This window comes from Stenotrophomonas sp. YJH_SMC_21 (assembly GCF_059369555.1).
The window spans coordinates 110339-315191 of record NZ_JCAFSU010000004.1 but is presented as its reverse complement, the minus strand read 5'-3'; the positions used below and the strand labels follow the sequence as shown (position 1 = coordinate 315191).

Below are 204853 nucleotides of genomic sequence, written 5' to 3'. Positions count from 1 at the left end.
TGCCCTCGGCCGACATCTGCGTGCCCTGGCTGAGGATCGAGCCGCCGTTGGCAATCAACGTGAGATCGCCGCCTGCAGCCAACTGGCTGACGCGGGCATCACTGGTCGAATGGCTCTGTTCGCTGTTGGTGCGCTGGCTGCCGGCAGTCACCACGGTCGAAGTGGTGGCCGCGCGCAGGCCGGAGGCTGCGCCTTCAGCGGTACGGGTGATCCGCCCCATCGCCGAGCCACTGTCGGCCATGCCGTCGGTGGTCGAATCGCGGGCGCTGCGGTAGGCCTTGGTCGGGTCGTAGGTCACGCCCACGGAGAAGCCGCTGGACTTGCTGGCCTGACTGGATTGGTTGTCCGTGGTGTCCTGTCGCGCCAGCAGCGCAATGTCCTTGCCCACCAGTGTCAGGTTCTCGCCTGCGGCGACGTCCGACGCCTCGATCGTCAGTGTGTTGCCAGCATTGATCAGCACATTGCCGTCGCGCGAGGCGATCGCCGATCCCACCTGGGTGGTGGACTGCTCGGCGCGGGTGCTGCTGTTCTTCGCGCTACTGTAGCCGACCGATGCCACGCCGTTGCCGAAGCCTCCGGTAACGCCGGATTTCTTCTTGCTCTCGTTGGACTCACTGCTGTGATGGTCCTCTGCGGCGGTGATCAATACGTTGTTGCCCGCCCCCAGAATCACATTACCAGTGGCATCGACCACCGCACCAACCGCAGTCAGATCGCGGCCGGCGGTGATGTTGATGCGCTCGCCCTGGATCGCCGTACCGATGGCATAACTGTCGCTGTTGTCGACGCTGCGCGTGGTAGTGGTGCTGGATAGCGTTTTCTTTTTCTTCTCGTAGCTGTCCAGGCCGTAGTCGTGCGTCTCGTTGGCCGAGAGCAGGTTCACGTCGCGGCCCGCAGCCACGCTTACCGCACCGTCATTGCTGTCGACCAACGCGGCTGTAAGGCTCACGTCCCGGCCCGCGGTCAGCAGCAGATTGCCCCCGGCCTGCAACAGGCTGCCGCGCACCGTCTCATCACGCTGGCTGACCTGCAGCGAGCTGCGCTTGCCCGCACTGGAGAAGTCGCGGCTTTCGCTGTCCACCAGCGCCTGGCTGTTGATGTCACCGCCGGCCTGCAATGCCAGACCTCCCGCCGCTTTGATCTGCGCGGCGGCCAGGTTGATGTCCTTGCCAGCGGCCAGCACCACATCGCCAGCGCCCTGCACCGAGCTGGCAGCATGTGTTGTCCTGCTGCTGCGCTGGTGGTTGCGCTCATCGAAGGTGGCGTCGCGGCGTTTCTCCAGCGCAATCGCGCCAACATCCAGAGTGCCGCCTGCGGCCAGCTGGGTAAGGCCGTCGGCGCCGGCGTTGCGGATCTGTGCGGCCTGCAGGCTGATGTCACCGCCAGCCACCACCGACAGCATGCCGTCGCCACTGGGGTTGGTCACATACAGACCAGCAACCCGATCAATGCGGTTGGTCTCGTACTGGTAGGTGCCACCGCCCCGCTGTGTCTCCACCGTGGAGGCCACCGTGACATTGCCCGCGGCCTTGACCGACAGCGCATCGGTGGCCGTCACGGTGGCACCGGCAACGCGGATGTCCTTGTCCGACGACAGCCCGACGTACTGGCCGGAAATGCTGCCACCCAGATGCTCGATGTTGCCTGCATCGATGGTTACCAGCTTGCGGCCGGCGATGTTGCCGGTGTTGACCAGGCCATTGCCCAGTTTGATATCGACATTGGCGCCGGCCAGCAGTGCACCTTGCCCGTCCAGATCGCCCGGGCGCAGGCGCAGGTAGACCTGCGGCACCAGCGCGGTGGTGGTGCTGCCATCGGCCAGGGTGACGGTCTGCTCGACCAGCCAGACGATGTCGCTGGTCAGCTGTGCCATCTGCGCTTCGGTCAGCGCCACGCCGGGCCGCAGGCCCCATTCGCTGGCGACCGTGGCACCGGCCTCCAGCAGCGCGCGGTATTGCGCCTCGTCACTGGCGTAGCCGTCGAGGAAGCGGCGACCGGTCAACTGGCCGATCTGCTCACGCACCAGCTTCTGCTCGTAGTACCCATCACCCAACCGCTTCTGCACGGTATCGGGCGAGTAGCCCATCTGGCCCAGCAGGTGGTCCGAGCTCAGCCAGGTCTTGTGGTCGGTGAAGCGCGGATCGGTCTCGACCAGATAGTGGCCCCCGTTGGGATTGACGTTGAACAGGCTGGCGCTCGGCGCGCGCGTATCCGGCGCCCCCATTGCGATGCGGTCCGGCGATCCGCCACTGGCCGCGACCACGCGCGGCCCGGACGTACCGGTGTTGCCGCTCACGCCGCCGACGTTGCCGCCCTGCTGGGTGCCGGCGGCATCGGCCGCCTGTGACAGCGCGCGTTCGGCACCGGTGCCGGTGGACTGGCCCGGCCCCTGCGCACCGCCATGACCCGGCCCATCCGGCAGCGCCTTGGGCCCCTGCACGTTGAGGTTGGCCATGGCCGAACCGTTCTGCACGTTCGGTGCCTTGCGCCCCTGGTTGAGGTTGCTCAGGTCACCGACATCGATGCTCAACGTGCCGTTGGCGGTAATCTGGCCCCCCAGCTGGCCGATCTTTTCGGAGATGGGCTCGGCGGTCCATTGCGTTCGGGTGCCGTCGTAGGCGATGGAGGTGTTGTTGAAGGTATGCGTGCGGAACAATTCGAGACCAACGTTACTGACACGGCTGTCGGCGCCGTGACCGACGATCTGCAGATTGCCGCCCGCAGCAATCTGCGCGTAGCGGTTGTTCAGCTCGTCCACCGACAGGCGCATGTTGCCGCCGGAACGGATCACCGCATCGGCACCGGCACCGGGCTGCAGCTGGTCCTCATGGGCCACGTGGTGAGCAACGCGCTTTTCTTCATTGAGGCCGTGTTCCTGCGTGTGCTGGCGGCGACCGACGATGGTCGCATCGGGATTGCTCAACGACGCCGGGGTGATGAACTGGATGCAGGTAGTGCTGCAGGTACCGTAGGCGCTGGAGAACGTCAGGCGGTCGTTCTGGTAGGTGAACTTCTCCTTCGACTTCAGCACGTCGAACGGATCGCCGCCCGGCACCTGGTCCGGATTGGCGGCAGTGCCCTTGCTCACGTAGTAGATCGTGACGGTGCCGTTGACCGGATCCATGCGCCAGCGCTCACCGCGCACGTCATAGCCCAATCCACCAGAGCCGAAGAAGAAGCGCGAGGTGCTCGCGGTCAGGCGAACCACCGCCTTGCCCAGGCGGGTGCCGTCCGGCGCAATGTAGGGCTCGTCCTGCAGCACGTCTTCCGGCGCGATGTAGTAGAACTCCCAGGCCTTGTAATTGCTGGTATCGCTGACCGTGCCTGCGGTGTTCTTCGAGTTCTTCTGCCATGCCGCCACCATCATGTTGACGGTAGTGTCGATGGTCTTGACCTGGGTCGGGGCGATCGCCACGTTCTCGCGGATGTTGTTGACCGCCTGCGCATCGATGGACAGATTGCCGCCCACATCGATGACCGAGCTGATGTTGTCGATCCGCCCGGCAATGCCGCTGGCGATCCGGTCGGCGCCGAGCGCGCCACCGATGGCCGCATCACCGCCGCTGTAGATCAGGCCCTTGCCGGTGTTCTGCAGTTCGCGCACGCCCAGGTCCAGCCGCTCGCGTGCGGCCACGGTGCCGACGCGGGTGGCACCACCGGCCTCTTCGGCGCGGTTCTTCAGCACGCCGGTGGAGATCGCCACGTGGTCACCGTAGATGCGCCCGGTGCCGAGATTGTCGATCTCGCCGGCCTCCAGGTGCGTCAGCGCGCCATCGATCAGGCCGCGGTTGGTCAGCTGGCCACGGGCATTGAGGTGGGTCGTACCCTGGCTGGAGATCTCACCCGAGGCTGCGTTGGTGATGTTCTGGGCGTTGAGGTCGAGGTTGCCACCGCGCACGACACCCTGGTTGTCGAGGTCGCCGGACAGGTTCAGCGACAGCGTGCCGTTGGCGATCCATTCGCCACGATGGCGCATGCCCTGCTGCAGGGTAAGGCCGAGGTCACGCTGCGCATGCACTTGGCCGTCTTCGCTGAGCACACGTGCCACCAGGGTCTGGCTGCCATCAGCGCGCAGCAGGCCACTGCTGTTGGCGACGTTGTCCGCCTGGCTGTCCAGGTTGCCGCCGGTGCTGATCACGCCGCCGGTGTTCTGCAGCTGGCCGTTGATCTGCAGCCGCGCACTGCCATCGGTGACGACCTGGCCCTGGCTGTTGTCCAGCCACTGTGCACCGAACTGCAGCTGGCCCGCCTGCAGCCCATGCGTGCCGTCACCGCCACGGGTGTTGCGGTTGTCCACGCTGGCGGCCGTGAGGGTCAACCGCTGGCCGGCCGCGATCGCGCCGGCGGCGTTGTCCAGGTGCCCGTCGAGGGTCAGGTCGAGGTTGCGTCCGGCCTGCACGCGACCACCGGCATTGGCCAGGCTCGCCGCCCGCAGCGAAAGATCCGCAGCGCTGGCAAGTGTTCCACCGGCACTGTTGTCAACGCGGGCCAGCAGCAGACGCGCATCGCCTTGTGCATTGACTGCGCCGCCACGGTTGTCCAGCACACCGCCTTCCAGCTGCAGCTTCCCGGCCGCCAGCAGCCCACCGCTGCCGGCCGTGAAACGGTTGTCGATGTCCTGCCCGGCCGTGTTGATGGTCAGGTCGGCCGCCGACTGCACGCGACCGCCCTGGTTGTCCAGAACGCCACTGCGCACACTCAGCGCGCCCTTCTGCGTACCCAGCGTGCCGGCGCGGTTGTCCAGCCGTTGGCCGCGGGTATCGATGTCCAGCTGGCCACCCAGCAGCGTGCCCCGCTGGTTGTCCAGGCCGTTACCCTGCAGCTGCAGCCGTTCGGCGGCCTGCATCGCGCCGTCGCTGTTGTCCACGCCTGCCGCCGTGGTCACCGTCAGGTCCTTGCCAGCGACCAGGGTGCCGTGGCGGTTGTCGAGACTGCCGGCGTCCAGGGTCACCATGCCGGTGCTGGACAGCAGGCCCTGCTCGCCATTGTCGAGACGACCGTCAACGCCCAGCACCAGCGCGCTGCCGCCCGCGTGCACTGTGCCGCCCTGGTTACCAAGGCTGGCCGCGGTGACCGTGCCGGCACCGCCGAGCAGGATGCGGCCCTTCTGGTTGTCCAGCGCCTGGCCGATCGCCAGCGTGGAGTGCCCGGCGCCTGCGCCCTGCAGCGTGCCCTGCGCATTGTTCAGCTGCTGCGCGATGACATCCAGCGCGCCATTGCTGGCGAGTGAACCGCCGCGATTGTCCAGCATACCCTGTACGCGCAGGCGCAGCGCATCTTCACCGGTTGCGGTGAGCGTGCCACCGGCGGTGGTCAGGGTGCCGGCGCTGATGGCGACGCGACGCGCCGAGGTGGTCGCTCCACTAAGATCGAGCGAGGCGCCATCCAGCACGAAGCTGCCGTTGCTGAGCACGCTGCCGCCCTTGCCCAGCAGGGCCTGCGCCGAGACCTGCAGCTGGCCACTGCCGGCGTGCTGGATCCTGCCTGCACTGTTGTCCAGCGTCCGGGCCAGCAGGGTCAGGTCGCCATTGCTGGCCAGCGTACCACCGGCATTGCCCAGCGCCGTCGCCTTGACGCGACTGGCGCCTTCGCCGCTGGCGATGATGCGGCCACCGGCGTTGTCGAGCGTGGTGGCCTCAAGGTCGAAGCGATCGGCGCCCAGCGTCGCGTCACGATGATCCACGTCGTCGGCGCGCAAGGTCAGTGTGGCCGAGGAGACCAGCGTGCCCTTGCTGCCGTCCAGGCGGCCGGTGGTGATGTCCAGGCCCTGGTTGCCGGCCTGGCGGATGCTGCCGCCACTGTTGTCCAGCCGTGCGGCGGCGATCGTCAGGCGGTTGGCGTTGCTGGCGATCGTGCCTTCGTGATTGTCCAGCGCACCGACGATCTGCAACGTGCTGTCGGCCGTTCCGGCGCCGCTGAGCGTGCCCGTGCGGTTGATCAGTTCACCGGCCTGCACATCCAGTGCCCCGTTGCCGGCGATCGTGCCGCCACTGTTGTCCACGCCCTGCGCCACGTGCAGCCGCAGCGCGTCGCTGCCGGTCGCGCTGAGGTTGCCACCGGTGTTGTCCAAGCGCTGCGCATCGATGGCAATGCGCTCTGCCTGGGTAGTGCTGCCGGCCCCCAGCAGCAGGTCGCCGCCCTCAAGTTCCAGCGCCGACTGGCTGAGGATGCGGCCGCCCGCACCCTGCAGGCTGTCTGCGCGGATCTGCAACGTACCGCCGCCGGCGTGTTCGATTGCACCGCTGCGGTTGTCCAGGCTTGCCGCCTGCAGCCGCAGATCACCGGTACCGGCCAGGCGGCCGCCGTTGCTGTTGTCCAAGCGCTCTCGGGCCTGCACCTGCAGCGCGCCGCTGCCTGCCGCCAGCACCTTGCCGCCCTGGTTGACCAGGCTGCCAACCTGCAGCTGCACCTGGCCATTGCCGGAGATGCCGCCGCCGCTGTTATCCAGCGTGTCGCGCACCGTCAGCGCCACGCCCTGCGTACCGGCCGACTGCAGCGTGCCCTTCTGGTTGTCGATGCGACCGGCGTCGATGCGCAGGCCGCCGTTGCCGACGATCTGGCCGCCCTGGTTGTCTAGCGCATCGCGTACGTCCAGTGCCAGCTCCGAGACACCCTGCGAGACGATCTGGCCCTGGCGGTTGCGCAGTGCCCTGGCGTGGATCTGCGCACTCTGCGCCGACGTCGTACCGCCGCTCACATCCAGCTCGCCGCCGGACAGCACCAGTGCACCGTTGCTGAGCAGGCGCCCCTCGCTGCCATGCAGCGTATCGGCCTGCACGCTCAAGCTCCCGGTGCCAGCCTGCTGCACCAGGCCCTTCCTGTTGTCCAGCGTGGTCGCGGCCACTATCAGGTCGCCGTTGCCGGCCAACGTGCCACCTGCGCCGTTGTCCAGGTTCGACGCCTTCACCGAACTGGCACCGGTTCCGAGCGACAGCAGGCTGCCGCCGCGGTTGTCCAGCGTGCCAGCCACGATGTCGAATCCCGCCGCACTGAGCGCACCGTTGCGCAGGTCGGCGCTGCCAGTCGTCCAGTGCAGGCGCCCCACCGTGCTCAGCCGTCCACCGGGACCAGCCCAGTCACCCGTGTCCAGCGTGAGGCCACCCTCACCGGCATGTTCAATGCGGCCATCGGCATTGCCGACCTGGCCTGCTTGCAGCGCCAACTGCGCGGCGTTGGTGGCCAGCAGGCCGCCGTCATTGTTGAACAGACCCTGCACCGTCCACGACGATGCCGCCTTGCCGGCGTGCCGCAATTCACCCCCGCGGTTGTCGAGCGACTGCGCATCCAGCCGCAGGCCGCCGGCCACGCTCAGCGCACCCTTCTGGTTCGACAACAGGCCGACATGCAACGCGGCATCGCCATGCACCTGCAGCGTGCCGCCATCATTGCGCAGCTCGCCCCCAGCCTGCAGCGCGCTCACTCCCAGGCGACCGCCGCTGTTGTCGAGTCCGGCACGTGCGGCGAGCGATACCGCACCACCATTGGCGATGCTGCCGCCGTCATTGTCCAGCATGCCGGCGATGGCGATCAGGCCCTCGGCCATCGGTACCACTGGCGAGGTCGGCGTGCCGGTCGAGCCGCCGCCGGTACCCGGCGTCCCCGTACCCGGGGCACCGGTTCCCGGCGTTCCTCCGCCGCTGCCCGGCGACGTGCCGCCCCCTGGGCCACCGCCGTTGCCACCGGACGCGACGGCATCCAGCGCACCCAGCAGACCGTTGCTGCGGTTGCGGGCCGCTTCGGCCTTGAGCGCCAGCGCCTGCACACCAGTCTGTTCAATGCTGCCGCCATGGTTGCGCAGGCCCTGCGCCTCGACCTGCAGGCGCTGTGCGTTGAGCTTGCCGCCGCTGTTGTCCAGCGTGCCGCCGGTGTCGATCGCAACCTCGCGCGTGGCGGCGATGGTGCCGGCATTTGCAAGATCACCGCGCGCCTGCAAGCGCACGTTCTGCAGCGACTGCAGTGCGCCGGTGTTTTCCAGGCGGCCGTCCACCGTCACCACCAGCTCACCGACCTGCGCGCCGATGCTGCCGGCATTGCGCACGCCCACACCGTGCTCGTTGCCGACCAGCCAGATCTTGTTGGCGAACATGCCGCCGAGAGCGCCCACGTCCAGCGCGAAGGTCGGTGCCTCGCCGTTGGCCGGGATCAGGCTGGCCTGGCTGTGGTCGGCATTGACCACGGTGTTGCCCAGCGTGGCCTGCAACTGGTTGGCCCAGATGCCGGCGTTGACCTTCAGTGACCGGGTGATCAGGTCGGTGTAGTCAGCGCGGCTGGTGTCCAGACCCTCTCCATCGATCTGGATCGCACCACCGGTGACGCGGTAGCCCTCCAGTACCCCAGCACCCGTGAACATCGGCGTGCCGGTGGTCAGGGTCACGCGGCTGGCGTTGAGGAAGCCGCCGCCGTTGACCTGGATGCCGGCCGGGTTGGCGATGATCACCTCGGCGCGCTGCCCGGCCACTTCCACGTAGCCGTTGAGCCGGCTGGCCGGACCGTTCACTTCATTGAGGATGACCCGCGCACTGCCGGTGGCAAGCCACGGATTGCCCTGCACCCAGCCCCCCAGCTGCGTCTGCACCTGGCCGCGGGCGTTGTTGAGGATGACGCCCTCGCGTCCGACATCGAACTGCGAATAGCGGTTGCGCGACACACCCGCCGCCGACGGCGTGGTGATGTTCACCATCGGCACACCATTGGGGGCCGTCACCATCGTCGGCCGTTCACGGCCCGGCGCATTGGGGTCGGAAATGATGCGCGCATCGGACTGCGCCAGTGCAGGGGTTACCATGCTGACCCAGCCCAGTGAGCACATCAGTGCGAAGCCCAGCGGCGACAGCGCGGCGCTCTGCCGGCCCGGCACATGGCCGACCAGGCCACCGCCACCCTTCACCAGCTCCGACGCCACCTGCCAGACGCGCAGCGCGCGGTTGAAAACCAGACGATAGATAGTGTTCATGTCACGTGTCCTTGTGGCAGATCAGTAGCGCCAGGCCAGGCTGAAGCCGAATGTGGTGTAGTCGGTGGGGAAATGGGCGGGCTTGTGCAGTGCCGAACCGACGAAGCCATCCCAGGAAAGCTGCTGCCAGCCGCCGCGCAGGCCCAGCGCCATGCCCGCCAGGTCACGGCCGGACTGCCACTGCGCGGATGGGCCGCCGATGCGGCCGTAGTCGGCGGCGACGTAGAACTCCTGGCCACCGCCGATGCCCAGCGAAAGATCGTTGCGCAGCGACCAGCCGCGCTCACCGCTGAGCGAGCTTTCACCATCGAAACCGCGCACGGTATAGCGGCCGCCGATGGCGAAGCGGTCCTGTGGCGAGAGCGGCGTGCGGTTCCACTGCGCCCGCCATGCGGCGGTGTAGCGCAGGCGCTGCCTGCCCAGCTGGAACGGCACGCTGAACTGCGCGTCGGCGGTGATCAGCTTCATCCGCGAGGTCCCTTCCAGCGGCAGCGTCGGATCCCACTGCTGCGCCATCTCTTCTGGCGAGCGCAAGGCGTGGAAGGCCCCCGTGCCACGCCGGTAGGCCACGCTGGCATCGAGCGTGGCGTTGCCGATGAATTGCTTGTGGGTCAGGCCCAGTTCCCAGCCTGCGGTGCGGCGGCGCTGTACTTCTATCTCGGTGTCGTCGATGTAGTTCTTCGACTCTCGCTGCCAGCCGCGCGCGTAGGCGCTGAACTTGACCTTGGCATTGCGCAGCAACAGCCGGTCCACCCGCGCTTCGGCGTTTTGGCTGCGGCCGCTGTAGTCATAGCTTTCAAAGGCACCCACCACGTTCTGCCTGTAGTCGTAAGCGCTGGCGGTGGCACCGAACAGCCAATACCCGTAGGGCACGTCGTAGTGCGCGGTCCAGCTGTTGGTGTCCTTGCCTCGGCCATTGAACACGCCACGGCCGGCGCTGATGTAGAACAGCTCGTTCAGGCCCAGCGGATTGTCCAATGACAGCGTGGCATTGGCCTGCAGCTTGCCGGTGCCGCGGCTGCCGGCATCGTCCAGGGTGACGCTGGCGCGCACCGGTGAGCGCTGCGTCCAGTCGATCTGCAGGTCGCTCTGGCCTGGCGCCGCGCCCTCGCCGTCGGCCGGCGCGATCTTGATGTCGGCGCTGACGGTGGGCACGCGCTGCAGGTTCTCCAGCCCCTGCTCGATGTCGCGCAGGTTGAGCAGGCTGCCGCTGCGGATCGGCAGTGCATTGGCAAGGGCCGGATGCCGTCCCTGCGGGTCGGAGAACACGGCCTCGCGGAACCGGCCTGGCACCACCGACAACGTCAGCGTGCCCTGGTTGAGGTCCTGCGGTGCCGACAGCACCCGCGTGGTGACATAGCCGCGGGCGATGATCGCGGTCTGCACGCGCTTCATCACCACGTTGATGCCTTCGGTCCCCAGGCAACGGCCTGTGGCCGGATCGTCGACCGGGTCGGCAGCCGCCAGTGCCCAGCCGAAGCGCTGGCTGTCCTCGCCTTCCAGCACGATGCGATCGATGCGCACGCAGGGGCGCTCCTGCGCCGGCAGGCGGTCGCCCTCCTTCTGCGCGTTCCGCTCCAGGCGGACGTCGGGGCGTTGTTCCTGCTGCTCGCGCAGCACGCGTTCGCGTTCCTGTTGCCTCAGCAGTTCCTGCGCGGCTGGATCACCGGCCTGCTGGGCGGCAACACCGAAGGTCATGCCAAGCAACACCACCCACCCACCACCACGGCACGCCTGTCGTGCCTGCTTCTTCCCTGACCGCACAGTGTTTTCCTGATATTGATGCAGGCCGTCAGGCGCTCTGTCCGGAAAAGGACAATGCATCGACGTGCCGGCTTGATTCGGGTCTGCCGACGCACAGGCGACAGCACGCCGCTACGCGAAGCGCAGAAAGGCGCAAAGGGTATCGGCCGCCTCAGGAACTTCTATAGGAAAGATTGCAAATTCAGTCGACTGCGGGGCAACACGCCGCAAACGCCCGGGACGCTGCGCGTTCGGGCCATGGCGCGAACCCTGGTACTACAGCACGCCAGCTTCCGCCTGCTGACGCTACAGTCGCCGCATGACCATCGTCCTACAGATTGAAGGCGCCGCCATCAATGACATCCCCAGCCTGTACGCGGAGATCAACCGCGTGTTCATGGCCGGCGAGAACTGGCAGCTCGGGCCAAGCCTGGACGCCCTGGATGACCTGCTGCATGGCGGCTATGGGGTGTTGGCCGGCCACGACCGGGCCACGGTGATCTGGGGTGATATCGAGCACAGCCGCGCCGCACTGGGACGAACTACCACATGTCAGTGGCTGCAGTCCAAGCTGGAAGCCCCGGGCACCTTCAATAGGCGGACCATTGCGCTCCAGCTGGACGCCCTGCAACGAGGCCAGGGCCAGACCTACTTCGGGATCGTAATGGAGATCTTCGCAAGCCACCGGCAGATCACCCTGGTTCCGGCCTGACTGTGTGCCCCGCACGGCAATGCCCACCAACCGCAGCGGCGCCCACCGGCCCCAGCAGTTACCATGGACGGCCCTGTACCCGCTCCGCTGCCGCTGCCGCCCGGCGCGGCCGGACGCCCTGATCCACGAGTCCCATGTCCAAAGACAAGTCCGCCGAGCACACCCCGCTGATGAAGCAGTTCTTCGCAGCCAAGTCCGACTACCCGGACCTGCTGCTGTTCTTCCGCATGGGCGACTTCTACGAGCTGTTCTACGACGACGCGCGCAAGGCTGCGCGGCTGCTCGACATCACCCTGACCCAGCGTGGCAGCTCCGGCGGCGCACCGATCCCGATGGCCGGCGTGCCGGTGCATGCCTACGAAGGCTACCTGGCACGGCTGGTGGCGCTGGGCGAGTCGGTGGCGATCTGCGAGCAGATCGGCGACCCGGCGCTCGCCAAGGGCCTGGTCGAACGCAAGGTGGTGCGCATCGTCACCCCCGGCACGGTCACCGACGAAGCGCTGCTGGACGAGCGCCGCGACACCCTGCTGATGGCGCTGTCGCGCAGCAAGCAGGGCTACGGCCTGGCCTGGGCCGACCTGGCCGGTGGCCGCTTCCTGGTCAACGAAGTGGAGACCGACGACGCCCTGGAAGCCGAGCTGGCACGGCTGGAGCCGGCCGAGCTGCTGGTGCCCGACGAGGAGAACTGGCCGGAGTTCCTGCGCCAGCGCACCGGCGTGCGCCGCCGTGCGCCGTGGCTGTTCGACGCGGACAGCGGCCGCCGCCAGCTGCTGAACTTCTTCAAGCTGCACGATCTGAGCGGCTTCGGTATCGATGACAAGCCCCGTGCCACCGCCGCCGCCGGCGCCCTGCTCGGGTATGTCGAGGAAACCCAGAAGCAGCGCCTGCCGCACCTGACTTCGATCGCGATGGAAACCGCCGGCGAGGCGATCGCGATGAACGCCGCCACCCGCCGCCACCTGGAATTGGACACGCGTGTCGACGGTGATACCCGCAATACCCTACTGGGCGTGCTCGACAGCACGGTGACACCCATGGGTGGGCGCCTGCTGCGCCGCTGGCTGCACCGCCCGCTGCGCCTGCGCGAGGTGCTGGTGCAGCGCCACCACGCGGTGGAAACCCTGATTGATCGCGGTGCGGACGCCGACATCCGCGAGCAGTTCCGCCGCCTCGGCGATCTGGAACGCATCCTCACCCGCGTCGCGCTGCGCTCGGCGCGCCCCCGCGATTTCTCCACCCTGCGTGACGGCCTGGGCCTGCTGCCGGCGGTGCGCGAAGTGCTGGCCCCGCTGGACTCGCCGCGCCTGCAGGCCCTGCATGCGGCGCTGGGCGAACACGACGCGTGCGCGCAGCTGCTGGCCAGCGCCATCGCCGAGATGCCGCCGCTGAAGCTGAGCGACGGCGGCGTGCTGGCCGATGGCTTCGATGAAGAGCTGGACGAGCTGCGCCGGCTGTCCACCCATGCCGACCAGTTCCTGGTCGACCTGGAACTGCGCGAGCGCGAGAGCAGCGGTATTCCCACCCTGAAGGTGGGCTACAACCGCGTTCACGGTTACTACATCGAAATCAGCAAGGGCCAGTCCGATCGTGCGCCGGTGCACTACACCCGCCGCCAGACGCTGACCAATGCCGAGCGCTACATCACCGAAGAACTGAAGGCATTCGAGGACAAGGTGCTGTCCGCGCGCGAACGTTCGCTGTCGCGCGAGAAGTACCTGTACGAGCAGCTGCTGGACACCCTTGGCGGGCAGTTGGAACCGCTGAAGCAGTGTGCCGCTGCGCTGAGCGAACTGGACGTGCTGGCCGCCTTCGCCGAACGCGCGCAGGCGCTGGACTGGGCGCGCCCGGAGCTGCAGGCCGAGCCGTGCCTGAAGATCGAACGCGGCCGCCATCCAGTGGTCGAAGCGGTACGCGAACAGCCGTTCGAACCCAATGACCTGGACCTGCATCCGGACCGTCGCATGCTGGTCATCACCGGCCCGAACATGGGCGGTAAATCGACCTACATGCGGCAAAATGCGCTGATCGTTCTGCTGGCCCACATCGGCAGCTTCGTGCCGGCCAGCCGGGCGGTGATCGGCCCGATCGACCGCATCCTGACCCGCATCGGCGCCGGCGACGACCTCGCCCGCGGGCAGTCAACCTTCATGGTCGAGATGGCCGAGACCAGCTACATCCTGCACCACGCCACCGCCCATTCGCTGGTGCTGATGGACGAGATCGGCCGTGGCACCTCCACCTACGATGGCCTGGCGCTGGCCGACGCGGTGGCCCGCCACCTGGCCTACCAGAACCGCTGCTACACGCTGTTCGCCACCCACTACTTCGAGCTGACCGCGCTGGCCGACGAACAGCATGAGGGCGGCCGCAGCGGCATCGCCAACGTGCACCTGGACGCGGTCGAGCACGGCGAAGCGCTGGTGTTCATGCACGCAGTGAAGGACGGCCCGGCCAACCGCAGCTTTGGCCTGCAGGTGGCCGCACTGGCCGGCCTGCCGCGCGCCACTGTGGCGCAGGCACGGCGTCGCCTGGCCGAGCTGGAACAGCGCGGCGCTGAAAGCCACGCCGCCGAGCTGGCGCCGCAGGCGCTGGATGCCCCGCAGCAGTTCGGGCTGTTCGCGGCGCCATCCAGCAAGGCGCAGGAAGCGCTGGCGGCGATCGATCCGGACGAACTGACGCCGAAGCAGGCGCTGGAAGCGCTGTACCGGCTGAAAACGCTGCTGTAAGTGCGCCTGGCCAGGGGGCACCATGCCCCCCTGGAAGCCACCGCGGAGAATCCTGCATACTCGGCCACGCAGACCGCCACAGGGGAGCTGGGGCGCCGTTCCGCACAGTCACTGAAACTGCGATCCCAGCGGCATGCAATGGGGCCGGGCAACATGCCGCGGCATCGAAGCGAGGGGATTCGATCACGAGGGAACGAACATGCGGCGTACGGTTCTAGCGTTGTTGCTGGTGTGTGGCGTGGCCGATGCACAGGAATTCGTAAGCAGCGAGCGTACCTACGACGAACGCCTGCGGGGTGCGCGGGTCGCGGCGCTCGGCGATGATCTGTTTGGTGATTCCCTAAACAGGAAGGATGGCACGCTGCAGTTCTCGCAGACCGATGTCGTGGTGCCGACCAGCAGTGGAATGCGGGTCGCATTCACCCGCACAACGCCGAAGCAGAAACAGGGACTGGATCGCGCTGCCGCCCCGCTGGGGGCGTCCTGGGAGATCGATGCCCCCTACATGATGGGCTCCTACGATCAACGCCGGGGCTGGAATGCGGCGGGCGGCGGCCGCTGCAGCGGCAGCAACCTGTCCCCGACCGAGTGGGTGGGCCCGTCACCGGACTTCAACACCCGGGTCATCCCGAAGCACACCTATTGGAGCGGCATCTTCATCAACCTCCCTGCGGTCGGTTATGAATCCCTTTTGCTGAAGGAAGCAGGGGCAAGCCTGCCCCAGGATGGGGCAACCTACATTGGCACCTCGGCCAGCCAGTGGCGCGTCAGCTGCCTGCCAGCCATCAGGAATGGAACCGGCGAAGGTTTTGTGGTGCGGACCACCGATGGCACCCGTTACTTCTTCGATTGGATGGCGGTCCGCGACCAGCACGACGTGCTGGCCAACGAGTACTATCGTGATGGCAATGGCAATGGCACATCGCAGCCCTACCTGCTGGTTCCGGTCGTCGATGTCTTCCTCTACGCGACACGTGTCGAGGACCGCCACGGCAACTGGGTCAGTTACAGCTACGACGGTGCCAACCCGACCCGCCTGCTGGCGATCATTTCCAATGACGGAGCCCGGATCGATATCGACTATGACGCGCAGGGCAAGATCGGCGCCGTCCGGGCCGGGGATCGCACCTGGCGTTACAACTACGTCGACAGCTACTGGGGGCGCACGCTCAACGAAGTCGTACTTCCCGACCAGTCGCGCTGGACCTTCTCCACCGACCGCCATGTGGGCGCCATGCCGTGGACGATGGTGCCCCCCGTCCTGAATCCAGGCTTCTACATGAATTCCTGCGCGCAGAATGCAACGGGATTCCGCTCGGAAGATGCCGGCGACCCGGCCTTCAACGATGTGATCACCATGCGCCATCCCAGCGGCGCACAAGGGGTGTTCTCGCTTCGCCAGTTGATCCACGGATCGGACAACACGCCTGGCAGCTGCGGCATCATCGGCACTAGTTCCTCCAACTTCGGGTTTGGCTCATTCGGCATTCCCAATGCCTACATGGCCAAGTCGCTGGTATCCAAGACCCTGTCCGGGCCCGGCATCCAGCCCGCCTCCTGGACGTACACATACTCACCACACTGGTCATTCACCGGTGGCTGCACCTCCAACTGCGTTTCAACAACCTGGGAAAACCGGCCCGACGGCGTGCAGGCCGAGTATGTCTTCGGCAACGACTACACCGCCAACATCGGCGACCTGCAGATCGAGCGCCTTCGCCGTGCCGGCCTGGTGGTACAGGAAACCCGGTATGTGAAGGCAGCCGCATCGGGGCCCTACCCCGCACGCTATGGAACGCAACTGGCGCCACGCGGGAATCCGCTGACCACCCAGATCCGGCCGATGCAGGACACCCAGCTGCGCCGGGACGGGATGCTTCATCGTCGTTATGTGGATGCATTCGACGGCCTAGCGCGCCCGGTGCGCATCGTCGAATCGAGCACTGCTGGCCCATGATCGGAGCGTGTCGGGATGCGAGCCGCCGGGCGACCGGAACAAGGCCCCGGCAATGAATTCCCGACAATCGATAGACAGAAGCTATAGAAGTGAATGATTCATTCGATTATTCATTTCATCTGGCCATAGCTAAAGTCGAGTGAAGATGTTCCACCCCGTCTTCACCCGCAGGAGCCAGCCATGAGCCAGTCCGATAACAACAGCCCCAAGTGCCCGTATCACACCGCGCCGTCGCCTGCGGAAGGCACCCAGCAGCAGCGTGAACTGAGCACCACGCCCAAGCAGAAGCACGGCGATGATCCGGTCACGCCGATGACCACAGCCTTCGGCGCACCGGTGGTGGACAACCAGAACAGCAAGACCGCCGGCCCACGTGGCCCGCTGCTGATGGAAGACGTCTGGCTGCTGGAGAAGCTGGCCAACCTCAACCGCGAGATCATTCCCGAGCGCCGCATGCACGCCAAGGGCTCGGGCGCGTTCGGTACTTTCACCGTCACCCACGACATCAGCAAGTACACCCGTGCCAAGCTGTTCGAGAAGGTCGGCAAGCAGACCGAGATGTTCGCGCGCTTCACCACGGTGGCCGGCGAGCGTGGCGCCGCCGACGCCGAGCGTGACATCCGCGGCTTCGCACTGAAGTTCTACACCGAAGAAGGCAACTGGGACCTGGTCGGCAACAACACGCCGGTGTTCTTCCTGCGCGACCCGCGCAAGTTCGCCGACCTCAACAAGGCCGTGAAACGCGACCCGCATACCAACCTGCGCAGCGCGCGCAACAACTGGGACTTCTGGACGTTGCTGCCCGAAGCCCTGCTGCAGGTGACCGTGGTGATGAGCGACCGCGGCATCCCGCGCAGCTTCCGCCACATGCACGGCTTCGGCTCGCACACCTACAGCTTCACCAACGCCGACAGCGAGCGCTTCTGGGTGAAGTTCCACTTCGTCAGCCAGCAGGGCATCGAATCGCTGACCGACGCGCAGGCGCAGATCCTGGTCGGCCATGACCGCGAAAGCCACGGCCGCGACCTGTTCGCCGCAATCGAGAAGGGCGACTTCCCGAAGTGGAAGCTGTTCATCCAGGTCATGCCCGAGCTGGAGGCGGAAACCTACCGCATCCATCCGTTCGACCTGACCAAGGTGTGGCCGAAGAGCGACTACCCGCTGATCGAAGTGGGCCAGTTCGAACTGAACCGCAACCCGGTCAACTGGTACCAGGACGTGGAGCAGTCCGCGTTCGCACCGAGCAACCTGGTGCCGGGCATCGGCCCGTCGCCGGACAAGATGCTGCAGGCACGCCTGTTCGCCTATTCCGATGCGCAGCGCTACCGCCTGGGCGTAAACCACCACCAGATTCCGGTGAACGCCGCACGCTGCCCGGTGCACAGCAACCACCGCGACGGTGCGATGCGCGTGGACGGCAACTACGGCGGCCTGCCGCACTACGAGCCGAACAGCTACGGCCAGTGGCAGGAACAACCGCAGTACCGCGAGCCGCCGATGAAGATCCGCGGTGACGCCGACTTCTGGAATTTCCGTGAGGACGACGCCGACTACTTCAGCCAGCCCGGTGCGCTGTTCCGCAGCTACAACCAGGCACAGAAGGACCGCCTGTTCGCCAACACCGCCCGCGCCCTGGGCGATGCGCCGGACTTCATCAAGCAGCGCCACATCGACAACTGCAGCAAGGCCGACCCGGCCTATGGCGCTGGCGTTGCCGCAGCGCTGAAGGCGCTGGCCAGCCAGCCTTCGGATCCGTTCAAGCCGGCGCAGCCGGAAGCGGACTTCCCCACCGCGACCCCGGGCGCCGAAGACATCGAGCTCTGATCGCCCTGCCCCGTGAACAGCACGCCGCCTCCCCGTGAGGCGGCGTCGCCGTTTTAACGGTCCGCGTCGTACCTTCTGCACGCCCCACCCCAATCAAGGATTCCGCAGATGAGCCTCACCGACGAACTTCTCGCCAAACTGCAGGGCGCACCGCTGCAGCAGGTGTCGCAGCAGCTCGGCATCAGCGACACCCAGGCTTCCGGTGCGATCAGTGCCGCGCTGCCGGTGCTGATGGGCGCGCTGGGCAACAACGCCTCGCAGCCGCAGGGCGCGCAGGCGCTGCTCGGCGCGCTGCAGAACAACCACAGTGGGCTGGACCTGGGCAGCGTGCTCGGTTCGGTACTGGGCGGCGGTAGCGGTGGTGCCGCCAGCGATGGCGCCGGCATCCTCGGTCACATCTTCGGCGGCAACCAGCAGAAGGTGGAAACCGGCCTGGCCCAGGCCACCCAGCTCGACAGTGGCCGCACCAGCCAGCTGCTGCAGATCCTCGCACCGATCGTGATGGCTTTCCTCGCCCAGCGCCTCGGTGGCGGCCAGGCCGACGCCGGCTCGCTCAGCCAGGCCCTCGGCCAGGAAAAGCAGCAGGTGCAGCAGCAGGGCGGTCTTGCCGGTGGCCTGCTCGGCAGCCTGCTGGACCAGGACGGTGACGGCCAGCTCGGCGTGGGCGATCTGCTGAAGATCGGCGGCAGCCTGCTGGGCGGCAAGCGCTGAGCCAAGGGGGCGCCGGATCCGGTCTGGCGCCCTGCTGCTTACAACGCGTCGATATCGCCGAGCGCGCGGATCAACCGCCGTGCGCGCTTGTCCGGCTTGTGCTCCGGCGGCTGGAAACCATCGCGCGCCGCGATGCGCAACGCGCGCTGTTCGGCACGGCGCGCCTTGGAGGCCTCACTCTCGGCATACAACTGCTGCGCCGTCGGCGCCGGCCCGCGCTGGTCGCTCAGGCCCAGCACCTGGATCTCGAAATGCTCTTCGCCGCGGTCGACCTGCAGCTGCTCACCGACGCGCACTGCGCGTGAGGATTTCGGGCGCTGCCCGGCGACGCTGACCTTGCCGGTCTCGATGGCCTGCTTGGCCAGGCTGCGGGTCTTGAAGAAACGGGCCGCCCACAGCCAGATGTCCAGGCGGACACTGGGCGACAGCGGGGAAAGCTCGGTCATCGGCAGGGACTACTCCGTTCGCTTGTTCAGGGGACGCGGGTTGTCGGGGTCGGTGCGGCAGCCACTGCCCCCGATCAGGGTGGGAACGCCGGCGGAAAGATCCTGGCGCTGGCTGCCGACCAGGCACTCGGGGCGGTCGGTTGGCCGCACCTGGGTATCGCCCAGCCGGTCACCTGTCGAACATGCGGCCAGCGCGGCGCCGATCAAGGCCAGCGCCAGCCTTCGCTTCACCTGCAGTCGTTGACGCATTGCCACATCCCGCAAACCGGCTTGGTGCTAGTGTGCGCCTCCCGGGATTCGATCACCACTCCATGGCCAAAGCGCCGCTTGACCTGACCTCCGGCCCGATCGGCCGCAATCTCCTGTTGTTTTCCCTGCCGATCCTGGCCGGCAACATCGCGCAGTCGCTGAACGGTTCGGTGAATGCGGTCTGGGTCGGGCGCTTCCTCGGCGAGGCGGCACTGACCGCCACCGCGAACGCCAACAACATCATGTTCTTCCTGATCGGCTCGGTGTTCGGCTTCGGCATGGCCTCGACCATCCTGATCGGCCAGGCGATCGGCGCGCGCGACATCCCGCAGGCGCGGCGCGTGGTGGGTACCAGCGCCACCTTCTTCATCGGCCTGTCGGTGATCATCGCCATCGCCGGCTGGTTCATGGCCCATCCGCTGCTGGCGGCGATGGGCACGCCGGCCGCCTCGCTGCCATTGGCCGAGGCCTACCTGCAGATCATCTTCCTGGCGATGCCGACGCTGTATGCGTTCGCCTTCCTCACCGCCGCGCTGCGCGGTGCCGGTGACTCGCGCACGCCGTTCCGTTTCCTGATGGTGTCGGTGGCACTGGACATCGTGCTGAACCCGGTTCTGATCTTCGGCATGGGGCCGTTCCCCGCGCTGGGCATCGCCGGCTCGGCCTGGGCCACGCTCGTCGCGCAGACGCTGTCGCTGGCCGGCCTGCTGCTGTACATGCGGCACAAGCGCCACACGTTGTGGCTGGGCCGCGCCGACATGCGCCTGTTCAAGCTCGACCTGACCATCCTGAAAGCGCTGGTGCTCAAGGGCGTGCCGATGGGCCTGCAGATGGTGCTGATCTCGCTGTCGGTGATCCTGCTGATGACCATGGTCAACCAGTACGGCACCGACACCGCCGCCGGTTACGGCGCTTCCCTGCAGCTGTGGAACTACCTGCAGATGCCAGCGATGGCGATCGGTGCGGCGTGCTCTTCGATGGCGGCGCAGAACGTCGGTGCGCAGCGCTGGGACCGCGTACGCGGCACCGCACGCCAGGGCGTGCTGTTCAATTTCCTGCTGACCGGCGCGCTGATCCTGCCGCTGGTGCTGTTCGATCGCCAGCTGCTGGCGCTGTTCCTGCCGCCGGCCAGCCAGGCGCTGGACATTGCCCGTCACCTCAACCACGTGGTGATCGGCTCGTTCCTGTTCTTCGGCGTCAGCTTCGTGATCTCCGGCGTGGTGCGCTCCACCGGCGCGGTGATCCCGCCGCTGCTGATCCTGGCGGGTTCGCTGTGGGGCGTGCGCGTGCCGTTCGCCGAGCTGCTGCAGCCGCATTGGGGCGCCGATGCGATCTGGTGGAGTTTCCCGGTCAGCTCGCTGGTGTCGATGCTGCTGTCGTTGGCGTATTACCGCTGGGGCGGCTGGCGCAAGGCGAAGATGATGGGCAAGCCCTCGCACGCCGAGGAACTGGCCACGCCGTCGGAAATTCCGGCCTGCCCGCCGTCGCCGGTGGCCGACCCGGATGCCGCACCGCTGCGGTAGTGCCGGCCGCTGGCCGGCAACCTCACACCTCTCCAGCAGCATCGCGGCACAGCCGGCCAGCGGCCGGCTCTACCGCTTCTTCTTCTTCGCCGCGTTGAACATGGCCGCCGCGCGCATCAGCGCCTTGAACGCGGCGGCATCCGGCATCGCGCCTTCATGGATATCGATCGCGCGCCGCGTGTTGCCCTCAAGGCTGGCGTTGAACAGTCCCTTCGGATCGGCCAGCGCCGCGCCATTGGCAAACGTCAGCTTCACCGCCTGCTTGTAGGTCTCGCCGGTGCACAGGATGCCGTTGTGCTCCCACACCGGTGTACCCCGCCATTTCCAGGTTTCCTGCACGTCGGGCAGCGCCTCATGGATCAACGCACGCACGCGTGCCAGCGCTTCGCCACGCCAGTCGCCCAGTTCGGCGATGCGCGCATCGATCAGCTCGGCGGCCGGGGTTCCGGCATCGGCCGGGTTGGGTGCATGCGTGGCCATCAGCGGCTCTCGTCGGCAAGGAGATCAGAACGGTGGGCTTACATGTGTTCGCCGGGCAATGCCGCGGCCTGGCGCACCCAGTCAAGAAACCGGGCTTCATCCAGTACGCCATCCTGTGCAATGTGCAGGTAGCGCGTATCGGCACTCCTGGACGGCTCCGGCGGCACCGGTTTCAGCGCAGCGCCGCGGAAGAACGCCACCTTGATATAGCGGGTGAAGCAATGGAAGCTGAGAAACCAGCCTTCGCCCGCGGCCACCGCATACATCGGCGAGTTCCACTTCACCGCCTTGTGCACCCCGGGTACGGCCTGTTCGACCAGCGCATCCAGCCGTGCGCCGATCGGCCGCTTCCAGTCCGGCATCGCCGCGATATAGGCCTGTACCGTGGCATCGCCCTCGCCCTTGGCGATCTGCGGATTACCGCCTGACAACAGCTTGGGCGCAGCGGAAGGTGCGGTTCGCTTGGCAGGCATCGCACGGCACGTCCATCGGGATGATGCCGGCAGCCTACCGCGGCCTGTGCCGGGCGGTCACGGCGCAGTGCGCCATCGGCTCAGTCCGCCTGCCCCGCGCGGAACTGGCGCCACTCCGGTAATTTGCGGTGACGGCGCAGCGAGCGCATCAAGCCGGCCATCACCACGCCGAACAGCGCACCAGCCAACAGGCCGGCCGCCAGCAGCAAGGCCAGCGGACGCTCACTGCCCTGCCACAGCATCAGCCACATCAGTGCGGTCCAGAACAGCCCGAACAACAGGCCCTGCACCAGCGCATTGGTACCGAAGCCGGCCAGGATCGGCGGTGGCAGTGCGATGCCCATGCGCCACAGCAGGCGATGCAGCAACGGCGCCGACTGCACACGCGCCAGCCCCTTGCCGTCGAGGAAGCGCAACGCCGACTGGATCACGGCGGGATAGCGCGGGTTGATGTCGTTCATCACCTGATCGTGGCCGATGCGATGCCGGAAACGCAAACGGCCACCCGAAGGTGGCCGTCGCGGCAACAACCGAAGTTGTTTATCAGGCCTTTTCGGCCAGACGGGCAGCCTTGGCGGCAGCAGCGGCAGCCAGGTCTTCCTTGATGCGGGCAGCCTTGCCTTCCAGGCCACGCAGGTAGTACAGCTTGCCGGCGCGGACCTTACCACGACGCTTCACTTCGACCGAGTCGATGATGGCGCTGTGGGTCTGGAACACGCGCTCGACGCCGTAGCCGTGCGAGATCTTGCGCACGGTGAACGAGGAGTTCAGGCCGGCGTTCTTGGTGGCGATGACGACGCCTTCGTAGGCCTGCACGCGCTCGCGGCTGCCTTCCTTCACCTTCACGTTGACGACAACGGTGTCGCCCTGGCTGAACTTCGGCAGTTCACGGGTGATCTGGGCGGATTCGAATTCCGCGACGATGGACTTGTTCAGCTTGCTCATGGGTTACACCGATTCTTGTTCGGGTGGGCGTGTCATGTAGACAACGTGGGCTCATGCAGTCACCGGACTGTGCTGCACGTTTGTTGTGGATACTGCGCGCGCCGGCCTGGGCTGGCGGTAATTGGCCATGATAGCCGATAAAGCCGGCCCTGCGCTAGGGGTCGGCCTTCTGTTTCTGGACCTGACGGCCCTGTTCCAGCAGCGTGCGGTCGGCCTTGCCCAGCGCCTGTTCATCCAGCAGGTCCGGGCGCCGCTGGGCGGTACGGACCAGCGACTGCTGGCGGCGCCACGCGGCGATGGCCGCATGGTTGCCTGAGCGCAGCACGTCCGGCACGTCGCCCAGAGGGTGCTGGGCCGGCTGGCTGTAGTGCGGACAGTCGAGCAGGCCCAGATCACCTTCGAAGCTGTCCTGGGCCGCTGATTCAGCGTCATTCAGGGCCCCGTCCTGCAGGCGGGCCACGGCGTCGATGATGACCGCCGCACCCAGCTCGCCACCCGACAGCACGTAGTCGCCGAGGGAGATTTCCTCGTCGACATTGGCTTCCAGGAAACGCTCGTCGATGCCCTCGTAGCGGCCACAGAGCAGGACCATGCGCGGCAATGCCGCCAGTTCCCGCACCTTGGCCTGGGTCAACGGCGCCCCCTGCGGGCTGAGATGGATCACCCGCGCCGGGGTCGGATCAGCATCGCGGATCGCCTGCAGGCAGGCCTGCAACGGCTCGATCAGCATCACCATGCCCGGGCCGCCACCGAATGGACGGTCGTCCACCCGGCGGTAGTTGCCTTCGGCGTAATCACGGGGATTCCAGCCATGCAGGCTGAACAACCCCTTCTCCTGCGCGCGCCCGACCACGCCCAGTCCAGCGGACTGGGCGAGGAACTCGGGGAACAGGGTGATGACGTCGAAACGCATGCTCACACTCAGAACTCGGGATCCCAGTCGACCACGACCAGGTTGGCCTCAAAATCGACCGACTTGACGAAGTCCGGCTGCACGAACGGGATCATCCGCTCGCGGTCACCTCGGACCACCACCACGTCGTTGGCGCCGGTGCTGAACAGGTGCGAGACCTGGCCCAGGGCAACGCCCTCGGTGGTCTTCACGTCCAGGCCTTCCAGGTCCACCCAGTAATACTCATCGGGCTTCGGCGGTGGCAGGGCACTGCGGGCCACGTAGATCTCGGTGCCGCGCATCGCTTCGACGGTATCGCGGTCCTCGACGCCGGGGAACCGGGCGACCAGGTGCTTGCCACTGTCGCGGCCACGCACACCTTCAATCGTGGTTTCCACGCCGGACGGGCTGCGCACGATCCACGGCTGGTAACGGAAAATGGCGGAACGTGGCTCGGTCCAGGACTCGAGCTTGATCTCGCCGCGCACACCAAAAGCGCCGACAACCCTGCCCAGCAGGATGCGGCGCTCGATATCTTTCATCTGCTTCAACCAAGAGGGCCACGCCGAAGCGTGGCCCGTCAGGATCAGGCCGCAGCGGCCTGGGACTTGGTCGCTTCCTTGATCAGGTTGCGGACCTTGTCGGTCGGCTGGGCGCCGTTCTTGACCCAATGGTCAACGCGGGCCAGGTCCAGCTCGATGCGCTTCTCGCCGCCCTGGGCGACCGGGTTGTAGAAACCAACGCGCTCGATGTTGCGGCCGTCGCGCGCACTGCGCACGTCGGTGACGATGATGTGGTAGAACGGACGCTTCTTGGCGCCGCCGCGGGTCAGTCGAATCTTGACCATGGTGTTTTTCCTATTGCCCAGTCGCCAGGATGGCGAGGTAAGCGGGCGATTATAGCGGCAGAGTCCGGCCGAGCCAACCCCGGGGGGTTCGCTTGGGGTCAGATCCCTTTTGCGGCGCAAAAGGAATCTGGCCCCAGCCCCTGCCAAGCCACCGCCGCCAGCACCGCCCTGCCCTGTTCAGCCAGCGCCTGCGAGCTTGGCAGGAGATGCCCGTCGATGGCCTCCAGCGCCCACAGGCCGCTGGCGTTGCAGGCAAAAGCGGCCTTCACACTGCCCAGTTCAGCCAGCGCCAACGGCCGCGTCAACTGCGCATCGGGCCAATGCCGCTTCAGCAGCGCTTCGGCCGTACCGCGCAGGGCCGGCGCCTGCGGCCAGAGCAGCCGTTCACCATCGTGCACGGCCAGATTCCAGGTGCTGCCTTCACTCACGTCGCCATCAGCGGTCACGAACAGCACATCGTCGAATCCTTCGGCCATCGCCGCTCGGCGCTCGGCGAACAGGCCAAACGTGCCCACGTGCTTGATCTGCGGCATTTCGCGCTGCCAGACCACGCTGCGCACGCGCTTGGGCGCGACCAGGGCCACCGGCGCTGATACTGCCACCAGCACGTCCACCGGCACCGCCGCCAGCGGGTTGCGGAAATCGAACCGGCGCGAGTACACCGTCACCCGCAGCGAGGCATCGGCCAGGCCGGCCTGTTGCAGGGCCTGTGCCATCCAGGTCTGCACCTGCACCGTATCCAGCTCGCTGCCGAACAGTTCACGGGTCGCCTGTGACAGCCGCGCCAGATGCAGGTCCAGTCCCTGCACCGCGTGGTCGCGCACCTGCAGCGAGGTGAAATGGCCGTAGTTGACCAGCGCCGGCAGCAGATCCTCGACCTGTGCCGGCAGGCCGTTGCAGGTCACCGTCATCGCAGCAGCGCCTGCGCCTGGCTCCACATGCCGCGCAGCACGTCGGCGGCCGGCTGTGCCGGCGCCATCCACGCCGACTGCCCGGCCCAGGCCTGCATCGCCGCCAGGCGGTTTTCCTGCGCGGCCTGCTTGCGCATCGGCGCGGTCAGCCCGCGCTGCACCGGGTACGGGCGTGGCGCCGGGGCGCCTTCTGCGGCAGCGGCGCGCACATAGGCGGTCGCCAGGCCGCGGCCCAGGCGGCCGCTGAAGGCGCGGGTCGGCCAGGTGTCTTCCGGTTCGCTGGCGGCCAGCCCATCGGCCCATGCCGAGGCGATCGCTGCTTCGGGCGTGCGCAGGAACGCGGTGCCGATCTGCACCGCGCTGGCCCCCAACGTGAGCGCGGCGGCGATACCGCGGCCATCGGCGATACCGCCGGCGGCAATCACCGGGATCTGCAGGTGATCGGCCAGGCGCGGCAGCAGCGCGAACAGGCCGACCAGCTGGCGCTCGGCCATCGCCGGATCGAACGCACCGCGATGGCCGCCCGCTTCCATGCCCTGCGCCACCACCGCATCGGCACCGGCGTCCTGTGCTGCACGCGCTTCGGACAAGGTGGTCGCGCAGGCGATCCAGGCAATGCCGGCATCCTTCAACTGCTGCACGTGGCGCGGCAGCAACACACCCATGATGGTCGAGGCCACCGCCGGGCGTGCGGCCAGCAGTGCGGCGAACTGTTCTTCGAAGTCGGCGGGCGTGGCATCGGCGGCGCTGGCCGGCACGTCCGGGCCCCACTGCGTCAGGAAGGCGCGGCTGGCAGCCTCGGCGGCAACGTCACGGGTCGGCACCGGATCCGGCACCCACAGGTTCACCTGCGCCGGGCCATTGGAAGCGGCGCGGAAGTCATCCATCCAGCGGCCGATATCGGCGGCCGGCGACAGCACCGCACCCATCGCGCCCATGCTGCCGGCATTGGCCAGCGCGGCCGACAGCGGCACCGGGCAGGCACCGGCCATCGGTGCCAGCAGGATCGGAAGCTGCAATGAAAAACGCCGACAGAAGGTGTCGGCGCGTTCAAGAATCGGCGATGCATTCACGCGACATACCTGTTGGAGAAGTCGCCATCCAGCATACGCCAGTCATTGTGACCGGGCCCGCGTCGCAATGCGCGCCGGCCCCGTCGCTGCATCAACGGAACGGCATGCCGCGGCCGCCCATGGCGCCCATCATGCCCTTCATGCTGCGCAACATGCCCTTCATGCCGCCGCCGGCCATCTTGCTCATCATCTTTTCCATCTGCATGTACTGCTTCATCAGCTTGTTGACGTCAGCCGGCGTCACGCCCGAGCCCTTGGCGATGCGCGCGCGGCGCGAGCCGTTCAGCAGGTTCGGGTTGCGCCGTTCCTTCTTGGTCATCGAGCTGATGATGGCGATCATGCGCGGCACTTCCTTGCCCTGGCTGACCTGCTGCTTCAGATGGTCGGGGATGTTGCCCAGGCCCGGCAGCTTGTCCATCAGGCCGCCGATGCCGCCCATGTTCTGCATCTGCTCGAGCTGGTCACGCATGTCGTTCAGGTCGAACTTCTTGCCCTTGGCGACCTTCTCGGCCAGCTTGGCCGCCTTGTCCTTGTCGACCTGCTGCTCGACCTGCTCGACCAGCGACAGCACGTCGCCCATGTCGAGGATGCGGCTGGCGATACGGTCCGGGTGGAACACGTCCAGGCCTTCCGGCTTTTCGCTGACGCCGACGAACTTGATCGGCTTGCCGGTGATGTAGCGCACGCTCAGCGCGGCACCGCCACGGGCGTCACCGTCGGTCTTGGTCAGCACCACGCCGGTCAGCGGCAGGGCGTCGCCGAAGGCCTTGGCGGTGTTGGCCGCGTCCTGGCCGGTCATGGCGTCGACCACGAACAGGGTTTCGGCCGGGTTCACCGCAGCGTGCAGGGCCTCGATCTCGGCCATCATCGCTTCGTCGATGGCCAGGCGGCCGGCGGTATCGACCAGCAGCACGTCGACGAACGACTTGCGCGCGTCGTCGATGGCGGCACGGACGATGGCTTCCGGCTTCTGGTCGGCACTGGACGGGAAGAACAGCACGCCGACCTGCTCGGCCAGGGTCTTCAGCTGTTCGATCGCGGCCGGACGGTAGACGTCGGCCGAGACCACCATCACCTTCTTCTTGCGCTTTTCCTTCAGGTGCTTGGCCAGCTTGCCCACCGTGGTGGTCTTGCCGGCGCCCTGCAGGCCCGCCATCAGGATGATGGCCGGCGCGGGCACATTGAGGTTCAGGTCGCTGGCTTCGGCGCCCATCACCGCGGTCAGCTCGTCGCGCACGACCTTGATCAGCGCCTGGCCCGGGGTCAGCGACTTCAGCACTTCCTGGCCAACCGCTCGTACCTTGATGCGCTCGATCAGGGCCTGCACCACCGGCAGCGCAACGTCGGCTTCGAGCAGCGCGATGCGCACTTCGCGGGTCGCCTCGCGGATGTTCTCCTCGGTCAGGCGGCCACGGCCACGCAGGCGCTCGATGGTGCCGGAAAGGCGCTGGGTCAGGGACTCGAACATGCGGCGCAACCTGTCTGAAAGCGGGGGACAATAAGGCAGACAGTATAACGGGTCCGGCTGTCTCCCCGGACTGCGGCCACGGGACCGTCGCCACCACCGCAGGGGTATGCGAAACTGCAACGATGACAATCGTTCTCATCGCCGTCCTGCTCTACCTGGCTGCCAGTGCCCTGCTGGTGCGCGCGCTCGGCCGCGATGAAACCACCGGCTCGCCCACCTGGCTGTGGCCGGCCCTGGCGGCGATGCTGCTGCATGGCAGCTACCACGTGATGGTGGCGATGCGCACCAACGGCGGGCCGGACATGCACTTTTTCGCCGCGCTGTCGCTGGTCGGCCTGGGCATGGCCTGGCTGACCTCGCTGGTCGGCGCACGAGGGCGGATGTCGGCGCTGGGCGTGGTGGTGTTCCCGCTGGCTGCCGTGCTGCTGCTGGCCTACCACGGCTACGGCCACGAACCGAGCAAAGTGCTGGGCTGGCGCCTGGCCAGCCACGCCTGGCTGGCGCTGCTGGCCTACGCCACGCTGAGCATCGCCGCGCTGCTGGCAATCATGCTGTGGCTGCAGGAACGCGCACTGCGTCGCCGCGAGTTCCGGCCGTGGCTGCGGGCGCTGCCGCCGCTGGCCGACCTGGAATCACTGCTGTTCCGGGTGATCATCGTCGGCTTCGCGCTGCTGACCCTGACCCTGGTCACCGGCGTGCTGTTCGTCGATGACCTGCTGGCACAGAAGCTGGTGCACAAGACCGTGCTGAGCGTGCTGTCGTGGGTCGTGTTCGGCGTGCTGCTGGTCGGCCGCCGCCGCTACGGCTGGCGCGGCATGAAGGCGGTGCACTGGACGCTGGCGGCAATGCTGTTGCTGCTGCTGGCGTTCTTCGGCAGCCAGTTCGTGATCGAACTGGTGTTCGGGCATACGCGATAGAAGCGTGCCGACCAACGGTCGGCACCCACCCAACATCACCTGGTAGTGCCGGCCGCTGGCCGGCAACTGGACCGCACCCTGCGTGGATGCTGCCGCCGGTCAGGGCACCGGCTGCGCCAGGATCTTCCGCACCGAACGGCCGCTGTTGGTGAGGATGTCATCGACCTGCCAGCAGCCCTGGCCCTGGCGCACCATCGGCAACCGGGTCACGTAGGCCTTTTTCCAGACCAAATATCGCATTTCTACCTGGCCAGTGGTCGCCGAGGCCTCTTTCCAGCTGTAACGCACGGGGCTGTCGATGTCGCCATCCTGCGCATCCAGCCACGGATCGGAATCGATCGTGCAGATGCCCTCCTCGCGCTGCTGGCAGGCACGCTCATCACGCAGCGCCTTGCCGAAGGCCGCGCTGACCAGCGCGGCCGGCGGATCCAGCAGATCACCGTTGCCGGTCGTCGCCTCGTAGAAGGCGCGGGCCACAGCCGCAGGCTCCCGGCAGGCGGGAGCAGCCTGCACGGTGGGGGCCAGCAGCAGCCCGGCGATCACGAACATCCCTGTCTTTCGCATGTATTTCTCCTTGAGGGAGTGCCGGCCGCTGGCCGGCACTACAGGATATCCCGGCGCTGCCGGCCAGCGGCCGGCACTACCCGATACCCGGCTTACAACCCGTAACGCTCGATCACGTCCAGGTGCGGCTGGCGATCCTGGTCGCAGGCTTCGGCCAGGCGCAGCCAGCAATGCGGATGCGGCCACGTCGCGGTCTGCTGCTGGAGGAAGCGGTGCAGCGCCAGCGGTGCATGGTCCTGCGGCTGGGCCACGGTGAACAGCAGGCCGGGCAGCGTACCCTCTTCCACATCGGGGTCGGTGACGGTGTAGTCCGGGCGGCTGTGCGACCACACCTTCCAACCCTGTGCTTCGGCCGCCTCAACGAAGGCGTTCCAGGCCTCTTCGCCCGGGTGCGCGCCATCGATCATCCAGCTGCGGGCGAAGCCGCCGCGTTCCAGCACATGCACCTGCGCATAGGTCGGGATGAAATGCTCGCGTGCTTCCTCCTCCTCGGGTGCCGGATGCACCAGCGCGGCATCGAACACCACCCAGTCGCCCACCTGCTGGGCGCGGTTGGACGGCGCGTTCTCGACGATGCGCGCGGTCACCGGCCCGCTGCGACGGGCGTAGTACTCCATCGGCTCACCGTTCTCTTCGCTGCGGATGATCACCCAGCCCCACGGCTCTTCGACCACGCCTTCCAGGCTGGACAGCTCCATGCCGATCGCCTTCGCCGAGCGACGCACGGCGTCCCAATCCCGCGCCGCGCTGGCGGCACTCATGTGGTCCCAATGCGCGGCATTCGGATCTTCCAGCAATTCAACCAGCTGCGCATAGCAGGCCTGTGCTTCGCTGAAGCGGCCGGTTTCCATGTACATGCGCGCCAGCGTGCCGCGCGCGCCGTGCGAGCCCGGAGACAGCTCCAGCAGGGATCGGGCCGCCTGCTCCAGCGCCGGCCAGTCGGACACGCGGCGTGCACGCTGCACCTCGCACCAGTGCGCGAACACCGGCACGCTGCCGCGATAGAGATCGGCCAGCTGGCGCAGGCCATCGTCGTCGCCCTGTTCGGCCAGCCAGCGCATCAACGTGTAGGCCGCGGGACCATCGTTCTGCGCATGGCTGCGTACGAACCGCCACAGCAGCGCGCGCGCCTCGGGCTGCGCGCCGCAGGCATTGAGTGCGCTGGCCGCCATCTCGGCCAGCGCCTCGTCATCGGGCAACTCGGCATGCGCCTGCAGCAACCACTGCGCTTCGCGCTCGGGATCGCGCGACTGGTTCTGTTCGCCCTGCGCGTCCAGCCATGCCAGCAGCTCGCCCGCCGGCACCGGCAGCGGTGCGACATCCGGCAACGCGTCGATGCGCGCGGCCAGGCCGGCCACCAGCGCCGCAGCACCACGATCCTGGCGCAGCTGCGCCAGATGCGTGCGGGCCAGTTCCAGCTGCCGCAGTGCCACCCAGCGCGCACCACGCTGCAGCGCCAGCTCCAGGCTCAGCGCTGCCACTTCGATCAGCAGGCGATGCGATCCGACCCGGGCAAAGTGCTCGATGATCGTGTTGAAGCGCGTGCCCAGATCCCAGGTATTGCGCGCAGGATCCCGCTGGCAGAGCGCGGCGGCGGTGTTGGCCCACAGGCGCCAGTAGTTCGGAGTCAGCTCGCTCCACGGCACCAGCTGCTGCAGCGCCTCTTCGTCGCGGCCCAGCTGGGCCAGCGCCCAGGCCTTGGACAGGCGGCGCGGCACCGTGCAGTTGGCCGGCTCGTATTCTCCGGACGCAGCAACTTCGGCCTCCCGCTTTTCGATCAGTGCCAGTGCCTCATCGGCACGGCCCATTCCCAGCAGGATCTTGATCTGCATCTCCGGGAAGCTGTCGAACACTTCCTTGCCACAGGCCTCCACGGCATCGGCCTGCGCCTGCAGGTAATCCAGCGCCGCCTGGCCACGACCATCATCGAGCAGCGCATCGGCCTTCTCGCAGCTCAGGCACTGGAAACAGGCCCAGCTCGGGTCGATGCGACCCAGTGTTTCATCGCAGACCTCGATGCGCTCGGGCACCCAGCCCGGGCCATCGATGTTGCCATAGCAGGCAGCCAGATCCTGGGTCACGCAGATCGACTGCGGGCATTCCAGCGTGTCCTCACGGTGCGCACGTTCGAACAGCGCCACCGCTTCGCCCAGCGCGCTCTCGCCTTCGACGCGGTTGCCGACGCGGTTGCGCAGCGCCCAGTGGCCGACATAGACGTCGACCCACGGGTTGTCCAGCGCCTTGCCCAGCGCACGCGCTTCGGGCAGCAATGCATCGACGCGGTCGATCTGCAGTTCACTCACCTCGTCGGCGAGACGGTTCAGCAGGTGCGCGTTCTGCGCCTGGCCGGCCTGGCGCAGGTCACCCTGCAGTTTTTCGACCCAGTTCCAGATGTCCATGGGGTAAGTGCTCCTGTCTAGCAAAGGCTGGATGAGAAGGTACGGTGCTCAGCGCAGCATCTGCTGCAGGGCACCGGCAATATCGGTAAAGGCGCCGTTGAGATCCGGGCCGGGCGTAGCGTTCGCGCGTGCCAGCGGGCGGCCCTGCGCGGCGACGATGATCTTCAGTGAGCGCAGCAGACGGGCTGCGGCTTCGGCCTGTGGATGCCCCTCGCGCTGGGCGCGCAGCAGCGCCTGCACTGCCGGGTTGTCGAGATTGAGGTACAGCCGCGACGGCGCGCGCGACTCGATGCGTGCGGTGAACTGCCGGGCCAGGCGCAGCGCGGCCATCGACACGCGCTTGTCGTTCTCGTCGTCTTCCAGGCGCTGCTTCAGCTCGGCTTCGCGGTCGGGCACCACCACCACCGGCAGCGACTCGGGGCTGAAGCGTGCCGGCAGCAACTGTTCGCCGTCGCCCAGCTGCTCGCGCAGCCATGCCAGCTGCGCCTCGTCGAGGCTGTCATCGCTTCGGAACAGTGCACGGTTACCCTGCTCGGTCCCCAGTTCAACCAGGCGCAGGCCCTTGGCCTGGGCCCAGCGACGCAGGAACGGCACGACTGCATAGCGGTGGCCATGCGCGACCGGTACCCCCATCGCGCGGAACAGCATCTCCTCGAAGCCACCGCCATTGTCGAGAATCACATGCACGGCACCACGCGCCGGCAGCGCACTGGCCGGCAGGTCGCCCTGCGAAGTCGGCACGCGCACGTGCTCCAACAGCAGGTCGAACAGGCGGTCATCGCACAGCGCCGCGCCCAGCAAGGCCTCATTATGGCGCGTGAGAACGCGTCGCCAGGCTTCCGGCTGCTGCCGTGCGACGTCGGCCAGGCCATCAATCAGCGCCTCCAGCAGCGCGTGCTGCACGGCCCGGTACTGGTCATCGCGCTGCAGGTCTTCGCGGCTGGCGGTGGGCGTCAGCCGCGAGGATTCGATCACCCCGCCGATGAAACCGGCCCACGGCGGCAGCAGGTCGCGCGCATCGTCGTCCAGCAGCATGCCGCGCACGAACACCGAAAGATTGCGGTTGTCACTGGTGCCGTAGGTAGCGCCATCCTGGACCCACAACAGGCCGGTGGCATCGCTGTCGCCATCCGCGCGCAGTGGCACGGTGACGATCGGCTCGAAATCGTGCTCGAAGCGCGCAGCGAACTGCAGCGCCTGGCGACGCGCCTGCACCGGATGCACGACGACGTCACCCTGGCTGCGCCACGGCGGCGGCTCGGGGTTGAGCGCCTCGGCCGCAGCACCAATGAAGATCGGCTCGGACAGCAGCGCGCAATAGCGGCCCAGCACCTCGTGCAGGCGCGCCTCGTTGGCCAGCGGCAGGAAATCCGGATGCAGCTCCAGTTCCACCTCGGTGCCAACCGCGCGCGCCGGCATTTCGCTGACGGTGTACTGCTCGGCATTGCTGGACACGTACAGATGACCCAGTTCCGGCGTCTGGTACGAGGTGGTACGCACGCTGACCCTGCGCGCCAGCACGAAGGCCGACAGGAACCCGAGGCCGAACATGCCGATCAGGCCTTCATCGTCCTCCCCGCCCTGGCGCAGGCCCCGGGTGTAGCCGACGCCCACGGTAGCCAGGTAGTCATGGATTTCCTGGCGGGTCAGGCCGGCACCGGTATCGGTGATGCGCAGCACGCCGGCAGCGGCATCGACCTGCACCGAGATGCGCGACGGCACTTCGATGCCAGGCTGCTCGATGCGGCGACGGATGATCGAGTCATGCGCGTTCTGCACCAGCTCACGCAGCGCCACCACCGGGGTGGAATACAGGTGCTTGCCCAGCACCGTCATCAATCCATTGAGATCGACCCCTGCGCGACGGATTTCGGCGTTGGGGGCGGTGAGCGTGGTGTCCTGCATGTAATCGTTTACTCCTGGGCACGGAAAGACGCCAGAGGGCGCCTTCGTCGAGCGGGAAAAACTAGCACAGGCAGGCTGACCGTTGCCGTATACGACGCTTGTAGAGGCAGAGCCCCGCGCATCACGCCGCGTCGATGGCCTCGGACAGGCGCTCCACCGCGATCACTTCCATGCCCTTCACCGAACCGCCCTTGGGCGCGTTGGCCTTGGGCACGATGGCGCGCTTGAAACCATGGGTGGCCGCCTCGCGCAGGCGGTCCTCGCCGTTGGGCACCGGGCGGATCTCGCCGGACAGGCCAACCTCGCCAAAGGCAATCGTCTTTTCCGCCAGCGGCCGGTCCTGCAGCGAGGACAGCACCGCCAGCAGCACCGGCAGGTCGGCCGCGGTCTCCTGTACGCGGATACCCCCGACCACATTGACGAACACGTCCTGGTCGCCGACCAGCACGCCGCCGTGACGGTGCAGCACGGCCAGCAACATGGCCAGGCGGTTCTGCTCCAGGCCGACCGCGACACGGCGCGGGTTCGACAGCGGCGATGCATCGACCAGTGCCTGCACCTCCACCAGCAGGGGCCTCGTGCCCTCGCGGGTGACCATCACGCAGCTGCCCGGCTGATGGGTGCTGCCGCCGGACAGGAAGATGGCCGATGGATTGGAGACTTCCTTCAGGCCCTTGTCCCCCATCGCGAACACGCCCAGTTCGTTGACCGCACCGAAGCGGTTCTTGAACGCGCGCAGCAAACGGAAGCGGCTGCCGCTCTCGCCTTCGAAGTACAGCACCGCATCGACCATGTGTTCGAGCACGCGCGGGCCGGCGATGCCGCCCTCCTTGGTCACGTGGCCGACCAGGAACACGGCGGTGCCGGTCTCCTTGGCGAAACGCACCAGCCGCGCCGCGCTCTCGCGCACCTGGCTGACCGAACCCGGCGCGGCGGTCAGGCTCTCGGTCCACAGGGTCTGCACCGAATCGGCCACGATCAGCCGCGGGCCCGCCCTGGAGGCATGCTGCAGGATCGACTCGACGCCGGTCTCGGCCAGCGCGTTGACCCCATCCAGTGGCAGTTCCAGCCGGTGCGCACGACCGGCCACCTGCGCCAGCGACTCCTCGCCGGTGACGTACAGCACCGGCAGTTCGGCCGCCATCTTTGCCACTGCCTGCAGCAGCAGGGTCGACTTGCCGATGCCCGGGTCACCGCCGACCAGCACCACCGCGCCCTCGACCAGGCCACCGCCGAGCACGCGGTCGAACTCGCCGATGCCGGTGCTGACCCGGCGGTGCTCGGTCTGCTCCACGTCCTTCAGCGCGGTGATCTTCGGCGGATCGATCTTGCCCGCCCAACCCGCCCGGCGCGACGCCGGCGCCTTGGCCGCCGCCGCGCTCTCCAGCACGATTTCCGACAGCGAGTTCCAGGCGTTGCACTCGGTGCACTGGCCCTGCCACTTGCTGAATTCGGCGCCGCATTCATTGCAGACGTAGGCGGTGCGGGCTTTGGCCATCGGATGATTTCCAGCAACGGGAACAGGCGTGGCAGGATAGCCGAGCCGGGTCGCAGGTGCTGCGACCGCTCAAGTCCCGCCTGCCCGCGCCGATAGCTGTCGCGGGCGTGCGCCTTGCGGGCGCCCCCTCCCTCCCCCTCTGGATTCAACATGACTGGCAGTTACAGTCAGAGCCTGGTCGCCATCTCCCTGCTGGTGGCCATTCTTGCTTCGTACACGGCGCTGGACATGGCCGGCCGCCTGGCCACCGCCGAGGGCCGCGTGGCCCGCTGGTGGCTGGCCGGCGGCGCGGCGGCGATGGGCCTGGGTATCTGGTCGATGCATTTCATCGGCATGCTGGCCTTCGACCTGCCGATTCCGGTCGGCTACGACCTCGGCATCACCCTGTACTCGCTGGCCGTGTCGATCGGCGCCTCGGCCTATGCGCTGTGGCTGGTGTCGCGGTCCAGCCTGCCCTGGCGACGTCTGCTGGCCGGCGCCGTGCTGATGGGCCTGGGCATTGCCACCATGCACTACCTGGGCATGGCCGCGATGCGCATGCAGCCGGGCATCGACTATCACCCGGGCTGGTTCGCTGCCTCCATCGCGGTTGCCATCGGCGCCGCCGGTGCGGCGCTGTGGATTGCCTTCCGCCTGCGTGCCGAGCAGCGCAACACCACGCGCCTGCGCCTGCTCGCCTCACTGGTGATGGGCCTGGCCATCGTCGGCATGCACTACACCGGCATGGCCGCGGCGCGCTTCCCGGAGGGCAGCATCTGCGGCGCGGTCGGCAGCGGCGGCATCGACACGCGTTGGCTGGCGGTGCTGGTGATCGTCACCACGGTGGCGACCCTGGGCATCGCCCTGGTGGCCTCGCTGTTCGACCGGCAGATGCGCGTGCGCACCGGGCTGCTGGCCGATTCACTGGCACACGCCAACGACAGGCTGATCCAGGCCGCCCTGCACGACCCGCTGACCCAGCTGCCCAACCGCATGCTGCTGCAGGACCGCATCGAGCAGGCCATCGAGAAGGCGCGGCGGCGCAACCAAGCGGTGGCGGTGATGTTCTGCGACCTGGACGGCTTCAAGGCGGTCAATGATGCGTACGGACACCAGCTGGGAGATCGCCTGCTGGTGGCGGTGGCGCAGCGTATCGGCGGCCTGCTGCGGCCACAGGACACCTTCGCCCGCCTCGGCGGCGACGAGTTCGTGATCGTGCTGGCCATCGATGTTCCCGACGATGCAGTGGTGGTCGCCGAGCGGATCATCGCGGCGGCGGGCGAACCGTTCCTGCTGGATGCAGCCGAGCTGCAGGTCAGCGCCAGCCTGGGCATCGCCCTGTATCCGGCTGATGCCGGCAACGAGCGCGAGCTGATGGCACACGCCGATGCGGCGATGTACCACACCAAGGAGACCGGCCGGAACGGCTATACGTTCTTCACCCCCTCGATGCAGCTCAGTGCCAACCGCCAGCTGCGCCTGCTGCAGGACCTGCGCAAGGCCATCGCCCGCGACGAGCTGGTGCTGCACTACCAGCCCAAGTTCCCTGCCGCCGGCGCACCGGCCACCGGCGCCGAAGCGCTGCTGCGCTGGCAGCATCCCGAGCTGGGCCTGCTGGCGCCGGATGTGTTCATTCCCATCGCCGAACGCAGCGGTCTGATCCTGCCGATCGGTGACTGGGTACTGGACCGTGCCTGTGCACAGCTGCGCGCGTGGCACGATGCCGGACATTCCGAATGGTCGATGGCGGTGAACCTGTCACCGTTGCAGTTCGCCTCGCCGGCGCTGCTGGACAGTGTGCGCGAAGTGCTGCAACGGCACCGCATCGAGCCGGCGTGCCTGACCCTGGAGATCACCGAGACCACGGCGATGAAGGACGTGGACGCCAGCCTGGCGATTCTCAACGACCTGACCGCGATGGGCGTGCACATTGCCATCGACGACTTCGGCACGGGCTATTCCAGCCTGCTCTACCTGAAGCGCATGCCCGCCACCGAACTGAAGATCGACCGCGCGTTCGTGCACGATCTGGAATGCAATGAAGAGGATGCCGCCATCGTCTCGTCGATCATCGCGCTGGGGCGCACCCTGCAGCTGCAGGTGGTGGCAGAGGGCGTGGAGACGCAGGCACAGCGCGAGTACCTGAGCGAACTGGGGTGTGATCAATTGCAGGGTTACCACCTGGGCCGACCAATGGACGCCGAGGAGTTCCTGCGCCGGGTGGGGTGAGACCCCATCCACGCATGGCGTGGATCTCCTGGTAGAGCCGGCCGCTGGCCGGCTTCCCGCAATTGCCGGCCAGCGGCCGGCACTACCACCATGTGCCGGCCATGCCAGGCGGGATGAGGCCGATGGCCTTGGGGTCGGATCCCTTGCTGCAGGCAAGGATTCAGACCCCATCCACGCATGGCGTGGATCTCCTGGTAGAGCCGGCCGCTGGCCGGCTTCCCGCAACTGCCGGCCAGCGGCCGGCACTACCCCCCTGTGCCGGCCATGCCGGGTGGGATGAGGCCGATGGCTTTGGGGTCGGATCCCTGGCCGCAGGCAAGGGCTCTGACCCCATCCACGCATGGCGTGGATCCTGGTAGAGCCGGCCGCTGGCCGGCTTCCCGTAATTGCCGGCCAGCGGCCGGCACTACCACCGCGCGTGCCATTCCCGGCGGGCGCGACAAACAAAAAAGGCCGCCCGAGGGCGGCCTTTCTGCGTGGCAACGTCGCGCGGACGTCAGTGCATCATGTGCACGTTCATGTTGTGCATGACCCACAGGGTACCGACCACGATGATGCCGATCACCACCACGGTGAAGGCCGCAGCGTTGACGTTCCAGCGGCTTTCCGAAGAACGGTCCAGGTGCAGGAAGAACACCAGGTGGACCAGCATCTGCAGCACCGCGGTGATGGCGATGACCACACCGTTGACGGTGCGCGAGAAATCACCCGACATCACCATCCAGAACGGGATGACGGTCAGCACCACCGCCAGCACGAAGCCGATCAGGTACGACTTCACGGTGCCATGGCTTTCGCCGCCGGTGCCGTGGTCGTGTGCATGGTTGTCATGTGCCATTACAGGGCTCCATTGAGATAGACGACGGAGAACACGCCGATCCAGATCAGGTCCAGGAAGTGCCAGAACAGGCTCAGGCACGCCATGCGGGTCTTGTTGGTCGGGGTCAGGCCGTACTTCTTCAGCTGCACGAACATCACCAGCAGCCACAGCAGGCCGGCGCTGACGTGCAGGCCGTGGGTACCGACCAGGGCGAAGAACGCCGACAGGAAGGCACTGCGGTCCGGACCGTAGCCCTGGTGGATCAGGTGCTGGAACTCCCACACTTCCATGCACATGAAGCCGAAGCCCAGCAGCCAGGTGATGCCCAGCCACAGGTACATCTGGCCCATCTGCTTGCGGTGCATGGCGATCATGCCCAGGCCGAAGGTCAGCGAGGAGGTCAGCAGCAGCGCGGTTTCCCATGCCACGAACGGCAGTTCGAACAGGTCCTTCGCGGTGGGGCCACCATCGGTGCCGCCTGCCAGCACCACGTAGGTGGCGAACAGCGAGGCGAAGATGAGGCAGTCGCTCATCAGGTACACCCAGAAACCGAAGACGGTGTTGCCGCCGGTGTCGTGGTGCTCGTGGTCGTCATGGCCATGGGCCGCCGCATGCGCGGCGTGCCCGTGGCTCAGGGTCGAGGTATTGGTGCTCATGCCTTCAGCTCCGACTTCACCAGGCCCTGGGCTTCCAGGTGCTTGCGGTGTTCGTTCTCGATGCGTTCCACCTCGGCGGCCGGGACCCAGTAGTCCACGTCCTGGTCGAAGGTGCGGTAGATGAACGTGGCGATCATGCCGACGAAGCCGACGATGGCCAGCCACCAGATGTGCCAGATCATCGCGAAGCCGAACACCAGGCTGAAGGCACCGATGACAACGCCTGTGCCGGTGTTGCGCGGCATGTGGATGTCGGTGTACTTGGCCGGCTTCGGCCAGGCTTCACCACGCTGCTTGCGCTCCCAGAAATCGTCCAGTTCGGTGACTTCCGGCAGGGTGCCGAAGTTGTAGAAGGCCGGCGGCGAAGAGGTTTCCCACTCCAGCGTACGGGCATCCCACGGGTCGCCGGTCAGGTCGACGGTCTTCTTGCGGTCGCGGATCGACACGGCCACCTGGATGATCTGGCACAGGATGCCGGCACCCACGATGAAGGCACCTGCGGCGGCGATCAGCAGCAGCGGCTCGTAGGCCGGGTTGACGGTGCTCTGCAGGCGACGGGTCATGCCCATGAAGCCCAGCACGTACATCGGCATGAAGGTCACGTAGAAGCCGATGAACCAGCACCAGAACGCGCACTTGCCCCAGAACTCATTGAGGCGGAAGCCGAACATCTTCGGCCACCAGTAGGTGATGCCGGCGAACATGCCGAACACCACGCCGCCGATGATGACGTTGTGGAAGTGGGCGATCAGGAACAGGCTGTTGTGCAGCACGAAGTCGATGGCCGGGATCGCCAGCATCACGCCGGTCATGCCGCCGATGACGAAGGTGACCATGAAGCCGATGGTCCACAGCACCGGGGTGGTGAAGTGCACGCGGCCGCGGAACATGGTGAACAGCCAGTTGAAGATCTTCACGCCGGTCGGGATCGAGATGATCATCGTCGTGATGCCGAAGAAGGCATTGACGTTGGCACCCGAGCCCATGGTGAAGAAGTGGTGCAGCCACACGATGAACGACAGCACGCCGATGCAGGCGGTGGCGTAGACCATGCCCTTGTAGCCGAACAGCGCCTTGCGCGAGAAGGTCGCGATGACTTCGGAGAACACACCGAACGCCGGCAGGACCAGGATGTACACCTCCGGGTGGCCCCAGATCCAGATCAGGTTGATGTACAGCATGGCGTTGCCGCCACCGTCATTGGTGAAGAAGTGCGTACCCAGGTAACGGTCCAGGGTCAGCAGCACCAGGGTGATGGTCAGCACCGGGAAGGCAGCGACGATCAGCACGTTGGTCACCAGGGCGGTCCAGGTGAACACCGGCATCTGCATCAGCTTCATGCTGGGGGTACGCATCTTCAGGATGGTGATGAAGAAGTTGATACCGCTCAGCGTGGTACCCAGGCCTGCGACCTGTAGACCCCAGATGTAGTAGTCCATGCCGACGCTTGGACTGTATTCGATGCCCGACAACGGTGGGAACGCCAGCCAGCCGGTGGCAGCGAACTCACCGATCCACAGCGACAGCATGATCAGCACAGCGCCCGACACGAACAGCCAGAAGCTGAGCGAGTTGACGAACGGGAACGCGACGTCGCGCGCACCGATCTGCAGCGGCACGGCCAGGTTCATCAGGCCGGTGATCAGCGGCATCGCCACGAAGAAGATCATGATCACGCCGTGGGCGGTGAAGATCTGGTCGTAGTGGTGCGGCGGCAGGTAACCCTCGGACCCGCCGACGGCGAGCGCCTGCTGGGTACGCATCATGATGGCGTCGGAGAAGCCGCGCAGCAGCATGACGAAGGCGACGATGAGGTACATCACGCCGATCTTCTTGTGATCCACCGAGGTGAACCACTCCTTCCACAGATAGCCCCACAGCTTGAACTTGGTGATCAGGGCCATGACGCCCAGGCCACCCAGCACCGCGCCGACCAGGGTGGTCAGCACGATCGGATCGTGGGGGATCGACTCAAGAGAGAGTTTTCCCAACATGTTCATTCTCCCGAACCCGCGTGGCCAGCATGGCCAGCGTGTTCGTGTTCGGTGGCATCCAGGTTTTCACCCGATTCCTTGGAATCATGCGCGTCACTGGGGGCATGCCCCTCGTGCGCTTCATGGCTGGCGGCATCGGCAGCGGCGGCACCGGCGTGCGAGTGCTTCATGCCGTAATGCTTGTTGTCGCCCATGTGCTTGGCGATGACCCAGTCGAACAGGCCTTCTTCGGTCTTGCCGAAGTAGGTGACCGGATACCACTCGGCGTTGCGTGCTTCACCCAGGGCCTTGAACGAGGCCTTGTCCAGGGTCTGCTCACCGGCACGGACCTGGTCCAGCCACTGACGGTATTCGGCATCGGTGACCGAGTAGGCGGTGAAGTGCATCTTGGCAAAGCCTGCGCCGCTGTAGTGCGAGGACATGCCCGGGAATTCACCGGTCTCGTTGGCGATCAGGTGGAGCTTGGTCTCCATCGCAGCCATCGAGTAGATCATGCTGCCCAGGTGCGGGATGAAGAAGGCATTCATCACCGAATCGGACGTGATCTTGAAGTTCAGCGGCGTGTTGACCGGGAACTTGATTTCGTTGACGACCGCCACCTTCTCTTCCGGATAGATGAACAGCCACTTCCAGTCCAGCGAGATCGCCTCGATGGTGACCGGCTTGACGTCCGATTCCAGCGGACGATACGGGTCCAGCGCGTGCGACGAACGCCAGGTCAGGACCGCCAGCACCAGCACGATCATGCAGGGAATGGACCACACCACCACCTCGATCGCCGTCGAGTGGGACCACTTCGGCTCGTAACGGGCCTTGGTGTTGGAGGCGCGATACTTCCACGCGAAGGTCAGGGTCATGATGATGACCGGGATGACGACCAGCAGCATGAGCACGGTGGCCGTGATCAGCAGGGTCTTCTCATCCTGGCCGATCTGGCCCTTCGGACTGAGGATGGCCACGGCATCGCAGCCGGTGAGCATCACCAGCAACGACAGCAGCAGGCCCGGGCGCAACCAGCGCCCAAGGGTTTTCAACGGAATCATCGGTCGATCCAATTGCGAGGGAATGCCGTTCCCCGTCCTGCCTGTTCCGGCCAAAGCCGGTCCCACCGGTCCGGAAGACAGGTAGGGAGGTGGGTCGAGTCAGCCTTTCAATTTTAGGCCGTCACCCACCATTTAAGAAAGGCATTGACATTGATCGAGCGCAGGAAAGGCCCGATTCTGGCTGCGACACGTTGTCGCACCGCGCGGACGTGACGGGGCGCATGACCCAGGGCGGCATTCCGGCCCTGGACGTACGCGGGCCGTTCGCCCTCGTTCGGCAAAGTCACCTGAATCGGTTCAGGCGTGCTGACGGGGGCCTGGCATGGGATGCTCGGCACAGGAGGAAGACCCCGATGGACAAGATCGACTTCAAGAAGCGCGACCGGGCACTCTATCACCCGCCCGCCGGCCAGTTCGTACCGGTCGATGTACCGTCCCTGCCCTACCTGATGGTCGATGGTCGCGGCGACCCGAACACCGCCCCGGCCTACCTGCAGGCGGTGCAATGGCTGTACTCGGTGAGCTATGCACTGAAGTTCGCCCTGAAGGCCGGGGGGCAGGACTACGTGGTGCCACCGCTGGAGGCGCTTTGGACCGCCGAGGATCCGTCGAGCTTTGTGGCACGCCGCAAGGATGAGTGGAGGTGGACGGCGATGATCCGCACGCCGGATGGGATCAGTCCAGCGCAGTTGGAGGCTGCCATTGCCAAGGCGGCGAAGAAACTGGGCGAGGTTCCGGCCAGCCTTCGCCACGAAATTCTCGAAGAAGGTCTCTGCCTGCAAACGCTTCACGTAGGCGCCTACGATGACGAGGGTCCGGCCCTGGCCCATCTGCACGACGAACTGATGCCCGCACTGGGTTACACCTTTGCCGGCCCCCATCATGAGATCTACCTGAGCGACCCGCGCAGGACCGACGCGGCGCGGTTGAAGACCGTGCTGCGGCAGCCCGTCCGCGCGGAATGACCGCCTGCGAGCACCGCTCTGACAAGGAGCAGAAGATTCATGCCCCTGATTGATCGTTTACTGCGCTGGACCACCCTGCCCACCGGGCGCCGCGCCTTCGCGCTGCTGTGCAGCGTGTTGTTGCTTGTACTGGCCTGCAATCCCGACCTGCTGCCGCTGCTGTCGCTGATCGATGCACTGGGGATGGATGTGGTGGTGTTGCTGCTGGCTGCACAGGTAACGGTGGTACTGCCCTGGCTGCGGGAACACACCGGGCGATGGTTCCGGCTGGCCATGCGGATCGCGGCCGGGGTGCTGGCCGGGGTGATCGGCGGCTATCTGCGGCAACTGGTGATGCTCGTGCTCATCAGATCCGGCACCTGCTGCGCTATATATAGGGCTTGATCCTCCGGGCCTGCAGGGAAGACATGAAACAGCTCGCTATCACGCTCGGTGCACTGCTGCTGTCCGGCAGCGCATGGGCCGATACACACCAGACCGGAAAAATCACCAAACTGGTTGTCAAATCCACGTTCGTTTCCGTGTGGCTGGAAGGCCAGCCCACCAACAACGAGTGTGCTTCCGACGGGCGCTGGACAATCGATCTGGCCAGCGACAAATCCGGACGGGAAAAGTACGCGGCCATCCTGTCGGCGGCGTCATCGCGGACACCGATCGGCTTCCACGCACTCACCAGCGAAGGTTGCGGCGTGTTCGGAGCAAAGAAGATCTACTATTTCGATCTTGCTTATTAAGGCAGCACTCCGCGCAGACGTGCTGCTCAGCGCTTCGGGGCTGGATCTGCGATGCAGACCTTCTCCCCAAGGCGCAGAGTTCTGCCGTCCCCGTGCCCTGCGGGTGAACGATCAAGCGGCCAGAAGCAGACACTGATACCGGAAAGGTCATTGCCATAGTCTTCGGGGATGCCGGTCATGGCAATGCCCATGACTTCATTCCAGCCCGGCGCGCCACACTTCAGGCAAGCTGCCGCGCTCGCCTTGGCTTTGCCTGGTGTCCATCGCGCGGGCGGAAGGCCCATTCGCCCAGCTTTCCATTCGACATACCGGGAATGGAAGCCAATTGAAAATCCACGCCCCATGTCCACCGTTGTCGTCGAGGCGTCTGCGGGAACCGTCGATTCAACCCGGATCGTCACCGGCCGGTCGGGCAACGTGGCTCCGACCTCAATGCAGTAGGTCGGCGCGCAGGCCTGCGGCACAGAGACAGGTGGCGCAGCGGATGCTGCAGCCGGCAGCGAGGCGGCCAGAATGACGACTGAAGAAGCAATCCGCATGATCATTTCCTCTTGTCGTCCTCGATGAGGGTCTTCAACACCTGCTCGCTGCCGTTGCTGTTTCAGCAGGTTGACCGGGCTCATTCAATCCAGACGTTGGAAATCGAATGTGACCTTCCTGGTGCAGCGGGATGGGACCGGAGGGAAACGCCACTTCGCCACGGCAACCAAGGCTGCGCGCTCATAAGCAGCATTGTCGACCCTCCCCCGGTCCAGCGCTTCAAACTGTGACCGCGTGATGACGGGATTTGTCACCCGCCCATCCTCTTCAACGACGACGGTCGCCACGACAGAGCCACGCACCTGCATCTCAGTCGCGGCGGGAACGACCGGCGCAATGGACTCCACCGGACTGCTTGCCGCCTGGCAAGGCCCAGGGAGCTCCTCACCGGCGCGACATGAGGCACTGGACAAGGCCAACGCAAGCATCAGAACGCGGTTCATTCAACACTCCCGATTGCTGGTGGGGGAGCAGACATTAACCGTGCCGTTCGTGTCGCTGTAGCTCTTCCGGGCAGGCTCCCCCAGCTCACGCGCGGCCCGGGTCTCCACCCCCGTAGCCCGCGCCTCCTCCGAAGATACGCCGACTCGGATCTGCATCACGCCGTTGCTCTCCGAGTTGGACTGTGGCGCAACAAGCGAAGCCTGGAAAGCGGACAATGCAACCCGATCATGCTGGGCAGCATGGCTCACCTCGTGACCGCCCCCCAGAGCAGGAGACTGGATCTCCCCGGAGGATTTGACGCGAAGTCCAGAGGTGACATCAATGCTGATGATTCTTTTGTTCTCGTCATATCCAAAATCACCATTGCGATTGAACTGTATGGTGTAGGTCTCATCGGATAGGAGAATCTGCTTCAGTTCAGAGCTGATGGTTTCTGACTTCATCCAATGGTTGAGCACGGCAGCACCATCACGCAGCGTCGCTCCGCCTTCAAATGCGTACTTGACGATTCGCCCATCTGGATCCGTGAACCTGTAAGGATTCCCGTTCGCATACCTATACCGGTTGAACTGCCCCACCGGCTGCTCATACGCCGTGACCGGATCAACCGACAGGAACACACCCAACTGCGGATCCATGTAGCGCTGCTGCATGTAGATCAGGCCCGTTGCCGAGTCGCTCACATGCCCGGTATACCCCGGCCCGTCCGTGACCTGACCACCGACCACGGCCCCGTAGGGCTCGTAGTCATAGCGCTTGATCACATTGCCGTTGGCATCGCTCTCAGCCACGACCGAGCCCAAGGCGTCCGTGTGGATGTAGGTGACTGTCGTCTGGGCGATTGCGGATGGCGACAGGCCAAGGCCGATCAGCAGCACGCAGGACAGCCAGGCGCCTGTTGCCCCCAGCTTGCGAATTCGATCTCCACATCTCCTGAAGCGGGTAAACACGCCGCCTGCAGTTCCCCCGAACCTGCGCATCCTTCCAATCTCTGAAAGAGCCTTGAAGCAAGGCTGGGTATTCATAGCACAGGAATGACCGGCTGCAGTTGCCAGGTCAGGAACTGTGCAAGGAGCCAAGCGCCTGGGAAGCCGGAGGGGCGGGTAGATCGCGAGACTCAGAAATCGCGGAGTGCCAGCCATGGGCTGGCACTCCTGGGGTTGCCGGCCAGCGGCCGGCACTACCAGAGCATAAAAAAAGCCCCGACCAAGGCCGGGGCTTTTCTACAACTGGTGCCGGAAACAGGAGTCGAACCTGCGACCTACGCATTACGAATGCGAACGATTCTCATTTTAGTCATTTAAAAACAATGACTTATTGAACTCAAGGGAAAACCTTGGGAAAATCCATTCTTCTAATCAAGGACTGAACGAATGGCCCGTCCCAAAAAAACCGCCCGCACAAAGGGCGTCTACGACCGCGGTTCGGCGTTCCAAGTGAAGATCAAGCGCAAGGATGCAGCGGGCAACCTGCACGCCATCAACCGCACTTTCCCTTACAGCGAAGCGACCCGAGCCAAGGCCCTCGCCCAGGCCGAGGCGTTCGCTTCTGCAGAGCGCGCCGCGCTCCACGAAGAGAAGCAACCCGCCTCCAACCTGATGAGCAGCCAGAGCCTGGGGGTCTGGATCGAGCGCTACATCGCCGAGGTGCTCTCACTCAAGGCCAAGGATGGCAAGAAGAAGGGGAGCGACAACGATGCGCGCCTCTTGCGCCTGCTCGCCAAGCGCTTCCCCGCCACCTTCAGCAAGCCGGTGGACAAGCTCACGCCCCAGGACTTCGGCCTCGCCAACGGCGGCATGGCCCGGTCTTTGGAAGATGACTACTACCTCGCCCCGGCCACCATCACTCGCCAACTCGCCGTTCTCTCCAGCGTCTTCACGGCAGCGATCAAGCGCTGGGGCTTCAAGATGGACAACCCCATCCACGCCACGCTCAAGCCCAAGGTGAGGAACGAGCGCGAGCGGGTGGTCACTGATAAGGAGTGGGCGGACATCCTGACCGCCCTTGCCCCCATGTCCGCGGCCACCCGGGGCGCCATTGCCTTCCTGCGCTGGACCGCGGCCCGCCGCAGCGAAGCCATCAAGCTGCGCTGGGAAGATTTGGACTACAGCAAGCAGCGCCCCGAGGCCACGTTCCGGGACACCAAGAACCCCAAGGGTGGCAAGCCCATCCATCGGACCATCTTCCTCACTCCTGAAGCGGTTGCGGTGCTGGACACCCTGACCAAGGAGCTCCACGCCGCCAAGCTGCGCAAGGATCGCATCCCGCCCTCTCCCCAGAACCCGCCCGCCGTGCGCCCCAGCTCCGGTTTTGTCTTCAGCTTGGACGAGGGCAAGACCTCGATTGCCTCGGACACGCTCACCCAGGCCTGGGGACGCGCCCGCGAACAAGCGGGGGTGACCGACGCCACCCTGCACGACCTGCGCCACACCCGCATCACCGAGCTGGCCAACTTGCTGCCCATGCACCAGGTCATGCAACTCTCGGGGCACAAGACCACCCAGATGCTGACCCGTTACTACAACCCTGACATGCAAGATTTGGGCGAGCTTTTTGAGGTCACGAAAGCAGCGGCTGAAAAAGCCCAGCGGGACTACTTGAAAAAGACGAGGAAGAAAAAAGGCAGTTGACTTCGCCTTGGTGTGTGCTATGGCTTTCAACGGGACGGGGTTTCTTACTCCTTTTTCCCTGCCCCACTAAGCCCCCGAGCTGCAGGCCTCCTCCCCCGGTTGTTCGGGGGCTTTTTTTGTTTTCGCCCGCTTGCGCTTTTCCGAAAATCCACTACCCCTGAAAGCATCCATTGTTCTTTCTGGGAGGAAAGCATGCAGCCCCGCTTCACCATCGCCGCCGTTCTGGCTTGCCTGGCCTTGGCCGGGTGTTCGACCGTTCAACCCAAATCCAAACCCAAGCCCAGCAGCCCCTGGGTTTTCCAAACCCCGAAGCCGCACGGCGCCATTTACCGATTCTTCCACCCGAAAAGCGAAAGGACGTGGAAAGGGGTTTCCCCAGCGCTGCGGGAAAAGGTCGAAGCCGTCCAAGCCCAACTGGCCGCGGAAGGGTTTGATGTGCGGCCCGTGGAAGGGTATCGAAGCCCCGAGCGCCAGGCGGCCCTGCTTGCCTCCGGGTCTGGCGTGACCAGCGTTGGGGCATTCTCCAGCTGCCACAACTTCGGACTGGCCTTGGATGCCGCCGTGTTCGTCAATGGGGAGCCCAGCTGGAACTTGGACGATGCCCATGTGATGGCCGGCTATCAACGCTTTGGGGAGCTGGCGGAGATCGTGGGGCTGAACTGGGGCGGCCGATGGACCAGCCCGAAAGACTATCCGCACGTCGAGATGAAAGCCGAGTGCGGCCAAGCCAAGTGGGCCTACCGGCAGGGGCGCAAGCCGGGCGCGTTTCCTTCGGTGACCGGAGAGCCCTCTTCGGAAGTGCTGGCCCGTGCGCTGGCGCCGGCTTGGTGCCCTGCGGGGATGGAAACGTCGTGTCTGGCGTGGGGCAATGAAAACCGGATGACCTGGAACTGGACGCTCCCGGCTCGGGTTTGTGTCGGCACCTTCCCTAACACCTTGAAAAAGATCGCCTGATCGCCTTGCGGAAATGCAATCGCCTGCTATGGATGAAGTATCAATCCATACTCGGGAGGGTTTTCATGTCTTCGCTTCGCATTTCGATCTTAACGGCTTTGATGGGGGCCTCGTTGTTTGCCTCCCCATCGTTTGCTCAAACCGCCACGGGAACCGGGGCCACGGCTTCGGAACCCAACTCGACGGCGACCGGGGAATACGCCCAAGCCTCAGCCCCGAATGCCACTGCAACGGGGGCCTATGCCAATGCCTCCGGGAACGGGGCCATCGCCACGGGCGTTCAAGCCAACGCCTCCGCAGACAACTCGACGGCGACCGGGGAATACGCCCAAGCCTCAGCCCCGAATGCCACTGCAACGGGCGCCTATGCCAATGCCTCCGGGAACGGGGCCGTCGCCACGGGTGTTCAAGCCAATGCCTCCGCAGACAACGCGGTGGCGTCGGGGACGAATGCCCAAGCGTCCGGCGCGAACTCCATTGCGACGGGCCAAGCCGCAAATGCCGCGGCGGTGAGCGCCGTCGCGGTAGGCACGCTGAGCTACGCGGGGGGCGAAGCGTCCATAGCCCTGGGCGCGCAATCCGCGGCTACCGGAGCCCATTCCTTGGCGGTTGGTGTCCAGTCACAAGCCAGTGGGGATCTTTCCATGTCCTTTGGCTACTTCAGCCGTTCGCGGGGCAATGCATCGATTGCTCAAGGCATCTTGGCAGAGGCAAACGCTGACCATGCAGTCGCCATAGGCAGTTCTGCCGTTGCCGATGCATTTCAGTCACTTGCACTAGGCGTTGGGGCTGAGGCCCGAGCGCAGGATTGCGTCGCTTTGGGTTCTCATAGCCGTTGCTGGGCCAGCGACGAAGTCAGCGTGGGATCCACTTTTGAGGACGGAGGCCAGAGCACCCGCCGAATCACGAACGTTCGGGCCGGCACCTCAGACACCGACGTCGCAAACCTCGGTCAGGTCCGTCAGGCGGCCCAAGCGTTGGGCGGCGGCGCCACGTTCGTCAACGGCAACTTTGTCGCGCCCATTTATCAGTTCCGCAGCGGTGCCACGCATCAAACTGTGGGAGCCGCTTTGGACGACCTAGATGGACGGGTGACTTTCCTTGAACAAAACCCAGGCAGCGGTTCGGGCACGCCCGGCCCGCGCGGCGCAGATGGGTTAAGCGCCTACGAGGTGGCGTTGGCCAACGGCTTCCAAGGCAATGAACAAGATTGGCTGGCAAGCCTGAAAGGGGAGCCAGGGGTCCAAGGACCTGCCGGCACCGATGGGGTGGATGGAACCGCCGGGACCGGCGCGGGCTCGACTGTAAGGGCGGGCAAGAACGTCGAGGTGACCGACAACACGGACGGCACCCAAACCGTGGCGGTCAGCGACAACGTGCAACTGTCTGACGCGGGCTCCGTCCAGGTCGGCACCACCACGCTCAACGGCCAAGGCGTGACGATTCAAGGCGGCCCTTCGGTGACGACTGCGGGCGTCAACGCGGGCAATCAGCGCGTGACCGGCGTGGCTCCGGGGCGCATCGAACGCGGGTCCACGGATGCTGTGAACGGTGGGCAGGTCTACGAAATGCAGCAGGTGTGGGATGACCGCTGGGTCGATACGGACCGCCGTTTGCGGCACCAGGATCGCCGCGTCAACGGCTTGGGCGCACAACTCGGCGCGATGAGCCAGATGGCCACCGCTGCGGCCCAGAACGGGGGCACGGCCGTTGGCCAGGTGAACCTGAACGTGGGCGTGGGATTCTCGGGGGGCAGTGCTGCAATGGCCGTGGGCTGGGGTGCTCGGGTGTCTGAGCGCACCAGTATTTCTGCTGGCCTGTCCTTTGGCTCTGGCAACAAGCCGGTGGCCGGCTTCGGGTTGAGCATCAACTTGGGGCGCTAAACGATTGCGTGGTGGAAAAGGAGGTGATCGTATCTCGGCAAGGGCCCTTCGGGGCCTTTGTTCGTGGCGAGCCTTGACGAATCGGATCTTTCTTTTATGGGTATGTAGGTATACCCATCTTGGGAGGACCTTTGAACTGGAAACGCAATCAGAAATACCTGTCCCGCCCACGCCATCTCTACGGCTTGTTCTTTGACAACGGGTGCTGCTACGTGGGGCAGACCGTCGACTTAAACCAACGCGAGCAGCAGCACCGCAGCGCTCGTGGGGGCTGGCAGGGGCGCCGATTCTCGTTCGTGCCGCTGTCGAGCATGACGGGCACCCAGGCCGATGCGGAGGCTCACGAATACGCTTGGCGTTACAAAGCCTTTCAGCATGGCTGGCGAATCTATAGCAAGCCACCGGGCATTCTTATCCGCGATCCCCGCAGGCGCACCACTGGTTACATGAAGTCCTTGGCGGCGGGGTATGCGTGGCCCGAGGCGGTTCCGCGCCGCTCGGCGGGGGCTCCGTCGTCCCTGGCTTGGGGGTTCTTCAAATGGCTGTTCCTCTACCCCTTCCTTTTCGGCGTGGCGGTGATAGTGCTGCAGGCCGTGGTCATGGCCACCCTGTAAAGCAAGGGCCCCGGCGGAAGCCGCGGGCCGCCCCTCCAAGCAAAAGCGGTTTGGAGAGAAAAGCACATGGGCGGCATGGCCGCCCAGCCTGCTGCTCACAACGAGAAGCCCTGCGTGTGTTTCGGGGACTGCGCCGGCAGCTTGGGAGACGCCTTGCGCGCCCGCCGCAACGGCTCCAGCACTTCCAGCAGCCAACGGGCCTTGCGCTCGCCCTCGCTCCTCTGCGGTTTTGGGCGTTCCGCGTGCTCCTTCAGCAGCGCGTCGAGCTTGCCTTGGATGCGCGTTCGCTGAGCGGCTGGGCGTTGAGCGGTGGGGCGTGCAGCTGCCCCAAGGCGCTGGACAACCGGCCGTTGCGGATCGTCTTTTAGCCCCGCGTCCAGAACGGTCGCCTTCAATCGCTCCAACCCCAAGCGGGTGTTGAGTTGCTCCACGTCATCGTAGGTGCCATACAGCTTGTAGCTCCCTTTAGTCAAACGGGTAAAGGCCACCAGCGAACTGGCGTTGTCCATCATCCCAAGGTTCATAAGGTGGAACACTTCGCGCTTGCCCTGCCCTTGGCTCTTGTGGACGGTCACCGCGTAGTCGTGGACCACCGCCTTGTGCTCGTGCGTGTTCCACACCACCTTGCGCCCATTCTCCTTTGGGTTCTCCGAACGCAAGGTGCCGACGATATCGTAGCCGCCAGAGCGCGACGCTTTGATGGATTGGATGGTGGCCTGGGTGCCATTGACCACACCCAAGTCCTTGCGTTTGGCTGTGAACATCACCCGATCTCCCTCTACCAAGGCCAGATCGAACTTTCGTCCATTGACGCGCCCCTCCACCACCACCTCATCCGTGCCGATCTCGCCGCGTTCTTTGAGGCCTTTTCGAATCCCTGCGTTGAGAGCGCCGACCTCGGCCCGGCTGTGGGCCAGCACCAGCTTGTCGTCCAGCGCCGCTGGATTCTTGAAGTAGTCGTTCACCAGGCGCTCGATGCATTTCTCCTGCGAGTGGGCTTCCACGATGGAGTCCATCAGGCGCTCCTTCTGCTCATCGCCCAGCTCCAAGGTTTCGCGCCGGCTGCGGGTGCCCTTTTTCAGATCGACCACTTCACCGTTCTCGTTTTTGGCGTAGAACCCCATCGCCGTCTCGCGGTCCTCCTGCCGCGCCTGTCGGCGAATCTCGGTCAACTTCACATCGCCCACCGCTTGCTTGGTGAGCTGAAAACCGGACCCGGCCCCGATGGGCTGCAGTTGCTCGGCGTCGCCTTGAAGGATGACCTTGGATTTCGCCTTCTCTGCGTAGGCCAACAAGGCTCGGGTGTCCCGCGTGTCCACCATGCCGGCTTCGTCAATGACCAGCACGTCGTTGGGCTGGAGTTCGCGCTTGCCTTCGGCCAAGTCGTGAAGCATCTGTGCCATGGAGGTTGAGGGCATCCCTGATTCCACTTCCAACTTCTGGGCGGCTTTGTTCGACACGCACACCCCCAGCAGCACCATCCCCTCAGATTCCAGCGCTTCCTTGTAGAGCTCGGAAATCGTGGTCTTGCCGGTGCCTGCTAAGCCGCTCAAGTTTGCCACCCCGCCACTGCCGCGACAGATGTGGTTCACGGCCACCAACTGCTCTTGCGAGAGCTGGAAGCCCTTGGCTTTCTGGTAGTCCTCAATGACGCGATCCACCGTGGCCTGCGAAGCATGGTGCTGGGTCTCGTTGGCCCGGCGGTTGGCGATGTCCACCACCGCTTGCTCCGCTTGCAACATCCATGGCGCGCAGAACCGGTCTTCCGTGTGCTTGCGGGCCAGTGTCTGCCCCCGGTCTTCGTCTGCCAAGCGCTCGGCGTTGACCAGCACCAGCCCATTGTCTTGCTTGAACTGCTCAATGCGGGCATGGAGTCCGGCCGCGTCCAACTTGCCGGCGTATTCCATTCCCAGCACCCGCACCAAATCAATGTCGTTGAACACGGCTTCGTTCTCGTGGAGCAGTTCCAGCAGCTCGGCGTCGCTCTTGTGTTCCACCTTGTTCAGGTTCCCCCGCGCTGCTTTCAACGTCTCCGGCGTCAGCTCGAAGTCCTTCAAAGCCTCCTGCCAGTGCTCGACCAACTCCGTGTAAGTGGGCTCGTTCTTGTGCTTCCGCGTGGCCTTGTTCGCCTGTTGGGTGCTGACCCCATGCTGCTCCGCGTATTCGAGCAGGGCCTTCCGGCGCTTGCTGAAGTGGTCGATGACGTCCTGGTCGATGCCCGCAAGGCGTGCGTAGGATCGGTTGGTCTCCTTGCCGTCGTCGTCCAGTTCTCGGACGTGCTCGACCTGATAGCCCAACCCTTGAAGGTTCTTGTAGAGCTCCAGCTTGTAGATTTCATCCATGGCCCGGGCATGGCGATAGATTTCGACGGCATCGAAGGTCGATTCCTTGCCATCGGCTCCCAGCGCCACCCCATAAACGAGATGGTGGGTGTGCAGATCCATGTCGAGGTCACGCCCGGCGAAGTGCTGGTGGCTTGACCACACCAGGCCCTTCACGCCGATCACGTCCTTGCCGCCCTTTCCCCGTCGAGTCTCAACCATCTGTTCCAGCCGGTTCATCGCTTCTGTAGAGGCGGCTTGGTGCGCCTTGAGCACGGCATCGCGCCGTTCTGGCGACTCCATTGCAAAGAGAATCCCAACGTCCTTGGGCGCCGACACCGTGACGTCGTAGCCGACCCGGTGGCCGCCGACCACCACGACCTCGGGCTTGCCTTGGGCGTCCAGGACGGGATCCCCGTTCTTGTCCACCTTTGGCCGCACCTTGCCTTTCTGGCCTGCGTTCTGGCAAAGCGCCCTCCCTGTCTGGGGGTCGAATCCTTCGGCCAGCTTGCTCATGCTCTCCCGTGTTACCGCCGTGGACAAGAGATTGAGGTGCGCGGCCATCTTGCCGCCCCAGGCCATGGTGCCCTGCGCGTTCCCGTCTTTGTCGAGGTAATACTCGGTGAGCATCAGATACTCGACCACCGCCGCGCCGGACTTGCTGTCCGTGCCTTGAGCGGTCAATGCGGTGACGTTGAACATGGAGTTCTCCAGGAATGGGTATCCCTTCAGATCTACCAAAACCCAGCGACTCCACAACCCCACTACTTGCGGAAGATGGCTTCCAGTTCGTCGTCTGAAACGGCGCGGAGCTTCGGCGGCGTGGCACCACGTTTTCGCAGCTCCGCGGCGGCCTGGTCGGCGGTCATCTTCAAGACCCGCTGGACCTCTGCAGCGCTCTGCGCGTCGCTCGGTGGCATGGGCTTTTGCTCCACCGGGCGCGCCCCCTGTTGGGTCCACGCGGCGCGTTCCTGGCCGTCGCGCGCGTGCGGGTAGCTGACGCCCGGCCAGTCCAGCAAGAGTGGGTCCCGGCTTGTCTGCACAATGGCCCGGATGCCCCAACTCTCGGAGCCATAGGCGCTGCCATTGCGTGGGCCCAAGTCGTCAGTGAGCCGCCCCGGCGGAACAACGGCTTTCGACTCCTCGTGGACGGTCGCCTTGTCATCATGCGTGCGCCACGCCACGGTGCGCTTGCCCAGGTTCCGGGAGACTTTTTCCCGGGTCTCGCCGATTTGGAGATGGCAAATAATGTGTGTGCCGACCAACCCTGAAAAGGCTTGCGCGGTCTTGTCCCCATAGACCCTCTCGACCTGTGACCAATCCTGCACGGCCATGCAGGCCACCACGCCTTTTGAGCGTCCCAAGGCCAGCAACAGCTCGATGTTGAGCTTGCCGGCGGAGGTAAGCTCATCGAAGAAGAACCCCAGGAATCGCCCGGTTTCGTCATCTGGCAGCGAGGGGCCGATGATTTCCGGCACCGCGACGTTGATCATGGCGGAGATGTAGGCCTTGGTTAGCACCTCATCAGGACCTGATTGAACAATGACCTGCTTGCATCCCGTGTAGTCGTCCTTGATCCAGTCCAGCATGGAGAACATCTGCCCAGGCGTGCGCTCGGGCCATGCCAAGGCTAGGCGCTCGATAACCGCGGTGCCGTTGGCGAGCACGGCGATACAGCTGCTGGTGGTGTTCGAATCGGGATTGGAAATGAGAGCGGCGGCTCGGGGGTAGTAGAGCGACAGTGCTTTAGCCATCGGTTCAGCGGGACGGGCAACCAACGCGGCCAACTCTGCCCACCCCCAGTTCTTGCCCTTCGTGGCCTGGAGTTCGCGCACGCACCCTTCCAGCAAGGCTTGCGCCGCAGACGCCCAGAATGCGCCGCTGCCCTCCTCCGGGGGGATGATGCTTTGGGAGAACGCGGCGGCTTGGGCTTGCGTCGCTACGTCCCGGCCCACGTCCCAGATCCAGCTTCGCTTGTCGAAGGGGCAGACGATCACCGGGCGCTCGAAGATCGACGTAAAGTCTCCTTTGATGTCGTAGATGAAAGCCTTCTTGTCGAGCCGAACAACCTGTTCCAGCAGGTGCTTCAGGATGACTGACTTGCCCATTCCCACGGCTCCATAGATGAACATGTGACGGGCCAGCAGCTTCTTGCTGACCACCCAAGCCGGATGTAGTGACAACGCATGCCGCTCGCCCCTCTGCTCCTTCTTTGTAAGCGAACGACGCCGGGCTTCAGTCAGGGCCTCTTTCCCCTGCAACAGTTGAGCGCCGGACACATGCCAGGTATTTGAGCGCGGGATGAGCCCACGCCGCGTCGCCCAAATCGACGCCCACCCTGCCAAGCCCGCCGCAACGCCGACCCGTGCCAACGTGCCAAACGTTGCCTGCTCCTTGGCCACCTCCCAGAATGCGGCGGCAGGCTCTCGGAATGAGATCGTGCCGGTGGCAAGGTTCCCCAGCGCCGCCAGGCTGCCAGTCAGTGCCTGACCGAAGTTCATCAGTGAATGTGATGATGGGATTTGCCAGCCCAGCCAGAGAGCCGCGGGATAGGTCAGCGCCGCGACGCATGCCCCAGACAGCAGGGCCTGGGGCCAATAGCGGACGGCCCGGCTTGGCTCGATGCTCGACGGGACCGTCCAGCTCCAGCAGTCATAAACCGTGGACTTGCTCACGTGCCTTCTCCCGGTGAGCGTCGCCCGGCTTGCGCCCCTCACGATCCAACTGCCCAGGGTCCGCGCCTGCGGCCATGAGCTCCAGGCAGCACTGCGCGCGTTTGTGTTGGGCCGCCACATGCAGGGGAGTCTCCCCGCGGGGGTTCCCCAACGCTGGATCCGCGCCGGCCTCAATCAACCGACGAACGATGCCGGGGTGGCCGTGGCGCGCGGCGAGGTGTAGCGGCGTCTCGCCGTTGGCGTCGGGCACATTGGGCTCGGCCTGCATGCGCAAACAGGCCTCCACCCCATCCAGGTTGCCGGTCGTTGCGCTCTCGCAAAGCCACGTCTGCCAAGGGGCTCCGTATAGCCCCAAGTGCGGGGCGTGCGCATGGGCTGCTGCCAGCACCTGGCTACCATGCATGGTGTTCAGCGCTTCTCCATAGGTCGCCTTGACGTGGTCCGCCGCCAACCGGGCTTGGGCATCGGGGACCTCAAACCGCCGGAGCAGTTGGGCGATGTCCAGAGGCGGCTGAGACGGCACCGGCAGTTCAGGCAGGACTCGGAGGGCCTGGAGCTGCTTCGCTGCGGAACGGTTCGACTGGACCTGGTCGATGGATTCCCTCAGCTCTCTCAACAGCCCCTCCCGCTGCTCGGCCGGGAGCAAGGCGTAAGCGGTGGCCAGGGGCTTGTGGCCCAGCACGCCGGCATGGATGGCTGCGTCGAGCGGGTGAGCGGATAGGTCCGGATCGACCTGAAGCAACGCAGCGTGGCCGCCCTGCCCCAGCTCCAGGGAAATGCGGTTGGAGAAACGGCTGGGGGTCAGCACCCAGTCAAAGCCCGCGTCGGTCTGGGTGTCCAACCCGGAAACCTGGGCTTCTCGGCAAAACCGCGTGGCCAGGTCCAACACTTCCCGCGCATCGGCGGCAGCGGCGGCCTCGTGATGCTTCCCGTAGAACTGGGCCAGCGTCAGGGGGTGCAGAATGGGATGAAGCAACGGCTCGTGGGGACGATTCAAGAAATCGCCCCCACCTGGGTTGCCTGCTGGATTGTCGTGTTGGGGTTCCATCCCCTTTGCATACCGTCTTTTTCGGTTTTGGCAATCAGCAAGCGATCTTGAGGATGAAAGCCGCGCCAACCAAAACCCCGGTTTGTAGGAAAAGCGAAACGGTGTGCAGATCCATCTGCTCCAAATCCCCCCTCAACCAGGCCATCAAGCCAGCAACCCCGCCACGTTGGCGGCCACGTAGCTCACCACCGAAAACGAAAGCAAGGTGATCAGCAGGTTCCCCACGTTGTCCACGGCGAACTCGTAAGCATCGGCAAAAATATACATAAGGGCCTCCCCCGGTTGTGTTTGACTGATTACAGTCAACCACATCCCATAAAACTGGCAACCCTAAAAATCTCGATTGATCGACACTTTTGATGTTTAGTCAAACCTTTTTTTCTCTCTTCCCCAGATGATCAACCCCCACCCCGCTTCTTGCTTTGAGCCGCTTTTTCCGTTTGCTTTTATGGGTAGATCGATCCACTCACAAACAAGGGAACGTGCCCAACAAAAAGGGCCCCGAAGGGCCCTGGATGCGACACGGGGAATGGACCGTCATTGACGGTAGATGTTCTTCTGGACTTGGGCCTCGTGCTTGTCCCAGTCGAAGCCCGCCTCATAGCGCTTCATGAAGTCCGCTTCCTTCTTCGCGCTGGCGGCGTAGTGCGCGTAGCCCAACTTACCAGGCCCCATGGTTTGCTGCCGCTGGGCCGCAGTCAGCATGGGGATGTTTTCCCCCAAGGATTGCCCTCCGTCCTTCTGCTGGCGCTTCTGTCGCCATTCGTCCACGGTGCTGAACACCACTTGGGCGTGCTTGTCTTTGGGCGCGTCTTCAGCGCGCTGCTGCACCTGTGCGTGCAACCGCTCACGCGCGTCGGTGATCTCGTCGGGCTTGGCTTGCTTGGCCCAGTCCAACACGGCTTGTTGCTTCTCCTGGATATCGGCCTGGTCCTTCGCCAGCGACTGGTCGAAGGCTGCTTTCTTCTGCGGTTGGTGGTCGTTTGGACGCTCTCCGGCCAGCTTGGCTCGCCGTTTATCGCGAGCGCCCAGCAGGTCGTTCAAGGCATCGAGGTGGGCATTGCTCATAAAGTCCTCCTTCAAGGAAATGGGTGGTTAGGTCAGCATTGATCGATTTTGGGAAAGGGCAAGGGTTGCCTTGCCCTTTTGGGGCTCAGTCGTTGGGCATCATCTCGGCCAAGTCCGTGCGGCTCACGCCTGCTCGGCAGAGCGAGACAATCGCATTGCCACGTGCAGCGGTCAGGGCCGGGTATTCCTCTTCCAGGAAGAGCGGCAGGACCTCCCGCTTGCCCCCTGTGGGCATGTCGATGTCCCGTGCCAGCTCCTCTTGGCCCACCGTGTCTTCAGCCCCGACGCGCCATTTGCGCCCCGTCGCCGGATCCACGCGAAGCGCGCTCAAGCGGCCTGCGCCCTGCATCAGCATTTGCTCGTAGGCCGCTGCGTAGGGGTGGTTCGGATCGTTGAGAACGCTGTGGCGGAAGTTGGTCAAGCCACCCGAGAAATCGATGCCACGCGTCGGCTCCTTGAAGGTGGTCAACTGAGCCTTGCCCAGCCGCTTCATCAAGTAGTTGCGTGTGACAAACGAGTGGTTGAGCGCGACGACCGATTGCATGGTGTTGGCCAGCAAATCGGCTTCGTTCTCCGACCCGTAGGTGTTGATAAGGCTGTCGTGGCCCTGCACCGCGATCACCGGCATCAACCCCAGGCTTCGGGAGGTGCTGAAGAGCAGCACATCGTCCGAAGTCAGCAGCAAATGCGCCTCGTCCATCATCAGCAGCACGTCGGTTTGGCCCGGCAGCATTTCGCGCCACTTGTCGCCGTGCGCCCCGCGTGCCCGAATGCCGTTCATGACACGCTGCTTGAGCAACCGCTGCATCATGTCGCCCGCTTCGCCGAACTGGGTGGGGGGCAGGAACAAGCCCACGAACTTCCCGTAAAGCGCCTGAGAGACGTCCACTTCCCCACGTTCGACGGAATGCCACGGGATGTCATCTGCCGTCCGGAGCTTTTCACCCCGAAGCAGTTTTTCGATGAGCCCCCGCGAGTTCAACGTGAAGGACTGGCGCTGCTCTTTATGCATTGCAGGAACGCCCAGCAATGCCCATTCCAGCGAGCTTTGCAGCTGGGACATGGGACGCAGCAAGTCGGGATGGACGGTCTCGGACCGGGTGGCCAAGCGGTTGTGGTAGTCCCGGGAGTAGGCGGCATAGGCCTCCCGCTCTTCGTCAGTGCTAGACGTATCCGGGCGCTCCAACCCCAACCAGTTCACCAACTCCAGCACGCGAGCGCTGGCAATCTCCCCGCCACGCGGCGTCGGCACCACCTGCTCAACCATCGCCAACAGCTTGGCATGGTGGAATGGGGTGTAGAACCAGTTCCGGGAAGCCTCCGCCACAATCGCGTAAGTGCCCATTTGCTCTTCCACGCGAGCCAGCGCCGCTTCCAGGTCTTCCAACCCCAAGCCACGCTTCTCCAACTCCTCCCGCTCCAGCAGCATAATCAACCGGGCGTGCTCCAACCCTTCCAGCTTGGCGATGCAGAAGTCTCGGTAGGCCTGCTCGTGCTCGCATGCGGCCTTCAGGATGATGCCGGTGTGGAAGAGGAACGCGTCGCCGCCGTCGCTCCAGAGCTTGGACTTCTCATCGACCTTGCCACCGGTCGCGCCGCGAAGGGCCTTGGTGATTTGGTCGGGCTCCAGGCCCTCGTAGGGGGCCACCGACATGCCTGCGCGCACGACGATATCAAACGCGTCCTTGCCCAAATCGGAGATGATCGCGCCGTCCTTCGCGTCGAGGATGAGTGCTCCCCCCCCGCTGCGCTTCGCATCAAGAACGGTCTCGCCCGCGGCGCTCCCCTTCAGTTCATTCCGCAGTCCTACGGCCAATGCGGACTCGCGATAGCGACGGGCCAACGGCCGCAGCACGCTGAAGGACTTGCCCGAACCGATACGCCCGTAGACGATCAGGCCTTGGGTCAGGTCGCGCCAGGACAGCATCATCACCGTGCCCTTGTCCGGCGCAAAGCCATGGCCGCGGTCGTTCAGGTGACCAGACGCTCGACCCACCTTCAAAAGCGGGGTCTTGTCGCGCAACGCTTCGGCAGCCTGCTGCTCGCGGGCCTTCACGTGGGACTTGGACAGGGCCCCCTGGGTCGCCAGGTTGTTGTCCAAGTTCTGCAGATAGAGGCGAGCGGCCGTTTGAACGAAGTTGCCTTCCGTGAACTGCAGGGCATACATGGCCGCAATCACAAACGCCACGGCCACGCCTATTCCGTCCGGGAGAAGGGAGCCAACCCCAACAAGGGCCAAGATCACCACCATCCACTTCATCATCTGAATGAAGCGCTCGGCGGTCCCCCCCAGCACGCCCCGGTGGGGATGCGAGGCCGCACTCAGGAAGGCCGCAAACAACAGCAGGCCAGGAATGGTCAAGATCAGAAGAACGATGCCCGCCATTTTGGCAAAGCCCGCAGCGACCGCCATCATCCCCGCTCCCGTGTTCATCGGGTCAACCGCTGCTTGCCCCATGCTGGCCGCGTCCACGTGGAGCGCGGACGACAACGCCGCCGAAGCGGTTGCAATCAGCACGGGCAGCACCATCAGGGCCAGGCCCTTGAAGGCTTCCTTCATCCCTTCCGCTTGCTTCAACGCAACAAAGTAAGGAATGGCAGCCAGCAGCACCACGTAACTAAAAACGCCAATGAGCGAGCCCAAGAAGTATTGAACCGCACCAATCAGCGGGAAGGCCAGATACATCAGCGAGGTTGCAGTGCTGTCGCCGCCCAGCGCCATGTCGTCCCCCAGCACGAAGCCTTCGGCACGACGTCCTTCCTTGGTGATGATCATGCGGGCCTGGGTGTTGCGCAGATCCTCCGGAACCTTCGGCCACCACGGATGGAACTGGTCCAGATCCAGTTCTTCGGGCACAACCAGTGCCATCTCTTTCTCGTCGAAAACCGCGCCCGCTTGGACCGCCATATCTACATCCTCTGGGGGAACGTCCAGCACGCGGCTCTTCACGCGGTCGCTCACGTCAAAGCGCCCGACCAAGTTTTCGTAGCGGTCATTGCCGTCCAGAATGATTTGCTCCAGCGTGCTCGACGCTTGATCGTCCTTCTTGAACAGCTTGCGGCCAATACCGACCGTCCAATCCATCAGCGATAGCAACATGCTCAGTGCCTCCCGTTGTTGTTGTTGTTGGTTTGAGATAGCGCCTGACACGCCACGATTTCCTGAGGCGTGATGGTGCCGCTCGTCCATTTCTTTTTGCACTCGTTCAACGACAACGAGGGCGCGAGTTGGATCGCCGCCGGCGAAGGGCGTGTTCCTTTCACTTTGTTGACGACCAATGCCCCAAAGCAAAGGGCCACGCACGCGGCCGAGGTGACAAGAAAGCCGGCTTTGGACACATGTTTTTCGCTGGCGTGCCGAACCTGGCTGGCGCGCAGGGCGTCCATCCTCCAGGCATCAAAGTCCCCATCGTTTGCCACCGGCATCTTCCGGTCCGCCCGCAGGTAGTAATACGAGGTCAGGACGTTCTCTCGGCAATCGGAGAGCCCAAATCTTTCTGGGTTACCAATGAAAAATCGCCCATGCAGGTTGAGCCACTTCGATCCGAAGTGGAGCTTTCCGGGCTTTCGATACTGCGTAAACAACCACCCAAACATTTTTCCTCCCATCTTTCATGGATACACATTCTTTCTAGCAAGGCTTTCGATAAGCGCAAGCACCTCACCTGATCTTTTCTGCCCACGCGTCGATATCGCTGTTGGCTTGGTCCTGCCAATCGTTTTTCGGCTCGGGTTTAGCAACAGGCTTGGGGGCCGGCTTGGGCTTTGCAGCTGGTTTCGAAACCGGCACCGGCTTTGACGCCGGGGCAGTTGCCGGGGTCTGGGCCTTAGGTGGCTCTGCCAGCACCGGGGCTTCCACAACCGGGGCAGCGACCGCGGCCTTCTCTTCCACCGGGGCAGTCACGGGCTTGGGCTCCTCGACCTGGGGCGGCGCGGATACAACCGGAGCAACTGGCACGGCGACGGGGGCCGGGGCAGTCACTGCTGCAGCCGGTTTGTCTTGGAGCGGAACGGTTTCGCTGGAGCGGTGAGTGGTCCACCACGCCAACGCCCCACCCAGCACAAGGACGGCCACGCCCGACCCAGCCAGAAGTTGCCAGCCCTTCTTGTTGCTGGCCTTCGCCGACGCCTCACCGGCCGGATTGGCCTTGAGGGCTTCCGGTTTCACCGGGGCCCGGGTCGACGTCGCCTTGGGGGCCGGTGCCGGGGCTTGAGCTGACTTGCTCGGTTCGGGGTTCGGAACAGACGGGGCCACCAGCTCGGCCGGCACTGGAGCGGCAGGCGTTGCGTCCACGGCTTCACTGACGGCAGGCGCAGGAGCGCTGACCGGCTCTTTGATGACAGGCGCGGGGCCTGCTTCTGGTTCTGCTGTCGGCTCGGGAACCACCTCCTCAACAACCGGCTCGGGCGCTTCGGGAGCGGAATCGGTTTGAACGGGCTCGGGCTCAACCACCCGCGGCTCGGGCTGGGCAGTCGCTTCTTGCTCGGCCAACGCCTGGGCGCGCTCGACTTCCAGGCGCGCGTTCTCTGCGGCTTCGGCTTCCTTGCGCGCCTTGGCCTCTTCCGCACGCCGGGCCAACGCTTCTTGCGCCTCTCGCCCCTTCTCAGCGGCGACCGAGGCCGCTTGCTTGGTTTTGTCTGCCAAGGCTTTGCCAAAACTTGCAGCCAGCCGGCCTGCGGTTTTCAAGTTTTCTTTTGTCGCATCGCTGACGAGCTTCTCCGCGTCCGTGGGGGCGGTGGTCTTGGCTTGTGCTGCTTTGGCGAGCAGCTCGCGCTGCTTGCGTTGTTTGATGAGTTCTTCGGGTGTCATGGTTCCTCCCAGGCGCTTGAAAAAGATTTGAGCCAGGGGGCTTTCGCCCCCCAGCTCTCGGTTGGCTTAGCGAACGTCGGGGATCGGCGAAACCGTGATGGCGTAATCGCCCCGGCCGCACTGGTCATCGACCGTGGCGTTCTGAAGCGCACCGCGCTTTGCCAGCTCAACGACCGGCACCTGGCACACGGCGGCATCGGCACCACTGAAGCCAACCGTCAGCTTTTCTTTGCTCGCCTTGAGCAACGCGGCCAGCTTGTCCAGCGTGGCGCCGGTCTTGGCACTCACCGGCTGCATGTCAGCGGCCGGGTAACGGATGACCAGCTTGTCCAGGGCTTCGGCCTGGCCGTCCTTGGTTTCGACGGTCTTGGTATGCACCTGAGCATCCAGGCCAGCTGCCTTGGCTTCGGCTTCCAGTTCGCGGAACTCCTTGAGCTGGGCTTGATAGGACGCAATGCCTCCGACAATCGCCCCAGCAGCGCACACCGTCAGGGCCTTGTCTTTCTTGCCGGTCAGCAGGGCGATGCCTGCACCGGCAGCGCAGCCAATCCCGCCGGCCTTGAACAGGCGCAGCTTGTTGGTCTTTTGGGGTTCGGGCCGGGTGCTGTCCTGGGCAAACGAAAGCCCCGGAGCCAGCAACGCGGCGATGGTGAGAGTGAGGATGAAACGCTTCATGGGTATGCCTCCTTATGAGGTAGTGGGGAAAGGGTTAGAGTTTTGGAGGCAGGAACGCCGAGGTAGCAGCAGAAGCTCGACTGGGTTCGGCAGCCGGTTGCTTGGAGAGGGTTTCGGCGTCGGGTTCTTGCTGCGCCAGGAACTGGGAAAACGCTTGAAGGGTTTTCACCACCAGTTCTTCATTGGCCTGGAGCGCCGCGCTCTGCTCTGCTCGCAAGTCCGCCAGCGCGCTTTCTAGGGCAAGGGCATTCCGCGTTTCGGATTCGCGGACCGTGGCTCGGATGTCGCCCAACGCATCGGACGCTTCAAGCCCCTGAACCACGCCCCGGTTTTTCTCCAGGACCGCCAGGCGCAAATACTTGTTCAAGGAAACGCCTTGTTCTTTCGCGCAATACCGCGCGCTCTCCAACTCATCGGGAGCGATGCTGAAAGATTTGGTTAGAAGCGACGGACGACCCACTTAACCCCCTGCAATGAAAATCCACACCCATGGATTAGCAAAGGATTTAAGAAGCGCAAGTGGGCTAAGCCGTTTTTCTTCTGTTTTTCTGGGGTTCCGGCCATTTTTCAGCCGAACGGTTGGCCAAGTTGTTAGCCAAGACTGAAAACAAGGCGCAGCAAGGCCTGGACGGGTGGAAAGGCGCAGCGTTTCTAGCCAAGCCGGAAAAACACTTCAGTGCGACTTGTGTATGGCCTACTCCCTTCACCCTTCGGAAAACCTTGAACGGTGAATGGGCAGCCAACCTCTTCCCTCGCAGTCCTCCCCAAGTTTTTGCTCCCCCGCTCTTGCCCTTCCGCTTTTCCCCGGTAGAAGTTTAGGAAAGCCCCAATCCTCAACCCAACCGGAGCCCCCTATGCCCCTCACTCCCGCCACGCCCAGCCGCTCAAAAAAGTTTTCGCCAGCCCCCGTAGCCTGCCTCCCCACCCATCCAGCTCCCCACCTCTCCACCGACGCCGCACCCCCTGTCTCAGAAATCGGGGACCGCCGTTTCCCCCACGCCCCAGCCCTGTCCCAGTTCGTTTTAGTCAAGCGGAGGCCAGCATGGGATCGCGTGAGTGGTTGGGTTCAGTCACGCTGCTCGGGTGTTCTGAAAGCCCTGCCTCCATCTGTTTTAGTCAACTTTGCTCGGGGGTTCTGGAGGACGACTGCAGGGGCTATTGGTTTTGGTTCGGGTGCCTGGAAAGCGTTGACCCCATCCGTTTTAGTCAAGCGAGTGGCCTCGGTTGAAGTTCACTGCCCCCCGGTATTCGATCAGCGGTTGGGGGGCCAGTGCTGGTCTGGAAATGTTTCGGGCAAGCGGGCTCTGGGTTTTGGATCGGCGGTCGCTGGGGAGGTTCGACAGGCTCGGCAAAGCGTTTTAGTCAAATCTTTTTCAAACTCCTGCAACGCCCCACTGCCCCTGTTCTGCGATCCGGTTGCTGGGCCTGCGTTGAACGGCTGGGGGGTGTTCCGTGTTTGAGCTGACCCCCTTCTTGGATGCCATTGCTCAAGCCGATGCCCCGCTGGAAGGCAAGGCCAACGGGTGGCAACGCAAGGCTGTTTTGGCCGAGTTCGGCAACGCCTGCGCCTTCTGCTCCGCTCCGCTCGACCTGGCCTCTCCCAAGTCTTGGACGGCTACGCCACTGGTGCCCGCGCAACTGGGCGGCCCCGTCAGTGTCGTGGAGAACTGGGTGCCTGCCTGCCGTCCCTGCGTTGCTGCCAAGGGCCTGCGAGATATCGTGTGCTGGAAAGAGTGGCAAGCGTCGGCGACCCCTGACCGGGTGGCGCTGCTGCTGGAACGTCGGCGCTCTGCGTTGCTGTATGCAGAGAACCACTTCACCCCGTTGAGCCGCCACTCGAAGCGTGAGCGGCTGCTGGCAAACCTGTCCGCCCGTTTCGACAAGCCCCGCTTCCGCGTCTACGCCTGGTCGGGTGAGGTGGATGGGGAGCGCGTTGGCCTGGTGGGCTGGAGCACCCGGTCAGGCGATGCCTTGGCACTGAGCGAGGCCCTGCTGGCGTTACGAATGAGGGACGGGGGCGAGGTGCTGGCTGAGGGCCAGGTCACCCTTCTGCGGCTTCCGGCAGACGGGTTCCTGGGGGCCGTGTGGGCGCTCATTGAGGCCCATGGGCTCGTCGTGGAGTTGGACGTGCCAAGCGGTGGTCCGCTCGATGTGGGCGACTGGCGCGAGTGCTGGCGCCACCGAGTGCAGGATCCTGTCAGCAACCATAAGCGCGTCCCGATGACCGGAGGCCCGGCGCTGCCTCATGCCCCCCGTGTGCTGTCCACGAACCCAGATTCCGTTCGTCGCCTGGCCCAGTTGCAGGCTGCGAAACGGGCGGACAGGTTGGAAGAAGCCGAGTTGCGGTATCGAGAAGCGATGGCCCGGAAGGCCAAATATCTGGAGCGGGTGAGGCGTGGCCTGGAGGCCCCGATGCCGTTAGACGAATACCGGGCGTGGGCCGATGAGGTGCGGGCGCTTGGGGTGACATGGGCTCGGATGGTCACCCAGAGCCGACAGGACCTGAATCGCCCGCCGGCCCACACCGATGCCCCTTACTCTGGTCGCTCAATGACAAGGACATAGGTTCCATCCTCGCCATCGAGGTCGCTGTCGGGCGATTCCGGAATCTCATTACGTGCGTAGAAGGCAGCGAGCTTTGCGGTGAGGCTGTCCACATCCCCCCCGCCACGGACCTTCTTGCCGACATTGCAATACATCAACCGTTCGAAGAACAGCCCCCAGCGCATGCTGTCATCTAGCTTCTTGTATGGCGTTTTCACCTTCTTGCTGCCGTTGTCATACCACGCGTTGGTGTTCAGTTTTGCCGGATCAGGCCGCCAGAACAGGCAATGATGGAGCGCCTCGGACCGCAGATCACGATTGATAAACGTAGGCAAGCAATAAAAGATCTCTGGCGTGGAGCTCACCAACGCGAGCTGGCCTGCCGGCTGATCAAAGGTCCACTTCAGGCGATCTTTTCCGACTGCCCCGCTGGTAGCAAGCTTGGCTCGCTTGAACTGCAACCCAACGATCTTCGAGCCAACTGAGAGCTTCTCATCTGCTGGCCAGACCTTCTCTTGGGAAGATCCGATTGCCCAGATGGCATATCGAAGCCCCACGTTCTTCAGATAGGCCTCAATGCCAGCGACAATCCACGCCTCATATTCCCGCTCGAGCGGCGATGCATACTTAACACCCAGAATCTGCTTCATGTCCGTCCTTGGCTTGGTGATTCCGAACTAATACACCAACAAAGGGGCGTTGCGCCACCCCCGCCAAGACCTATTCTCGGTGGACAGGGAGATAAACCACGTCTCGCCGCATGCCTTTTCAACCAGGTCCGGGTTCCAGCCCTATTGGCGAAAGGCCAACCAGGCGACGCCGGCTCAAACTAGTCGCAGCTCGCCACTTCGATGGTCTCATACGGGCTGCCATCCACGAATCGATACAAGTAGCGAACACGCCCGCCCAGGGCCACGAACGCACGTCCCTCTGGGCCTTGAGCGCAGACCCCACCCTTCGCCGCGTTGCGCATCATCGCCCTGGCTTCGGCATCCGATTTTCCGGACTGAGCCAGAACCTGATTCATCTGTTCACGGGTATACGAGAAGCTGGCGGTGTAGGTGATCGTGTTGCCGCCGGCGACCACGGTCTGCATCGTCAAGTTTTGGTTGATACGCATGGGCAGCGAAGGCGCAACCGCATCAGCCATCTCACGGGCGAGCTGGGCCGCTGTGGGCGCAGCATAGGCATTGACCGTTGCACCGATACACGTGACCACCATCACCACCACTCCAGCAAACTTCCTTTTCTTCACGATGACTCTTCCCTATTACGTCATGGAACGCTCAGCGAATCGGGGACAGAAGCGCCCACTACCGTGCGTTGCGAATCTTTTCCATCTTCCCTGCGAGTCGCATGAGAGAGTCATAGGCCTCCAAGTGAGAGCCATACCCGATCATCAGCTTTTCAAGATCAAACGGGCTAGTGAGCCGGAGGAGCGCAAGCTGCTCGGCATCCTCGATAGCGACCCTCGGCTTAGCTCTCAGAGACGCTTGCGCACGATTCAATGCATGCCACTGCTCACGCAGCTCCTCGGACTTCCTCTGCTCCCCGCGGGCGGCCAGCAAATCTGCCTGGGCGAACAGCGCCCCGGCCACCACCTGGAGAACCCGCTTGTCTTTGCTTGATCGATGGACGAAGAACACGATCGTTCCGACGACCAGAATCGCTAAAGGCAGATACCCTTCCATGGTCACACACTCATCTCCAAGAACAACTTCCATTGTCGCAGGCGAGTCATCCGTGAACAATCCGCTATTCGAGACACGGGGTGCGTCCCGGCAGGCTCACGTCAATGACGCCCATGCACATGCCCCACCTCACGGATCCACCTCCGCCCGGGAAGCGTGAACCTCTCTCACAAGTGAGGGATCGGAGTCTCTCCTGACGCCTCTTTCGACGTAGAAGCCTGGAGATTGATGCTCTATGGAACCGTCCGCCAAGCATTCTTCCACTCGACCGAGCAACTTAAGCTGCTCATCGTGCTCATCAGAACCGCAGTCGCAATCGTCTTCGTGCACCTCCCTGAGCCAAATCCCATCTGCTTGGACGCGGAAATGCCATCCTTGAAAGACCCCAATATCTCGAATCTGGAGTCCTGGGTGCTCTACTCCAATCTCGGACACGGCGATTAGATTGTCCGGGCGTTTTTGAACAATCACTCCTTTTACATACCGTCCACGTCCGCCAAAGTAGACAAGTCCATCTACCTCTACCACGAGGCCATCACACGCCTCCAGAATCCGCGTAAGACGCGGGAGGGACGAGGGCTTCGAACTGGTCCCGTAATAGACGCCGGCACTGCATAGGAAATGGGTTAGACGTTCCGGGTCGGCCGGATCGCGAAGGTCGCCGAGCCAAAACGGTCGATACATCGCTGCTGTAGGTGGCATGTGCTTTCGGACATGCAGTTTGTATTCCGGCAGAGGAAGCGACCTTTTGAAAAACGGTATCGAATCATCCTCTGGGCCCACGCGGACCCAGGGCATCTCAAGCAAATCAGAGAATACCGGATCAACTTCGGGCTCGGGGGAAAGGTCTTCTGTCGAAAGGCCGTTCGCATAGCTCAACAAGACCGCCACCGGAACGACCAGATGTGCAAGCAAAACGGCCTCTGGCAAACCCGACGGCTCCAAGTGACCCACCATATAGGCATCCTGGCACACGTATCGAGGACGTCCCTCCTTGGTCGCGATCTCTGAAAGATGCACGTAGCCGATGCCCGCAGACCTGCACGCCTTCTTGCTGATCAGATACACGTGACCATCCCCCTCGGCAGGGATGAACTCGGCCAGGTCTGAGATCAACACCACTGGATCTTCGTGACAATCCTCAACCATTTCACCATGTGGACGAGACACGAACTCATGGCTCGCGAACCATGCGGCGACCCGTGCATCGCCCGTTGCGTCCAAGAAGAATGACCTCCAACCGTAGTGCTGCAGAATCGCCTGGTCAGTAGCAAGGTCTTTTCTGTCTTCCCAACCCTGAACATGTCGCCGCAGCATTCGTTTGGCATAGTGGCTCCACCTGATCATCAGATCCGGAACACAAGGGGACCGAGAGAATGACGTCACGAGCGATGTGGAGCCGCCTGTAGGCGGCCAATGCTTACACTGTCCCCGATACATTGCGTCCGGCCCAGCTTCGGCAATAGCGGCCTCTAGCGCCTCAACGGTCTCACATCGAAATGTTTTAACCATGCCTTCGATACTTGGGCTACTGTGCTGATCTAAAGTCTACCTTGCTGAACGCCACCCTCAGCAAGATTGCCGAACCACCCTGCATAGGGAGAGTTCTTCACCAGGCACCGGTTCCAATCCCTCTCCCCATCGGTCCACCACACCGGGCCACGTTCGCCCAAGCCCCTCTTCCCGCTGTCCACGGCGCGCCGGGCGGCGGCCAGCGCCTTCTCGTTCACGTTGGCCTTCGCTGCTTTGACGGCACGCCGGGCGTCCATCAGCTCGTGGACCAGGCGTTGCCTCTCCTGCTCACTGAGACCTGGGTTGGTGGTTCGCCAGAGGCGCCCGCGGACGATGAGGTAACGGCCGTCTGGGGTGGTAAGTGGAGTCATGGGGAAGAGTGTATGGGGCCAGCGGTGACGGGGGAGCAGACAAAAGAAAGGCGGCACCCTGGCCGCTCTTGCTTCTATGCCTCCCTAGCCCCCGCCCAATAAAAAGCCCCGGCTTACCGGGGCTCTTCTTAAGCTTCGTGGGCTTGGCTTCGTAGTGTGCCCTCAAAAGCGCACCGGCTGGCGGGCTGCGGAGCTGGCGGCAGGCAAAGCGATATCGAGGCCAATAGCGCGAGTCATTGACTTGAACGATTCCACCGGATCTTCTTCTTCGTCCTCTGTCGCGAAGAGCACGTTGCCCTTCAGATTGTCACCGACCTCTTCACGCAGAGCAGCCAAGGTTTGGCCGAAGCGGGAGCGAGGTCCCTGATTCCTGGCGTCCACCCTCCAGCGCTCGATCACTTCGAAGCTCTTTTCGTGGCGATGGCCGTTCTTATTCAACTCTTCCATCACTTGATCGAATGAAGTCAAGTCAAAACGAATCGCAGAAAGCATAACAGGATGCCCATACTTCCCACCGCTGGAAGCAGCTTGGGTGATAGCGATAACTTGGCTTCCGTCGGTCGCAAGAGTGTGAATCTTCATAAATATCCTTGTTTGTTTTCAGGTTAGCGTTATTGCCTCCCTACAAATCCAGGTTACGACAGAGCATAAAAATGTAAACCCGAAAGCAACACATTTATTTGACTAAAGTGCAGAACTGACGGGCAACCGCAGAAAACACAAAACCCTGAAACACCTCACGTTTTCAGCCAAGCACCGGGCCCGGCGGAAGCCGCGGCCCGACCTGCCCTTTTCCCACCGCGCTTTTCCGCTTTTGCTTTGAGCCGCTTTTGCCGTTGCCTTCTCTCTCCTAGAGCTCAAAAGAACGCGGCCCGGGGCCGCGCCTGAAAAGCCCCCTCCGGGGAGGTTAGGACATGGGCCGGGGCTTCCGCCCCAGCCACCGCTCAACTCTCCCACACCCCAAAAACCCAGCCACCACCCAAAGGGGCGCCCCCCCCTTTTCTCCCAGCATCGCCAGACTGCAGGCATAAAAAAGGCGACCCTCAGGCCGCCGCTTCCCCTCCCCCGTTTGTTCCCCGCCTCACCTGCTCTGCTCCAGGCACCGGTCAACCAACTGCCGCATCGCCTCGCCCAGCGAGATCCTAGCAGCTCGTGCGTCTTGGATCAGGCTCTTGGCCACCTCTTCAGAAACTTTGGGATCGGGCAGCACCGCGCCGTAGCGCATCCCATCAGGTCCATGCTGGGCACGGACCCGGGGCCCGAACGGCTGGCGGATGTCGGCATGGGCGACCACCAGGGCAGCCAATGCACTGCTGGCCGTGAGCCCCTGCTGGCGAGCGAGAGCCCGGAATGCGGCCGCCTTGGCCGGGGCAATGCGAACCGTGGGCAGCCGGCGCGGGGCCGGCTGCTTGGGTCGGATGGCGTAGGGGTTACGAACCACGAGCGATCTCCTGCAAAACGCTATTGCTCCTCTTTTTTAAATCTTCTTTGTGGAGCTTGAGAAGCTCTCGCATATCTAGGACATGCGCATCGCTTTCAATCAGAACGTTGGATGCATCGACGTAGATCAGCTCTTTCTTCGGTCCAGACAACCGGCGCGGGGCCGGTTGCTTGGATTGGATGGCATAGAGCTTAGGCATCTTCATCCTCGCCCTCCTGTCCGTAGGCCCAAACAAAACGCGTTTCATCCACGATGCGCATGTTGCGCCAGCCCAGTTTCTGCTCCAGATCTTCCATGCCGGCTTCGGCTTCGGCGAGTGTCGAGTATTCCGCGTTGTCGATGGGCTCCCAGTTGCTGCTCCAGCTGTTGGTGGAGTAGTCAGCTTCGATGGTGAAAGTGTTTTTTTGCATGACGGTTACCTTTTTGGCTTTTTCTGTCAGCGGTATTGCTTTCCTATAAATCCAGGTTACGACAGGCCCGTAAAATGTAAACTCAAAAACAACACATTTATTTGACTAAAGTGTAGAACTGACGGGCAACCGCAGAAAATACAAAAACCCTGAAACGCCTCACACTTCCAGCCAAGCACCGGCGCCGGCGGAAGCCGAGGCCCCACCTGCCTTTTCCCCAACACGCTTTTGCTCTAGCCGCTTTTGCCGTTGCTCTTTCCACCCGCCGCCAGCCATAAAAAAGGCGGCCCATGGCCGCCTGTCTTTCACTGCCACCCGAGGGATGGCGTAGGACCTGCTCATAGCTCTGCAGCGATTTCCTCGTGATCCAACGCTTCGGAAACCTCGGCCAGGGTGGCATACCCGCGGAGACTGGATTGGTGTTTCCCGTCCGAGAGTTCCCAGCGCGGCATGGCTTCGCAGTTGTTGGCGGCTTCCATTTTGACGTGGAGCCCAGCTTCGGAGAGTCGCAGTCCCAAACGGGCGGCGCGGTTTTCGAGGGTTTGGCGGCGAGGGGTTTTCATGATGAATCCTTGTTTGGTTTTCAGGTCAGCGGTATTGCCTCCCTACAAATCCAGGTTACGACAGGGCATAAAAATGTAAACTCAAAAACAACACATTTGTTTGACTAAAGTGCAGAACTGACGGGCAACCGCAAAAGATACAAAAACCCTGAAACACCTCACACTTCCAGCCAAGCACGGGCCCGGCGGAAGCCGAGGCCCCTCCCGCCTTTTCTCCACAACGCTTTTGCTCTAGCCGCTTTTGCCGTTGCTCTTTCCACCCGCCGCCAGCCATAAAAAAGGCGGCCCATGGCCGCCTGTCGTTCACTACCACCCCAGGGCTACCGTTGTTTCCTCGCCCGCCCCACGATGGCTTTCCGAACCTGTCTCCGCATTGGATCCAGGTCATCGGTTGCCGTGGTCACGACGAGGCGACGCTTGCTCTTTTTGAGCTCCTGGCAAGCCCAGGAAGCCAGCGCAATGAGCGCGGTGGTGAGAATCGGCTGTTCTTCCCCGGTGACGTCCTGAATCTGCTCCCGGAGCTTGGGCGGCACGGTGACCATCGTTCGCTCCACACGCGCCCCGTTCTCGTCGCGGTAGTCGAACATGGTGGAGTCGCGTCCCACGTCCAGATGAACCCTCTGGCCGTCCCGCAGGTAGGGCCGCTCCTCGGAGTAGTCGAAATAGGTTCTCCGCCCAGGCGCGTCCCCTGCAGCCACCATCAGCTCTGCCAGTTGCCCTTCGGAAAACTGGTCCAGATCAATGAGCGGCGCATACGTGCGTTCCGGCTTGGCGTGGACCACTTTCGCGGCCTTGGACAGGTCTTTGCGGGCTTTGGCAACGGCGTTCTTGGCGGGGGTCTTCTTGGCAGCCATGAGGTCCGGCAGGGGCAGCATTGGGAGCTCCATCATGCATGCCCCCGCGCCGGGTTGGCCAATCTTTTTTGGATAGCCTGACCTACCCGCAGAATGTCCTCTCGCGCCTTGTCCACGCCAGCGCCGCGCATGGAGAACACGGTCTCGCCAAGCTCGTAGTAGCTCGCCAACGCCGCCCGCTCGGGAATGACGATGGCGCCTGCCAGGCTGGGATCTTCCAGCCGGCGGCGGTGCTCCGCCCGCTTGAGGTTGACTCGGTTGGCGACCGGCAGGAAGGGCTTGCCCTGACGTCGCAGGGTTTCAATCGTCCGCAAATAGACCACAAACGATCCACCATCGAGCAACGTGGGAACTAGATAGAGGTCCGCGTCCGGCAGCTGGTCTTTCACTGGGGCGCTGGGCGGCAGGTCTTGAATCTCCAGGTCGAAGCCTGGGGATGAGGCACGACTCACGGTAAACGGGGTCTCCCCGTCGCTCATCGCAGACCAAGCGACCGAACCACATTGAGGGTCACGGTCGTTGACGAGCACACGGGATTGGCCGGCAAACGCGGCGGCGAGGTTGAGCGAAAGCGTGGTGCGCCCCACGCCCCCCTTGAAGCAGCAGACAACGAGACGCATAAGATGGGCTCCTTTTATGGGTAGGTCGTGCAACACACTACGATGCAAACCTAATCCCGCAAGAGCCATGCAGCTAGAGGGGGTTTAGCCGTGCAGACGTCGGAGGTTCAGCGACCCCGGGGCCCGGCGGGAGCCGTGGCCCACCCTGCCGTTGTCTCCACTCCGCTCTTCGGCGGCGAGCAGCCGCCGGCCTGAGCTTCAGGCCACGGCTTTATGGTTGCGACGGAGGTGGGCGTAGGCGGGGTGAGGCCGATGAAGCGCGGTGTGGGACCATTCGCCTGCCCGTTGGCGTCCAAACCATGCCTGCATGGCCGGGCAAAGAACGCCCCCGCAGACCTCCGCCAGCGTTCGGCCTTCGTCCACCCGTCGCCGCTCCAGCTTCCCAGTGTGCCCCCGTCGCACCACGAACCGCTCCCCGATCTGAACCAGCGGATTGGCCCCGGCGTCCATAAGCGCCTCAATCATCGCGGCATAGCGCGTCGCCAAGACCGGGTCCGACTGGACGGCCTTGGAATACATGAGGGAGGCGACGGCCAACGCAGTGATGCCAGGGTCGCCGGCCACGCCAGCGTCCAGGTCGGGCGTCCCCTTGAGTGTGTGGAGCCACCCATAAAACGCCAGCGGGTCGTTGGTTTGGATGGCCCTGATGAGGCTTTCGGTCCCGGCGCTCATTGCCCACTTCCCAAAACCCCGATGAGCACCAAGGCCACCAACGCGTAGAACGGCACCAGCACGATGCTCCACCACTGCCGGGATGCTTCCTGGGCCTTGCTGCCCTGTCGAACAGGAGCTGACACGCGATAGAGGCGCACTAGGGCGCGCCCGGCGGAGATGGGGTTGGCGACCAGGTCCCGGTAGAACACTGCGGTGCTCAGGAGACCGACAAACAGCAGGGCCATGTTCAAAATGCTCATACGAAGCGCTCCTCTTCCTTCTTCCAACGCCGCTCATGGCGGGCGCGGGTGGCCAAGCGCTGGATCCTGCGGTGCTTGTCGGCCAGCTGATTGAGGCCATTGGTGCGGTCCAGGAACCGCGCGGCGGTGTGGAGTTGGAAATGCGCCAGGTCGGTGCTGGCAGGCTCGACGGGATGAATCTTCATGTCTTCACTTTCTTTTTGTGGATAGGTCGGTTTACCCATTAAACCGCTCCTACACCACGATCCAACCACATCGCCAACCGATGTCAACCCATTGATTTGAAAGATTTTTGACTAAAATCAAGAACTGCCGTCAGGACTTGCCAAAACGCGGTTGTGTCGCATGCTGAAATGCATGACACCGCAAGCCCGCCCTTCCCGTCGTCCTCCCGCCCCAGGCTTTGGCCTGGTCGAGTTGCTGCTCGCATTGGGGGTTGCCACGGCCATGGGGGCCGCCGCGTTTTGGGTCTACCCCCGCGTCACCACTCGGGTCAACGTGGCGTCGGACGTCGAGAACGTTCGGGACCTGGCCAGCCGCGTTGATCGGTCCCATGGCGTCATTGGCTCGTTCCGCGGCGTCAGCACGTTGAACGTGCTTGAAGATGGGCTTGCCCCCACCGACTTCCGCCAAGGCAGCGCAGCGATCATGAGCAACGCGTGGGGCGGCGCAGTGACCGTGTCCCCGGCCACGGTGCGCTTGGCGGGGGATGCCTTCACCGTGGGGCTGTCCGGGCTTCCTGCGCGGGCCTGCGTGCCGTTCGTCTCCGCCATCGCAGGCGACGCGAACGTGCGGGACGTGATCGTGGGCAACACCAGTGTTTTGTTGGGCAACGGCGGAACCCTGGACATCCCCGGCTTGGGATTGGCGTGCGGGGTCGATGGGGCCGTGGTCGAGATCGTCTATTACTCGGGCATGGTGGCTGGGTCGTCGGTCGCCGTGGTGCCCACGCTTCCCCTGCCCTCCACGCCCGCCGTCCCTGGCCCTTCAACGCCGACCCCGGCGGGGCCCGTCACTGGTGCGCCCAGCGTGAGCGATGCGGTGCCGGGCGTTCCTGGGAACGTGTCGCCAAGCCCTGCAGTTGCTCCTTTCCCGGCTCTTCCACCGCTTCCTGTTGCGCCCAGCGTTCCGGTGCCTCAGCCGCTCCCAACGCCGGTCCCCACCCCGGCTCCGCCGGCCTTGGTGCCGTGCCGGCAATCGGAAAGCTCGGCGGCCCGGGCGAGCTGTCCGGCGGGCACGTGGGGCACAGAGACGGTGCGCACGCGCCAGGTCTGCGCTCCCGGCGACGTGTATCCAAACTCAGACGCCGCGTGGGAGCATCCCGAGGCGTGGGTTCAAGCCCAGACGGTGGCGGCCGTGACGGCGAGGGATTGCCAAGCCTGCCCGGGGACCACCCGTGAGGAACGCGATCAATGGCTCCCCACGTCGCAAGCCTGCCCGTCGGGTCAAACCGGCACGCACACCTGGGAACGGCAGCAGGTGCGGTCGAGGGACGTATTCACCCATTGCCCGTTCGGCACCACGACCCTGCCCGGGCCCACTTACGGCGGCTGGTCCAACTGGGTGGATACCGGGGCTCGTCGCAACGAGGTCAACACGTGCAAGCCCACGGCCGCTCGCTGCAGCGATGGGAGCTTGCAGGTTGTGGCATGGCACTCCGCCGATGGGCAGGACGTTCCGCCCCCCTCGGGTTCGAGTGGCATTTCTTACTGGTATCCCGATGCGGTGGTGCGCCTGACGCCAGCGGAGAAAGCAAAGCTGGACTGGGCCATCGCCAACGTGCCCATCCACCGGGTGGAGACGCCCGCACCGATGCCCGGCAACTGGCCCGCCAACGTGAGCGAGTCGGCGTTCTACGAAGAGCAATGCAACGCGCTTTCGGACGCCGGGAACATCCGCTACGCCTACTCTTACGATTTTGAGTGCGTCTCCAACATGGGCATGCACTACTGCGACTACAACTGGACCAGCGGCGGCACCTCCTTGGCCGTGTGCCGGCAAGCGTGCGCGTCCGATTTGGTGGGCAAGACCAACAATCCGTATCGCTGGGAGTGGCCCGAGTCGTCGGTGGTGGCTTCGACGCCCTACACCACTTGCACGGGCCAGCCCGGATGCACGCCCAACGGCGGTTTTGGCACCCAGCAAGGCCTGCCGGCGTGCAACGAGCACAACGTGGGCGAGACCTTCGCGTTCAACTGGTATCGCCAGTTCTACAACCCCGTGCGGGTGGACTACCAGACGCTGACGCTGACATGCAGAGGGCCTAGCTGATGTGCCGGGGACCATCGTCCCCGCCCATAGGTCAGTCGCAGAGATCAAACCTCAACGGCTTGCCATCCCACCGACCATACAGCTCGCCACTCCCCCAATAGCTGACCCGGCCTTCGCTTTCGCGCCGAATCGCTCTGAACACGCCGTTTCCCGGTGTCTGGTCGACCAAGCTCCCATCAAGCACCGGGAGAACATATCCAACCAGGCCATCCGGCGGAGTTGCTTGAGAAGGGATTGGTAAAAGGAGAGCACCTGTCGGCGTTTCTCGAAGAACGATGCAAAAGCACGGGTAGCTGAAGCTCTTCCAGGAAAAGACCAGCGCAGGATGCGTGCCTCGGGAACGAATCTCGTCGAGCAGCGGGCCGAGCGAAGTCATTGCTAGTGCCCTGGCCTTCGCCTTCATGGCCTCTTGGCTTGCCTCCTCGCACCAAGATGCAACGTCCGATGAGTCGGCGAGGATCAGGTCCTTATTTCGGCTAGCAAAGCGCTTGGCGACGTTTCTGTAGCGAGACGTAGTAACAAACAACCCGCCCGCCTTCTCCCGCAGGCTATGCGCCTCAAGGGCTGCCACTGCATCAAGATCTATAGGACGATGCTTGGCGTAACGCTTCGCTTGCACCAGCGTGAGGGCATCACCCAAAGGGGATTGAATCCACATTCGGACATCCACGCCTTCATCGGCGCTGCCCGGTCCGATCTGAGTCCGCCAGCCTCTGGCCGTGAACACGCTGCTGATCAGCTCTTCGAACGCACGGGGACTCAGCCGATACAGGTCATCTGGGCGCTTCGAAAAATATTCGTAGATATCGCCGGAAACATCCGCCGTATCGGCCTCGATCAGCCGACAGGTCCACCTCCAGCGAGCCCATTCGTCGAACCTCTTCTGAAGGTCGGACTCCTGGTCAGTGAGGTAGTAGCCGGCGGTGACGTGGTCATCTAGCTCAATGAATACACCGATGGACTCCAATGCCGCGTAGAGCTCCTCGGCCTCGTCCATCCCTTCATTCAAGCAGCGCCCCACCATACCTTCGGACCAGAGGGTCAAAATGGAAGAACCCTCACCCGGCTCAGTGTCGTAGTGATCAAGTGGATCCTTGTGCCCAGAATCACCCCACAGGTCGTGGCGCTCTGCCCATGACTCGGTGATCGCCTTGGCGTGGGCAACCACATCCTCCAGCTCTTGATCCGGCTTGGCCCTTGACTTTCGAGCACCCTTGATACTTTTGGATGAAGTTGCCACGACATATCTGCCGTCCGATAAAGTTGGAACGTATACTCCGCCCAACCGACATCTTTTTCCACATCCTCGGACGCACATGACAATCCTTTTCTTGATTGCGCTAGCCCTTGCGATCCCTACCAGCGGCCTATCTCTACTGGTCTACGGTGCAGTATTTGTAGGGAAAGCCATCCTTAAAGCTAAAGTAAGGATGCAGGAGGCCAACAAGAACATCGCCTTTAAAGCGATTGACAGCGAGGGCCCGAAGAACCTTCCCTCTTGGGTTAAAAACGAGGATCGGCGAGATGAGTTTGTCAGCGCGCTGCTGATGATGGCTCAGCGAAGAGGAGTTCCGGAGGCTTACTTGGGCGTGATGCTCAACACTCGGCAGTCTCTAGAAATCCTGTTGGGCTTCGCAGCAGAGATGGAGAAGAACGGCGCCTCTTTCGTGGAGCAGCAGTCCGGCAGCATCGATTTCGTCTGCCAGATGTGGGATCGCTTGGACGTAGCAAACAAAGCTAAGTTCGCAAACATTGATCTGACAGAAGAACAGTATCGCAGCCTCCACACGCCAATCGAACGCCGACTCCCCATCAACGCTCCGAGGCGCAACGATGCCCGCACTACCCAAATGATCGAATGGGCAATCGAGACTCTTGGCAAAGAGCCAAGCGTAATCGGAACCGCCTACGACGAGATTTCCTACAGCGCAGTGGTCAGCTACGTTCATGAACGCAAATGCACGATCATTACGCGAGTGGCAAAGCCCTACGGCGACTGGCTTGAGTTCCAAACGAACGTGCGTGGTCGGTCCTATCAAGTCACACTGGGAATGACACACGAAGGACACGGTTCGGTGCTCACCTCTCATCCCGCCTAAGATGTCAGTCCATGCGCTGGCTCATCGGGCGTCCGGCAGGGCCGTTCTATCCCACGCCCGCTTGACCCACCCAAACACCACGGCCAGCACGCCGATCAACAGCACACCCCAGAGCCAAGCCAAGTAAAACGCTGCGGTAGCGATCTCCCCAAACTGGGGATGCTCCGCATACTTGAACCCCAGAACGGCGGCCGCCACCACCGCCACCACGCCCAACCCTCCCCCGAGCAGCGCCCCTTTCAGGAAGCCGTGCTTCCGAAAATGCGGCATCCGCCCCGTTCGGACGTGCCAGTCCCAGAGCCGCTGAGCACGGATGTGGAGCGCCAGGCAGAAACCCAGGAACGCGAAGATCGCCAGGCCCCCGGCGCAGTAGAGCGAACCCAGCAACACGCTGGACCGCATGGCCTCCTGTCCGCCGCCCAGGGCGAGCAGCCCCAACGGCCCCAGCAACATGGTGGGCAGGATCATGGCGGCCGGGCCGGTGGGGGGTTCCAATCGGTGGTGGTAGAACGTCATTGTTTTCTCCTTGGCTTGGGTTGAATACATGCACGGTTCTTCTGGGGTCCGGGTGCAGTCAAGGGCCCCTTCCCAGGGCATTCAGCCTGCAGACGTCCCGGCATCAGAAGCGCCGCCGTGGTGGGGGGGTTTCAGCCTTGGGCAGTTCCAGGTGCAACGCGCAGGCTCGGTGAAACGCGTGTAGCCACTCTTCGGCGTCCTTGACGCCCGTCAGTTCCCGAATCACCACCCCGGCCAAGCAATCCCCAGGGACGGCAAACAGGTCGTCGTTCAGATCGCTGCTGGACAGAGGGGTATGGAAATCGGCCCCCTCTTGGAACGCCTGAAGCAGGTGCTGCCGGGCAAGAGGATCCCGGCGTGCCGCCCATGCGAGGCGAACGAGCTCCGACGATGGCCAGGGTGCGGGGGTCATCAGAACTCGTAACCGTCTGGCACGCCCGAGGGGATGCCCTGCATGGGGCCCGAGTAGCCCACCTGCTGAACCAGGTTCTGGGCGGTTTGCGACATGCGATCCAGGCGTTCCGGGACTTGGTCCAGGGCGAACAGAACCATGCCAAAAAGGGCGATGTTGAGCAGTTTGTTGAAAAGTTTGCGCACGAGCGGGGTCCTCCGTGGTTGTCAGGGGTTCGGGTTTCAAAAAAGTTGGTGGTGTTGGGCGATGCCGAACAAGCAAAGCGCCCAGGTGGCCGCAATCGTTGGAGGAGCCAGGCAAAGCGGCACGCCGAGGGCGATGTCCGACAGCTTGGCCTTGGGGTCGGTGACCATCTCCCATCCCAGCTTGGCCGCCCCCATCCCCGACATGGCGTCGAACAGGAATCGCAGGAGCGCTGAGGTGGTGGCGACGGAGGACCGGGCGGGCGCTTGGGTTTGGCTGCGGGTATTCATCAGAGCGCATCCAGTCGGTCAGCAATGGCCAGTCCGGCGACCAATCCAGCCAAGAGGCAAAAAGCAAAGAACGTCAACATGGGGTTTCCTTTGGTTAAAGAGCATCGGCGCCCTTCTCTGATCTCAAGGTAAAAGAAAACCAACTTTTCGCAATAGATTAACCCTACATTTTTCTGACTAAAAAACAAAAATGATGAGCAGACGCAGAAAATACAAAAACCTTGAAACACCTCACATTCCCAGCCCCGCGTCGGGCCCGGCGGAAGCCGAGGCCCCACCTGCCCTTTCCCCAATGCGCTTTTGCTTTGAGCCACTTTTGCCGTTGCCTTCTCTCTCCTAGATCTCAAAAGAACGCGGCCCGGGGCCGCGCCTGAAAAGCCCCCTTCGGGGAGGAAAGGCCCAGGGCCGGGGCTTCCGCCCCAGCGTCCGCGTGGCTGTCCTTGGCCCCATGCCCGCAAAAGGCAGTCCGATTCGTCAGGCGCTGGATTGGATGCATCGCCAGACCAACTGGCGAACGGCTTCTGGCTGACGAATGCCGATTCGGTTGGCGTCGATGAGCAGGGCCATGGCGACCTGGGGAGCCACCTGCACACTGGGGAGCGCGGTTTTGTAGCGCTCTCGCCCCTTCGCCGCCTCTCCGGTCCAAGGCGTGGGGCGTCGAGGGGAAAACGGTTCTCGAATCTGGGCGTGTTGCTCGATGAGCTGGGCCAGTGCAGCGCGCATGCTCAGGCCTTGCGCGGCGGCCAGGGCTTGAAACGCGGCTTTGCTAGGCGCGTCAATCCACGTTTCGTGGATGGTCTCCACAAGTGGCATGTTGTTCCGCTTGGGTTGTAGCGTGTAGCGGCTCATCCGCTCCTCCTCTTCTCCTTCAGGTCTGCTCTTACATACAACCCCGAATCCATAAAAACGAGGGCCATCTCGCGAAACGAAACGCCCGCCGGAAACTCTTGACTCCAGACCACAATCCCATCTTTGAGGTAGCTGTATTCCTGGCGAGTCACTACGCCAAAGCCATCTTCTGAGTCGCACATGTATTTGACCCGGTGGCGGTAACCGGCGTTCTCGATTTCAATCAACTCTTTCATTCGAACCCTGCTTGTGAGGGCCAGAGGACGTAGCGCCTTCTCATGCGGTCCTCCGACTGGGCTTAGCCATCCAGCCCTGGGCGGCCGCCTCTTCAGCGGTCAGCAACGCGGAGGTGCCCAGGAAGCGCGTGAGCTGGTAATGGCCGATGGTGTGCGGATACCGCTGCAGGTGGGCATGCATATCCCTGTCGAAGTAGCACGTGCCCCCGGATCGGCGCTCGTAGGCAAAGTAGCGGCGGCGGCGTTCAAGCAAGCCCATTATTCGCGTTCCTCTCCGCAGCGTATTGCTTGGCCTTCTCTTCTGCCCCGCCCTTTGAAAAAACCATGTTCCAAGAGTCGGTGAAATCTTCATTCACCACGACAAACACCCCTTCTTTGAAGCCATAGATGCGCCCGGGAACCACGGTCTGCCTTACGAACTTCCATCTCATCAGAAGCGCTCCGACTTGTCGTAAGCAATAGCTTGAATACCCATGTCTAAATCCCGATTTATAGAAAGGAGTTATCTCATCTTTACAAATCCAGATTAGGGCAGCAGAAACAAATCGCAATAGGTTTATCCGATCATTTCTTAGCTAAAGTTCAAGATTGACGGGGCAAAAGCAGTTTTAGGAAACCTTTGCATCACATCACACTTCCCGTAAAGCCCAAGGCACGGCGGAAGCCGTTGCCGCTTTTCGCCGCCTTTCACTCCCCAGACTCGGCGGCAGCGCCGCCGGCTCTTGCTTTGGCCGCTTTTGCTCTTTGCCTCCAACCCCTCGCTCAAAAAAAAAGCCCCGGTTTCCCGGGGCTCTATCTGCAACGCTGTAATGCCGGTCAGGCCTTATACGGGTGCGCCGGCCATTCTTGGTCCGGGTGCTTCTTTTTCCACGCCTTGCCTTCAGCAGTTTCGGCCCACGCAAGGAAGGCCTTCGGCTGCCGCCCGGTGCCAGCCCACGTGGTCCCATCCGGGATCTGGAACTTCGGGGCGCGACTGATGCCAGCGCTCGCGGAAACCGCCTTGCGTGGCTCAAGCAGCGCCTTCAGATCGTTCTTCTGCTTCGTCGTGTAATGCTGCGCAAACTGCTGCAAAGTCTCGTAGACCCCTGCAAAGCTGGCCCCGGCTTCGGCCGCAAGCGCATCGCCTTCAGCCTTTTCCATTTCGGCCAGTAAAGCCTCGGCCTCGGCCTTTTTCTTTCGGATTTGTTCAAGCGTCAATGCCACGGCTTTCCCTTGGGGTTGGTCAAACCCCGATCCTGCCGTTTTGCGAGATTACTGTAAACCCTCAACGGCCCAACCCCGGCTCTCCCGTGGCAACTGCCACGGAGGTTGACCCTCAAGAGTCACTGAGGGGATGCCGTACGCCGACCACTGGAGCAGGCCTCGGCGGTTGCGGGGGACTGACCGTGCCCACCCCCACCTTCCACCATGCAATGCCGCAATGTCCAAGGGCTACCGGGCGCCGGCAAAGCTTTGGACAGCGGGAGCAATGCTTAGCGTGGTGCGGAGCGGAGGCGCGATGGCGGAGGGCCATACTGTAGGGTTCACCGGCCCAACACGCATTCCCTGACTAAGCTAGAGCGGTAGCCTACCGTGATAGAGGTGACCGATGGCTGAGGCCGCCCGTCAGTTTGCTCTGGAGTCGTTGCGGATCCTGGATTCCGACCCCGAGCCCTTTTTCGATGCGCTGATGCGGGCCGCGAGAAACATGACGGGCATGCCGGTCGCCCTGATCTCCTTGGTGGACGGGGACCGCCAATGGTTCAAGGCCCAGATAGGCCTTCCCGGTGTGGACGAGACGCCCCGCGACATTGCCTTCTGCACCTGGGCCATCCAGTCCGATGAGCCGTTTGAGGTGGCAGACGCCGGCCAGGATGCCCGCTTTTCGACCAACCCGTTGGTCTTGGGTCCTCCTTTCGTCCGCCACTATGTCGGCGCGCCCATCAGCGCCAATGGCCAGAACGTGGGAACGCTTTGCCTGCTCAGCCCAAACCCGGGAACGATCTCAGCGGAGCAGGGAGCAGCCCTGTCATGCTTGGCCCAGGCCGCCGCAGTCGGCATGCAGCAGCGCGCTCGCCTTCTTGAGCGGGTCAGCGAATCCCAGGCCTTGCAACGGCGTTTTCAGAGAAGCCAGTTCTTTCTGGAGCGCACCAATGCACTGGCCAAGGTCGGAGGGTGGGAGCTGGTGCTTGGAACTGGAGAAGTCAAATGGACCAAGGAGACCCGGAGGATCCATGACGTCTCTGACGACGCGGTGCCCGGCCTGGACACGGCGATTGCCCTGTGTCCGGAAGGCGCACGGCAGCGGCTGGAGGCCGCCCTGGAAGACTGTATCTCATCGGGTGTGCCCATCGATTTGACCCTTCCGTCCAGCAAGCTTTCGGGGGAGCGCACGTGGGTCCACGTGGTGGGCCAGCGGGAAGAGACCGAAACCGGTGCCCGATTGATCGGCGCGATCCAAGACGTGACGGAGCAACGGGCGGCGGTCGAGGCCTTGGCGCATAGCGAGGCACGCTACCGCAGGCTGTTCCAACACAGCCTCGGCCTCATCTGCACGCATTCCTTGGACGGGACGGTCACGTCGGTCAACCCTGCGGCCTCGCACTCACTGGGTCTCTCGGAGGGTGACGTCGTCGGCCGATCGCTGGCCGAGCTCATTCCCCAGAGCAAGCAGGACGCGTTCAAGGCTTACTTGGATCGCATCCGGGAAAACGAGAGCGACTCGGGCATGATGGAGCTGGTGGCCCGCGACGGATCGCGCCGCTTCTGGGCGTATCACAACGTGCTGGACACAGAAGCCCAACCGCCCTACGTGCTGGGCCACGCGCAAGACATCACGACTGAGCAGCAGCTCCACGACTTGGCGACCCGCGACCCGCTCACCCGAGCGTTCAACCGTCGCTACTTGGCCGATCTGGCCCACCAGCAGTTCGATGGGTGGGGCTGTCTGGTGTTTGACTTGGACCACTTCAAAGAAGTCAACGACACCCAAGGCCACGCCCAAGGCGACAAGGTGCTGGTCGACTTCGTGGCTTTCCTGTCCGCCCCGCTCCAAGGCGAGGAAGCGGTGGTTCGGCTCGGGGGCGACGAGTTCCTCGTGTTCGTCCCCGATGCGACGTTGGAACGGCTGAGCGTGTTGGAGGACACCTACCACGAGCGCGCCGGCGAGGCACCGATCCGCTTTTCCGGCGGTTGCGCCATTGGTCGGCCCTCGGAATCGGTGGCCGATACCATCAATCGCGCAGACATGAAACTCTACGACCGCCGAAAGCGGGAACGGCAGTGAGCCTGCCCTCAGATCCGGGCATGGGGCCAGTTGTGGGCTGCCCCCTTACGCCGATGATCGCCTTTAGCGTAGCAAGCGGCCCTTCAGTGCCGCCCAATCTCACCGATGGAGAGGGCAACATGGAGAAGCGGGTGTGCTTTGATTTCGAGATTGATTTCAGCAACGGGGGCGGGATTCAGGGCCAAGGCTTCCGGCTGGACATCGCCGGTGATGACATCACCGATAAGGCGTTGGCCGACTACATCGTGCGCGACATGCGCCTGCTGATGGTGGGCGAGGTTCGCATCCTCAACAAGGAAATCATTGAGGAGCCTCATAAGCGCCCGGCGCACGGCCAAGACGGTTCAACTGTCCACGACCCAAAGGACGGGTGAGCGGCCATGCATCCTGATGTTCTTGGCTGGACTGCAACCGCCGTGTTGATAGCCACGTTGGTCCGGCAAATGATCAAACAGTGGCAGTCTCCCCATCCGGAAACGGTCTCCAAATGGCTGTTTGTCGGTCAGATGACCGCGTCGACCCTGTTCACCGCCTACAGTGCACTTTTGGGGTCAACGGTGTTTGTGGTGACCAATGCCCTGCTGCTGCTCACGGCCGTGGTGGGACAGATCCTGGCTTGGCGTCGACGTCGACGAACCGACGCACCGCCTCCCTGCTGACCCAGTATTGGCTGCACCAAGGAAAGCCGTGGTAGGCGTTTAGCAGCCACTCTTCGTCAGATCCGAAACGGACGCCGCCTGACATGCTCGACCCGGCCTCCGACCGTGACCAGCGTCGAGATGGCCCAGTCGCTGGAAGCGGACACGGGCGGAAGCAACAAGATCTCAACGCCGGCCCCCATCGCCGCGCCTTTCCATACCTCCACTGTGCCATCCTCGCTGGGACTGCGGTGGAGGCCCCAATCCGAGGCGAAATCCGTCAGCGCTTGCTGTCCATGTATCCTATCGAGCGCGCTGCAAAGCGAATCATACTGAGCACTCCTCACTCCCCTCCCCCTTGCATCGTTTTCTAACCTGCGCTTCACCATCCATCCCAGACTACTTCATGGCAGACATGAAGATCGAAAGCCAGTCTGAATCCCTCAGGAGAACGCCAACTTTCTGACGGGGCAGCCTCCGATCCATTACCTGAAGCTGGGACCAGGGACGACCGCCTAAGCCGATTCAGGCAGGGTTGCGCGGCTGCCCGTCGTCTATCAACAACACCGTGCGGCAAGCGCGCGCCAACTGCAAGGCAGCCGACATGTCCGCATAGCTTCGATAGGGAGAAAATGCGCCGGGCGGGCCCGACACGCGATCGCCCTACTGGTTGGTTCAGAACAGCTCCGTCTGAGCCGGTGGGTAGACAAGCGCTGGCCCGACGGCCTGCGCCATCGGGTTCAGCGGATGCGGTTTGGGTTCGGCGTGGGACACGATGTGCAGCACCTCATGGCCCCGGTGCGTCAGCAGGTCGGAGATGAGACGTCGGTGGCAACGCCACCACGGTGCCTCCGCGCACATCAGCGCGGTCCGATGTTCGCCCCCCAGTGCAAGCACCTTCGATAGCCCGCCGGCGAACTCGGCGGTCGCCATGTGGTCTGCGTAGCCCTGAAACGCGGCGTTGTCCCACGCACCATTGGGCGAATCCGGCTGCACCTTGCGCCGCCCGCCCAGTTCAGGAATCCAAAGATACTCCACGCCGTGCGCTGGCAGCGTTTTAGCCATCTGCTCGGATGCGAACCAAGGGTGACGACGCGATCCTGGGAAACGACGCACGTCCGCGATCGCCGAGATGCCTTGTGCGAACAGCAGGTGTAAGAACTCGTCCCAAGGTCGAGTGGAATGCCCGATGGTCCAGACGGTCACCGGGGTCGGAGCGGGAGCATCGCACTGCATGAGGCTCATTGGACAGGAGCCGGCATCAAGCCCGCGTGCTCATCACGTGCTCGGCAGCTGCCAACGACGCTCGCGTCTTCCCGTCTACGCTCGGACACGACCGCGGGGATAGCGGCTAGTCGTTTCGGGCCCATTTCGACAAGTTCTGCTTCAACGCATCGATGCCCTCCCAGGGATCCTTGCGGCGACGTTTCAGCTTGCCCGGCACGTCCTTGATCGTGAACGCGTCAGCCCGCTTGAGCTTGGCCAGCTCACTCCACGCCAAGGGCATGGCCACCGGAGCGCCAGGCCTCCCTCGCAGTGAATAGGACGCCACGGCGGTGGCTCCTCGTCCGTTGCGGAGGTAATCGACGAATATCCGCTTGTTTCGCAGGGCCTTGGTGGCGGTGGCCAAGAACCGCTGAGGTTCCGACTGGGCCAGCGCGTCGGCGAATCCTTTGGCGAAGCGCTTGGTCAGGTCCCAGTCGCACCCCGGGTTGAGGGGCACCACGACATGCAGGCCCTTGCCTCCGGATACCCGAAGGAAGGACTCCAACTCCAGCTGGACCAAAAGCTCCCGGATATCGGTGGCGGCCCTTTTCACTTCGGCGAAGGGCACGTCCGGGCAGGGATCCAGGTCGAACACGACCCGATCCGCCCGGTCGGGCTCCTCCGCGTGGCTTCCCCACGGATGGAACTCCAGGGCATTGAACTGGACCAGCTCCAGCAAGCTGGCCGCGTCGCGCACTACGAGGTAGTGGGCGTTGATGCCGCTGTCCTCCTTCAACTTGACCGAGTCCACCAGCTCCAGCCCGGCGGTGTGGTGCTTCTGGAAGAAGCAAGGCTTGCCGGTGCCGGCGGGGCAGCGAATGATCGAGAGGGGCCGATTGATCACCTCTGGGAGCAGGTGATCCATGACCGCCGAGTAGTAATCCCAAACGTCTTGCTTGGTATAGCCGTCGCCAGGGAAAAGGACCTTGCTCGGGGAGGACAGCTTGGGCGGCATGCGATCGGCTTGAGGCGTTGGGGCGGTCTTGCGGGCAGAAGACACCGCCGATGCCCGCTTCCCGCGGCCGCCCTTTACCGGGGCGCGGTCTGAGTCGGTCAGATCGGCCACGTCCTTGTCGGCCCTCACGGCTTTCAAGGAAGCCTGGCGCAGCAGTTGCTGTCCGCCGATGCCGCGATAGAACACCTCCACCACAAAGCGCGGCTCGAACCAAGTAGCGGCCCGGAGATCGGTGTCCTCCGTGGGCACGTAGGCCGTCGGCTTCTTGCCTCCCCCTTGGATCCTCTTGCTCACGTCCTTGATCAACGCGTCGGAGAACCCGGTGCCCACCCGGCCCACGTAGAGCCAACCGTGTTTGGGGTCAGGTTTGGCCAGAAGGAGCGAGCCAAAGCCGCTGCGGCTTCCTTTGGGGGCCGTATAGCCCACCACTGCGAACTCATCGCTGGCCAGCTGCTTGGTCTTGCGCCAGTCGTCGCTGCGGCCGGTGTGGTAGCCGCGATCGGCGCGCTTGGAAATGATGCCTTCAAAGTGCTGTTCGCCCGCCAGGCGGTAGGCCTCGTTGCCGTCGCCTTGGACGTGAGAGCTGAAGGCCAAATGGCCGGCTTGGCCCTCCAGCAGCTCCTGCAGGAGCGCCTTACGCTCCAACAGAGGTGCTGCGGCCACGTCCACGCCATCGATGTGCAGCAGGTCGAAGAGCGCGTAGGCCAGCGCGCCTTGCCGCTCCCCGGACAATGTCGCCTGGAGCAGGTTGAAGTCCTCCTTGGTGCCCGATCCGGCGATGAGTTCGCCATCCAAAGCCGCAGAAGTGAGGCCCAATGCCGCTACTGCGTCGCGTATCTCGGGGATCTTGTCGGTCCACTCCAACGCGTTCCGGGACCAGAGCCGGACGGCCCCATCGGCGACCGTTGCGAGGATCCGATACCCGTCCCACTTGATCTCATGGACCCATTGGTCGCCCTGCGGTGGGGCGTCCCCCAGCTTGGCCAACTGGGGCACGAAGGGGCCGGAAGGCGGGGCCGCCTCTTTCGCTTTGGGCAGGGCCAAGGCCTTCTTGGCCCAGTTCTTCCGTCGCGCACGCTTTGCAGGGAGGGCTTTGAGCTTCTTCTTGTCGGCTTTACCGCCGCCGGCCCTCTTGATGTCTGCCGTTGGGGCCGCCGACACATCGGCGAGCAGATCGTCCGCTTCCAGATCGCTCGCATACGCATCGTCGTCCTTGAACAACAGCCACTGCGGCTGACGGGCAGGCTTGCCGGAGCGGACCAGGTGCCACCCGCCTTTGAGCTTGGTGCCAAACAGCTCGAAGCGCAGGTGACCCTTGGCAAGTTGTGCCTCTGGGTCTCCTTGGGTGGCCCAGACGCCGTGATCAAACTGGGCCACGTGCCCACCGCCGTATTGCCCTTTGGGGATCTCGCCTTCGAAGCTGGCGTAGTCGACGGGATGGTCTTCTACTTCCACGGCCATGCGCTTGACCTTGGGGTCGTAACTGGGGCCTTTGGGGACGGCCCAACTCTTCAGGGCGTCGCCGATTTGCAGCCGGAAGTCGTAGTGCCGGCGGCTGGCGTGGTGGAGTTGGACCACGAAAATGGCGCGCTGCCCTTGGGGCAGCGCTTTGCCAGGTTCCGGCTCCTTGGTCTGGTCAAAGCGGCGCTTGCGGCGGTATTCGACCAAGGACATGACGGCTCCTCGTTACTTGCCCAGGTGCTTGCGAACGGCCGCAGCGGTGGGGCCCACGGCTTTGACGGCGGCCCGGAGCTCGTCGGCGGACACGCCCAGCGCCTTGGTCCAATACTGGAGCTCGTAGTCTTCGTTGACGTTGATGCGGTCGCGGTCCGGGCTGCCGGTGTTCTTCTTGTCGTCGCTCATGAGAATCTCCTTGGGTGATCAGGCGCTCTTTCGAGCCTTCTTGGCGGGGGACTTCTTTGCGGCTTTCTTTGCTGGGGCCTTCTTAACGGCGGCCTTCTTGGCAGGCTTGCTGTCTTTGGTGGAGGGCTTGGAGGCGGTCTTCACCGGCGTTGCTTTCGCCGGGGTGCGCTTGTTGGTTTCCAAGCTCTTCTGGAGCAGCGCCATGAAGTCCACCACGTTGGTCGCCGAGTCATCGCGGTGCTCCGGTTCCTCAAACGTCGTCGTGGCACCGGCCTGCTTGACCCGCTTCTTGATGATGTCGGACAGGCGCTCGCGGAACTCGTCCTGGTAGCTGTCCGGCTCCCAGTCAGAGGTCATGCTCTCAATCAGCTGCTTGGCCATTTCGAGCTCTTTGGGCGCAACCCGGTAGTCCGACGCCCCCCCCTGCGGCAGTTTGTATTCGTCCGGAGCCACCAACTCCTGCGGGTAGCGAAGCAGGATCATGATCAACGCATCGCCTTCGGGCATCACCGCGCAAATGTATTCGCGCGTGCGGATGACCACCCTGGCGATGCCCACCTTGCCGGTTTCCTTCAGGGTCTCTCGGAGCAGGACATAGCCCTTTTCGGCCTTCTTGCCGGGCACCAAGATGTAGGGCTTTTCGAAGAACCTCAGCCCGATGCTCTCGGCGTCGACAAAGGCCTCCACGTCGATGGACTCGTGCGTCTCGGGGGCGGCCGCGGCGATGTCTTCTTTCTCTATGACGACGTAGCTGCCCTTGTCGTATTCAAAGGCTTTGACGATGTCCTTCCAAGGCACTTCTTCGCCGGTTTCGGCGTTGACCCGCTCGTAGCGAATGGGCTTTTTGTTTCGTGCGTCCAACATGCGAAAGCTCAGATCCATGCGACGCTCGCCGGACATGAGGGACACCGGAACGTTGAGCAGCCCGAAGGACAACGAACCACTCCAGATGGGCCTGGGCATGCCAGCCGCCTCCAATCCTAGGGCCTTTCGTTGTAGGCCCGGCCGCGTCGGCCGGGCGTGAACCCGGCCGGCGCGGCGCAGCGGTTACTTTTTGGCTTCGACGCCCGGCGTGGCGTCGCGCACCATGAACTCTTCGGTCACCTCGGGCAGGTGGGCCGCCAGCCAGTCGGCCATCGCCTCTTCCTGCACGAGGATTTCTTCGCAGATCCGGGCCGTTTCTGCATCGCCCACCGTCTTCGCTGCGGCGATCAGGGCCGTGTAGGAGGCGATCTCGAAATGCTCGAAGACGTAACCGGCCATCGCGCCTTTGACGATCTCGTCGGAGGCCGTCATGCCGCCGACGGCCTGACCGAAGGCTGCCATCTTGCCCATCACGTCCTTGAGGGTCGACGGCGAGCCGCCCAAGCGCTTGATGCACCCTTCCAGCCGTTCGCGCTGGCCAATGGTTTCCTGAATGTGCTCTTCAATGCGCGCCTTCAGCACTGGGTAGTGCTCGATCCGCGAAGCCTGCCCCTTCAGCATGGTTTCGGCTTGCTGTTCCATCGCGTGTGCGTCGCGCAGCCAGTCCAACAGGTTCTCTTTGAGCTCTGCCATGGATGTCTTCCTCTCGTGTCGGGCGAAGCCTTACCGTATCGAGGCTGGGATGCGGATCAAGCGATCCCCGAGTGAAGGCTTGGCGAACGGCGGAGCATCTCAGACCGGCGGTGCGTGGGCCTGGAGATCGATGGCCCTCGTGGTGAACGGCGCGCATGCAACGCATTCGCAGGCCATTGACCGCTCCCGCCACATGCTGAACGCTCCTCAGCGCCAGGCCATCCTCATGACCCGTTCCGCGCTTTTGCTCGTCTTCTTGGCCCCCTCCCTCGCCTTCGCTCAGCAGGGGGACGGAACCGACGTCCAAGCCAACGTCCACACGTTCAAACCCGCCAAGGTGGAGGCGACGCCCGAGCGCGTTCAGGCCCTGACGGTGCCCAGTGGCTTCCAAGTGCGTCCCTTGGCGCAAGGCCTTCAAAATCCCCGGATCATCGCCGTGGGACCAGATGGGCGGATTTATGTCTCACGTCGAGATCAAGGCGACGTGCTGTTGCTGGAGGATGCCAATGAAGACGGAGCCTTGGACGCCGAACCGAAGGTGGTCTTCTCACGTCCAGGAGCGCACGGGCTGGCCATCGCCAACGGGCAGCTGTATGTCGCCACGGCCAACGACGTGTATCGCGCCCCCATACACCCGGACGGGACGTTGGGTCCAGAGGAACGGATCATCAACGACCTGCCCGATGGCGGTCAGCACCCCAACCGCACGCTGGCCTTTGGCCCTGATGAGATGCTCTACATCAGCGTGGGCTCGTCCTGTAACGCGTGCAACGAGACCAATCCCGAGCATGCGGCGCTGCTGAGGTCCTCGCCGGATGGCAAGAGCCGGTCCATCTTTGCCAGCGGCCTGCGGAACACCATCGGCTTTGCTTGGGACTCCAAAACGGGGGAGCTGTGGGGGATGGATCACGGCATCGACTACTTGGGCAACGATGAGCAGCCCGAGGAGCTCAACCGCATTCAGAAAGGAAAGAAGTATGGTTGGCCCCACATCTGGGGCAAGGACGGGGTGAATCCCCAGAGCACACCGCCAGGGCAGATCAGCAAACAGCAATGGGCGGCGACAAGCGAGCCCATGGTGCTCGGCTACACAGCCCACGCGGCCCCCATGCAGATGCTGTTCTACACCGGCCAGCAGTTTCCGGCAGCTTACCGGGGGGACGCCTTCGTGACGATGCGCGGTTCCTGGAACCGCAAGCCTGCGTCGGGCTACGAGGTGGTGCGGGTTCGTTTCAACGCCGGCAAGCCGGTCGGGTTTGAGCCCTTCTTGACCGGCTTCCTGGTCGACAACGGCCAGGCGCATATCGCAAGGCCCGTCGGTCTGGCGATGACGAAGGGCGGTGCACTTTTGGTCGGCGACGATGCCAACGGCGTCATCTACAGAGTGACTTACGGCCCAGGCCAAGCGTCCGCCTCCCCCGCGACCGCAGTGCCTAGCGGGCCCTTGATGGCCCAAGTCAATCAAGGCTCGGGCGTGCCGTTGGCCAAGGATCGGATCGGCAAAGCCGCCACGTTCGAGTTCCGCTCCCCGGCGTTTTCCTCGGGCCAAGCATTGCCTCCCCGCTTCAGCGCGTATCACGACGATGCATCGCCCGCTCTTTCTTGGAGCCCGATGCCTGGTGCCAAGTCCTATGCGCTGATCATGGAGGATCCGGATGCAGCCAACGTCAAACCCTTCGTTCACTGGGTCGCTTACAACATCCCAGCCACCGAGCAATCGCTGCCCGAGGGCCTGCCGGTCGATCCGCGGCTTCTGAAACCGGAGGGAATGCTGCAGGGGGCGAACAGCCGAGGATCGGTGGGCTATTTCGGCCCCAAACCGCCTGTGGGCGATCCACCGCACCATTACCACTTCCAGCTGTTGGCCTTGGACACCGTGCTTGATCTGAAGGCCGGCGCGACGCGGGACGAAGTGCTAAAGGCCGCGAAGGGCCACATTCTGGGCATGAGCAAGACTGTGGGAACCTACCAGCAGGTCGAGGCCCCGCTGAAATAAAAAAAGGGACCCGAAGGTCCCGACCGGCGCCCAAGGCCCGGAAACTCAGTGAACCTCCAGTTCGTGGCAAAGGGACTGGAGGGCGGCGGCGATCTCTTTCAGGCGGAACGGCTTTTCAAGGAAGGGCGTGCCTTTGAAGCGTTCGGGCAGCCGGCTGGCCCCAAGGCCGGTCGTAAACAGGAACGGCACCCCCAACTCGACCAAGCGATCGGCCACGGGGTAAGACTCGACCCCGTTCAAGTTGACGTCCAGCACCGCAACATCGAAGGCCGCCTCCTCGGCGCATGCCAAGGCTGTGGGCAAATCTTCGGCCGTCTTGGAGACGTCGTAGCCGACTTGGGCAATGGCCTGCTCCAAGACCATCATGAGAGTGGGTTCGTCCTCTACAAGAAGAACCCTTACTGCTTTGCCGTCCAATCCCATGACTTTCTCCCTACAAGCGCTCTGAGTGGATGTGCCACGATTGGACAGTGTGGCCCGAGGGCTCGCCCGATTTGTTAAGAGGGCGCAAAAGGATGACGGCCGTCGCTCTTCTACACTGCGCACTCTGTCGCCCTTCGGTGGCCCTGCCGAGAGGATGACCCATGAACCAACCAGCGAAAGCGAAAACCGATTTGAGGGACGAGAGCCGGCAGTTTGCCCTGCTGGTGAACTCCGTCACCGACTACGCCCTATACATGCTCGACCCCAGCGGGGTGATCCAGACCTGGAACCCGGGTGGGCAACGAATCAAGGGCTACCAGGCTGCCGACGTGGTCGGCACCAACTTTTCCCGCTTCTACCTGCCCGAGGAGGCCCAAGCCGGCCTACCAGAGCGAAACCTGCGGACCGCGGCCTTAGAAGGGCGCTACGTCGCCGAGGGCTGGCGATTGCGGCAGGACGGGACCCGCTTTCGTGCCAGCGTCGTGATCGATCCCATCTGGGAAGACGGGGAACTGGTGGGGTTTGCCAAAATCACCCGCGACATCACCCAGCGCCACGAAGCGCAGGAGCAGCTGCTCCAAGCCCAGCGCGATCTCCTGCAGGCGCAGAAGATGGAGGCCATCGGCAAGTTCACGCTCGGCTTGGCCCACGATTTCAACAACCTGTTGACCATCGTGGCCAACTGTTTAGACCTCATCAGCCTGCGGGTGAAAAACGGAGGCGTGGCCAAGCTCATCGATACCGCGCAGCGGGCCGCCGAGCGCGGGGCCCTTCTGACTCGGCAGTTGCTGACCTTCGGCAAGGGACAAACCTTGGTGCCAGAGGCAGTCGACTTGGCCGCCTTGATGGCCGAATGCGAAGCGATGCTGCGCCGCTCCGCCGGCGACGCGATCGCATTGACCGTCGAAGTTTCCCGGGGCCTTCCGACCCTGTCGCTGGACAAGGCACAGCTGGAGGCCGCAATCCTTAACCTGGTGTGCAACAGCCGCGACGCCATGCCGAAGGGCGGAACGATCCTCATCACGGCCTCTGCGCGGCAAACCCGTGATCCTACGTTGCCCAACACCAGTGAAAGACCTTACATCTGCCTGAGCATCCGAGACGACGGTTCAGGGATTGAGGCGGACCAGCAGGCCAGGGTATTTGAACCGTTTTTCACCACCAAACCCATTGGAAGGGGCAGCGGGCTGGGCTTGAGCCAAGTGTTTGGCTTCACGGCCCAGTCCGGCGGGTTCACCGAGCTCCAGAGCGAGCTTGGGAAGGGAACCCGCGTTAGCCTTTGCTTCCCCGCACCAGAGCATTGAGATGCCGATCCACGTGTTGTTTGTTGAAGACGAAGACGATCTCCGCAGCGTCGTCGTAGAGGCTCTGACCTCTCAGGGCTTCCAAGTCACTCCCGCCAGCAACGGGGATGAGGCCCTCGTCCTCCTGCGCGGCGACGCCAGGTTCGCGGTGGTAGTGACCGACTTCAACATGCCAGACAGCGCCGACGGGCTGGAGGTCGCGGCGGAAGCCGCGGTTGCTCAACCCCAGGCCCGCGTCATGCTCGCGTCTGGCCTTCAACGCTCGCAGCTGCCCCCGCTGCCCGAGACGGTTCGATTTCTCCCGAAGCCTTACCGCTTCCGACAGCTTGTTACGGCGATCCACGAAGACTTGGGCTGCACGTAGGGGGGCGGATTCCTTGCGCGGCCAGGCGGTCGCCACTGGTTCATCTTCCTACCAGTGCGCGTCTGCTCACTAGGAACAGCAGCCGGTCGATCGCCGTTGCGTTCAACGCTTCTCCATCCCCCCGCACCTTGAAACCGGTCCAGTCGCCCACTGCGACCTCGCTCAGCTCTTTAACTTCCACAGGCAACCAGCGCATAGGCCAATAAGGCAAGCGGCGATCCATGATCGTCCCGCTTTGCAGCTCGATCAGGTCGTGATGGCTCGAAGCACCGAGCACCCTTGAGAACACCACGTCCAACCCGTCCGGGGGGCCCTCCAAGTATTGGACGAAGCGCGTCCCGTCGAACAAGAGCACCCCACTGACACCTGCGTCCCGGTTAAATCGAGTTGCGTCGTCGACCAGCTCCTGGAGCTTGCCGCTCCGGAGGCCAAGCAGATCGCCGCGCAACGCGTCGGATGCCTCGCTGACATACACCACGGCCCTGATGGGCATTGGGCGCTCCTTCTCAACTTGTCTGGCCATCCCCCCCTCCACGAACTTTAGTCCCGCCCACGCATTTAGGCAATCGCGTTGTGAGATAGCGCCTACAGGCGGCTGTTAACTTGATCCCGAGTTCCAATCGAGTAACCTTTGATTATGGCCCTTTACAACATCGCGGAACGTTTAAGCACGGCTAAAGAACTAATCAGCAGGGGCGATGACGCGTCATTGATCTACGCCGCGCTGGAACTACGATTCTGCCTGGAATCCGTGGCGTATCAGAACTTGGCTGCATATGGTGAAGACGTTTCCACCGAGCTTGCTCGCGAGTGGCGACCGGACCAGATCATCAAAATGCTGGCCGCCTTCGATCCGAACTCTGATCAAACGGCCAGCTTCTCCATCTCGGTAACGCCACCGCCCAAAGACCTCGATTTTGCCTCAAGTGACTTGAAGGCCGCTTTCAAGGACAAGGATTTCTTGCCGATCGGCGAGGCCAAGCGCATTCCTTGGGGCAAGTTTCGCAGTTACTACAACTCGTTGGGGAGCTTTCTCCATCTGCGCAAAGATCTGACGAACGCACGGCCGAAGATCGAAAGGCTCCGTGTTCTCATCGCTGAGCTGGAAGAGGTTGCGAGCTCGACGCTGATCGCTGCCAGCAAGGATCTCGCGACGGGCAAATGCGTCGACTGCGGCCATGTGCTCATTCTCGGCCCGGCCGAGCAAGCGGGGGACAAGCCCGTTTTCTGCCCGAATACCAAGTGCAACTCGAGCTATTTGGCCATCAAGGGGGACCCGGAGCGGCGGGTGCAGAAGGTCGAAGCCTTGGGGCTGCGCTGCGAATGCGAGGCCATCGTTCCTATCTTGCCAGAGAGGCTTCTCAAGCCTGCGGTTTGCCCAGCTTGTGGGTCGACCGTTTGCGCAGTCATTGCTGCAAAGGCAAGGGTGCTAGGGGTGCCGCCTACTCGCGAGGGAGACCTGAGCGGCTAGTTGCACCTTAACTTCGCCACTTCGTCCACGCCCGGCAGTGGCGACGGCAACACGGCTTTGCACACGCCGGAAACCTCGACGGCCATCCCCGGCTCAGGGTGTTCTAGGTAAAGGGCTCCGTCGTAGCCGACCATGGCTTGTTCGTTCGGCGTGGACGCGACGGTGCCCGGCGCGATGATCGGACCTGTCAGGATGAAGGCCCGGGCGTTCTGCGTCAGCACGGGGAAGGTCACCCGCACACCGCCTTGGCGGGGCGCCACGGATTGCTTTTCGGTCTCCCCGATCTCCACGCCCACCGGCAGCTCCTTGTCCTTGAGGCTGACGGTGGTGGGTAGCAGGGAGGGAACGTCGGTCACCAACACGCGGCCTTGCTTGTTGGTCTGGCCGACCGGCGCTCCGTTGACCCGCACCGGCAAGCCCGCCTGGCCCGGCACATCCACCACGGCGAAGCTGGCGTAGGCGGGTCGCCCGAAGGCCACGCCGCGGTGGTCCAGGAACACGGCGCCGGAGAAGTTGGCCGCCACCTGGGTTTGCCCGTCGTAGTGGTCCACCATGATCCGGGCGTCGCCGTAACGCGTCATGGCATCCGCCGTGGCCCGGGTGCTGCCCTGATCGCCCTCGGTGTGCTCTGCCGCCAAGCGAAGGCCGCCCTCGGTGCGGTAGGTCGCTCGGGTGGTCAGGGCATCCTGGCCTGGGGCCTGGCGGGCCCGAACGCCCACGCTGGCCTTGCTGCCGAAGCGGTAGGTGTAGCTGGCGGACACTTGAAGATCGTCGCCTTGGAGGTCTCGGAGCACGTTGGCGGACACCTGGCCTGCAGTGCCCAGGTTCGCGCTCACGCCCAAGGAAGCGAAGGCCAGGCTGGAGCGCCCCGTGTCGATGGCACTGTAGATGCCACGCACAGTGAAGCGGCGATCCGGGCGGTAGAACACGGAGGCTTGGGTGCGCGAGGCAATGGGTGTGGCGTAGGTGCTCTGCAGGCGCCAGAAGCCTTCGTTCTCTTCGTGTTCCAATCGAACGCCCAGCTTGGGGCCGCGGTAGTCGTAGCTGGCCGCCCAGCGCGTTCCACCTTGGCTTGAGCGGCCCACCTCGCCATCGAAAACGCCCCAAGTGCCCGGGGCCCAGGTGGAACCCACGGTGACGTTGCCCTTGCCGTTCTCGTCCACCTGACCACCGGCTCGGATGGTCCAGCGGTCGTTGACGCCCTTGGCCCACGACGCGCTGACGCCGGCCGTGCCGTAGCGGTTTTCGTCTTCGCGGACTTGTCCCGCCGCGATTTCCCACGCGGAGAGCCCGGGACGCAGCAGGGTTGGGGCCACGTAGAGCCGTGCAGTGGAAACGGCAGTTTCCCGGCCGTAGGCGTCACGCACCACTACATCCGTTTGGCTGGCCCCCAGGGCCACGTTTCGACCGTCCACGGTGAAGGGGCCGGCCTTGACGTCTTGGCGTGTGATTTCGGCCTGGTTGGACAGGACCTTGACCTGCCCCGGATCCAACGCGATGCCCCCCAAGGTCGGGACGGGCCACGTCGGCGTGAGCGGATCCAGTGCTGCCGGGTCCTTCGCGAGTCGAATGCCGCCCAGCGCCACGGGGCCGATGCGGGGCGTGGCGTAGACATCGCCGGCTTGCCAAGTCCGTTGGCGCGGCAGGTCGTCTTTCTGCCAAGCGGTCATGCCGCGGCGCATGCCAAACCCGTTGGGGGATTGGTTGAGCTGCCCGGTGGTGGAGACCGCGCCCCAACGCCCTCCGGTGCGCGCGTCCAGTGCCAAGGACGTGGCTTGTTGGCCGCCTGCAATCTGGGTGGCGAGGTTGTAGTTGACCAAGACGCCCCCGATGGCGGGCGACACCTGAGAAACCGGAGTGCCGTGCTGGCTGAGCTGCTGCGCCGGCTTGCGGTCAGCCGGAATGGTGAGCTGGACGGTGGCGTTCTCGGGGGTGTAAGCCACGGTCACGCCCAAGGCTTGGTCGGTCAGGTCCTGGCCCTCCTCGCCCGGGCGAAGGGTCACGCCGAGCTGCTGCCAGGTCGTGGATTCGGCCACCCAGGCCCCACTTTGCTGCCAGAGCAACACGGGGTCCTTCGCGGGCAGCCCGTTGGCCTGGATCGGCGCGGCCAGCACCGGCTCCACCCCGTCTGGGATGGCCGCGTGCGCGCTGCCAATGGACAGGGCCAGCGCGAGGCCCAGGACGCTTCCCCGCCGCACGTGTCGCCCTCAGTTCACGGGGACGACGACGGGAGCCCCGTTGACCGTGATTGAGAGCGTGGACGCCTTGAGACCAGGCTTGAGCTCCACGTGCTTGCTCTGCCCCGGCAATACCCATCCCAACGCCCCTTCGCGCCATGCCGGCATGCCTTGAGGACCGACGGCGATCAGGCGCGCGGCGGTCGAACCGGTGTTGGTCAGCAGAAGGCCGTCGGCGGTGAAGCGGGCCGTGAGCACCGGAGGACCGGCCTTGGCGTCTTCAAACCCCACCGGCAGGTTCTGGTGGATCAACAACTGCACCTGGCCCGCCGTGGACGGCTGGGGCAACTGGCGCAGCAGCACGCGGTAGTAGCCCGGCGTGCCGATGCCTTGGGTGCGCACCAACCGCACGGCCCGGCGGGACCCAGGCGGGATTTCGACAATGGACGGTGCCGCGATCACCGCCTTGGCGGGGCCGGTCACGTCCTGCCCGCTGGGATCTTGGGACCAGTCCAGCACCGTCACCTGAAAGCGCTCGGGGGTTTCCCCATGGTTTTCCAAGGTCAACGCCCCTGCCTTTTCTCCAGCCGGGGCCACGATGCTTGTGGGAAATAGCGACACGTTGCCCGCCCACGCAGGCACGGCGAACAATGAGCACAACGAAACGGCCAACAAACGCTTCAACATCACTCCTCCAAACCGATCACCTCCTTTGATCCAACCAAAACATTCAAAGTTGTCAACCCACCCCCAAAAGAAAACCCCCGAGGATTTCCGGGGGCTTTAAGGGAAACGGTTGAGGATCAATAAGTCAGGGTTACGGCGATGGTGTCGGAGAAGGTTCCACCGGGCACCTTGTTCAAATCGTAGAAGGCATAACCGATGCCGATCATCTGCTGCTCACCGGTTCCCACGCCCTCCCAAGCATCGGCCCCACTGCCCCACACTTGGCTGGCACCGGGATCTTTGAAGAGGCCGTAGGCGACGAAGTTTCCGGCCCCATCGGACACGGCGCGGTGATTGGGACGAGCAATCGCGGCGCCGTAGTTCAACCCGTCGCCGGGCACGATGCTGAAGGCGGTGCCTTGGTTGCAGCGAACCAGCAACGCGCCGTTGGAATAACCCTGCGTGCCGGACGCCAAACCGTTGTATTCACCGCCGCCCAGCTGGGTCACGAGCAGGCTGCACTCGTTGTTCACGGTCGCAGAAATCATCAAGTCTTCGGTGACGTCGGCGGCGGAGGCCGAAGCGGCAGAAAACGCGGCCATCAAGGCCAGAGAAAAAGAAAGGGTCTTGCGCATGAAAAATCCTCCTCGGATTTAGGGAAAGGGAAAGTGGCCCGGATTGGGCTTGCTTCACCAATACTCGATAAATCTATTTCCGCAAGAGGATCGGGCAACAAGAGTTGCAGGGGCCAACCCAAGCGCTTGCACCGAGGGCACGAGTGAGCTAAAAAGCAATCGCCGGTCGCAGAAGCGTCGGTGTTGTGCCCGCATAGCCAATAGGCTCCGGGTGCCCGAGGTCCACCCAATGGGGGCGCGGGAATCTTTTTTCGATTCCGGAGCCATCCATGACGACCAAACGCCGCAAATCCCTCCGCACGTCTGCCTTCCATGCCCAGTTCGGCCGCTGCTACTACTGCGGCCTGCCGATGTGGCTCGCAGCTCCTTCAGAGCTCGGGCTGAAGCCCAGCAAGGCTCGAGCCTTTCAATGCACCGCGGAGCACCTGGTCGCCCAGCAGGATGGGGGCCGAGACGTATCCGGGAATGTGGTGGCCGCGCATGCCCGATGCAACCAGTGCAGGCACAAGCGAACGGGACCAGCTCCCTCCCCTGAAGCGTTCCGGGCCTTGGTTCAGAAGCGGCTGGCAGTGGGAAGATGGTGGTCCAGACTGCCGCCAGGGATTGCGCATGCTCCTGTATGACCTCATCAAGCTCTACGAACCCTCGTTTGAGCCGGCTCGCACCTCTTGAAGGCGCAGGGACAGCTTGCTGGCAGACACCTTCCCTCAACCACTCCCTCGCGCCTCGCGGACAACCGCCAGGGCCATGACCACGGCTTGGAGGAGATCCGATTTCGTCCGCCCCTGCTCGCTCCCATCGCTCGGAAGGGCGGTCAATGCAGCGACCGCGTCCTTCCCTGACAAGTATTGGACGCACGTCAAGGCGGACCAGTGAAGCCCAAACTCGGTGCGCAGTCGCGTTCCAGCCTCCCCTTGCAAGAGCGTCCCGTCGGCCATTTCGAGCAACACGTGTGCAGCGGCCAACGCCTTGGCACGGGCATTCGCAGGGTCTTTGTGCAGGGATTAAGCTGCCGGCTTCGCCTTGGCCTTCTTGGCAGGTTTCCGAATCGGCTTTGCCTTCTTGGCGACCTTGCCCACCTTCGCAGCTCCCTTAGCCGCGGCCTTCTTCACCTTGCCAGCGGCGGGCGGGAACTTGGCCCCAGGGTTGGCCTGCGCCCACGCCTTGCCTTCGGCCGACTTGGCCCATGCCGTGAAAGCCTTGGGTGCCAGCCCTCGGCCTGCCCAGGTCTCTCCCGTCGGGAGTCGATACTTGGGGGCGACTTTGCCGAGCTTTCGGCCCTTCAGCGGCCCCACAGAAGGTTTCGGGGAACGCGCCGGCTTGACGTCAATGGCCTCGCCAATGAGCTTGGCAACCTGGCGACGCTGGGCGGGGCTGAGAACCTTCGCATACTTCTGAAGCACCGCAATCGCCTTGGGCACCTCACCATCGCGCTTCTCAACCAGCCGCTTTTGGGCTTCGAGGTGCTTGATTTCTGCGTTGATCGACTGAAGAGTGGTCAAGGCCAAGGCAAATACTCCGTTGAGGGCAAGCAAGGGTTATAGCCCATCGGCGGAGCCAGGGCCAACGCAGGACGCGCCCTTCGGCCAACTTCCATCCACCGAAACCAGCCTCGTGCGGCAGATCAGCGTGCGTCCGGCCTCGACGCTCTTGGTCAAAAAGCTTTAGAAGAAGACCCCTAGCGGTCGGGTGGACTGGATTCAGGCGTGTTAGCTGGTCATCGAAACGGCCATCGAGCCCCTCCCGTAGCGCTGGGCGATCGCCAGGCTGCCTGCCTTGCATTCGAGACTCGTCGAGTTGCCCCGCGGCGTCGCGGTGCCGACTTGGACGGATGCCTTATTCACCTCCTCATATTTGGCGATAACGGGTGGGCATACGGCGAATAGTGCAGCGACGAGCCAAAACTTCTTTCAATCTCATGATCAATCCCCCTGCTAACCGTCGCCCGGCGGCGCTCACACCTTCAGCGCTGGTCGGGATAGGCATTTCCAATCGTCACCCCTGAGCTAAGATGAGACATGATCACGGTCCGACAGCGAAATGCCGAAAAGGCGGGGTTTGGATACGAGAAGGTCCGCCTGAAATGCGGCCCCGGCCCGAAACAGTGGATGTGCCCACAAATGAGCCAGCCGCTTTCGGTCGAAAAGGCGGCCCTGTCCCACTTCGCCCAGCAAGGATGGCGAGGGTTCAGCGGCGAAGGCGGCCTTTTGCTGACCCTCATCAAAGCCATGTCGTTCCAGAACCTTGGATACGACGAGCGCACGCGCTACGTCGAGGCGCTCTATACGCTGGCCGCAGAACCATCCTACGGACGATCCTACACCGTTGCCGAGTTGCTCACGAATCTGGCCCGCGCAACCGCCGGTCAAGTGGCGGCTAACTTTGACCAAATGGCGTCTCGGGGTCCACACATAGAGCAAACGGCGTGGGGGCATTCGTCCGACACCTCGTCAGTTCTCGATGTGTTTCCCGGCCTGGAGCGCTGGATGCTATTGGAACTGTTTGAAGTTGCCGGCTCTGATTTGCTTCACCGCATTGCCACCATTTTCGCCTCTAACCCCTACGAATACCGCCGCGGCTGGCCGGACATCACGATGTGGAGGGAACGGCAGCTCCGCTTCGTGGAGGTCAAAGCTCCTGGCGACTCGCTGGGCAAGAGTCAGAAAGTCATTGCCCAAACCTTCGCCGTCCCATTGGGCCTGGACTTCACGCTCCTTGATGTCGTGGTGCCACCAGCGGTGCCCTAGCCCACAGCATTGACGCTCGCGCGCGAAACCAGGCCGCAGCACTCTCCCGCCGACTTTGGCTCGCCAAGGAAGAGTTCGCGGGCGCGGCATGGCGGCCAAAGGGCAAGCAAGCCCATCCGGAAACCGGCTTGGTCGGTCAAGCAGGATGCATTGTGTCCGGCATAAACTACGAGGTGTGACCAGCTAGTTAGGGTGAATGGATGAACCAGGTTAGGAAGCGATGGAATAACGACGAAACGCGTGGACAGGTCGAACGAATCTTTGGCCGCGATCAGTTAGAGAAGGTGCGTTCTTGCCTACAGGCACTCAATGAGCGCATTTACTTCAGCGAATACCACTACAGGCAAGCCAACTATTTCATCAAGAAGCCGATGGAAGGCCGAACCAGCGATGAGGCCATGTTGGTTTTTTTGGGCGTATTTGACGAAGACGACGAGCCCGGGGCCTGGGAACACTTTCGCTTTTCCCACGCCCATGCATTTGCTTGCGTCCAGAACCTTCACTCTCTCCCCGACCACTTGGCCTACTTCGCCTACTGGGCATTAGGAATGGACTTGGATGAAAAAACTCGTATCCAGCGCTTGCGAGACATCACCCGAAAGGAGGTGAACAGACGCCTTCCTGAGCCACTGAAAGAGGTCTACAGCCAACTCGTTGCGGACGAAAGTTTCGTCTACATCGATGACCTCAACAACCATTCCAAGCATCGATCCTTGATCAAAGTTTCCTATCAAACGAAGTTTGAGATAGATCAGGTAAAGGAACATGGCTTGCAGTTCGGCGAGTTCACCTTCGGAGACAGATCCTATCCCGCCCGCTGGGTGCTGGAGACGCTGCGAAAAGAACATAACCGTCAAAGCAAGTTCATCGTGGCGTTCGGCAACGAACTGAACGCCACGCTCCAAGCCATGCCGGCACGGGTTGGCTAAACTCACATTCGCCCTGCCAGACTAACGATGGTCATGCCGCCCAGCGCGCTTGCGAGAAGCTCCGCGAGCGCTCCGGGCCGGTGGACTAGCCAACGTGCTAGCGGACGTTAGCGAGCCAGCCACTCCACGAGTTCTCGCACGCTTGCTGCGTCCGCACATGCTGCATCCACCCCATCGCTTTCGACCTTCACTTGGAACGCCAGCCAGGCGTGCTCCTTCTTTTCGGTCAGCCCAACATGAGGCTCGATGGCACCCCGGCTCCATAGCCAGATCGATTTGTCCCGAAGCTTTCGGACGAGTGCCTGGATGTGCGGCAATGCTTCTACTCTTTCCGCTAGAAGCTCGAAAGCCTTCGAGGCCGGGCCCTGGGGGCCCTTCTTAGGGAGTCCCCCTTCGTCCAAGGTGATCTGACCCTCGTCCGCCATCGTTCTTAGCATCGAGCGGCATGTAGCGATATCAGTGTCGCTCGGGTCAAGGAAACCGTGCTTGGTGGCCTGCCGAAACGCGTAATCAAGGTCCACAATCGCGCATGCTGGAAGGCCCAGCGCCTCCAGGATCTCCATGGACTTCTGGGTATCCGAGACGCCGCTCATCGCGACAATCGCGAGCGAAGACTGCCCCATGGTCTTGCCGGAGACTGCATTGAAGAGGCTGGGGAGCAACCGGAGCTCTGTCTTTCCCTCGGTCAAGACCACCTTGTCAGCGAAGAGCATCTGGGAAGAGTTGGTCAAACTGAAGATCTGGTGGAGCTGATGCGTAGGCTCGGCAACCAACTGCTCGACCACCGACTGAAGCCTGGGCCTTGCTTGGGTCCCCTGCGGATGCTTCTTCGTCATCAACAAAGCATTTTTAGCGTCGCGCGCGAGGATCATTTGAGCAGAGTGGGTCGAAAAGACCACCTGATAGCCCGACGCGGAAAGTGCCCTCAGTGCTTCGCGAACCTGCTCTACAGCAAAGGGATGCATGAACAGCTCGGGCTCATCAATCAGCAGCAGCGTCACTCCACCGGCTATGGCAACGCCTCGCTTGAGGTCAGCCAGGTGGCGCACCATTGCCATCTGAATAGCGCGCTGGGCACCATGCCCGTATGAACCAAATCCCCTGCCCTTTCCGTCTCCCTCATAGACCTTGACGGTTCCCGCCTTGATGAGGTCGTTCAACACAGGGACGGGGAAATCCAGCTTGATGCTCACCCCAGGGAACAGATCGGCGATTTTTTGATTGATGGAGGCGTCAATCCTCCCCAGCTCTTCAAATCGTTCTGCACCCTCAGCGGAAAGCATTCCAACGATTGCCAAAAGGTGCGGCGATAGATCCGCCTGATGCCTTTCTTGAATAGCTGCGACCATGTCTATTAAAAGCTTACCAATCGTCGTACTGGTCTTTGCCTTACTGGCATCCTCTTCCGCATCCTCCATAGCCCCGATCCGTATTGGATCCGGGAAAAGAGCTGAGATGGCCTGATCAATGCCAGTCGGATTTGGATCCCACTCGTTCGTGTCTAAGTTCAACACGGTCAGTGAAACGCCACTGCCAGCCCCTTGCTGATGCTTTCGGATGCGAAGCACGCCATCACGCACATGCGGCTCGATCCTTGTTCGATGCTTCAAGTCCAGCATGGCAAGGTCTTCTTCGACGATGCCATAGAGACGGCCAGATACCTCAATAGGCAGAAGTGGATCGTGGAAGTCTTCCTCCTTCCAGCGCCCCCCTTTTACCAACCATTGAAGTGCAGTGAGGCAGTTGCTTTTACCGCAGTTGTTCAACCCAACGAGTGGCGTGAACTCGGTCAGCTGCAACTGCGTAGAAACGCACGACCGAAAGTTGCGAATATCGAGATCTGAAATATAGACAGCCATTCCCTTCCCCCTGTTATGAAGTCACTCCCCGATGGCTGCCTTCAGCTGCTCGGTCACGCTGTTGCCCTTCTCATCCTTCAACTGGGCCATGAGGTAGATCCCCCTTCCCTTGCTCTTGCTGGCCCAGAGCTCCCCGATCATGCGTTTCTCCTTTTCGGAGTCCGCCGTGTAACGGTCGCCACCCTTGTATTCGACGACCAGCAGGCGACCGTCCTTGAGCTTGGCAACGAAGTCCGGGTAGGTCCGCTGCTTGGACGTCGGCATCCAGAACTGGCTCTTGTCCACCAAGTTTCGGACCCAAAACGCCACCTCATCCAGCTGATCGATGGCCTGGGCGCAGAGAAACTCCTCCCCCACCTTGCCCCCGGCGGTCTTCCATTGAAGATCGCCCACGAAGGGGTAGTAGTGCTTGCGGAAGCGATACGTGCCGCCTTGGTAGTAGGAGTGCGCCGGATACTGGGTCATGTCCGCGGGGTAGGTGAACATGGCATCGGGCTCATCGCTGACCACGATGTCGGCGTCGGCACCAAACAAGGCCTGCTGGAAGCCATCCTTGAGCGCCTCCGCCTTGGCGATCTGAAGCTGCTCGCCGAGCTTCCGTCGGAGCACGAACTGGCCATTGAGCAGTTGGGATAACGAGAAGCCGCGATCTTCGGACAGCCCGCCGATGGACCGGCGCAACCACTCCCGCAGCACGGGCTGCTTGACCGCTGGATCGCGGATCTTCTGGTCCAGCCAGCCCACCAGGTCCGCCTGTGTGCGGTCCTTGGCGAAGCCTGGCAAGTAGGTGTTCACGTCGTCATCAATCGGCGTGTAGCTGACCTTCTCTTCCACCAAATCGACTTCAAAGGTCTTGCTATCTGCATTGAACTTGAGGCTTGTCAAGTCCGGGGGATAGGCCAGCAAGTCCCAGGTGAAGCCCGGCGGCGTGGCGCCGCTCTCCACGAACTCCAGCTCGCCCTGCTCCATGACCCCAAGCCGGGGCACGCTGAACACTGCGCCGTTCTGGCTGGGGGCTTTGACGGCCTTGGAAGCGATCTGGTGGCGCTCGATGGTTGCCGTGGCCTCCTCCCGCTCCTTGGTTGGCACAGCCTTGGTGATCGCTTCCACGGTGGACTCGTCCACCTCGCCCGTGATCTCCACCGAGCCGCCCTTGCCTTCCTCGTTCGGAGTGAAAACAACGCTGGTCTGGTCCCGAGCAGGGATACCAGTAAGATCCGGTTGTTTGCTCACGGCAATGGTGGTCTTGGGCGTCACGGGAACCGGATTGACCTTGCCGCCTCGCAAGTCCAAGCCGGGCCCAGGTGTGGGATCCGGCAGCACCGCGCCCACGGCCTCCAGAGGGTTGAAGCCGATGTCGATGAGCGACTTGGTGAGCTCTGCGGCAGCCAGATTGAACGCCGCAGTGGTGACATGGGCGTAGGCCTTGTTCATGACCTCCTGCTTGCGGCGGGTGGCATACGGCATGCGCAGCACGCGGCCCAGCAGCTGCTGGATATCCTTGTCGCTCTTGACCTGGGCCACCGAGCAGAAGACGTAGGCAAAGGAGCAATCCCACCCTTCCTTGAGCGCTTGCTTGGTGATGATGACCTCGATGGGGCAATCCTTGGCGAACAGGTCCACGCCGTCGATCTCGCGCTGATCGCCCGTGGCGATGGCAATCGCCTTCTCGGGCACCTTCTCGTTGTCGATGAGGTGCTTCTTGACCTCCTCGACCGTGGCAGTGCCCTTGGCGTTCTCAGCCTGAATCAGCAGGATGGGACGGATGTAATCCGGCTCGCCCAGCGCGGTCTTGCCCAACTCGTTGCGGCGGGCCACAGCGCTGCCCACGGCGACTTCCCATTGCCCGACGTGCTCCTTGAGCACGACTGGGAACTTGATCATGTCCGCGCCCTTGAGCTCAAAGGCACTGACGCTGACCAGCACATTGCTTTTACTGGCTTCCGGGGTTGCGGTGAGCTCCACCACTACCTTGGCACCCAGGCGCTCGTAGACCTGATAGGACAGGGGCGTGTTGGCATTGTGGGCTTCGTCGGTGATGACCAACGGACCGTGAAGTTTCAGCAGATTGGCAAAGGACGCGATGGCCTTTCCCGCCTTGTTCTGCTCCAAGTAGGGCAAATCGGACACGCTGCCGGCGAAGTGAGGCTCCAGATCTTCGTGGTGCTCGTAAACCTTGCGGCCTTCCTGGTTCTCCACGCGCAGCGCGGCCATCGTCGAAATGACCACGCAGACCTTGGTTCCCAGATCAGCAGGGCGGATGTGGGTGAAGTCTTCCACGTCGAACACCGCGACCTTGCCCCCAAACGCCTCGTCCAGCTCCTGGCGATAGGGGTGGCGGGGGTTCTTGAAGGCTTCCAGCGTCTGGGTCTTGATCTGGGTGGTGGGCACCATCCACATGACCAGCGGGAACTCGCGCTCGAGGTAGGCGTCGCCTGCCGCCTGGATGATGTGCGCGCCCATAACCGTTTTGCCGCCGCCAGTGGGGATGCGAAGGCAGACGTAGGGCGAGGCTTCCATACCCGGCATGGGCTTGTAGTGGGCGATCAGACCGGCATCCACGTTCTTCTCAAACGCGGATGCGGGGCCGGTCAGCCTGGCGTCTTCTAGGAACTGGGCCAGGCTGCACAAGGCCCGCTGCTGATACACCTTGAGAGAAAGAGCCATGCTTAGCGTGCCTTGATGTCGTAGGGGGTTTGCTTGAAGGTGATCTGGAGCTCTTCCAGCCGCTCCTTGGGCAAGTCGCAGGACTCGCCGTAGATCACCTTGGGCCCGTCAAATGGCTGCAGGCCTTTCACCACCCGCTTGGTCAGCACGTTGCCGCCGGTCTTGCTCTCGTCGCCCAAGATGCCATTGAACAGCAGGTAATAGCCGATCCCATGGTGCTCACCCAGGAACGGTTGCTTCGAGGCACGTGTGGAGCGTGCGGTGCCCGTTTCGGCAAACCAGACGTGGGCGGCCAAGTGTTCGAACTTGATGCCCTCGCGGATGTGACCTTGGTCATCGAATACGGGCACGCCGAGCTTGTAGAAGCGAAAGCCACCGCCACCTTTCCAACCGACTTCTTTCGAAATACCTGATTGCTCACCTTCCACAACGGATACAAGCCTCGCTTGGCAATGGCTTCGCGCCTGGTCACCTCGCTCAATACCAACAAACCTGCGATTGAGCTTCAAAGCAACTGCTGCTGTCGTCCCGCTTCCAAGAAAACTATCGAGAACAAGGTCCCCAGGTTTAGTCGTTAACTCAATGCAACGACGCAGGAGCCGCTCGGGCTTTTTACCTTTCTTAAATGTCACGCCGCCCTCGCCAGCAATGCCCTCCCACGAGATATCACTCCAGATATTCGTAAGCATTGAGGAGGCGACAGGCTCTCCATCAATCTCAACAACGTTCTTGCTGTAGAAAAGGATTTGCTGACCGTCCAAGATGTAGACCGTATCGAGCGATTCGCCCCGCTCCAGCTTTAGAACTTCACCAGGTCGAGTGAGAGACTCTTTCTTTAGATCAACGATTGCCTGACCCGCACCGGAGTCGCTAATGGATGCCAAGCGGCAGACTTGGCTTGAGTTCTTCAGAACCCACTTGTCGAAGTGCTGGAGAATAGACTTAGGGTGTTTGATCCTTGCGTTCCGCGGCACCTCAGCATATTTATCGGCAAGAGACGAAAACCTCCATTCACTCTCAGGCAAATCCCGGTTCTCCAGCCAAAGGTTGTAGGCATAGTCAACACCGCGTGGAATGCGGGCACTTACGTCTTCAAACTTCTCTTTGTCCTTCGCATACCAAAGAATGTATTCCGATGCTTTGAATACACCAGGATTGACAGTGCTAAATGCAGAAGGCGAGCGGGCAGCGATAGTTATCCTGTTGACGAAGTTGGACCGGCCAAAAATCTCATCCAGCATCACCTTCGCATAGTCAACCTCGTTATCGTCCAGATGAAGAAAAAGAGATCCCTTCTCTGAAACAAGCTCGTGGATGAGTTCGAGCCTGGCATACATCATTGACAACCAAATCGAATGCTCGAAGTTGTCGTCGTATTTCGGGAACATCGCTCCGGTATTGAACGGCGGGTCTATGTAGACGCAACCAACCTGGCCAGCGTAGTAAGGCAGCAACGCCTTCAACGCATCCAGGTTGTCGCCCTCGATCAGCATGTTGGGGGAGTCCACCTCCCCATAGGACAAGCTGACCACCGGCTCCAGGAGGCGGTAAGGCGTCAGGGCGGAACGGGTTAGGTCCTCGTCACGGTCGGACCAGTTGAGCAGCGGCATCGAATACATCCCCTCGAACAGGCTCCAAGTATCGTTCAGCGGGTGCATTTCGGCCAATGCTCCAAAGCCTAACGGCGGCTAAGCCATTGATCGAAATAACCTTCCCGTGATCGGGGCCTGATCGCGAACTATATGCTGGGCCACTTAGCGACCAGCGGGCCAAGAAGCATCTCGGCTACGGACGGCTGAGGCCCACCTTCCCGCAGTAGCGATAGACGGCGGAACTGCTCACCCCGAGTTCCCGCGCCAGGTGAGCCCGGCTGACCTCCTTCAAGCGAGCCCGAACCTGGTCCAGGGCCAGCCCGCGCAAGGTGCGGTGCTCTGGCCCTTTCAGGACACGCCCCAAGCGAAGGGCTCGGCGGTCCAGGCCGATGGTGGCCGGCGACAAGCCCAAGCGCTGGGCCACCTCGGCCGAGGTCAGCCCGGCTCGGACCAGCCGCTGCACCTGCTGGCGACGCTCAGCGAGCTCGCGGGCTTGGCGGTCCCGGAACGCCTGCCGTCCGGAGCCCGCCAGGCGGTGCCGCCGGACGAAGCGGTTCACGGCCTGGTGGGTGACGCCCAGGCGTTGGGCCAGGGCGCGCTGGCTCACCCCTTCGTCCAGCCAGGATTGAACCTGGGCCGGGGAGCGGCCGCCGAGGAAGCCTTTGCGCGGACTCATCGATCCATCGCCGCCAGGTCGCCTTGAATCTCGGAGGGTGACACACCAAGCGCCTGGGCGATGGCCCCAAGCGTCAGGCCTGCGGTCATGCCGGCGCCAATCGCATACCGCCGCTGACGTTCATAGGCTTGGCGACGAGCCTCCGGGTCGATGGGCATGGCATCGGACGGGTCTACCCGTCGGGCGTGCTCGATTTGATCCCGCTCACCACACGTTTGGCGGTGCGCGGCCAGGGCGTCGTCCACGTCCATGCTGAAAGGCGTGTTGCGTTGGGCAGCGTCGTAGATGGCTTGGATCTCCGCAGGCATGGGGAGCAGCTCGATGCCGTCAGGCCCGGGAAGAACGCCTGGGGCAAACAAGGTGGAAGGCTCGCGGTTCATCGGCCCACCCAGTAGCCCAGCCCCGCGCTAAGCAAGGTGGCCGCGTATAGAGCGGCGTCCTCAGCGCTGGAAATGTTGAGGGCCATTACCACCGCCCCGAATGCGAGCGTGAGGACGCAACCCGCGAAGATCCCCCCAAAAATCGCGAAATCCACGTAGAGCGATGCGTCGCGCTTCCCGGCGCAGAATAGGGCCAGCGATTGCTTTACGGTCGGGTAAGTCAACGCGATCATAAAAGAGAGAAACGCCGCCGAGCAGAGAAACACAGCAAGGACCAGCATGGAAAGGACCAGCATCGTCAACGCACTCATCCGCGCGACCTCCCCTTGCCCCAGAAAAAGGCCAGCAGACAGAGCACCGCGACCGTGCCGAGGACAAACAGGCCTCCCCCGGTGGCGAGCTGGTGCCAGACGCTGAAGGTGGCTTGGGCCAAGAACGCGGCGATGACCACCATCCCAACTCCAAACAGCCCGCCATGGATCACGACGCGGCCGTGCGTGCGAGCGTCTCGCTCACCGCCCCTCACCCGTTGCCAAGCTGCCTTGGCATCGCCAAAGCGCTTAAACGTCCAGAGAGGGACCAGGACCATGAGACTCAGCAGGGTCAGCAGAAGGATCGCGCTCACCATGGGCGGCCTCCCGCGCGACTCCTCAGCGGGCGCGCCTGGAAGGTGAGAGGCTGGCCCCACTGGCTGGGCTTCAGATTCCAAGCCATTGGGAGCTCGACCTTCGCGTGCAACCGGGCGTCATTCGGCAATGCTCCTGCAACCCCGGAACATTCCATGCCATCTAGGATCTGTCTCGCTGTATCCCCCGAAATGAGAGCAACTTTGTCAAAAGGAAGCTCAAAAAGTTCTCGGGGCAAAGAGCCCATGCCGTCCCAGACAAAGACCCCAACCGGAACAAAAATAATATAGATTGCCATCAGCGCTGCCCTCCAACGGCTACATTTTCTCTGCCCGCACCGATGACTACGGATACGGAAGCTGCCTCAAGCTCTGTAATCACTGGCTGCGCGGTCCCTTCGGAGCGGAGAAAAACTTGATCCCCCACCTCAAAAGCCCCCTGCTCGTCGCCCTGCATGTAGAACGGCAGAATGCGGCCAGCGATGCGCAGCGCACATACGCTGTCATCCACACCGTTGTTTCGCGTGTCGCGGCATGGGACGCGCTCATACGTCACTCGGAGCGTGTAGTAGCGCTGCGCCTCGTCAATCACCCACAGCGTGACGCTTTCGCGTGTTGCGGGGTTCTTCTTCAAGATTGAGTTGTAAGCCGCGTATGGGCCACGGCCCGGCGCTTCCATGGGTTCGAAGGACTGAACCCCGGTGGCGGTTTCCGTGGGGGACGCCTCCCAGGCGTGTGTGACCCTTACTGCGATGGTGTGCGGCGTGATCACGGTGGCATTCACCCCGACGGCAACGGCGACCGAATCGCTACGGGGCTCGGCGGCGCTGGCGGCAAGGGGGAGCAGGCTGGCAAGGGCCAGAGAAAGAATCAACGCGCGCATGAGGCCTCCTTTTTTGAATGGGTTGCACTACCCATAACAAACGGTTTGGTTTGCGCAAGGGGATCGGGAAAAGAAAAGGCGGCTTTCGCCGCCCTTTCCCTTGGCCTTAGAAGCGCGCTCGCAAGCGAGGGGCTTCCAGGGTTTGGCCGTCCTGCCCATGGGCCTTCATGGCCGCACCGACCTGCCGTTGGGCGTCGGCCCCAAACCCGCCTTCCGGTGGCTTCCAAGCATTGGCAGCGGGAAGAAGCTCGTCCAAGAGCTTGGATCGGTTGTGGGCTCGCAGCTCGTTCTCAGCGTTGTTCAAGAACGACTTGGTCTCTCGGTTGCTCGCAAAATCGATGGGCTTCATGCCAGGCTCGTTTCGAAAGCCGTTGACATGGTTGTCAAAGCCTTGCTCGCCGACGAGCTTACACCCCTTGTCCCAGTCCGCCCCTGCGAACACCAGTTCTCGGCAGAGTTCCGTCTTTCCCTGCTTCGCCGCTTCATGGAGGACGCTGTAGCCGGCATAGTTGTTGTAGGCCCAGCCCTCGTCTCCGTCGATGTTGAACGTTCGGTTCCGACTGACCAGTTCTTCGTTGGGATCCACCTGCTCCAGCAGACGTTTGGCGTCGCCGGCCTCAACGAGGGCCACAATGTTGAGCACGCGGTCTTGCTCCTCCTTCGTCTGCTCCGCCTTTTCCGCGGCCTGCTCTTCCGCTTCGGCATCCCAATACCGAGCCTCGTGGTAGTAATCCCGGCTCGCATAAGGGGTTTCCCCCCTGTCGTTCTCTACGTGGTGCTGGGGAACGCCTCGCCCCACCCCATCGACCAACTCTTCCATCGCGCGCTCGTCCGCGGTATGGGCAGGAATGTTTCCCTCCATGTCTTTTGCGTCAACCTGGGCCCCGGCCAACACCAACGCCTGCACCATCTCCCCCGTTTTGACGTAATGAAGCGCGGTTCGGCCCAGCGCATCGGTGTCCCTCACACTACCGCCCTGCCCCAACGCAGCGACAAGCTCGCTGGGCGTCTCGGCCAGGAAAATCGGGTCGGTCGCCGCATCGACGCGCTCACGCGGCGAAAAATCGTCTCGGTGGTTCCGAATACTTTCTCGATAAAGCATAGGATCATGTTTTAGCGCTGGCTCGCCATTCGAGTTCAGCAGGGAGGGATCGGCCTTGGCATCCAGCAAGCGCAGCACAACGCTTGGGTCGCTGGCCAGGTGGAGCGGGGTGTCTCCCCCGTCCGTCCGCAGATTCACGTCGGCGCCGGCATCGATAAGCATGTGGCAATCGCCTTCAAGCCCTCGCTTCGCAGCAACATGCAGAGCGGATTGCCCTTGGCTTAGGGCATTGACATCCGCTCCGGCCTTCGCCAACAGCGCCAAACCTTCCGCAGTAGGTTTTTCGGACCAAGCGGGTTCCCTTTGGTATGTGCTCAACAGGCGATCAAAAGGCGAACGCCCTTGTTTGTCCAACGCGTGAACATCCGCCCCAGCCGAGATAAGCAGTTCCATCTGCCACGGCTCCTGACATTTATGCAAGGCGGAATCGCCGCGCGCGTCGCGATACCCTTTCACATCGGCGCCGTCTTCGATGGCCTGCCTTACCTCGTCCTCGAAGCGACCCTTCGTCTTCAGACCAGCGAAGGCCAAAGTGCTCCCCAACCGATCCGTTGCCTCATCGTTGAACGATGGGGGCGCACTCTGCGATCCCAACCGGGTCCGACTAGAAGATGGGATCGCCCCTTGGGCCTGCAGAGCGCTCTGTTGACCCGACCGGGTCTGATTGGAAGATGGGATCATCTGAGGACGTTCACCGGGTGAAACTTTTACCGGCTCCACCGAAGCCACTGGCCGCTGGCTTGAATCATCCAAGCGCTCCCGGACCGGGGGTTCAGGCGGCTCAGAAGAAGCCACGCCTGGTAGTTCCGTGTCCTTTTGACGGATGAAGGGTCGAAGTAGATTTGAAAAGACGTTGCCAGCCATGGTTCCTCCGCTTGGTGAGTGATACTCATGTCTTAACAAAGAAAGGGGGATGCGCAAGGGGCCGCAAAGAGAAAAGGGGCGGCTTTCGCCACCCCTCTCAACCCAGCGTAAGAAGCTCAAGAAAAAACATGGTGCCTAGTTAGTGATTTCTCAGGTCGGTTAACTAAGCATTCTTTCCACCCCGGCGACAGCAACCACCGGAAACCACCGATACAGCAAGGATAACCACCCAACCACCTTCTAACCGCTCACCCTGGAAAAGTTCTCAGTTAGAAGTAGAGGAATCGGACCACAGCCGGGTCTTCCCCCAGCACATTCATTTCTAACTCGAAACCTCAAAAGGTCAACCCCCTACCTGCGCTAAGCAACCTGGCGTTCCTTGCGTCGCGATGGGGTCCTTCGACCGGCTTCCGTCTTTCGCCCCTGCTCCATGTCCTGCTCCTTCTTGACCTGCGGCAGCGGCTCGCGTTCAAACGCCGGGATGTCCAAAAAGGTCATGACCTTCTCCGCTTGGCTGGCTGCGCGGAACAGGGTCCTGGGGTCATCGGCCAGGGCTTTCATCCAGGACTGCAGGTAGGCGGCGTGTTGCTCTTCGTGCTCCTTGCCCAGGGCAATACCCAGGCGCTCGGAAATGAACAAACTGGACAGCTCTGCAACCAGCTCCTCTTTGGCGTAGTCCTGGCTGCCGAATCGCCCGGTCTGGTCTCGGTCGAGGCGGTGCTTCGCTCCAGTCCAATGGGCCAGTTCGTGGAGCAGCGTGGCCTGATAGCTGACGTCATCTCTGAAAGTGTGGTGCTTCGGCAGGTGGATTGAATCGGCAGCGACGCTATAGAACGCCCGGTTGCCACCGTCGTGGTGAACCTTCGGCTGGTGACGGTCCAGCAGCTCCCGCACACGCAAGTTACGGATCGACTCGGGCATGACGAAGGGCGGCGGGGGCTCCGGCATGCCGTCGATCTGGCTGGCATTGAACACCGTGGCGACGAACACCGATGGTCCCTGGTATCCGCTCTTCTCTTCGCCTTCGGTCAACGGCTCGGCCCCGTCTTTGGCTTTGCCGGCCTTGCTGAAATCCCAGTAAGCGATCTGCTGGCCCTTTTCGCCGCGCTTGACTTGGGCCCCAATGCTTTCTGCCTGCCGGTAGGTCAGCCAGCGATTGTCGTTGTAGCCATGGGCCATCTGCGCCCCGAGAAGGATCAGTGTGTTCGAGCCCCTATAGGACTTGCCCGAGGTTGGATTCCACGGCCCGTTGATCGAGCCGTTCTTCGGGGCGTCGGGGTCGTTCCAGGGTCGGCGCCAGGGGATGGTGCCCTGCTTCATGAGGTCGAGCATTCGCTCGGCGGTGGCTTGGATGAGATCGGAATACTTGGACATGGGTGGTTGCCTCAAATCTTTTTCAACCTCCTGCGCCTCTCAACAGGTGGTTGTGGGTAGATGGGGTCAGAACTCGATATGAAGGGTCAGACTCTTGCGGTGATACAACGCTCGCCGCACCAGCTCGGCGATTTCGTCCTCGCTGCGCAATCCCTGGTCGCCGTCTTTTCCCAGACGGACGTGGAGACCAAACCCGCTTTGCACGAGCAAGTATTGCGGGTCCGCTTCCGGTGTCTCTGGGCTCTCTAGATCGGCAGCGGTGATAGCTTCTTCGTGGAAAGCGTCTTCGGGAATGTGGTCGGGCGATGGCATGGGGGCTCCGTCTTGGTTTGGATACCCCTTTGCAATAGCGCACCATCGCCGGTTGTAAAGGCCTACGCGGCTTCAGCCATCGGTGCGCCCGACAGGAGGGCGATGGCTTCCATGGCCTCTTTGCTCAGAGGGTCACCCAACGGAACCTCCTCGTCCGGGATGGCCTGGGGAGCCCCGCCCTCCAGGCGCGGCTTCAATCCCCCCACGCGCAGGTTGACCCAGCGCTCGGCCTTCGATCCCTTCGTCGCCTTCTTCTGCTTCTGCTGGAGCCCCGGCATCCGTTCGCGCACCCGCTTCCAAAGCTCTTCAGCACCCACCGGCTTGCGGCCCAGCTCATCCAGAACGTAGTTTCGGTAGTCTGCATAGATGTCGTTCTTGTCGGTCCACGTGCCTTCTTCTTCGATGACCATGCGCTCGGCGAAATAAGATGCCGTGGTGTCCGTCTCTTGCCGGGTCTGCTCGGCCAGCGCTTTGACGGCCTCGGGCATTTCCTCGGGCAGGCCGCCACGCTCAATGAGGCGCATGCCCCCCTCCAGCAGCCAGTCGATGATCACGGCCATTTCCGCCGGGTCCTCGGTCAGCTTCTTGTGGAAGTCCGGATCGCGGTCCTTGTCGTTCTCGGCCAGGCGCACATTGAACGGGATCATGCAAATCTTTCGCCAGAAGCCGTGTTCGTGACTCGTCACCGAGAACATGGCGTTCAGTGCCAGGAAGAGCGTGCCGCGCGGCACCGTGGTGTAGGCATCTTTGCCCTTGTTCTCCGCTGACATGGGATCGCGCGAGATAAGCGCCTTCAAGACCTGCTGGATGGGATCGGAGAGGACCTTGGGCGCCTCTGTCGCCAGATAAAGAGTCTTGGAAGCGAGAGGTGCCATGGCGAACTGCCCATCCAGCTTGTCGATGCGGACCGCAGTGTTCTTGGGGTGGATGGCTCGCAGGACGTGAAGCAAGGTGCTCTTGCCGTTGCTGCCGCTTCCCAGCAACAGGAAGGCTTTTTCCAGGCACATCGGCATGACCGACGACGCCATGGCTTCTTGAAGCAACCCTCGCACGGCCATGTCCGGCATGAAGCGATCCAGATATTTGGCCCACCGCGACTTGGGGTCCAACGGCTTGGGGGTGTAGCGGCCGGACCTCACCTGGTCGAGGTTGAGCTTCGCTGGGACCAAGGAAGTGATCCCGTGTTTGGGGTCGGCCGGCAGGTATTCGATGTAGGCCTTCTTGTTGGCGTCCTTGAGGATCTCCAGGTAACCGCCCTTCAGCGGCACGATGGCCCGATGCTGGCTTTCAGGCAACTTCATGCCAGGCAAGCGGATCATTTCGAGAATGGCCGTCTTGACGCAGCTGGTCGCGCTGCTCTGCTTGGCGTCCTCCGGGGCGTGCTTGCGCATCCAGTCCAACGCGTGGGCTTCTACTTCCCGGGTGGCTTGCGGGGCCCAGATGCCTTCGGACTCATTCCACTGATACAGCGAAAAATCGATCTCGCCGTTGTCCATCTTGCCGCCAATGCGGAAACAGTTGGCGCGGCGCATATCGTCGGCATAAGCCAGCTCAAACGAGAGGTCTTCCCCAATAACGCCCAGGTCATCCGTGGCGTCGTTGGGATTGGCATCGGCCCCAAAGGCCTTGCCCTTTTTCTTCGGAGCCTGATCAACGGCGTCGCCATTGGCCTCCCCGCCCTTGACAGGGCCAGTCTTCGACTTACTCTTCATGTTGTAATCCCTAGTAGTAAACGCCCCGGTTCGCACCCGGGGTTTTTTATGCCGCTTGACTGGGGCGATGCACCCACTCTTGAAGCGCCTGACGCATGGCCTCGGAAGGGGTTTGCCCACGGGCCACCGCCGTCTCCTCCACCAACGCCTTAAAACTTTTGCTGACCCGGGCCTTCAACAACTCATCCCGTGCGGTCTTTTCGCGTTTCGTCTTCACTGCCTGCTCCGTTTCTTGATTTGTGGTCCTGTTGTGGCCACAAATCCATCTAAGCAGGCTTTACGGAACTGGCAAGGGCTCGCGCCAACGGATGTTCGTTTCTGCTTTCGATGCTCCAGAAACACTTGAAAGTGTGAAATACCTCAAGCATCAGCCTGGGAGGTAGCAAGTGCTTGTTACCCACTTGTTACCCTTCAAACCCTTATGTTTACTGGGGGTAACAGGTGGTAACAAGGTAACAAGTGGTTTAAGAGATCCACGCAAGAAAAATCCACTCACCGCTCACAACATCCATGCATACACCCATCGGGAGCTCGCGATCCACCCGTTACCCTGTTACCCCTTGTTACCTCCTTATGGGACAAGGCTTTCACGGGTAACAAGGGGGTAACAGGTGCTTGTTACCTGTTAGGAAAAACAAGAGCAAAAGCGGCTTGAAGCAAGAGCCGGCGGCTGCTCGCCGCCGAGTCTTGAAGAGGGAAAGGCGGGCCTCCGGCCTCTACTCGTAGAGGTGGAAGTGGGACCAAAACCCGGGGCGCCTGGGACCGGTCAGTTCGTTCCCCACCGTGACTTTGACCGCCCCAAGCGGCAGGAAATGAAACGTTTGATTCGCGTGGATCTGCAAAGCCGTCATCGCTGCGCACAACGGATCGATGTCACCCGCCAGCACCAGGATTTTTTCGCTTGGAAGGTGTTTCAGTTGACTCCTGATCGCGGCAAGGGCAAGCGAACCCGCGCCGCAACAGCTGTCGTAGACCTTGGCTCCGCTCCCACCAGGCCGATGCCTGGTGGCAAGGGCTTGAACCAGATCGAGAAGATCGCCGGGAGTGAAAGACTGACCCAGCCCTTCTCCACCCTTCCTGGCCAGCAGCTCGGCATGGACCCGTCCCAGGACATCGTCAAACGGCCTGCTTGCGAAGACCGCTTTGATGTAAGCGTTGATGGCTGCTACCACTTCAGGCGCTTCTTCGACATTTTTTTTCAAGGGTCCAAAAGCAAGGACTTTGGTGTCGAGGTGACCCTTGGTGTCTGCGTGGATATGTGCCATTGACATCAGTGCGTGCTGAACGAACGTTTCGAATGCAACCCGCGGATTCCACGGCTTGCCAGGAGTGGAAGGAATGGCGCGGATGGCCTTCACAAGCGCAGTGACCTCATTCATTGTTAGCCGCCCCCACGTCAGCGCCCGCCACCCGGCTCACGTGGGCCATGTCGAGGTAGGTTCCGCGAATCAGGCCAGACTCCACTCCCCGCTTGAGCCTGCGCGCGGCTGCAGCACCGTAGCCGATGAACACCGATCCCGCCGGGCAACTCGTGCCCAGGGTCCCATCCGGGCGGCAGAACGACAGACGCCCCTTCGTGAACACCACCGCTGAAACGCTGGGGTGGTTGAGCACCGACTCCTGCATCCAGCTCGTTTCCATCCGCGCCAGCACAAGGGCAATCCCGTTGCCATGCTCGGCGGCCTTCTCCATCCAGCGGTGCTGGCTGGTCGGGCTGTTCTTGTGCCCGCCGTAGGGCGGATTCATCCACACAAACGCCGACTTTGGCCAGGGCGTCTTGAGCCCGTCGTCGCTGGGCTTCAGCATCCGGGTGGCCGTGCGCCAGGGCATGCCCTGCTGCGGGATGCAGGGATCCAGGTCAAACGGACCCAGGCCGTGGACGATCTCCGGCGGGGTGAGCCAGGTTTCGGTCGTGATGCCTTCCGGCGCCCGGTCGTAACCAACGTTGTTGGCGACGGCGAGCGAAAGCCTGGTCTGCTTGGGCTTCTTCGCGGGCTTCTTCGGCTTGGTCGAAACAGGGAGGGGGCGAGCAACAACGTTCATGGGAAATCTCCAGGTTTGAGTTTTTTGGGGCAAAGCTCCGCCAGCACGGCTGGTCGGCCGCGTTTCGCGAAAAGGGTTGAGGGGTTGGGCCAGACCTGGCCCCGGGCTACCGCTGCGCTGCTGGCTTAGCCGTTGGCGGCGTCTTGGACGTCGAGGAAGGCGTCCAGCGTTGCCAGCTGCAGGGTGAGCACCTGGCCGGAGGGCACGCCCCGCAGGTCGCGGTTGGGCACGTTGACCGACGTGCTGGTGTCGGCGGCAAGCACGCCCAACGCGTGGGGCAGAACGTCGGCCAGGGCGTCCGCGAGGGCCTGCGAGGTCACGTTAGAGAACTGGTTCAAGAGCGAGGGGTCGAGCGAGAGGATGAGCGGTTGCATGACTGTCTCCGTGCTGGTGTGGCTCCATTTTCCAGTCACGATCCGCGCGCTTCGATGCCCTAAGAGGGCCTCCCCTCTTGGACCTGAATCCTCATTCATCCAGCCACGCTGGGGCGGCGGCGGAAGCCGCTGCCTCCCCGCTTTTATCTCTCCACGACCGAGCCGGCGGGCAGCCGGCGAGACAGGGGCGTTGCGCCCCTGAAGGGCCGTCTAAAAGGGCGTTCCCTTTCTGCTCGGGGCAGGGGCCGGAAGCGAGACGTCCAGCAGTTCCGCCCTTGCTTCGTTACGAGCCGTGAGCGCCATCTTCGCGTCCTTCATTCGCTCTGCTTCGCGCGCTTTCAGCACCATGGCTGGCGCGGCCTGCGGGTCCTCTTCGGCATCGAATGCAGCCCGGGCTTCCGATGCGTCTTTGATGGCCAGGGATTCCTCCCACGCCATGAAGTCGGAAACGGCACCCAGCCAGTCCTTGTGGCATTGGAGCAACGCGCCTTTCAGTGCGGGCTGTGCCCAAGGCATGCCGAACGCTTCGGCCAGTCCGCACTTCTCGACCTCGAGTTTGAAGTAGTTGTGTTGATCAACCTCAGCGATGCTCTTGCCTCGGAAGAACATCCGAATGTGATCCTTCGCGCCCAAGGTTTGACCAGGTCTTACCGACGCCACCACCCGCTCGCCTCGCTCATCGACCCCAATCGTGAGCAGGAGGTCGCCATTGAGCTGCTCTCGAAACGTCGCCAAGCCTTCCGGCAACGTTCGCGTGGCCCCCAAGAGATGGCCTGGCTCCCTCGCGTCCCGCCATGGGCGCCCTGCCGGACGCGTTTTCTCGTCCTCGAGGGCGTCGAGAAGGTCCACCAACGATATGGCTGCGTGGGTGCGTGCCTGCCCCGGCTTGTCCACCACCACGCCCACCTTGCGAGCCCACGCGTTGAAGGCTTCGTAAGTCATGTTCAGCAGGCCCGCGGCCTCGGCTGCGGTCCATGTGTCCATCCACACCGCCTCCCGCTTGCCAGCCCCCAGTTCCTGGCGTTGCTTCTTCTCATCGGCCAGCTCTTTGTCCAGAGCGCGCAGCAACTTTCCCCAGGTTACCCCCCACCCGCCCGCGAACGTGTCATCCACGTGCCCGTAGCGGTCAGCATAGCGACGGATCAGCGCCGCTTCGGTCTTTGCTTTCGAATCAAACGACATACGGGGCAACCACTAGGATCGGTGGGGACTGTAGATGCTTAGAAGCGGAACGGCGTGCGAGTGATTGGGTCCGCCGCGGGCGGCAGACCGTCGTCCAAGCCTTGAGCACGGGCTTGGTTGCGGACCTCCCTCCACGCCGCCTGGAACGCGGACTGAGCCGCCTCCATCGCGTCATCGAATGGCTCGCGCGCCGCAACGCTGGTCCAAGGCTCCAGCAGCGCCTCGGCCAGGGGGGCCTCCCAGATTTCGCCCTCTGCCAGGGCCCTGTCGCGCTCCTCGATGGGCAGCAGTTGCACATGGCCCACCAAACGCCCGTTCTGCCGCACCCAGGGCTGAAGCTCGGCGAAGCAGTCGGCGGGCGTTGCGGTCAGCGCAGGGCGCGGCAAGGGCTGCCCCAGCACGGCCAGCACCTCGCCCCAAAACTCCGCTGCATCGAAGGTGGCCAACGCAAAAGCCAGGGACGTCATGTCGGCCAGTGCCATGTGCTTGGCCCGGTCAGGAACCCGCCCCCCCTTGCGCGGCACGATGGGGTTGGCACGGGTGACCGTGTGCCGGGCTGGGTGGGCCTTTGGGGTGGCCTGCCCGGCCGCGTCGGTGTCTGTGAGCCCGTCGAGCGCCTCGGCGAGCGCGGTCACCGGCACCAGCCAACTACCGCCCAGTTTGCGCAGGCCGGGAACGATGACGCCGGCCGCCAGTTGCTCGCGGGTTTGCTCGTAGCCGCCGGCCCCCGTTCGGTTGAGCACGCGCGCCACGTCTTCGACCGACAAGAGCGGCTTGTCGGGGAACATGGTGCGCAAGATGTGCAGCATTCCGTTCATGGGCTGGGGAAAAAGTGGGGAAAAACGATCCCTGGAAATCCCTGTTTTTCCCGGGGTGGACTGGGGGTGGCAAGAAAAAGGGGCTGGACGGATACCCGGCCAACCCCTTGATTTTACTGCTTTTTGCAACCTTGAAACTGGTGCCGGAAATAGGAATCGAACCTACGACCTACGCATTACGAATGCGCCGCTCTACCAACTGAGCTATTCCGGCGGAGCCCGCGATTTTACGGGCTGGGCGCCCCGGCGGTCAATCCACCCGGCTCAGTCCGCCTCTACCCGGTTGGCACACACCCGCCCAGCCGCGAAATCCTGCAGGTTCCCCAGCGTGATCGCCGAGATCTCCTGCAGCGCCTCCACGGTGAAGAAGCCCTGGTGGCCGGTCACCAGCACGTTGGGGAAGGTCATCAGGCGCTGGAAGGCCTCGTCGTCGATGATCTCGCCGGACAGGTCCTGGAAGAACAGCGCGCTTTCCTGCTCGTACACGTCGATGGCCAAGTGGCCGAGCCGGCGCGACTTCAGCCCGCGGATCACTGCATGGGTATCCACCAATCCGCCGCGCGAGGTGTTGACCAGCATCGCGCCCGGCTTCATCCGCGCCAGCGAGGCGTCATTGATCAGGTGCTGGGTATCGGGCGTCAGCGGGCAGTGCAGCGAGACGATGTCAGCGCGCGCCAGCAGTTCATCCAGCGCAACCATCTCGCCGATACCTGCGAAGGCCGCCGACGGATACGGATCGTGCCCCAGCACCGTGCAGCCCATGCCCTTGAAGATGCGCGCGGTGGCCAGGCCGATCTTGCCGGTACCGATGATGCCGACCGTGCGGCCATGCAGGGTGCGCCCGAGCAGGCCATCGAGCATGAAGTTGCCCTCGCGCACGCGGTTGTAGGCACGATGGGTCTGGCGGTTGAGGGTCATCACCAGCGCCAGTGCATGCTCGGCCACGGCTTCGGGCGAGTACGCCGGCACCCGCGCGACGAACAGGTCCAGCGCTTTCGCAGCGGCCAGGTTCACATTGTTGAAGCCCGCACAGCGCAGCAGCACGGCCCGCACACCCAACGCGTGCAGCGCGCGCAGCACCTGCGCATCCAGCCGATCGTTGACGAACACGCAGACCGCGGCGCAGTCCTGTGCCAGCGCTGCGGTATGCACATCCAGCGCGGCATCGAAGTAGACGAACGTGTAACCCTGCCCCGCCGCCTCACGCAGGTTGGCTTCGTCCAGGAAGCGACGGTCGTAGGGTCGGGCGCTGAAGACGGCGATCTGCATGGAAGAACCTGGATGGAATGCCATGCCGACCATACCGCAGCCACGCGTCCGTGGGGATGGCACCGGCGATGCGAACATCGCCGGTGCCCTGTGCCACTCAGAACTTGTAACCCAGCCCCAGCATCACGCCGTTCTGGATCTGCCCGTCACGACGCTCGCCCACGTAGTCGGCCATGATCGACAGGCGTTCGCTGGCGCGGCTGGTCACGCCCAGGTTCCAGGCCAGCACCTGCTCGCCCACGGCCTGGCTGCTTGCCCCGAACACCAGATCCGGTGCTGCGGCGAAGCCGGTGCTGTAGCGCGCCTGCGAGTCGCCCAGTTCCTTCTGCCAGACCACGCGGGCACGCGGGGTAATGCGCTCGCCGTTGTTGCCTTCGAAGGTCCTGAACAGCTGCAGGCCGGCGCCCACGCGGATGCTCTCCAGGCTGCCGCTGCGACCGACCAGTGCACCCGCACCCTGCCCTTCATTGAAGCGCGTGGCCGAGGTACGCGCGTAGTCCACCACCGGCAACAGCGGCTGGATCACCAGGCCCTTGCCCGTGGTGAATGAGAACGCGTGCTCCACCCGCGCGGAGATCGCATCGTTGCTGTACGTGGCACGCAGCGGCTGCTGCAGGCCATCGATACCGCTGACGCTGCGGCGGGTGTCGTGACGCAGGTCTGTGTAGCGCACCGCCGCCGAGAGATAGCCGCGCGAATAGGTCGCGTCCAGGTAGCCGCCCACGTCCAGCGCGCGCACGTCACCACTGAAGTCGGAGCCGTCGCGGCCCTTGGTCGACATATCCGCCGCTGCCACGCTGACGCCCAGGGTGACGCGGTCATCGGCAACGCGGGTATCGGCGCCGACGACGATGCCGCCGATGTTATGGCTCAAGCCTGCCACGCCACCGTCGGCATCGATGCGGCCGTGGCTGGCAAAACCGCGCGCCCACAGGCCATGGTTGCGACCAGGGCCACTGCCTTCACCGCCGCCCGCCGCCGGCTCGACCAGATGCATGGCCAGCTGGTTGAACAGGCTGCCGTGGCGCATGCCCGGCTGCGCCGACACCGACTGCGCGGCCTGCGAGGCCAGGCCGTCGGCATCACCGCCACTGCGCATCGCGGCCTGGTGCTGCTGCACCACGTTGCCGATGCTGCCCACCAATGCGTTGTCGGCCAGGCGCAGGCTCGCGTGCGCGTCACCGCGCAGGGCACCGGCCTGCTGTGCGATCACATAACGGTCGGCGAACTGCAGCGCGCCGAGCAGCGACTTCAGGCCACCATCCCTGCGATCGGAAGCGGTCGCCAGCGCACGGCCAAGGGCATCGCCCGAAGCACCATTGGCAAACAGCCCCAGCTGGTCGAAGCCCGGGTTGGCGGTCAACCACAGGCCATCCGCGGTCTGTTTCACGTTGAAGCTCAGCAGCGAGTTGTGGCGTGGGCGGAACACCTCGCCGCCGGTGATGCTGGCGCTGTAGCCGGTGTCCCCCAGGCGCACGACCTCTTCGAAGCCGCCCTGGTAGATCGGGCCCTGCACCAGGTCACGGCGGAAGTCCTGGCCGTAGTAACCCTGCGCCACGTTCAGTTCGAGGAAGGCCCCTTTGGAGATCACCAGGGCGCCGTCGGTCTGCTTGCTGTCGAAGAAACTGCCTACATGCAGGCGGCCACTGCCAGCCCCGCCGTTTTCGGTCACATCGAACAGCACCTTCCCGCCCGGCATGATGTTGACGTAGCCATGGGTGACCAGATCGCCGCCGCGCGGCATCAGGGTCCCGTACACGCGCAGGCGATTGAAGCCATCCTCGCGCCAGGACGGGCGGGTACCGCTGGCCAACGCACTGAGATCCATAGCGGTGCCGGCCACGTCACCATTGCCGACCAGCATGCCTGCGGCCATTACCCGCACCTCCGAAGCGCGCAGGGCGCCGCCTTCCAGCGCGATGGTGCCGTTGTCGACCAGCATGAAGTCGGCACCGGTGGTCGCGGAGGTCCGCCATGTCGCGCCATTGGTCACGCGGATCACGCCCATGGAGTTGTCCAGCGTGGACACATCCAGGTCACCCAGGCGCAGCTTCGACAGCAGCAGGGCCTTGTATGTAGGATCGTTCTGGTAGTCCTGTACCGAGTTCGCGCCGATGCCCTGCGGACCATTGCTGGAGGCGTTGTAGATGCTCTGCGCCAGGTTGATGTAGCTGGACTGCCAGTTGGTGTTCCAGCGCGCGAAGTCATCATCGACGAAGGTCTGCAGCTGGCGACCGGTGCGCAGGTAGCCCGGGTTGATGTCGCCGCTCACGTTGGCGGTGACATTCAACGTATCGCCCGGGTCGCGGTAGCCCTTGGCGGTGATGACCCTGTTGCTGTAGATGTCCTGGCCCGGGAACGACTCCAGCTTGCTGCCGCTGCCATCAGGATCGAAAGTGACCGAGGCACCCGTGGTGCGCGCCGGATCGCGGAACACCAGCAGGCCGTTGGGCTGCACGACTTCATACATGGCCTTGTGCAGCAGCCCGGCATCGATGCCGCCGCCGTAGTTGCCGGTGTAGATCTGGGTCATCCGTGGCGACGGCGTGTAGATCACCTTGCCGCTGTTGCTGGCCGCGTGGATCTGTACCGAATCGACGATCGGCAGATCACCGGCCAGATAGCGTTCGACGCCACCGGACTGCATGATCGAGCAGGACGAAATGCAGTGGCCGGACACGATGGTGTTCAGGCCGGACGTGCGGATCACGCCCTGCAGCCACTCGCCGGCGATCAGCGCGCCACCATTGGAGGTGCGCAGCACCACTTCGCGGATCGGCCGGCCCTCGGCCTGTGCCTTGGCCAGCAACGCGGGCAACGACACCACATCGGCGTAGGTCACCCCGCCGCTCAGGAAGATGCGATCCCCCTGCACGTGATAACTCATTGCCATGACGTCATCAGCCGCCGCGATGGCGCCAACGGCGATCAGCCCGGCCAGGGCCAGGCTCAACTTCGAATGCTTCATACGTTCTCTCTCTCCACCCGCAACACGCGGGTAAGGAGTCAAACGGCAGAGCGCCGGAATCTCCCCCAGCCCGGTCGGCCGGAAAAAATGAATGCATTCACAATGAGAGAGGGGCACCACACACTCTTCCCCATCCGGTCATCGTCGCGTAAAACTCGAAGGCGCACCCGCCAACGTCAGCCGAGGCCAGCCCTGTCCGTTCCGTCCCCCCTGATCCACCACGCGCCGGAGCCACCCGCGCCTGCGGACGCCTTCATCGCGTTCGTACGCGAGGAACGCGCGCCACTGTGCGCGTTCCTGCGCACACGGGGCGTCGGGCCGGAGGATGCAGAGGACATCGCGCAGGACTGCATGGAGCGGCTGATCCGCTATCGCGCGCACGGCACCGACGAACTGCGCCTGCTGCTGTATCGTATCGCGCGCAATCGCCTGGCCGATCGCGGCCGATCGCCGCAGTCGCGACCGCACCTGTCACTGGCCGAGCATGATGGTCACGACGAGCCCACCAGCCCGTCGCCGGACCCCTTGCGCCAGGCAGAGTCCGGGCAGATGTTGTCCCTGCTGCGGCAGGCCCTTTTCAAATTGCCCGAGCGTGCGCGCGAGGTGTACCTGCTCAACCGGATCACCGGCATGAGCTATACGCAGATCGCGCGGCACTGTGGAATTACAGCCAAGACCGTGGAAAAACACATCGCCCGCGCCCTGCAGGGCCTGCGCCAGGAGTTGGGACCGGATCCGCTGCACAACGACGGGGATACCGAATGAGCAGCCACCGGCACACGGAGGACGCCTCGCTGTTCGCACGCGCCAGCGCCTGGGTGGCGCGGTTGGAGGCCCCGGACTGCACCCCTGCCGAACGCGAGTCGTTCGAAGACTGGCTGGCTGAAGACCCTGCCCATGTCAAAGCCTGGGCGCAGGCCGAAGATCTTTTCCAGCAGGGCCAGGGCCTGGCTGCGGACCCATGGCTGCGGACGGCTGCGGCGCGTGCGGCACGGCCTGCCCGACGCCGCTGGCTGCCTGCTGCGGCCGCGGCCGCTGGTATCTGCCTGGCCATCGGCGTGGGCTGGATGGTAGCGGTGGATGGCAACCCAGCCCCGCAGCGCTTTGCCAATGACACGCATCAGGCGCAGCGGCTGACCCTGCCCGATGGCAGCGTAGCCATGCTCGATGCCGGCACGACGCTGCACGCACGCTTTGGCTGGCGCCACCGCGAGCTGGACCTCGAACGCGGCCGCCTGCAGTTGCAGGTCGCGCCATCGAACAAAGCACTGCAGCTGCGCGCCGGCACCAGCACCATCCGCGATATCGGCACCACCTTCCAGGTCGAGCGCCTGCACGATGGCCTGGTCGAGGTCGCGCTGCTGGAGGGTGCGGTGGAAGTCAGCAACGGCGCCGCCCAGCACACCCTGGCCCCTGGCCAGCAACTGCAGGTACTCCCCTCCGGGCGCATCCAGCCCGGCCCAGCGTTGTCCTCCACGGCAGCCGCCGAGGGCTGGCTGCGTGGGCAGCTGGTCTTCGATGCCACCCCGCTGTCGATCGTGGTCGAACGCATGAACCGCTATGGCCATGCACCGCTGGTGATCGCCGACCCGGAGATCACCGATCTGGCAGTCAGCGGCACGTTCCGCGCAGGCGACGCACAGGAGTTGCTATCCGCGCTGGAACTTGGCTGGTCCATTGCTGGCCAGACGCGCCCGGATGGCGCGCTGGAACTGCGCCGCACGTACTGAGGAGGCCTGCGGTGATGGCAGGACCAGGCGCGCTGCAGTGGGGGCTGCTCCGCCCCCTGCTGTGCCTGGCGCTGCTGGTCGCCGCGCCGCCTGCCGCCCTCGCAGGCGATCCGGCTGCCACCCACGACTACCGCATCAACGCTGGCCCGTTGCCCTCGGCATTGCAGCAATGGGCACGGCAAAGCGGCATCGCTCTGGTGTTCGATGCCCGGGAACTGGCGGGGCTCCATGCCAACGGCACCCATGGCCAGGCCGATCCAGCATCGGCCCTGAAACAGCTGGTCGCCGGCATGCCGGTGACCATCCTTCGAACACCGTCCGGTGGCTTCGTGGTCCGCCGCATCCGCGTCGCGCCCGCCGTCGCGCCGCCGGTTCCGGCAACGGTGGCGCCGCGCCCGCGCATGCCCCCGCAGTCGCCCCCCCAGGTGGACCTGGCGCCGATCCATGTCACCGGCAGCCGGTTGCCGCGCACCTCCGTGCAGACCACCCTGCCGGTGACCACGATCGATCGCGCAGACATCCTGCGCAGTGGCTACGGCAGCCTGTTCGACCTGCTGCGACACCTGCCCGGCATGAACGGGCTGCCAGCGATGAGCAGCGCACGCAGTGGCGATTCGCAGTACCTGCCTGTCGGTGCAGCCGCCACCACCAGCCTGGATGGCATGGGACCGCGCGCCACCCTGTTCCTGGTCAATGGCCGGCGCCTGCCCCGTTATCCAATGGTGTCCCTGGAACAGGGCGGGCTCACCGACCTGGGCGGCATTCCACTCAGCTTTGTCGAACGCATCGAACTGGTGCGCGGCGGTGCATCGGCCATCTACGGTGCCGATGCCATGTCCGGCGTGGTCAACATCATCCTCCGCGACCAGGCCGACGGCCCGGAGGCAACGCTGCAGACCGGTCTGAGCAGTCGTGGCGACGCTGGCCAGTACCGCGTGCAGGCCGCCACCGGAGGCCTGCGCGGGAGCGGCGACCGCTGGTTCGCAGGCATCGACCTGCATCGCGTCGATCACCTGGCGGGGGACCAGCGTGACTGGCACGCCGAGACGTCGCAGTACCTGATCGGCGCCTTCCGCGATGGCGACTACTGGCCCGCGACGCGCTGCGACGGACCATTGAAACGACGCAATGGCGCCTGCTGGTTCGACAGTTCGCGCCCTCGTTCGCTTCAACCGGCCTCCGATACCGCCTCGGCCTATCTGCGCTACCGGCATGAGCGTGGCCAGGGACGCTACGTCTATGCCGAAGCCCGCGCCAGCCACAACCGGCAGCGTTTCGATCTGGGCCCGACCGCCGTCGCCCTCGGCCTGTACGGGTACACCTTCAACAGCGTCCTGCGCGAAGCCGGCAATGTGCGTCCCCAGGTCCGTGCCACCGACGCCGATATCACCCTGGGCATCGGCCGGGACCAGGGCAGCCACAGCTGGGACGCCGGCATCAGCGCGCAGCGCAGCGACGTCACCCTGGCCACGCCGGGCACCGTGCGCGCCGAACCGTTCATCGAGGCTGCGCAGTCGCTCAGGTTCCTGCCAGGCTTCGATGCATTGCCCGCCGATGAAGCCACTTCGCTCTTCCCATCGATCCGCAACCGTGGACTTACCGAGCAGTGGCAGGGCTGGTGGGGCATACAGCGCGCATTGATGCCGATGCGGGGCGGTAATGCGCAGCTGGCTACCGGCATCGATCTGCGCCATGAACGCTGGACGTCGCACCCGGACACCCTGCTGAGCCAGGGCGATCTGGCACTGGGGCTGCCGCAGCAGCAGCGGCGCCTGTCGCGGCAGAGTGGCGGCGCGTATGCGGAACTGGGCCTGCCACTCACGTCGGAACTGCGCATGGACCTGGCCGCGCGCTGGGACTACGACGGCGACTACACGGCATTCTCGCCCCGTGCCGGCCTGCGCTGGACGCCAACACCGCACTGGTCGTTCCTGCTGGCCAGCGGCCGCGGCTATCGCGCGCCCAGCCTGTTCGAACAGCGCCGCCCGCCAGGACAGTTCGGCACCCTTACCCTGCCCGTCTCAAGCGCACTGCCACCTTGTGCACAGAGCGAGCCGGACGGCCGCTGCGTGGTCACTGCGGATGTGGAGGAGAACAACGCGCTCAAGGCCGAGAGCTCACGCAGCCATTCACTGGCGGCGACCTGGTCACCCAGCGATGCGTTCTCGCTTTCGCTGACCCACAACATCGTCGAGCTGCGCAACGAGATCCTCGCGCTGCAGCCGGCCGATGCCGTGTGGAACCGTGACACCTGGCAATTGGATGAGGATGGCAACCTGAGCAGCCTCCGCCTGTCGTTCGACAATATCGGCCGCACCACTTCCCGCAACTGGGTGCTGCGTGGCGAATACCGGATCGACACCGGCAGCACCGGCCAGTGGTTGTTCTCGCTGGACGCGCTGAAGCAGCAGGAGCTGCGCCGCCGTCGGGACCACGAGCCGGCGATCGACCTGCGCGGGCATGTCACGCCCGAGATGGCGGCGGTCCTCAACGTGCAATGGCAGAACAGCAACTGGGACATCGCCCTGCGCGGCAACCAGGTGGGCCGCACCCGCGCATGGCTGCCCGGCGCCGAGTGCCCGCAGCGGCAGATCGAACAGAACCACTGCATGAATCCGCGCCAGCTGCGCTGGAACCTGCACCTGGCGCGCCGCCTGGGCACACGCGTCATCGCGGCGCTGGACGTGCACAACGTGCTTGATGCGCAACCGGTGAACTACCTGGTCGGCAATGGTGGGCAGATGCCGGGGCTGGACGATCCACTGGGTCGCTACTACCTGCTTACCCTGCAGTTCCGCTGAGCGTAGTACGCTACGCGGCCTGTTCCACCGGTCTGCCACCTTCCCCATGAAAGCCTATCTCTGGTTCTGGGGCGCGTTCCTGCTGTTCTTCGCGTTGCCCTTCCCCTGCATCCTCTATTTCGGAACCTCCTGGCCGGTGGCGCTGGCTGATCGCAGCGCGCCATGGCTGTCCCTGCTGCTGCTTGTGCTGTCGCTGGCTGCATGGCTCTCTCTGCTGTTCGCGTTCCTGCATTTCCTGCTGCTCGGCCCACCGCGCGCCCTGCATCGCGTCCGCTCGATCCTCGCCGATGGCGAACCGCGCGATGCGCTGATCGAACACGCTGAACAGACCGGCGTACAGGTGCGTGGCTTCGCGCAATGGAAACTGCAGCTGTCCTTCAAGAACCTGTCCGGCACGCCGATCCGCGAACAGCTGCTGGTGGTCGACAGCAAGCCGCAACTGCAGCGCTTCGGCGTCGGCAGGCACGTCGATGCACGCCTGAGCCAGGTGCCGGGCGCGTTCCCGAACGTGGTACTGGACGGTGCCCAGCCCGAACTGGATGTCGCCAGCCTGTGGCGGCGAAGCATCGGCGCAGCGCTCTGCATCGTCCTGGTAGCCGCTGCCTATGTGGCGGCCTACCGGCTGCAGAGCGAGGGTCTTGGCTGGACCTTCCTGTCCTTCGGCCACCCGCTGCTGGTGTGCCCGCTGGTGCTGTGTGGGTACATCTTGGGGCTGCGCCTGCTTGGCCGCCTGCTGCAGGCTGATGCGCGCGGCGACGCGTTGAAGTACCGCGGCATCGGCGTGGAGGCCAGGGTGCTGAAGGTGCGTCAGACCGGCACCTACCTCAACGAACAGCCGCAGGTGGAGTTCCAGCTGGAGTACACCGATCGTGACGGCCGCGTACAGCAGGTGAGCGTGCGCCGCTTCATCCCGCTGATCGATCTAGCCAACATCCCGCGCGAAACCGTGACCCTGCTGTACGACCCCGATGACCGTGGCAACGTGCGCCTGGAGGGCGTATGAAACAGCCGCCCTCCACCCGCGCCGTGTTCCTGGTATTGCTGCTGGTTCTGGCGGGCGTGGCCGTTGCCGGCGGCGCGGTGCAGACCATCAGCGAAACGCTGGGGCATTCGGTACAGCCGGACCGGTTGCCACCCTCCGTCTCGTCTCAGTCGCCGCGCGAGCAACCCGCATCGCTTGTGCCGTCCCCGGCCGCCTTCCCCGCGGCGAGTACCGCTGCGGCGCCCGAACGCAACAATCGCCTGTTCGATGCGGACTACCTGCAGGCTGCGCGCCAGGCACTGGAGCAGCTGCCGGCACTGGCTGGCCAGAGGCTGACGGTCTTCCATAGCATCCACTTCTACGACGATGGCCGCATCAACCTCGATCTGGTCGACCCGCAACAGCCGGGTCACGTCGACAGCTACCACTTCGAACGTGGCCAGTGGCGCAAGGGCAATCCGGTGAACCCGCAGCAGTTCGCGCCGACCATCAGCCTGCAGCGCAGCAGCACACCCCTGGCCAGCATCGATTTCGAGGCCGTGCCGCGCGTGGCGCAGGCACTGCAGGAACAACGCGACGCGCTGCAGAACCCCGCATCCGAAGTCGGCCACGTCTACGTGATCGTGCGCAAAGGCGGCAAGCTGGTGTGGCTGCCGGATGACGTCGCTGGTGACCGCGAATCCGTGCGCCTGCAGTTCGATGCGCAGGGCACCCTGCGCGGCGTGAACCGCCGATAGGCCACAAAAAAAGGGGACGGAGGGGATTAAGTCGCATGTGCCTTGGTGCGGATTGCGACTTAATCCCCTCCGTCCCCTTTTTCTATTTCACCGAGCGGGCGATGGCGTACTGCGCGCCGTGGTACGTGGACAGCACCAGCAGGCTGGCCAGCGGCAGGCCGCCGGCGAAGCGGTCCCAGGCCAGCAGTGAATCGCTGGCGACGAACAGCAGCGCACCGGCGGCAGCCCAGCGCGCGCTGCTGGCTCCCACGGCAGCGGGCTGTGGCCGGCGCCACTGGCGTGCCAGTGCCAGCACCGCCATCGAGGCCAGCACCACCACATACGCCAGCACCGGCGCACGCATCGGTGCAGGCAGGTGCGGCCACAGGCCAAGTACGTTGAGCACGGCAAACGTCGCCAGCAGGACGCTGGCGGCGAGCAGGCCACGTCCGGCACGCAGGCCGTCGCGGAAGGCCACGATGTAGCAGAGGTGGGCCAGCAGGAACGCGACCAGGCCCGGCACGAACGCATCCATCGGCAGCATCAACGCGATGTCACCCACGCACGACAGCAGCATGCCGGTCAGCACCGCGCGTCGATAGAACGGCTGCGCGGGATCATGCACGCGCCAGATGATGGCAGCGATCAGCAGCGTGGTGGTCGGCTTGGCCAGCCAGTGCAGCCAGCGCCCGTCACCGTGCAGGAACGTGCCGACGATGGCCAGAATCGCCATCAGCAGGATCACGCCATCGCGGGCGCGTGGCTTCATCGCGCCTTCCACAATTCTGCGAGGCGGTCAGGCTTGCCGGCGATACGCTCCAGCACCGGGTACTGCAGGCCACCGTGGTAGGCGATGCTCATCGTTTCGATGCGGTCGAACTGCTTCACCAGCAGCACGATCGGCGCCTTGTCCTTCGCTGCCGCAGCCACCGCGTCCTTCAAGCGCTGGCTGCTGTACTCACGGCCGCCAACCGCGATCACCTTCATGCCCGGTGCAAGACCGGCGTTGAACGCCGGGCTGTCCCAGATCACATCGCCGACCGTACCGCTGTCGAGCACGGTCGCGCCCAGCGAATAGGCCAGCAATGCCGCCTTGGCGCGTTTTTCCTGCGCCTTGTAGGCGTCGTTCGGGGTATCGCGGTAGACCAGCTTCCAGCCAGCCAGTTCCAGGCCGCCGGTCAACGAACCGTGGCCGTCCAGGCGCCCGCGCAGGAACGTCGCCCAGTCGTACGGCGCGATGCCGTTCAAGGTCGCGACCACATCATCGAAGGTGTACGGGTTGACGTCCCAGTCGCCATTGCCGACGCCGAAGAACGCACGCGCGAAGTCGTCCAGGCTGCGGCGGTTGCCGCTCAGTTCGCGCAGCTTGCCCTCCACTTCCAGCCACAGCATCTGGCCGCCGGAGTAGTAGTCCTCGCTCATCTGGTAGTTGCGGTAGGGCAGCGTGCGGCGCTGGGCGATGGTCGGATCGTTGGTAGTGTCCTGCAGCGGCCGCCAGGCCAGGCCCGGTCGGCCACGGTCGTAGGTCGCGGCCACATTGGCCAGCATGTCGCGCGCCTGCGCGGTCGACCACAGCCCCGAACGCGCCGCCAGCACCTGGCCCCAGAACTGGGTCTGGCCCTCGTACACCCACAGCAGGCTGTCGCCCATCGGCACGTTGAAGTTGGCGGTGGCCAGGTCGGCGCCGCGACGGTACTTGCCGTTCCAGGAATGGGTGTACTCGTGCGGCAACAGATCGCGCATCCAAGCGTTGCTGTCCCACTCGGTGAAGTAGCCCGGGTCAGCGCTGTTCTCGCTGGAACGGTGATGCTCCAGGCCGATGCCACCGAGGCGGTCGGTCAATGCCAGCAGGAACTCATAGTGGTTGTAGTGGCGCGCACCGTAAAGCTTGTCGGCCTGCTGCACCAGCGCGCGATGCATGGTGATCTGTGCCTCGCTCGGCTTCAGCGACTTGGCGTCGTCGGCAAACACATTGAGGTGCACCGGCACCTTCGCGCCCGGATCGAGATCGATGCGCTGGTAGTGCTCGCCGGCGAACAAGGGCGAATCGACCAGATGGTCATACGAGATCGGCTTGAACACCACGGTGTCACCGTCGCGCCGCGCGGTTTCCAGCGCGGTTGCGAACGACCAGCCCTTGGGCAGGGTCACGCTGGCCTGCGCCTGCAGGTTGCGCGCATCGACGCCGGCCGGATACAGCGAATTGGCGTTCCACTGCAGGTTGAGCATTTCCGGGGTCATCACCACCCGGCCCTGGCTGCCGCCCTGCGAGGACAGGAAGTCGAAGTGGGCGACGATCTCGCTCACGCCCTCGGGCACGTTCACCTTGAACGCATAGACGTTGAACTGGTCACGCTGCCAGGCCAGCGGCTTGCCGTTGGCGGTCACGCGCAGCCCGGCCAACTTGTCGATCGGGCCGGTGGGCGAATGGTTGCCGGGAATCCACTGCGGGTACAGCAGGGTCATCGGGCCGGGCTTGGCCGGCACCGTAGCGGTCACCTTGAAGATGCGCCGGGCCAGATCGCGCGCGTCGACGTCGATGCGCAGCAGGCCGGGGGCCTCAGCGTTCGCCGGTGGCGAGGTCTGCGCCAGTGCAGGCGTGGCCGCCAGCGCGAACAGCAACGACATCGCCAAGGCTCGGGTCTTCATCGGGCAGGTTCCAACAGCGGAGAATCTTCCGATGCTAGGCCTGTAACGTGCCCTGCCCCATGGCCAAAGGTCATGGGCGGGCCGCCCATCCTTGCGTGCGAAAAAGCGTGCGAACCAAGGTTCGCACCCACCTTGTGCCGGCTCGCACCCACCGTGTGCAGGTTCGCACCCGCCAGAGCAGTTCCAGTAGATCCACGCCATGCGTGGATGAGGCGCTTCCCGGTCAGTCGACCAGGCGCAGGCGCAGTTCCTTCGGCAGCGCGAACACCATCGATTCCGGTTCGCCGTCCAGCTCGCCCACGCCGGTGGCGCCCAGTTCGGCCAGGCGCGCCAGCACGCCATCGACCAGCACCTGCGGTGCAGAGGCGCCGGCCGTCACGCCGATGTGCTGCTTGCCTGCCACCCATGCCGGGTCGATCTCGTGCGCGCCGTCGATCAGGTACGACTCCACGCCCTCACGGCGGGCCAGCTCGCTCAAGCGGTTGGAGTTGGAGCTGTTCGGCGAACCGACCACCAGCACCAGGTCGCAGCGCTTGGCCAGATCGCGCACGGCATCCTGGCGGTTCTGCGTGGCGTAGCAGATGTCGTCGTTCTTCGGGCCCTGCATCGCCGGGAAACGCTCGCGCAGCGCATCGATGATGCCGCGCGTGTCATCCACCGACAGCGTGGTCTGGGTGGTGTAGGCGAAGTTTTCCGGCTGGTTGATCTGCAGCGTGGCGACCTGCTCCACGTCCTCGACCAGGTAGATCTGCCCGGTACCGGCTTCGCGGTTCCACTGGCCCATGGTGCCTTCCACCTCCGGGTGACCGGCATGGCCGATCAGCACCACGTCACGGCCGGCACGGCAGTGGCGGGCGACCTCGAAGTGGACCTTGGTCACCAGCGGGCAGGTGGCGTCGAACACCTTCAGGCCACGGCGCTCGGCTTCCCGGCGCACGGCCTGGGACACGCCATGCGCGCTGAAGATCACCGTGTTGTTGTCCGGCACTTCGTCGAGTTCCTCGACGAAGATCGCCCCGCGCTGCTTCAGGTCGTCGACCACGAAGCGGTTGTGCACCACTTCATGGCGAACGTAGATGGGCGCGCCCAGCGTTTCGATCGCGCGCTTGACGATCTCGATCGCACGATCGACACCGGCACAGAAACCACGCGGGTTGGCGAGCAGCACATCCATCAGTTCAATCTCCCGGCAGCGGCCGGCTTACGGTTTCGGATTGGCATTATCCGCCTTTTTGGCGGACTTGCCGTCGAACAGGCCAAACAGGGCGATGCCGATGGCACCCACCACGATGGCCGAGTCGGCGATGTTGAACGAGGGCCAGGTGTAGCTGCCCACGTACCACTGGATGAAGTCGACCACGTGGCCGTGCACCTGGCGGTCGATCACGTTGCCGATGGCGCCGCCGATGATGAGCGCATACGGCACCGCGGCCTTCCAGTTGCCGCGCGCGGTGCCGCGCAGCCACCACGCCATCAGGCCGCTGATGGCGATCGCCAGCGCGGTGAAGAAGTACTTCTGCCAGCCACCGGCGTCGCTCAGGAAACTGAACGCGGCGCCGGTGTTGTAGGTGCGGTACCAGTTCCAGAAGCCGTCGATGACCACCACCGGCTGGAACTCCGGCAGGCTCGACAGCACCCAGGCCTTGGACCACTGGTCCAGGCCGATGATGGCGGCCGACAGCAGCAGCCAGACCAGGGCGTTCGGATGCGGACGGGGCGCGGCCATCAGAACCAGCTCCGCACTTCGCCGGCGCCGGTCACGTTGCTCACGCAACGGCCGCACAGTTCCGGATGGTCGGCGTTGCTGCCGACGTCGGCGCGGTGGTGCCAGCAGCGCACGCACTTGGCCTTGGTGGTCGGCTGGGCGCTGACGAACACCTCGTCGGTGGTCGCCGGGCGCACCTGCACGTCGCCACTGATGAACAGGAAGCGCAGTTCATCGGCCAGCGGCTGCCACTTCGCGGCCTGCTCCTCGTTGGCGGCAATGGTGATCTCCGCTTCCAGCGCGGCACCGATGGCGCCGTTGGCACGCATCGGCTCGAGCACCTTGGCCACCTGCTCGCGCACAGCCAGCAACTGATCGAAGTCGGTGGCGTTGAGCTGGGCATCGGCCGGCAGCGGCGCCAGGCCGTCGTACCAGGTGGTGAACAGCACATGGCCGGCATGCTCGCCCGGCAGGTAGCCCCACAGCTCGTCGGCGGTGAAGGTCAGGATCGGCGCAACCCAGCGGGTGAACGCTTCGGCGATGTGGTACATCGCGCTCTGTGCCGAACGGCGACCGTGCGAATCGGTCGGCATCGTGTACAGGCGGTCCTTGGTCACGTCCAGGTACAGCGAGCCCAGGTCCACGCTGCAGAAGTTCAGCAGCAGCTGCACGATCTCGGCCATGTTGTAGCCGTCGTAGGCCGCCTTGATCTTCTCCTGCAGCTCCCACGCACGGTGCACGATCCAGCGGTCCAGCGCGACCATCTGGTCGAGCGGCTGCAGGTGCTGGGCCGGATCGAAACCGTCCAGGTTGCCGAGCAGGAAGCGTGCGGTGTTGCGCAGGCGGCGGTAGGCGTCGGCGTTGCGCTTCAGGATCTCCTGCGACAGCGACATCTCGTTGCTGTAGTCGGCCGAGGCGATCCACAGGCGCAGGATGTCCGCGCCCAGCTTGTTCATGATGTCCTGCGGCTCAATGCCGTTGCCCAGCGACTTGGACATCTTGCGGCCCTGCTCGTCCACGGTGAAGCCGTGGGTCAGGCACTGCTTGTACGGCGCGCGCTTGTCGATCGCCACGCCGGTCAGCAGCGAGGACTGGAACCAGCCGCGATGCTGGTCGGAACCTTCCAGGTACAGGTCGGCCGGCTTGCCGAAGCCACGCGCGGCAAGCACGCCCTCATGGGTCACGCCCGAATCGAACCAGACGTCGAGGATGTCGGTGACCTTCTCGTAGTCGGCCGCTTCGGCGCCCAGCAGTTCGGCGGCATCCAGCGAGTACCACACGTCGATGCCCTCGGCTTCGACACGGTCGGCGACCTGCTGCATCAGCTCCACCGAGCGCGGGTGGATCGCGCCGGTCTGGCGATGGGTGAACAGTGCGATCGGCACGCCCCAGGTGCGCTGGCGCGAGATCGTCCAGTCCGGGCGACCGTCGACCATGCTCTGGATGCGCGCCTTGCCCCAGCTCGGGAACCAGCCGACGGTGTCGATGGCGGCCAGCGCATCGTTGCGCAGGTTGGCCTTGTCCATCGAGATGAACCACTGCGGGGTGGCGCGGAACACCACCGGCTTCTTGTGACGCCAGCAGTGCGGGTAGCTGTGGCGGATCGGATGGAAGGCCAGCAGCGCACCGTTGTCACGCAGCACGCCGACGATGGCCTCCTGCGCCTGCCATAGATGTTGGCCAGCCAGCACCACGTCACCGGCCGGCGGGGTCGATTCCAGGTATACGCCACGGCCGTCGATCGGGGTGATCTGGCCGGCGTTGTACTTGTCCAGCAGGCCGTACTTCTGGCTGACCACGAAGTCTTCCTGGCCGTGGCCGGGGGCGGTGTGCACCGCACCGGTACCGTCCTCGTCGGACACATGGTCGCCGTTGAGCACCAGGATCTCGCGTTCCGGGTAGAACGGATGCGCCAGCAGCTGGTTTTCCAGCGCCGCACCGGTGGTTTCACCGTGCAGCACCACGTTTTCGACGCCATAGCGCTGCAGCGCGCGCTCGGCCAGCGCCGCAGCCAGCACCAGCCAACGGCGCTTGCCGTTGTGCGCCGGGCCTTCGGCCAGCACGTAGGTGATCTCCGCGCCCAGCGACACCGCCAGCGAGGCCGGCAGCGTCCACGGGGTGGTGGTCCAGATCGGTACGGCCACTTCCACGTCGGCCGGCACGCTCACGCCGAACGCCTGGCCGATGGCCTGCGCATCGCGTGCGGCGTAGGCCACGTCGATCGCCGGCGATTCCTTTTCCTGGTACTCGATCTCGGCCTCGGCCAGCGCCGAGCCACAGTCGAAGCACCAGTACACCGGCTTGGCGCCACGCACCAGGTGGCCGTTGGCCACGACCTTGGACAGCGCACGGATCTCGTTGGCTTCGAAGTCGAAGCTCAGGGTCTTGTACGGGTTGTCCCAGTCACCGGTCACGCCCAGGCGCTTGAAGTCCACGCGCTGGATGTTGATCTGCTCTTCGGCGAACTCGCGGCACTTCTGGCGGAATTCAACGGCGTCGAGCTTGGTGCCGACCTTGCCCCACTTCTTTTCCACCGCGATCTCGATCGGCAGGCCATGGCAGTCCCAGCCCGGCACGTAGGGCGCATCGAAGCCGGCCAGGTAGCGCGACTTGACGATGATGTCCTTCAGGATCTTGTTGACCGCGTGGCCCAGGTGGATGCGGCCGTTGGCGTACGGCGGGCCATCGTGCAGCACGAACAGCGGGCGGCCGGCGGCGTTGTCGCGCAGCTGCTGGTAGAGCCCCTGCGCTTCCCACCGCGCCAGAATGCCCGGCTCGCGCTTGGGCAGGTCGCCGCGCATCGGGAATTCGGTGGCTGGCAGGTTCAGGGTGGTCTTGTAGTCCTGGCTCACGCAGTGGCTCGCAATCTATGTTCGGAAAGGATGGCGCGCGCCTGTTCGGCGTCGCGGTGCATCTGGTCGGTCAGCGCCGCCAGATCATTGAATTTCTCTTCGTCGCGCAGCTTGGCGACGAACTCCACATCGATGTGGCGCCCGTACAGGTCGCCCTGGAAATCGAACAGGTGGGCTTCCAGCAGCGGCTCCACGCCCTCCACCGTCGGGCGGGTGCCGAAGCTGGACACCGACGGCCACGGCTGGTCGAACACGCCATGCACCCAGGTCGCGTAGATGCCCGACAGTGCCGGGGTCTTCGGGAACCGCAGGTTGGCGGTGGGGAAGCCCAGCGTACGGCCGAGCTGGCGCCCGCGCACCACCCGGCCGCTGATCGCGTACGGACGACCCAGCAGATCGTTGGCACGGGCGAAGTCGCCCTGCTGCAGCAGCTGGCGGATGCGGGTGCTGGAAATGCGTTCGCCATGCAGGTCGACCGCTTCAATTTCGCCCGCAGTGAAACCCAGTTCGGCACCCATTTTCTGCAGCAGAGCCAGGTCGCCACGGCGGCGGTTGCCGAAGCAGAACTCCGGGCCGATCCAGACCTCACGCGCACTCAGGCGCTTGACCAGCAACTGGCGCACGAAGGTCTCGGCCGGCATCGCCGCCATCGCCGCGTCGAATCGCAGCAGGCCGACCGCATCGACACCGAGCTCGCGCAGGATCTCGACCTTGCTGCGCGCCAGGGTCAGCCGCGGCGGCGGTGTGCCCTGGGCGAAGAACTCACGCGGCAGCGGCTCGAACGCCACGGCCACGGCGGCCACGCCCAAGGCGCGCGCGCGGGCAACCGCGTGGCGGACCAGCGCACGATGGCCCAGGTGGAGGCCGTCGAATGCACCGATACAGACCACGCTTCCGTTGGGGAACAGGTCCCCGCCCTCGACGCTTCTGAACAGCCTGCTCATCAACTCTCGTTCCGGCCCGACCGGGGCCGCCGCTTCAATGGTGTAACCCTGAAGTATAGCCGCCACAAGCCGCGATCAATGCCCACGCAGATCGCGCGGGCGGAAGCCCATCGCCAGCATGGCTACCGCGTAGGTGGCACCGCCACCGCCGACCAGCAGCGACAGGCTGCCGATCCGCTCCCACACGCTCATCGCCGAGAAGCCCGGCAGCCAGTGCAGCAGGGCCAGCAGCACACCAACCATGGCCGCACAGGCCAGCAGCAGTCGCAGCAGATAGCCGCCCCAGCCCGGCCGGCGCTGGTAGACGTCGGTCTTGCCCAGCCAGTACCACAGCAGGCCCAGGTTCAGGTAACTGGACAGCGCGCTGGCAATGCCCAGTGCCAGATGCAGGCCCGGCTGCTTGCCGATGGCCGCCATCACGCCCTGCGCCTTCAGCTCGTCCGGCACCATGACCTGGTACAGCACCGCCAGCAGGGCGAAGTTGAACACCATGTTGGCCACCAGCGCGGCCACACCCGCGCGCACCGGGGTCTTGGTGTCCTGACGTGCGTAGAACGCCGGCAACACCACCTTCAGCAGGGCGAACGCCGGCAGGCCGAAACTCAGGCCGTACACCGACAGCGCGGTCATGCGGGTATCGAAGGCACTGAACTGGCCGTGCTGGAAGATGGTCGCGATCAGCGGTTCGGCCAGCAGCAGCAGGCCCAGCATGGCCGGCACCGAGATCAGCAGGGTCATCCGCAGGCCCCAGTCCAGCGAACGCGAGAAGCCCTCGCGGTCGGTGCTGACGTGGTGACGGGCCAGCGCCGGCAGGATCACCGTGCCCAGCGCCACGCCGAACACGCCCAGCGGCAGCTCCAGGAAGCGGTCGGCCAGCGACAGCCAGGACTGCGAGCCATCGGTCAGCTTGGCCGCGATGACGGTGTCCAGCAGCAGGTTGATCTGCGCCACCGAGGAGCCGAACAGGGTCGGCACCATCAGCGTCATCACCTTGCGCACGCCCGGATGGCTCCAGCCCCAGCGCGGCAGGGTCAGCAGGTTGATGCCCTTCAGCGAGGGCAGCTGGAACAGCAGCTGCAGGATGCCGGCAGCCAGTACCGCCCAGCCCAGCGCCAGGATCTGTTTCTCCGGGGTGCCGCCCAGCCGCGGGGCCAGCCACAGTGCACCGGCGATCATGCACAGGTTGAGGATGACCGGGGTCAGCGCCGGCATGGCGAAGCGCTGGAAGCTGTTCAGCGCGCCGCCGGCCAGGGCGGTCAGCGACACGAACAACAGGAACGGGAAGGTCAGGCGGAACAGGTCGACCAGCAGGCCCTGCTTGACCGGATCGGTATCAACGCCACTGGAGAAGACCGAGGCCAGCTGCGGCGCGAAGATCAGCGCCAGCGCAGTGACCAGCATCAGCACCCCGCCCAGGGTGCCGGCGGTGCGGGCCATCAGTTCACGCAGCTCGGCGTGGCTGCGGGTCTCCTTCACTTCCGTGAACACGGGCACGAAAGCGGTGGCGAAAGAGCCTTCGGCGAACAAACGTCGCAGGAAATTGGGTACCCTGAAGGCGACCCAGAAAGCATCAGTGATGGCGTTGGTGCCGAACGTGGTGGTCACCACGAAGTCCCGGACAAGTCCGAGAACGCGCGAGACCATGGTCATGCTGCTGAACGACAGCAGGCCCCGCAACAACTTGGGTGAACTCACTCAGCGTCCCTCTTGACAATCGACTTGACGTGCATTTCTTACGCCATCATACTAGCTAGCTTGCTGTTCCCATAACACCGATTTTTTCAGGAAACCACCACCGTGGCCAATATCAAGTCCGCCAAGAAGCGCGCCAAGCAGACCGTCGTGCGCAACGCGCGCAACGTGGCTCAGCGCTCGATGCTGCGCACCGCTGTCAAGAAAGTGATCAAGGCGCTGGACGCCAACGATGCCGCCGGCGCCGAAGCCGCCTTCGCCGTTGCCCAGCCGATCCTGGATCGCTTCAGCGCGCGTGGCCTGATCCACAAGAACAAGGCTGCTCGCCACAAGAGCCGCCTGAACGACCGCATCAAGGCCCTCAAGGCCGCCTGATCCGGCGTTGCCGCCCTGCCCTCCGGGGCCGGGCAGCAGACAAGAACCCGGCCCCGGCCGGGTTTTTTGTTGCCAGCGATCCGGTAGTGCCGGCCGCTGGCCGGCAACCCCGAGGAATGCCGGCCAGCGGCCGGCACTACCGGAAAATGAAAAACCCGGCCGAAGCCGGGTTTTTGCCAACGTCAGTCGACTGACAGTCGACTCTACTGCGCGTTACGGGCTTCCTGCTCTTCTTCCTTCTGGCGATCGAAGAAGGCCATGATCCGGCTCATGATCGGGAAGGTGCCTTCGCGGCCCAGCGCGGAGACCAGGAACCACGGCTCCTTCCAGCCCAGCTCAGCGACGATCTGCTCGGCCGCAGCCTTCGCTTCGTCCTCGAACATCAGGTCAGCCTTGTTCAGCACCAGCCAGCGCGGCTTCTGCAGCAGTTCCGGATCGTGCTTTTCCAGCTCGCGCTCGATGGCGCGCACCTGCTCGACCGGAGAAATGCCTTCCACCCCACCCTCCATCGGCGAGATGTCCACCAGGTGCAGCAGCAGGCGGGTGCGCTGCAGGTGGCGCAGGAACTGCGCACCCAGGCCGGCACCGTCGGCCGCGCCTTCGATCAGGCCCGGGATGTCGGCAATCACGAAGCTGCGGTAGTTTTCCACCTTCACCACACCCAGGTTCGGGTACAGCGTGGTGAACGGGTAATCGGCCACCTTCGGCGTCGCCGCCGAAACGGCACGGATCAGGGTGCTCTTGCCGGCGTTGGGGAAGCCCAGCAGGCCGACGTCGGCCAGCAGCTTCAGCTCCAGCTTCAGCGTGCGCTCCTCACCCGGCTCGCCCGGCAGCGCCTGGCGCGGCGAGCGGTTGGTCGAGCTCTTGAAGTGCATGTTGCCCAGGCCACCGCGGCCACCCTTGGCCACCAGCAGGCGGTCGCCGTGCTGGGTCAGGTCGCCGATGACTTCATCGGTGGCAACGTTGATCACCACGGTGCCGACCGGCACGGTGATGGTCAGGTCTTCGCCGCCCTTGCCGTAGGCCTGGCGGCCCATGCCGTTCTCGCCACGCTGCGCCTTGAAGATGCGGTCATGGCGGAAGTCGACCAGGGTATTCAGGTTTTCGTCGGCGCGGATGTACACGCTGCCGCCCGCACCGCCGTCGCCGCCGTCCGGGCCGCCGAGCGGAATGAACTTCTCGCGACGGAAGCCAATGCAGCCGTTGCCGCCGTTGCCGGCGAACACTTCGATTTCTGCTTCGTCTACCAGTTTCATTGTTTCGATGCCTGCGATGGGCGCGGCCTGCCGGCCGTCACCTTGAATGTTATGCCTGCCGATGGCCGGCAGCCCGGCCTGGCCGGTCTTGCTTCAACTCTAACGAAAAGCCCCGCCGAAGCGGGGCTCTTCATGCAGCACCCCCATGCCGAGGCACGGGCGCCGGCGATGCCTGGATCAGGCGTCGGCCGAGACGATGCTGACGGTGCGACGCTTCTTGGCGCCCTTGACCGAGAACTCCACCTTGCCGTCCACGAGGGCGAACAGGGTGTGGTCACGGCCCAGGCCAACGCCGGTGCCCGGGTGGAACTGGGTGCCGCGCTGACGCACGATGATGTTGCCGGCTTCGATGGCCTGGCCGCCGAAGATCTTGACGCCCAGGTACTTCGGGTTGGAGTCGCGACCGTTGCGCGAGGAGCCTACGCCCTTTTTATGTGCCATGACTGCTTCTCCTGATGCTTAGCCGGCGATGCCGGTGATCTCGATTTCGGTGTAGTACTGACGGTGACCCTGACGCTTCATGTGGTGCTTGCGGCGACGGAACTTGATGATCCGGACCTTGTCAGCACGACCCTGGGACAAGACCTTGGCGGTGACGGCAGCGCCCTTCAGCGCATCGCCCAGCTTCACGCCGTCGCTGTCACCCAGCATCAGGATGTTGTCAAACTTGATCTCGCTGCCGACTTCGACTTCGAGCTTTTCAATGCGGAGCTTTTCGCCCTGCGCCACGCGGTATTGCTTACCGCCGGTGACCAGTACTGCGTACATGACCAGGCCTTCCTCTGTAGTTATTGTGGTCTGAGCTGCCGCCATCGAGGGCGGACAGGAGCGGAATTGTACGCAGATCAGCGGGGGCGGGTCAAGTCAACCCCTGAACGTCGAAGGAGACGGCACCGGAAAGGGGTCAGAAGCATTTTCACGCCGTGAAAAGGGATCTGACCCCTGGCTGACGGCCTGTCTCACAAGGTGAGACACCGGGCTGGCATTGTCGCCCATTGCCCCCATCTGGTCACCTCGGTAGGCTGACCGATTGCCGTTCCCTGCTGGCCCGGCACCCAGCCAACGCCCCCACAACCGGATCCCCCATGGCGATGGATTTCATCCGCATCCGCGGCGCGCGGACGCACAACCTGAAGAACCTCGACCTCGACCTGCCCCGCGACAAGCTGATCGTGATCACCGGCCTGTCCGGCTCGGGCAAGTCCTCGCTGGCGTTCGACACCATCTATGCAGAAGGCCAGCGCCGCTATGTCGAGTCGTTGTCGGCCTATGCGCGCCAGTTCCTGAGCGTGATGGAAAAGCCGGACCTGGACCACATCGAAGGCCTGTCCCCGGCCATCTCGATCGAGCAGAAGTCGACCTCGCACAACCCGCGTTCGACCGTCGGCACGATCACCGAGATCTACGACTACCTGCGCCTGCTGTACGCCCGCGTCGGCACCCCGCGCTGCCCGGACCACGGCTATCCGCTGGAAGCGCAGACGGTCAGCCAGATGGTCGACCAGGTGCTGACGCTGGACCCGGAGCAGCGCTACATGCTGCTGGCGCCGGTCATCCGCGACCGCAAGGGCGAGCATGCGCAGGTGTTCGACCAGCTGCGTGCGCAGGGCTTCGTCCGTGTGCGCGTGGACGGCGAGCTGCATGAAATCGACGCGGTGCCGCCGCTGGCACTGCGCCAGAAGCACACCATCGAGGCGGTGATCGACCGCTTCCGCCCGCGCGAGGACATCAAGCAGCGCCTGGCCGAGAGCTTCGAGACCGCGCTGAAGCTGGGCGACGGCATGGCCTCGGTGCAGAGCCTGGACAACACCGGAACCGCGCCGACGCTGTTCTCCTCCAAGTATTCCTGCCCGGTCTGCGATTACTCGCTGCCGGAGCTGGAACCGCGCCTGTTCTCGTTCAACGCACCGATGGGCGCCTGCCCCGGCTGCGATGGCCTGGGCATGGCCGAGTTCTTCGACCCCTCGCGCGTGGTGGTGCATCCCGAACTGTCGCTGGCCGCCGGTGCGGTGCGCGGCTGGGACCGCCGCAATGCCTACTACTTCCAGCTGATCGCTTCGCTGGCCAAGCACTACCGGTTCGACGTCGACGCGGCGTGGAACTCGCTGCCGGCCAAGGTGCAGCAGGCCGTGCTGTACGGCAGCGGCGACGAAGCGATCACCTTCACCTACTTCACCGAAGCCGGTGGCCGCACCCAGCGCAAGCACCGCTTCGAGGGCATCATTCCCAACCTCGAACGCCGCTACAAGGAAACCGAGTCGCCGGCGGTGCGCGAAGAACTGTCCAAGTACATCAGCGAGCAGCCGTGCCCGGAATGCCACGGCGCGCGCCTGAACAAGGCGGCTCGCAACGTGTTCGTGGCCGACCGCCCGCTGCCGGACCTGGTGGTGCTGCCGATCGACGAGGCGCTGAAGTTCTTCAGCGAACTGAGCCTGCCGGGCTGGCGTGGCGAAATCGCCGCGAAGATCGTCAAGGAAATCGGCGAACGCCTCGGCTTCCTGGTCGATGTGGGCCTGGATTACCTGACCCTGGAGCGCAAGGCCGACACCCTGTCCGGTGGTGAGGCACAGCGCATCCGCCTGGCCAGCCAGATCGGCGCCGGCCTGGTCGGCGTGATGTACGTGCTCGACGAGCCGTCCATCGGCCTGCACCAGCGCGACAACGAACGCCTGCTCGGCACCCTCACCCGCCTGCGCGACCTGGGCAACACGGTGATCGTGGTGGAGCATGACGAGGATGCGATCCGTCTGGCCGACTATGTGCTGGACATCGGCCCGGGCGCGGGCGTTCATGGCGGCGAGATCGTCGGCCAGGGCACCCTGCAGGACATCCTGGAAGCCCCGCGCTCGCTGACCGGCCAGTACCTGTCCGGCAAGCGCGCGATCGAGATTCCGGCGCGCCGGCACAAACCGAACCCGAAGATGACCCTGCACCTGCGCGGGGCCAGCGGCAACAACCTGAAGGGCGTGGACCTGGCGATTCCGTCGGGCCTGCTGACCTGCGTGACCGGCGTGTCCGGCTCGGGCAAGTCGACCCTGATCAACGACACCCTGTTCTCGCTGGCCGCCAACGAGATCAACGGTTCCTCGCACCCGATCGCCCCGTACAAGGAGATCGATGGCCTGGACCTGTTCGACAAGGTGGTGGACATCGACCAGTCGCCGATCGGCCGCACCCCGCGTTCCAACCCGGCCACTTACACCGGCCTGTTCACTCCACTGCGCGAACTGTTCGCACAGGTGCCTGAGGCGCGTGCGCGCGGCTATTCGCCGGGCCGCTTCAGCTTCAACGTGCGCGGCGGCCGCTGCGAAGCCTGCCAGGGCGACGGCCTGATCAAGGTCGAGATGCACTTCCTGCCGGACGTGTACGTGCCCTGCGACGTCTGCCATGGCAAGCGCTACAACCGCGAAACGCTGGAGATCCTGTACAAGGGTTTCAACATCAACGACGTGCTGGAAATGACCGTCGAGGATGCGCTGAAGCTGTTCGAGCCGGTGCCGTCAATCGCGCGCAAGCTGGAAACGCTGGTCGACGTCGGCCTGAGCTACATCAAGCTGGGCCAGAGCGCGACCACGCTGTCTGGTGGTGAAGCGCAGCGCGTGAAGCTGTCCAAGGAACTGTCGCGCCGCGATACCGGCCGCACCCTGTACATCCTCGACGAACCGACCACCGGCCTGCACTTCCACGACATCGAAGCGCTGCTGGGCGTGCTGCACAAGCTGCGCGACGAGGGCAACACGGTGGTGGTGATCGAGCACAACCTGGACGTGATCAAGACCGCCGACTGGATCGTCGATCTGGGCCCGGAAGGCGGGCATCGCGGTGGCACCATCCTGGTCACCGGCACGCCAGAAGACGTGGCGGCCTGCCCGCAGTCGTACACCGGCCAGTTCCTGGCCCGCATGCTGCCGTCCACCAGCGCGCGCCCGGAACAGCCAGCCGCCGTGGCCAACAAGCCCGATGCCCGCCCGCCGCGCAAGGTGAAGCCTGAGAAGCCGGCCAAGGTGGCGAAGAAGGCGGTGGCTGCCAAGAGCACCGGCAAGGCCAGCAAGAGCACGACCAAGAAGAAGGACGCCTGATGAGCAGCGAACACAAGATCCTGGCCCGCATCCCGATCAGCGTACGCTGGCGTGACATGGACAGCATGGGCCACGTCAACAACGCCAAGTACATTTCCTACCTGGAGGAAGCGCGCGTGCGCTGGATGCTGGGCGTGGACGGCGTATCGATGACCGACCGCATCGCACCGGTGGTGGCCGCGACCAACGTCAATTACCGGCTGCCGATCGTGTGGCCCAACGACATCGTGGTCGAACTGTTCGTCGAGCGCCTGGGCAACAGCAGCGTGACCATCGGCCACCGCATCGTCGATCAGCAGGACGATTCGAAGCTGTATTCCGATGGCAACGTGGTGGTGGTCTGGATGGATACCCAGACCGGCAAGAGCGCACCGCTGCCGGAGGCGATCCGCAGCGCCTCTACCTGACGCGCCCTGGTGGGTGCCGACCTTGGTCGGCACGCATTGGCTGCAATGAGGTTGCCGGCCAGCGGCCGGCACGACCGACACTGATCAAAGGACTGACATGATCCACAAGACCGAACTGCGCGACCTGCTGCCCGGCATGGTCCCCTTCCCCACCGACGTCTTTCCCGCCGACCAGGCCTGGCTCGGCCAGCACCTGCTGCCGCTGCTGAAGATCGACCTGGGCGTGCTGCGCCCGGAACTGGCTGGCCAGGTGGCAACGATGCTGTGCCCGATCGAGCCGTACGACGGCTGCATCGGCGAGACCACCGAAGAACACCACAACGATTTCACCGGCACCAACTGGATCGCCTTCGAACTGACCGCCGGCAACCAGATGCGCTTCCTCGGCAACGAGGGCTATTTCATCGGCGATGCGGTACAGGACAAGGACGCACAGGAACACATCGCGCAGATGCGCGAGAGCTACGCCAAGGCCCGCGACTACCATGCCACGCACGGCCGTCTCGCCTGCTACTCGCGCTACGGCAAGGGTGAGGCCAGCGAGCGCGATTATCTGGATACGCTGGGTGGCCCCATTGGTTTCGGCAACTGGACCGAGACCGCGGAGATTCCCGCAGCCTTCGAACTGGGCTTCACCGAGGCGGCCGATGACCCCAATGCTGCGGACGATGCCGAAACGGTGATCATCACCCGCGATGGCAACAAATTCTTCGCCGTGGCCGACGTAGCCGGCTACAACTGGTGCGCCACCGGTGCCGACGCGATCGTGATGCTGTACGAGCCGGTCAGCCGCACGGTGCTGTTCTCTTACGACTGGTCGTAAGCCTGTTTGGTAGTGCCGGCCGCTGGCCGGCATTGCCCGTGCTGCCGGCCAGCGGCCGGCACTACCCGACCGTCATTTCGCAGCCTTGCGCACGGTCAGCGTCGCGCTCGCTTCCCCCCCCCCTTCCAGCTGCAGCCGCAGCGGCAGCACCTGCCCTTCCTTCAGCGCGCCCTTGCCCTGCATCAGCATCAGGTGCAGGCCGCCGGGCTTGAGCTCGGCACGCGCGCCGGCTGCCAGCGGCAGGCGCTCGATCGCGCGCATCCGGCTGACCCCGTCGACAATCGTGGTCTCGTGCAGCGACACATCACCGAAGCTGCTGCTGGTCGCGCCGGTGATCGCCACCGCCTTGCTGCAGCGATTGTGGATGACGCCGTAGCCGGCGGTCATCGGCATTGCCGGATTCGGAGGCAACCGCGCCCAGCCCTGCTCCACCGTGACGCACGCCGGTTCGGCGGCCGAGGCCGATGCTGCGGTCGCACACAGGACCCACAGTACGCCAACGAATGGTTTGGTTATCATCGCCCAGGTTCCTTCTTCGCAACGAGACCGCAGCATGACGACGCTCATCGAGGTGATCAACCATGGCCCCATCCGCGAACTGCGCCTGGCACGGCCGCCGGTCAACGCACTGGACACCGAACTGTGCCGGCAGTTGATCCATGCCATCGAGCTGGCCATGGCCGAAGACGCGCATGGCATCGTGCTGTCGGGCAGCGAGCGCGTCTTCACCGGCGGCATGGACGTGCCGCACCTGCTCTCGCATGGCGATGACAAGCACAAGTTGTTGGACACCTGGAACGCCTTCTTTGGCGCCGTGCGCACGCTGGCCGAGAGCCGCATTCCAGTGGTCGCGGCGATCACCGGCCACGCCCCGGCGGGCGGCTGCGTGCTGGCCCTGTGCTGCGACTACCGGGTGATGGCGCGCAGCGCCGATCCATCGCGGCCGTATGCCATCGGCCTGAACGAAGTGCAGGTCGGCCTGATCGCACCGGAGGGCATCCAGCGCCTGCTGCGCCGTGCGGTGGGCGTGCACCGCGCCGGCGTCCTGCTGACCACCGGCTCGCTGGTGCCGGCCGAACAGGCGCTGCAGATCGGCCTGGTCGACGAACTGGCTGAAGGTGACTTGGTGGTGGCACGTGCCGTGGCCTGGCTGCAGAACCTGCTCAAGCAGCCGCGCCAGCCGATGCTGCTGACCCGTGCGATTGCCCGTGCCGACCTGCATGAGGCGCTGCACCCGGACCTGATCCAGCTGGACCGCTTTGTCGAGGCCTGGTTCGCCCCGGATGCGCAGAACGCGCTGCAGGCACTGGTGGCCCGGCTGGGCAAGTAAACGGTAGTGCCGGCCGCTGGCCGGCAACCAGGCAATCCTTCCGGGACGCCTGTGGTTGCCGGCCAGCGCCCGGCACTACCGATGATGGGCCAGCCTGCACCGGTATAATCGGGGCCTCTTCACTGCTGTGGCCGCCCCCCTTGAACGACACGCCCGAACCCGTCGTCTCCGAGCTGATCGACCTGCTCACGCTGGAGCGGCTGGAGGACAACCTGTTCCGCGGGCAGAGCCGCGACATCGGCACCAAGTACGTGTTCGGCGGGCAGGTACTGGGCCAGGCGCTGGCCGCAGCGCAGGCCACGGTCGACAATGGCCGCCACGTGCACTCGCTGCACGCCTATTTCCTGCGCGCTGGCAACATCGACCACCCGATCGTCTACGACGTGGACCGCACCCGCGATGGCGGCAGCTTCTCGGTGCGCCGGGTCACCGCGATCCAGCACGGCAAGGTGATCTTCTTCTGCGCGGCCTCGTTCCAGCAGGCCGAGACCGGCGCCGAGCACCAGCACAAGATGCCCGAAGTGCCACAGCCGGAAGACATCGAGCCGAATCGTCCGCTGCCGGCGGAAGTGCTCGAACGCCTGCCGATCAAGGTGCAGCGCTGGCTGTCGCGCGGTGGCCCGTTCGAGTTCCGCCACGTGTACCCGCGCGACGAACTGAACCCACCCAAGCGCCCGCCCTACCACCAGGTGTGGCTGCGCCTGAGCGAACCGGTGGGCGATGCGCCGGAGCTGCACCAGGCGCTGCTGGCCTACGCCTCCGACTTCCACCTGCTGGGCACGGCGACCTTCCCGCACGGTATCAGCTACTACCACCCGCACGTGCAGATGGCCTCGCTCGACCACGCGATCTGGTTCCACCGCCCGTTCCGCGCCGACGACTGGCTGCTGTATTCGCTGGACAGCCCCAGCGCGCAGGATTCGCGCGGCCTGGCCCGCGGCCAGTTCTTCACCCGCAATGGCGTGCTGGTGGCCAGCACCGCGCAGGAAGGCCTGATCCGCGTCGTTCCCGACCAGGCCGCGGCCGCTGCCGTGCCAGCCAAGGAGTAACCCCATGCGCCAGATCTTCAGCAGCCAGCGCGTGGAAACTGTCGAAGGCGTGGCCGAGCTCCTGCGCGAGCATGGCATCGACGTCAAGGTGACCAACGGGCGCTCGTACAAGACCCGCCGCCGCGGTCAGTTCAGCTATACCGACCTGGGCAACGCCAACGCCTATCCAGCGGTGTGGATCGTACGCGCCGACGACCAGCCGCGCGCGCGTGAAATCCTGCGCGAGGCGCGCCTGCTCGACACCACCCGTCGCGACCACCCGACCGCCGAGTTCGCCTTCCGCGACGCGCCGGAACCGGGCAGCGGCGGCCGCAGCTGGGCCTGGCGCATCCGCATCGCCCTGCTGGTGGTGATCGCCGGCGTGGCGTTGGTGATCGGCCTGCGCCATCGTGGTGCCCCGGCACCGGCCGTACCGGCCCCTGACCCGCAGGTGCAGCCGCAGCAAGCGCAACCGGCCCCGCAGGCCGCGCCGGAAGAGGAAGAAGTGCGGGTCCGCATCCAGCCGTCGAAATGACGCACGGGTAGTGCCGGCCGCCCTCCGTCCCCTTTTTTGTCATGAGGATGCCGGCCAGCGGCCGGCACTACCGCACAGAAAGTCGGTCACATTGGGCGCGCGGCTCCGTCATGGGACACAATCCCCGCAGGAGAGCCGCCGCCATGACGACGTTCGCCGCATCGATCGACCAGACCCTGGAACGCGAACTGCCGGCCGCCGCCAGCGGTTGCCAGCACGCCTATGGCCGCATCGTGCTGGCCTGCCAGAACACGGTCACCGCCATCGCTCTGGCCATCACCCGCGACCGCCAGGCCAGCGAGGACATCGCCCAGGAAGCCTTCGTGAAGGGCTGGCAGCAGCTGCACCAGCTGCGCAGCGCGACCAGCTTCCTGCCCTGGCTGCGGCAGATCACCCGCAACCTGGCCCGCGACTGGCTGCGCGCCCAGCGTGGGCGGCCGCTGACCGGCGAGGCGGCCGAGGTAGCGATGGGCATGGCCGCCGACCCGTCGCCGGGCGCGGCTGACCGCCTGCAGCGGGTGGAAGAAGAGATCGCCGCCGAGGACATCATCTCCACCCTGCCCGCCGACAGCCGCGAAGTGCTGTTGCTGTACTACCGCGAAGGGCAGCGCTCGCAACAGGTCGCCGATCTGCTCGGGCTCAGCGATGCGGCCGTGCGCAAGCGCCTGTCACGTGCACGTGCCCTGGTGCGCGACGGCCTGCTGCAGCGCTTCGGTGAGTTCGCGCGCAGCAGCGCGCCGAGCGCCGCATTCGCCACGGCGGTGGCTTCGATGGTACTGGTGGCCGCGCCCGGCACGGCCAGCGCAGCGATCCTGCTCGGCACCGGTGTCGGCGTGGGCGGCAGCAAGCTGGGCCTGGGCGGCGTCAGTGCCGCAGGCGGGGCTGCCATGGGTTCACTGACGGCCGCCGCCAGCCAGCTGCACCTGATTCCCGCCAGCGACTGGGCCACCGTTGCCGGTGGCGTCGTCGGCGGCATCATCGGCAGCTATCTGGGTGGCCGCTTCCTGCTGCGCTTCGCAGACACCCAGCAGGAACGAACAGCAGTGCGACGCTTCGTGCACCTCAATACGTTCACCGCGATGGTCGTCTGCACCAGCCTGCTGATCTCGCAGATGCTGCAGGTGCCGATCTGGCTGCAACTTGCGATTCTCGTCATCGGCCTGGGTACGGTGAACTACCAGTGCCTGGTGCCGCTGCAGCGCGTGATGGCACCCATGATCGCGCGCGATTCAGCGCGGCGCGGCCGCAGCGGAACCAACTGGAAATACGAATCCGTGTACGGGCGCACCGGCATCATCGGGGCGAACGTATTCGTGATCGGCCTGGTGGTATATGCGCTGATGCGCAACGGAAACGTATAACGGACAACGCCGGCAGTCTGCCGGCGTTGTCGTCATTCACTGCATTGAACCTCAGCGCTGCGGCTTCGGCGCAGCGCCATCACGCGGACCGCCATGGCGCGGGCCACCGTGCATCGGGCCCTTGGCGGCGTCGAACTCGGCCTTGCTCAGCTGGCCGTCCTTGTTGGTGTCGGCGGCAGCGAACCAGGCATCACGATGCTGCTTCATGCGCAGCTCGCGGTCGGCCTTGTCCAGGTAGCCGTCCTTGTTCAGATCAAGCTGGTCGAAGCGCGCGGCCAGGCGCGGATCGGCCTTGGCTTCCTCGCGGCTGATGCGGCCGTCCTTGTTGACGTCCAGCTTGGCCCAGCGCTCACCGCCGTGGCCACGTCGCCCATGCTGCCAGCGCGGCAGCTCATCGCGCGAGAGCTTGCCGTCCTTGTTCTTGTCCAGCTCGTCGAACTTCGCGGCCAGGCGCGGGTTGGCGGCGGCCTCGCTGCGGTCGATGACGCCGTCGCCGTTGGTGTCCAGCCTGGCCGGGCGCGGCGCGGGCGTGGTCGGGGTGTCGGCGGCCAGCGCGATACCGGAAGCGGAGGTGCCGAGCAGCAGGGCCAGCAGCAGGGGGGTACGGATCATGAGGTCACTCCTGGGGATGGGAACAGCGTCGGGGTGATCACTTCACCCTCGGGGGACAACAACGCCCGGGCGCGACGTCGGTTGACGCTACTGCCGATTCCATTCATCCGCCGGACAGTCGCCGCCACTGCGACAACCTGGGGCTATGCTGTGCCCATGGCGATACATGGCGACAGAGACGACGAACTGCGACTTTTCCAGACCGGCGAGCACCCCTGCGGGTACTGGTCGGACCGGGTGGCACGCGACCTGGTGCTGGACCCGAACGACCGCCGCCTCGGTGCGCTCTATCCGCTGGCACTGAGCTGGGGCTTCCGCCGCAGCGGCGACCTGGTCTACCGGCCGCATTGCGCCCACTGCCAGGCCTGCGTGGCGGTGCGCATCCCGGTGGCCCGCTTCGCTCCGGACCGCAGCCAGCGCCGCTGCGCCGCCCGCAATGCCGACCTGGAGGTGCGGATCACCGCCGCCACCGCCCGCGACGACCTGTTCGCGCTGTATCACCGCTACCTCACCCACCGCCACGCCAACGGCGGCATGGACGACCATGGACCGCACGAGTTCGAGCAGTTCCTGATAGGCAGCTGGTCGCACACCCGCTTCATGGAAATGCGCCTGCCCGGCCACGACGGCCAGCCCAGCCAGCTGCTGGGGGTGGCGGTGACCGACGTCACCGAGCACGGCCTGTCGGCGGTCTACACCTTCTTCGACCCGGACCACGCCGCGCGCGGGCTGGGCACCTTCGCGATCCTGCAGCAGATCGAGTGGGCGCGCCGCGAGGGCCTGCCGCACGTGTATCTGGGCTACTGGATCCGCGGCCACCAGAAGATGGACTACAAGCGTCGCTTCCATCCGCTGGAAGCCTACGATGGCCGCCGCTGGCACGATTTCGACAACGATCTGGACGGGCGCTGACAAACCGCTGACACCGGGCCGGGTGCACAATACGGCCCATGAACATGACCCGCCGCCATCCCCTGATCCTCGCCCTGGCCCTGCTCTGCGGCGCCACCGCCCCTGCCTTCGCCACGTCCCCCGCGATGACCGAAAAGCCGTCCGCAGCGCTGCGCCTGGCCACCTACAACACCTCGCTGTACTCCGATGACGCCGGCGGCCTGATCAAGGAGCTGGAAGGCGACAGCGAGCACGCGCGCAAGATCGCCGCGGTGCTGCAGCAGGTGCGCCCGGACCTGGTGCTGCTGAACGAGTTCGACTTCGACGACGCCCATCGCGCCGCCGACCTGTTCCAGCAGCGCTACCTGGAAGTGGCCCAGCCTGGCGGCGGCAAGCCGCTGCACTTCGCCTACCGCTACCTGGCACCGGTCAACACCGGCGTGCCCAGCGGGCTGGACCTGGACAACAACGGCGTGGTCGGTGGCGAAGGCCGCAGCCGCGGCAATGACGCGTGGGGCTACGGCCTGCACCCGGGCCAGTACGGCATGCTGGTACTGTCGCGCTACCCGATCGATGAAGCCAAGGTGCGCAGCTTCCAGCTGCTGAAGTGGAGCGCGATGCCCGGTGCGATCCGCCCGGTCGATCCGCGTACCGGCCAGAGCTTCTACAACGACCACGTGTGGTCGCAGCTGCGCCTGTCGTCGAAGTCGCATTGGGACGTGCCGGTGAAGACCCCGGCCGGCGTGGTGCATGCGCTGGTCTCGCACCCGACCCCGCCGGTGTTCGACGGTCCGGAGAAGCGCAACGCGGCGCGCAATCACGACGAACTGCGCCTGTGGCAGGAATACCTGTCCAAGGGTGACAAGCCGTGGCTGTGCGACGACAAGGGCCAGTGCGGCGGCCTGGCGCAGGACGCGCGCTTCGTGATCCTCGGCGACCTCAACAACGACCCGGTCGACGGCGACGGCCGCCATGAGGCGATCGTCGAGCTGATCGAGAACGCCCGCGTGCTGCGCTACCCCACCCCGCGCAGCGTCGGCGGCGAGCAGACCAGCCTGGCCTATGCGGCCAAGGGCATCGAGCGCAAGGGCGCACCGTTCCACGCCACCGGCGATTTCGGCCCGAAGTCGGGCACCATGCGCCTGGACTACGTACTGCCCTCGACCGGTTTCGAATACGTCGGCAGCGGGATCTTCTGGCCGGCCAATGAAAGCCCGGAAGCGAAGATCGCCGACGGCAGCGACCATCATCTGGTGTGGGTGGACGTGCGGTAGAGCAGCGTACCGACCAACGGTCGGTACCCACCGGGTTTCGGTAGGCGACGACCGTTGGTCGTCGCTCCTTTTTTACGGGCGCAGTTCGACGCCGATGACTTCGGCGGCATCACGCGCGGTGGCGCGTGCTTCGTCGATGGTTGCCGCGCGCGCCAGGGTCACGCCCACGCGGCGGTGGCCATGCACGCTCGGCTTGCCGAACAGGCGCACGGCGGTGTCCGGCACCTGCAGTGCGGCGGCGACGTTGTTGAAGTACGGCACGCCCTCGCCGTGTGCCAGCAATGCGCACGATGCCGACGGGCCGCTCTGGCGGATCACCGGAATCGGCAGGCCAAGGATGGCGCGCGCATGCAGCGCGAACTCGCTCAGTTCCTGCGATACCAGCGTCACCAGGCCGGTGTCGTGCGGGCGCGGCGACACTTCGCTGAACCACACCTCATCACCCTTCACGAACAGCTCGACGCCGAACAGGCCCCAGCCGCCAAGGTCGTCGGTGATCGCGCGCGAAATCTCTTCGGCACGCGCCAGTGCCGCGCTCGACATCGGCTGCGGCTGCCAGCTTTCGCGGTAATCACCATCCTTCTGCAGATGGCCGATCGGCGCGCAGAACGAGGTGCCACCGGCATGGCGCACGGTCAGCAGGGTGATCTCGTAATCGAAATCGATGAAGCCTTCAACGATGCAGCGGCCGGCACCGGCACGGCCACCGGTCTGCGCGTACTCCCACGCCGGGGCGATGTCCGCCTCGCTGCGCAGGGTGCTCTGGCCCTTGCCCGAGGACGACATCACCGGCTTGACCACGCACGGCAGGCCGATGGCGGCCACGGCAGCACGGTATTCGGCCTCGGTATCGACGAAGCGGTACGGCGAGGTCGGCAGGCCCAGGGTCTCGGCGGCGAGGCGGCGGATGCCTTCGCGGTCCATGGTCAGGCGCGCAGCGCGCGCGGTCGGGATCACCCGCAGGCCCTGTTCCTGTTCCAGCTGGACCAGGGTTTCGGTGTGGATGGCCTCGATCTCCGGCACCACCAGGTGCGGCTGCTCCTGGGCGATCAGCGCACGCAGGGCCATCGCGTCGAGCATGTCGATCACGTGCGAACGGTGCGCGACCTGCATGGCCGGCGCATCGGCATAGCGATCGGCGGCGATCACCTCCACGCCCAGCCGCTGCAGCTCGATGGCCACCTCCTTGCCGAGTTCGCCCGAGCCCAGCAGCAGCACGCGGGTGGCGGAGGGGGACAACGGAGTTCCAAGCTTGGCCATGGCGGTTCCAGCAGCGATGTGAAGGCGGGTGGGCATTCTAGCTGGCCGACCGCCCCGGCCACGGCATCCGACGAACGGTAGTCGACAAGTGATATCACTTTGATATCTTAATTCCGAACCCTCAAGGACGTACCGCCATGAAAGAGAAGTCGCTGTCTTCCCTCAACGGCCTCGGCACGCTGGCCGGCGCCCTGCTCGTCGCCCTCGCTGGCGCCGCCCTGTTCGTACTGGGAGTGGCAGCCAAGGCCAGTGCCGGCTCGCCCAATCTGTTGCTGATGCTGCTGGGCGCCCTGCTGGTGGCGCTGGGCGTGTTCATCCTGGCAGGCCTGTACACCATCCAGCCCAACCAGGCGGCCGTGCTGAGCCTGTTCGGCAAGTACGTGGGCACGGTCAAGGACAACGGCCTGCGCTGGAACAACCCCTTCTATGCCAAGCGCCGGGTCAGCCAGCGCGTGCGCAACTTCGAGAGCGGCAAGCTGAAGGTCAACGAGCTGGACGGCAGCCCCATCGAGATCGCCGCAGTGATCGTCTGGCAGGTGGTCGACGCCTCCGAAGCGGTCTACAACGTGGACGACTACGAGAGCTTCGTGCACATCCAGTCCGAATCCGCGCTGCGCGCGATGGCCACCAGCTATCCCTACGACCAGCACGAGGATGGCCAGCTGGCCCTGCGCAGCCACGCCAGCGAGATCTCCCAGCACCTGAAGAACGAGCTGGCCGAGCGTCTGGCCGACGCCGGCGTGCAGGTGATCGACGCACGCATCAGCCACCTGGCCTACGCCGCTGAAATTGCCCAGGCCATGCTGCAGCGTCAGCAGGCCAACGCGGTGATCGCCGCTCGCACGCGCATCGTGGCCGGTGCAGTCGGCATGGTCGAAATGGCCCTGGCCGAACTGCAGAAGAACGGCGTGGTTGAACTGGACGAGGAACGCAAGGCGCACATGGTCAGCAACCTGCTGACCGTGCTGTGCTCGGACCGCGGCACCCAACCGATCGTCAACGCCGGTTCGCTTTACTGAGCCATCCTCGCAACGGGGTGCCCCACCGCCCCGCCAGGAGTTTTCATGAGTGAGAAGAAAGCCTATCCGCTGCGCATCAATGCCGAGGTCCTGGCCGCGGCACAGCGCTGGGCTGACGACGAGCTGCGCAGCCTCAACGCGCAGATCGAATACGTACTGCGCGACGCCCTGCGCAAGGCAGGACGCCTGCCGAAACCCACGCCATCGCCGGAGGACAAGGAATGAGCAAGCGCTGGAGCTACCAGACCATCGAGGTCAAGACGTCCATGATGGGTGTACTCAAGCCCGAGGACGTGCAGGCCGAACTCAGCCGCCAGGGCCAACTGGGCTGGGAACTGGTCAACATCATCATCCCGGCGCCGATGCGCCCGGCGATGCTGGTGTTCAAGAAGGAGGCCTGAACCATGGGCGGCAGCGACCCGAAACCCTTTGACGTGGCCGAGAGCTCGCCGCTGCGCGTGCTCTGGATCGTGCTGCCGCTGCTGGCTGCCTTCGTGGCCTGCCTGTATGCGCAGCTGTACAAGGCACCGGCGAGCGCACCCTGGATCGAAGTAACGCTGTCGCCGCCCTGGTTCCGGATGGGCGGCAGTGCGGCATGGAGCCTGCTGGTGATTGCCCTGCTGGGCATTGGACTGGGCACGGCCTTCTTCCGCCGCCGGGTGGAACTGGCCGGCGATGTGCTGGACGTGCGTTCAACGATGTACCGGCGGCGGGTGCCGGTGGCGCAGTTGCGGCTGGACCAGGCCGAGGTGGTCGACCTGCAGCGTGACCGCCGCTACGGCATCCGTGTCAAAACCAATGGCTATTCAATGCCGGGCTTCTACTCGGGCCACTTTCGCCTGCAGGGAGGCGGCAAGGGCTTCGCCCTGGTCACCGACCGTGCGCGGGTGCTCGCCCTGCCGGTCAGTGATGGCAGCACGCTGCTGCTCAGTGTGGACCGGCCGCAGGCGCTGCTCGATGCGCTGCGCAAGGTGGCCGCGTCGGCGCCACGGCAGTAAGCTGCGGCGATGCAACGACGCGCCCCCCTGCTGATCAATACCGAGGCCATCGAGCTGTGGCCCGCCCACCTGTTGCGCGCACGCAGCAACCTGGACGCACGCCTGCTGTCACAGGCGCGTTGGGTGCTGCGGCGCAAGCGTGATGGCCGCTATCTGGCGGTGGTACTGGCGCAGGGTGTGCACGCCATGGTGCCGCGCCTGCCGCGCGAACCCGGGGTCGAGGAAGCATTGGCGCTGCTGGATGCCGCGGCTGCACGGCCCTTCGGCGCCGGACTGGAAGATCAGTGGCTGCCGCTGGCCGGGTTGCAGCAGCGCCTGCAGCAGCTTGGCCTGGATGCACAGCGCTATGCCGACGACAGCGGCCTGCCGCTGGAATCCGAGCCGTGCCTGCTGCACTTCGCCGGTCGCGACCGCTTTGCACGCCCGTTGTGGCTGCGCCGTGGCGCCGCGCAGGGCTGGCGACGGATGCGACTGCACGCGGCACAGGATGGAATTGCGCTGGATGCCATCTCCGGCTTCCGCAGCCATGCCTACCAGTTGGGCATCTTCGAACGGAAGCTGGCGCGCGGCTTGAGCGTGGCAGAGATCCTGAAGGTGAATGCCGCACCGGGTTTCAGCGAACACCACAGCGGCCACGCGCTGGACATCGGCACACCGGGCGACGCCCCGGCCGAAGAGTCGTTCGACGCCACCGATGCGTTCGCGTGGCTGCAGGCGCATGCCGGCGGGCACGGCTTCCATCTGAGCTACCCGCGCGACAACCCGCACGGCATCGTCTACGAACCGTGGCACTGGTGCTGGAGACCGGCCAACGGCTGAGCCCCTCGTGGCGGCCGCAGGGCGAAATTCATGGAGCTGTCCGGGCGGATTCCGCGCGCGCCCTCCACGAGATGGAACAAGAAGGCAAAGACAGAAGCCGGTCGCTTCGCTCGAAGCCTCTACAACGGATCAGCGCGCGGCTGTTGGGTCCGCCTTCAAGCGAGCCGAGCACCGCAGGTCCGGCGAGGGCGAAGAGGTGCGGGTGTCTGAGCGCAGCGAGTTCCCGCACCGCCCCTCGACGGGCCGAGGAGCGCAGGGGACCGGTGCGCAGCACCGGCTCGCGGCCGGCGGCGCGTTTCTTTTGGTTACTTTTCTTTTCGCGCGAAAAGAAAAGTAACGCCCATGGACGGTGCAGATCGCATCAGCATGGATCGAAGAAACAACCTCGACTCAGTCACCGCCTCAACGCATTGATCGCCAGCAATACCCACCCGGCCATCATGCTGGTGCCCCCGATCGGCGCCATCCGCGTCGGCCACTGCCACAAGGCACCGCCCACCAGGCTGCCGGAAAACAGCAACACGCCCAGCAGCAGCACGTACAGCGCCAGGTGCGCGGTCGCCCCCTGCGCACGCGGGCCAAGCGCCACCAGCACCGCGCCATGCGCGAACGCATACAGTGCCGCCATGTTCAGGTGCTGCTGCGCCAGCGGGTCAGCCACACCGTGCGATGCGTAGGCGGACAGGCCGATCGAGGCCGCCGCCAGCAGCGCACCAAGGCAGGCCAGCAGGGAAGGCTTACGTGCGCGACGTTCCAGGTTGAACATGGGGGCTCCTTGCACAGCGCCCTTTCCGGGCGCCAGATGAAAAAAAAACGCGCCGCAATGAGCGGCGCGTTTTCGTGTCCAACACTACATGGGTCAGCCGAGGCTTACTTGACGGCCCAGTAAATGTCGTAGGTACCTTCCGGGGTGAACGACTTGTCGATGCCATCCTTCCAGGTTTCGTACGGACGGTCGATCACTTCGTTGCCGGAGGTCACAGCCCAGGCGCGCAGGCCGTTGCGGGCAACGTCCAGACCCGCCATGTGGCCGGTGTAGGCCGCATGTGCCGAGCGGTGCGGAGCCACGTGCACGTACTTCACCGGAGCGCCACCGTCGATCTTGACGGTCAGGGCTTCAGCGGTGGCACCTTCAGCACCCTTCTTCTTCACCGGCTGGGCGATGTCGAAGGCGTACTTCTCCTGGCCGAAGTCGGTGGTGATGATGCGGAACGGACCGGCGGCTTCAAGACCATTGGCCTCCATCACGCGCTTGATCCACTCCTGGTTGTCCTTGATGGACTTGGTGATCGTGTCCTGACCGCGGTCCACGTTACCGGCGTTGACGACCAGCAGATCCTCAGCCGGCACATCGACGATGGCCAGATCGGTCAGCGGGGCTTCCGGCGTGCGGTAGTCGACGTTCGGGACGGTGGCCAGCATGTTGGCCATGCGCGACAGGCCCATCTTGATGTCGTCGCCGATCTGGCGGCTGACATACAGGCCTGCATAACGGCCGAACAGGTCGAAGCCGTACTTCACCGAGTAATCCTGGGTGATCTTCACGTTGCGGCCACCCTTGCCGGTCGGCTCCAGGGTGAAGGTGGTGACCTTGTCGTGACCCTTGGTGGCGTCTTCGATGGCGATCGCAACGCGCTTGTTCTCTTCGGCGTCGGTGATCTTCCAGGAACCGGTGCCCAGGTCCTTGGAGGTGAAGTCCAGGGTGGCACCCTTGCCGGAGGCCGGGCCGGACAGCTTCAGTTCAACGGCGGGATCGCGCAGTACCAGCGGGTTCCAGTCCTTGAAGCGGCGCAGGCTGCTGACCGTGTCGTACACGATCGTCATCTTGCGGTTGGTCTCGATGCTTTCGGTGATGTGACGCTCGCCCGGCAGACATACGCCAATGATGACGAACAGGCCAGCCACGATCCCCAAGGCGATCAGGAACTCGATAATACGGGTCATTCAGAGAGTCTCCGGGGCCGATCCCACGGCCGGGTTGATTGAAGCGAAGCGCCAATCCTAGCAGGCTTCGCGGGCATTGTTTATCGGGATTGGCGCACCGGTTTCCCTGCCGGCTGCGTATTTGTATGGACAAAGAATTCGAAGGGTAACGCATACCGCTGCCCGGCAAGTAGGGGGGCACCTTGGCCGGAACCCCCTGCCACCACCCAAGTCTTTGTACCGAAACGATTTTCCTCAGACCAGCTGGAGTTCGAACGCCTTCAGCACCGCGCGCGTACGGTCGCGCACACCCAGCTTGGAGAGGATGTTGGACACGTGGTTCTTGATGGTGCCCTCGGCCACGCCCAGCGAGTTGGCGATCTCCTTGTTGGAGAAGCCGCTGGCCATCAGCCGCAGGATCTCGGTCTCGCGGTCGGTCAGCGGGTCCGGGCGGTCCAGGCTGACGAACTCGTTGCGCATGTGCTCCAGGCCCGACAACAGGCGCTGGGTCACCGCCGGCTGTACCAGCGAACCACCCTCGGCCACGGTACGGATGGCACCGACCAGCTGTGCCAGGGTCACATCCTTGAGCAGGTAACCCTTGGCACCGGCCTTGAGGCCAGCCAGCACCAGCTGATCGTCATCGAAGGTGGTGAGGATGATGGTCGGCGGCAGCTGTTCCTGCCGCGACAGGACCTGCAGCGCTTCCAGTCCGGACATCACCGGCATGCGCATGTCCATCAGGACCACGTCGGGGCGCACCTGCGGGATCAGCTCGACCGCCTGCCGGCCATCGCCGGCCTCGGCCACTACCTCGATGCCATCGTCGAGCGCCAGCAGGGAGCGGATTCCCTGCCGCACCAGGGTTTGGTCATCGACCAGGCAGACGCGAATCATCAACGTACTCCTTCAGGAACCTTGGTAAGGGCGGCCACCAGCACCGTTGCCGGCACCGTTGCCCGCAGGCGGAAGCCTTCACCGGGACGGGTCTCGATCTGCAGCTGGCCACCACATTGTTGCAGGCGCTCGCGCATGCCGCGCAAGCCATTGCCCACATTGACCATGTCCGCGCCGACACCGTCGTCGCGGGCCTCCACCACCACCCGGTCCGGGGCTTCACGGTACACCTTGATCCACAGGTGGCGCGCACCGGCGTGGCGCACCGCGTTGGTGATGATCTCCTGGGTACAGCGCAGCAGGACGTGGGCCCGCTGGGGGTCCTCCACGTTCAGCGGATCCTCGATCTCCAGCTGGATGTCCAGCGAGGGCACGTTCTCGGTCAGCGGGCGCAGCGCCGCGGCCAGGTCGATCGCGCCGGTCTCGCGCAGCTGGCTGACCACCTCGCGCACGTTGCCCAGCAGCAGTTTGGCCAAGGTATGGGAGCGCTTCACGTGCTCCAGCGCCTGCCCTTCGGCCAGGTGCCCGGCCACTTCCAGGTTCAGGGTCAGCGCGGTCAGCTGGTGGCCCAGCAGGTCATGCAGCTCGCGCGAGATGCGGGTGCGCTCATTGACGCGGGCACTCTCGGCAAGCAAGGCGCGGGTGGCACGCAGCTCTGAATTGAGCCGGCGCTGTTCGTCGCGCGCCTCGGTCTGCTGCCGGGCAACCAGGCTGGTCACGAAGATGAACATGGAAAAGCCGCCGTACAGCAGCGACTGCATCACCGCTTCGAACAACGGGAAGCGCAGCAGCAAGTAGTAGACCGGGGCCACCGCCAGTTGGCTGACCAGCAGCCACAGCACGCCCAGCCGCACCGACAGCATCCACGGGATGACCCCGGCGGCCACCATCATCAGGATGCTGCCCAGGCCCGAGCCGCTGAGGAAGCTGACGCCCAGCGCCGAAATCGTCAGCAGCAGCAGCAGGCCGCGGTCCAGCCAGCTGGTGGGGCTGTCGCTGCGCAGGATGCGGGTCAGCCAGTAGTAGGAGGTGCCGAAGGACAGGTAGGCGACGAACAGCAGGACCGCCCAGCCGCCCATGTCACCGCGGCTGTGCAGGTTCTCGAACTGCGAGTACGCCAGGGGCAGACCGACCATGACCCAGGTGAACAGGCCGGCCAGGCGAAGGACGCGGGTATGGCTGAGGACTCCCAACATGCCAGCACTCTACGGGCCCGGCCTGCACACCGCACCCCACGGAAGTCATGCCTGCCCGGTCGCCTGTTCATGCCGCAGCCCACCCCGGGCATGCAATAATCGTGCGCAGGGTCCCTTGATGGACCAACCGCGTTACCCCACGGAGTCACAATGTCGATTGTCATCCGCGACGTGCGCGAGCACGAGCTCGATTCCGTCCTGGCTTTGAACAACAACGCTGGCCTGGCCATCCTTCCCCTGGATGCGGCCCGCCTGCGCCTGTTCTATGAAACCGCTGAGTATTTCCGCGTCGCCGAGCGCGACGGCAACCTGGCCGGCTTCCTGATCGGCTTCGGCAGCGACAGCCAGCACGACAGCAGCAACTTCGCCTGGTTCAAGCAGCAGCTGGACACCCCCTTCTTCTACATCGACCGCATCGTGGTCGCCAGCCGCCGCCGCGGCGGTGGCGTCGGCCGTGCGTTCTATGCCGACGCGCAGAGCTTTGCCGAGCTGCGCTACCCGCAGATGACCTGCGAAGTCTTCCTCGACCACGGCGCCGATGCCGCCCTGCTCTTCCACGGCAGCTTCGGCTTCCGCGAGCTGGGCCAGAACACCATGGCCCAGGTCGATGTGCGTGCCAGCATGCTGGCCAAGGAACTGTGCAGCTACCCGTGGGTCCAGGAGACCTACGGCGGCAAGCTGCCGGATGTGGCATGGACACGCGCCCGGCAGCTGCCGGCGCAGGCACAGCGGCCGACGGGGACCTGAGCGTGGCGGTGAATTTCGATTACGAACAGGCCGGTGAACTGAAGATCGGCCAGGTGGGCATCGCCAACCTTCGCATCCGTACCCTTGATGTCGAACGCCTCGTGCAGGAAATGCGCGAGCGCGTGACCCGTGCGCCGAAGCTGTTCGGCCGCGCGGCGGTGATCCTCGATTTCGGCGGCCTGAGCCAGGTTCCGGACGTGGCCACCGCACAGGCGCTGGTCGATGGCCTGCGCAGCGCCGGCGTGCTGCCGGTGGCGCTGGCTTATGGCACCAGCGCGGTCGACCTGCTCTCACAGCAGCTCGGCCTGCCGCTGCTGGCCAAGTTCCGCGCCCAGTACGAACGTGCCGAGGCCGAAGCGGCTCCGCCGCCGCCCGCACCGGAACCGCGCCGCGCCGCGCGCGCCGAACCGAAGCCAGCCCCGGCCGCACCGGTAGCCAAGATCGCCGATGCAGCCGCGCCGCAGCCGGGCCGCATGCAGCTGGGCAACGTGCGTTCGGGCCAGCAGCTGTACGCGGAGAACTGCGACCTGACCGTGATGGCAACCGTCGGCGCCGGCGCCGAGGTCATCGCCGATGGCAGCATCCATATCTACGGCACCCTGCGCGGCCGCGCGCTGGCAGGGGCCCAGGGCAACACCGCGGCACGCATCTTCTGCCGTGATTTCCATGCGGAACTGGTGGCCATTGCAGGCCACTACAAGGTACTGGACGATGTTCCGGACAACCTGCGCGGCAAGGCCGTGCAGGTGTGGCTGGAACAGGACCAGATCAAGATCGCTGCGCTGGACTGACGCAGCCCCAAACTAATGCAGAACCAGGAGAAGTCCTTTGGCTGAAATCATCGTAGTCACCTCCGGCAAGGGCGGCGTGGGCAAGACCACTTCCAGCGCGAGCCTGGCCTGTGGCCTGGCGCGGCGCGGCAAGAAGGTGGCGGTGATCGACTTCGACGTCGGCCTGCGCAACCTCGACCTGATCATGGGGTGCGAACGCCGCGTGGTGTACGACTTCGTCAACGTCGTGCATGGCGAAGCCACCCTCAAGCAGGCCCTGATCAAGGACAAGCGCTTCGACAACCTGTATGTGTTGGCCGCCTCGCAGACCCGCGACAAGGACGCACTGACCCAGGAAGGCGTGGGCAAGGTCCTGAAGGACCTGGCCGCCGATGGCTTCGATTACATCATCTGCGACTCGCCGGCCGGCATCGAGAAGGGAGCATTCCTGGCGATGTACTTCGCCGACCGCGCCGTGGTGGTAGTGAACCCGGAAGTGTCCTCGGTGCGCGACTCCGACCGCATCATCGGGCTGCTGGACTCGAAGACCCACAAGGCCGAATCCGGCCAGAACGTGCCTGCCTTCCTGCTGCTGACCCGCTACACCCCGCTGCGCGTGGAAACCGGCGAGATGCTCAGCATCGCCGACGTCGAGGAAGTGCTGGGGCTGAAGGCCATCGGCGTGATCCCCGAATCGGGCGACGTGCTCAATGCCTCCAACAAGGGCGAACCGGTGATCCTGGATGTCGAATCCGCTGCCGGCCAGGCGTATGACGACGCCGTCGCGCGCATCCTCGGCGAAGATCGCCCGATGCGCTTCACCAGCGTCGAGAAGAAGGGCTTCTTCAGCAAGCTGTTCGGAGGGTAAGCATGGGCCTGTTCGATTTCCTCAAAGCGAAGAAGACCACCGCCGAAACCGCAAAGAACCGCCTGCAGATCATCATCGCTCAGGAACGCAGCCACCGCGGTGGCCCGGATTACCTGCCGCTGCTGCAGCGCGAGCTGCTGGAAGTGATCAAGAAGTACGTGAACATCGACGTCGATGCGGTCAAGGTCGACCTGGTGAAGGATGGCCAGCACGATGTGCTGGACATCTCCGTGGCGCTGCCTGAAGGCCCGGACAAACCCTGATGCCCCGCCCCGCCCGTGCCTGCATGGGCGGGGCCGCATGACCTGCATGACCGATACGACAACCGCCGTGGACATCACCTGCGTGGGCGACATCGCCTTCGCCGACGCGCAGTGCCTGCTCGCCGCGCATGGCCTTCGCCTGCACCACGTGGCCGCAGGCGAACCGATTCCCGGCAGCTACTGGGGCGAGCCCGAGGCGGGCATCATCGCCAGCAATGTCTATGTGCGCGATGACACCCCGGTGCATTCGATGCTGCATGAAGCCTGCCACCTGATCGTATTGCCGCCGGAGCGGCGCGCGCAGGTGCACACCGACGCTACCGATTCGGTGGCCGAGGAAGATGCCACCTGCTACCTGCAGATAGTGCTGGCCGGGCGTTTGCCTGGTGTCGGCAGTGCGCGGTTGATGGCCGACATGGATGCCTGGGGGTACACGTATCGACTGGGATCGACACAGGCGTGGTTCGAGCAGGACGCCGAAGACGCGAAGGCGTGGCTGGTCGAACGCGGGTTGCCGGTGGCGTAAGGCCGCGGGCGCGGTTGGCCACGGGCGCGTGGCGACGCGCCGGACCTTGCGGCGCCCCTCTTTTCACTCGGCGCGGTTCGAGCAGGACGCCGAAGACGCAAAGGCATGGCTGATCGAACGCGGCTTGCCGGTTGCGTAAAGCCGCGGGCGCGGTTGGCCACGGGCGCGTGGCGACGCGTCGGACCTTGCGGCGCCCCTCTTTTCACTCGGCGCGGTTCGAGCAGGACGCCGAAGACGCGAAGGCGTGGCTGGTCGAACGCGGGTTGCCGGTGGCGTAACGCATCGGTAGTGCCGGCCGCTGGCCGGCAACCTCATGAACCCGTGAAGCATCACCGGGTTGCCGGCCAGCGGCCGGCACTACCCCATCAGCCCTGCCCGGCCAGCGCGCGCAGGGTGATGCCGACGATGTAAGCCAGGTAGGTGCCGGTGGCGTAGCCCATCGTACCCAGCAGCACGCCCACCGGCGCCAGTGCCGGATGGAACGCCGCGGCCACCACCGGCGCCGAGGCCGGTCCACCGATGTTCGACTGCGAACCGATGGCGAAATAGAAGAACGGCACCTTCAGCAGCTTGCCCAGGCACCACAGCAGCACGATGTGCACGGCAATCCAGATCAGGCCGAGCAGGAACAGCCACGGGCGGTCCAGCAGCGCCAGCAGATCCATCTGCATGCCGATGCAGGCGATCAGGAAGTACAGCAGCAGCGAGCCCAGGCGCGATGCGCCCGCGCCTTCCAGCGTGCGCGCACGGGTGAAGCTCAGGCTCAGGCCCAGCGTGGTCGACAGCACCACCACCCACACGAACGGCGCGTCCAGGCTGAACTGCGAGGCCCAGCTGACGTTGGCCTTGAACCATGCTGCGAGCGGCGCGCCGATGGCGTGCGAGAGGCCCACGCCGCCGAAGGCCACCGCCACGATCAGCATCAGGTCGGTGAGGCTGGGAATGCGCTCGTGTTCGGCCTGGAAGCGCGCGATGCGCTCCTTCAGTTCATCGATGGCCGAAGTATCGGCGCCACTGCGCGCGTCGATCTTCGCTGCCCGCCCCGCCAGGAAGATCAGTGCCGCCATCCACACGTAGCCGACACCGACATCGACCACCGCGAACTGGCCGAACGTGGTCGCATTGACGTCGAATACTTCGCGCATTGCCAGCATGTTGGCACCGCCACCGATCCAGCTGCCTGCCAATGCGGCCATGCCGGCCCAGGTGTCACCGGCCACGGTTTCCGGATGCAGCGCGCGCATCGCCAGGAACGCCACCACCGCACCGAGCATGATGCTGGCCGAGGCGCCCAGGTACATCAGCACCAGCTTCGGGCCCAGCCGCAGGATGCCCTTGATGTCCACCGCCAGGGTCAGCAGGATCAGCGCTGCCGGCAGCAGGATGTCGCGGGCGATCGGGTTGTAGAGCTTGGTGTTCTGCCCATCGATCAGGCCGACGGTGTTGTAGATGCCGGGAATCAGGTAGCACAGCAGCAGAGCCGGCACGAAGGTGTAGAAGCGCTTCCACAGGCCCTGCTCGCGCGAAGCGGTCCAGAAAACGGCGCCAAGGGTGGCGGCGATCAAGCCGAAGACGACGATGTCGTTCTGGATCATGCAGGTGCTCTGGGTAGAGCCGGCCGCTGGCCGGCTGCTGTTGGCGGCGGATCATGAGGGTGTGCCGACCAACGGTCGGCCCCCACCGGTAAAGCAGATGGCGAAACAAAAGCGCCGCCCCGAAGGGCGGCGCTGCAGTCATCAGTTGCCGATGTGCTGCTTCAGCCAGGCATTGACGGTGTCATGCCACAGGATGCTGTTGTTCGGCTTCAGCACCCAGTGGTTTTCATCCGGGAAGTACAGGAACTTCGATTCGATGCCTTGGCGCTGGGCAGCGGTGAACGCGGCCAGGCCCTGCTCGACCGGAATGCGGAAGTCCTGCTGGCCGTGGATGACCAGGATCGGCTTCTTCCAGTCCGCCACGTGGTTGACCGGGTTGAACTTCTCGTAGTTCGCGGCCTTCTGGTACGGCGTGCCGCCCTGCTCCCACTCGGTGAACCACAGCTCTTCGGTGGCGTAGCCCATCATGCGCTGGTCGAACACGCCGTCGTGGTTGACCAGGCACTTGAACGGGCTGTTCCAGTTGCCGGCGATCCAGTTGACCATGAAGCCGCCGTAGCTGGCGCCCAGCGCACAGGCCTTGTCACCGTTGAGGAAGGAGTACTTCTTCAGCGCCGCGTCCCAGCCCTTCTGCAGGTCTTCCAGCGGGCGGTCGCCCCAGTGCTGGCTGATCGCATCGGTGAAGGCCTGTCCGTAGCCTGTGGAACCGTGGAAGTCGATCATCACCACGGCGTAGCCCTGGCCCGCGTAGGTCTGCGGATTCCAACGGTAGCTCCAGCCATTGCCGAAGCTGCCCTGCGGGCCACCGTGGATCAGGAACGCGACCGGGTAGGACTTGCCTTCCTGGTAGTTGTGCGGCTTGACCACATAGCCATGCACGGTGTCGTTGTTCCAGCCCTTGAACTCGAACTGTTCGTAGTCGCCGAAGCTGACGTCCTTCAGCACCTCACCAGCGGCCGGGGTCAACGCGCGCAGTTCGCCGATGGCCTCGCCCGCAGCCGGCAGCAGGCCGACCAGCACCTGGTCGTTGCTCTTCAGGCTGTTGCGGGTGATCGCCACGCTGTTGCCGGCCACATCCACCGAGGTCACGCTGCCGTCGCCGATCAGCCTGGTGGCCTTGCCGCTGGCCACGTCGATCTGGAACAGCGGGTGTTCGCCAAGGTCATCGGCCGTGGTGTAGATGCTGGCACCATCGGCGGACAGGGTGATGCCGCCCGCCGAGCGATCCCACTGCGGCGCGATTTCGCGGGTCTTGCCGCTGGCCAGGTCCATCGCCATCAGGCCGAAGCGGTCGGCCTCGAAGCCCGGGCGCTTCATCGCACGGTAGAACAGGGTCTTGCCGTCCGCACTGAACACAGGGCCGGCATCCCAGGCCGGGTTGGAGGCGGTCAGGTTGACCGGTGCCTGCTTGCCGGCGGCGTCGAAGCGGTACAGGTCGAAGTTGGTCGACCACGGCTCCTGCTTGCCGGCCACGCGGATGCTGGCCACCACGCTGGCGCCGTCCGGCGACCACGCGAAGTCATCATTGCCGCCGAACGGCTTGGACGGCGCATCACCATCGATGGTCGCGCTCAGCGCCGACGCGCCCTTGACCGCACCGGCCTTGGCCGTCGGCAGCGGAGCGACGAACAGGGTGTTGCGGCGACCGTCGTTCCAGGTGTCCCAGTGGCGCACGAACAGCGAATCCCACACCTGGCCGCTGGCCTTGGCGTCCTTCTTTTCCTTCAGCTTCTTCTCGGTGCAGGCCAGGTCCGAGGCACAGTCCTGGAACACGCCGGCGCTGAACAGCACGCGGTCGTCCTGCGGCGACACGTGGTAGCTGTCCACGTCGACCGGGAAATCGGTCAGCTGGCGCGGAGCACCGCCGCTGATCGGCTGCGCGTACAGCTGCTGGCTGCCGTTCCTGGCACTAAGGAAATACACGGTCTGGCCATCGGCCGACAGCGAAGCGGAATTGACGTTCCAGCCGGCCGGGGTGATCTGCTTCGGCGGCGCCGCATCGCGGGTACGCAGGTTGCGCGCGAACAGCGCGGTGGAGGCCTTCAGGTTGGCATCGACGCTGCGCTTGGCGAACACCACGGTGCCACCGTCAGCGGTCAGCACCGGCGCGGAGACGCGGTCCATGGCCACCATGTCGCGGACTTCCAGGCCACGGGCAGCGGCGACGCTGGGCAGGGCGGCCAGCAGGCTCAGTGGCAGCAGGGCATGACGCAGTTTCATCGGGGTCTCCGCAGGACGGCAAAAAACCGATGGTAGGCCCGTGCGGCCGGGGCTGCCAAGGCCATCGGTCATGGCTGCCTGCGGCAATCGCCAGAAACAGCAAACCGCGCCGTAGCGCGGTCTGCGGTAGTGCCGGCCGCTGGCCGGCAACCAGGGGTATCACGGGATTCCGGGATTGCCGGCCAGCGGCCGGCACTACCCGTTGAACCCAGGGGCAGAGCCCCCTTACGCCTTGGCGTACTTGCCGGTGCGGTAGATCAGCCAGCCGACCAGGAACAGCACGGCCAGGCCGATCCACTGCGCGCCCGGCAGGTGGAACGGCACGGCCAGCACGTCGGCGCGGCTGCTGACCACGATCGGAATCGCGATGGCGATGCCCATCAGCGCTTCGCCGGTGATCAGCCCCGCGGCGAACAGCACGCCCGGCTTGTGCACGCGGTCGCGGCCTTCTTCGTCATCGGCGCGCACCTTGTGGAAGCGCTCGACCAGGTGGGCGATCAGGCCGCCGAGGAAGATCGGCACCATCAGCTCCAGCGGCAGGTAGATGCCGATGGCGGCGGCCAGCACCGGCACGCGGAAGCGGGCGTTGCGCGCCTTCAGCCAGCTGTCGAAGGCGATGATGGCGGCACCGACCACGGCACCGATGCCGATGAAGGTCCACGGCAGTTCACCACCGAACAGGCCCTTGGCCACCGAGGCCATCAGGTTGGCCTGCGGTGCGGCCAGCGCGTTCGGGTGCAGCTCGGACTTCACGCCGATGCCGTAGGCGGTGGCCAGCAGGTTCAGCACCGGGGCCATGATCAGCGCACACGAGAAGGCACCGATGCCCAGCATCAGCTGCTGCTTCCACGGGGTGGCGCCGACGATGTAGCCGGCCTTGAGGTCCTGCAGGTTGTCACCACCAACCGCAGCGGCGCAGCACACCACCGCGCCGATCATGATGGCGGCCACGGCGCCCAGCGGCGCGCCGCCGGCACCGACCGGCTTCAGGCCGTCGGCGCCCAGCAGCACGACCAGCACGGCCGAGGCGAACAGGATGGTGGAGATGGTGATGCCCGAGACCGGGTTGTTGGACGAACCGATCAGGCCGGCCAGGTAGGCCGAGACCGAAACGAACAGGAAACCGGCGACGATCATGATGAGGGTCATCGGGATCGACACGTGCCACTGGCCGACGATGGCCTGGTACAGGGCCAGCAGCGGCAGCACGAAGACCACCAGGGCCACCAGCATCCACTTCATCGGCAGGTCGCGCTCGGTGTGCGCCAGCACCGGGCCACCGCTCTTGCGGGCGGCGGCAAAGCCGCTCTTGACGCCGTTGAGCAGCGACTTGCGCAGCGAGATCAGCGTCCAGATGCCACCGATCAGCATCGCGCCGACACCCAGGTAGCGCATCTTCGCGCCCCAGATGGCGAACGCCGCCTCGGTGGACGAAGCCGCGGCAACCGACGCGGCCAGTGCCGGATCGGTGTTCATGAAGAACGCCTGGTAGATCGGAATGGCGATGTGCCAGGTCAGGATCGAACCGGACACCACCACGATGCCGACGTTGAGGCCGACGATGTAGCCCACGCCCAGCAGTGCCGGCGACAGGTTGGTACCGATGAAGGCGGTGACCTTGGAGCTGCCGACGTAGGCCGAGGTGGCCCAGGCGTCCGGGATCAGGCGCATGCCGCTTTCCGCGGCCAGCTTGACGAAGGCACCGATCACCGCCGACAGGCCGAGGATCTTCAGGCCCGGGCCCGGATTCTCACCGGCCTTGAGCACTTCGGCCGCAGCCTTGCCTTCCGGGAACGGAAGCGGGTCTTCGACGATCATCGAACGACGCAGCGGCACCGAGAACAACACGCCCAGCAGGCCGCCGAGGCCGGCGATGCCCAGCACCCACCAGTACTTGAAGTCCGGCCAGTAGCCCATGATCACCAGCGCCGGGATGGTGAAGATCACACCGGCGGCGATCGAAGAACCGGCCGAAGCACCGGTCTGCACGATGTTGTTTTCAAGGATGGAGCCACCGCCCAGCAGGCGCAGCACGCCCATGGAAATCACCGCGGCGGGAATGGCGGTGGCGATGGTCAGGCCTGCGAACAGACCGAGGTAGGCGTTTGCGGCCGACAGCACCACCGCCAGCACGATGGCCAGGGCCACTGCGCGGAAGGTGAGCTGCTTGGGCGCAGCGTCGTGGTTCATGGAAGCCCCTGCTGGCAAAAAATCCCTTGCACGCTAGCGTTCAGGAGGCAGCAAGTCCAGTGCGGTTCGGGAGGGTTGCGGCCAGGTCGGCAGTGAGATAGTCGCTTCCAGCCAAACTCGGCCAACGCATCAAGCCCATGGGGCACATCCCGGAGGGCTGCCGGGCCTCGCGGTCTCTTGTCCTGCAGGGGCCAGGCCAACCAGTACTGCAGCATTCCAGCCATCATCGTTTGAAGTGCCTCAACGCCCCGTGCATCGTGTTCACGATCTGAACCGATGACGCTGAGCCGCCCGATGAACAACCCACTGCGGATCCGCCCGATCAAATCACCGGTCGTGGCTGTCGTAACCTTGACCTGTCTGATGCCGCTTTGCGATTACGCATCTGCCTGGAGCCGCATTGACCCAGTCGAGATCACCGACCACGCCGGCAAACCTTGTTTCGGACTACCCAGGAAGGAGCGCAAGCGTATCGGTAAAACTCCGGAGGTGTTTGGTGTGGAGGTGCATGACGCAATTACTCCACCGCTGCGGCGGCAATGGTCGTTCTACTTTGCCCATCCCGCATCAATCCCACTTCCACCCGGAGCCTGCGTGGTCTACGGAGAACTGCCAGCCAACGCCATTTCAAGGCAGACGGCGATGCCGCTGCAGCCCGGACGCCTGTACGACGTTTCGCTGTCGGCCACCAGGACCGGCGCCACGCAACACCACGGCGCCCGATTCTGCTTGAAGGCGAACCCCGACGGGAGCCTGCGAGCGATCCAGGTCCACTACGACGAGGCGCTGGGCTGGAGCCCCTCGGTTTGCCTGCCCTGAGCCGACGCGCGCGCTCGTCGGAACCGCCCAGCACACGCTGGAAAGACGCAATTGTAATGTTATATCCTGTCACGCCGACCGAACCTCGTACGTGGCCCCTTCCCCCACTACCCGCCTGGCCTCCATCGACCAGCTGCGCGGCACCGTGATGCTGTTGATGTTGCTCGACCACGTGCGCGAGACCTTCTTCCTGCAGCACCAGGTGAGCGACCCGATGGACGCGGCGACGGTCTCCCCCGCGCTGTTCGCCTGCCGTCTGCTGGCCCACCTGTGCGCACCCGTGTTCGTCCTGTTGACCGGCCTGTCGGCCTGGCTGTACGGCCAGCGCCAGGCGGATCCGCGCCGGGCCACGGCCGCGTTCCTGCTCAAGCGCGGGCTGTTCCTGGTCGTGCTGGAACTGACCCTGGTGAATTTCGCCTGGACCTTCCAGCTGCCGCCGGAAACCCTGTACCTGCAGGTGATCTGGGCCATCGGGCTGAGCATGATCGCGCTGGCCGGGCTGCTTTGGCTGCCACGCCCGGCCCTGCTGGTGCTGGCAATCGCGGTGGTGGCCGGGCACAACCTGTTCGACGGCTTACGGGTGCAAGGCAATGGCCTGCTGGCGGTGCTGTGGAAAGTGCTGCACCAGCGCGACTGGATCGAGGCCGGCGCGCTGCGCCTGCGCACCTCCTATCCGGTGCTGCCGTGGATCGGGGTGATCGCCCTGGGTTATCTGTTGGGACCGTGGTTCGCCCGCGAGCGCGCGCCGGCGCAGCGTCATCACTGGCTGCTGTGGGCAGGCGTCGGCGCGCTGGCGCTGTTCGCCTTACTGCGGTTCGCCAACGAGTACGGGGATGCCCCTTGGCAGTACCAGACCACAGCACTGCGCACCTGGATGAGCGTGCTCAACATCACCAAGTACCCGCCGTCGCTGCAGTTCCTGCTGTTGACCCTGGGCGTAGGGCTGTTGCTGCTGCGCCTGTACGAATGGCCGCCACTGGCGCGTGCGCTGCGCCCGCTGGCCGATATCGGCGCCGCGCCGATGTTCTTCTACCTGCTGCACCTGTATGTGCTGAAGGCGCTGTACCTGGGCGCGCTCGCGGCCTGGGGGCCGACCCATGGCGAGTTGTATGCCCTGGATTCGGTCAGCGGCCTGCTGCTGGTGGCCTGTGCGCTGGCGGTGGTGCTGTACCCGCCGACCCGGGCATTCGCGCGGTTCAAGGCGCGAAGGCGTGACCTGGCGTGGTTGCGGTACCTGTGATCGCCCAGGCCAGTCCGGCAATCCACGCATGGCGTGGATCTACTGAAAGCGGATCAGGCCACAGGCCTATAATTCCGCGATGAATTCCACCGCTATCGCTTCCGACGACTTCCTGGGCCACCCCAAAGGCGTCTACGTCTGCTTCTTCACCGAAATGTGGGAGCGCTTCTCCTTCTACGGCATGAAGGCGCTGTTGCTGCTGTACCTGACCAAGTACCACCTGTTCGGCGACAAGGCCGGCCTGGACCTGCTCGGCGCCTACGGTGGCCTGGTGTACTGCATCCCTGTATTCGGCGGCATGCTGGCCGACCGCTGGCTGGGCATGCGCCGGGCCGTGCTGTTCGGCGGCATCCTGCTGGTACTCGGCCACCTCGGCATGGCCTTCGAAGGCCACGCTGCGTACCGGGTGAACGGCGACGTGGTGCGCGACACCTCGGCACTGGCGGTGACCTACCTGTCGCTGGCGCTGATCATCATGGGCGTCGGCTTCCTCAAGCCGAACATCTCCACCATTGTCGGCAAGCTGTACGCCAAGGACGATCCGCGCCGCGATTCGGGTTTCTCGCTGTTCTACGCCGGCATCAACCTGGGCGCGCTGTTCTCATCGCTGGTGTGCGGCTTCCTCGGCGAGGCCTACGGCTGGAAGTACGGTTTCGGTGCGGCCGGCATCGGCATGCTGGCCGGCCTGGCAATGTTCCTGTGGGGCCAGAAGTACCTGCAGGGCCACGCCGAGCCGCCGCAACCGGCGGCGTTGAAGCAGAAGGTGCTGGGCCTGCCGCGCGAATGGCTCATCTATCTGTGCGCGGTGCTCGGTGTGCTGCCGGTGGCGTGGCTGATGTGGGCAGCCGGCAACGGCGCGTTCGCGCTGGGCGGTGAAATCAGCCTGGCACTGATGCTGATGCTGGTGGTGCTGGGCGGCGTGCTGGTCTGGTTCGCCTGGTTCACCGGCAGCAAGTGCACGCCGGTACAGCGCCAGCAGATGATCGCGCTGATGGTGCTGATCTTCATGGCGCTGGTGTTCTTCACCATGTACGAGCAGTCCTACGGCTCGTGGGTGACCTTCACCGACCGGCTGCTGACCAAGGACATCGTGCCCTCGCTGGTGATCACCGGCGGTACGCCGCTGCCGTGGTCGATCCTCTCACTGCTGCTGGCACCGCTGGGCTTCGTGGTCAGCGCGCGGTTGTCCGAGCGTCGTCCGGGTTCGGCTGCGCCGCGCACGTTCTTCGCCGCCATCGTCGTGCTGATGCTGGTGCTGCTGGTGCGCGACTGCCTGGTGATTCCGCAGACCGCCGGCTCGCTCACCTATCTCGGCGGCCTGTTCCTGGTGCTGCTGGCACCGGCCTTCGCCGCGCTGTGGACGTGGATGGACCGCCGCGGCTGGGAACCGGGCAAGCCGGTCAAATCAGCCTGGGGCCTGGTGATCGGCGCACTGTCGTTCGTGCCGCTGGCACTGGCCGCGCAGCAGGTTGGCGCCACCGGCGAGATGGCCAGCGTGTGGTGGCTGGTGCTGGCCTACTTCCTGCTGGCCAGTGGCGAGATGTGCCTGTCGCCGGTCGGCCTGTCGGCGGTGACCCAGCTGGCCGTGCCGCGGGTGATGAGCCTGATGATGGGCACCTGGTTCCTGGCCACCGCGTTCTCGGAGACGCTGGCCGCGCTGTTCGGCAAGCTGGCCGCGATCGAGGTGCCGGAAGGCGAATCGCTGGACATGGTGGCCGCCGCCGGTGCCTATGCGCACCTGTTCTGGCTGCTGATGTGGATCGGCCTGGGCTGTGCGCTGGCCGCTTTCATTGCCGCGCCACTGTTGAAGAAGATGATGCACGGGGTGAAGTAAGCCCACGCACAGGCAGGAACCGGGGCGGCGGTTGGATCATCCGCCGCCCTTTGCGTTACGGCGCCCTGCCCTTGCCGTCCGCAGCCGCAGTCGTGGCGGTCTTGCCACCCAGGCTGCGCGACAGGAACGCCAGCAGCTTGCCGTAGTACTCGCTGCGATGGGCCTGGGTATAGAAGCCGTGCCCTTCGGTCTTGTAGTACAGGCTTTCCACCGGCGTACCGGCACGCTTGAGCGCCGCTTCCATGCGCTCGGTGTGCTGGATCGGGGCGCGCTTGTCCTGACCACCGGCCGCCAGGAACACCGGCACCCTGATCCGCTCGGCCAGGTTGACCGGCGAGACCGCGCCCAGCGTGGCCGGATCGCCCAGCCACTCGCGCAGGTAGCTCATTCCGGAATCGCGGTCCTGGATATCGCCGCCAGTAAACATCAGCGGCAGGTCGTAGACGCCCACATAGCCGGCCGCGCACTGGTACAGCCCCGGTTCGCGCGCGGCCCCCATCATCGCCGAGTAGGCACCGTAGCTGGCACCGTAGATGCAGATGCGCCGGGCATCGGCGATGCCTTCGCTGATCGCCCAGCGCGTGGCGTCGGTCACGTCGTCCTGCATCGCGCGCCCCCACTGTTTCAGTGCTGCCCGGCTGTGGGCACGGCCGTAGTTGCCCGAGCCGCGGAAATTGATCTGCAGCACGGCGTAGCCGGCAGCGGCCAGCAACTGGTTCTCGTGGTCGAAACCGCCGTTGTCGAATATCCCGATCGGCCCACCATGCGGCACCACCACCATCGGCAGGTCACGGCCAGTGCTGCCATGCGGGACTGTCAGGAATCCGTGGAGCTCCAGCCCGTCACGCGCCTTCAGCAGGACCGGCCGCACCGACGCAGTGGTCTCCGGATCAATCCATTCGCTGCGCGCCATCAGGAAGCGCGCCTGGTTGCGGTCGCGGTCGTAGAGGTAGAACTCGCCCGGATTGGAACCGGACCCGGTTTCCACCAGCAGCCGGCGACCGTCGCGGGTACTGGAGGTGATGAATACTGCACGCCCGGGGAAGGCCGCCTCCAGGCTGCGGTACAACCGTGCCTCGTCCGAGCTTTCGTCGAAGAACCGGGTATGCGGCGTGTTTCCCAGGAACAGCGCGCCGACCGGCACGGTGCTGCCCGGGCTGCGGATCAGTCGTGCCGGATCGACAACCTCATCGCGCAGCACGACCTTGCGCTCCTGCGTGGCCGGGTTCCAGCTGACGATGGCATCGGGGCCGCTGGGCTGCTCGCTGAGCAGGTAGGCCAGCTGGCCGTCGGCGGAAAAGCCCAGCGCCGCCTCGCTGCGACCACTCCGTTTCTCATCGTTGACCAGCGCCCAGTCGCCACTGTTGCGGTGGTAGAGCCGATGGACGTTGTCAGTACCGGCGCCCTGTACGAAACGTACGTCGCCGCGGGCATCCACCACATAGGAGGCACCCGGCATCGGCGCGCGGGCCAGCAGCCGCTGCTTGCCGCTTGCCAGTTCCAGCTGGGCCGCATAACCGTTGGCATCCAGCCGCGATCCGCCTACCGCGATGACCACGTGCGCATCGTCGCCAGGCAGGGCGTCACTGAGGAACGCCGCGGCCGACGTCCGGTACTTGGGCCGCACGCGCAGGCCAAGGTCGCGGCAGCCCACCAGTAGTTCCGGTCGTCCGGTGCGTGCATCCAGTGTCAGCAGCTCGCCGGTGGCCCACGGCGCGTCGCGGGTACCGAACTTCTGCGCCAGACCGAACATCACCTGATCGTTGTTGACCCAGTGCAGGCCGAAGACATGCGAATTGAGTGGTGGGCGCAGGTTGCCCACCGGCGTGTTGTCGTCCGTACGAAGGATGATCACAGCGGTGAAGCCGTCCGCAGGCACGGTCGCGGCCAGATAATCGCCCCCGGGAGACAGCATGACATCGCCGAACTTGTCCGCTCGCACATAGGCGCCCAGATCGATCGCAGCAGCGGTTCCACACCACAATCCCGCCACGATGATGGCGGCCAGCCAGCGCTTGTGCATCCTTCTCTCCCCCTGCCTGGACCCCTTGTCCCGGCTGGCCGATTCTAGGCAGGCCAGTGCCCGGCCCGCCAGTGGCGCACAAAAAACGACGGCACCGTTGCCGGTGCCGTCGTTACCACTACCTTGGAGAGAGAGTCAGGACGTGGGTTCGGGGGGCGTGCGCGGGGTCAGTGGACCCCGCGCACCGCCAATGTGAGGGCCAGGATGCTGAGGATCACCGCGATGGTGCCGTCGAGCACGCGCCAGGTGCTGGGCTTGGTGAACAGCGGCGCCAGCAGGCGCGCGCCCAGGCCCTGCGCGGTCAGCCACAGGCAACTGGCGGTGACCACACCGGCAGCGAAGGCCATGCGGGCGTTGCCGAAGTTCTCGGCGATCGAACCGATCACCATCATGTCCAGCCAGAAGTGCGGGTTGATCAGCGAGAAACCGACTGCGGCCATCAGCACCGCGCGGCGGCTGCCGTCGTCGCTGTCAGCCTCGCCCATGCCGCCGCCACCGGCGATCGCGCGGCGCGCCGACTTCATCGCGTACCAGGCCAGGAACGCCACGCCGGTCCACAGCACGGCGGTGGTCAGCCACGGCAGCGCCGAAGTGAGCGTGCGCAGGCCGGCCACGCTGGCAAAGATGAAGATCGCATCGATGGCCGCACAGGTGGCGACCACCGGCACGATGTGCTTGCGCAGGATGCCCTGGCGCAGGATGAAGGCGCTCTGGGCGCCGACCACGGCGAACAGGCCGATGCCGGTAGCTGCACCAGAGAACCAGGCACCGAGGCCGGTGCTGGCGGAGATGACCGAGAACATGGGATTCACTGCCTTTACTTGCTTGGGGGGACGGTGCCTCGCGAAGGCGGACAGCACCGGAACGAGCGCCATTGTCGCGCCGCAACATGAAAAAGACGAGCTAAACTTCCTAAACCAACATTAGCGGAACTTAATTCGATGCGTATCGACCATGCCCAGCTGCGCGCCCTGGCCGCAGTGATCCGCGAAGGCAGCTTCGACCGCGCCGCGCAGTCGCTGAATGTCACCCCGTCCGCCATCTCGCAGCGGGTCAAGGCGCTGGAGGACCGGATCGGCCGGCTGCTGGTCAAGCGCGGCACCCCGGCCACCGCCACCGCCGAGGGGCAGTTGCTGGTGCAGCTGGCCGAGCAGACCGCCCTGCTCGAGCACGATGCGCTGCACCGGATGGGCCTGGCCGACGAGGACCTGCCGCAGGCCAGCATCCCGGTGGCGGTGAACCACGACAGCCTGGAAACCTGGTTCCCGCAGGCGGCCTACCAGTTCGCGCAGACCACCGGCACCACGCTGGACCTGCGCGTGGAAGACCAAGACCACACCGTGGAGCTGCTGCGCCAGGGCACGGTGCTGGGCGCGGTGACCACCCTGGACGAGCCGGTGCAGGGCTGCCAGATCCATGCGCTGGGCAGCATCCGGTATGCCGCCACCTGTACCCCCGAATTCCGTGAGCGTCATTTCGCCAAGGGCGTGACCGCGCAGGCGCTGGCGCAGGCCCCGGTGCTGGTGTTCAACCGCAAGGACGACATGCAGTCGCGCTTCGCCCGGCGCATGGCCGGCGACGACCTGCCCAGCACCGCGCCGACCTGGTGGATTCCGTCCACGCGCGCCTTCGTGCAGGCCAACCTCGGCGGCATGGGCTGGACGATGAATCCGTTGCCGCTGGTCAAGCGGCACCTGGACGCGGGCCGCCTGGTCTACGTGCGCCAGCGCGCGTGGGAAGACGTGCCGCTGTACTGGCAGCATTGGAAGGGCGACGTGCAAACCATGGCCCTGCTGACCCGCGCGGTGCTGGATGCCTCCTCGGCACTGATCCGGCGCAAGCGCTGAAAAGGGGACGGAGGGGATTAAGTCGTATAAGGCCCAAGCGACACATCGGGCAAAGACGACTTAATCCCCTCCGTCCCCTTTTTGCTCCATCCAATCTCCATCAACCCTCCACACCGGGTCCATGCGTGATGCGGATACTGGCGGGCCAATCACTACAAGGGTGTCCGGTATGCCGATAGCCGTGCGCGATGCGCGCCCCGAAGATGCCGCCGCCTGCATCGACCTGCGCGGGCGCACCCGCGAAAACGCCTTCAGCGCCGCGCAGTTGGCAGAGCTGGGCATCACCGAGGACAGCTGGGCGGCCGGCATCGCCCAGGGCGATTCGATCGGCCGCGTCGCCTGGGAGGGCGAGCGCATGGCCGGCTACTGCTTCGCCGACCGCGACAGCGGCGAGGTGCTGGTGCTGGCCCTGCTGCCCGAGTATGAAGGCCGCGGCATCGGTCGCCAGCTGCTGCAGGACGTGGTCAGCCTGACCCGCGATGCCGGCCACCAACGCCTGTTCCTGGCCTGTTCGGCCGACCCACGCTCGCGCTCGCATGGCTTCTACCGGCGCCTGGGCTGGCGCCCGACCGGCGAGATTGATGAGGCCGGCGACGAGATTCTTGAGCTGGTCTGAGTGAAGCTGTCGCCAGGGATGGCCTGACGCTGGCAAGGCTTCGTTCGCCGGGCATCACCCGGCGCTAGCGGGTGAGGACGGCGCGAAACGCCGGATGCTGCGTTGCATCAAAAACAGACCGGATCCGGTTAGAATCGCATATGGATGCTGCAAGGCGTTGTTTCTTCACGCCCTTTCCCTGCCCCACGCGCATCCTGACCCCTTCCCCTCCGCCAACGATCCCGCCCCCATGAAGAAATTTGGCAAGGCTCTTCTCGCCCTGCTCGTGCTGCTGTTGCTGGCCGCCGCGCTGTTCCTGTACTGGCCGCTGACCCAGCGCTCGGTGCCCGCCGCCAGCAACGACAAGCCCGTCGACGTTGTGCTGGTCGGCGCCGGCATCATGAGCATCACCCTGGCCACCTACCTGCAGGAACTGCAGCCGGACTGGAACATCCAGGTCTACGAACGCCTCGACGGCGTCGCCGGTGAAAGCTCCGACGGCTGGAACAACGCCGGCACCGGCCACTCGGCCTTCGCCGAACTGAACTACACACCGGAACTGCCCGACGGCAGCATCGAGACCAAGCGCGCGGTCGGCATCGCCGAATCGTTCGAGGTCTCGCGCCAGTTCTGGTCGCACCAGGTGAAGGAAGGCCGGCTGAGCCAGCCCAGCGACTTCATCAACCCGACCCCGCACATGAGCTTCGTCTGGGGCGATGACAACATCGCCTACCTGCACAAGCGCCAGCAGGCCCTGGTGAAGAATCCGCTGTTCTACGGCATGCAGTACTCCGAGGATCCGGCCCAGATCAAGCAGTGGGCCCCGCTGCTGATGGAAGGCCGTGACCCGAAGCAGAAGGTTGCCGCAACCTGGATGCCGCTGGGCACCGACGTCAACTTCGGCGTGATCACCCGCCAGCTGACCGCCGGCCTGCAGCGCAGCCCGAACTTCAGCCTGCACCTCAACCACGAAGTGAGCGCGCTGCGGCAGAACGCCGACAAGAGCTGGAACGTGACGGTGAAGGACCTCAAGGCCGGCACCGAGTCCACCACCCACGCCCGCTTCGTGTTCATCGGTGCCGGTGGCGCTGCACTGAAGCTGCTGCAGATGTCCGGCATTCCGGAATCGAAGGACTACGCCGGCTTCCCGGTTGGTGGCCAGTTCCTCGCCTTCCAGGGCCAGGACGTGACCTCGCGCCACGGCGTGAAGGCCTACGGCATGGCCGAGACCGGCTCGCCGCCGATGTCGGTGCCGCACCTGGATGCGCGCAAGCTGGACGGCAAGCCGGTGGTCCTGTTCGGGCCGTTCGCGCTGTACAGCACCAAGTTCCTCAAGCACGGTTCGTGGTGGGACCTGTACTCGTCGGTGAACCACAACAACGTCGGCCCGATGCTGGAAGTGGGCAAGGACAACCTGGACCTGGTGCAGTACCTGATGGGCCAGGCGCGCCTGAACGATGCCGACCGCCAGGCCGAGCTGGTCAAGTACTTCCCCAATGCCAAGCCGGGTGACTGGAAGCTGGTCACCGCCGGCCAGCGCGTGCAGATCATCAAGCGTGATCCGCTGAAGGGCCCGGTGCTGCAGTTCGGTACCGAGATCGTGACCGACAAGGACCACACCATCGCCGCCCTGCTCGGCGCTTCGCCGGGTGCGTCGACCTCGCCGCCGATCATGCTGGACCTGATGGCCAAGGCCTTCCCGGACCAGATGAAGGCCGGCTGGGAAACCCGCCTGCGCGAGATCGTCCCGTCGTACGGGCGCAAGCTCAACGACAGTGCAGCGCTGGTCAACGAGATCCGCTCGCTGACCAGCCAGACCCTGCGCCTGCCGTATCTGGAGGTGCCGGTGGATGCGAACGCGGCATCGCCCGCTGCGGCTGCAGTGCCGGCAGCGGCCAAGGAAAAGCGCAACGCCAACGAGGAACTGCAGGCGCTGTAAGCCCGCAGTTTGCTTTCGATGCAGACGGACGGCCACCTTCGGGTGGCCGTTTGTTTTTGTGCGAGGTGGGTCGGATCCCTCCCGCACGGGAGGGCTCTGACCTGCGCCTGGGCGCCGATGATGGGGTCAGAGCCCATTGCCTGCGGCGACGGGATCCGACCCAGCACGCCACTGCTCTGCGCCGGAAAGCCCCTGCGAATGACGCGAATTGTAATGTTGTTAAGAATTATTTACATTTGCGTCCTGTGCAGTGATCGCACCTCCCCAGATGGACCTGACCGTGCCCGAAGCCGCCGCCCCGGGTGCTGGACGACTGTTGCCGCCCTTCCCCGCTTCCGAGCCTCGAGCCCACCATGTCCCTGATCCTCCGTAACCGCCTGCCCCGCCGCGCGTTGCTGCCGGCTGCCCTGCTTTCGTCGCTGACCCTGCTGGCCGCGCCCAGCGCGTTCGCCGCCGCCGATGGCACTGCCGATGCCAAGACCCTGGACCGGGTCAGCGTCCGCGCCGAACAGTCCGCACCACCGTCGAGCACCACGCGCCTGCCGATCACCCTGCAGGAGACCCCGCAGTCCGCCACCGCCATCAGCCTGCAGCGCCTGCAGGACGAATCACTGTTCAGCATCAACGATGTGATGCGCAATGTGACCGGCGTGAGCGTGTCCTTCTATGACACGCAGCGCCCGCTGTACTACGCGCGCGGCTTCGCCATCACCGACTTCCAGGTCGATGGCATTCCCACCTACAGCGGCTCCACCAACCAGGAGTACGACACCGCCTTCTACGACCGTATCGAAGTGATCCGCGGCGCCAACGGCCTGCTCAGCGGTGCCGGCGTGCCCTCGGCCACGGTCAACCTGCTGCGCAAGCGCCCGGGCAAGGAATTCGATGCCTCGTTCGCGGTCAGCGCCGGCAGCTGGGACTACCGTCGCATGGAGGCCGACGTGACCGCGCCGCTGACCGCCGACGGCCGCTTCCGCAGCCGCGTGGTCGCCGCCTACACCGATCGTGGCCTGTATTACGACCGCTACGACGAGAACAAGATGGCCGGCATGGCGGTGCTGGAAGGCGACGTCACCGACAGCACCACGATCACCCTCGGTTACCAGAGCCAGGACAACAACCCCACCGGCTCGACCTGGGGCACCGTGCCGTTCTTCGACAACCAGGGCCATTTCGCGCACTTGCCGCGCTCGACCAACCTGTCGCCGAAATGGAGCTACTGGAAGCGCGAGAGCAACACCGCCTTCGCCAACCTGGAACAGCGTTTCGGCGACAACTGGCTGTTGAAGATCAACACCGCCTATACCCGTGGCAACGTGCAGAACGTGCGCCTGTACGGCACCGGCAACCCGGACCCGGTGACCGGCGCGGGCATCTACCTGCGCGCGGCCGCCGGTGATTCGAAGGACACCCGCCGCAATGTCGATGCCTACCTGACCGGCAGTTTCGATCTGTTCGGCCGCGACCACGACGTGACCCTCGGCGCACAGTGGTCGGACCTGGAAGGCACGACGAATACCCTGGCACTGAACTTCCCGAGCGACTGGGCGCGCTGCGGCGGCGAGCGCTGCTACTACATTCCCAACGTGTACAACTGGAACGGCGACATCTCCGAGGTGACCTACCGCCGCACCGGCGCGCGCCGCGTGGCCAAGACCACGCAGAGTGGCGTCTACCTGGCCACCCGCCTGCGCCTGGCCGATCCGCTGTCGCTGATTGCCGGCGCACGCCTGAGCCGCTGGGAAACCCTCACCCGCTCCTACAACGCCGCTGGCGCCTACACCGGCACCAGCGGCGCGTACAAGGTGAGCGATGAAGTCACTCCCTACGTGGGCCTGGTCTACGACATCACCCCGAACGTGTCGGCCTATGCCAGTTACACCGAGATCTTCAACCCGCAGAACTTCAAGGACCGCAACGAGAACCTGCTGGCACCGGTGCAGGGTTCGAACCTGGAAGCGGGCATCAAGACCCAGTGGCTGGACGGCCGCCTGACCGCCAACGCCGCCGTGTTCGAGGCCAAGCAGGACAACTACGCCGTGCGCGACATGGGCGTGCCGGAAGGTTCGCTGAGCGATGGCACCTCCGCCTACATCGGCGTCAACGGCACCAAGGCACGCGGCTGGGAAGTGGACGTCAACGGCGAGATCCTGCCGGGCTGGACGGTCAATGCCGGCTACACCCACGTCAAGGTCACCCGCGCGGCCACCGACCTGCTGTACGCCAACCCGCCGAAGGATCTGTTGCAGCTCAACACGCAGCTGCAGCTGCGCGGTGCGCTGGAACGCCTGAGCGTTGGCGGTGGCGTGCAGTGGCAGAGCAAGGTGCAGGGCTACAACATCGCCTATCCGCTGGGCGGCACGGTGACGGTGAACCAGCCGGCCTACATGCTGGTGCAGTTCAATGCCAACTACCGCATCAGCGACAGCTGGACCGCAACGCTGAGCGTGCGCAACGCACTGGACAAGACCTACTGGGCGAATCTGGACTACAACAACTACGGCGAACCGCGCTTCGTGTCGGCCAGCCTGCGCTGGAAGTTCTGAGCAACCCGCGAACCGGTGGGTGCCTGCTGGGTGCCGACCGTTGGTCGGCACGCCCTCCGCTACGACCGACGGTCGTGGCCTACCTGAATGGGCCCGCCTCCGCGCGGGCCCTTCCTTTTGCTGCACTGCAGGTTGCGGCGTCCTTCGTAATTATGTCGTAATTACATCGACACCAATCGGAAGCCGGTCGATGAACCCGAGCTGGGATACGTTGGAACGCAGCCGCCAGGCCCGCCTGGAACGTGCCGCGCCGTGGGCCCGGGGACGCGAGGTCGCCGCCGGCGACGTAGGCGAGCTGCTGCATGCACTGCTGGAGCCAGGCGACAAGGTCTGCCTGGAGGGCAACAACCAGAAGCAGGCCGATTTCCTCGCCCAGGCCCTGGCCGATCTTGATCCGGCCCGCGTGCACGACCTGCACATGGTGCAGTCGGTGCTGTCGCTGCCGTCGCACCTGGATGTATTCGAGCGTGGCATCGCGTCGAAACTGGACTTCTCGTTCTCCGGCCCGCAGTCGGTGCGGTTGGCCAACCTGGTGGCTGAAGGGCGCATCCAGATCGGTGCCATCCACACCTACCTGGAACTGTTCGGCCGCTACTTCATCGACCTGACCCCGCGCGTGGCCCTGGTCGCCGCGCAGGCCGCAGACCGGCACGGCAACCTGTACACCGGGCCGAACACCGAAGACACGCCGGTGATCGTCGAAGCCACTGCCTTCGGTGGCGGCATCGTCATCGCCCAGGTCAACGAGATCGTCGACACCCTCCCCCGCGTCGACATTCCCGCTGACTGGGTCAACTTCGTGGTGCAGGCGCCGAAGCCGAACCACATCGAACCGCTGTTCACCCGCGACCCGGCGCAGATCTCCGAGATCCAGGTGTTGATGGCGATGATGGCGATCAAGGGCATCTACGCCGAGTACGGCGTGAACCGCCTCAACCATGGCATCGGCTTCGATACGGCGGCCATCGAACTGCTGCTCCCCACCTACGCCGAATCGCTCGGCCTGAAGGGAAAGATCTGCCAGCACTGGGCGTTGAACCCCCACCCGGCACTGATTCCGGCAATCGAATCGGGCTTCGTCAGATCGGTGCATTCGTTCGGTTCGGAACTGGGCATGGAGAAGTACATCGCCGCGCGAGGCGATGTGTTCTTCACCGGCGCCGATGGCTCGATGCGTTCCAACCGCGCCTTCTCGCAGACCGCCGGCCTGTATGCCTGCGACATGTTCATCGGTTCCACATTGCAGATCGACCTGCAGGGCAACAGCTCCACCGCCACCCGCGACCGCATTGCCGGCTTCGGTGGCGCACCGAACATGGGCTCGGACGCACGCGGCCGGCGCCATGCCAGCGAGGCCTGGATCAAGGCCGGCCAGCAGGCCGCGCGCCCGGGTGAGATGCCGCGTGGGCGCAAGCTGGTGGTGCAGATGGTGGAAACCTTCCGCGAGCACATGGCGCCGGCCTTCGTCGAGCGCCTCGATGCCTGGGACCTGGCCGAACGCGCGAACATGCCGCTGCCGCCGGTGATGATCTACGGCGACGACGTCAGCCATGTGCTGACCGAGGAAGGCATTGCCAACCTGCTGCTGTGCCGCACCCCTGAGGAGCGCGACCAGGCGATCCGTGGCGTGGCCGGCTATACCGCCGTGGGCATGGGGCGCGACCGCGCGATGGTGGAGAACCTGCGCGACCGCGGCGTGATCCGCCGTCCCGATGACCTCGGCATCTCCGTGCGCGATGCCAGTCGTGACCTGCTGGCGGCGCGTTCGGTGAAGGACCTGGTGCGCTGGTCCGGCGGCCTTTACGACCCGCCCAAGCGCTTCCGCAACTGGTAAGGGGCTGAGCATGGAAACCCTCGACTATCGATTCGAAGGGCACACTGCGGTGCAGTTTCCGCGCGATGCGGTGCTGGTCGGCGTGCTGGCCTCGGGCAACCTGGAAATCCTGCTGGAGCCGGCCGCACTGGACGGCGCGATGACGGTGCGCATCATCACCGCCGCGAAGGGCTTCGGCAGCGTGTGGCAAGCGGTGATCAGCGACTTCGCACAGCGTCATCCGCTGCGCGATGTAAGCATCTCGATCAACGATGCCGGTGCGACCCCGGCGGTAGTCAGCCTGCGCCTGGACCAGGCCGTGGAAACCCTGCGTGCTGGAGATCCACGATGAACCGGACGCAGCGCTACAGCTACTACGAAGCCGATGCGCGCGAGCGTATCGCCAGCCTGGTCGATGCCGGTTCCTTCAGGGAATTCCTCGGCCCGGCGCGGCGGATGATAAGCCCGCACCTGGCACAGCTCGACCAGCCCGCGGCGTTCGACGACGGCATCGTTGTCGGCGAAGCCGCGCTGCGTGGCCGACGCGTGCTGCTGGCCGCGCAGCAGGGTGAATTCATGGGCGGCGGCGTGGGCGAGGTGCACGGCGCCAAGCTGACCGGGCTGCTGCGCCGCGCAGCCGAAACACATCCCGAAGGCGTGCTTCTGCTGCTGGACACCGGTGGTGTGCGCCTGCACGAAGCCAATGCGGGGCTCATCGCCATTTCCGAGATCATGCGCGCCACCCTGGACGCGCGTGCAGCGGGTGTGCCGGTGATCGCGCTGATCGGCAGCGGCAACGGCGCCTTCGGCGGCATGGGCATCGTCGCCCGCTGCTGCAGCACGGTCATCATGTCCGAAGAGGGGCGCCTGTCGCTGTCCGGCCCGGAAGTGATCGAAACCGTGCGCGGCGTGGAAGAGTTCGATTCCCGCGATCGCGCGCTGGTCTGGCGCGTAACGGGAGGCAAGCACCGCTACCTGATCGACCAGGCACAGGTGCTGGTGCCCGATGCCATCGAGGCCTTCGCGCAGGCGGCCAGCAACGCGCTGCAGCCCGATACCAGCAGCACCGATCCAGACACTGCACTGGCCGCGCTGCAGGAACGCCATGCGGCGCTGAAGGCGCGCGTGCAGGCCTGGGGCGATTGCCGGGATGGCCTGGAGATCTGGGCCCGTCAGGGCATCACAGCCCCCGAGCGACTACCGCTGCTCGACACCGATGAGTTCCTCATCGCCACCGCCGACCGGAGCCTGCCATGAGCATGCCGCTGCAGACCCTGCTCGATGCCCTGTTCCCGCATGGGCATGCCATTGCGGTGAACGATTCGGTGCTGACCGGCAGCGCTGCCACCGAGGATGGCGAGGTGACCGTGATCGGCACCGCCGACAAACTCGAAGTCGGCGTGGACCACGCACTGGCACTGGCCGAAACCGTGCTTGCCAGCACCGGCGCACATCCACAGCGACCGATCGTGATGCTGGTGGATACCGCGGGCCAGCGCCTGGCGCGGCGCGACGAACTGTTGGGCATCAATGGTTACTTTGCGCATCTCGCGCAGACGCTCGATCTGGCACGCCGCCGTGGTGCGCGCCTGATCACCCTGGTCTACGGCGAATCCGTCAGTGGCGGCTTCCTCTCATTCGGCCTGATGGCCGACCACATCCACGCCCTGCCCGATGCACAGGTGCGGGTGATGGACCTGCGCGCAATGGCGCGGGTGACCAAGCAACCGCTGGAGAAGCTGCAGGCGCTGAGCCAGAGCTCGCCGGTATTCGCGCCGGGCGTCGCCAACTACGTGGCGATGGGTGCGGTGGACTCGTTGTGGGAAGGCGATCTTTCCCAGCACCTGCTGCAGGCCCTGCGCACACCCGCCGAAGGCGACCTGCGTGCCGCACGCGGCGCACAGCGCGGCGGTCGCATGCTGGCCGCACGCGTGGCTGAAGCGGTGAGTCAGGGCGATGCCTGAGCGGCTGCCCCGCCATACGCTGGTCTGGCTGTCAGCGCACGCCGGCTGGCAGGCGGACATCGCCGCGCATGAGTCGCGCCTGGCCGACTGGTTTGCGCAGGGCCGGCCGGCCATCGTCGCGCGGCGTGCCGCCGACGATGCCGATCCACGCCTGCGTCTCGGCGTGCCGCTGCCACCCGCCGAGGGCAAACTGCGCTTGGCCCTGCGCATGCCGGCACACGATGTGCTGCGCACCGCAGCGCCACCGACACTTCAGGCGGTGCTGGAAGGCGACCTTGTGCAGGACTGGCAGCGCCCGCTGCAGGCATTGCAGGACATCGCCGCAGCGCGTGTATTCGGTGCCTTCGCATGGCAGCACCTCACGGGCCTGCACTATGTGCACGCGCGCTCGGACATCGATCTGCTGTGGCGGATCGACACCGCCGCACAGGCCGATGCCCTGGTCGCACGGCTGCAGGCATGGGAGACCGAACACGGCCGGCGGGTCGATGGCGAACTGTGCCTGGTGGATGGTGGCGCGGTGAACTGGCGCGAATACGCCGGGCGCAGCCGCGAGGTACTGGTCAAGCGCCTCGATGGTGCCGCACTGGAACTGCGTGATGCGTTGTTCGCCTCCACCGGGGTGAGCGCGTGAACGCCCTCGTGCAACCGGCGGTCAGGCCAGCTGCCGTCGACAGCGCGCGTCTGGGGCGCCTCGCCATCGCCAGCCTGCACGCCGAACTGGCCCTTGCACCCAAGCCAGGGTTGGTCACGCCATTCGACAGCGGCAGCCACCACGACATGGACGCAGGCACGTTCCTGCGCAGCCTGTTCACGCTGCGCCACTACTTCATCGCCGTGGCCGACGCCGGTGCCAGCGCGGCACCGTTCCAGACGTTGCGCCGGCACGGCATCGCTGCGGAGATATCGATGCTGCACGCCACTGCGGGCATCAACACTCATCGCGGCGCGATCTTCAGCCTTGGCCTGCTGGTGGCGGCTTCCGCTGCCTGTCGGGGCCGCGCGGGCGGTGCCATCGCAGCCGAGCAGGTCTGCCAGGAAGTGCGCCGCTGGGCTGCCGAGCTCGCCGGCGCACCACTGGATGCGAACAGCCCTGGCCAGCGCGCGCGCGCACGGCACGGCGTGCAGGGTGTGCGCGAACAAGCGGCCGCCGGCTACCCGCTGCTGCGCGAGGTGGCACTGCCTACACTGCGCCACGCGCTGGCCAGCGACCTGCCACGCGAGGCCGCGATGTGCCAGACCCTGGTGCAGCTGATCGCGTGCGTGGATGACCTCAACCTGCTGCACCGTGGCGGCGCCAACGGCCTGCGCTGGGCCCAGCAACAGGCGCGAGGCTTCCTCGATGCCGGTGGCGCCTTCGTACCCGGCTGGCAGGCACGCCTGCACAGCATCGGTGATGGATTCGTCGCACGCCGGCTGAGCCCCGGCGGCAGTGCCGACCTGCTGGCCTGTGCCTGGTTCCTGCTGCAGCAGGAGGTCGCATGAGCCTTGCCCTGCTCTGCCCCGGCCAAGGTGCGCAGCATGCGGCGATGTTCGACCGCGTACGCGATCTGCCCGCCGTGCGCGACGTACTGGAGACCGCCAGCGCAGTGCTTGGACGCGACGTGTTCGCGGCAGCTGCTGACGAATCGCGCTTCGACAATGCTCTGGCGCAGCCCTTGCTGTGTGCAGCCAGCCTCGCGCATTGGCAGGGCCTTCGCGAAGCGGTGCCTGCACCGGTGCTGGCGGCCGGCTACAGCATCGGCGAGCTCGCCGCGCACGCCATCGCCGGCAGCTTCGATGCCACCACCTGCCTGGCGCTGGCTGCGCAACGTGCGCAGTTGATGGACGGCGCCAGCCCCGCCGATGCAGGCCTGCAGGCGGTGCTCGGGCTGGAACGCCATGTACTGCAGCCGCTGTGCGATCTGCACGGCGCGCACGTGGCCATCGCCAACGGGCAGGACCATTTCATCGTGGGCGGCACACACGCCTCGTTGCAGCGGCTGGCCGATGCAGCGCGGGCGCAGGGCGCGGACATCCGTCTGCTGCCGGTGCGCGTGCCCGCACACACACCATTGCTGGCGGCGGCGGTCGCACCGTTCGCTGCCGCACTCGATGCATCGCCACTGCAGGCCCCATGCCTGCCGCTGCTGGCCGGCATCGATGCGCGACCGGTGCGGGACCGCGCAACGGCAGTCAGCACGCTGTCGTTGCAACTGGCGCAGACCATCGAATGGGCGCAGGTGATGCGCCAGGCCTTCGAGCGCGGCGCGCGCGTGTTCCTGCAGCTGGGCCCGGGCAACGCGCTGGCGCGCATGGTCGCGCCGGCCTATCCGTGCTGCGAGGTGCGCGCGGTGGAAGAGTTCCAGAGCCTTGAAGGCGCGGCGGCCTGGGTCCGCAGCGCGCTGGAGCGGCTGCAGTAACGGGTTCGAGCAGTACGTATCACGCAACACGCCGTACGTCGCCTTACCCCGGGATGGCGGGTCTCCATCCGCGCTGTACGTGAGTCACGTGTCTGGGAGGGCGCATGAGTCCACAAATCGCAACGATCATCGGTCTGGTGATCATGTTCATCGTCGCCACGGCGATGCCGATCAACATGGGTGCCGTCGCCTTTGCGCTGGCCTTCATCATCGGCGGGCTGTGGGTCGACATGGGCGGCAAGGAGGTCCTGGCCGGCTTTCCCGGCGATCTGTTCCTGACCCTGGTCGGCATCACCTACCTGTTCGCCATCGCGCAGAAGAACGGCACCATCGACCTGCTGGTGCACTGGGCAGTAAAAGCCGTGCGCGGCCATATCGTGGCCATTCCGTGGGTGATGTTCGTGATCACCGCAGTCCTCACCGCGTTCGGTGCGCTGGGCCCGGCGGCGGTCGCGATCATCGGTCCGGTCGCGCTGCGCTTTGCCAAGCAGTACAACATCAATCCACTGATGATGGGCCTGCTGGTCATCCATGGTGCGCAGGCCGGCGGCTTCTCGCCGATCAGCGTGTACGGCAGCATCACCAACGGCGTGGTGCAGAAAGCCGGGCTGGAAGTGACCGAGATGGCGGTATTCCTGACCAGCCTGGGCTTCAACTTCATGATGGCGACGATCTGCTTCTTCGCGTTCGGCGGCATCGCCCTGCTGCGGCGTGGCTCGATCACCGCGGCCGGAACGATCGGCAATGCCGAGCTGGCGATGGCCGGTGGCCCGCAGGCATCGTCGCGGCAATTCGCCATCGAAGGCCATGGCGCGCTGGTCGCAGCTGGCGGCGGCACGCTCAGCAATGATCCGGCGGCACTGGATGCGGTGAGCCTGACCCGCGAGCGGTTGTTCACCCTGATCGGCCTGCTCGGCCTGGGCGTGGCCGCGCTGATCTACAACCTCAACGTCGGCCTGGTCTCGATCACCGTGGCTGTCGCGCTGGCACTGCTGTCGCCACAAAGCCAGAAGGGCGCGGTGGATGGCATCAGCTGGTCCACCGTGCTGCTGATCTGCGGTGTGGTGACCTACATCGGCGTGCTGGAACATGCCGGCGCGGTGGACTTCATCGGCAATGGCGTGTCCGACATCGGCATTCCGCTGCTCGGCGCGCTGCTGGTCTGCTACGTCGGCGGCATTGTCTCCGCATTCGCCTCGTCGGCTGCGGTGCTGGGCGCCACGATTCCGCTGGCGGTACCGTTCCTGATGCAGGGTCACCTCAGCGCCGCCGGCGTGATCTGCGCGCTGGCGGTGTCGTCCACCATCGTCGATGTCAGCCCGTTCTCCACCAATGGCGCACTGGTGGTGGCCTCGGCAGCCAAGGAGGAACGCGAGACCCTGTTCCGCCGCTTCCTGGTCTACAGCGGACTGGTGGTGGCCCTGGGGCCGCTGCTGGCCTGGCTGGTATTCGTGGTACCGGGCTGGATGTAACCACCCAACGGTAGGGCCGGGCGCTGGCCGGCAATCCCATGAAGTCATCCAGCGATCATGGGTTGCCGGCCAGCGGCCGGCACTACCTGGCGGTACACTTCCTCCATGGCTATTGCCCCTGCCCCGCGGTCACCGAAGAAGCGCGCACCTCTGTACGAAGAGGTGGCCGAACACGTGCGCGAACGCATCTACGATTACCGCCTGCCGCCGGGTGAGTGGATCGACGAGCCCGCACTGTGCGAAGAACTGGGGATCAGCCGTACGCCGCTGCGCGAGGCGCTGAAGCTGCTGGCTGCCGAAGGCCTGGTGCAGATCGATGCCGGTCGTGGCTGCCGGGTCACCCGGTTGACGCTGGAAGACCTCAACCAGCTGTTCCCGGTGATGGCGATGCTGGAAGGTCGCTGCGCGCACGAGGCGGTCAGGCACATCGACGATGCCGGCGTGCAGCAGCTGGAAGACCTGCATGCGGCGATGGAAACCGCGGCGGCCGAGGGCAACATCGCCGAGTACTACCGCAACAACTACCTGATCCACGAAACCGTGCAGCACTACGCCGGCAACCCGTGGCTGATCCGCATCACCCACGATCTGCATCGCATCCTGAAGATGCATCGCGGCCGCCAGCTGCTGACACCGGGGCGCACCGCGCAGTCGCTGGCCGAACATCGCGAGCTGATGGAGTGCTTCCGACGCCGCGACGCGCAGGCTGCCGAACGCACCATGGAGCGCCATCTGCTCAGCCAGGGCCAGGCTCTGGCCGCCTATGTGGCAGCAGGCGGGCTGTTGAACGTGCCGGCGCCCTTGCCGACCGAAGGCGGCGGTTGAGCGGATGAGGTTGCCGGCCAGCGGCCGGCACTACCAGGACGTGACCTTGGCCGGCACCCTGGAACGTCTCATCAATCGCCGCCACCGCAGCTGCCGCCGTCACCACCCCCACCGCTGTCGCCGCTTCCGCAGTCGGAGCTGCTGTAGCTGTGATGGCTGTGGTTGTCACTGGAATAGCCAACGGAGGTGTCATGGCTTCCGCCGCCATCCCCCCGGCTGCCCGAGCCATCGGCCGTGGCCACCGCCATGCACAGGATGGCGCCGACCAGCGGCAGCAGCCAGACCAGCAGCAACTGCACCGTCCGGCCGCCTGCCGAGAGGCCATCGCGCCTGACGATCACCACGGTAGCCACCACGTTCAGGCCCAGCACCAGCAGGACCAGCAGAAGGGCAACGATCAGCATTCGGCGGTTCCGTGCCTGGACTGGGGGCATTATGGCCTGCCTCCCCGGCAATGGCCCTGCCTGTCATGAAGATGGGACAATGTAGGGCGCGCCGGCCTGCTTCCGGGCCGCCGGCGCCCCCCGCACCACACGGAAGAAGAAGAACAACAACATGCTGAAAGTCATTTTCGATACCGACCCGGGCGTCGACGACGCCCTGGCCCTGCTGTACCTGCACAAGCACGCCCAGATCGACCTGATCGGTGTCACCACCACCTTCGGCAATGCCTCGGTGGAGTCGACCACGCACAATGCGCTGTACCTGAAGCAGGCCTGGGGCTTTGCCGCCCCGGTCGCACGCGGTGCCGGCGGCCCGCTGCAGCCGGAAGCCACCCCGGAAGCCTGGCCGGTGCACATCCATGGCCACAACGGCCTGGGCAACCACCCGGTGCCGGCCAGCCTGGACGTGGCGGCCGATGCGCGCCCGGCCCACCAGCTGATCATCGACCTGGTCCGCGCCCATCCGGGCGAGGTGACCCTGGTCGCGGTCGGCCGCATGACCAACCTGGCCCTGGCCCTGCAGCAGGCGCCGGACATCGCCGGCCTGGTGCGCGGCGTGGTGATCATGGGCGGCGCCTTCCACGTCAACGGCAACATCACCCCGGCCGCCGAGGCCAACATCTGGGGCGACGCCGAAGCAGCCGACGTGGTGTTCACCGCCAGCTGGCCGGTCACCGCCATCGGCCTGGACGTGACCACCCGCGTGGAAATGGACCGTGACGGCCTGGACAAGCTGGCTGCGATCGGTGGTGCCGATGCCGAACTGGTGCGTGCGCTGTCGCAGGATTACGTGGACTTCTACCTGCAGGCCGGCCACAAGGGCATGGTCGTGCACGACTGCTGCGCCTGCATCGCGCTGACCCGTCCGGAGCTGTTCCAGTTCGAGCGCGCCAGCGTGCGCGTGGCCACCGACGGCGTCGCCCGCGGCATGACCATTCCCAAGCCGGAAGGCCTGGCGTTCGGCCCCAGCGTGTGGGACGGCCACGTGGTGCAGTCGATTGCCATCGGCGTCGATGCGGCCGCCGTGCTGGCCGACATCGAGCAGACCCTGAAGGTCTGACCCGCTAGCGCTTGGCCCTGCCCGGGACCGTCTCGGGCAGGGTCCACAGCACCGGCAGCACCAGCACCGCCACCAGTGCGATCATCGCGCCCGGCGCCGCCGCCCAGCCGCTGCGTTCCACCCACCATTGCGCCAGCCAGGGCGTTGCACCGCCGAACACGGCCGTGGCCATGGTCACCCCCAGTGCCAGCCCGCTGACCCGCCCTTCGCCGGGGAACTGCTCGGCCGTGGCCGGGGCCGCCACCGCGCTCACGCCACCGGCCACGCAGGCCAGCAACACCGCGGCCAGCGCGATGCCCAGCGGCGTCGCCTGCGCCATCCACGCGAACAAGGACAGCGGCAGCAGCGCTGCCAGCACGGTCAGGCCCAACAGCACCGGCCGTCGTCCGACACGGTCGGACAATGCGCCGCACAGGGGCGTGATCGCGATCACCGCCACTGCCGCAATCGTCGACAGCCACAGCGCATCGCCCTCATCGTGGCCCCGCGCATGCAGGAATGCGGGCACATAGGTGATGCCGACGTAGTAAGTAATCGAGCCCAGCGCCGAGATCGCGAACGTGCGCGCCACCGCCAGCGGATGGTTGCGCAGCACATGCTTCAGCGGCGTCGCGGGAATGCTGCCCTCGCGGCGCTGCCGCTCGAACTCCGGCGACTCGTGCATGCCCGAGCGTGCGACCAGGATCACCAGTGCCAGCGCCGCGCCGACGAAGAACGGAATACGCCAGCCCCAGCTGTCCAGCTGCGCGGGCGCGAGCAGCGCCACGGTAACCGCAGAGATCGCCACCGCCAGCAGCGCACCCACCTCGCTGGCGGCCGAAGCCAACGAGGTCACCAGGCCGCGTCGCCGCGCCGGTGCGCTTTCCAGCAGGTACGCCACCACGCCGGTGTACTCGCCGCCCACCGAAAACGCCATCACGCAGCGCAGTAACAGCAGCAGTACGCCCGCCGTGGTGCCTGCGGTGGCCGCGGTTGGCAGCAGCGCGGTGGCCAGCATTGCCGCCGCCATCAACGCCATCGAAGCCAGCAGCATCCAGCGCCGGCCCAGGCGGTCGCCAAGGTGGCCGAAGCACAGCGCGCCGAGCGGGCGCATCAGGTAGGACACCGCGAAGCCGGCCAGCGTGACCAGCAGCGCCTGTTCGCCGCCGCCGAAGAACACCCGCGACAGCACCGTGGCGAAATAGAGGTACAGGGTGAAGTCGTACCACTCCACTACCGTGGACAGGCCCGCCACCCACATCGAGCGCTGCCGCGCCGCGGTCATTGCGTATTCGCCTTCAACAGCCTCGATCCCGGTTGCGCAGGTTCCGCGCAGCGTGGCATGGACGGGGTGAAATACCGGTCATCGGCTGTCCGCTGCCTGCATGTACTGGGTTTCATGGCCGGTGAAGCGCTCACCGTCAAAGCCGAAGCAGAAGCGCCCCTCCTCGAACACGCGGTAGACCAGCAGCGCACCATCGAGGCAGAACTGCTGCTGGTCCACGCTCGTCTCCAGTGTCCCGTAGCCGGTGGCCTCTCCGCCCTTCCCCGCCGGGCCGGTGAAGGCATCGAACGGCAGTGGCGTCGCCCTGCCCGTGCGGGTATCGACCAGCACCAGCGTGCGCTGGAAGTACTCGGGTCGATCATCGACCTGCACCAGCAGGTAGTGCTTGTTGAAATTGGGTTTCTGATGCTGGAGGGCATCTTCGATGGCTCCGCGGTGCCGCGCATCGCAGAAGTCGACCGGGCTGTAGCGGTAGCTGCAACCGTCGTGGTCGTAGGGCAGGTTCATGCCCGAGTAGCTGACGCCTACCTGGCTGCCCAGATCGTCTCCCGGTTCCGGCGTGCTGCACAGCAGCCATGAGCGCTGCGCATCCTCGGGATCGGCCAGCAGCTTCGGCTCACGGCCTGCCTCGTACGCCGCGCCACCCGGGAATTCCTGCCCGAAGCGCTGGCGGACGATGGGACGTGCCTTCTCCAGCGGCAGGCCGATCTTCGCGCCACGGAACGAGACGAAGGTCATCGTCGGCAGGATCACCTCCTCCACCGGCAGCCCCTTCCATTGCCCCTGCACGCAGAACGTGGCGATCTCGTTCTCCCCGTCCTCCTTGCAGGGCTTCGGCGCGTTCGTCGCCAACCAGGGATGGGCCGGGCGCCTGGTCTGCTGATCGATGTACCAGCCGTCCAGCGCGCAGGTCGGCAGGGCATCGAGCAGCGGAGAGAGGTCTGTTGCGGTGGCCGGGGCGGCAAGTGGTGCGCCCGCTGCGGGTGCCCCGGTCGGCGCATCCGTTGTGCGCTGGCAGGCCGCCAGCGCGAGTAGACCGACCAGCAGCGCGACGTGGCGCGGGCGCCGGATTGAATGCTGCGTTCCCTGCATTGCGTGTTTCCTGGTTTCGACACTCCCTGCAGATGATCGCCGATCCCGAAGCCGTGCAGGAACGTCGCAGATCCCACATCGGGGTCAGAGCCCTTCGCTCCCGCAAAGGGATCCGACCCCGCCCGTTACCCCGGCAGCTGCAGTTCCGCCCGCAGGCCGCCGCCCTCGCGGTTGTGCAACCTCAGCGAGCCGCCCAGCGACTGTGCCAGCTGCACCGCGATGGCCAGGCCCAGGCCAGTGCCGCCTGTATCGCGGTTGCGCGAGCTTTCCAGCCGATGGAACGGCGCCAGCACTGCCTGCAGCTGGCCCTCGGGAATGCCAGGGCCACGGTCGGAAATGCTGATCCACACTCTGCCGGCGTCATCACGGCCCGTCTCGATCTCGGCGGCACCGGCGTAACGCAACGCGTTGTCGACCAGATTGCCGACCACCCGGCGCAGCGGCTGCGGCCAGGTCTGCACGACCAGTCCAGCGGGCGCACCACCGCTGACCGGCTTGCCCATGTCCTCGTAATCGCCCACCACACTGGCCAGGAACGCGCCCAGGTCCATCGACACCGGTGCGCCACTGGCGACGTGGCTGCTGCGCGCATAGGCCACGCCCTCACGCACCAGTTGACCCAGGTGGTCGAGGTCGTCCAGCAACCGCTGCTGGGTGCTGTCTTCAGGCAGGGTCTCCACCCGAAGCTTCATGCGCGTGATGGGGGTCTGCAGGTCATGCGAGATCGCGGCCAGGATCTGCAGACGCTCAGTGACATGGCCGCGAATGCGTGCCTGCAGTGCGTTGAGCGCGGCCGCCGCGCCGCCCACTTCCGCCGGGCCATCTTCAGGCAGTTCGGGCCCGTCCTTGCCCGGCTGCAGATGCTCCACCGCATGCGACAGCTGCTGCAGCGGGCGCATGGCCAGGCGCACCGCCAGCCACGCGCACACCAGCAGCAGCGCCAGCTGCACCAGCAACACGGCGGGCAGCCAGCGCGCCAGCGGCAGGCCCGACGGGGTGACTTCGATGGTCAAGGGGGTGCCGTCGTGCAGGCGCAGTTCCACCTCGAACCGCTCCGGCAGGCGAGCCACCTGGCGCGCCTGCAACGGATAGCGGTGCTGCAGGCTGTCGTCGATGATCGCCGTGACCTGGCGTGCACGATCGGTCTGCAGCCCGGGTCCTGCGGCGGCCGGGCGCAGCAGGTAACGGTAGGTGCGCCGCTCCAGCCGCGGCACCCAGGCCGCGCGCTGGCCTGCGGGCAGGTGCTCCAGCAGCGCGACACTCACGGCCACGTCTTCATCGAGGTTGCGCAGCATCATGCTGCGGGTGGACTGGTAGCGTTCGAAGAACAGCAAACCGAAAGACAGTGCGTGGGCCAGCGCCAATCCACCCAGCAGCACCAGCAGCAGCCGCGCCGACAGCGTGCGCGGCCAGCGTGGACGGCGTGCGCCGGTGTTCATTCGTCCGGCCCCAGCAACTGCACCGGCACGCTGAACACATAGCCTTCGCTGCGCACGGTCTTGATGTAGGTCGGCTCGCGTGCGTCGTCACCCAGGCGCTGCCGCACGCGGCTGACCAGCAGATCGATCGAGCGGTCGAACAGTTCGGCATCGCGGCCCTGGGTGAGGCTGAGCAGCTGGTCACGGCTGAGCACCCGATTGGCGTGATCGAGGAACACGCGCAACAGGCGGAACTCGGCGCCACTGAGCGGATGCGCGGTGTCCTGCGCATCCAGCAGATGGCGTGCGGTGGTGTCCAGGCGCCACTCGCCGAAGGCCAGCTGGCGACCTGCTTCGCTCACCTGCAGATTCGGCGGCAGCATCTGCGTGCGGCGGATCACCGCATTGATGCGTGCCAGCAGTTCGCGCGAAGAGAAGGGCTTGGTCACATAGTCATCAGCGCCCATTTCCAGGCCGATGATGCGGTCGGTCTCGTCGTCGCGGGCGGTCAGCAGCACCACCGGCACCGCACGATGCTTGCCGGCGCGCAGGTTGCGGCACAGGCTCAGGCCGTCCTCGCCCGGCATCATCACGTCCAGCACCACCAGATCCACGGCATGGGTATCCATCAGCGCGCGCATGGCCCGGCCACCGTCGGCCTGGCTCACGCGCAGGCCGTTGCGCTGCAGGTAATCGGCCAGCATCTGGCGGATCTCGCTGTCATCGTCGACGACCAGGATATGCGGTACGTGGTTCATTGCGTTCTCGATGAAGACGGAGGTCAGGGCCGCGCTGCGCGGCCATGGTAGCGCGGCTCAGGGGTTGGCCAGCAGGCGCTGGATCTCGCTTTCGGTACGTGCGTAGTCGCCCTCGCCGTAATGGCGGTAGACCACCCGCCCCTGACGGTCGAGCAGGTACAGCGCGGGCCAGAAGCGGTTGCGCCAGGCGTTCCAGATCCGGTACTGGTTGTCCTGCACCACCGGCCAGGTGATGTCCAACCGTGCGATGGCCTTGCGCACGTTGCCGGGCAACCCTTCATAGGCGAACTCCGGCGTATGCACGCCGATCACCCTCAGGCCCTGCGACGCGTAGCGTGCATGCCACTGGTGGACATGCGGCGCCACGTTGAGGCAGTTGCGGCAGGTGTAGGTCCAGAACTCGACCAGCACCACCTGCCCCCGCAACTGCTTCAGTGTGAGCGGTGGGCTGTTGTGCCAGGGCCCGCCACCGTCGAACCCGGCGGCGGGAACGGCCTGTGCCGGCTGCGCATCGGCCTCCGGGCTGGGCCAGGCCATCAACAGCGCAGCCCCACCCAGCACGCCCATCAGCAACGGCAGCACGTACGCACGCAGGCCGGCCATCGCTCAGCCCCCCTGCTCGGCCAGTGGCAGTTCCGCCGGCTTCACCCCCGCCGCTTCCAGGATGCTGTCGGCCACCTGCGCCGGATGCGAAAGCAGCGACACATGGCTGCTGCCGATCGATTGCAGCTGCGCGCCAATGCGCTTTGCGGTGGCGGCCTGCAGCTGCGGCGACAGCATGCGATCGTCACGGCTGAGCACGTACCAGCTCGGCTTGCTGCGCCACGCCGCAACGTTCACTACTTCGCCCAGCGCGCTGGCCTTCAACGGGACCTGCGTGCTGTACAGCAGTGCGGCCGATTTTTTCATCACGTCCGGCGCGAAGTCCTGGGCGATGGCATCAGCCGGCAAGGTCAGGTAGCCGTCCCTTTCCTGCAGTCGGGCCAGACCCGGACCGACCGGGAAACCTTCGCCCTGTTGCGCCGAAGATTGCCCTGCATCCGGTGCGAACGCCGCCACGTACACCAGCGCCTGCACCTTCGGGTCATTGCCCGCTTCGGTGATGACCGTGCCACCCCAGCTGTGGCCGACCAGCACCACCTTGCCAGGCGCAGCGGCAATCGCACGACGGGTGGCGGCGACGTCGTCGGCCAACGAGGTGAGCGGATTCTGTACGGCCACCGCCGGCAGCTTCCAGTCATGCAGGGTGCTGATGACCTTGCTCCAGCTGGAGCCATCAGCGAACGCGCCGTGCACCAGGATGACGGTGGGCGGTGCAGCGGTATCGACCTGGGCAGCGAAGGCAGGGGCGGCGGCGGCAAGGGCGAGAGCGGCGGCCAGCAAGGAGGTACGGATCATGGGGCACTCCGGAGTTGGGAGTGGCCATTTCCGCCTGCCGGTGTATCGGCGCTGTTTCTCCGCAGCGCGGAGTTGTACCGGACTGTAGGGCGCAGGCGGGTTTCTACAGTGGGATACATTCGCGCGCCGGTCCTGGCTGGGCGCTACCGGGTGGATATCGCTCCCCGCACGCGGGCGCGCAACGCCCCGATGTGCGTCAACGCATCGTCTTTGTATCTGACTGTACGAAACCCCGGCCGCGACCACAGTCGCTGACAAAACCCCGGGCAACGGCACACGTTGCCGATACCTGCGCCGCCTGGAATGGCCTCCATCGACCACTGGCCCGCAGGACACCACCATGATCAGCACCGCCTCTTCCGTGTATACCCCCCGCCTGGACGCCGTCGGCCGCTGGCTCTCGCCATTGGCGCTGCGCACCCTGCTGGCCTGGGAGTTCTTTGAATCCGGCCGCGAGAAGCTGGGCGGCCAGAACTGGTTCGCCGACCTGGAAGGCCGCTTCCCGTTCCCGTTCTCCGCCCTGCCCGCATCGCTGAACTGGCAGCTGGCGACCTGGCTGGAACTGGTGGGCGCGGTGATGCTGCTGCTCGGCCTGGCCACGCGCTCGGTGGCCTACGTCTTCTGGGTCCTCACCATCGTTGCCATCGCCGCCGTGCACTGGCCCGACCAATGGAACGGCCTGGGTGAACTCTGGCAGGGCTACGCGATCACCGACCAGGGCTACGGCAACTTCAAGCTGCCGCTGCTGTTCCTGGCCATGTTGCTGCCGCTGATCCTCAACGGCGGTGGCGCGCTCAGCGTGGACCGGCTGTTGGCCGGCTCACAGCATGCCCCTGTCGGCAATGACGGCCTGGGCTGGGGCGTCAGCCTGATCGCCCTGCTGCTGCCGGTTGCCGCGCTGCTGCCCGGCATCGGCTTCGGCGGTGCCCTGCTCGGCGGCGTGCTGCTGCTGGGCTATCTGCTGCGCCGTCGCCACGCCGCCTGAGCTGAATCCCCTGTTCCCGCGCCTTTCGCTTTCCGTCGCCTCCTCGGCGGCGTCCATCCCGCACGCCCCGCGTGCTTTCCCAAGGAGTCATCACCATGTCCATCTCGACCAGGAACACCCCCTCCTCCCGCCTGCCGCGCATCGGTGCCATCGGCATTGCCCTGGCCGGTGGCCTGCTGCTGGCCGGCCAGGCCGCCGCGATCCAACCGCTGGCGATCAGCGCGGTGGCCATGAGCGCCGCCGCCGAAGGCAAGTGCGGTGAAGGCAAGTGCGGGGCCAACAAGGCTACCACCGGCAAGCCCGCCGGCAAGGCCAAGGTGGCCGAGGGCCAGTGTGGCGAAGGCAAGTGCGGCGACGCCTCGTTTGCCCGCACCGACCGCGACCACGACGGCAAGGTCTCGCGTGCCGAGTTCAACGCTGTGGCCGCCAAGCGCGCCGCCGAGTTCGACCGCATCGACACCGACCACGACGGTTACATCAGCGAGCAGGAAGCGCACGACTACCTGCGCAGCGTCTACACCGCCAACGGCAAGCCGATGCCGAAGGGCCTGTTCTCCCGCGTTGCCGATTGATCGACGTTCACCCGGCGCCGCCTTCAAGGCGGCGCCCTCTCTCTGGAGCATCCACCATGTCCCTGCCCCTGCCCGCCCATGCCGCCGGTCTTGGCCTGCGCCGTGGGCTGATCGACGAACTGCTGGCAATGCCGGCCGGAGCCATCGACTTTCTCGAAGTCTCCCCCGACAACTGGATCGGCATCGGCGGTGCACACGGCGCTGCGCTGCGCCAACTCAGCGAGCGCCACCCCTTGACCTGCCATGGCCTGTCGCTGTCGCTGGGCGGTCCTGATCCGCTGGACCGCACCCTGCTGGCACAGACCCGTGCCTTCCTCGACCTGCACCAGGTGCAGCTGTACAGCGAACACCTGAGCTACTGCGCCGCCGGCGGCCATGTCTACGACCTGCTGCCGCTGCCGTTCACCGCCGAGGCCGTTCACCATGTCGCCGGTCGCATCGCCCAGGTGCAGGAGATGCTGGGCCGACGCATCGCCGTGGAGAACATCTCCTACTACGCCGTTGCCGGCGCGGACATGAGCGAGATCGACTTCATCAACGCCGTGCTCGCCGAAGCCGACTGCGACCTGCTGCTGGACGTCAACAACGTTTTCGTCAACGCCTGCAACAACGGCTACGACGCCTTCGAATTCCTGGCCCGCGTGCCGGCCCACCGCGTCGCCTCGCTGCACGTAGCGGGCCACTTCGATGAAGACGATGGCTTCAAGATCGATACCCATGGTGCGCCGGTGAAAGGCGTGGTCTGGGCACTGTTGCGCGAGGCCTATGCGCGGGTGGGCGTGCGCCCCACGCTGCTCGAACGCGACTTCAACTTCCCCCCCCTTGCCGAATTGCTGGCCGAGGTCGGGCAGATCCGCCAGGCGCAGGCCGAGGCAGGTTGGCCCGAGGTGGCCCATGGCTGAGTCGCTGGCTACCCTGCAACGGCGCTGGGCCGATCATGTGCGCGACCCTGCAAAGACCGCACCCGATGGCATCGAGGCGCGGCGGATGGCGGTCTACCGCCGCCTGTGCATCGACAGCCTGGACACCCTGCTGGCTGGCAGCCTGCCGCGGTTGAAGTCGCAGCTGGGCGATGCCTGCTGGCGCAACACCGTCGAGCACTACTACGCGAGGCACGCCTGCCGCACGCCGTTGTTCCCGCAGATCGCGGGCGAGTTCGCGGCCTGGCTGGCGGTGCAGGA

At 64.8% G+C, this 204853-nt stretch carries 194 protein-coding genes and 1 tRNA gene (1 of these 195 only partly in view); 74 read left to right on the top strand and 121 right to left on the bottom strand.

Annotated features, from left to right (window positions below; all coding sequences use genetic code 11):
- Both AC5P67_RS08990 and AC5P67_RS08985 read right to left on the bottom strand, forming a co-directional pair.
- Nucleotides 1-8953, bottom strand: an 8953-nt coding sequence (locus AC5P67_RS08990; protein ID WP_495214574.1) for a two-partner secretion domain-containing protein, incomplete at its 3' end; no start/stop codon positions are given.
- 21 nt (nt 8954-8974) lie between these two features.
- Nucleotides 8975-10651 (bottom strand): ShlB/FhaC/HecB family hemolysin secretion/activation protein, encoded by a 1677-nt coding sequence (locus AC5P67_RS08985; RefSeq protein WP_227860059.1) that lies wholly within the window; start codon nt 10649-10651, stop codon nt 8975-8977.
- A 364-nt stretch (nt 10652-11015) separates the two neighbouring features.
- Between AC5P67_RS08985 and AC5P67_RS08980 the strand changes: the two genes are divergently transcribed.
- From AC5P67_RS08980 to AC5P67_RS08960, 5 genes are all read left to right on the top strand, one after another.
- On the top strand, nt 11016-11408 hold the full coding sequence (locus AC5P67_RS08980; protein WP_043035632.1) for a barstar family protein: 393 nt from the start codon (nt 11016-11018) through the stop codon (nt 11406-11408).
- Between the two features lie 134 nt (nt 11409-11542).
- The gene (mutS, locus tag AC5P67_RS08975) at nt 11543-14134 is read left to right on the top strand and encodes a DNA mismatch repair protein MutS (protein WP_111117652.1); all 2592 of its coding nucleotides are present in this window, start codon (nt 11543-11545) and stop codon (nt 14132-14134) included.
- Between the two features lie 199 nt (nt 14135-14333).
- Nucleotides 14334-16091, top strand: a complete 1758-nt coding sequence (locus AC5P67_RS08970; RefSeq protein WP_005412660.1) for a hypothetical protein — start codon at nt 14334-14336, stop codon at nt 16089-16091.
- A 180-nt stretch (nt 16092-16271) separates the two neighbouring features.
- Nucleotides 16272-17915: a catalase gene (locus AC5P67_RS08965; protein ID WP_043035634.1), complete on the top strand. Its 1644-nt coding sequence runs from the start codon at nt 16272-16274 to the stop codon at nt 17913-17915.
- Nucleotides 17916-18023: 108 nt separating this feature from the next.
- A complete protein-coding gene (locus AC5P67_RS08960) occupies nt 18024-18626 on the top strand; it encodes a DUF937 domain-containing protein (RefSeq protein ID WP_049406738.1) in 603 nt (200 codons plus the stop codon).
- A 38-nt stretch (nt 18627-18664) separates the two neighbouring features.
- On the opposite strand, the gene AC5P67_RS08955 is transcribed toward AC5P67_RS08960, so the two are convergent.
- On the bottom strand, nt 18665-19072 hold the full coding sequence (locus tag AC5P67_RS08955; RefSeq protein ID WP_005408603.1) for an RNA-binding S4 domain-containing protein: 408 nt from the start codon (nt 19070-19072) through the stop codon (nt 18665-18667).
- A gap of 9 nt (nt 19073-19081) precedes the next feature.
- Nucleotides 19082-19321, bottom strand: coding sequence for a hypothetical protein (locus tag AC5P67_RS08950; RefSeq protein WP_005408602.1), 240 nt, complete (start codon nt 19319-19321; stop codon nt 19082-19084).
- A 62-nt stretch (nt 19322-19383) separates the two neighbouring features.
- Between AC5P67_RS08950 and AC5P67_RS08945 the strand changes: the two genes are divergently transcribed.
- The gene (locus AC5P67_RS08945; RefSeq protein ID WP_012479534.1) at nt 19384-20844 is read left to right on the top strand and encodes an MATE family efflux transporter; all 1461 of its coding nucleotides are present in this window, start codon (nt 19384-19386) and stop codon (nt 20842-20844) included.
- A gap of 69 nt (nt 20845-20913) precedes the next feature.
- Here the strand turns inward: AC5P67_RS08945 and AC5P67_RS08940 are convergent, their stop codons facing one another.
- The 10 genes from AC5P67_RS08940 to ffh all read right to left on the bottom strand — a co-directional run bounded on the left by AC5P67_RS08940 (nt 20914) and on the right by ffh (nt 27933).
- The gene (locus AC5P67_RS08940) at nt 20914-21324 is read right to left on the bottom strand and encodes a DUF1801 domain-containing protein (protein WP_012479533.1); all 411 of its coding nucleotides are present in this window, start codon (nt 21322-21324) and stop codon (nt 20914-20916) included.
- 38 nt (nt 21325-21362) lie between these two features.
- Nucleotides 21363-21797, bottom strand: a complete 435-nt coding sequence (locus AC5P67_RS08935; protein ID WP_005412655.1) for a DUF1801 domain-containing protein — start codon at nt 21795-21797, stop codon at nt 21363-21365.
- Between the two features lie 80 nt (nt 21798-21877).
- Entirely contained in the window at nt 21878-22258 is a 381-nt protein-coding gene (locus AC5P67_RS08930) for a DUF6404 family protein (protein ID WP_012479532.1), read from the bottom strand.
- 82 nt (nt 22259-22340) lie between these two features.
- Nucleotides 22341-22742: a 50S ribosomal protein L19 gene (gene rplS, locus AC5P67_RS08925; RefSeq protein WP_005408597.1), complete on the bottom strand. Its 402-nt coding sequence runs from the start codon at nt 22740-22742 to the stop codon at nt 22341-22343.
- 154 nt (nt 22743-22896) lie between these two features.
- Nucleotides 22897-23655, bottom strand: a complete 759-nt coding sequence (gene trmD / locus AC5P67_RS08920) for a tRNA (guanosine(37)-N1)-methyltransferase TrmD (RefSeq protein WP_012479531.1) — start codon at nt 23653-23655, stop codon at nt 22897-22899.
- A gap of 8 nt (nt 23656-23663) precedes the next feature.
- Complete coding sequence (rimM, locus tag AC5P67_RS08915; protein WP_005408595.1) at nt 23664-24176, bottom strand: ribosome maturation factor RimM; 513 nt, start codon at nt 24174-24176, stop codon at nt 23664-23666.
- Nucleotides 24177-24220: 44 nt separating this feature from the next.
- Nucleotides 24221-24481: a 30S ribosomal protein S16 gene (rpsP, locus tag AC5P67_RS08910; protein ID WP_005408594.1), complete on the bottom strand. Its 261-nt coding sequence runs from the start codon at nt 24479-24481 to the stop codon at nt 24221-24223.
- Between the two features lie 98 nt (nt 24482-24579).
- Nucleotides 24580-25392, bottom strand: coding sequence for an aminotransferase class IV family protein (locus tag AC5P67_RS08905; RefSeq protein WP_111117649.1), 813 nt, complete (start codon nt 25390-25392; stop codon nt 24580-24582).
- A complete protein-coding gene (locus AC5P67_RS08900; protein WP_012479529.1) occupies nt 25389-26465 on the bottom strand; it encodes an NAD(P)H-dependent flavin oxidoreductase in 1077 nt (358 codons plus the stop codon). The genes AC5P67_RS08905 and AC5P67_RS08900 overlap by 4 nt, the downstream gene beginning before the upstream one ends.
- A 91-nt stretch (nt 26466-26556) precedes the next feature.
- The gene (ffh, locus tag AC5P67_RS08895; protein ID WP_329754791.1) at nt 26557-27933 is read right to left on the bottom strand and encodes a signal recognition particle protein; all 1377 of its coding nucleotides are present in this window, start codon (nt 27931-27933) and stop codon (nt 26557-26559) included.
- A 122-nt stretch (nt 27934-28055) separates the two neighbouring features.
- On the opposite strand from ffh, the gene AC5P67_RS08890 reads away from it, so the two are divergent.
- Nucleotides 28056-28850, top strand: coding sequence for a cytochrome C assembly family protein (locus tag AC5P67_RS08890; RefSeq protein WP_111117648.1), 795 nt, complete (start codon nt 28056-28058; stop codon nt 28848-28850).
- Nucleotides 28851-28949: 99 nt separating this feature from the next.
- On the opposite strand, the gene AC5P67_RS08885 is transcribed toward AC5P67_RS08890, so the two are convergent.
- The 4 genes from AC5P67_RS08885 to radA form a co-directional block, all read right to left on the bottom strand.
- The gene (locus tag AC5P67_RS08885) at nt 28950-29414 is read right to left on the bottom strand and encodes a YqhG/Tai3 family protein (RefSeq protein WP_005412649.1); all 465 of its coding nucleotides are present in this window, start codon (nt 29412-29414) and stop codon (nt 28950-28952) included.
- A 92-nt stretch (nt 29415-29506) separates the two neighbouring features.
- Nucleotides 29507-31813 carry a tetratricopeptide repeat protein gene (locus tag AC5P67_RS08880; RefSeq protein WP_329754790.1) on the bottom strand — a complete coding sequence of 769 codons (2307 nt, stop codon included), beginning with the start codon at nt 31811-31813 and terminating at the stop codon, nt 29507-29509.
- Nucleotides 31814-31861: 48 nt separating this feature from the next.
- A complete protein-coding gene (locus AC5P67_RS08875) occupies nt 31862-33718 on the bottom strand; it encodes an ATP-binding protein (protein ID WP_012479525.1) in 1857 nt (618 codons plus the stop codon).
- A 121-nt stretch (nt 33719-33839) separates the two neighbouring features.
- The gene (radA, locus tag AC5P67_RS08870; RefSeq protein ID WP_005408586.1) at nt 33840-35216 is read right to left on the bottom strand and encodes a DNA repair protein RadA; all 1377 of its coding nucleotides are present in this window, start codon (nt 35214-35216) and stop codon (nt 33840-33842) included.
- A gap of 150 nt (nt 35217-35366) precedes the next feature.
- Between radA and AC5P67_RS08865 the strand changes: the two genes are divergently transcribed.
- On the top strand, nt 35367-37424 hold the full coding sequence (locus AC5P67_RS08865; RefSeq protein ID WP_005412645.1) for a putative bifunctional diguanylate cyclase/phosphodiesterase: 2058 nt from the start codon (nt 35367-35369) through the stop codon (nt 37422-37424).
- 496 nt (nt 37425-37920) lie between these two features.
- Here AC5P67_RS08865 and cyoD read toward each other — a convergent pair whose 3' ends face one another.
- From cyoD to cyoA, 4 genes are read right to left on the bottom strand one after another with little or no spacing between them, the layout of a single operon-like run.
- Nucleotides 37921-38262 carry a cytochrome o ubiquinol oxidase subunit IV gene (gene cyoD, locus AC5P67_RS08860; RefSeq protein WP_005408584.1) on the bottom strand — a complete coding sequence of 114 codons (342 nt, stop codon included), beginning with the start codon at nt 38260-38262 and terminating at the stop codon, nt 37921-37923.
- On the bottom strand, nt 38262-38900 hold the full coding sequence (gene cyoC, locus AC5P67_RS08855; protein WP_005408583.1) for a cytochrome o ubiquinol oxidase subunit III: 639 nt from the start codon (nt 38898-38900) through the stop codon (nt 38262-38264). The genes cyoD and cyoC overlap by 1 nt, the downstream gene beginning before the upstream one ends.
- Nucleotides 38897-40894: a cytochrome o ubiquinol oxidase subunit I gene (gene cyoB / locus AC5P67_RS08850; protein WP_005408582.1), complete on the bottom strand. Its 1998-nt coding sequence runs from the start codon at nt 40892-40894 to the stop codon at nt 38897-38899. The genes cyoC and cyoB overlap by 4 nt, the downstream gene beginning before the upstream one ends.
- Nucleotides 40895-40896: 2 nt before the next feature.
- Nucleotides 40897-41937, bottom strand: coding sequence for a ubiquinol oxidase subunit II (gene cyoA, locus AC5P67_RS08845; RefSeq protein ID WP_005408581.1), 1041 nt, complete (start codon nt 41935-41937; stop codon nt 40897-40899).
- Nucleotides 41938-42290: 353 nt separating this feature from the next.
- Between cyoA and AC5P67_RS08840 the strand changes: the two genes are divergently transcribed.
- The 3 genes from AC5P67_RS08840 to AC5P67_RS08830 are packed head-to-tail and all read left to right on the top strand — an operon-like array spanning nt 42291 to nt 43636.
- Nucleotides 42291-42902 carry a GyrI-like domain-containing protein gene (locus AC5P67_RS08840; RefSeq protein ID WP_495214566.1) on the top strand — a complete coding sequence of 204 codons (612 nt, stop codon included), beginning with the start codon at nt 42291-42293 and terminating at the stop codon, nt 42900-42902.
- A 39-nt stretch (nt 42903-42941) separates the two neighbouring features.
- Entirely contained in the window at nt 42942-43286 is a 345-nt protein-coding gene (locus tag AC5P67_RS08835; protein ID WP_065183103.1) for a hypothetical protein, read from the top strand.
- Between the two features lie 23 nt (nt 43287-43309).
- Nucleotides 43310-43636, top strand: coding sequence for a hypothetical protein (locus AC5P67_RS08830; RefSeq protein WP_495214564.1), 327 nt, complete (start codon nt 43310-43312; stop codon nt 43634-43636).
- A 26-nt stretch (nt 43637-43662) separates the two neighbouring features.
- Here the strand turns inward: AC5P67_RS08830 and AC5P67_RS08825 are convergent, their stop codons facing one another.
- From AC5P67_RS08825 to AC5P67_RS08815, 3 genes are read right to left on the bottom strand one after another with little or no spacing between them, the layout of a single operon-like run.
- Entirely contained in the window at nt 43663-44259 is a 597-nt protein-coding gene (locus AC5P67_RS08825) for a hypothetical protein (RefSeq protein ID WP_232092448.1), read from the bottom strand.
- Nucleotides 44260-44604 (bottom strand): TonB family protein, encoded by a 345-nt coding sequence (locus AC5P67_RS08820; RefSeq protein WP_061201628.1) that lies wholly within the window; start codon nt 44602-44604, stop codon nt 44260-44262. It lies immediately after the preceding gene.
- Between the two features lie 15 nt (nt 44605-44619).
- Nucleotides 44620-45570, bottom strand: coding sequence for an RHS repeat-associated core domain-containing protein (locus tag AC5P67_RS08815; protein ID WP_495214563.1), 951 nt, complete (start codon nt 45568-45570; stop codon nt 44620-44622).
- Between the two features lie 423 nt (nt 45571-45993).
- Between AC5P67_RS08815 and AC5P67_RS08810 the strand changes: the two genes are divergently transcribed.
- The 4 genes from AC5P67_RS08810 (at nt 45994) to AC5P67_RS08795 (ending at nt 50701) form a co-directional block, all read left to right on the top strand.
- Nucleotides 45994-47250 carry a tyrosine-type recombinase/integrase gene (locus AC5P67_RS08810; protein WP_024957459.1) on the top strand — a complete coding sequence of 419 codons (1257 nt, stop codon included), beginning with the start codon at nt 45994-45996 and terminating at the stop codon, nt 47248-47250.
- A gap of 192 nt (nt 47251-47442) precedes the next feature.
- A complete protein-coding gene (locus tag AC5P67_RS08805; RefSeq protein ID WP_024957458.1) occupies nt 47443-48204 on the top strand; it encodes a M15 family metallopeptidase in 762 nt (253 codons plus the stop codon).
- 65 nt (nt 48205-48269) lie between these two features.
- Complete coding sequence (locus tag AC5P67_RS08800) at nt 48270-50087, top strand: YadA-like family protein (RefSeq protein WP_130519067.1); 1818 nt, start codon at nt 48270-48272, stop codon at nt 50085-50087.
- A gap of 131 nt (nt 50088-50218) precedes the next feature.
- Nucleotides 50219-50701, top strand: coding sequence for a GIY-YIG nuclease family protein (locus AC5P67_RS08795; protein ID WP_024957456.1), 483 nt, complete (start codon nt 50219-50221; stop codon nt 50699-50701).
- Nucleotides 50702-50796: 95 nt separating this feature from the next.
- Here the strand turns inward: AC5P67_RS08795 and mobF are convergent, their stop codons facing one another.
- The 10 genes from mobF to AC5P67_RS08745 form a co-directional block, all read right to left on the bottom strand.
- Nucleotides 50797-53724 carry a MobF family relaxase gene (gene mobF, locus AC5P67_RS08790; protein ID WP_136191679.1) on the bottom strand — a complete coding sequence of 976 codons (2928 nt, stop codon included), beginning with the start codon at nt 53722-53724 and terminating at the stop codon, nt 50797-50799.
- A 62-nt stretch (nt 53725-53786) separates the two neighbouring features.
- Complete coding sequence (locus AC5P67_RS08785; protein WP_024957454.1) at nt 53787-55697, bottom strand: type IV secretion system DNA-binding domain-containing protein; 1911 nt, start codon at nt 55695-55697, stop codon at nt 53787-53789.
- Nucleotides 55675-56694, bottom strand: a complete 1020-nt coding sequence (locus AC5P67_RS08780; protein ID WP_149500864.1) for an ankyrin repeat domain-containing protein — start codon at nt 56692-56694, stop codon at nt 55675-55677. The genes AC5P67_RS08785 and AC5P67_RS08780 overlap by 23 nt, the downstream gene beginning before the upstream one ends.
- A gap of 195 nt (nt 56695-56889) precedes the next feature.
- Nucleotides 56890-57012: a hypothetical protein gene (locus AC5P67_RS08775; protein ID WP_255313069.1), complete on the bottom strand. Its 123-nt coding sequence runs from the start codon at nt 57010-57012 to the stop codon at nt 56890-56892.
- Between the two features lie 270 nt (nt 57013-57282).
- Nucleotides 57283-57813: a hypothetical protein gene (locus AC5P67_RS08770; protein WP_049419277.1), complete on the bottom strand. Its 531-nt coding sequence runs from the start codon at nt 57811-57813 to the stop codon at nt 57283-57285.
- An 85-nt stretch (nt 57814-57898) separates the two neighbouring features.
- On the bottom strand, nt 57899-60913 hold the full coding sequence (locus tag AC5P67_RS08765; protein WP_130519071.1) for a TraM recognition domain-containing protein: 3015 nt from the start codon (nt 60911-60913) through the stop codon (nt 57899-57901).
- Nucleotides 60914-60915: 2 nt separating this feature from the next.
- Nucleotides 60916-61410, bottom strand: a complete 495-nt coding sequence (locus tag AC5P67_RS08760) for a hypothetical protein (RefSeq protein WP_024957450.1) — start codon at nt 61408-61410, stop codon at nt 60916-60918.
- Nucleotides 61411-61474: 64 nt separating this feature from the next.
- On the bottom strand, nt 61475-62623 hold the full coding sequence (locus AC5P67_RS08755) for a hypothetical protein (RefSeq protein ID WP_049419281.1): 1149 nt from the start codon (nt 62621-62623) through the stop codon (nt 61475-61477).
- A 66-nt stretch (nt 62624-62689) separates the two neighbouring features.
- Entirely contained in the window at nt 62690-63298 is a 609-nt protein-coding gene (locus AC5P67_RS08750) for a hypothetical protein (protein WP_049419283.1), read from the bottom strand.
- Nucleotides 63299-63332: 34 nt separating this feature from the next.
- Nucleotides 63333-63665: a hypothetical protein gene (locus AC5P67_RS08745; protein WP_130519073.1), complete on the bottom strand. Its 333-nt coding sequence runs from the start codon at nt 63663-63665 to the stop codon at nt 63333-63335.
- Between the two features lie 1085 nt (nt 63666-64750).
- On the opposite strand from AC5P67_RS08745, the gene AC5P67_RS08740 reads away from it, so the two are divergent.
- Nucleotides 64751-65863, top strand: a complete 1113-nt coding sequence (locus AC5P67_RS08740; RefSeq protein ID WP_495214559.1) for a hypothetical protein — start codon at nt 64751-64753, stop codon at nt 65861-65863.
- Here the strand turns inward: AC5P67_RS08740 and AC5P67_RS08735 are convergent.
- From AC5P67_RS08735 to AC5P67_RS08665, 15 genes are all read right to left on the bottom strand, one after another.
- On the bottom strand, nt 65833-66492 hold the full coding sequence (locus tag AC5P67_RS08735; RefSeq protein WP_099605704.1) for a hypothetical protein: 660 nt from the start codon (nt 66490-66492) through the stop codon (nt 65833-65835). The two genes, AC5P67_RS08740 and AC5P67_RS08735, sit on opposite strands and share 31 nt — an antisense overlap.
- A gap of 179 nt (nt 66493-66671) precedes the next feature.
- Nucleotides 66672-67097, bottom strand: a complete 426-nt coding sequence (locus tag AC5P67_RS08730) for a hypothetical protein (RefSeq protein ID WP_130519076.1) — start codon at nt 67095-67097, stop codon at nt 66672-66674.
- Nucleotides 67098-67155: 58 nt separating this feature from the next.
- Entirely contained in the window at nt 67156-67533 is a 378-nt protein-coding gene (locus AC5P67_RS08725) for a hypothetical protein (protein WP_114618607.1), read from the bottom strand.
- A gap of 129 nt (nt 67534-67662) precedes the next feature.
- A complete protein-coding gene (locus AC5P67_RS08720) occupies nt 67663-68880 on the bottom strand; it encodes a hypothetical protein (RefSeq protein WP_495214556.1) in 1218 nt (405 codons plus the stop codon).
- A gap of 194 nt (nt 68881-69074) precedes the next feature.
- Nucleotides 69075-69416 (bottom strand): hypothetical protein, encoded by a 342-nt coding sequence (locus tag AC5P67_RS08715; protein WP_495214554.1) that lies wholly within the window; start codon nt 69414-69416, stop codon nt 69075-69077.
- A 162-nt stretch (nt 69417-69578) separates the two neighbouring features.
- Entirely contained in the window at nt 69579-69998 is a 420-nt protein-coding gene (locus AC5P67_RS08710; protein ID WP_130519081.1) for a hypothetical protein, read from the bottom strand.
- 499 nt (nt 69999-70497) lie between these two features.
- Nucleotides 70498-70857: a hypothetical protein gene (locus AC5P67_RS08705; RefSeq protein WP_130519083.1), complete on the bottom strand. Its 360-nt coding sequence runs from the start codon at nt 70855-70857 to the stop codon at nt 70498-70500.
- Nucleotides 70847-71062: a hypothetical protein gene (locus tag AC5P67_RS08700; protein ID WP_024957697.1), complete on the bottom strand. Its 216-nt coding sequence runs from the start codon at nt 71060-71062 to the stop codon at nt 70847-70849. The genes AC5P67_RS08705 and AC5P67_RS08700 overlap by 11 nt, the downstream gene beginning before the upstream one ends.
- A complete protein-coding gene (locus AC5P67_RS08695; protein ID WP_024957698.1) occupies nt 71049-71267 on the bottom strand; it encodes a hypothetical protein in 219 nt (72 codons plus the stop codon). The genes AC5P67_RS08700 and AC5P67_RS08695 overlap by 14 nt, the downstream gene beginning before the upstream one ends.
- Before the next feature lie 338 nt (nt 71268-71605).
- Nucleotides 71606-71830 carry a hypothetical protein gene (locus AC5P67_RS08690; RefSeq protein ID WP_139726877.1) on the bottom strand — a complete coding sequence of 75 codons (225 nt, stop codon included), beginning with the start codon at nt 71828-71830 and terminating at the stop codon, nt 71606-71608.
- 320 nt (nt 71831-72150) lie between these two features.
- Nucleotides 72151-72705 carry a hypothetical protein gene (locus AC5P67_RS08685; RefSeq protein ID WP_197638322.1) on the bottom strand — a complete coding sequence of 185 codons (555 nt, stop codon included), beginning with the start codon at nt 72703-72705 and terminating at the stop codon, nt 72151-72153.
- An 11-nt stretch (nt 72706-72716) separates the two neighbouring features.
- Nucleotides 72717-73304, bottom strand: a complete 588-nt coding sequence (locus AC5P67_RS08680) for a nucleotide-binding protein (protein WP_197638321.1) — start codon at nt 73302-73304, stop codon at nt 72717-72719.
- A gap of 198 nt (nt 73305-73502) precedes the next feature.
- Nucleotides 73503-73976, bottom strand: coding sequence for a hypothetical protein (locus AC5P67_RS08675; protein WP_197638320.1), 474 nt, complete (start codon nt 73974-73976; stop codon nt 73503-73505).
- Nucleotides 73973-74218, bottom strand: a complete 246-nt coding sequence (locus AC5P67_RS08670) for a hypothetical protein (RefSeq protein ID WP_266192827.1) — start codon at nt 74216-74218, stop codon at nt 73973-73975. The genes AC5P67_RS08675 and AC5P67_RS08670 overlap by 4 nt, the downstream gene beginning before the upstream one ends.
- Nucleotides 74215-74442: a hypothetical protein gene (locus AC5P67_RS08665; RefSeq protein WP_139726872.1), complete on the bottom strand. Its 228-nt coding sequence runs from the start codon at nt 74440-74442 to the stop codon at nt 74215-74217. The genes AC5P67_RS08670 and AC5P67_RS08665 overlap by 4 nt, the downstream gene beginning before the upstream one ends.
- Nucleotides 74443-74575: 133 nt before the next feature.
- On the opposite strand from AC5P67_RS08665, the gene AC5P67_RS08660 reads away from it, so the two are divergent.
- Nucleotides 74576-76489, top strand: coding sequence for a type 4 pilus major pilin (locus AC5P67_RS08660; protein WP_495214548.1), 1914 nt, complete (start codon nt 74576-74578; stop codon nt 76487-76489).
- A 31-nt stretch (nt 76490-76520) separates the two neighbouring features.
- Here AC5P67_RS08660 and AC5P67_RS08655 read toward each other — a convergent pair whose 3' ends face one another.
- Nucleotides 76521-77729, bottom strand: a complete 1209-nt coding sequence (locus AC5P67_RS08655; protein WP_495214546.1) for a restriction endonuclease — start codon at nt 77727-77729, stop codon at nt 76521-76523.
- Nucleotides 77730-77805: 76 nt separating this feature from the next.
- Between AC5P67_RS08655 and AC5P67_RS08650 the strand changes: the two genes are divergently transcribed.
- Nucleotides 77806-78588 (top strand): hypothetical protein, encoded by a 783-nt coding sequence (locus tag AC5P67_RS08650; RefSeq protein ID WP_495214545.1) that lies wholly within the window; start codon nt 77806-77808, stop codon nt 78586-78588.
- Nucleotides 78589-78609: 21 nt separating this feature from the next.
- Here the strand turns inward: AC5P67_RS08650 and AC5P67_RS08645 are convergent, their stop codons facing one another.
- The 9 genes from AC5P67_RS08645 to AC5P67_RS08605 all read right to left on the bottom strand — a co-directional run bounded on the left by AC5P67_RS08645 (nt 78610) and on the right by AC5P67_RS08605 (nt 82277).
- Nucleotides 78610-79104: a hypothetical protein gene (locus AC5P67_RS08645; protein ID WP_495214544.1), complete on the bottom strand. Its 495-nt coding sequence runs from the start codon at nt 79102-79104 to the stop codon at nt 78610-78612.
- A gap of 103 nt (nt 79105-79207) precedes the next feature.
- Nucleotides 79208-79516, bottom strand: a complete 309-nt coding sequence (locus AC5P67_RS08640; protein WP_262252513.1) for a hypothetical protein — start codon at nt 79514-79516, stop codon at nt 79208-79210.
- Nucleotides 79516-79701: a hypothetical protein gene (locus AC5P67_RS08635; protein WP_008268538.1), complete on the bottom strand. Its 186-nt coding sequence runs from the start codon at nt 79699-79701 to the stop codon at nt 79516-79518. The genes AC5P67_RS08640 and AC5P67_RS08635 overlap by 1 nt, the downstream gene beginning before the upstream one ends.
- 36 nt (nt 79702-79737) lie before the next feature.
- Nucleotides 79738-79989 carry a hypothetical protein gene (locus tag AC5P67_RS08630; RefSeq protein WP_049419319.1) on the bottom strand — a complete coding sequence of 84 codons (252 nt, stop codon included), beginning with the start codon at nt 79987-79989 and terminating at the stop codon, nt 79738-79740.
- Nucleotides 79990-80463: 474 nt separating this feature from the next.
- The gene (locus tag AC5P67_RS08625; RefSeq protein ID WP_049419324.1) at nt 80464-80838 is read right to left on the bottom strand and encodes a hypothetical protein; all 375 of its coding nucleotides are present in this window, start codon (nt 80836-80838) and stop codon (nt 80464-80466) included.
- Nucleotides 80835-81074 carry a hypothetical protein gene (locus tag AC5P67_RS08620; RefSeq protein WP_040008402.1) on the bottom strand — a complete coding sequence of 80 codons (240 nt, stop codon included), beginning with the start codon at nt 81072-81074 and terminating at the stop codon, nt 80835-80837. Before AC5P67_RS08620 ends, AC5P67_RS08625 begins: the two co-directional genes overlap by 4 nt.
- A gap of 40 nt (nt 81075-81114) precedes the next feature.
- Nucleotides 81115-81333: a hypothetical protein gene (locus AC5P67_RS08615; protein ID WP_049419329.1), complete on the bottom strand. Its 219-nt coding sequence runs from the start codon at nt 81331-81333 to the stop codon at nt 81115-81117.
- The gene (locus AC5P67_RS08610; protein ID WP_049451917.1) at nt 81320-81505 is read right to left on the bottom strand and encodes a hypothetical protein; all 186 of its coding nucleotides are present in this window, start codon (nt 81503-81505) and stop codon (nt 81320-81322) included. Before AC5P67_RS08610 ends, AC5P67_RS08615 begins: the two co-directional genes overlap by 14 nt.
- Before the next feature lie 385 nt (nt 81506-81890).
- Nucleotides 81891-82277 carry an H-NS family nucleoid-associated regulatory protein gene (locus AC5P67_RS08605; protein WP_049451918.1) on the bottom strand — a complete coding sequence of 129 codons (387 nt, stop codon included), beginning with the start codon at nt 82275-82277 and terminating at the stop codon, nt 81891-81893.
- Between the two features lie 385 nt (nt 82278-82662).
- On the opposite strand from AC5P67_RS08605, the gene AC5P67_RS08600 reads away from it, so the two are divergent.
- From AC5P67_RS08600 to AC5P67_RS08590, 3 genes are read left to right on the top strand one after another with little or no spacing between them, the layout of a single operon-like run.
- Nucleotides 82663-84339, top strand: coding sequence for a sensor domain-containing diguanylate cyclase (locus tag AC5P67_RS08600; protein ID WP_099605708.1), 1677 nt, complete (start codon nt 82663-82665; stop codon nt 84337-84339).
- Nucleotides 84336-84713 (top strand): hypothetical protein, encoded by a 378-nt coding sequence (locus AC5P67_RS08595; protein WP_258390950.1) that lies wholly within the window; start codon nt 84336-84338, stop codon nt 84711-84713. The genes AC5P67_RS08600 and AC5P67_RS08595 overlap by 4 nt, the downstream gene beginning before the upstream one ends.
- A gap of 6 nt (nt 84714-84719) precedes the next feature.
- The gene (locus tag AC5P67_RS08590; protein ID WP_080354857.1) at nt 84720-84998 is read left to right on the top strand and encodes a hypothetical protein; all 279 of its coding nucleotides are present in this window, start codon (nt 84720-84722) and stop codon (nt 84996-84998) included.
- A gap of 654 nt (nt 84999-85652) precedes the next feature.
- Here the strand turns inward: AC5P67_RS08590 and AC5P67_RS08585 are convergent.
- The 5 genes from AC5P67_RS08585 to AC5P67_RS08565 form a co-directional block, all read right to left on the bottom strand.
- Complete coding sequence (locus AC5P67_RS08585) at nt 85653-86222, bottom strand: DUF488 domain-containing protein (protein ID WP_024957540.1); 570 nt, start codon at nt 86220-86222, stop codon at nt 85653-85655.
- A 106-nt stretch (nt 86223-86328) separates the two neighbouring features.
- Nucleotides 86329-88872 carry a DNA ligase D gene (ligD, locus tag AC5P67_RS08580; RefSeq protein ID WP_049419338.1) on the bottom strand — a complete coding sequence of 848 codons (2544 nt, stop codon included), beginning with the start codon at nt 88870-88872 and terminating at the stop codon, nt 86329-86331.
- Between the two features lie 12 nt (nt 88873-88884).
- A complete protein-coding gene (locus AC5P67_RS08575; protein WP_008266817.1) occupies nt 88885-89061 on the bottom strand; it encodes a DUF3606 domain-containing protein in 177 nt (58 codons plus the stop codon).
- Between the two features lie 18 nt (nt 89062-89079).
- Nucleotides 89080-90024 (bottom strand): non-homologous end joining protein Ku, encoded by a 945-nt coding sequence (ku, locus tag AC5P67_RS08570; RefSeq protein ID WP_049419341.1) that lies wholly within the window; start codon nt 90022-90024, stop codon nt 89080-89082.
- A gap of 84 nt (nt 90025-90108) precedes the next feature.
- Nucleotides 90109-90618 carry a ferritin-like domain-containing protein gene (locus AC5P67_RS08565; RefSeq protein WP_024957537.1) on the bottom strand — a complete coding sequence of 170 codons (510 nt, stop codon included), beginning with the start codon at nt 90616-90618 and terminating at the stop codon, nt 90109-90111.
- A gap of 130 nt (nt 90619-90748) precedes the next feature.
- Between AC5P67_RS08565 and AC5P67_RS08560 the strand changes: the two genes are divergently transcribed.
- Complete coding sequence (locus tag AC5P67_RS08560) at nt 90749-92614, top strand: YbhB/YbcL family Raf kinase inhibitor-like protein (protein WP_197585899.1); 1866 nt, start codon at nt 90749-90751, stop codon at nt 92612-92614.
- A 45-nt stretch (nt 92615-92659) separates the two neighbouring features.
- On the opposite strand, the gene AC5P67_RS08555 is transcribed toward AC5P67_RS08560, so the two are convergent.
- Entirely contained in the window at nt 92660-93037 is a 378-nt protein-coding gene (locus AC5P67_RS08555; protein ID WP_065427875.1) for a response regulator, read from the bottom strand.
- Between the two features lie 161 nt (nt 93038-93198).
- Here AC5P67_RS08555 and AC5P67_RS08550 point away from each other — a divergent pair, with 161 nt between their 5' ends.
- Nucleotides 93199-94341: a two-component system sensor histidine kinase NtrB gene (locus AC5P67_RS08550; protein ID WP_008267080.1), complete on the top strand. Its 1143-nt coding sequence runs from the start codon at nt 93199-93201 to the stop codon at nt 94339-94341.
- Nucleotide 94342: 1 nt separating this feature from the next.
- The gene (locus AC5P67_RS08545) at nt 94343-94705 is read left to right on the top strand and encodes a response regulator (RefSeq protein ID WP_024957534.1); all 363 of its coding nucleotides are present in this window, start codon (nt 94343-94345) and stop codon (nt 94703-94705) included.
- A 40-nt stretch (nt 94706-94745) separates the two neighbouring features.
- Here the strand turns inward: AC5P67_RS08545 and AC5P67_RS08540 are convergent, their stop codons facing one another.
- On the bottom strand, nt 94746-95198 hold the full coding sequence (locus AC5P67_RS08540) for a BLUF domain-containing protein (protein ID WP_024957533.1): 453 nt from the start codon (nt 95196-95198) through the stop codon (nt 94746-94748).
- Between the two features lie 144 nt (nt 95199-95342).
- Between AC5P67_RS08540 and AC5P67_RS08535 the strand changes: the two genes are divergently transcribed.
- Entirely contained in the window at nt 95343-96176 is an 834-nt protein-coding gene (locus AC5P67_RS08535) for a hypothetical protein (protein ID WP_024957532.1), read from the top strand.
- Here AC5P67_RS08535 and AC5P67_RS08530 read toward each other — a convergent pair.
- The 3 genes from AC5P67_RS08530 to AC5P67_RS08520 all read right to left on the bottom strand — a co-directional run bounded on the left by AC5P67_RS08530 (nt 96173) and on the right by AC5P67_RS08520 (nt 99654).
- Nucleotides 96173-98374, bottom strand: a complete 2202-nt coding sequence (locus tag AC5P67_RS08530; protein WP_024957531.1) for a fimbria/pilus outer membrane usher protein — start codon at nt 98372-98374, stop codon at nt 96173-96175. The two genes, AC5P67_RS08535 and AC5P67_RS08530, sit on opposite strands and share 4 nt — an antisense overlap.
- Before the next feature lie 9 nt (nt 98375-98383).
- Complete coding sequence (locus AC5P67_RS08525) at nt 98384-99040, bottom strand: fimbrial biogenesis chaperone (RefSeq protein WP_024957530.1); 657 nt, start codon at nt 99038-99040, stop codon at nt 98384-98386.
- 116 nt (nt 99041-99156) lie between these two features.
- Nucleotides 99157-99654: a Csu type fimbrial protein gene (locus AC5P67_RS08520; protein WP_077684466.1), complete on the bottom strand. Its 498-nt coding sequence runs from the start codon at nt 99652-99654 to the stop codon at nt 99157-99159.
- Between the two features lie 269 nt (nt 99655-99923).
- Between AC5P67_RS08520 and AC5P67_RS08515 the strand changes: the two genes are divergently transcribed.
- Complete coding sequence (locus AC5P67_RS08515) at nt 99924-100277, top strand: HNH endonuclease (protein ID WP_076738368.1); 354 nt, start codon at nt 99924-99926, stop codon at nt 100275-100277.
- A gap of 381 nt (nt 100278-100658) precedes the next feature.
- Here the strand turns inward: AC5P67_RS08515 and AC5P67_RS08510 are convergent, their stop codons facing one another.
- On the bottom strand, nt 100659-101162 hold the full coding sequence (locus AC5P67_RS08510; RefSeq protein ID WP_024957527.1) for an H-NS family nucleoid-associated regulatory protein: 504 nt from the start codon (nt 101160-101162) through the stop codon (nt 100659-100661).
- 510 nt (nt 101163-101672) lie between these two features.
- Between AC5P67_RS08510 and AC5P67_RS08505 the strand changes: the two genes are divergently transcribed.
- A complete protein-coding gene (locus AC5P67_RS08505; protein WP_024957526.1) occupies nt 101673-102401 on the top strand; it encodes a VRR-NUC domain-containing protein in 729 nt (242 codons plus the stop codon).
- A gap of 200 nt (nt 102402-102601) precedes the next feature.
- On the top strand, nt 102602-103330 hold the full coding sequence (locus tag AC5P67_RS08500) for a hypothetical protein (protein WP_024957525.1): 729 nt from the start codon (nt 102602-102604) through the stop codon (nt 103328-103330).
- Between the two features lie 107 nt (nt 103331-103437).
- Here AC5P67_RS08500 and AC5P67_RS08495 read toward each other — a convergent pair whose 3' ends face one another.
- From AC5P67_RS08495 to AC5P67_RS08395, 21 genes are all read right to left on the bottom strand, one after another.
- On the bottom strand, nt 103438-105189 hold the full coding sequence (locus AC5P67_RS08495) for an ATP-dependent nuclease (protein WP_024957524.1): 1752 nt from the start codon (nt 105187-105189) through the stop codon (nt 103438-103440).
- Nucleotides 105190-105210: 21 nt separating this feature from the next.
- Entirely contained in the window at nt 105211-107856 is a 2646-nt protein-coding gene (locus tag AC5P67_RS08490) for a DEAD/DEAH box helicase (RefSeq protein ID WP_024957523.1), read from the bottom strand.
- Between the two features lie 2 nt (nt 107857-107858).
- On the bottom strand, nt 107859-109514 hold the full coding sequence (locus tag AC5P67_RS08485) for a site-specific DNA-methyltransferase (RefSeq protein ID WP_197697521.1): 1656 nt from the start codon (nt 109512-109514) through the stop codon (nt 107859-107861).
- A 127-nt stretch (nt 109515-109641) separates the two neighbouring features.
- Nucleotides 109642-110124, bottom strand: a complete 483-nt coding sequence (locus AC5P67_RS08480; protein ID WP_024957521.1) for a hypothetical protein — start codon at nt 110122-110124, stop codon at nt 109642-109644.
- Nucleotides 110121-110504 (bottom strand): hypothetical protein, encoded by a 384-nt coding sequence (locus tag AC5P67_RS08475; RefSeq protein WP_024957520.1) that lies wholly within the window; start codon nt 110502-110504, stop codon nt 110121-110123. The genes AC5P67_RS08480 and AC5P67_RS08475 overlap by 4 nt, the downstream gene beginning before the upstream one ends.
- Nucleotides 110501-110815 (bottom strand): hypothetical protein, encoded by a 315-nt coding sequence (locus AC5P67_RS08470; RefSeq protein WP_024957519.1) that lies wholly within the window; start codon nt 110813-110815, stop codon nt 110501-110503. The genes AC5P67_RS08475 and AC5P67_RS08470 overlap by 4 nt, the downstream gene beginning before the upstream one ends.
- Nucleotides 110812-111132 (bottom strand): hypothetical protein, encoded by a 321-nt coding sequence (locus AC5P67_RS08465; protein ID WP_024957518.1) that lies wholly within the window; start codon nt 111130-111132, stop codon nt 110812-110814. The genes AC5P67_RS08470 and AC5P67_RS08465 overlap by 4 nt, the downstream gene beginning before the upstream one ends.
- A 295-nt stretch (nt 111133-111427) precedes the next feature.
- Nucleotides 111428-112012, bottom strand: a complete 585-nt coding sequence (locus AC5P67_RS08460; protein WP_024957517.1) for a hypothetical protein — start codon at nt 112010-112012, stop codon at nt 111428-111430.
- Between the two features lie 106 nt (nt 112013-112118).
- On the bottom strand, nt 112119-113978 hold the full coding sequence (locus AC5P67_RS08455; RefSeq protein ID WP_077684467.1) for an ankyrin repeat domain-containing protein: 1860 nt from the start codon (nt 113976-113978) through the stop codon (nt 112119-112121).
- Nucleotides 113979-114338: 360 nt separating this feature from the next.
- Entirely contained in the window at nt 114339-115352 is a 1014-nt protein-coding gene (locus AC5P67_RS08450) for an ArdC family protein (RefSeq protein ID WP_111196844.1), read from the bottom strand.
- 66 nt (nt 115353-115418) lie between these two features.
- Nucleotides 115419-115664: a hypothetical protein gene (locus AC5P67_RS08445; RefSeq protein ID WP_040008462.1), complete on the bottom strand. Its 246-nt coding sequence runs from the start codon at nt 115662-115664 to the stop codon at nt 115419-115421.
- A 62-nt stretch (nt 115665-115726) separates the two neighbouring features.
- Entirely contained in the window at nt 115727-117376 is a 1650-nt protein-coding gene (locus AC5P67_RS08440; RefSeq protein WP_495214537.1) for a DNA primase family protein, read from the bottom strand.
- A gap of 46 nt (nt 117377-117422) precedes the next feature.
- Nucleotides 117423-117593: a ribbon-helix-helix protein, CopG family gene (locus tag AC5P67_RS08435; protein WP_140222693.1), complete on the bottom strand. Its 171-nt coding sequence runs from the start codon at nt 117591-117593 to the stop codon at nt 117423-117425.
- A 499-nt stretch (nt 117594-118092) separates the two neighbouring features.
- The gene (locus tag AC5P67_RS08430) at nt 118093-118755 is read right to left on the bottom strand and encodes an N-6 DNA methylase (protein ID WP_136191691.1); all 663 of its coding nucleotides are present in this window, start codon (nt 118753-118755) and stop codon (nt 118093-118095) included.
- Nucleotides 118748-119419 (bottom strand): DNA N-6-adenine-methyltransferase, encoded by a 672-nt coding sequence (locus AC5P67_RS08425; protein WP_024957511.1) that lies wholly within the window; start codon nt 119417-119419, stop codon nt 118748-118750. Before AC5P67_RS08425 ends, AC5P67_RS08430 begins: the two co-directional genes overlap by 8 nt.
- A gap of 125 nt (nt 119420-119544) precedes the next feature.
- Nucleotides 119545-119793, bottom strand: coding sequence for a hypothetical protein (locus AC5P67_RS08420; RefSeq protein WP_024957510.1), 249 nt, complete (start codon nt 119791-119793; stop codon nt 119545-119547).
- Between the two features lie 210 nt (nt 119794-120003).
- Complete coding sequence (locus tag AC5P67_RS08415) at nt 120004-120975, bottom strand: hypothetical protein (RefSeq protein ID WP_024957509.1); 972 nt, start codon at nt 120973-120975, stop codon at nt 120004-120006.
- 38 nt (nt 120976-121013) lie between these two features.
- Nucleotides 121014-121793, bottom strand: coding sequence for a hypothetical protein (locus AC5P67_RS08410; RefSeq protein ID WP_130519109.1), 780 nt, complete (start codon nt 121791-121793; stop codon nt 121014-121016).
- A gap of 138 nt (nt 121794-121931) precedes the next feature.
- Nucleotides 121932-122007 (bottom strand) — tRNA-Thr (locus AC5P67_RS08405).
- 50 nt (nt 122008-122057) lie between these two features.
- Nucleotides 122058-123062: a 2-hydroxyacid dehydrogenase gene (locus AC5P67_RS08400; RefSeq protein WP_227415820.1), complete on the bottom strand. Its 1005-nt coding sequence runs from the start codon at nt 123060-123062 to the stop codon at nt 122058-122060.
- Between the two features lie 97 nt (nt 123063-123159).
- Nucleotides 123160-126030, bottom strand: a complete 2871-nt coding sequence (locus tag AC5P67_RS08395) for an autotransporter outer membrane beta-barrel domain-containing protein (protein WP_329754834.1) — start codon at nt 126028-126030, stop codon at nt 123160-123162.
- Between the two features lie 255 nt (nt 126031-126285).
- Between AC5P67_RS08395 and AC5P67_RS08390 the strand changes: the two genes are divergently transcribed.
- Genes AC5P67_RS08390 through AC5P67_RS08370 form a run of 5 tightly spaced genes read left to right on the top strand, consistent with a single transcriptional unit; the run spans nt 126286 to nt 132280 of the window.
- On the top strand, nt 126286-126795 hold the full coding sequence (locus AC5P67_RS08390) for an RNA polymerase sigma factor (protein WP_080052359.1): 510 nt from the start codon (nt 126286-126288) through the stop codon (nt 126793-126795).
- Nucleotides 126792-127760 (top strand): FecR family protein, encoded by a 969-nt coding sequence (locus tag AC5P67_RS08385; protein WP_049448433.1) that lies wholly within the window; start codon nt 126792-126794, stop codon nt 127758-127760. The genes AC5P67_RS08390 and AC5P67_RS08385 overlap by 4 nt, the downstream gene beginning before the upstream one ends.
- A gap of 14 nt (nt 127761-127774) precedes the next feature.
- Entirely contained in the window at nt 127775-130561 is a 2787-nt protein-coding gene (locus tag AC5P67_RS08380; protein ID WP_099527506.1) for a TonB-dependent receptor, read from the top strand.
- 46 nt (nt 130562-130607) lie between these two features.
- The gene (locus tag AC5P67_RS08375) at nt 130608-131564 is read left to right on the top strand and encodes a hypothetical protein (RefSeq protein WP_099527507.1); all 957 of its coding nucleotides are present in this window, start codon (nt 130608-130610) and stop codon (nt 131562-131564) included.
- A complete protein-coding gene (locus AC5P67_RS08370) occupies nt 131561-132280 on the top strand; it encodes a hypothetical protein (protein WP_012479510.1) in 720 nt (239 codons plus the stop codon). Before AC5P67_RS08375 ends, AC5P67_RS08370 begins: the two co-directional genes overlap by 4 nt.
- Before the next feature lie 82 nt (nt 132281-132362).
- On the opposite strand, the gene AC5P67_RS08365 is transcribed toward AC5P67_RS08370, so the two are convergent.
- The 7 genes from AC5P67_RS08365 to murJ all read right to left on the bottom strand — a co-directional run bounded on the left by AC5P67_RS08365 (nt 132363) and on the right by murJ (nt 142089).
- Nucleotides 132363-133028, bottom strand: coding sequence for a lysoplasmalogenase (locus AC5P67_RS08365; RefSeq protein WP_060381211.1), 666 nt, complete (start codon nt 133026-133028; stop codon nt 132363-132365).
- Entirely contained in the window at nt 133025-134908 is a 1884-nt protein-coding gene (locus AC5P67_RS08360) for a M61 family metallopeptidase (RefSeq protein ID WP_012479508.1), read from the bottom strand. Before AC5P67_RS08360 ends, AC5P67_RS08365 begins: the two co-directional genes overlap by 4 nt.
- 223 nt (nt 134909-135131) lie before the next feature.
- Entirely contained in the window at nt 135132-136082 is a 951-nt protein-coding gene (gene ispH / locus AC5P67_RS08355) for a 4-hydroxy-3-methylbut-2-enyl diphosphate reductase (protein WP_262224958.1), read from the bottom strand.
- A gap of 27 nt (nt 136083-136109) precedes the next feature.
- Complete coding sequence (gene lspA, locus AC5P67_RS08350; protein WP_005408564.1) at nt 136110-136634, bottom strand: signal peptidase II; 525 nt, start codon at nt 136632-136634, stop codon at nt 136110-136112.
- Entirely contained in the window at nt 136634-139465 is a 2832-nt protein-coding gene (gene ileS, locus AC5P67_RS08345) for an isoleucine--tRNA ligase (RefSeq protein WP_133050752.1), read from the bottom strand. The genes lspA and ileS overlap by 1 nt, the downstream gene beginning before the upstream one ends.
- Nucleotides 139462-140409 carry a bifunctional riboflavin kinase/FAD synthetase gene (locus AC5P67_RS08340; protein WP_005408562.1) on the bottom strand — a complete coding sequence of 316 codons (948 nt, stop codon included), beginning with the start codon at nt 140407-140409 and terminating at the stop codon, nt 139462-139464. Before AC5P67_RS08340 ends, ileS begins: the two co-directional genes overlap by 4 nt.
- A gap of 75 nt (nt 140410-140484) precedes the next feature.
- On the bottom strand, nt 140485-142089 hold the full coding sequence (gene murJ, locus AC5P67_RS08335) for a murein biosynthesis integral membrane protein MurJ (RefSeq protein WP_032965638.1): 1605 nt from the start codon (nt 142087-142089) through the stop codon (nt 140485-140487).
- Nucleotides 142090-142206: 117 nt separating this feature from the next.
- Here murJ and rpsT point away from each other — a divergent pair, with 117 nt between their 5' ends.
- On the top strand, nt 142207-142476 hold the full coding sequence (rpsT, locus tag AC5P67_RS08330; RefSeq protein ID WP_005408560.1) for a 30S ribosomal protein S20: 270 nt from the start codon (nt 142207-142209) through the stop codon (nt 142474-142476).
- 203 nt (nt 142477-142679) lie between these two features.
- Here the strand turns inward: rpsT and cgtA are convergent, their stop codons facing one another.
- From cgtA to rplU, 3 genes are all read right to left on the bottom strand, one after another.
- A complete protein-coding gene (cgtA, locus tag AC5P67_RS08325; protein WP_005408559.1) occupies nt 142680-143732 on the bottom strand; it encodes an Obg family GTPase CgtA in 1053 nt (350 codons plus the stop codon).
- Nucleotides 143733-143909: 177 nt separating this feature from the next.
- Complete coding sequence (gene rpmA / locus AC5P67_RS08320) at nt 143910-144173, bottom strand: 50S ribosomal protein L27 (RefSeq protein WP_005408558.1); 264 nt, start codon at nt 144171-144173, stop codon at nt 143910-143912.
- Between the two features lie 18 nt (nt 144174-144191).
- Nucleotides 144192-144500 (bottom strand): 50S ribosomal protein L21, encoded by a 309-nt coding sequence (rplU, locus tag AC5P67_RS08315; protein WP_005408557.1) that lies wholly within the window; start codon nt 144498-144500, stop codon nt 144192-144194.
- A 317-nt stretch (nt 144501-144817) separates the two neighbouring features.
- Here rplU and uvrA point away from each other — a divergent pair, with 317 nt between their 5' ends.
- From uvrA to AC5P67_RS08300, 3 genes are all read left to right on the top strand, one after another.
- Nucleotides 144818-147811, top strand: coding sequence for an excinuclease ABC subunit UvrA (gene uvrA / locus AC5P67_RS08310; RefSeq protein WP_012479453.1), 2994 nt, complete (start codon nt 144818-144820; stop codon nt 147809-147811).
- The gene (locus AC5P67_RS08305; protein ID WP_033833359.1) at nt 147811-148218 is read left to right on the top strand and encodes an acyl-CoA thioesterase; all 408 of its coding nucleotides are present in this window, start codon (nt 147811-147813) and stop codon (nt 148216-148218) included. The genes uvrA and AC5P67_RS08305 overlap by 1 nt, the downstream gene beginning before the upstream one ends.
- A 97-nt stretch (nt 148219-148315) precedes the next feature.
- Entirely contained in the window at nt 148316-149041 is a 726-nt protein-coding gene (locus AC5P67_RS08300; RefSeq protein ID WP_076738843.1) for an enolase, read from the top strand.
- A gap of 72 nt (nt 149042-149113) precedes the next feature.
- Here AC5P67_RS08300 and AC5P67_RS08295 read toward each other — a convergent pair whose 3' ends face one another.
- Nucleotides 149114-149560, bottom strand: a complete 447-nt coding sequence (locus AC5P67_RS08295; RefSeq protein ID WP_005408553.1) for a copper chaperone PCu(A)C — start codon at nt 149558-149560, stop codon at nt 149114-149116.
- Nucleotides 149561-149594: 34 nt separating this feature from the next.
- On the opposite strand from AC5P67_RS08295, the gene AC5P67_RS08290 reads away from it, so the two are divergent.
- The 4 genes from AC5P67_RS08290 to AC5P67_RS08275 all read left to right on the top strand — a co-directional run bounded on the left by AC5P67_RS08290 (nt 149595) and on the right by AC5P67_RS08275 (nt 153295).
- Nucleotides 149595-150371: an enoyl-CoA hydratase/isomerase family protein gene (locus AC5P67_RS08290; protein ID WP_049459723.1), complete on the top strand. Its 777-nt coding sequence runs from the start codon at nt 149595-149597 to the stop codon at nt 150369-150371.
- Between the two features lie 140 nt (nt 150372-150511).
- A complete protein-coding gene (gene tesB, locus AC5P67_RS08285) occupies nt 150512-151420 on the top strand; it encodes an acyl-CoA thioesterase II (protein WP_005412623.1) in 909 nt (302 codons plus the stop codon).
- A 4-nt stretch (nt 151421-151424) separates the two neighbouring features.
- Complete coding sequence (locus AC5P67_RS08280; RefSeq protein ID WP_495214530.1) at nt 151425-151934, top strand: pathogenicity-like protein; 510 nt, start codon at nt 151425-151427, stop codon at nt 151932-151934.
- Between the two features lie 143 nt (nt 151935-152077).
- A complete protein-coding gene (locus AC5P67_RS08275) occupies nt 152078-153295 on the top strand; it encodes an RNA polymerase sigma factor (RefSeq protein WP_049459204.1) in 1218 nt (405 codons plus the stop codon).
- Between the two features lie 51 nt (nt 153296-153346).
- Here the strand turns inward: AC5P67_RS08275 and AC5P67_RS08270 are convergent, their stop codons facing one another.
- Nucleotides 153347-153907 carry an EF-hand domain-containing protein gene (locus AC5P67_RS08270; protein WP_005412620.1) on the bottom strand — a complete coding sequence of 187 codons (561 nt, stop codon included), beginning with the start codon at nt 153905-153907 and terminating at the stop codon, nt 153347-153349.
- A 156-nt stretch (nt 153908-154063) separates the two neighbouring features.
- On the opposite strand from AC5P67_RS08270, the gene AC5P67_RS08265 reads away from it, so the two are divergent.
- Both AC5P67_RS08265 and AC5P67_RS08260 read left to right on the top strand, forming a co-directional pair.
- Nucleotides 154064-154819, top strand: coding sequence for an arginyltransferase (locus AC5P67_RS08265; RefSeq protein ID WP_005408547.1), 756 nt, complete (start codon nt 154064-154066; stop codon nt 154817-154819).
- A 38-nt stretch (nt 154820-154857) separates the two neighbouring features.
- Nucleotides 154858-156072 (top strand): endonuclease/exonuclease/phosphatase family protein, encoded by a 1215-nt coding sequence (locus AC5P67_RS08260; protein ID WP_049459205.1) that lies wholly within the window; start codon nt 154858-154860, stop codon nt 156070-156072.
- A 72-nt stretch (nt 156073-156144) separates the two neighbouring features.
- On the opposite strand, the gene purT is transcribed toward AC5P67_RS08260, so the two are convergent.
- Complete coding sequence (gene purT / locus AC5P67_RS08255; protein WP_088436927.1) at nt 156145-157332, bottom strand: formate-dependent phosphoribosylglycinamide formyltransferase; 1188 nt, start codon at nt 157330-157332, stop codon at nt 156145-156147.
- 137 nt (nt 157333-157469) lie between these two features.
- Here purT and AC5P67_RS08250 point away from each other — a divergent pair, with 137 nt between their 5' ends.
- Genes AC5P67_RS08250 through AC5P67_RS08230 form a run of 5 tightly spaced genes read left to right on the top strand, consistent with a single transcriptional unit; the run spans nt 157470 to nt 160168 of the window.
- Nucleotides 157470-158351 carry an SPFH domain-containing protein gene (locus AC5P67_RS08250; RefSeq protein WP_005408544.1) on the top strand — a complete coding sequence of 294 codons (882 nt, stop codon included), beginning with the start codon at nt 157470-157472 and terminating at the stop codon, nt 158349-158351.
- A 45-nt stretch (nt 158352-158396) separates the two neighbouring features.
- A complete protein-coding gene (locus AC5P67_RS08245) occupies nt 158397-158576 on the top strand; it encodes a type II toxin-antitoxin system antitoxin (protein WP_005408543.1) in 180 nt (59 codons plus the stop codon).
- Nucleotides 158573-158752, top strand: coding sequence for a DUF4177 domain-containing protein (locus tag AC5P67_RS08240; protein WP_005408542.1), 180 nt, complete (start codon nt 158573-158575; stop codon nt 158750-158752). The genes AC5P67_RS08245 and AC5P67_RS08240 overlap by 4 nt, the downstream gene beginning before the upstream one ends.
- A gap of 3 nt (nt 158753-158755) precedes the next feature.
- Entirely contained in the window at nt 158756-159349 is a 594-nt protein-coding gene (locus tag AC5P67_RS08235) for a PH domain-containing protein (RefSeq protein WP_024956285.1), read from the top strand.
- A 9-nt stretch (nt 159350-159358) separates the two neighbouring features.
- Nucleotides 159359-160168 carry a M15 family metallopeptidase gene (locus AC5P67_RS08230; RefSeq protein ID WP_495214523.1) on the top strand — a complete coding sequence of 270 codons (810 nt, stop codon included), beginning with the start codon at nt 159359-159361 and terminating at the stop codon, nt 160166-160168.
- Between the two features lie 394 nt (nt 160169-160562).
- On the opposite strand, the gene AC5P67_RS08225 is transcribed toward AC5P67_RS08230, so the two are convergent.
- The 4 genes from AC5P67_RS08225 to AC5P67_RS08210 all read right to left on the bottom strand — a co-directional run bounded on the left by AC5P67_RS08225 (nt 160563) and on the right by AC5P67_RS08210 (nt 164184).
- Nucleotides 160563-160934 (bottom strand): DUF423 domain-containing protein, encoded by a 372-nt coding sequence (locus tag AC5P67_RS08225; protein ID WP_005408539.1) that lies wholly within the window; start codon nt 160932-160934, stop codon nt 160563-160565.
- A 104-nt stretch (nt 160935-161038) separates the two neighbouring features.
- On the bottom strand, nt 161039-162112 hold the full coding sequence (locus AC5P67_RS08220) for a polyketide cyclase (protein ID WP_005408538.1): 1074 nt from the start codon (nt 162110-162112) through the stop codon (nt 161039-161041).
- 234 nt (nt 162113-162346) lie between these two features.
- A complete protein-coding gene (locus tag AC5P67_RS08215; RefSeq protein ID WP_005408537.1) occupies nt 162347-162988 on the bottom strand; it encodes a response regulator in 642 nt (213 codons plus the stop codon).
- Nucleotides 162988-164184, bottom strand: a complete 1197-nt coding sequence (locus tag AC5P67_RS08210) for a sensor histidine kinase (RefSeq protein ID WP_005408536.1) — start codon at nt 164182-164184, stop codon at nt 162988-162990. The genes AC5P67_RS08215 and AC5P67_RS08210 overlap by 1 nt, the downstream gene beginning before the upstream one ends.
- 150 nt (nt 164185-164334) lie before the next feature.
- Here AC5P67_RS08210 and AC5P67_RS08205 point away from each other — a divergent pair, with 150 nt between their 5' ends.
- Genes AC5P67_RS08205 through AC5P67_RS08185 form a run of 5 tightly spaced genes read left to right on the top strand, consistent with a single transcriptional unit; the run spans nt 164335 to nt 167358 of the window.
- Entirely contained in the window at nt 164335-164931 is a 597-nt protein-coding gene (locus AC5P67_RS08205; protein ID WP_005408535.1) for a GNAT family N-acetyltransferase, read from the top strand.
- Nucleotides 164877-165722 (top strand): septum site-determining protein MinC, encoded by an 846-nt coding sequence (gene minC, locus AC5P67_RS08200; RefSeq protein ID WP_043034132.1) that lies wholly within the window; start codon nt 164877-164879, stop codon nt 165720-165722. The genes AC5P67_RS08205 and minC overlap by 55 nt, the downstream gene beginning before the upstream one ends.
- A 37-nt stretch (nt 165723-165759) precedes the next feature.
- The gene (gene minD, locus AC5P67_RS08195) at nt 165760-166569 is read left to right on the top strand and encodes a septum site-determining protein MinD (protein ID WP_005408533.1); all 810 of its coding nucleotides are present in this window, start codon (nt 165760-165762) and stop codon (nt 166567-166569) included.
- Between the two features lie 2 nt (nt 166570-166571).
- The gene (gene minE / locus AC5P67_RS08190) at nt 166572-166832 is read left to right on the top strand and encodes a cell division topological specificity factor MinE (protein WP_005408532.1); all 261 of its coding nucleotides are present in this window, start codon (nt 166572-166574) and stop codon (nt 166830-166832) included.
- Between the two features lie 46 nt (nt 166833-166878).
- Nucleotides 166879-167358 (top strand): hypothetical protein, encoded by a 480-nt coding sequence (locus tag AC5P67_RS08185; protein ID WP_044569652.1) that lies wholly within the window; start codon nt 166879-166881, stop codon nt 167356-167358.
- A gap of 365 nt (nt 167359-167723) precedes the next feature.
- On the opposite strand, the gene AC5P67_RS08180 is transcribed toward AC5P67_RS08185, so the two are convergent.
- The 3 genes from AC5P67_RS08180 to AC5P67_RS08170 all read right to left on the bottom strand — a co-directional run bounded on the left by AC5P67_RS08180 (nt 167724) and on the right by AC5P67_RS08170 (nt 173363).
- Complete coding sequence (locus AC5P67_RS08180; protein ID WP_005408530.1) at nt 167724-168953, bottom strand: DUF819 family protein; 1230 nt, start codon at nt 168951-168953, stop codon at nt 167724-167726.
- A gap of 141 nt (nt 168954-169094) precedes the next feature.
- Nucleotides 169095-171173 carry a S9 family peptidase gene (locus tag AC5P67_RS08175; protein ID WP_443028079.1) on the bottom strand — a complete coding sequence of 693 codons (2079 nt, stop codon included), beginning with the start codon at nt 171171-171173 and terminating at the stop codon, nt 169095-169097.
- 225 nt (nt 171174-171398) lie between these two features.
- The gene (locus AC5P67_RS08170; RefSeq protein ID WP_005408528.1) at nt 171399-173363 is read right to left on the bottom strand and encodes an OPT family oligopeptide transporter; all 1965 of its coding nucleotides are present in this window, start codon (nt 173361-173363) and stop codon (nt 171399-171401) included.
- A gap of 276 nt (nt 173364-173639) precedes the next feature.
- Between AC5P67_RS08170 and AC5P67_RS08165 the strand changes: the two genes are divergently transcribed.
- The 3 genes from AC5P67_RS08165 to AC5P67_RS08155 all read left to right on the top strand — a co-directional run bounded on the left by AC5P67_RS08165 (nt 173640) and on the right by AC5P67_RS08155 (nt 177256).
- A complete protein-coding gene (locus AC5P67_RS08165) occupies nt 173640-174182 on the top strand; it encodes a hypothetical protein (protein ID WP_308309866.1) in 543 nt (180 codons plus the stop codon).
- A gap of 91 nt (nt 174183-174273) precedes the next feature.
- Nucleotides 174274-175422 (top strand): acetyltransferase domain-containing protein, encoded by a 1149-nt coding sequence (locus tag AC5P67_RS08160; protein ID WP_171968362.1) that lies wholly within the window; start codon nt 174274-174276, stop codon nt 175420-175422.
- Nucleotides 175423-175501: 79 nt separating this feature from the next.
- Nucleotides 175502-177256 carry a peptide MFS transporter gene (locus tag AC5P67_RS08155; RefSeq protein ID WP_171968363.1) on the top strand — a complete coding sequence of 585 codons (1755 nt, stop codon included), beginning with the start codon at nt 175502-175504 and terminating at the stop codon, nt 177254-177256.
- Between the two features lie 55 nt (nt 177257-177311).
- Here the strand turns inward: AC5P67_RS08155 and AC5P67_RS08150 are convergent, their stop codons facing one another.
- Nucleotides 177312-179279: an alpha/beta hydrolase family protein gene (locus tag AC5P67_RS08150; RefSeq protein ID WP_495214514.1), complete on the bottom strand. Its 1968-nt coding sequence runs from the start codon at nt 179277-179279 to the stop codon at nt 177312-177314.
- A 167-nt stretch (nt 179280-179446) separates the two neighbouring features.
- Nucleotides 179447-180082: a LysE/ArgO family amino acid transporter gene (locus AC5P67_RS08145; RefSeq protein ID WP_005408523.1), complete on the bottom strand. Its 636-nt coding sequence runs from the start codon at nt 180080-180082 to the stop codon at nt 179447-179449.
- A gap of 138 nt (nt 180083-180220) precedes the next feature.
- On the opposite strand from AC5P67_RS08145, the gene AC5P67_RS08140 reads away from it, so the two are divergent.
- The 13 genes from AC5P67_RS08140 (at nt 180221) to AC5P67_RS08080 (ending at nt 194682) form a co-directional block, all read left to right on the top strand.
- Nucleotides 180221-181126 (top strand): LysR family transcriptional regulator ArgP, encoded by a 906-nt coding sequence (locus AC5P67_RS08140; protein ID WP_005412604.1) that lies wholly within the window; start codon nt 180221-180223, stop codon nt 181124-181126.
- A gap of 169 nt (nt 181127-181295) precedes the next feature.
- The gene (locus AC5P67_RS08135) at nt 181296-181742 is read left to right on the top strand and encodes a GNAT family N-acetyltransferase (protein ID WP_005412603.1); all 447 of its coding nucleotides are present in this window, start codon (nt 181296-181298) and stop codon (nt 181740-181742) included.
- Between the two features lie 229 nt (nt 181743-181971).
- Nucleotides 181972-183660, top strand: coding sequence for a malate dehydrogenase (quinone) (gene mqo, locus AC5P67_RS08130; RefSeq protein ID WP_495214510.1), 1689 nt, complete (start codon nt 181972-181974; stop codon nt 183658-183660).
- Nucleotides 183661-184013: 353 nt separating this feature from the next.
- A complete protein-coding gene (locus AC5P67_RS08125; RefSeq protein ID WP_076738855.1) occupies nt 184014-186206 on the top strand; it encodes a TonB-dependent siderophore receptor in 2193 nt (730 codons plus the stop codon).
- Between the two features lie 190 nt (nt 186207-186396).
- Nucleotides 186397-188040 carry a malonate decarboxylase subunit alpha gene (gene mdcA / locus AC5P67_RS08120; RefSeq protein ID WP_111196871.1) on the top strand — a complete coding sequence of 548 codons (1644 nt, stop codon included), beginning with the start codon at nt 186397-186399 and terminating at the stop codon, nt 188038-188040.
- Nucleotides 188041-188050: 10 nt separating this feature from the next.
- Nucleotides 188051-188371, top strand: a complete 321-nt coding sequence (gene mdcC, locus AC5P67_RS08115; protein ID WP_049397623.1) for a malonate decarboxylase acyl carrier protein — start codon at nt 188051-188053, stop codon at nt 188369-188371.
- A complete protein-coding gene (locus AC5P67_RS08110) occupies nt 188368-189276 on the top strand; it encodes a biotin-independent malonate decarboxylase subunit beta (protein ID WP_049397624.1) in 909 nt (302 codons plus the stop codon). Before mdcC ends, AC5P67_RS08110 begins: the two co-directional genes overlap by 4 nt.
- A gap of 2 nt (nt 189277-189278) precedes the next feature.
- Nucleotides 189279-189983, top strand: coding sequence for a biotin-independent malonate decarboxylase subunit gamma (mdcE, locus tag AC5P67_RS08105; protein WP_414486487.1), 705 nt, complete (start codon nt 189279-189281; stop codon nt 189981-189983).
- On the top strand, nt 189976-190617 hold the full coding sequence (mdcG, locus tag AC5P67_RS08100; protein ID WP_005408513.1) for a malonate decarboxylase holo-[acyl-carrier-protein] synthase: 642 nt from the start codon (nt 189976-189978) through the stop codon (nt 190615-190617). Before mdcE ends, mdcG begins: the two co-directional genes overlap by 8 nt.
- Nucleotides 190614-191468: a triphosphoribosyl-dephospho-CoA synthase MdcB gene (mdcB, locus tag AC5P67_RS08095; RefSeq protein WP_111174202.1), complete on the top strand. Its 855-nt coding sequence runs from the start codon at nt 190614-190616 to the stop codon at nt 191466-191468. The genes mdcG and mdcB overlap by 4 nt, the downstream gene beginning before the upstream one ends.
- Nucleotides 191465-192385: a malonate decarboxylase subunit epsilon gene (gene mdcH, locus AC5P67_RS08090; protein WP_099527519.1), complete on the top strand. Its 921-nt coding sequence runs from the start codon at nt 191465-191467 to the stop codon at nt 192383-192385. Before mdcB ends, mdcH begins: the two co-directional genes overlap by 4 nt.
- Nucleotides 192386-192489: 104 nt before the next feature.
- Nucleotides 192490-193857, top strand: coding sequence for an SLC13 family permease (locus AC5P67_RS08085; protein WP_005412592.1), 1368 nt, complete (start codon nt 192490-192492; stop codon nt 193855-193857).
- Nucleotides 193858-193962: 105 nt separating this feature from the next.
- Complete coding sequence (locus tag AC5P67_RS08080; RefSeq protein ID WP_024957000.1) at nt 193963-194682, top strand: GntR family transcriptional regulator; 720 nt, start codon at nt 193963-193965, stop codon at nt 194680-194682.
- Between the two features lie 71 nt (nt 194683-194753).
- On the opposite strand, the gene AC5P67_RS08075 is transcribed toward AC5P67_RS08080, so the two are convergent.
- A complete protein-coding gene (locus AC5P67_RS08075; protein ID WP_043034145.1) occupies nt 194754-195086 on the bottom strand; it encodes a hypothetical protein in 333 nt (110 codons plus the stop codon).
- A 151-nt stretch (nt 195087-195237) separates the two neighbouring features.
- Here AC5P67_RS08075 and AC5P67_RS08070 point away from each other — a divergent pair, with 151 nt between their 5' ends.
- Nucleotides 195238-196185, top strand: a complete 948-nt coding sequence (locus tag AC5P67_RS08070) for a nucleoside hydrolase (protein WP_004147861.1) — start codon at nt 195238-195240, stop codon at nt 196183-196185.
- A 4-nt stretch (nt 196186-196189) separates the two neighbouring features.
- On the opposite strand, the gene AC5P67_RS08065 is transcribed toward AC5P67_RS08070, so the two are convergent.
- The 6 genes from AC5P67_RS08065 to AC5P67_RS08040 form a co-directional block, all read right to left on the bottom strand.
- The gene (locus AC5P67_RS08065; RefSeq protein WP_005408507.1) at nt 196190-197449 is read right to left on the bottom strand and encodes an MFS transporter; all 1260 of its coding nucleotides are present in this window, start codon (nt 197447-197449) and stop codon (nt 196190-196192) included.
- Between the two features lie 78 nt (nt 197450-197527).
- Complete coding sequence (locus tag AC5P67_RS08060) at nt 197528-198541, bottom strand: hypothetical protein (protein WP_154329289.1); 1014 nt, start codon at nt 198539-198541, stop codon at nt 197528-197530.
- A gap of 125 nt (nt 198542-198666) precedes the next feature.
- Complete coding sequence (locus tag AC5P67_RS08055; protein ID WP_495214502.1) at nt 198667-199980, bottom strand: sensor histidine kinase; 1314 nt, start codon at nt 199978-199980, stop codon at nt 198667-198669.
- Complete coding sequence (locus AC5P67_RS08050; RefSeq protein ID WP_005408504.1) at nt 199977-200717, bottom strand: response regulator; 741 nt, start codon at nt 200715-200717, stop codon at nt 199977-199979. Before AC5P67_RS08050 ends, AC5P67_RS08055 begins: the two co-directional genes overlap by 4 nt.
- 57 nt (nt 200718-200774) lie before the next feature.
- Nucleotides 200775-201320: a redoxin domain-containing protein gene (locus AC5P67_RS08045; RefSeq protein WP_049430390.1), complete on the bottom strand. Its 546-nt coding sequence runs from the start codon at nt 201318-201320 to the stop codon at nt 200775-200777.
- Between the two features lie 3 nt (nt 201321-201323).
- Nucleotides 201324-202115, bottom strand: coding sequence for an alpha/beta fold hydrolase (locus AC5P67_RS08040; RefSeq protein WP_005408502.1), 792 nt, complete (start codon nt 202113-202115; stop codon nt 201324-201326).
- Between the two features lie 340 nt (nt 202116-202455).
- Here AC5P67_RS08040 and AC5P67_RS08035 point away from each other — a divergent pair, with 340 nt between their 5' ends.
- The 4 genes from AC5P67_RS08035 to AC5P67_RS08020 all read left to right on the top strand — a co-directional run.
- Nucleotides 202456-203100, top strand: coding sequence for an HvfX family Cu-binding RiPP maturation protein (locus tag AC5P67_RS08035; protein WP_049448689.1), 645 nt, complete (start codon nt 202456-202458; stop codon nt 203098-203100).
- 95 nt (nt 203101-203195) lie between these two features.
- Nucleotides 203196-203672, top strand: coding sequence for an HvfA family oxazolone/thioamide-modified RiPP metallophore (locus AC5P67_RS08030; protein ID WP_033833324.1), 477 nt, complete (start codon nt 203196-203198; stop codon nt 203670-203672).
- Between the two features lie 56 nt (nt 203673-203728).
- Entirely contained in the window at nt 203729-204574 is an 846-nt protein-coding gene (locus AC5P67_RS08025) for an HvfB family MNIO-type RiPP peptide maturase (RefSeq protein WP_197634329.1), read from the top strand.
- Nucleotides 204567-204853: the start of an HvfC family RiPP maturation protein gene (locus tag AC5P67_RS08020; protein WP_495214497.1), read on the top strand. The gene runs 448 nt beyond the window's last position; only the first 287 of its 735 coding nucleotides appear in the window; it begins with the start codon at nt 204567-204569; its stop codon lies beyond the right edge, outside the window. Before AC5P67_RS08025 ends, AC5P67_RS08020 begins: the two co-directional genes overlap by 8 nt.

Bases quoted from the DNA above. Each gene is read 5' to 3' on its own strand.
- AC5P67_RS08985 (WP_227860059.1), bottom strand. From the start codon at position 10,651: ATGACCTTCGGTGTTGCCGCCCAGCAGGCCGGTGATCCAGCCGCGCAG.
- AC5P67_RS08980 (WP_043035632.1), top strand. From the start codon at position 11,016: ATGACCATCGTCCTACAGATTGAAGGCGCCGCCATCAATGACATCCCC.
- mutS (WP_111117652.1), top strand. From the start codon at position 11,543: ATGTCCAAAGACAAGTCCGCCGAGCACACCCCGCTGATGAAGCAGTTC.
- AC5P67_RS08970 (WP_005412660.1), top strand. From the start codon at position 14,334: ATGCGGCGTACGGTTCTAGCGTTGTTGCTGGTGTGTGGCGTGGCCGAT.
- AC5P67_RS08965 (WP_043035634.1), top strand. From the start codon at position 16,272: ATGAGCCAGTCCGATAACAACAGCCCCAAGTGCCCGTATCACACCGCG.
- AC5P67_RS08960 (WP_049406738.1), top strand. From the start codon at position 18,024: ATGAGCCTCACCGACGAACTTCTCGCCAAACTGCAGGGCGCACCGCTG.
- AC5P67_RS08955 (WP_005408603.1), bottom strand. From the start codon at position 19,072: ATGACCGAGCTTTCCCCGCTGTCGCCCAGTGTCCGCCTGGACATCTGG.
- AC5P67_RS08950 (WP_005408602.1), bottom strand. From the start codon at position 19,321: ATGCGTCAACGACTGCAGGTGAAGCGAAGGCTGGCGCTGGCCTTGATC.
- AC5P67_RS08945 (WP_012479534.1), top strand. From the start codon at position 19,384: ATGGCCAAAGCGCCGCTTGACCTGACCTCCGGCCCGATCGGCCGCAAT.
- AC5P67_RS08940 (WP_012479533.1), bottom strand. From the start codon at position 21,324: ATGGCCACGCATGCACCCAACCCGGCCGATGCCGGAACCCCGGCCGCC.
- AC5P67_RS08935 (WP_005412655.1), bottom strand. From the start codon at position 21,797: ATGCCTGCCAAGCGAACCGCACCTTCCGCTGCGCCCAAGCTGTTGTCA.
- AC5P67_RS08930 (WP_012479532.1), bottom strand. From the start codon at position 22,258: ATGAACGACATCAACCCGCGCTATCCCGCCGTGATCCAGTCGGCGTTG.
- rplS (WP_005408597.1), bottom strand. From the start codon at position 22,742: ATGAGCAAGCTGAACAAGTCCATCGTCGCGGAATTCGAATCCGCCCAG.
- trmD (WP_012479531.1), bottom strand. From the start codon at position 23,655: ATGCGTTTCGACGTCATCACCCTGTTCCCCGAGTTCCTCGCCCAGTCC.
- rimM (WP_005408595.1), bottom strand. From the start codon at position 24,176: ATGAAAGATATCGAGCGCCGCATCCTGCTGGGCAGGGTTGTCGGCGCT.
- rpsP (WP_005408594.1), bottom strand. From the start codon at position 24,481: ATGGTCAAGATTCGACTGACCCGCGGCGGCGCCAAGAAGCGTCCGTTC.
- AC5P67_RS08905 (WP_111117649.1), bottom strand. From the start codon at position 25,392: ATGACGGTGACCTGCAACGGCCTGCCGGCACAGGTCGAGGATCTGCTG.
- ffh (WP_329754791.1), bottom strand. From the start codon at position 27,933: ATGTTCGAGTCCCTGACCCAGCGCCTTTCCGGCACCATCGAGCGCCTG.
- AC5P67_RS08890 (WP_111117648.1), top strand. From the start codon at position 28,056: ATGACAATCGTTCTCATCGCCGTCCTGCTCTACCTGGCTGCCAGTGCC.
- AC5P67_RS08885 (WP_005412649.1), bottom strand. From the start codon at position 29,414: ATGCGAAAGACAGGGATGTTCGTGATCGCCGGGCTGCTGCTGGCCCCC.
- AC5P67_RS08880 (WP_329754790.1), bottom strand. From the start codon at position 31,813: ATGGACATCTGGAACTGGGTCGAAAAACTGCAGGGTGACCTGCGCCAG.
- AC5P67_RS08875 (WP_012479525.1), bottom strand. From the start codon at position 33,718: ATGCAGGACACCACGCTCACCGCCCCCAACGCCGAAATCCGTCGCGCA.
- radA (WP_005408586.1), bottom strand. From the start codon at position 35,216: ATGGCCAAAGCCCGCACCGCCTACGTCTGCAATGAATGCGGCGCCGAA.
- AC5P67_RS08865 (WP_005412645.1), top strand. From the start codon at position 35,367: ATGACTGGCAGTTACAGTCAGAGCCTGGTCGCCATCTCCCTGCTGGTG.
- cyoD (WP_005408584.1), bottom strand. From the start codon at position 38,262: ATGGCACATGACAACCATGCACACGACCACGGCACCGGCGGCGAAAGC.
- cyoC (WP_005408583.1), bottom strand. From the start codon at position 38,900: ATGAGCACCAATACCTCGACCCTGAGCCACGGGCACGCCGCGCATGCG.
- cyoB (WP_005408582.1), bottom strand. From the start codon at position 40,894: ATGTTGGGAAAACTCTCTCTTGAGTCGATCCCCCACGATCCGATCGTG.
- cyoA (WP_005408581.1), bottom strand. From the start codon at position 41,937: ATGATTCCGTTGAAAACCCTTGGGCGCTGGTTGCGCCCGGGCCTGCTG.
- AC5P67_RS08840 (WP_495214566.1), top strand. From the start codon at position 42,291: ATGGACAAGATCGACTTCAAGAAGCGCGACCGGGCACTCTATCACCCG.
- AC5P67_RS08835 (WP_065183103.1), top strand. From the start codon at position 42,942: ATGCCCCTGATTGATCGTTTACTGCGCTGGACCACCCTGCCCACCGGG.
- AC5P67_RS08830 (WP_495214564.1), top strand. From the start codon at position 43,310: ATGAAACAGCTCGCTATCACGCTCGGTGCACTGCTGCTGTCCGGCAGC.
- AC5P67_RS08825 (WP_232092448.1), bottom strand. From the start codon at position 44,259: ATGAGCCCGGTCAACCTGCTGAAACAGCAACGGCAGCGAGCAGGTGTT.
- AC5P67_RS08820 (WP_061201628.1), bottom strand. From the start codon at position 44,604: ATGCTTGCGTTGGCCTTGTCCAGTGCCTCATGTCGCGCCGGTGAGGAG.
- AC5P67_RS08810 (WP_024957459.1), top strand. From the start codon at position 45,994: ATGGCCCGTCCCAAAAAAACCGCCCGCACAAAGGGCGTCTACGACCGC.
- AC5P67_RS08805 (WP_024957458.1), top strand. From the start codon at position 47,443: ATGCAGCCCCGCTTCACCATCGCCGCCGTTCTGGCTTGCCTGGCCTTG.
- AC5P67_RS08800 (WP_130519067.1), top strand. From the start codon at position 48,270: ATGTCTTCGCTTCGCATTTCGATCTTAACGGCTTTGATGGGGGCCTCG.
- mobF (WP_136191679.1), bottom strand. From the start codon at position 53,724: ATGTTCAACGTCACCGCATTGACCGCTCAAGGCACGGACAGCAAGTCC.
- AC5P67_RS08775 (WP_255313069.1), bottom strand. From the start codon at position 57,012: ATGTATATTTTTGCCGATGCTTACGAGTTCGCCGTGGACAACGTGGGG.
- AC5P67_RS08770 (WP_049419277.1), bottom strand. From the start codon at position 57,813: ATGAGCAATGCCCACCTCGATGCCTTGAACGACCTGCTGGGCGCTCGC.
- AC5P67_RS08765 (WP_130519071.1), bottom strand. From the start codon at position 60,913: ATGTTGCTATCGCTGATGGATTGGACGGTCGGTATTGGCCGCAAGCTG.
- AC5P67_RS08760 (WP_024957450.1), bottom strand. From the start codon at position 61,410: ATGTTTGGGTGGTTGTTTACGCAGTATCGAAAGCCCGGAAAGCTCCAC.
- AC5P67_RS08755 (WP_049419281.1), bottom strand. From the start codon at position 62,623: ATGACACCCGAAGAACTCATCAAACAACGCAAGCAGCGCGAGCTGCTC.
- AC5P67_RS08750 (WP_049419283.1), bottom strand. From the start codon at position 63,298: ATGAAGCGTTTCATCCTCACTCTCACCATCGCCGCGTTGCTGGCTCCG.
- AC5P67_RS08735 (WP_099605704.1), bottom strand. From the start codon at position 66,492: ATGAAGCAGATTCTGGGTGTTAAGTATGCATCGCCGCTCGAGCGGGAA.
- AC5P67_RS08725 (WP_114618607.1), bottom strand. From the start codon at position 67,533: ATGGAAGGGTATCTGCCTTTAGCGATTCTGGTCGTCGGAACGATCGTG.
- AC5P67_RS08720 (WP_495214556.1), bottom strand. From the start codon at position 68,880: ATGATCAGGTGGAGCCACTATGCCAAACGAATGCTGCGGCGACATGTT.
- AC5P67_RS08715 (WP_495214554.1), bottom strand. From the start codon at position 69,416: ATGACTCCACTTACCACCCCAGACGGCCGTTACCTCATCGTCCGCGGG.
- AC5P67_RS08710 (WP_130519081.1), bottom strand. From the start codon at position 69,998: ATGAAGATTCACACTCTTGCGACCGACGGAAGCCAAGTTATCGCTATC.
- AC5P67_RS08700 (WP_024957697.1), bottom strand. From the start codon at position 71,062: ATGAAGATGCCTAAGCTCTATGCCATCCAATCCAAGCAACCGGCCCCG.
- AC5P67_RS08695 (WP_024957698.1), bottom strand. From the start codon at position 71,267: ATGCAAAAAAACACTTTCACCATCGAAGCTGACTACTCCACCAACAGC.
- AC5P67_RS08690 (WP_139726877.1), bottom strand. From the start codon at position 71,830: ATGAAAACCCCTCGCCGCCAAACCCTCGAAAACCGCGCCGCCCGTTTG.
- AC5P67_RS08685 (WP_197638322.1), bottom strand. From the start codon at position 72,705: ATGCTGCCCCTGCCGGACCTCATGGCTGCCAAGAAGACCCCCGCCAAG.
- AC5P67_RS08680 (WP_197638321.1), bottom strand. From the start codon at position 73,304: ATGCGTCTCGTTGTCTGCTGCTTCAAGGGGGGCGTGGGGCGCACCACG.
- AC5P67_RS08675 (WP_197638320.1), bottom strand. From the start codon at position 73,976: ATGAGCGCCGGGACCGAAAGCCTCATCAGGGCCATCCAAACCAACGAC.
- AC5P67_RS08670 (WP_266192827.1), bottom strand. From the start codon at position 74,218: ATGAGCATTTTGAACATGGCCCTGCTGTTTGTCGGTCTCCTGAGCACC.
- AC5P67_RS08665 (WP_139726872.1), bottom strand. From the start codon at position 74,442: ATGGGTAAACCGACCTATCCACAAAAAGAAAGTGAAGACATGAAGATT.
- AC5P67_RS08660 (WP_495214548.1), top strand. From the start codon at position 74,576: ATGACACCGCAAGCCCGCCCTTCCCGTCGTCCTCCCGCCCCAGGCTTT.
- AC5P67_RS08650 (WP_495214545.1), top strand. From the start codon at position 77,806: ATGACAATCCTTTTCTTGATTGCGCTAGCCCTTGCGATCCCTACCAGC.
- AC5P67_RS08645 (WP_495214544.1), bottom strand. From the start codon at position 79,104: ATGACGTTCTACCACCACCGATTGGAACCCCCCACCGGCCCGGCCGCC.
- AC5P67_RS08640 (WP_262252513.1), bottom strand. From the start codon at position 79,516: ATGACCCCCGCACCCTGGCCATCGTCGGAGCTCGTTCGCCTCGCATGG.
- AC5P67_RS08630 (WP_049419319.1), bottom strand. From the start codon at position 79,989: ATGAATACCCGCAGCCAAACCCAAGCGCCCGCCCGGTCCTCCGTCGCC.
- AC5P67_RS08625 (WP_049419324.1), bottom strand. From the start codon at position 80,838: ATGAGCCGCTACACGCTACAACCCAAGCGGAACAACATGCCACTTGTG.
- AC5P67_RS08620 (WP_040008402.1), bottom strand. From the start codon at position 81,074: ATGAAAGAGTTGATTGAAATCGAGAACGCCGGTTACCGCCACCGGGTC.
- AC5P67_RS08615 (WP_049419329.1), bottom strand. From the start codon at position 81,333: ATGGGCTTGCTTGAACGCCGCCGCCGCTACTTTGCCTACGAGCGCCGA.
- AC5P67_RS08610 (WP_049451917.1), bottom strand. From the start codon at position 81,505: ATGAGATGGAAGTTCGTAAGGCAGACCGTGGTTCCCGGGCGCATCTAT.
- AC5P67_RS08600 (WP_099605708.1), top strand. From the start codon at position 82,663: ATGGCTGAGGCCGCCCGTCAGTTTGCTCTGGAGTCGTTGCGGATCCTG.
- AC5P67_RS08590 (WP_080354857.1), top strand. From the start codon at position 84,720: ATGCATCCTGATGTTCTTGGCTGGACTGCAACCGCCGTGTTGATAGCC.
- AC5P67_RS08585 (WP_024957540.1), bottom strand. From the start codon at position 86,222: ATGAGCCTCATGCAGTGCGATGCTCCCGCTCCGACCCCGGTGACCGTC.
- ligD (WP_049419338.1), bottom strand. From the start codon at position 88,872: ATGTCCTTGGTCGAATACCGCCGCAAGCGCCGCTTTGACCAGACCAAG.
- AC5P67_RS08575 (WP_008266817.1), bottom strand. From the start codon at position 89,061: ATGAGCGACGACAAGAAGAACACCGGCAGCCCGGACCGCGACCGCATC.
- ku (WP_049419341.1), bottom strand. From the start codon at position 90,024: ATGCCCAGGCCCATCTGGAGTGGTTCGTTGTCCTTCGGGCTGCTCAAC.
- AC5P67_RS08565 (WP_024957537.1), bottom strand. From the start codon at position 90,618: ATGGCAGAGCTCAAAGAGAACCTGTTGGACTGGCTGCGCGACGCACAC.
- AC5P67_RS08560 (WP_197585899.1), top strand. From the start codon at position 90,749: ATGGCCCTCGTGGTGAACGGCGCGCATGCAACGCATTCGCAGGCCATT.
- AC5P67_RS08555 (WP_065427875.1), bottom strand. From the start codon at position 93,037: ATGGGATTGGACGGCAAAGCAGTAAGGGTTCTTCTTGTAGAGGACGAA.
- AC5P67_RS08550 (WP_008267080.1), top strand. From the start codon at position 93,199: ATGAACCAACCAGCGAAAGCGAAAACCGATTTGAGGGACGAGAGCCGG.
- AC5P67_RS08545 (WP_024957534.1), top strand. From the start codon at position 94,343: ATGCCGATCCACGTGTTGTTTGTTGAAGACGAAGACGATCTCCGCAGC.
- AC5P67_RS08540 (WP_024957533.1), bottom strand. From the start codon at position 95,198: ATGCCCATCAGGGCCGTGGTGTATGTCAGCGAGGCATCCGACGCGTTG.
- AC5P67_RS08535 (WP_024957532.1), top strand. From the start codon at position 95,343: ATGGCCCTTTACAACATCGCGGAACGTTTAAGCACGGCTAAAGAACTA.
- AC5P67_RS08525 (WP_024957530.1), bottom strand. From the start codon at position 99,040: ATGTTGAAGCGTTTGTTGGCCGTTTCGTTGTGCTCATTGTTCGCCGTG.
- AC5P67_RS08520 (WP_077684466.1), bottom strand. From the start codon at position 99,654: ATGCGCAAGACCCTTTCTTTTTCTCTGGCCTTGATGGCCGCGTTTTCT.
- AC5P67_RS08515 (WP_076738368.1), top strand. From the start codon at position 99,924: ATGACGACCAAACGCCGCAAATCCCTCCGCACGTCTGCCTTCCATGCC.
- AC5P67_RS08505 (WP_024957526.1), top strand. From the start codon at position 101,673: ATGATCACGGTCCGACAGCGAAATGCCGAAAAGGCGGGGTTTGGATAC.
- AC5P67_RS08500 (WP_024957525.1), top strand. From the start codon at position 102,602: ATGAACCAGGTTAGGAAGCGATGGAATAACGACGAAACGCGTGGACAG.
- AC5P67_RS08495 (WP_024957524.1), bottom strand. From the start codon at position 105,189: ATGGCTGTCTATATTTCAGATCTCGATATTCGCAACTTTCGGTCGTGC.
- AC5P67_RS08490 (WP_024957523.1), bottom strand. From the start codon at position 107,856: ATGGCTCTTTCTCTCAAGGTGTATCAGCAGCGGGCCTTGTGCAGCCTG.
- AC5P67_RS08485 (WP_197697521.1), bottom strand. From the start codon at position 109,514: ATGCACCCGCTGAACGATACTTGGAGCCTGTTCGAGGGGATGTATTCG.
- AC5P67_RS08480 (WP_024957521.1), bottom strand. From the start codon at position 110,124: ATGAGTCCGCGCAAAGGCTTCCTCGGCGGCCGCTCCCCGGCCCAGGTT.
- AC5P67_RS08475 (WP_024957520.1), bottom strand. From the start codon at position 110,504: ATGAACCGCGAGCCTTCCACCTTGTTTGCCCCAGGCGTTCTTCCCGGG.
- AC5P67_RS08470 (WP_024957519.1), bottom strand. From the start codon at position 110,815: ATGAGTGCGTTGACGATGCTGGTCCTTTCCATGCTGGTCCTTGCTGTG.
- AC5P67_RS08465 (WP_024957518.1), bottom strand. From the start codon at position 111,132: ATGGTGAGCGCGATCCTTCTGCTGACCCTGCTGAGTCTCATGGTCCTG.
- AC5P67_RS08460 (WP_024957517.1), bottom strand. From the start codon at position 112,012: ATGCGCGCGTTGATTCTTTCTCTGGCCCTTGCCAGCCTGCTCCCCCTT.
- AC5P67_RS08455 (WP_077684467.1), bottom strand. From the start codon at position 113,978: ATGGCTGGCAACGTCTTTTCAAATCTACTTCGACCCTTCATCCGTCAA.
- AC5P67_RS08450 (WP_111196844.1), bottom strand. From the start codon at position 115,352: ATGTCCAAGTATTCCGATCTCATCCAAGCCACCGCCGAGCGAATGCTC.
- AC5P67_RS08445 (WP_040008462.1), bottom strand. From the start codon at position 115,664: ATGCCATCGCCCGACCACATTCCCGAAGACGCTTTCCACGAAGAAGCT.
- AC5P67_RS08440 (WP_495214537.1), bottom strand. From the start codon at position 117,376: ATGAAGAGTAAGTCGAAGACTGGCCCTGTCAAGGGCGGGGAGGCCAAT.
- AC5P67_RS08430 (WP_136191691.1), bottom strand. From the start codon at position 118,755: ATGAATGAGGTCACTGCGCTTGTGAAGGCCATCCGCGCCATTCCTTCC.
- AC5P67_RS08425 (WP_024957511.1), bottom strand. From the start codon at position 119,419: ATGAACGTTGTTGCTCGCCCCCTCCCTGTTTCGACCAAGCCGAAGAAG.
- AC5P67_RS08420 (WP_024957510.1), bottom strand. From the start codon at position 119,793: ATGCAACCGCTCATCCTCTCGCTCGACCCCTCGCTCTTGAACCAGTTC.
- AC5P67_RS08415 (WP_024957509.1), bottom strand. From the start codon at position 120,975: ATGTCGTTTGATTCGAAAGCAAAGACCGAAGCGGCGCTGATCCGTCGC.
- AC5P67_RS08410 (WP_130519109.1), bottom strand. From the start codon at position 121,793: ATGAACGGAATGCTGCACATCTTGCGCACCATGTTCCCCGACAAGCCG.
- AC5P67_RS08400 (WP_227415820.1), bottom strand. From the start codon at position 123,062: ATGCAGATCGCCGTCTTCAGCGCCCGACCCTACGACCGTCGCTTCCTG.
- AC5P67_RS08395 (WP_329754834.1), bottom strand. From the start codon at position 126,030: ATGAAGCATTCGAAGTTGAGCCTGGCCCTGGCCGGGCTGATCGCCGTT.
- AC5P67_RS08385 (WP_049448433.1), top strand. From the start codon at position 126,792: ATGAGCAGCCACCGGCACACGGAGGACGCCTCGCTGTTCGCACGCGCC.
- AC5P67_RS08380 (WP_099527506.1), top strand. From the start codon at position 127,775: ATGGCAGGACCAGGCGCGCTGCAGTGGGGGCTGCTCCGCCCCCTGCTG.
- AC5P67_RS08375 (WP_099527507.1), top strand. From the start codon at position 130,608: ATGAAAGCCTATCTCTGGTTCTGGGGCGCGTTCCTGCTGTTCTTCGCG.
- AC5P67_RS08370 (WP_012479510.1), top strand. From the start codon at position 131,561: ATGAAACAGCCGCCCTCCACCCGCGCCGTGTTCCTGGTATTGCTGCTG.
- AC5P67_RS08365 (WP_060381211.1), bottom strand. From the start codon at position 133,028: ATGAAGCCACGCGCCCGCGATGGCGTGATCCTGCTGATGGCGATTCTG.
- AC5P67_RS08360 (WP_012479508.1), bottom strand. From the start codon at position 134,908: ATGAAGACCCGAGCCTTGGCGATGTCGTTGCTGTTCGCGCTGGCGGCC.
- ispH (WP_262224958.1), bottom strand. From the start codon at position 136,082: ATGGATGTGCTGCTCGCCAACCCGCGTGGTTTCTGTGCCGGTGTCGAT.
- lspA (WP_005408564.1), bottom strand. From the start codon at position 136,634: ATGGCCGCGCCCCGTCCGCATCCGAACGCCCTGGTCTGGCTGCTGCTG.
- AC5P67_RS08340 (WP_005408562.1), bottom strand. From the start codon at position 140,409: ATGAGCAGGCTGTTCAGAAGCGTCGAGGGCGGGGACCTGTTCCCCAAC.
- cgtA (WP_005408559.1), bottom strand. From the start codon at position 143,732: ATGAAACTGGTAGACGAAGCAGAAATCGAAGTGTTCGCCGGCAACGGC.
- rpmA (WP_005408558.1), bottom strand. From the start codon at position 144,173: ATGGCACATAAAAAGGGCGTAGGCTCCTCGCGCAACGGTCGCGACTCC.
- rplU (WP_005408557.1), bottom strand. From the start codon at position 144,500: ATGTACGCAGTACTGGTCACCGGCGGTAAGCAATACCGCGTGGCGCAG.
- uvrA (WP_012479453.1), top strand. From the start codon at position 144,818: ATGGCGATGGATTTCATCCGCATCCGCGGCGCGCGGACGCACAACCTG.
- AC5P67_RS08305 (WP_033833359.1), top strand. From the start codon at position 147,811: ATGAGCAGCGAACACAAGATCCTGGCCCGCATCCCGATCAGCGTACGC.
- AC5P67_RS08300 (WP_076738843.1), top strand. From the start codon at position 148,316: ATGATCCACAAGACCGAACTGCGCGACCTGCTGCCCGGCATGGTCCCC.
- AC5P67_RS08295 (WP_005408553.1), bottom strand. From the start codon at position 149,560: ATGATAACCAAACCATTCGTTGGCGTACTGTGGGTCCTGTGTGCGACC.
- AC5P67_RS08290 (WP_049459723.1), top strand. From the start codon at position 149,595: ATGACGACGCTCATCGAGGTGATCAACCATGGCCCCATCCGCGAACTG.
- AC5P67_RS08280 (WP_495214530.1), top strand. From the start codon at position 151,425: ATGCGCCAGATCTTCAGCAGCCAGCGCGTGGAAACTGTCGAAGGCGTG.
- AC5P67_RS08275 (WP_049459204.1), top strand. From the start codon at position 152,078: ATGACGACGTTCGCCGCATCGATCGACCAGACCCTGGAACGCGAACTG.
- AC5P67_RS08270 (WP_005412620.1), bottom strand. From the start codon at position 153,907: ATGATCCGTACCCCCCTGCTGCTGGCCCTGCTGCTCGGCACCTCCGCT.
- AC5P67_RS08265 (WP_005408547.1), top strand. From the start codon at position 154,064: ATGGCGATACATGGCGACAGAGACGACGAACTGCGACTTTTCCAGACC.
- AC5P67_RS08260 (WP_049459205.1), top strand. From the start codon at position 154,858: ATGAACATGACCCGCCGCCATCCCCTGATCCTCGCCCTGGCCCTGCTC.
- purT (WP_088436927.1), bottom strand. From the start codon at position 157,332: ATGGCCAAGCTTGGAACTCCGTTGTCCCCCTCCGCCACCCGCGTGCTG.
- AC5P67_RS08250 (WP_005408544.1), top strand. From the start codon at position 157,470: ATGAAAGAGAAGTCGCTGTCTTCCCTCAACGGCCTCGGCACGCTGGCC.
- AC5P67_RS08245 (WP_005408543.1), top strand. From the start codon at position 158,397: ATGAGTGAGAAGAAAGCCTATCCGCTGCGCATCAATGCCGAGGTCCTG.
- AC5P67_RS08240 (WP_005408542.1), top strand. From the start codon at position 158,573: ATGAGCAAGCGCTGGAGCTACCAGACCATCGAGGTCAAGACGTCCATG.
- AC5P67_RS08235 (WP_024956285.1), top strand. From the start codon at position 158,756: ATGGGCGGCAGCGACCCGAAACCCTTTGACGTGGCCGAGAGCTCGCCG.
- AC5P67_RS08230 (WP_495214523.1), top strand. From the start codon at position 159,359: ATGCAACGACGCGCCCCCCTGCTGATCAATACCGAGGCCATCGAGCTG.
- AC5P67_RS08225 (WP_005408539.1), bottom strand. From the start codon at position 160,934: ATGTTCAACCTGGAACGTCGCGCACGTAAGCCTTCCCTGCTGGCCTGC.
- AC5P67_RS08220 (WP_005408538.1), bottom strand. From the start codon at position 162,112: ATGACCCGTATTATCGAGTTCCTGATCGCCTTGGGGATCGTGGCTGGC.
- AC5P67_RS08215 (WP_005408537.1), bottom strand. From the start codon at position 162,988: ATGATTCGCGTCTGCCTGGTCGATGACCAAACCCTGGTGCGGCAGGGA.
- AC5P67_RS08210 (WP_005408536.1), bottom strand. From the start codon at position 164,184: ATGTTGGGAGTCCTCAGCCATACCCGCGTCCTTCGCCTGGCCGGCCTG.
- AC5P67_RS08205 (WP_005408535.1), top strand. From the start codon at position 164,335: ATGTCGATTGTCATCCGCGACGTGCGCGAGCACGAGCTCGATTCCGTC.
- minC (WP_043034132.1), top strand. From the start codon at position 164,877: ATGGACACGCGCCCGGCAGCTGCCGGCGCAGGCACAGCGGCCGACGGG.
- minE (WP_005408532.1), top strand. From the start codon at position 166,572: ATGGGCCTGTTCGATTTCCTCAAAGCGAAGAAGACCACCGCCGAAACC.
- AC5P67_RS08185 (WP_044569652.1), top strand. From the start codon at position 166,879: ATGACCGATACGACAACCGCCGTGGACATCACCTGCGTGGGCGACATC.
- AC5P67_RS08180 (WP_005408530.1), bottom strand. From the start codon at position 168,953: ATGATCCAGAACGACATCGTCGTCTTCGGCTTGATCGCCGCCACCCTT.
- AC5P67_RS08175 (WP_443028079.1), bottom strand. From the start codon at position 171,173: ATGAAACTGCGTCATGCCCTGCTGCCACTGAGCCTGCTGGCCGCCCTG.
- AC5P67_RS08170 (WP_005408528.1), bottom strand. From the start codon at position 173,363: ATGAACCACGACGCTGCGCCCAAGCAGCTCACCTTCCGCGCAGTGGCC.
- AC5P67_RS08165 (WP_308309866.1), top strand. From the start codon at position 173,640: ATGACGCTGAGCCGCCCGATGAACAACCCACTGCGGATCCGCCCGATC.
- AC5P67_RS08155 (WP_171968363.1), top strand. From the start codon at position 175,502: ATGAATTCCACCGCTATCGCTTCCGACGACTTCCTGGGCCACCCCAAA.
- AC5P67_RS08150 (WP_495214514.1), bottom strand. From the start codon at position 179,279: ATGCACAAGCGCTGGCTGGCCGCCATCATCGTGGCGGGATTGTGGTGT.
- AC5P67_RS08145 (WP_005408523.1), bottom strand. From the start codon at position 180,082: ATGTTCTCGGTCATCTCCGCCAGCACCGGCCTCGGTGCCTGGTTCTCT.
- AC5P67_RS08140 (WP_005412604.1), top strand. From the start codon at position 180,221: ATGCGTATCGACCATGCCCAGCTGCGCGCCCTGGCCGCAGTGATCCGC.
- AC5P67_RS08135 (WP_005412603.1), top strand. From the start codon at position 181,296: ATGCCGATAGCCGTGCGCGATGCGCGCCCCGAAGATGCCGCCGCCTGC.
- mqo (WP_495214510.1), top strand. From the start codon at position 181,972: ATGAAGAAATTTGGCAAGGCTCTTCTCGCCCTGCTCGTGCTGCTGTTG.
- AC5P67_RS08125 (WP_076738855.1), top strand. From the start codon at position 184,014: ATGTCCCTGATCCTCCGTAACCGCCTGCCCCGCCGCGCGTTGCTGCCG.
- mdcA (WP_111196871.1), top strand. From the start codon at position 186,397: ATGAACCCGAGCTGGGATACGTTGGAACGCAGCCGCCAGGCCCGCCTG.
- mdcC (WP_049397623.1), top strand. From the start codon at position 188,051: ATGGAAACCCTCGACTATCGATTCGAAGGGCACACTGCGGTGCAGTTT.
- AC5P67_RS08110 (WP_049397624.1), top strand. From the start codon at position 188,368: ATGAACCGGACGCAGCGCTACAGCTACTACGAAGCCGATGCGCGCGAG.
- mdcE (WP_414486487.1), top strand. From the start codon at position 189,279: ATGCCGCTGCAGACCCTGCTCGATGCCCTGTTCCCGCATGGGCATGCC.
- mdcG (WP_005408513.1), top strand. From the start codon at position 189,976: ATGCCTGAGCGGCTGCCCCGCCATACGCTGGTCTGGCTGTCAGCGCAC.
- mdcH (WP_099527519.1), top strand. From the start codon at position 191,465: ATGAGCCTTGCCCTGCTCTGCCCCGGCCAAGGTGCGCAGCATGCGGCG.
- AC5P67_RS08085 (WP_005412592.1), top strand. From the start codon at position 192,490: ATGAGTCCACAAATCGCAACGATCATCGGTCTGGTGATCATGTTCATC.
- AC5P67_RS08080 (WP_024957000.1), top strand. From the start codon at position 193,963: ATGGCTATTGCCCCTGCCCCGCGGTCACCGAAGAAGCGCGCACCTCTG.
- AC5P67_RS08075 (WP_043034145.1), bottom strand. From the start codon at position 195,086: ATGCTGATCGTTGCCCTTCTGCTGGTCCTGCTGGTGCTGGGCCTGAAC.
- AC5P67_RS08070 (WP_004147861.1), top strand. From the start codon at position 195,238: ATGCTGAAAGTCATTTTCGATACCGACCCGGGCGTCGACGACGCCCTG.
- AC5P67_RS08065 (WP_005408507.1), bottom strand. From the start codon at position 197,449: ATGACCGCGGCGCGGCAGCGCTCGATGTGGGTGGCGGGCCTGTCCACG.
- AC5P67_RS08060 (WP_154329289.1), bottom strand. From the start codon at position 198,541: ATGCAGGGAACGCAGCATTCAATCCGGCGCCCGCGCCACGTCGCGCTG.
- AC5P67_RS08055 (WP_495214502.1), bottom strand. From the start codon at position 199,980: ATGAACACCGGCGCACGCCGTCCACGCTGGCCGCGCACGCTGTCGGCG.
- AC5P67_RS08050 (WP_005408504.1), bottom strand. From the start codon at position 200,717: ATGAACCACGTACCGCATATCCTGGTCGTCGACGATGACAGCGAGATC.
- AC5P67_RS08045 (WP_049430390.1), bottom strand. From the start codon at position 201,320: ATGGCCGGCCTGCGTGCGTACGTGCTGCCGTTGCTGATGGGCGTGCTG.
- AC5P67_RS08040 (WP_005408502.1), bottom strand. From the start codon at position 202,115: ATGATCCGTACCTCCTTGCTGGCCGCCGCTCTCGCCCTTGCCGCCGCC.
- AC5P67_RS08035 (WP_049448689.1), top strand. From the start codon at position 202,456: ATGATCAGCACCGCCTCTTCCGTGTATACCCCCCGCCTGGACGCCGTC.
- AC5P67_RS08030 (WP_033833324.1), top strand. From the start codon at position 203,196: ATGTCCATCTCGACCAGGAACACCCCCTCCTCCCGCCTGCCGCGCATC.
- AC5P67_RS08025 (WP_197634329.1), top strand. From the start codon at position 203,729: ATGTCCCTGCCCCTGCCCGCCCATGCCGCCGGTCTTGGCCTGCGCCGT.